The organism is Streptomyces sp. PA03-3a (assembly GCF_033792735.1).
Taxonomy (GTDB): domain Bacteria; phylum Actinomycetota; class Actinomycetes; order Streptomycetales; family Streptomycetaceae; genus Actinacidiphila.
This window is the reverse complement of the sequence record NZ_JARAVM010000006.1, coordinates 112,298-311,012: the sequence shown is the minus strand read 5'-3', so window position 1 is coordinate 311,012 and position 198,715 is coordinate 112,298. Positions and strand designations below refer to the sequence as shown.

The window sequence follows — 198,715 nt, the reverse complement described above, 5'->3', positions numbered from 1 at the left end:
GTCCCCCGCGGCCCCGGGCGGCGCCGTCCTCGCCTCGGCGCGCGGGCCGTCACGCCGGCGACGACCGCCGGCGGCGGTGCCCTCGTCGTGCCGCTCGCCCGCGCCCTCGCCGGCCACGAGGTGCCCCGGCCCCGCAACCTCGTACGCGGCCTCGCCGGGGCGGCGGTGGACGGCGCCCGCCAACCGGGGTTTCCGGCTCATGGGTTGGTAAAGAAACGCTCATAAGATCTTCTCTCGGAGGCATGGAAGACGAAAGGATTCCCCTGCAGTTGTGATCGGGCCGCCACGAGCGGCACCACCAGCAGGGGGAGTTCATGGTGAGACGCACGGCCGTGCTCGGGCTGACCGCAGCCCTGATAGCCGGCACCGTCGCCACGGCGGCACCGCAGACCGCGGTCGCCCGCAGCGCGCCGACGACGCACGGACACAGCGGTACCGCCGAGGCCCAGGGCGTACGGATCGCCGCCGCGCAGGCGGCCAGGAAGGGCATCGACTGGGCCGCCTGCCCGGCGGACTGGGGCATCGCGAGCCCCGTCGAGTGCGGCTGGGTGACCGTCCCCGTCGACTACGCCAAGCCCTACGGCAAGACGATCAGGATCGCGGTGGACCGCGTCGGCAACACCGGCACCGCTGCCGAGCGCCAGGGCGCCCTGATCTACAACCCGGGCGGCCCCGGTGGCTCCGGCATGCGCTTCCCGCTCCGCGTGACGACCAAGAACCCGATCTGGGCGGCGACCGCCAAGGCCTACGACTTCGTCGGCTTCGACCCGCGCGGGGTCGGCCACTCGGCGCCCATCTCCTGCGCCGACCCGCAGGAGTTCGTCAAGGCGCCCAAGGCCGACCCGGTCCCGGACAGCGAGGCCGACAAGCGGGCACAGCGCAAGCTGGCCGCCGAGTATGCGGAAGGCTGCAAGGAGCGCACCGGCGCCGCGATGCTGTCGCAGATGACGACGGCCAACACCGCGCGCGACCTGGACGTCGTCCGTGCCGCCCTCGGCGAGCGGAAGCTCAACTACCTCGGTGTCTCCTACGGCACCTACCTCGGCGCCGTCTACGCCACGCTCTTCCCGTCGCACGTGCGCCGCATGGTCGTCGACAGCGTCGTGAACCCGTCCCGCGACCAGATCTGGTACCAGAACAACCTCGACCAGGACGTCGCGTTCGAGGGCCGCTGGAACGACTGGAAGGCCTGGGTCGCCACGTACGACTCGGTCTACCACATCGGCAACACCCCGGCGAAGGTCCAGGCGCAGTGGGAGAAGCTGCGGGCCACCGCCAAGGCGCGTCCCATCGGCGGCGTCGTGGGCCCGGCCGAACTGCTCGGCCTCTTCCAGAGCGCCCCGTACTACGACTCGTCGTGGGCGGCCGTGGCCGGGATCTGGAGTGCCTACCTCGGGGGCGACACCCAGGCACTGGTCGACGCCGCGGCCCCCGACCTGTCGGACACCGCGGGCAACATCTCCTCGGAGAACGGCAACGCGGTCTACACGGCGGTGGAGTGCACCGACGCCAAGTGGCCGCGCGACTGGCGCACCTGGGACCGCGACAACACCCGGCTGCACGCCAAGTACCCGTTCCTGACCTGGTCCAACGCGTGGATGAACCTGCCGTGCGCCACGTGGGGCGTCCCGCAGCGGACCCCGGTGGAGGTGCGCACCGGCCACGGCCTGCCGCGCGTCATGATCGTCCAGAGCACCCGTGACGCGGCGACCCCGTACACGGGTGCCGTGGAGCTGCACAAGCGGCTCAAGGGCTCGCTCATGATCACCGAGAAGGGCGCCGGCTCGCACGGTGTCACCGGCCTGGTCAACCCCTGTGTCAACGACCGCGTCACCGGCTACTTCGTGACGGGCAGGCTCGACCGGTCCGACGTGACGTGCGCCCCGCACGCCGCGCCGGTGCCGCCCACGAGCTGACGCACCGCGGTAGCAAGGCGGACGGCCCCGCCGCGCCCACTGGGCGCGGCGGGGCCGTCCGGCGTTCCGGGCCCGGGGGGCTAACCGAGCCGCACCCCGGTGGTACCCGCGCCCTCGTTGCCGTCGCCGGTGTTGACGGTGCCACGCGGCTCGAACATCAGGATGCGGGTGCCCTCCTCGGCGCGCGGCCGGTGCGGGACGCCGCGGGGGACGGTGAACACCTCGTGCGGGCCCAGGGTCACCGTGCGGTCCGGCAGTTCCAGGTGCAGCCGGCCGGCGAGGACGAGGAAGAACTCGTCGGTGTCCGCGTGCGCGTGCTCGGGGAAGTCGCCCTCCACGTTGGCGACCTTGACGTCGTAGTCGTTGACCTCGGCGAGGACGTGCGGCATCCACTTCTGGTCCACGGCGTCCATCACGGTGTCGATGTTGCGCTTGTCGCTCATGGGACTCCTCTACCCCGGGAAGGCGGCGGCGAAGGCGGCCCGGGTGGGCGAGTCCGCGCGCCGGTCGAGTACGGCGAAGACGACCCGTCCGAAGCGGTCCGCGAACCGCCCGCCCGGGCCGAGGTGCTCGCGGAAGGCGGCGGCGACGGCCGCCGGGTCGTTGCGGAACACCCCGCAGCCCCAGGCGCCCAGCACCAGGGAGGGGTACCCGTGCGCCGCGGCGACCTCCAGCACCCTGCCCGCCCGGGCCGACAGCGCGGCGGGCACGCGGTCCGCGGCGTCGGGCTCCTGACGGAGGATCACCCCCGCGTTCGGGGCGGCGGAGGTGAGGAAGCCGGCCTCGAAGGGCTCGTCCAGCAGGACGCCGCGCTCGTCGCGGAAGACCGGGACGCCGGGGGAGTGGATCACCCGGTCGCTGTAGAAGGGACTGCGGTCCGCCCGGTGCCAGTCGTAGAACTCCCGCACCGTGAGCAGCGTCGTGTAGAGCGCCGACGCACGGCACAGCGCCTCCTCCTGCGCCTGCGCCCCGTTGACGTAGCCGCCGCCGGGGTTGCGGGCCGACGCGAAGTTCAGCACGGCGACCGGCCCCCCCGGGGCCCGCTGCGCCAGGCGGCGTGCCGCCTGCAGGCTGTCCTCGCCCGTCACCTCGAAGGCGGTGGGCCCGATGCGCTTGGCGCCGGGACCGGGGTCGACGGGTCCCGGGCCGTACATCCGCGTCCCCCGGACGGCCCGCGCGACGGCCTCCCCGATGGCCACCTCCACCCCGCGTGCCGTCCGGTAGCGGCCGGTCGCGACGAGGTCTTCCGTCTCCTTGGCGAGTGCCCGCAGCCGCGCACTCATGTCCTGTCCCTGCTCACGGCTCCGAGGCTAGTTCGCCTGCCCGGGCCCGGCGAGCGGTTTTCCGGCGGCCAGCCAGCGGTCCTCGGCCTCGTAGTCGAACAGGTCGCCGAAGCGGTCGTACGTCGACGCCAGGACGGGGAAGGCCTCCCGCCAGTCCCGTCCGCCGAGCCGTTCCACCAGCCAGGCCACGTTCTCCGGCAGCGACTCCGCGTAGCCGGTCACGGCACGGTAGCCCAGCTCGCGCTCCGCGGCCGACATGTCCAGCACGAAGGGGTGCGCCGTGGTCCACGGGGTGTCGCCGACGTTCTTCGCCGGGGGAGGGCCGTCCACGGCGTACGTCCGCGCCTCGTGGCCCAGCAGCGCGGCGATCGCGTCCGCGATCTCCGCCACCGTCGGGGCGTACGGGTCGCCGGCGTTGAGCACCCGGGAGCCCGGGCGGCGGGCGGCCAGCCGCACCAGTTCGGCGAGGTTCGCGGCGTGCACCGGGTGGAAGCGACTCTCCCCGCCGTACGCGAGCACCCTGAACGGCCGCCGGTCCACGGCCCGCTTGACGAAGTACAGCTCCCTCGGGCGCAGGCTGTGCGGGCCGTGGACCGCCCCGGCGCGCAGCAGCGTGACGGGCAACCGCTCCTGCGCCGCCAGCAGGTCGCGCTCCAGCGCCGACTTGCGCGCCGAGTAGCCGCCCTCGCCGGGGGCCAGCACCGGCTGCGTCTCCGCGACGGGCACCGGGAAGACGGGCGCGCCGCCCGGCTCCCCGTCGGTGTCGAGGCTGCGGCCCCGGCCGTCCTCGTAGACGGAGCAGCTGGACACGACGACCGCGGAGCCGATCCGGTCCGCCAGCCCCGTCAACTGCCGTGCGTGCTCCGGCCCGTAGGCCACGCAGTCCAGCAGCACGTCGCAGCCCTCGCCGAGCGCCGCCGCCAGCGCCGCGGTGTCCTCGCGGTCCACGGCCACCGGCCGTACCCCTTCGGGCCACTCCACCTCACCGCCGCCGCCGCGGGAGGCGGCCCGCACCTCATAGCCGTCCTCGGCGAGGGCGCGCACCGCCGCCCGGCCGATCTGTCCCGTCGCCCCGATCACGAACGCAGTCTCCGTCATGACGGCGACGCTAGGCGGCCCGAGGGCGCCGGGACCAGGGTCGTTCGCCCTGCGCGGATCCGCGCAGGGCGCAACCGGTCAGGCGCCGCGGCGCAGCCGGGAGCCGATGCCGGACTGGCCCTGCTGCTCCGCCTTGACCTCGGCGGCGTAGCGGTCGACGTACTCCTGACCGGACAGGGCGAGGATCGCGTACATGATCTCGTCCGTGGCCGAGCGCACCACATAGCGCTCGTTGTCCATCCCCTCGAAGCGGGAGAACTCCATCGGCTCGCCGAAGCGGATCGTCACCGGCTTGATGCGCGGCAGCCGCCGGCCCGCGGGCTGGATCTCGTACGTGCCGATCATCGCGCACGGGACGACCGGGACCTTGGCGCGGATGGCCATGGTGGCCACGCCGACCTTGCCCTTGTAGAGGCGCCCGTCGTGGGAGCGGGTGCCCTCGGGGTAGATGCCGAGGAGCTCGCCCTTGCCGAGCACCTTCATTCCCTCGCGGATCGCCGACTCGCCCGCCTTGCCGCCGGAGCGGTCGACCGGGATCTGGCCGATGCTGTGGAAGAACGCCGCGGTCAGCCGCCCCTTGAGGCCGGTGCCGGTGAAGTACTCGGCCTTCGCCAGGAAGGTGATCCGGCGCGGCAGGATCGCGGGCATCAGGAAGTGGTCGGAGAACGACAGATGGTTGCCCGCGACGATCGCCGCGCCCTCCTCCGGGATGTTCTCCATGCCCTCGATCCTCGGGCGGAACAGCACCCGCAGCAACGGGCCGAGGACCACGTACTTGAGCACGTAGTAGAACACGGACTGACTCCCAACTGGCGCCGATCGGCTCCGGGCGGCGTTCTGCCAGGTCACAACGTGATTCGAGGATCGTCAGTCTAGGCGCGGCCGGTGCCGCGCGTCACCGGGGCCGCACGCGTCCGCCAGGAGAACGGCCCGGACCTGACCCGTCGTCGCCTCCGGGCCCGGGGCCGGGCCCGGAGGCGTCTCCACCGCGTCCGTCCCGGCCGCCGCGCCCGCGCGGCCGGCTCCCCGCACACCGCCCGGCGCCGTGGCCCCTCAGTGTCCCGCCGTGCCCTCGCGGGCGTGGCGGGGCAGCAGGAAGGCGGCCGCCAGTGCCGCGACGAACGCGGCCGCGGCCATGAGGGCCGTCCACTGGGTCGCGGGCACCGTGCCTCCGTCGGCGGCGCAGGAGAAGAACGCCGTGCCGAGGACGGCGACCCCGACCGAACCGCCGAGCTGCTGCACGGCGTTGAGGACACCGGAGGCCGAGCCGGTCTCGCGCTCCTCGACGTCGGCGAGGGCGATGTCGAAGAACGGCGCCATGACCAGGCCCATCGCGAAGCCGTTCAGCAGGAGGGCGGGCAGCAGCTGCCAGGTGGTGGCCCCGTGGCCCGCCAGGTGCACGGTGAGCGCCAGCGCGGCGACCGCGACCGCCGACAGCGCGAAGCCGGCCTGGATGGTGCGCCGGCCGTACCTGGGGCCGAGGACGGCACCGGACAGGACCGCGCCCACGACCGTGCCGGCGGACCAGGGGATCATCGACGCCCCGGCGTGCAGGGCGCTGTAGCCGAGCCCCACCTGCAGGTGCAGGGTGAGCACCAGCATCAGCCCGCTGACAGCGGCGAAGAAGGCGACGCCCACCACGAGCGCGGCGGAGAAGCCGCGGTGGCGGAAGAGCCCGGGTTCGACGAGCGGGGAGCCGCCGCGCGCCACGAGCCGTCGCTGGTACCAGGCGAAGAGACCGAGGACCGGGACCGCGCCCGCCATCGACAGGTACGTCCACAGCGGCCAGCCCAGGTCGCGGCCCTGGACCAGCGGGTAGACGAGCATGAGCACGCCGAGGCTGACCAGTGCCGACCCCGGCAGGTCCAGCCGCGGCGCGTGCGGCGAGCGGCCCTCGGGCAGGATGCGCAGCGCGACGGCGAAGGCGAGGACGCCGATCGGGACGTTGATCAGGAACACCGAGCGCCAGCCGGAGCCGAACAGGTCCGCGTCGGTGAGGAAACCGCCGAGCACCGGTCCGGCGACCGCGGCGAGACCCATGACGGGCCCGAACGCGCCGAAGGCCGCCCCCTGCTCCTTCGGCGGGAACATCTGGCGCAGGATGCCGAGGCCCTGCGGCACCATCATCGCGGCGAACAGCCCCTGCGCGGCCCGCCCCCCGATCAGCGTCCCGGCGGAGCCCGCGGCCGCGCACAGCGCGGAGCACACCGTGAAGCCGGCGAGCCCGGCGAGGAACATCCTGCGGCGGCCCACGATGTCGCCGAGCCGCGCCCCGGTGATCATCAGTACGGAGAAGGCCAGCGTGTAGGCGGCGGTGATCCACTGGATCTGGGTGGAGCTGCCGCCGAAGTCCGCGCGGATCGAGGGCGAGGCGACGCCGACGATCGTGGCGTCGAGCAGGTCCATGATCTCGACGGCGAGGATCACGGCCAGCCCGAGCTTGCGCAAGGGATGGCCGGTTGCCGGGGGAGCGGGCGGGGAGAGCGCCTGGGTGCTCATGGGTCCTCCATCGGGGCGGGTGGCGCGGTGGCGCACGGTCGGACGAACGTCGTTCGTTTTGAACGAACAGTGTTCTAGACAACGAACGACGTTCGTGTCAAGTACGCTGTCGGTGTTCCGCTCCCGGAGGTACGCAGCACGTGACATCGGTCCCCGTCCCGCCCTGGCGCGCCGAGCGCAAGAAGGCCCCCCGCCGCAGCCTCAGCCGCGAGGCGATCGTCACAGCGGCCCTCCACGTCGTCGACGCCGAGGGCCTGGACGCGCTGAGCATGCGCCGGGTCGCCCAGGAGCTGGACACCGGCGCCGCTTCGCTCTACGCGCACGTCGCCAACAAGGAGGAGCTGCTCGAGCTGCTCCTCGACCGCATCCAGGCCGGTGTGACCCGCCCCGAGCCCGACCCCGAGCGGTGGCAGGAGCAGGTCAAGGAGCTGGCACGGCAGGGCCGCAGGGTTCTCGTCGCGCACCGCGACCTGGCGCGCGCCGCCATCGGCCAGGGCATCCCCTTCGGCCCCAACGCCCTCCTCAACGCCGAGGCGATGCTGGCGATCCTCAAGGCCGGCGGCCTCTCCGACCAGGTCTGCGCCTACGGTGTGGACGCCCTCGCGCTCTTCGTCACGGCCACCGCGGTCGAGGAGAGCCTGCGCGGCCAGGGTTTCGGGGAGAGCGGCGTCACCCTCGACGAGCAGGTCGTGCGCATCCGCGAGTACTTCGGTTCCCTGCCCCCCGAGGGCTTCCCCCACATCACGGGCATGGTCGACGCCCTCATGCGCGACGAGGGCGACGAGCGCTTCGAGTTCGGCCTCGACCTCCTCGTCTCCGGCCTCGCCCGCCACGCCCCCGCCTGACACCCCCGCCCGACACCGGGGCTCCGTCCGCTCCGTCGAGTCCGGCGCCCCGGTCCGGCCGGTGACACGTACTCGGTGCGGACTGAGTACACGCACTCTGGCCGGCGAAGCGGCGGGAGGGGACGCTCGGGTCATGCCTCGAGAATCAGCGAATCCCCCGTCCCGGCTGCTGCCGGTCGTCCTGCAGGCCGTCGTCGCGTCGGCCGCCTGGGCCGCCTGGCTGGGCTGGGACCAGCGTCGTGACGTCCAGCCCGACGGCACGGAGACCGGTCCCTACGAAGCGTGGCAGGTCGTGGGGCTGGTGCTGACCCTGCTGCCGCTCGTGTGCTGGGCCGCGTCCCGGGGCCTCTTCCCGGCCGCCGTGCTCGGTACCACGGCCGGCCTGACCGCCGCCGCCTTCTACGACTGGTCGGACGACTCGAGCGGCCTGTTCCTGGTCGGCGTGGGGATGGTCGCGACCGGGAGCCTCGTGGTGACCGCCGCCGTGGCCGCGGTGACCGCCTCCGTTCTCCGGCGAGGGCGAGGGACCGGAGCCTGACGTCGGAGCCGGCGCCCGCGGTCGTGGACCAGAATTCACTGGAACGACCTTGTAGGGAAAACGGTCCCGTCCTACTGTCCTGCCAAGACAGCCACGGGGAGGGCGACATGGGGACAGGTTCCGCACCGGCGGACACACGGATGATGGGGATCGTGCACGGCGCGCTGCGCCGTGACCTGGAGCGCGCGCGGACGGTGCTGACCACCGAGCCGTATCCGCAGCCGCGACAGGGCGGCGCGGTCGGCCGCCACGTCGTGTGGCTGATGGAGTTCCTCCACACGCACCACACCGGTGAGGACGAGGGCCTGTGGCCGCTGGTGCGCGAGCGCGACCCGGCCACCGGGCCGCTGCTGGACTCCCTGGACGCCGACCACCGCAGGATCACCCCGGCCGCCGTGACCGTGACGGACGCCGCCAGGCGGTACGCCGAGACGGCCTCCGACCAGACGCGCATCCGGCTCCTCGCGGCGCTCGACTCGCTGACGGCCGTTCTCGTGCCGCACCTGGAGCGCGAGGTCGCGCAGGCCATGCCCGTGGTGTCGGCGACCCTCACCCAGGCCGAATGGCACGCCTGGGACCAGGAGTACAACGTCAGGTCCAAGCCGTTCACGCAGCTCGGCATGGAGGGACACTGGCTGCTCGACGGCATCGACCCGGAGGGGCACCGGATCGTCGTCCAACTGGTGCCCCCGGTCCCGCGCCTCGTCCTGCTGTACGGCTTCGCCCGCGCCTACCGACGCCGCCGCGCGCAGTGGTGGCCCGCGCGGGACCACGCGCGGAACGGAACGGCGCGCTGATGGCGACGGAGGAGGCACCCCGGGCACGGCGCCCGTACCGCTCACCGCGACGCGAGCAACAGGCCGGTCAGACACGGGCCGTGGTGCTGGCCGCGGCCGTCCGGCTGTTCGGCGAGGAGGGCTGGGCGGCGACGGGGATGCGGGACGTCGCCCGCGAGGCCGGGGTGTCGGTCGAGACGGTGTACGCGGGCTTCCGGTCCAAGGGCGAACTGCTGATGGCCGCGCTCGATGTCGCGGTGGTCGGCGACGCACGGCCCGAAACACTGGCCGAACGGCCGGAGTTCGCGGGGCTCGGGTCCGGCACCCGGCAGGAGCGGATCGCCGCCGCCGCACGCCTGGTCACCGTGATCCACCGGCGTACCGCCGGTGTGCACCTCGCGCTGCGCGAGGCGGCCGCCTCCAACGCGGACCTCGCGGAGAGGCTCCGGGACAACCAGCGGCGCCGCCGCGTCAGCGTCGGGCAGGGCATGGCCCGCGTCACGGGGCGTGCGGTGACCCAGGAGGAGCTGGACGGGGTGTGGGCCGTGCTCGGCGTCGAGGTCTACCACCTGCTGACCGGGCTCTCCGGCTGGACCCCGCAGCAGTACGAGCACTGGGCGGCCGGTGTCATCGACCGGCTGCTCGACGCGTGACACCGGAGCACACGGAAACCGAGGGGGAGCAAGCGATGAGGGACAACGGAGCCCGCGAGGGGAACGGCGAGGGGACGGAGCGGGGCGTCGCCCGGACGTGCCGTACCGAAGTCGTCGTCGACGCGCCGGCCGAGGCCGTGTGGCGCGTCGTCGCGGACGTGACCCGCACCAGCGAATGGAGCCACGAGTGCCACCGCGCCGCCTGGCTGCGGGGAGCGGCGTCGGCGGCGCCGGGCGCGCGCTTCCGCGGGTACAACCGGTCGGGGCGGCTGCGCTGGAGCCGGGTCTGCGAGATCGTGGAGTTCGAACCGCCGCACCGGATCACCTGGCGCACCGTCGCCACCCCGCTGTTCCCGGACAGCACCGACTGGACCATCGCACTGGAGCGGTCCGGCACGCGGACCCGGGTGGTGCAGACCTACCGGATGAGGAGCACGCCCGCCTGGTTCCGGTGGCTCGTGGGCAGGCTGGTCCCGGCCCACCTCGACCGCAGTGGTGACCTCACCGGCGACCTGCGCCGCCTCGGGGCGATCGCCGCCCGTGACGCGCACGCCGCCGCGCCGCGTCCCTGAGGCGCCCGGTGCGGCCCGGCGGCGAACCGGCGCCTGCGTCCGCCGCCGGGGTGCCGAGGCCTCCGCGAGGGCCCGCGGCGCGCCGACGGCGCCGGGCCGGACAGGCTCTCCGGCCGCCCGCCCGATACGGGGCAGTACCGGCCCTGCCGCTCTGTCGTCTCACCCGGCGGCCGGGTCGCCTCGGCGACGCACCCGCCGGCGCGCCGATCGGGACGTCGCTCCCACCTGCGCTTACCCGGCCCGGCGCCCGGAGGTTCCCAGGAGAGCGTGAGGGTGGCGCGGCCGCAGGCGCGGTCGCCGGCGGCTGTCCGTCCCCGGACACCGCCCCCGCCCGCGCCCCCGCCTCCCCCAGCGCCCCCGCGCCCCGCCCGCGGAACCCTCAGCGCGGGGTGCGGATCGCGAACACCCCGATCGTCGCCAGCATGAGGACGACCCAGGCGAACCACACCCAGCCGTTGGGGCCGAGCGCGACCGTGTACGCGGTCACGGCGACCAGACACGCCACCGTGCACGTGATCATCGCCTTCGCAGGTGTGTGCATCCCTGGCCTCCTCCCCGGGGGCCGCGGGGCGGCGGCCCGGACTCCATGGTCCCGCCGCCGCCCGCCGTGCGCTACCAGTCGCCGTCGGTGACCTGGTTCCCGTCCCCCAGCTGTGTCACCTGACCCGGGTGCGGTGCCACCCACGGCGACTCGTCCTCGCCGAGCCAGTCGCCGACGGGCTTGACCCGGCCGAGCGTGCCGGGGGCCGCCAGGTCCTCCGCGTCGGCGTCGTAGTAGTCGAACCAGGGCAGTCCGGCGGCGGTGTACGCCGCGCGGTTCACCGGGGAGGGAGGAGCCGGCTCACCGGTGATGCGGCGCCATTCCGGCACCGTCGTGAGGTGGACGAAGACCCGGCCGGAGGGCCGGTCGCGCCAGTCGGACGGTTTGCGGTCGTCGCGGTAGACCTCCTGCCGCATCCGGCCGCCCGCGCCCAGCCCCATGGAGACCGGGGACCGGGTCGCACCCCCCGCCGGGCGCGGTGCGCCCCCCGGGGCCGGCGGCGGCGCGGCCGCCGGGGCGGCCATCGGCATCGCCCCCGGAGCGCCGCCGTAGCCCCCGAAGGCCGCGCGACGGCTGCTCTCCCGGCGCCGCTGCTCGGCCCGCCACGCGGCCAGTTGCTCCTCGCCTAGCTCGGACACCTGCAACTGCACCCCGCCCCAGACCTCCTCGCCGGTGACCTGGCCCTCGACGGTCGCGCCGAGGCCCAGCGGCACCGCCACGAACTGCCGGATCGTCCCGGAGCCGGAGTTGATGCCGTCCAGCCACGGCTGGCGCGGCAGCACCACATAGTTCTGCGGGTCCTGCGACAGCCGGTCGCTCCACGGCCGTCCCGACACCGCGCAGACCTTGCCGACGCCCACCTGGAGCGCGGCCGGCGCGGAGGCCGAGAAGCTGAGCCACATGGCCTCGCGCTGGTAGACGGGCAGCATGACCCCGCCGCGCGCGAGCCACTCCGGGGGTGCGGTGTCGGGGTGGTCCGAGACCCGGCGCAGCGGGAAGGTGCCGATCCCGGGTGGAAGCGGATGCGTCCCCGTCTCCGGCAGCCGCAGCGTGCGCATGAAGCGCACCGTCACGCCGCCCGGCAACTGCAGCGCGTCGCCCGATATCCGTACCTGGTCGCCCATCGCGGGCCTCCCTTCGCGGCGGGCGGCCCCGTCAGCCGCGACCCCGTGCCTCCAAGGATGCCAAGTACGCGTTGTAGGCTGCCAGTTCCGCGTCGCCGTCACGGTCCGCGGCGCGGTCCTTGCGACGCGCCTGGCGCTGGTCGGAGGTGTACCACTGGATCAGCAGCGCGACGAGCACGATCACGGACGGGATCTCGCTGAACGCCCACGCGATGCCGCCTGCCGCGGTCTGGTCGTCCAGCGCGTCGATCCCCAGCGAGGCGGGCGGGTGCTGGAAGGCGCCGATCATCGGCTCGCTCGCCATCATCAGGGCGATGCCGAAGAAGGCGTGGAACGGCATCCCGGCGAACAGCTCCAGGATGCGCATCACATGGCTCGGCCGGTTCGGTCCCGGGTCCACGCCCATGATCGGCCAGAAGAACACCAGGCCCACGGCGAGGAAGTGGACCATCATCGCGATGTGCCCGGTGCGGCTGCCCATGAGGGTGTCGAACAGCGGGGTGAAGTAGAGCCCGTACAGGCTGGCGATGAACAGCGGGATGGTGAACGCCGGATGCGTGATCACCCGCATGTAGCGGCTGTGCAGCAGCGCGACCAGCAGCTCCCGCGGGCCCCTGCGGCCGCGTCCCGCCGCCGGCAGCGCCCGCAGCGTCAGGGTCACCGGGGCGCCCAGCAGCAGGAGGATGGGGGAGACCATGCTGACGACCATGTGCTGCACCATGTGGACGCTGAACATGACCATGCCGTAGTCGTTCAGCGCGGTGCACATCACCAGGGCGATGGAGAGCACTCCGGCGACGAAGGCGACGATCCGGCCGGCGGGCCAGCGGTCGCCGCGCTGCAGCAGTCGTACGACCCCCCAGCCGTAGAGCACGAGCGCGAGCACACAGCCGGCCAGGAAGACCGGATCCCCGCTGAACTCGAGCCCCCGGCCGAGGGTGAACGGCGGGAGCTCCGTCGTCATCCCGTGTCCGCCGTGGTCCATCCGTCACTCTCCTGTCGCGCCTGCGCACGCACCGAGCCGTCGGCATTGTGCCGGTTGGGGCGGGTGCGCCCGCACCAGACTAGAGCCGCCCCCGGCCGCGCTTGCGACCGGGGGCGGCGACAGGGCCTGGGAGCGCGATCAGCGCGTCACAGCACGCACTCGGCCTCGACGTACCGCTCGGCCGGGACGGTCTTGAGGTGCTCGACGGCCTCGGCCAGCGGCACCAGCGTGATGTCGGTGCCGCGCAGCGCCGTCATCATGCCGAAGTCGCCGTTGTGCGCGGCCTCGACCGCGTGCCAGCCGAAGCGGGTGGCCAGTACCCGGTCGTAGGCGGTGGGGGTGCCGCCGCGCTGCACGTGGCCGAGGATGACCGGGCGGGCCTCCTTGCCCAGCCGCTCCTCCAGCTCGATCGAGAGCCGGGTGGCGATGCCGGTGAAGCGCTCGTGGCCGTAGACGTCCTTGGCGCCCGCCTCGAAGTTCATCGTGCCCTCGCGGGGCTTCGCGCCCTCCGAGACCACGACGATCGCGAACTTCTTGCCCGCGGAGAAGCGCTCGCCGACCCGCTGGGTCAGCTCGTCGACGTCGAAGGGGCGCTCCGGCACGACGATCGCGTGCGCACCGGCGGCCATGCCGGAGTGCAGGGCGATCCAACCGGTGTGCCGGCCCATGACCTCGACGATCAGCACGCGCTGGTGCGACTCGGCGGTGGTCTTCAGACGGTCCAGCGCCTCGGTGGCCACCGTCACGGCGGTGTCGAAGCCGAAGGTGACGTCGGTGGAGGCGATGTCGTTGTCGATCGTCTTGGGCACGCCCACGATCGGCAGCCCGTTGTCGGACAGCAGCCGGGCGGCCTTGAGGGTGCCCTCGCCGCCGATCGGGATGATCGCGTCCAGGCCCAGGTCGGCGACATGGCCCTTGGCCCGCTCGACACCGTCCCGCAGGTGCTCGGGGCGGACCCGGGAGGAGCCGAGGATGGTGCCGCCACGGGCCAGGATGCCGCCCACCGCGTCGAGGTCGAGCTTGCGGTAGTCGCACTCGAGGAGGCCCTTCCACCCGTCGTGGAAGCCTATGACCTCGTCCCCGTGGTCGACGACCGCGCGGTGCACGACCGACCGGATGACGGCGTTGAGGCCGGGGCAGTCGCCGCCGCTCGTCAGCACACCAATACGCATTTGCTGGTTACTCCTGAAAGATCGATCCGGGCGCCGGACCTCGTCGTCCGGATGGACCCGCGGCGACGCGCACCGCTGCCGCTAGGTTATCGAGCCGGGTCCGGGCTGCGGAAACGCCGCCCGCAGTGCGGACACCACCCGGCCCCGGCCCCCGTTGTCCCCCGGTCCGGCCCGCGACGGTGCGGGCCTCAGGCGGGCTGGCTCGCCGCCGCGATGCGCTCGGCGCGCAGCGCCTCGTACCACTGGTCGTCGACCGGCGGCAGGGCCCTGACGTCCATCGCCAGCTTGATCAGCATGTCCGCGATCTGCGGGTTGCGGGCCATGACGGGGCCGTGCATGTAGGTGCCGAACACGGTCTCGTTGTACGCGCCCTCGGTGCCGTCCCCGGTGCCGTTGCCGTTGCCGAAGCGGGTCCGGGCCAGGGGGCGGGCGTTCTTGCCGACGTGGGTGACGCCCTGGTGGTTCTCGAAGCCGGTCAGCGGCGGCAGGCCGAGCGCGGGGTCGATGTCGGCCAGTACGTCGCCGACACAGCGCTCGCCCTCGCCGCGGACGCTCACCACGTCCAGCAGGCCGAGGCCCGGCTCGGGGCGGCCGAGGTCGTTGACGAACTCGTGGCCGATGATCTGGTAGCCGGCGCACACCGAGAAGACGATGGCGCCGTTGTCGACCGCGCGGTTCAGCCCGCCGTCGCGGCGCAGCCGCTCGGCGGCCAGCCGCTGCGGGCGGTCCTCGCCGCCGCCGATGAGGTAGATGTCACCGGAGGTCGGGATCGGCTGGTCGGACCGTACGTCGATCCGGGTGACCGGCACCCGCCGCTGGCGGGCCCGGCGCTCGGTGACCAGGACGTTGCCCTGGTCACCGTAGGTGCTCAGCAGGTCGGGGTAGACCCACACCAGACGCAGGCTGGAGTCGCTCACAGCGTGTTCTCCTGTCGAAACGGGTCTTCGGTCAGTTGCCGACGCGGCGGCGGAGGTCCTGGAAGGCGGTGTAGTTGGCGATGGCCTCGATCCGGCCGGCAGGCGAGGTGCGCACCGCCTCGTCGAAGTCCTGGCACACCTGGAAGTCCAGGCCCGCGACCTCAAGGCGGACCGCGAGGTCCAGCTTCCGGTCGCCGATGACCCGGATCGGGTGCCCGGCCAGACGGGTGTAGTCCACGTCCCACAGCCAGGAGGTGTCCGTGCCGTCGGCCCCGCGGGCGTTCACCGAGAGGATCACCGGGGTCGGCGGGCCGTCGATCAGCGAGAAGGTCTCCAGCCAGCCGGCCGGGTTCTTCGCCAGCAGCAGCCGGACGTCGCGGTCCTGGAACTGCACCACGTCGTAGCGGCCGGCGACGGCCTGCACCTTGTACATCCGCTCCAGGGCGACCTTGGGGTCCACCCCGAAGGCGGCCGCGGCGGCGGCGGACACGGCGGCGTTGGACTTGTTGGCGCGGCCGGGCAGCTGGAGCTGGATCGGCCAGGCGGACCCGTACGGGTCGATCACGTGGTCGCCGGAGAGCGCCCAGGTCGCCGTCGGGCGGCGGAAACCGCACTCGCCGCAGAACCAGTCCTCGGCCGGCCGCTGCAGGACACCGCCGCACGAGGGGCAGGACCAGGCGTCGTCCTTCCACTCCTGGCCGGCGGCGACCCAGACGACGGTCGGGCACGAGGAGGCGGCCCAGGTGATCAGCGGGTCGTCGGCGTTGGCGATGATGACGGCGTCCGAGCCCGCCAGGCCCTCGCGCCACTTCTCGGCGAGCATGCGGGTCTCGGCCGCGCGGTCCAGCTGGTCGCGGGAGAGGTTGAGCAGGGCGATGGCCTTGGGCTTGACGTCACGGGCCACGCCGGCCAGGTACTTCTCGTCGACCTCGATCACGCCGTAGCGCGCCTCGGAGCCGCCGGCGAGCGCCGAGGTGATGCCGGCCGGCATGTTGGCGCCCAGGGCGTTGGAGACGACCTCGCCGTTGGCGCGCAGCGCCTCGGCGAGCAGCCGCGTCGTGGTGGTCTTGCCGTTGGTGGCCGAAACGAGCACGACGTCGAGATGGGTCGCCAGCCGGGCCAGTAGATCCGGGTCGAGTTTCAGCGCCACCCGGCCGCCGATCACCGATCCGCTGCCGCGCCCCGCCGCCCGCGACACCGCCGCCGCGGCCTTGCCCGCCGTCACGGCCAGCTTCGCCCGCGGCGACAGTGGCTCCGCGTTGCCTGCCATCGTCTCCACATCCTCCTCGCGTCCGGCCCCGCACACCTTTCCGGCGGTCGGCCGCGGTGTGCGCACCGGGGCCGTTGCACCGGCCGGAAGGCATCGGTCGCCGATCAGCCTATCCACTTCCCCCACCGGCGCTGAAACGAGCCGCCCCCGTACGCTGGCCGGCATGCGACACGCCCCCATCCCCGGCAGCTCCGGGACCGTCCGCCCGATGCGGCTGCTCGGTGATCCCGGGCTCCGGGAACCCTGCCGCGAGGTGACCGTCTTCGATGCCGAACTCGCTTCCCTCGTCGAGGACTTGTTCGCCACGATGTACGCGCACGACGGGGTGGGGCTGGCCGCGAACCAGATCGGCGTGCCGCTGCGGGTGTTCGTCTTCGACTGCCCGGACGACGAGGACGTCCGGCATCTCGGACACGTGGTCAACCCCCGGCTCGTGCACAACGACGGGGTCGTGGTGACCGGCCACGAGGGCTGCCTGTCGCTGCCGGGCGTGCACGCGGGCACCGCCCGGCACGACGAGAGCGTGATCGAGGGCGTCGACAAGGACGGCGCACCGCTGCGCGTGGAGGGCACCGGCTTCTTCGCCCGCTGCCTCCAGCACGAGTGCGACCACCTCGGCGGCGGCCTGTTCACCGACCGGCTCACCGGCCTGCGCCGCCACCGCGCGCTGCGCGCGGTCCGCCGGGCCCCCTGGGCGCCCGGCGACGGCGTTCCGCTCTAGCCGGTCAGAGGCCCGCTGCGCCCGGGCGGTCGCCGACGGCGGCGAGGCGGCCCCACAGCAGGTCGGCGAGGTGGCGGACGAGGACGTCGCGGGCGACGGGGCGCTCGCCCAGCCACCAGTCCCCGGCCGCGTGCATCATGCCGACGATGCCGTGCCCCCACACCCGGGCAGCGAGCTGGCCCTCCGGGCCGAGGTCGAGCCGCTCGGCGATGAAGCCGGCCAGTTCCTCGCCCATGCGGCGCAGCACGGGGGCGGAGTGGCGGCCGATGTCGAACCCGCGGTCGGAGTCGGCGGCGTTCTCGGCGGGGTGCATCAGGAAGCGGTAGACCTGCGGTCGGGCCTCGATGGCCGACAGGTACGCGTCGAGGGTGGCCTCCACCCGGTCGCGGCGCTCGTTGGGCGCGTCGAGGGCGGCCCGCAGGTTGGCGAGCAGCGCGTCGGTGTGGCGCTTTGCCAGGGCTCGGTAAAGTCCGCTCTTGTCGCCGAAGTGGCGGTACAGAATGGGCTTGGTGATGCCCGCCTCGGCGGCGATGGCGTTCATGGACGCCTCGGGGCCGTCCCGCAGCACGACGCGGTCCGCGGCCTCGAGGAGTTCCCTGCGCCGCTCCTCCGCCGCGGATGCCGTTCGCTGCTCCCGCCGCTGGCTGGTGTCCACCCGAGCCTCCCCGCCCGTTCGAATTTCCTCGCGCCTGCGCAACGTAACACCCCAAGTCCGGTTGACATCCCTTACCAGCCGGTAACACACTGGGCGTTACCGCAAGTAACAAGCACGTGGAGGGGACGATGGGCGACTTCTCGCTCGAGCTCGACGACGACCAGAAATCGGTGCGCGACTGGATCCACGGCTTCGCGGCCGACGTCATGCGCCCGGCTGCGGCGGAGTGGGACGAGCGCGAGGAGACCCCCTGGCCGGTGATCCAGGAGGCCGCGAAGATCGGACTCTACTCGCTCGACTTCTACGCCCAGCAGTACTTCGACCCGACCGGCCTCGGCATCCCGATCGCCATGGAGGAGCTCTTCTGGGGCGACGCGGGCATCGGCCTGTCCATCGTCGGCACCGGCCTGGCCGCCGTCGGCGTGCTGGCGAACGGCACCGAGGAGCAGATCGGCACCTGGATCCCCCAGATGTACGGCGACGTCAACGACGTGAAGGTCGCCGCCTTCTGCTCCTCCGAGCCCGACGCGGGATCCGACGTCGGCTCGATGCGCACCACCGCCGTGTACGACGAGGCCAAGGACGAGTGGGTCCTGAACGGCACCAAGACCTGGGCGACCAACGGCGGCATAGCCAATGTCCACGTCGTCGTCGCCGTCGTCGACCCGGAGCTCGGATCCAAGGGCCACGCCTCCTTCATCGTGCCGCCGAACACCCCCGGGCTCTCCCAGGGTCAGAAGTTCAAGAAGCACGGCATCCGCGCCTCGCACACGGCCGAGGTGGTCCTCGACGGGGCCCGGGTCCCGGGAAGTTGCCTGCTCGGCGGCAAGGAGAAACTCGACGAGCGCCTCGCCCGGGCCCGCGAGCGGGCCCGGGGCGGCGAACGTGTGAAGAACGCCGCCATGGCCACCTTCGAGGCCTCCCGTCCGGCCGTCGGCGCGATGGCCGTGGGCACGGCCCGCGCCGCGTACGAGGTCGCCCTCGACTACGCCATGACCCGCACCCAGTTCGGCCGCCCCATCATCGACAACCAGGGCGTCGCCTTCCAGCTGGCCGACATGCGCACCCAGGTCGACGCGGCCCGCCTGCTGGTCTGGCGCGCCTCCTGGATGGCGGTCTCGGGCAAGCCCTTCACCTCGGCCGAGGGCTCGATGTCCAAGCTGTACGCGAGCGAGACGGCGAAGAAGGTCACCGCCCAGGCCATCCAGATCCTCGGCGGCAACGGCTTCACCCGTGAGTACCCCGTGGAACGCATGCACAGGGATGCCGCCATCTACACGATCTTCGAGGGCACGAGCGAGATCCAGCGCCTGGTGATCGCCCGCACCCTGTCGGGCATGCCCATCCGCTGACCCCGGCCGGCCTGTTCGCGGCCGTCCGGGCCCCCGGCCCCCGCCGGGAGGTGTCAGCGGCGGCGGGCGGGACGGGTGCGGGGCCGGGGGCGCAGGGCCGCTTCGAGGTCGTCGAGGGTCTCCATGAGGAGTTCGGCGCTGCGGCGGACGATGCGGTCGGCGTCCGAGCGGGGCCAGGCCTGAAGAGCGGCGCGCACGGGGGCGAAGTCCGGGGGGCGTCGTTCGCGGACCGCGGTGGCGGCGTCCGCCGTGGCCGTGCGCAGGTGCCGGGCGAAGGCCGCGGCGTCCGGGACCGGGTCGGCGTCGGGGGCCGGTAGGTGCGCCTCCATGAGCATGGGGACGCGGCCCATGGCCGACAGGGCCGCGTCGGCGCCGTCGGCGGCGCGGCGGGACAGGCCGCGGCCCCGCACGGGTTCGGCGTCGGCACGGGCGACGGCCTGGTCCCAGGCGAGCGCGGCCGCGCGGGCGTCCAGCAGAGCCGCCCGCACGGCCTCGCGCCGTCCCCGCGCGGGGGCGGCATGGGCCTCCATCGCGGCGGCGGCGTACCGCCCGGTGGCCTTGACGCGGTCGGCCAGGCGGTTCCGCAGCCGCGGGGTCTCCCACGCCGGGAAGAGCGCGTACGCGGCCATCGCCAGCACCCCGCCGAGCATCGTGAGCAGCACGCGGTCGGGCACCGTCTGCGTCCAGCTGGAACCGGCCATGCCGAGCAGGAAGACCACGTACGCCGACGCGGCCACCTGGGAGACCAGATAGCCGGTGCGCATCAGCCCGTACATCAGGGCGACGGACACCACCGCCAGTGCGGCGCAGGGGTACGGCCCCGGGGCGAAGGACTGCATCACCGCGGTCGCCACGGTGACGCCCGCGAGGGTCCCGACGAAGCGGGCCACGCTGCGGCCGTACGTCTGCGAGAAGTCGGGCCGCATCACCAGCACCGAGGTCAGCGGCGCCCAGTAGCCGTGGCCGAGCGGCAGGGCCGCGCCGAGGGCGTAGCCCGCGGGGGTGACGGCCGCCAGCCGGACGGCGTGCCGGAGGACGGGGGAGTCGAAACGGGCCTCGCGCCGCACGGTGCGCACGGCGAGCGGCAGGAGCTCGGGCACGCTGGGGCGGCGCAGGTGCGCGGTGTCGGTGCTCACCGAGCCGCCGCGGCCGGCGGCGGAGGAGACCGCCTCGCTGAGCAGCGCGACGAGCCGCAGCGCGGTGCGCCGGGCGGGCCCGGTCAACCGCTCCTCCGGGGCGGGTTCGACGAGCACCACGGACTCCGCCTCCGGCGGTACGCGCACCGGCTCGGCCTCGCGGACCGCGCGTGCCACCGCGTCCAGCACCGAGGCCGCCGCGGCCAGCAGTTCGCGGGCCCGGTCGCGCTCCGGCCCCTCGGCGGCCGCGCCGACCGTCGGATCGGCGAGCGAGGTCAGAACGGGGCGGATGCGCTCGGCCAGCACCCGCTTCCCGCGCAGCGCGGCCGGGCGCCGCCGCGCCTGCCGGTCGGTGATGACGGCCGCGCTGCGCGCGGTCATCAGCGGCTCGGGGTCGAACGGCGCGAACGGGTCGTGCCGCAGCCGCCGCGCGTAGTCGGCCTCCGCCGCGAAGGCGTCGGCCAGCGCGTCGCGCTGCAGGCCCCAGCGGCGCACCGGGAACAGCACGATCAGCGCCGCCTGCACGACCCCGCCCGCCGCGATGACCAGGGCGTGGCCGAAGGCGCTCAGCGCGGACGTCGGCAGGGTGATCACGACCAGCATGACGGCGACGGTCAGCGACGAGACGATGCCGGCGGTGGGCCCCAGCGCCCAGGCCATGCCCGCCAGGAAGGCCCAGACCGCCAGCAGCACCACGAACACCCACCAGTGCGCGCCCGCCAGGTAGCCCAGGAAGGTGCTGACGGCGAGGCCGCCGGCGGCGACCAGCGCCAGCACCGGCCGGGGCCGCCAACTGCGCTGGAAGGTGGCCATGCCGGAGGCGAAGGCGCCGAACGCGGAGGAGGCGGCGACCAGGGGGCCGGCCAGCCACAGCGACAGCCCGATGACGATGGCGACGCCCGCCGCGGCGCGCAGCGCGACGAGCGGTTCGAGCCCGGCGCGCTCGATCCGCAGCCCCTCGCGGGCGCTGCGGCGCAGGGCGCGCAACCAGGTCATGAGGCTGAGGATAGGACGGGTAGGACGGGGAGGGCCGGGTAAGCGCAGCGCAAGATCCGTTCCGGCGAGTCCGAGGAGGCAGAACGTCATGACCGCCCCAGCACGCCGCGCCACGGTGCCGCCCGTGCCGCCCGCCCCGAGCCCGGTGCCGCCCTTCCCGCCCGACCCCGTGCCGCCCGCCCCGCATCCCGTTCCCGGCCCGACGCCCGACCCGGTGCCCGCGCCGCCCCCGCAGCCGGAGCCCGACCCCGAGCCCCAGCCCGAGCCGCAACCGCTGTAACGCCTGGTCAGAGCCGCGTAGCGGGTTCTCCCTGTCCCGGTGGGCGCCACGTCTGGTTCAATGGGTGCCATGGCCAGCCTCATTGACACCGCGACAGGTCGCAGCGACCTCGAGCCGTTCTGGCCGTCCAGGCAGGAGTACCAGTTCGACCGGGAGTGTTGTCGCGCGGTCCCCGCGCGGACCCCGGTCCACAGCTGACGCCGTCCCTCCCGGTCGCCGCCCGCTGCCGGCCTCCCGGCGGTCCCGCGCAACACGTCGTCCGACGACCCTTCGCGCGAGAGCCGAGACCCGCATGTCCTCCAGCACCAGTACCAGCACCCAGTCACCGCCCCTGCCCGCCGCCAACCGCCAGCACCTGCGGGCCGTCCGTACGGGCGACGCCCGCGCCGGCGACGTCCCGCCCGTACCGGACTTCCTGCCGCCCGGCGCGACCTGGCTTCCCGCCCCCGGCCACCTGATGCCCGCGGGCGTGGGCGGGCCGCCGATGGTCGGCTACCTCGTCCTCGTCCCCGTCGAGGGCCAGGCGCCGCCCGAGCCCCCGGCACCCGCCGGCCTGCCGGTCACCGTCGACGCCGAGCGCCGTGTCGCGCGGGTACCGGGGCGCGCGCTCGACCTCACCTACCTGGAGTTCGAGCTGCTCGCCCACCTGGTGGCGCACCCGCACCGCGTGCACACCCGCGACCAGCTCGTCACCACGGTCTGGGGATACGGCCACGTGGGCGACGGGCGCACCGTCGACGTCCACATCGCCCGTCTGCGGCGCAAGCTCGGCCCCGAACACCGCGCCAGCATCGTCACCGTGCGCCGGGTCGGCTACAAGTACGCGCCGCCGGCGGCCCGCTGAGCCGTCCGGCGGACCGAAGGAGGGGGCCGGGCGGCCGCCGGGGGCGTGCCCGGAACCAGCGGAAACCCGGCTCTCTCACACGTCACGTCTGTAACATGGCGCCCTACCGGAGTATGGGTACGCTTTCCCCGTTCCGGTGCGGTTCGGCGCAGCGGGGAGCGGGTCCGGAGGGCGTGATGGCTGAGTCTCGGGAGTGGGCGCCCCCTGCGCCCGCGACGGTGGCCTGGCCGGCTCCCGCCGCCGCCCGCATGTCGCTCAACGACGTCGGCGGCTTCGACTGGGACCTCGAACGCGACCGCGTCCACCTCGACGAGCACGCCCTGCGGACGGTGGACCTGCGCCCGGAGGACTTCGACGGGGACCCGAAGGCGATGTTCGCCCGGCTGTCGCCCGACGAGGCCACCGACGTCACCGCGGCGATCACCCAGGCGCTCGCCGAGGGCCGCTCCTCCTTCCTCGCCTTCGGCCGGCTCACCCGCGGTGACGGCCGCCGCGGCTGGGTCCGCTTCCAGGGACGCATCGTCCGCGACGGGACCGGCCGCGCGAACCGGGTGATAGGCCTCGTCAGCGACGCCACCGACGAACTCGCCCAGGCCGCGGAGTGCCTGCGCGCGGACGAGGACCGCCCGGCCGAGAGCAACCTGGTCATGGAGGTCACCGCGTCGCTGGCCCAGGCCGTGACCGTGCGCGACGTGACCGCGGCCCTCACCGGGAACCCCAGGATGGACCGGCTCGGCATAGCCAGCCTCTTCCTCGGCCAGGTCGAGGCCGGCCGGGTCCACGTGGTGAGCGACGCCAAGGCCGACAGCTGGGTGCCCTCGCTGCAGTACACGCGGATCGAGGACGATTTCCCGATGAGCGAGGTCGTACGGACCCTCGTCCCGCGCTTCATCACCTCCGGCGAGGAGTTCGCCCGGCGCTACCCCAGGTTGTGGCCGCACATCGAGCCGCTCGGCGCCTCCGCCGCCGCCTACCTCCCGCTGATCGCCCAGGGCCGGCCCATCGGCGCCCTGGGCCTGCTGTACCGCCACAAGCAGGGTTTCTCGCCGCAGGAGCGCCATCTGCTGATCGCGCTCAGCGGCAGCATCGCGCAGAGCCTGCAGCGCGCCATCCTCTTCGACCAGGAGCACGACATCGCGCAGGGGCTGCAGACCGCGATGCTGCCCCGCACCATCCCGCGCATCCCCGGCACCGAGATCGCGGTGCGCTACCGCTCCGCCCGGCTGGCCAGGGACATCGGCGGCGACTGGTACGACGTCGTGGCCATGCCCGGCGGCCGGGTCGCCGTCATCATCGGCGACGTCCAGGGCCACGACACCCACGCGACGGCCGTCATGGGCCAGTTGCGGATCGCGTTGCGCGCCTACGCCGGCGAGGGCCACCCGCCCGCCAGCGTCATGGCGCGGGCCTCGGCCTTCCTGTACGAGCTGGACACCGACCGCTTCGCCACCTGCCTGTACGCCCAGGTCGACCCGGCCACCGGGTCCGCCCTGCTGGTGCGCGCGGGGCACATCGACCCGCTGGTGCGGCAGTCCGACGGCACCGTCCGCGTGCTGCCCACCGCGGGCGGGCTGCCGCTCGGCCTCTCCGCCCAGTTCGGCAGGCCCGACTACCCCGTCACCCCCGCCGAACTCGGCCCCGGCGAGACCCTCCTGATGTTCAGTGACGGACTCGTCGAGCGGCCGGGGGCCGACCTCGACGACGGTGTGCGACGGCTGTCCGCGGCGCTGTGCGAGGGCCCCGTCGAGGTACCGGCCCTCGCCGACCACCTCACCGCCGTCATGAGCGAACAGGCCACGGACGACGACATGGCCCTGCTGCTGCTCCGGCGCGACAGCGACGCCTCCCCGCACCCGCCGCACCGGCTGCACCGGCGCATCGCCCCCGGCGACCCCGAGGCACTCTCCGAGGCCCGGGCCCTGGTGCGCGGCGCCATGGCCGGCTGGGGCCTGCGCGACCGGGTCGACGAGGCCGAACTCGCCGCCGGGGAGCTGATCACCAACGCGCTGGTGCACACCGACGGCGGCGCCCTGCTCACCCTGCGCATGCTGCCCGACCCCTCCCTGGCCCACGCCACGCCCGACGTCACCCGGCGGCTGCGCATCGAGGTGCACGACCTGGCGGCGAACTGGCCGCGCCGCCGCCAGCCAGGCGAGCGCGAGGTGTCCGGACGCGGTCTGCTGCTGGTCGACCGCCTCGCGGACGCGTGGGGCGTGGAGCCGCACGGTTCGGGCAAGGCAGTGTGGTGCGAATTCCGCGACCGCAGGAGCGGTACGGAGCCCGTCCGGCACTGACCGCGAGGGTCCGGTCGCACACCGTTCGCGCCGGTCACGTACCCCGGATTCACCCGGACGGCTCACCCGCCACGACACACCGCCCGATTGGACGCAGGCTGTCGGTGAGGAGCCAAGAAGCCACTCTGCTCACATGCTGGCCGCGCCGGCACCGGGGAGGTCTGCGATGCCGACGGTGTCTACGAGCGTGATCGTCACCCGTACCGTGGAAGAGGTCTTCGACTACCTTGCCGACGCCCGCAACCTCGCGTCGTGGAACTCCGGTGTCGCCGCCGTGGCGGCGGACGCCGTCGCCCCCGGCGAGCGGGCCGTCTACCGCTACCACTATCCGGGCCGCCACCGGGAGCACCGGCTGGTCTGCTCGGTCTTCCAGCCCTGCCGGCGGATCACCTACCGCGGCCGGCGGATGTGGAGCCCGCTGGGCACCCAGACGCCCGAGTTCGCGTTCCGGATGCTGCCGCACTCGCGGGGCGCGTTCGTCCAGTTGCAGGTCACCTGCCAGCTCGGCGGCGGCATGCTGCTGCTGGGCCCCTTCCTCGGCTGGGCCTGGCGCCGCGACCTCCCGGAGGACGCGCGCCGGCTGCGCGAGGCCCTGGGCGACCACGGCATCATGCCGCCGCCCCCGATGCCGCCCCCGCCACCACCGTCGGCGACGACGGGAGCGCTCCTCGCGAGCCAGGCCCGGGCGGCACCGGCGGGGGCCGTCCCCGCGCCGCCGGCCAGGGGGCTGCGCCGTGCGATGGCCCGTGTAGCGGGTCAGGGGCGGATCGGCACGGGCAGCTGACGGATCCGCCGGAATCCCGGCCGCCCGGACGGTTGGCTGACAGGCTGGACGTCGTACGTGCCCCCCGCACCACAGCAAGAGAGAGGAACCGCAGATGGCGGAGCAGGCCCGCATCGGCGTCACCGGACTCGCGGTCATGGGCCGCAACCTGGCCCGGAACCTCGCGCGGCACGGCCACCCCGTGGCCTTGTACAACCGCACCCCGGCCAGGACGCGCTCCCTGGTGGAGGAGTTCGGCAGCGAGGGCGAGTTCCATCCGGCGGAGTCCCTCAAGGAGTTCGTCGACTCACTCGAACGGCCCCGGCGCATCATCATCATGGTCAAGGCCGGTGCCCCCACCGACGCCGTGATCGACGAGCTGGTGCCGCTGCTGGAGCCCGGCGACATGGTCGTCGACGGCGGCAACGCCGACTACCGCGACACCAGGCGCCGGGAGAAGGCGCTGCGTGAACAGGGTCTGCACTTCGTCGGCTCCGGGATCTCCGGCGGCGAGGAGGGCGCCCTCAACGGCCCCTCGATCATGCCGGGCGGCTCGGCGGAGTCGTACGAGTCCCTGGGCCCGATCCTTGAGGACATCGCCGCCAAGGTCGACGGGGTGCCCTGCTGCACCCACGTGGGCCCGGACGGTGCCGGACACTTCGTCAAGATGGTCCACAACGGCATCGAGTACTCCGACATGCAGCTCATCGCCGAGGCCTACGACCTGCTGCGCCACGCCGCGGGCAAGCGGCCGGGCGAGATCGCGGAGATCTTCCGCACCTGGAACTCCGGCCGCCTGGAGTCGTACCTCGTCGAGATCACCGCCGAGGTGCTGGCCCACACGGACGCCGACACCGGCAAGCCCTTCGTCGACGTGGTGCTGGACCAGGCCGGCCAGAAGGGCACCGGCAGCTGGACGGTGCAGAACGCCCTGGAGTTCGGCGTCCCCGTCTCCGGCATCGCCGAGGCGGTCTTCGCACGCTCGCTGTCCGGCAGCGCGGAGCTGCGCGCCGCCTCGCGCGGACTGCCCGGGCCGGCCGAGACCTGGCTGGACAGCGCGGCGAGCGACCGCTTCGCCGACGACGTCGAGCAGGCGCTGTACGCCTCGAAGATCGTCGCGTACGCCCAGGGCTTCAACCTGATCCAGGCGGGCAGCAAGGAGTTCGGCTGGGACATCGACGCGGGCGCGATGGCGACGATCTGGCGCGGCGGCTGCATCATCCGGGCGAGCTTCCTCAACCGCATCAAGGAGGCCTTCGACTCCGAGCCCGGCCGTCCCACGCTGCTGACGGACGCGCACTTCGCCGACGCGCTCGGCAGCGCGCAGGCCGCCTGGCGCCGGGTCGTCTCCACGGCGGCCCAGCTCGGCGTCCCCGCGCCGGGGTTCTCCGCGGCGCTCGCGTACTACGACGCCCTGCGCGCGGAGCGGCTGCCGGCCGCGCTCATCCAGGGGCAGCGCGACTTCTTCGGCGCGCACACCTACAAGCGGGTGGACAGGTCCGGCTCCTTCCACACGCTCTGGGGCGGCGACCGGTCGGAGATCCCCGCCGACTGACGCCCGCCGCCGCGTGGGCCCGGCGCGGCCGGGCCTACGCGGCGACCGGCGGGATGATGAGCTGCTCCGCCCACACCGTCTTGCCCGTCGCGGTGTAGCGGGTGCCCTGGGCGTCGGTGAGCTGCGCGACGATGGCCAGCCCGCGCCCGTCCTGGTCGCTGGGCGAGGCGTGACGTGGGTGCGGGGCGGCGCTGCAGGAGTCCGACACCTCGCAGACCAGGACCCGGTCGCGGATGAGGCGCAACCGGATCGGCCCCGTGGAGTACCGGATGGCGTTGGTGACGAGTTCGCTGACGACCAGGGTGGTGGTGAAGGCCAGCTCCGGCAGTTTCCACTCGGTCAGCAGCCGGTCCGCCCAGTCCCGTGCGTCCGCCACCGCCGCGGGGTCGTTGGCCACCTCGCGCGTGGCGACGTCGTCGGAGTCCAGGCAGCGGGTGCGGGCGGCCAGGAGCACCGGGTCCGTGCCGGGAGCGGCCGTGCGCAGGACGCCGTCGAGCACCGTCGCCGGGTCCGCGGCCGCCGCGTCGGCGGCGGGCAGCACACGCAGCCCGGTCACCTGGCCGGCCTCCTGCGCGCCGGCGTGGGTCCCGTCCGTTCCGCAGCTGAGCACCAGCACGCTGCCGGGCGGCACGTCGCACTCGGTGACCTCCGGCTCGCCGGGCGCGGGGCCGTCCCCGTCCGCCGCGCCCGGGGGTTGCGCCGGCGCGGCGGCCGTGCAGCCGCCGCACGCCACGGTGCAGCGGCAGGCCACGGGGTCGTAGACGACGATCAGGCACCGGTCGGCCTCGTTGCCCACGGGGGTCGCGGCGGGCCGGTGGAGCCGCGAGATGACCTCACCGGGGCTCATGTCCAGCAGCACCAGGGCCCGGACCGCGGCCTTGAGCTGGCTCATCGCGGTCGCCGCGGAGAGGCCCTGCCCGCGGACCGTACCCGTCACCAGGGCCACCCGGGCACTGGGTAGCGGGATGACGTCCACCCAGGCGCCGGGGGCCGCGGAGGACGGCAGGTGCCCGCGCGGATCCTCGATCGCGCTGACCCGCGGGCCCTGCGGTGCCAGCAGCGCCTCCTGCAGGATGCGCCCGGCGGCGTTCTGGACCAGGCGCCGGCGGGCGCCGTCCAGCAGCCGGGCCGCCTTGCGGGCCAGGGTGCCGGCCAGCACCAGGTCGGCGCGCGAGAAGGCGGGGGAGCCCGTCGTGCGGTAGAAGGCCGCGATGCCGAGGACGACACCCCCGACGTCCAGGGGCATCACGAGCAGGGAGTGCGTGCCGGAGATCCGCAGAAGGGGGGCGCGCACCGGGTCGCGGGTGAGCCATCCCGTCTGCGGGCGGAGGTTCATCACCAGATGCGGCCGCAGGTCGGTCAGCGGCGCGTGGTACGGCGTCCTGGCCGGCAGGCTGCTGACCTCGCCGACCTCGTAGGCGCGCGGGATCGCCGCGCCCCGGGCCGCCCGGAAGGCGCCCCGCCGGAAGGCGAGTCCGGTGGCGGGCAGGCCCGAGATGGCCGCCTGCTCGGAGACGGTGGCGTCCGACACCTCGACGGCGGCGAAGTCGGCCACGGTCGGCACGGCTGAATCCACGAGCTGCTGGGCTGCGTCGTAGGACCACGGCCGGTCCGCAGGGCCGGCCTGGGGCGGGAGGGTGGCACAGAGCATGACGTTCGCCTCGGGTGAGGTGTGGGGTCGGCGGTTGGTGGCCCTTTCAAGCACTGTCATCGAGCGTGCAGCGCGGTCCGCGCGAACGCATCCCTGTCCGTCCGCAGAGGTCATCGGGGATGTCCCGCAGATGTGAGTGCGGGTTTCCCGCAACACCGGCGGCGCGGGCTGCCCCCCGCGCGCGCGCGATCTACCGTATGTGCTATGGACGTCCTTAGCCGCTCCGACGGCAGGCAGCCGCACCCGGTCATCACGGTCGTACTCGCCGACGACCACCTGGTGGTCCGCGCGGGCATGCGGCTGCTCATGGCCGCCGACCCGGCCTTCGAGATCGTCGCCGAGACGTCCACCGTCCCCGAGACGCTGGAGGCCGTACGGCGCCACCATCCGCGGGTGCTCGTCCTGGACCTGACGATGTCCGGCAGATCCAGCCTCCCGACGATACCGGCACTCCTGGCCGAGTCACCCAGGACGCGCATCCTGGTGCTGACCATGCAGGAGGACCCGGCGTTCGCCCGCGAGGCGCTGCGCACGGGCGCCGCCGGCTACCTGCTCAAGGAGGCCGCCGCCGAGGAACTGATCGCCGCCGCCCACCAGGTGGCGTGTGGTGCCACCTACGTCCAGCCCTCGCTCGGTGCCCGGCTCGCCGTGGAGGACCTGGACCTGGCGGAGCGGCACCACGAGGAGCCGCTCACCGACCGCGAGGCGCAGGTCCTGACCCTGCTGGCGCTGGGGCACACCAACCAGGAGATCGCCCGGCGGCTGTTCGTCTCCGTACGGACGGTGGAGACCCACCGGTCGCGGCTGCGGGACAAGCTCGGCAAGGAGAGCCGGGCCGAGCTGATCGCGGCGGCCAGAGAGCGCGGGCTGGTGGCATGACGCCGTCCGGCCCAGGAAGGACCGGGACGCGCCTGGCCCTCGAGGGGCTGGGCACCTGCCTCCTGGCGGCGGCGACCGTCATGGAGGTCACCGACCGCTCGCAGGCCTGGGAGCTCGCCCTCGCCCTGGCCTCCGCGGTCTGCTATCTGCTCCTCACCCCCCTGGTGGCGCCGCGGCAGCGGATGTGGCTGATCGTGGCCATCGCCTTCGCGCTGATGCTGACCGTGGCCGGGACGGTCCGTGTCGCCCAGCAGCCCTCGCTGAACGTCCTGCACGTGCTGCCGCTGCTGCTGGTCGCCTACGCCCTGTTCGCCGTCCGTTCCTCGGCACGCCGGGAGACCAGGCTGCGCAGGGAGCGGGTCAGGGCCCGGCACGACGGCGAGGAGCGCGAGCGCCGCCGCTGGGCGCGCGAGCTGCACGACGACACCCTGCAGGAACTCGGCGCGGTGCAGGTGGTGTTGTCCACCGCCGCCGCGGACGGGCGGCCCGAGGCCATGCGGGAGGCCATCGACCAGGCGCGCGGCCTGGTCGGCAACCAGATCGTCTCGCTGCGGCATCTGATCGTCGACCTGCGCCCCGTCGTCCTGGACGAGCTGGGTCTGCAGCCGGCGCTGCAGGCGCTGTGCCGGCGCTCCTTCGAGACGTACCGCATCCGCACCGAGTTGCGGCTCGGCCCGCAGGCGGACACCGTCTGCGGGAGGCTCACGGCCGAGACGCAGGCGCAGATGTACCGGATCGTCCAGGAGGCGATCACCAACGCCGTGAAGCACGCCGAGCCGACCCGGGTGGTGGTCAACCTGGAGAGCGACCAGCGTTACGTGCACGTGGCGATCACCGACAACGGGCACGGGATGGCCGCGGCGACCGCCGCGGGCCGCGCCGCCCCCCGCGCCGCCGCGTCGCCTTCGCCGCAGACCCGCGGCATCGGCATGTCGGCGATGCGCGAGCGTGCGGAGCTCATCGACGCCCGGCTCACCGTCCGCAGCGCCCCGGGCGAGGGCACGACCGTCGACCTGCGGGTGCCGTGGGGGCCGGGCGAGCCCCCCTGCGAGCTCCGCGGCGAGGTCGCCGGCGGGGGGTGAACACGGGCCGCCTGCGCGGGCGCGGACCCCGACCGGCAGTATGGAGGGCGTGCGACTGACGCCTGTGACCTGGGAACGGCTGACCGATGCCGTCGCCGACCGCGTGCTGGAGCTGAAGCCGGACGACGGCGGCGAGCGCCCCCGGGTCGCCATCGACGGGGCACCCGCCACGCGCCCGCACGCGCTGGGGGAGGCGCTGACGGAGGCACTGCGGCTGCGGGGCCGGCCGGTCGTGCGGGTACGGGCGGACACCTACTGGCGGCCCGCCTCGCAGCGCTACGAACTCGGGCGCCATGATCCCGACGCCTTCTACGAGCGCTGGCTGGACACGGGCGCGCTGTGGCGGGAGGCCTTCGGCCCGCTCGCGCCGGGCGGCACCGGGCGGGTGCTGCCCTCGCTGCGGGATCCGGCGACCGACCGCGCGACGCGGGCCGCGTACGAGGAACTCCCGCCCGGGGGCGTGCTGTTGTTGGAGGGCGCGCTGCTGCAGGGCTACGGCTTCCCCTTCGACCTCTGCGTCCACCTCAGGATGTCGGGGGCGGCCCTGGCCAGGCGCACGCCGCAGGAGGAGCGCTGGACGCTCCCGGCGTACGCCCGTTACGAGCAGGAGGCCGCACCCGCCGCGACCGCGGACGTCGTGGTGCACACCGACGACCCGCGTCACCCGGCCTGGACCGGGTGACGCGACGGCCCTTGCCGCCGCCCCGCCGGGACCGTTAGCGTCCCGGTCCACCATGACTGTCGCCATCGCCCCGCTGACCACCGAGCACGTCCCCGAGGCAGCGGCCCTCCTCGACCGCTGGTACGCCAGGACCCGCAAGGCGCTGCCCCACCAGCCGGGCCGGACCGGCGCGCCGCCGGGGGAGGAACTGCTCGGCAAGGTCCTGGCCGGGCCGGGCGTGGAGGCCGTCCTCGCCCGGGGCGGCGACGGGACGGTCACCGGCTACCTCGCCGCGACCCCGCTGGACCTCGGGGACGACGACCGGGAGGTGCTGCGCGCCCATCCGCGTTCCGCGCTGGTCTCCTACGGCGGGCACGCGCTGCGCGGCGGCCGGGACGGGGTGGGGGAGGACGTGCTGCGCGGGCTGTACGCGGCGGTGGCGGCGCGCCTGGTCGCGGAGCGCCGGCACGTGCACTACGTGGACCTGCCGGCCGACGAGGCGGTGGCCTCCGCCTGGTTCCGGACCGGCTTCGGCCTGGAGCGGGTGCGGGGCCTGATGGCGGTGCGGCCGCGCGGGCGGCAGCCGCGCGGGGTGGACGCGCTGTCGGTGCGCCGTGCGGGGCCCGGAGACCTGGACCGCATCGGGCGGATGGCGGTGGAGGCGGCACGCGCCGACCGCGGCACGGCGGTGTTCCGGCCGCAACCCGATGGCGCGCTCGCGACGTTGCGGACGCACTACGCCGACACCCTGGCCGACGCGCGCTGCGGGGCGTGGGTCGCGGCCCGCAGGGGAGAGGAGGTCGGCATGGTGGTGCTGACGCCGGCGGCCCCTGGCCCGGTCGTGCCCGACGGGTGCGTGGAACTGGTCGAGGCGTACGTGACCCAGGCCGCGCGGGGCGAGGGCATCAGCCGGGTGCTGCTCGCGACGGCGCTGGCGTGGGCGTACGACAGCGGTTACCGGTACATCACGGCCAGTTGGCCGGCGGGTTCGCCGGTGTCGGCGGGGCACTGGCCGGCGGTGGGCTTCCGGCCGGTGGCGTACCGGCTGCAGCGGGTGCTGGACCCGCGCATGTGCGTCACACCACAACGTTGACAGGTTTGAGTGGTGCGAAGCACTCCTCCTTCACTGTTAAACTAATATCAGCTCGCCCGGCGGACCCAGGAGCGTCCGCGGCGAACTCCCCAGCTGCCCCGGCCAGATCCCCCCGTCCTGGCCGGGGCTTCCCCTTGTTCTTGGTCTGGACATGACCAATCCATGGGAGTACCTTCGCTGTTGGTCTAGACCTAGTGCCTGCAGGCTGCGCACTGCTCTCAGAACTCCCCCACGTTCTCCGAGGAGCGAAGCATGCACAGGAAATTCGGCCCCGCCGTCGTCGGTCTGGGCCTCGCGGTGCTGTCCGTGCTCGGCACCGGCAGCGCCTGGAGCCACGGCTACACCGACGCCCCCATCAGCCGTCAGAAGCTCTGCGCCAACGGCGCCGTGACCAACTGCGGCGACATCCAGTGGGAGCCGCAGAGCGTCGAGGGCCCCAAGGGGTTCCCGTCCCTCGGCCCCTCCGACGGCACCCTCTGCGCCGGTGGCAACAGCCGGTTCGCCCAGCTCGACAACCCGCGCGGCGGCACCGGCTGGCCCGCCACCAAGGTGACGGCCAACCAGAGTTACAGCTTCCGCTGGCAGTTCACCGCGTCACACGCGACGAGCGACTTCAGGTACTACATCACCAAGCAGGGCTTCGACCCCAGCCGGCCGCTCACCCGCTCCGCGCTGACCCTGACGCCGTTCCTGACCGTCGACTACAACGGCGCCAGGCCGCCCGCCACCGTCACCCACCAGGGCACCATGCCCAGCCGGACCGGGAAGCACATCATCCTGGCCGTCTGGTCCGTCGCGGACACCGGGAACGCCTTCTACGCCTGCTCCGACGTGCAGTTCTAGGCGTCCGGAGCGGGCCTAGGCGTCCGGAGCGGGCCGGCGGCCGAGCAGCCGCTCCCGTACGGCGCCGGCTCCGGCGGGGGTGCCTCCGCCGGAGCCGGTGCCCGATCCCTCCGCGCCGGCCGCGACGTTCGTGCCGGCCGCAACCGGTGCGGGCGGCGCGGACGCGTGTCCCGCCGCCGTCCACCACCAGCTCGGTGCCCGTGACCCAGGCCGCCTCGTCCGAGACCAGCCGGCGCACGGCCCGGGCCGCGTCGCCGGGTTCCCCGATGCGTCCCATCGGCAGCCCGGCGGCGATCGCGCCCTCCGCGCCCTGCCACCCGAGCGCGCCATCTCGGTGCGCACCAGGCCGGGGGAGACCGCGTTGACCCGTACGCCGGGCCGAGTTCGCCCGCGCGCTGCATCGTCAGGTGCAGCAGCGCCGCCTTGCTGGTGCCGTGGGCGCCGACGTTCGCGGTGCGCGGCACTGGCGGTGCGCGCGCTCGGCGGCCTGGACGTCCTGGTCGGCAACGCCGCCACCAACCTCCGTACGGGCCTCTCGCGGACGCCGACCCGGACCTGTGGCGCACCGCGTTCACGGTCAACGTCGAGGCACCCCTGCGGCTGACCCAGCCGGTGTGGCGGACCTGGATGCGCGAGCACGGCGGCACGGTGGTCAATGTCTGCACCGAGGGCGCCGGGCACGTCGGGCCGCGAGGTGGCCGGGGTCGGCAACCGTCCCGGCCGGGGTGGCCCCGGTGTGACCGGCGGCGCGCAGCCGCCCGGCCGCCGCCTCCAGCCGGGCCGGGTCGCGGGCCGTGAGCAGGGTGCGGGGGCCGGCGGCGGCGGCAGTTCCGCGGCGACGGCCTGACCGATCCCGCCGGACGCGCCGGTGACCAGCGCCGCGCGTCCGGCGAGGGGGAGGGGGTCCGTCATGGGGTGACGATGTCATGACGGGCCGTCAGTTTCCGGGTCCTCCGCCCCGGGATCAGGGTCGGGGGGCGGAGGACCTGGGGTCGGGGAGGTCAGGAGCTCAGGGGGGGGGTCAGGGGGTCAGTGTCCACTTCTGGTTGGCGCCGCCGGTGCAGGTCCACAGCTGGAGCCTGGTGCCGTTGGCCGAGTTGTTGCCGGTGACGTCCAGGCACTTGTTCGCCTGCGGATTGACGATGTCGCGCGCCCCGGACAGGACCCACTTCTGGTTGGTGCCGCCGGCGCAGTCCCACAGCTGCAGCTGGGATCCGTCGGCGGTGCCGAAGTCCTTGACGTCCAGGCACTTGCCGAGGGCGCGCAGGGTGCCGTCGGATGCCGTGGTCCACTGCTGGGCGGCGGTGCCGTTGCAGTCGTAGAGCTGGACGGGTGTGCCGTTGGCGGGGTTGGCCCCGGCGACGTCGACGCACTTGCCCGCCAGGCCCGTGATGCGGCCGGTGGTGCCGCCCCCGCCCCCGCCGTCGGAGGTGGTGACGCGGACGTAGTCGACGACCAGCTGCTGCGGGAAGGCGGTGCTGCCGTCGGGGTCGCCCGGCCAGTAGCCGCCCACGGCGAGGTTGAGGATGACGAAGAACGGCTTGTTGAACACCCACTGGCGGCCGCCGAGGTCGGCGGGGGTGCGCCGCTGGTAGACGGTGCCGTCGACGGACCAGCTGATGGAGTCCGGGTTCCAGTCGACGGCGAAGGTGTGGAACGCGTCGGCGAAGGCCTGTCCGCCCGGCAGGGTGTAGCCGGCGCCGATGCCGCCCGAGCCGAAGTAGTCGGGCCCGTGGATCGTGCCGTGCACGGTGCCGGGCTCGAAGCCGACGTTCTCCATGATGTCGATCTCGCCGCTGGCGGGCCAGCCGACGTCGCCGATGTCGTTGCCCAGCATCCAGAACGCGGGCCACATGCCCTGGCCGCGCGGGACCTTCATCCTGGTCTCGACGTGGCCGTAGGTGGTGGTGAAGCGGCCCGCGGTGTTGAGCCGGGCGGAGGTGTACTGGCAACTGCCGTACCAGCACTGGTAGCCGGCGGGGTTCTCCTTGCGGGCGGTGATGACGAGATGGCCCTGGCCGTCGAGGGCCGCGTTGCGGTTGCCGGCGGTGTAGAACTGCCGCTCGTGGTTGTTGACGTTGTCGCCGGTCTCGATCTGCCACTTGCCGCCGTCCACGGCGCTGCCGGCCGGCCCGTCGAACTCGTCGGCGAAGGTGGTGACGGCGGCGGTGGCGGCGGGGGCCGCGGGGATTGGGCGGTCGCCGGTGTCGGTGGTGGTGAGGGCGGCGAGGGCGAGGAGCCCGGCGAGGCCGGCGGCGAACAGGCCGCGGGTGCGCGGGAGTCGGCGCGGGCGGGGGCGTGGGGGGAGTGCCTTCACAGGGGCGCTGCCTTTCGGGGCGGTCGTGGGGGCGACGGACGGGGGTGGGTGCATGACAATCATGCACCTGACATTTCTTGGAACCTCGTGCGTGGGGGCACGGGATTCCCGTCCGTCTTTGTTCAAGGCTTAGTTCACGCCGTGATTGAACTGCCGCCCCCACACCCCGTCAAGAGGTCTGGACCAAGAAGGGGCGGGCGGTCCCGAACGGAGGCCCGCCCGGTCCCGCCCGCCCCACCGGCGTCGAGCCCCCTCACGTACCGGGCTTGCGCCCGTACACGTACACGTCGTCACCGTTCTTCAGCAGGCTCCAGTACTTCTTGGCGTCCGCCTTGCGCATGTTCACGCAGCCGTGCGACCCCGGCGGCGACCACACGCTCCCCGCGATCGAGTGGAACGCCTGCCCCCCGTCGAAGAACTGGCTGTACGGCATGGCGACGTTGTACAGCGTCGACCAGTGGTCGATGTTCCGCCAGTAGACCTTCTTGGCGCCGGTGCGGGTCTCGTAGCCGTTGCGGCCGGTGCGCACCGGGACCGGCCCGTACTTCAGCTTCTTGCCGTCCTGTATCCAGCTCAGCTGCCGCGTGAGGTCCACGCACGCGATCCGCCCCTTGTTCGTGGGGCACTTGCCGGCCTTGTTCGGATTGCTGCCCGCCGCCTTCTGGGCGTTCATGATCTTCATGACGCCCCAGGTCACCGGCCCCGCGTAGCCGATGTTCGGCGATATCCCGTACTTCGTCTGGAAGGCGCGTATCGCCTTGCAGTCGGCCGCCGACTGCTTCCCGTCCACCGGCCGTCCCAGGAACTTCTCCACCTGCTTCTGGTACGGCCCCTTGCTCGTCGTGCACGATGCGGCCTGCGCCGTGCCGCCCCCCGCCACGACCGGTGTCACGGCCATCACCGCCACCGCGAGGGCGGCCCCCGCCCGTCGTCCCGCTGACGCTCCCGCTCTCATCGCTTCCCCTTCCCCGGTGAGGCCGTCGCGCGACGGCCTCACCCCCTAGGACAACCGGGAGCCACCGGAGGTTGCGGAACGACCGGCGTGGGAAACGGAACCGGTGGGTCGTTAGCCGCGCGGGGCGCCGTCGAGGGTCTCGCGGACGATGCGCACGGCCTCCTCCGTGTCGGCGCGCGAGACGTCCAGGTGGAAGACGAAGCGCAGCCGCCCGGGGTAGCCGGCGCAGCGCAGCCCGCGCCGTGCGAGACGCTCCTGCACCTCCTCGGCGGACAGCCCCGGCGCCGGCTCGGCGAAGACCATGTTGGTCTGGGCGTCGCCCACCACCAGACCCGGCACGCCCTTGATCCCCTCCGCGAACAGCGCCGCGTTCGCGTGGTCCTCGGCGAGGCGCGCCACCTGGTGCTCCAGCGCGTACAGCGCACCCGCCGCAAGGATGCCCGCCTGCCGCATCCCGCCGCCGAGCGCCTTGCGCCAGCGCAGCGCCCGCGCCACGAACTCCCGGCTGCCCAGCAGCGCGGAACCGACCGGGGCGCCCAGGCCCTTGCTGAAGCAGACCGAGACGCTGTCGAAGTGGCCGGCGATCAGCCGCGCCTGTTCGTACGGGTCGCCGCCCGCGGCCACCGCGGCGTTGAACAGCCGCGCCCCGTCGAGGTGCGTGGCCAGCCCGTGCTCGCGCGCCAGCCCGGTCGCGGCCCGCAGGTAGTCCACCGGGACGGCCCGGCCGCCGATGGTGTCCTCCAGGCACAGCAGCCGGGTGCGCGGGAAGTGCGGATCGTCCGGCTTCACCGCGGCCGCGATGTCGGCCGGGTCCAGCGTCCCGTCCGCCCGGTGGGGCAGCGGCTGCGGTTGGATCCCGCCGAGCACCGCACCGCCGCCGCCCTCCCAGCGGTACACGTGCGCCGACTGCCCGGCGATGTACTCGTCACCGCGGCCGCAGTGCGTCAGCAGCGCGCACAGGTTGCTCTGCGTGCCGGACGAGACGAACAGCGCCGCCTCGAAGCCGAGCCGCTCCGCGATCCGCTCCTGGAGGGCGTTGACCGTCGGGTCGTCGGCGAAGACGTCGTCGCCCACCTCGGCCTCCGCCATGGCCCGGCGCATGTCCGCGCCGGGCCGCGTGACGGTGTCGCTGCGCAGGTCGACGACCCGTCCGGGCTGCTCATCGGTGACATCAGTGATCGGCATACGGTCACCCTGCCATGCCCGCCCATCGGTAGGATCGTCGGGTGAATTCCTACTGGCACGTCGTCCTTCCGCCGCTGTGCGCCTGACCGGGCGCGCTCACTGACGGTTCAGACCCCCGCCCCCGGCAGGCCATCCGGCCGACAGGCTCGCCACACCGCGCGGCGCCGCCGTGGTGCTGTACCTCGCCGTGCTGACGACGTTCCTGGCCTACCGGCTCTTCGGACTCGGGCTGCGGCACACACCGGCCTCGGTGGCCACCACGCTCACCCTGGCCGAGCCCGCCGTGGCCGCGCTGCTCGGCGTCGCCGTGCTCGCCGAGCGGCCGACTCCGCTGTCCTGGGCGGGACTGGCCGTACTCCTCCCGGCCCTGGCGGCGCTCTCCCGCAGGGACCGCTGACGGATCACCCGACGGACGGACTTTCGGCCTGCCGGCCCGTTCCCGCCCCGGGTCACTGGGGCGGGATGTCGTCCATGCGCTCGCCCTCCGCCTGGGAGGGGGTCGTCCGGGGCACGTCCGGGTGGATCTCCATCGTGCTGCGCTCGGCTTCGTCGTAGATCCGCTCCCCCTCCGCCTGGGACGGGGTCTCGGCGTAGAGGAACGGATCGGCGTCCGAGGACGTGGACTTCATGGCGGACCTCCTACGCTCGCTGCCTCCATCCTGCTCCCTCACGCCCTCCGCGGCGAAACCAGCAGGAACGCCCTCCGCCGGCGGTCGTGGTGCAGCGTGCACTGCCAGCCGTACGCCTCCAGTACGCCCTGGCACCGGGTCAGCTCGGCCTCGGCGGTGCCGGCGGCGTCTCCGGCGGGCGAGTGCCAGGACACCTCGGCGACCCCGCTCTGGGCGGAGGGCGCTACGGCGTATCCGGTGGCCGAGGGCCGCCCGGCGGCGTCGCGCCGGGACGGAGGCCGGCCGGCCGCCTCCAGCGCCAGGGCGACGGCGTGGACAAGGCGTTCGCGCTCCCAGGGCGCGGGGCGCGTGGTGTCGCCGTCCTGCAGGACACGGCGGATCTCCAGCAGCCCCGACCAGGCCGACGCGACCTCGGCGGCGCGGCGGGGGGCGGCGGTGCCCGTGCCGTGCCCGTCGTCGGCCGCGAAGCCGGGTTCCGGAACCGGCTCCGGTTCCGGGCCGGGAGCGACGGCGGGCGCCACCCCGGACTCCTGGGCGGGGGGCTCCACGCGGGCCAGTTCGGTGCGGACCCGGCGGCCCTCCTGGGTGAGGTAGTAGCCGCCGGTGCGCCCGTAGCGCACGGCGAGGCCCTGCCTGGCCAGCGCGGCGCAGGTCGGTTCGCGTGCGCCGAGCTGACCGGTGTTGGCGTCGGACTCCAGCAGGGCTCGGCGCTGGACGGCGGTCAGGGTCATGCGACGCACCCTATGAGGCGGACGCGGGGGGCCGGAATGCCCTACACTCGAAATCGAGCAGTTGTTCGAAAGAGGTGGAGGCGGACACACCATGGTCGAAGCCGAGCCGCACCAGGACCCCGGTCCCTGCGTGCTGTACATCCGCTGCGGCGGGACCGATCCGGCGACGCTCGCGGCGCTGGCCGGGCTCGTCGGCCGGTTCACCCCCGTCGTCCGCGCCGAACCGCCGGACGCGGTCGTGGCCGACGTACGCTCCGCGGTGAGCTTCTACGGGCTGCTGCCCGAGCAGCTCGCCCTCATGATCAGCACCCGGGCCTCGGCCCTGTACGACGTGAGCCTCACGATCGGCGTCGCCGGAAGCCGCACGGTCGCCGCCATGGCCGCCTGCGACGTGCTCGTCGGCCGGATCCGGGCCGTCGACTCCGATCCGCGGGCCGTCGCCGACTTCCTGCGGGCCAAACCGGTGGCGGCCCTTCCCGGGATCACCCCGGAGGCCGTCCGGACGCTGGCGGCGGCCGGGCTGTACACCGTCGGGGAGGTCGCCGCCGCGCCGCTGCCCGAGATCCAAGCGGTCCTCGGCGCCGACACCGGGCGCGGCGTGTGGGAACGCGCGCACGGCCTCGACCCCGCCCCGATCACGCCCGAGCACCCGCCCGGCTCGCTCGCCGCCGACCGTCTCTTCACCGCCGACGCCACCGACCCCACCGACCAGGGTGCGCTGAGCCGGGCCGTCCTCGAACTCGGGCTCGGCCTCGGGGACCGGCTGCGCAGCACGGGCCGCACCGCCACCGGGCTCACCCTGACCGTCCGGCTCGCCGGCGGCTCGTCCGTCAGCCGCAGCCGCAGCCTGCCGGAGCCCACCTCCGACCCCGGGGAACTCGCCGAGGCCGCCTACGCCATGCATGAGGCCCTCGGTCGGCACGGCGCCCCCGTGCGGGCGGTGGCGCTGCGCGCCGAGGGGCTGTCCGCGGCCGACCTTCGCCGAGCCCGTTCCGTGCCGGTCGGTGCGGGCCGCGGACGGGCCGTGCTGCCGTCGACCTTCGCGGATCCGCCCGCGCCCGGCCCCGCTCAGGAGGAGCGCCGGCTGTCCTCGTGAAGCGCCTCCAGCACGGCGGCCATCACCTCCGCCCCGTCAAGGGGGCGGGGCAGTGGTGCGCGCCGGGCCCGCGCCATGTCCGCGAAGCACCCGTCGCACACGGCGAGCGGGAGATGACGGATGCCGCAGTCGCGGACGGTGTCGTCCTCCCGCCCGCAGACGTCACATCCCGATGATGCCGCCATGTGTTCGATACTGCCTGGTTCCGGTGTTTCGCGACAGGGTGCGATCGGCGTTCGACGTTCCGTCAGAGTCCCTTCGGTCACGGGCACTTGACCTGGCCGTGGGCCTCGCGCCGGTCCCTGGCGCGGCGCCGGTTGCGAGGTCGCCGGAACGGGGCAAGGGTGGGAAGAGGGAACTTCCGATCGAGCATCGAACGGAGCTTCTCATGCACGGGATGAAGGCCGACCTCTACGCGCGCGACCTGACCGAAGCGCGCTGGGTGAAGAGCAGCAAGAGCCCCTACCGGGAAACCTGCGTCGAGGTCGCGGAACTCGCCGGCGGAGCCGTCGCGATCCGCGACTCGAACAACACGGACCTGCCGCCCCTGCGGTTCACCGCCGAGGAGTGGACGGCGTTCCGGGAGGGCGTGCGCGACGGCGAGTTCGGTTAAGGCCCACCGCGTATCGACCCCGCTCGGCGGGCCGGTCCGCCGAGGCCGATCGAGGGCCTCGGTGAACGGGTCCGCCGAGCCCCGTCGACCGCGGCGTCCCCCTCTTTGCGTCGAGCATATGGTTGCCTGGGGCGACCACCTGATGGCCTCGGTGGTTGCGTCGCGGAAGGGATCGGGTTCAGGGTGGTTGGGAAGGCAATACCGGACCTCGATCGGGGGTTCCCCATGCGAGCGAGAAAGGCCGACCTCTACGCGCGGGACCTGAGGGACGCGCGCTGGGTCAAGAGCAGTAAGAGCGGTTACCTGCCGGAGTGCGTCGAGGTGGCGGACCTCGGCGACGGAGCCGTCGCCATCCGGGATTCCGAGAACAAGGACCTGCCGCCCCTGCGGTTCACCGCGCAGGAGTGGAGGGCGTTCAGGGAAGGTGTGCGCGAGGGCGAGTTCGGTCAGCACCCGTGACGTCCCCCTCGCTCGGCGGGCCGGTGGGACCGGCCCGCCGAGCGCGTCACGCGTCGCCCAGCACCCGGAGCGTCTGTGCCCGCAGCGCGCACGCCACCACGCCCTCGCGGGTGTGCCGCACCTGCGGTTCCGTCGCCGGGTGCCGCCCGGAGATCAGGTCCACGATGCGGTACGCCGTCTCCTCGTCCTCCGCCGCGATGCACACCAGGACCGTGCCACGGTCCGCCTCCTGCTCCGCCATGGGCGCCTCCTCCGTCGTCCGGCCATCCCCGTCGACGCGTCGGAAGACCCCGCCGCCCCCGCCGCGGTTCTGCGCCCGGCGCCGGTTCACCCGCACGAAGCACCACGGGGTGCGCGGGGCTTACGATGAGGCGCCGCCGCCCGTACCCGGAGAGGAAGCCTTGGCCAAGCAACGGATTCCGGTCGTCGTCATCGCGGGATTCCTGGGCTCGGGAAAGACCACGCTCCTCAACCACCTCCTGCGCAACAGCGGCGGCACCCGCATCGGCGCCATCGTCAACGACTTCGGCAGCATCAACATCGACGCCCTCTCCGTCGCCGGCCAGGTGGACTCCATGGTCGCCCTCGACAACGGCTGCCTGTGCTGCGCCGTCGACGCCACCGAGATGGACGACATGCTCGCCCGGCTCTCCCGTCCGCAGGCCCGCATCGACGTCATCGTCATCGAAGCCAGCGGTCTGGCCGAGCCCCAGGGCATGATCCGGCTGCTGCTCGCGAGCACCGACACCGCCATCACCTACGGCGGGCTGGTCGAGGTCGTCGACGCCGCCGAGTTCGAGGCGGTGCGTGCGCGGCACCCCGAACTCGACCGCCATGTGCGGGCCGCCGACCTCGTCGTCCTCAACAAGACCGACCGCGTCGACGCCGCCGGCCGCGAACGCGTGCGTGACGCGCTGGCGGCCGTGGCCCCCGGAACGCCGCTCGTCGAGGCCGCCCACGGCCGAGTGGACCCCGCCCTGCTCTTCGAGCCGCGGGCCCGTACGGCGGTCGGCACGGCCGCCCGCCAGCTGTCGTTCGACGAGCTGTCCGCCGACGACGGCCACGGGCACCACGTGGACGGCGACCACACCGGCCATCTCCACGCGGCGTACGACAGCGTGGAGTTCACCTCCGAGGCGCCGCTGCACCCGCGCCGGCTGATGGAGTTCCTCGACGACAGGCCCGCTGGGCTCTACCGGATGAAGGGTTTCGTGCGCTTCGCCGCGCCCGCCCACCGCCGGAAGTACACCCTGCACGCCGTCGGCGGCTTCCTTCGCTTCGTGCCGTCGTCCTGGTCCCGGGGCGAAGCCCGCGCCACCCGGCTGGTGATGATCGGTTCGGGGTTCGACGCGCACGCCCTGCGCAAGGCTCTCGACGCCTGCGTGGCCGAGCCGGGCCGGGAACTCACCGAGGACGCCATGCTCGGCGTCCTGCGCTACGTCCGTCCCTGACGCGCCCGCGCGCCCCGGAGGCGGCCGGCGGCCGTCGCCGCCCGCGGGTCCCCACGGGTCCCCGTGGTGTCAGCGGCCGCGCAGGGCGCGGGCCGTCGCACCGGTGCGCTCGCGGAGGAGGACGCGCAGGGTGGCGGCGTGCTCGTAACCCACCCGGCGGGCCACGACCCCGACGGGCAGGTCGGTGGTGCGCAGCAGGTGCGTGGCCTGTTCGACGCGCAGGTCCTGGACGAAGCGGACCGGGGACACGCCCAGCACGCGTCGTACGGCCCGCTGCAGGGTCCGCTCGCCGACCCCCAGGGCGCGGGCCGCCTCCGCGATGCCGATCGGCTCGTGCAGGCGCAGCCGCACCCAGCGCTCGAACGCGGCACCGTCGGGTCGGCCTGGGCCAGGGCGCTGGGGATGGTGTACGCCGACTGCGACGGGCGCTCGTCGACGACCAGGTACCGCGCGATCAGATCGGCCAGTGCCGGGCTGGACATGCGCACGACCGCCAGCGCCAGGTCGACGTGGCCGAAGGCGGCGCCCGCCGTCGTGACACCGTCGCAGCTGGTCACCATCCGGGTCTCGTCGACCGTGACGGCCGGGTAGCGCCGCCGGAAGACCGGGGCCAGCCACCAACTCGTCGTCGCGCGCCGCCCGTCGAGCACGCCGGACTCGGCGAGCAGGAAGGTGCCCGTGCAGGCGGAGGCGACGGGCGTGCCGCGCTCGCGCGTGGCCGCCACCAGGCGGCGCACCGCGGCCGTGCCGGGGCCCGACACGCGCTCCACGAGGGCGTCCGGCCGCCGCTCCGCGAGCGCCGGGACGAGCAGCAGGCCGGCCCCCTCGGCCGCGCCGAGGGGCGCCGCCGACACCGTGTGCCCGCCGCCGGTGCGGACCCGGCGGCGCGGCCCGACCGTCGTCACGTTCCAGGCGGGCGGTGGCTGCGGAAGCTGCTCGCGCATCGCGTTGGCCGCATCGAGGACGTCGAGGACCGCGCAGAGCCCGGAGTCGAACACGCCGTCGTACGCCACCACTGCCACATCCATGACGGAAACGGTATCCAAGACGTCGTTTCCGACGCTGGGGGAGCCGTGCCGCACGGCATGGGTTTCCGGTGTCCGGACGAACGCACCCCCGATGAAGGGAAGGAACAGGTCATGAGCGAGGCCGAGCCCCCGACCACCGTCGTCAACCTCAAGGGCCACCGCGACGACCCCGCGTACGCGGACGTCGTCTACGTGGGCCGCCCGATGCACCGCGGCGGATGGCACCTGCCCGGATCCCCGCTGGCCGGCCCCTACCGTCCCGGGCCCGACGGCACCCGCCAGGAGGTCCTGGACAAGTACCGGGAACACCTGCTGGGCCGTCCCGACCTGCTCGCGCTGCTGCCCGCGCTGCGCGGCCGCAGGCTGGGCTGCTGGTGCGTGCCCGAGCCGTGCCACGCGCAGGTCGTCGCCGAGCTCGCCGACGCGTCCTGACCCCGTCCCTCCGTACGGGCGGCCGGACGCGTGTCCCGATCCGAGGGTCGCGCGTCCCACGGGCATCCGGCGGGACGGGCCGCCGCGGCCGACGATGGATCCACCGGCACCGGGCGCCCCGCCCGGCCGCCGGCGGAACCCGGAGACCTGTCAGGAGATTCGACGTGGCTGAAATCATCGCGGACATCGAGGTGCCCGCTACCCGGCTCGTGGCGGAGGCGACCGAACTGGTGCGTAAGGCCGCCGACCCGGTGGTGTACCACCACTCCCGCCGGGTGTACTTCTGGGCGTCGATGCGCGGCCGCAACCGCGGGTGGGACTTCGACCCCGAGCTGCTGTACGTCGGCGCCCTCTTCCACGACCTGGGGCTGACCGACACCTACGCCCGTACCGACCAGCGCTTCGAGATCGACGGCGCCGACGAGGCCCGCCGCTTCCTGCTGCAGCACGACGTCCCCGAGGAGCGTGCGCGGCTGGTGTGGGAGGCGATCGCCCTGCACACCACCCCGGAGATCCCGTGGCACATGGCGCCCGAGATCGCCCTGGTCACCTCGGGCGTCGAGGTCGACGTCCTCGGTTTTGGGTACGACGAGATCACGGCGGAGGAGCGCGAGGCGGTCGTCGCCGCCCACCCGCGGCCCGACTTCAAGAACAACATCCTCAAGGAGTTCACCCACGGCATCGCACCGCGCCCCGGCACGACGTTCGGCAACGTCAAGGCCGACGTCCTGGAGCGCTTCGTGCCCGGCTTCGTCCGCGGGAACTTCGTGGACACCATCCTCCAGTCCCCCTGGGCGGAGTGACCGCGGCGCCCGGTCCCGGCCGTCGCGGTCAGTCCTCCTCGGTGCCGTACGGCCGGGTGGTGCGGAAGCGGTCGCGGTAGGTCCCGGGGCTGACGCCGAGTCGGCGCCGGAAGGCGCGGCGCAGCGTCTCCTCGGACCCGAAGCCGCTGCGCCGGGCGACCGTGTCGAGGGCGTCGTCGCCGGCTTCGAGCAAGGCCTGGGCGGCCTCGACACGGATGCGTTCGACGTACTGCGCGGCGGTGCCGCCGGTCTCGGTGCGGAACAGCCGGGTCAGATGCCGTGAGCTGACCCCGGCCCGTGCCGCGAGCGCGGGCAGGCTGTGGTCGGCGGCAGGGTCGGCGGCCACCTGGTCGAGGACCTGGCGCAGCACCGAGTGCGCGGGGTGCCGGGGGCTCTGCCGGACGCTGAACTGCGACTGGCCGCCGGGCCGGGCCATGAAGACGACCAGGAACTTGGCCGCCTTGCGGGCGATGTCCGGGCCGAGGTCGGACTCGACCAGGGACAGGGTCAGGTCGATTCCCGCGCTGATGCCCGCGGAGGTGATGAAGCGGCCGTCCCGTACGAAGATCGCGTCGCTGTCGACCTCGACCTTGGGGTAGCGGGCGGCGAGGTCGTCGGCCAGCCGCCAGTGCGTGGCGGCCCGCCGTCCGTCCAACAGTCCGGTCGCGGCCAGCGGGAACGCGCCCGCGCAGACCGAGGCGACGGTACGGGAGCGGTCCGCGAGGCGGGTGATGCCGGCCACCAGCGCGGTGTCGGCCACCGCCGCCCACCAGTCGGGGCGCCCGGGGATGACCAGGGTGTCGACCGGGAAGTCGACCTCGTCCAGCGACAGGTCGGGCACCAGCCGCAGTCCCGCGGTGGTCGTCACCGGCGCGCCGTCCGGGGAGACGGTGCTCGTCACGTAGTGCGCGCCGTACTCGTTCGCCGCCGTGTACACATCGAGCGGACCCGTCACGTCCATCAACTGCAGTCCCTCGAACAACAGCACCAGCACCCGGTGCGGCGGCACGACCGTCGCGGTCCCGGACGGCTGGTGCGGGTTCACGCGGGACGTCACTGTCATTCCTCCGGGTGCGGGCCGGTCCGGGGGACCGCCGCGGAAGCCCATGTGGCCCGCGTCCCGCGGACGTTGGGTCCGCGGAACCCCGTCCGGCCCGCCATTGTCGCCCATGCCCGCGGGCGCCTACGACGCCGGGCTGGTGACCCCGGCGACGGACCGCTGGAGCGGGGCGAGGCGGCGCGTGGTGACCACGCGGCGGCCCCGCTCGTCGTCGTGGATGCAAGTGGACCCGGCCAGCCGGCGCACGATCTCCAGCCCGCGGCCGTGCTCGTCCGGCGGGGTGCTGTCGGGCGAGGCCCCGTCGTGGTGCCGGGCCTCGCCGCTGTCGGTGACGGTGATGACCAGGCCGTCGTCGTGCATGCACAGCCGGATCGACATCTGGGCCCGCCCGTGGCGCGCGGCGTTCGCGGCGAGCTCGTCGACGATCAGCTCGGCGGCGATGCGGTCCTCCGCGGCCAGTCCCCAGAGCCCCAGCAGCTCGGACGTGAAGTGCCGCGCGGCGCCCACGTAGGCGGCCTCCGCGGGCTGCACGAGTTCCGCCGAACGAGTGGGGGTGGTGTCACCGCACATGACGTGTGGGCCCTTCATCGATGAGGCCCGCGGTCCCGGCGACCGCGGGGTCGCCCCACCGGCCACGCCGCCGCGCGGCACGCCGTGACGCCGGCCTGACTTCCGGCCGCCGTGCCCGGCACCGCTTCCGTCCCCCCGCGCGGATAGCGTGGACGTGTGCGTCTTCTTGTGATGTCCGATACACACCTGCCCAAACGTGCCAAGGAGCTTCCGGCCGAACTACTGGACCGGATTCCCGAGGCCGACGCCGTCATCCACGCCGGCGACTGGGTCGACGACGCGACCCTCGACCTGCTGGAGGCGAGGTCACGTCGGGTGATCGGCGTGTACGGCAACAACGACGGCCCCGGGCTGCGCGCGCGCCTGCCCGAGGTCGCCCTCGCCGAGCTGGGAGGGCTGCGCTTCGGCGTGGTGCACGACAGCGGCCCGGCACAGGGACGCGAACGCCGCTGTGAGGAGCGCTTCCCGGATCTGGACGTCCTGGTCTTCGGGCACAGCCACATCCCCTGGGACAGCACCGCACCGGGCGGGCTGCGGCTGCTCAACCCCGGTTCCCCGACCGACCGCAGGCGTCAGCCGTACGGCACCTACCTCACCGCCGTGGCGGCCGCGGGCGTGCTGAGCGAGGTGCGGCTGCACGAACTGCCGCGCCGCTGACCCGCGCCGGCGAGCCGCTGCGCCGGGGAGTTCCGGCTCAGCGCTCGAGAGCCGGGTCTCCGGCCGGCCGGACCGCGCCCGAGGGCTCGGAGACCATGACCGCGCCGGGGGCACCGGCGGTCTCCGCCTCCCGCTCCCGGGGCTCCGTCCCGTGCGCGCCGTCCGCGGGCGGCAGCAGCGCCATGACGGCCTGGCGGTGCGCGTCGCCTGCGTCCTCGTCGAAGGGGTCCGGGGTCGCCGGCACCTGCACCCGGAGCACCGGCCCCGTGCCCAGACGCACATAGCCGCGGCCCGGCGGCACCTGCGCGGCGGACGTCGAGCACTGCGGCGCGCCGAGCACCGCCTGGGTCTGCTCCGCGGTGACCGCGCCCAGTAGCACCCGGGCCCTGGTCTGGGCGACGACCACCTGGGAGAGCGCCTCGGCGCCGTCGAGGTGGTCGGCGACGGCGACGGTCACCCCGGCCGCCCGGCCGTGCCGCAGCGGGATGTCCAGCAGTTCCTGCGGGTCGGGACGGCTCTCGGCGTGCGCGAGCTGGCTGAGCACCGTCGGCCGGTCGACGAGGATCCACAGCGGCCGCCGTACGTCGTCGGGCGCGGTGCGGCCCGCCTGCCGGGCGCGGTTGACGGCGATCAGACGGCGCTCGGTCTCGTGCGCCGCCCACTCCAGGGTGGCCAGCGTTCCCGCGAGGCCGCTCTCGACGGCCATGACACCGGGCCGGCCGGACAGGAACGCGTACTCGCCGGTCCCGCTGCCGTCGACCACCACGACGTCGCCCTCCGGCAGTGCCTGGAGCGCGATGGAACGCAGCAGCGTGGTGGTGCCCGTGCCGGGGTGGCCGAGGGCGAGCAGGTGCGGCTCCGTCGAGCGCGGGCCGGTGCGCCACACCACCGGGGGAGCGTCCCTGACCTCCTCGCCGTCCTGGACGGGGACGGTGCGCTGCACCGACCCGGGGTCGGTGAAGCCGAGCACCGTCTCTCCGGGGGAGGTGACGAAGCGCTGGGCGGCGATGTCCGTGGGCAGCGGGGGGAGCGCGGTGAGGGTGAGGTGGTTCTCCTCCTCGTTCCACTCGAAGCGGTACTCGCGGCCCCGGCCCACCTTGGCGTGCAGCACGTGCTCGACGCGGGCCCTGGCGGCGGCCTCGCCGTCGGTGAAGTAGGCGGGGTACTTCAGGTGCAGGCGCACCAGTCGCCCGTCCTCGAAGGCGTGGTCGCCGAAGACGTTCTCCCAGCTGCCGTCGTGGGCGTAGAGCGGGCTGGGGTCGTCGGCGACGGACAGATACGGCACCAGGGCCTCGTACAGCGCGGTCAGCCGGTCGTTCTCGCCGCCGCTCGGTCCGCTCGGGGCGGGGGTGCGGTCCCTTCCCATCCAGCCGGCGGAACCCATCCAGGCGGCGAACATCAGGTAGGCGCCGTAGGGCAGCAGGACCAGGACGAGGAACCCGGCCCCCACGGAGGCCAGCAGCGCCGGTCCGCGCCGGTCCTTGGGCGTGCTGCCCCACCAGTCGCGTGCCCAGCCGGCCTGGCGGCGCAGCCCGCGCGCGATGACGAAGAGCGGGTGGAGGACGTCCGTGGTGCTGTCGACGGCGGCCCGCGCGAGCTCACGGCCGCGAGTGAGCGAGGGGCGGCTGCTCAGGAGGGCGGAGAGGGGGCGCCGGACCACGGGGAGCTCCAGAGGGTCGTTGCGGGGGCGGTACGACGGGACGGCGGGAGGGGACGGGGGTGGGGACGACGGGACGGTGGGAGGGGACGGGACGGGAAGGGCCCGGTGCGGAGCGGCGCCGGGCCCGGTGGATCGGCCGTGCGGAACGGCCTAGAACTTGATCCCGCCCAGCAGGCTCGCCAGGCTCGCCCCGCCGGCCTTGATGCTCGGGGCGATGGCGGTGCCCGCGAGGTAGAAACCGAAGAGGGCGCAGACGAGCGCGTGGGACGCCTTGAGTCCGTCCTTACGGAAGAACAGGAAGACGATGATGCCGAGCAGGACGACGCCTGAGATGGACAGGATCATGGGGGCTACTCCTGTGTGATGGGGACTGTCACCATGAGTTGTTCCAGAATTACAGATAGTAATATGTTCTGAAAAGAGGCGAATGGGTGATTTATAGGGAGGTTCACCCTTTCGGCCCTGCTGAACTGTTTCTTCCGGCGTGATCCTCGCCGGTCATCCGGCGTGTCATGTGGCAGGCCCCGCCGACGGAGCAGCGAAGTCGCCCGTTCGAGTGATCAAAATCGTTAAGCTTCGGCCATGGCTTCTCGTTCGGTCCACACCCCGGCCGCTGCACGATCCGGGAGCCCGCCCGGCGAGGCCAGGGCGGTTGAGGCCGCTTAGGGTGGATCACGAGAGCGGTCCCCTCCGCGCACGGCGACCGGCCCCTTGCAGTGAGGAACGATGAGCGAGCCGACCCCGCAGAACGATCCGGCCCAGGACCCCGGCGTCCTGCGGCTCGCAGCCGAGATGTTCGACCTCGCCCGCCGCGGCGGCACGGAGAAGCTGGCGGCCTACGTGGACGCGGGCGTCCCGGCGAACCTCACCAACGACAAGGGCGACACCCTCGTCATGCTCGCCGCCTACCACGGCCACGCCGCCACCGTGGCCGCCCTCCTGCGGCACGGCGCCGACCCCGACCGTGCCAACGACCGCGGCCAGACGCCGCTGGCCGGTGCCGTCTTCAAGGGCGAGGACGAGGTGGTCCGCGTCCTGATCGACGGCGGCGCCGACCCCGCCGCGGGCACCCCGTCGGCCATCGACACCGCCCGCATGTTCGGCAAGGACGCACTCCTGGAACTCTTCGGCGCCGTATGACACCCGGACGCGCCACGACGCCGCACCCACCATGAAGAGAAGTGGACCCATGACGGAAACCGACAGCTGGAACAATCCGCTGCGCGATCCATCCGACCGGCGGCTGCCGCGCATCGCGGGCCCGTCCGGGCTGGTGATCTTCGGTGTGACGGGCGACCTGTCCCGCAAGAAGCTGATGCCCGCCGTGTACGACCTCGCCAACCGCGGGCTGCTGCCGCCGGGCTTCTCCCTCGTGGGCTTCGCCCGCCGCGACTGGGCGGACGAGGACTTCGCGCAGGTCGTCCACGACTCCGTCAAGGAGCACGCGCGCACCCCCTTCCGTGAGGAGGTCTGGCAGCAGCTCTCCGAGGGGATGCGGTTCGTGCCCGGCGACTTCGGGGACGACGACGCCTTCGAGAAGCTGCGCGCGACCGTGGAGGAGCTCGACAAGGCCCGGGGCACCAGCGGCAACTTCGCCTTCTACCTCTCCGTGCCGCCCAAGTTCTTCCCCCTGGTCGCACAGCAGTTGAAGAAGCACGGGCTGTCCGACCCGCCCGAGGGCTCCTGGCGGCGGGCCGTGATCGAGAAGCCCTTCGGGCACGACCTGGCCAGTGCCCAGGAGCTCAACCAGGTGGTCCACCAGGTCTTCCCGCCCGCCGAGGTCTTCCGGATCGACCACTACCTGGGCAAGGAGACGGTCCAGAACATCCTGGCGCTGCGTTTCGCCAACACGATGTTCGAGCCGCTGTGGAACCGCTCCTACGTGGACCACGTGCAGATCACGATGGCCGAGGACATCGGCATCGGCGGCCGCGCGGGCTACTACGACGGCATCGGCGCCGCACGCGACGTCATCCAGAACCACCTGCTGCAGCTCCTCGCCCTGACCGCGATGGAGGAACCGTCGGGCTTCGACGCGAAGTCCCTGGTGCAGGAGAAGCTGAAGGTCCTCCAGGCCGTCCGGCACCCCGACGACCTGGCCGCCCACACCGTGCGCGGCCAGTACGCGCACGGCTGGCAGGGCGGGGAGGAGGTGCCCGGCTACCTGGAGGAGGACGGCATCGACGCCGAGTCCAGGACCGACACCTACGCCGCGATCAAGCTGGGCATCGACAACCGCCGCTGGGCGGGCGTCCCGTTCTACCTGCGCACCGGCAAGCGCCTGGGCCGCCGCGTCACCGAGATCGCGGTCGTCTTCCAGCGCGCCCCGCACTCCCCGTTCGACAACACCGCGACCGAGGAGCTGGGGCAGAACGCCCTGGTCATCCGGGTCCAGCCGGACGAAGGTGTCACGGTGCGCTTCGGCTCGAAGGTGCCCGGTACGTCGATGGAGATACGCGACGTGACGATGGACTTCGCCTACGGCGAGTCCTTCACCGAGTCCAGCCCGGAGGCCTACGAGCGGCTGATCCTGGACGTCCTGCTCGGCGACGCCAACCTCTTCCCGCGACCGCAGGAAGTGGAGGAGTCCTGGCGGATCCTGGACCCGATCGAGGAGTACTGGGACCGGCACGGCACGCCCGAGCAGTACACCGCCGGTACCTGGGGTCCGAAGGCGGCGGACCAGATGCTCGCACGAGACGGCAGGAGCTGGCGCCGGCCATGAACATCGATCTGACCGAGACCACCTCAAGCAAGATCAACTCAGCGCTGATCAAGGCGCGGAGGTCGATCGGCAGCCCGGCGGTGGGCATGGTGCTCACCCTGGTCATCGTCACCGACGAGGGGAACCACTACGACGCCCTCAAGGCCGCCTCCGACGCCTCGCGCGAGCACCCCTCGCGCATCCTGGTCGTCATCAAGCGGCCCGGCCGCTCCCCCCGGGACCGGCGCAGCGCCCGCCTCGACGCCGAGGTGCGCGTCGGCGGCGAGTCCGGCACCGGCGAGATCGTCCTGCTCCGCCTGCACGGCGAACTCGCCGACCACGCCCACAGCGTGGTCCTGCCGCTGCTGCTGCCCGACGCCCCCGTGGTGGTCTGGTGGCCCGTCGACGCCCCCGCGAACCCCGCCGCCGACCCCCTCGGCGCGCTGGCGCAGCGCCGGATCACCGACGCGTACGCCGTCGAGCGGCCCATGGAGGAACTGGAGGCCCGCGCCGCCGGCTACACCCCCGGCGACACCGACCTCTCCTGGACCCGGCTCACACCCTGGCGCTCCATGCTCGCCGCCGCGCTCGACCAGGCCCGGGCCACGGTCACCTCGGCCGCCGTCGAGAGCGAGGCCGACAACCCCAGCGCCGAACTCCTCGCCCGCTGGCTCGGCAACCGCCTCCGCGTCCCCGTCGACCGCGTCGTCACCGACGGCCCGGTCGTCACCGCGGTACGGCTGCGCACCCCGGACGGCGACATCACCATCGACCGCCCCGAGGGCCCGCTGGCCACCCTCACCATTCCCGGACAGCCCAGCCGGCACCTCGCGCTGAAGGTCCGGCCCACCGCCGACCTCATCGCCGAGGAACTGCGCCGGCTCGACCCCGACGAGATGTACGCCGCGTCGCTGCGCCACACCGACGAGGCGCCGCCGCCGCGCCGGGCGAAGACGACCGCGCGGAGCACCAAGAAGCGGCCCAAGCCGGCCAGCGCGGAGGCCGCCAAGTAGACCGACTGCCGCAGCGGTACGCCGGGGGCGGCGCACACCGCCTGCAGGAGCAGCATCGCGGCCGTGGTGAACAGGTAGCAGACCACGACCGTCAGCGCCGACTCCAGGTGCGCCCGCCACCCGGCGCGGCCCCCGCCGAAGGTGAAACGCGCGTGCAGCTCGGTGGCCAGCACCGTCGAGGCCACCGTCACGCCGGCGTTCGCCAGGGCGAACGGCACCGGCCCCGAGAGCACCAGCAGCACCGCGGAGGACGCCAGTCCGACCCCGCCGCCGCACACGGCGAAGCGCACGAACGCGGCCGGCGCGGAACGCGCGGAGTCCGCGGTGCGGGGCCGGCGGGCGGGAGCGGGCGGGGCGGATATCTCCGCGGTGACGGGGTCCATGCCCGCACACTGCCCGCCCCCGCTGACAGGGCGCTGACCGCGCACTGACGCGCCGCCCGCACGCGCCCGACGCGTCGCCGACGGGTGACCGGCGCGCGGCCGGGGTCGGGTCAGGACAGGGCGAACGGGCCCTCCGTGGCCTTGCGGTGCTGCATGGCCGTCAGCTTGCGGACGAACACGATGGCGAGGACCGCGGCGAGGATGTCCACGGCGTCCACGGCGATGGCGAAGCCGGCGGCGTCGCGGAGGTCGTCGGCGTACACGGAGTTCTCGTTGGTGACGAATGCCGCCAGCAGGTCCAGCAGTTGGCCGCCCACCCACGCCGCCCACCAGTACGCGACGGGACCCGAGTCGGCGGGCCGCAGGCGGCCGTCCTGGGTGGTCTGGGAGCTGGCGACCCAGGTCTCCCTGGCGATCTTGGACGGGATCCAGAAGAAGGCGATCGGGATGAACCAGCCGCCGATCGCCCACCCGCGGCCCTTCTCGAATCCGTTGGGGGCGAACACCTCGCCGTTGGTGCGGACCCGGTGGAACCAGATGACGAAGAGGACGCCCGCCCCCGCCAACGTGAGCAACTGCAGTGCCGCCGCGACACCGATCCACACGTCGGAGCGGTTCAGGGCGGATTGGTCGACGGTGGCGAGTACGTCCCCGACCGCCGTGTCCATCAGGGCGTAGCGACCGGCCTCCGCGACGATGTCGACGACATCGGCGGCCATGACCAGCGACAGGAGCACCACCACCGCGGTCGCGAGGCCGAGCGGCGAACGGAGCACGGCGGTGGTCGCCGGGGGCCCGGCGGGCGCGGGGTACGGGGCGGGGTACGGGGCACCGGGTGGCGGCCCGACAGGGCTGAACGACATGGGATCCCCCCAGGGACACGGCATGGAGACGTGCGCGCCGAACGGCGGGCAGGAGGACATTACGGCAGGGGATCTTGGCGAGTCCACATCATTGAGCGGTGTTCGCCGCCTTCGGCCCGGGCACCGTGGCCCCACCGGGGAACGGGCGTCCCACCTGCCGGTATCGGCCAGGAGAACGGCGGGCGTTCCTGAGGCCGGCGGGCAGCGGGGCCCACGAGCAGGCCCCGTCGAGGCCCGGCCCTCTCGAGCCGGACCTGGCCTTCCCAGGCCGGGGCTGACCTCGATGGTCAAGTGCGTCGCGCATCACCGCCTGGAGTAATGCGAAGGTCGAGAACGCATAGCGCGGGGGCCCCGCCATATCCGGGCGGCCTCAGGGGTTCGCCCCACCGTCACCAACATCGACACTCCTGCCACTGTCCGGCCCATCCTCCGGGTGTGGTCCCCAACCGGTCCCCAAGCCTCCCGCAGTACCGATCTGAGCAGCGCGGATGCCACTGGCGGATGGAGGAGTTGAGCCGGAACGACGAGCACACTGTGATGACACATTGTGGGTAGACATCCAGTGTATAGACGGCATGTATATTCACCGTATGCTCTTCAACCCGCTCCCGCTGCCCCTTCCCCTCGCGCCACCCGAGGCCGCTTCCCGCTCCCGCCGATGCGTGACGCACGACGGCATACCCTGCGCGGGAGGTCGCGCATGAGCCGTCAACGTGCCGGCGGTGGGCCGGGGCGGCTCCGCTCGGCGCTCGGAGACCTGGGGCTCGGCGTGCGGCTGGCGGGCTCCGGAGGCCGTGAGGGGTGGATCCGCACGGCGCTGACCGCGGTGGGCGTCGGACTCGGTGTGGCCCTGCTGTTCCTCGCGGCAGCGGTGCCGAACATCCTCGACGCACGCGAAGCGCGCGGTCACGCACGCGAGACGCCGAACTTCGAGAGCGAGGTGTCGGTGCGGCGCGGGGACACGACGTTCCTCTGGCTCGACGCCGCCACCGAGTTCCGCGGTGACGCCGTGGGCGGGCAGTTGCTGCGCCCGGACGGTCCCGGGGCTCCGCCGCCGCCGGGTGTCGCGCGGATCCCGGGGCCGGGGGAGATGGTGGTCTCGCCCGCCCTGCGCGGGATTCTGGACTCGCCGTCCGGTGCCCTGCTCAAGGAGCGGCTCGATTACCGCATCATCGGGTCCATCGCGGACCGGGGTCTGCTGGAGCCCGGTGAGCTGCGCTTCTACGCCGGCAGCGACACGCTCTCCAGGAGCGGGGGTGCGATCAGGTCCGCCGGGTACGGCCATGATCCGGGCTCGGGTCGTTTCGACCCGAGGCTGGTGGTCCTGGTCGTCCTGATCTGTGTCGTCCTGCTGGTGCCGGTGGGTGTCTTCGTCGCCACGGCCGTCCGTTTCGGCGGGGACCGCAGGGACCGCAGGCTGGCCGCGCTGCGGTTGGTGGGTGCGGACGTCGCCATGACGCGCCGTATCGCGGCGGGTGAGGCGCTGTTCGGCGCCGTGCTGGGGTTGCTGGTCGGCACCGGGTTGTTCCTGGGAGCGCGCGGGCTGGCGGGATCGGTGCGCTTGTGGGGCGTGAGCGCCTTCCCGGCGGACGTCGCCCCCGACCCGTTGCCGGCGGGTCTGATCGTGGTGGCGATCCTGGTGGGGGCGGTGCTGGTCACGCAGTCGGCGCTGCGGTCGGTGGTGATCGAGCCGTTGGGGGTGGTGCGGCATGCCGCGTTGCGTCCGCGCCGGTTGTGGTGGCGGCTGGTGGCTCCTGTGGTCGGCGTCGCCGTGCTGACGTGGACGGGGTCGGCGGAGAAGGAGTTGGGGTCGGGCGGCGTGTATCCGATCGCGCTGGGTGCGGTGCTGCTCCTGGTCGGGCTGACCGGGCTGTTGCCGTGGCTGGTGGAGGCGGTCGTGCGGCGGTTGCGCGGGGGACCGGTCGCGTGGCAGCTGGCGGTGCGCCGCCTGCAGTTGAGCAGTGGGACGGCGTCGCGGGCGGTCAGCGGTATCACCGTGGCGGTGGCCGGGGCGATCGCGCTGCAGATGGTGTTCGGCGGTATGCAGGAGGACTTCGCGACGTCGTCCGCTCCGGCGGCGGCCGGTGCCTCGTCCGCTCGTGCCGATGTCGTGCGGCCGGACTTCAGTGTCGCGACGGCTTCGGGGAGTGCGGGTGCGCCGGCGCTGGCGGAGCGGATGGCCGGGGAGTTCGGGCGGGTCGAGGGTGTGCGGCGGGTGGTCGCCACGGTCGAGTCGTATGTGAGCCGTGTGGACGCCGGTGGTGGGCCGGGGTCGGTCACCGCGCTCACGGTGGCGAGTTGTGCGACGTTGCGGTCGCTGGCGGCGTTGCCCTCGTGCCGTGACGGTGACACGTTCGTGGCCCATCAGCGGGGGTCGTCAGGGCGTGCCCGGGAGGCGAATCTGCTGACGGACGAGGTCGCCCGGCCGGGTCGGGGGTTCGATCTCGGCGGCATGTACGGGGATGCCGCGAAGGGCGAGGTGTGGACGTTGCCGGAGTCGGCCCGTGCGGTGGTGGCGGTGCGGGACCCGGTGGGGGACGTCCATGACGGCATCCTGGCGACTCCGGGGGCGCTGGCCGGGTACCGGCTGCCGCAGGCGTCGACGTCCGCGTACGTGGCGATCGACCACGGTGTGACGGACGCGGCGGAGCATCTGCGCAATGCCGCGGCGCGGCTGGATCCGGCGTTGCGGGTGTCCGGGCTGGTGAACGTGGAGCGTGACCGGCAGTACTCGAGTGTGCAGACCGGTCTGCGGGTCGGCGGGACGCTGACGGTGGTGCTGATCGCGGCGGGGATGCTGGTGGCGCTGATCGAGCAGTTGAGGGAGCGCCGGCGGCTGCTGTCGGTGCTGGTGGCCTTCGGTACGCGGCGCAGGACGCTGGCGTGGTCGGTGCTGTGGCAGACGGCGGTGCCGGTGCTGGCGGGTACGGTCGTGGCGATCGCGGGCGGGCTGGTGCTGGGCAGGGTGATGCTGGGCATCGTGGTGAAGCCGGTGCGGGACTGGTGGGTGTTCCTGCCGTACGCGGGGATCGGTGCCGCGGCGGTGCTGGTGGTGACGTCGCTGAGTCTTCCGGCGTTGTGGCGGATGATGCGGGCGGACGGGCTGCGGACGGAGTGAGCGCCGGCCGCCGCCGGAACGCCGGGCGGGCCGGCGGCGGCCGACTCGTCGTGGGCAAAGGGCTGTTGACGTGCGGGAACGGTCGTGCGGGGCCGGCTCGGGGAGGAACCGCGTGAGGGCCCTTGACGTGTCGTGATGGCTGGTGTCACCATCGCGTCCTCAAATGTTTGCGTAAACGTGCGCCGACTCCGTTCGCTGATGTTTACGCAACCATCCCGATCCCACCCTCCGCGGCGGGATCCCGCACGACGACGTGAAGGATGGGAACATGGCTGCCATACCGCCGCCACCGGGTACCGGCCGGGCCGCTCCTCCCCGAGGACGCCGGGGCCGGCGCTGGCTGGGATGGGGCTTCGTGGCGCCGTTCATGGTCGTCTTCGCGCTGGTCTTCCTGGCGCCGATCGGCTACTCGGTCTACCTGAGCCTGTTCCGTGACCGCCTGATCGGCGGGACCTCCTTCGTCGGGCTGGACAACTACGTCCAGGCCTTCCAGGACGGCCAGTTCTGGTCCGGCCTGGGGCGCGTCGCGCTGTTCCTCGCCGTGCAGGTCCCGATCATGCTGTGCGTCGCGCTGCTGGTCGCGCTGGCGCTGGACAGTGGGCGGCTGCACGGCCGGAAGTTCTTCCGGATCACGATCTTCCTGCCGTACGCGGTCCCGGCCGTCGTGGCGACGCTGATGTGGGGCTTCATGTACGGGGACCGCTTCGGCCTGGTCGCCGACATCAACGACGCCTTCGGCGCCTCGCTGCCGAACCCCCTCTCGCCCGGCCTGGTGCTGGCGAGCATCGGCAACATCGTGACCTGGGAGTTCGTCGGCTACAACATGCTGATCTTCTACTCGGCGCTGCACGTCGTGCCGCGCTCCCTGTACGAGGCGGCGGAGATCGACGGCGCGAGCCGGCTGCGGATCGTGACCTCGATCAAGATCCCGGCGATCCGCGGGGCCCTGGTCATCGCGACGATCTTCTCGATCATCGGCAGCTTCCAGCTGTTCAACGAGCCCAGCATCCTCAAGCCGCTGGCGCCCAACGCCATCACGACGTACTTCACACCGAACCTCTACACCTACTCGCTGTCCTTCTCCGGGCAGCAGCACAACTACGCGGCGACCGTCGCGATCGTCATGGGGGTCGTCACGATGATCATCGCCTACGTCGTGCAGCTGCGCGGCATGCGCAAGGAGGCCTGACGATGGCCCAGGCGAGCACCCAGGCAGACACCGGGGCGGGCACCGGCGCGGACGGCCGGGCGGGCACCGCCGGCGCGTGGCGCGGGCGTCGCGGCGCCGCACCGTCCGAGCGCCCCGCGGGCCGGCGGCACTCCTCCGACCGGCCCCGGCGCAGTGTCCTGCTCACCGTCCTGACCGCCCTGGTCGCGGTCTACACCCTGGTCCCGCTGGCCTGGCTGCTGATCAGCGCGACCAAGACCCAGAAGAGCCTGCTGGACTCCTTCGGGCTGTGGTTCAGCGGTGACTTCGCGCTGTGGGACAACATCTCGCAGACCCTCACCTACAACGACCACATCTTCGTCCGCTGGCTGCTCAACACCCTGCTGTACGTGGCGCTGGGCGCGGGCGGCGCGACGTTCCTGGCCGTGCTGGGCGGCTATGGCCTGGCGAAGTTCGACTTCCCGGGCAGGCGGGGGGTCTTCGCGGTGGTGATCGGCGCGGTCGCCGTTCCGGGTGCCGCGCTGGCGGTGCCGACGTTCTTGATGTTCAGCAAGATGGGCCTGACGAACACCCCGTGGGCGGTGATCGTGCCTTCGCTGATCTCGCCGTTCGGTCTCTACCTGATGTGGGTCTTCGCTTCCGAGGCGATCCCCGACGAGCTGCTGGAGGCCGCCCGGGTCGACGGCTCGGGGGAGATCCGCACCTTCTTCAGGATCGGCCTGCCGCTGCTGGGGCCCGGCATCGTCACCGTGCTGCTCTTCACCGTGGTCGCGACGTGGAACAACTACTTCCTGCCGCTGATCATGATCAAGGACCCGGACTGGTACCCCCTCACCCTGGGCCTGAACGCCTGGAACGCCCAGGCCGCCACCGCGGGCGGGCAGCCGGTGTTCAACCTGGTGGTCACCGGCTCGCTGCTGACCATCGTGCCGCTGGTCGCGGCCTTCCTCCTCCTGCAGCGCTTCTGGCAGACCGGGCTCGCCGCGGGCGGCGTCAAGGAATGATCACCGGCGCCGCCGCGGCGCCGTACCCATCCCCCCTGCGGTCCGCCGCCCGGCACAGCTGTGCCGCGGCTACGGGCGGTGCCGCGGACCATCACCACAACGAAGTGAGATGCGATGACGAACAAGCCACTGCGCCGTTCGGCGCAGGCGATCGCCGTGCTCTGCGCGGCGGCGCTGTCCCTGACGGCCTGCGGTTCCTCCGACGACTCCGGCTCGGGCGCCAAGGCCGCGGACACGGGCAGCGTCGAGGCGGCGCTGAAGAAGGGCGGCACGGTGACGGTGTGGGCGTGGGAGCCGACGCTGAAGCAGGTGGTGACCGACTTCCAGGCGAAGTACCCCAAGGTCAAGGTGAAGCTGGTCAACGCGGGCACGGGCAACGACCAGTACACGGCGCTGCAGAACGCGGTGCAGGCCGGTTCCGGGGCGCCGGATGTGGCGCAGATCGAGTACTACGCGCTGAGCCAGTTCGCGCTCGGCAAGTCCGTCACGGACCTGAGCGCGTACGGCGCCAAGGACCTGTCCAAGGCGTACTCGCCGGGTCCGTGGAACTCCGTCGCCGTCAACGGCGGCGTGTACGCGCTGCCGATGGACTCGGGGCCGATGGCGATGTTCTTCAACAAGAAGGTCCTCGACAAGCACAAGATCGCGGTCCCCACGACCTGGGACGAGTACCTGACCGCGGCCCGCGCGCTGCACAAGGCCGACCCGAAGGCGTACATCACCAACGACACCGGTGACGCCGGGTTCGTCACCAGCCTGATCTGGCAGGCCGGCGGCCACCCGTACACGGTGGACGGCACCAAGGTGAACGTGGACTTCGGTGACGCGGGCACCAGGAAGTTCACCGAGGTCTGGCAGAAGCTGATCTCCGAGAAGCTCCTCGCGCCGATCGCGTCCTGGAGCGACCAGTGGTACAAGGGCCTGGCCGACGGGACCATCGCGACTTTGTCGACGGGTGCCTGGATGCCCGCCAACTTCGTCTCCGGCGTGCCCTCCGCGTCCGGTGACTGGCGCGCCGCGCCGCTGCCGCAGTGGCAGGCGGGGCAGACCGCCAGCGCGGAGAACGGCGGCAGCTCGCTGGCGGTGATGGAGGCGGCCAAGGACAAGCCGCTGGCCTACGCCTTCGTGAAGTACGCGAACAAGGACGCCGGTGTGCAGGCCCGCATCAAGGGCGGCGCCTTCCCGGCCACGACCGCGGACCTGAACTCGCAGGCGTTCCTGGACACCGAGTTCCCCTACTTCGGTGGCCAGAAGGCCAACGAGATCTTCGCGAAGTCGGCCGGGAACGTCGTCAAGGGCTGGTCGTACCTGCCGTACCAGGTGTACGCCAACTCGGTCTTCAACGACACCGTCGGCAAGGCCTACGTGTCCTCCACTCCGCTGTCCGACGCCCTTGGCACGTGGCAGGAGGCCTCGGTCAAGTACGGCAAGGACCAGGGCTTCAGCGTCGGCGGCTGACGTTCCGTCGCGTCCTTCGGCCGGCGTGTGCCGCTCCCCTCGGCGGGGGCGGCGGCGCCGGCCCGGGGGGCCCGCGGACCGCCGGTCCGCGGGGCTTGGTCCCCCTAGAATTCTGACCACCAACGGCTGTGAAACGTATGAGGTGTACGACGCACGTGGACGGGACCGGACAGAGCTCGGCGGCGGGCGCGCAGCGGCGGCGGCGCGGTGCGTCGATGGCCGACGTGGCCAAGCTGGCGGGCGTCTCGGCGCAGACCGTCTCCCGGGTCTCCAACGGCTTCCCCGGGGTGCTGGAGGAGACCCGGCAGCAGGTGCTGGTGGCGATGAAGGAGCTCGGCTACCGGCCCAACAGCGCGGCCCGCGCCCTCAAGCGGGGCGAGTTCCGCACGATCGGCGTCATCCTGTTCAACCTCTCCAGCACGGGCAACATGCGCACCTTGGAGGCCGTGGCCTCCTCCGCGGCCCGCGAAGGCTACGCCACGACGCTGCTGCCGGTGACCGCACCCACGCGGGACGGGGTCCAGGGGGCGTTCACCCGGCTCGGTGAGCTGGCCGTGGACGGCGTCGTCATGATCATGGAGGTCCATCTGCTGGACGCGATGACGGTGGCGCTGCCGCCGACCGCGCCCGTGGTCGTGGTGGACTCCGACGCCGGCGACCGCTACTGCGTGGTCGACACCGACCAGGCCAGTGGTGCCCGGGCCGCGGTGGAGCACCTGCTGGGCCTCGGCCACGGCACGGTGCGGCACATCGCGGGGCCGAAGGAGTCGTTCGCCGCCGAGCGCCGGGTGGGTGCCTGGCGGGCGGCGCTGGAGGCGGCCGGGCGCGAGGTGCCGCCGCTGCTGCGGGGCGACTGGTCCGCGGAGTCCGGCTACGCGGCGGGGCTGCGGATCGCCGCGGACCCCGGCTGCACGGCGGTGTTCGTCGCCAACGACCAGATGGCCCTCGGGCTGCTGCGCGCGCTGAGCGAGCACGGCCGGCGGGTGCCGGAGGACGTCAGCGTCGTGGGCTTCGACGACATCCCCGAGGCCGCCTCGTACATGCCGCCGCTGACGACGATCCACCAGGACTTCGCCGAGGTCGGCCGGCGCTGCGTCGACGGTGTGCTGCGGCAGATCCGCAACGACGAGGCGGAGCGGGGCACCACGCTGGTGCCCACCAGTCTGGTCGTGCGCGGCAGCACCGCGGCCCCTCCGCCGCGGAGCCGCTGACGGCACCCCCGCCCGAGGGCACCTCCCCCCACCCCGTACCCCGCCATGGCAACGCAAACATCCCGTCACGGGGATCCCCGCCTCGCATCGGCGCACACCCCGTGACCGCACCGCACGCACCAGAAACCCACTCCACTGGAGGAGCACGGCCCATGCCCGCACTGCGGATCGAAGGGAACGAATTCCGCCTCGGCGGCGTGCCGTTCCGCATCATCTCCGGTGGCCTGCACTACTTCCGCGTCCACCCCGGCCAGTGGCGCGACCGGCTGCGCAAGGCACGACTGCTCGGACTCAACACCGTCGACACCTACGTGCCGTGGAACCTCCACCAGCCGCGGCCGCGGACCTTCCGCGGCGACGACGGCCTGGACCTGCCCGCCTTCCTGGAACTCGCCCAGGAGGAGGGCCTGCACGTACTGCTGCGCCCCGGCCCCTACATCTGCGCCGAGTGGGAGGGCGGCGGACTGCCGTCCTGGCTGCTCGCGACCCCCGGCATCCGGCTGCGCACCACCGACCCCCGCTACCTGGAGGCGGTCGACGACTACCTGGAGCGGCTGCTGCCGCTGGTCGTCCCCTACCTGGCCACCAACGGAGGACCCGTCCTGGCGGTGCAGGTCGAGAACGAGTACGGCGCCTACGGGGAGGACCCCGCCTACCTGACGTACCTTCAGCAGCGGCTGCGGCAGGGCGGCGTGGACGTCCCCCTGTTCACCTGCGACCAGCCCGCCGACCTGGCGCGCGGCAGCATCCCCGGGGTGCTCGGCACCGTCAACTTCGGCAGCCGTCCCGCACAGGGCCTGGCCGCGCTGCGCGAGCACCAGGGCGACGGGCCGCTGATGTGCACCGAGTTCTGGAACGGCTGGTTCGACCGCTGGGGCGGCGTGCACGTCGTCCGCGACGCCGGGTCGGCCGCCGCCGACCTCGACGAACTGCTGTCGGCCGGTGCCAGCGTCAACCTGTACATGTTCCACGGCGGCACCAACTTCGGCTTCACCAACGGCGCCAACGACAAGCACACCTACCGCCCCACCATCACCTCCTACGACTACGACGCGCCCCTGGACGAGGCCGGCGACATCACCCCCAAGTACCTCGCCTTCCGCGACGTCCTCGCCCGGCACACCACCGTCCCCGACGAGCCCCTGCCGGAGCCGTCCAAGAAGCTCAACCTGCTCGGCGTCCGGCTCACCGGGAACACCCCGCTGCTCGGCTCCGCCGGCCGTCTCGGCGAGGCGGTCACCGGGCCGCGCCCGCTGACCATGGAGGAACTCGGCCAGGACTTCGGCTTTGTGCTGTACGAGACCGAGCTGCGCGAACCCGGCCCCATCCTGCTGCACTTCGCCGGGATCGCGGACCGGGCGCAGGTCTTCCTCGACGGCGCCGCCGCCGGAGTCCTCGAACGCGAACAGCACGAGGCCGCCCTCGCCGTCACCGTGCCCGACGGCGGGGCGAGCCTGACCGTCCTCGTCGAGAACCAGGGCCGCGTCAACTACGGGCAGGGCATCCACGACCGCAAGGGCCTCACCGGAGCCGTCACCGCGAACGGCACCGAACTGACCGGCTGGAGCAGCACACCCCTGCCCCTGGACGACCTGTCGGGCCTGACCTTCACCACCGGCGGCCCGCAGCCCGTGGGGCCCACGTTCCACCGCGGGGAGTTCGAGGCCGAGGGGCCCGCCGACACGTACCTGGACCTGACCGGCTGGACCAAGGGCAACGCCTGGGTCAACGGCTTCGCTCTCGGCCGCCACTGGTCGCGCGGCCCCCAGCGCCGCCTCTACGTCCCCGGCCCGGTCCTGCGGCCCGGCACGAACGAACTCGTCGTCCTCGAACTCCACGCGACCGCCCGCGCGACGGTCGACCTGCGCGACACCCCCGACCTGGGGCCCACCGAGGAATGACCAGGGCCTGAGCGCACCGCCCCGCCACCCGTTACCCCGGGTGGCGCGGCGGTGTTCACCGGCGGCGGTGCAGACGCAGCATCAGCCGGAGGTCGGCGACCTCGGCCCACGCCCTGACGCGGCCGGTCAAGCGGCCGACGGTTGAACGGCGCAGAGTGCAGAGCCAGACGTAGGCGCCCAGGGACACGCACAGACTCGCCCAGGTCTGCCACCACAGGAACGGCGGCGCGATCCCGGAGCCGAAGCCGGCGAGCAGACCGAGCACCCAGGTGAGCGCTCCCGCGGCGGCGACGGCGACGGTGCCCGCCCCGCGGGCACGGCCCCGGGCCGCCCAGCGCGAGGCCACGGCGCCGACCGGGATCTGCACGAGGACGTGGACGGTCACGAGCCACAGCAGCAGCACGAAGGCCTGACCGTAGGAGAGGTCCGAACCGCTCGCCGAGAGCAGCGCGGAGCAGCCCACCACGAGGAGCACGCCGCTCAGATGCATCGCCGCGATGTTGAGGGGCCCGTGCCACCCCCACGCCCAGCGGCGGTCGTCGTCACTCACCGGTCGTGCTTCCCCCGGGTCCTGCCGCGGTGGCCCTCAGCAGATCGCGCAGCAGGTCGAAGTCCATGCTCTCGGGCGTGCGGAACCGAAGACAGCTCCTGCCCATGTCCCGTCCGGCGAGGCGGTCCTCGAAGGCCGCGCGGACGTCGCCGCGCATGACGTAGAAGGAGATGTACCGCTTCTGGCTCGCGAAAGCGATCTCTGCCGCGCCCGCGCGCTCGTAGGCGGGCATGCCGTACGCCATCACCTCGTCGAACCCCCTCAGCTCCGCCCGGCACAGCTCGCGCAGCCTGGCCGGCGCCCGCCGGCGTTCCTCCGGGACCTCGGAGAGGTAGCCAAGGACGTCCGCGGCACTGCTCTGCACCATCTGGCAAGACTACGCGCCGCGCGATGGGGACCGCAGGCCGGTGACCGGGGTTCGCCGACACCCGGGGCGGCGTGGGCGGAACAATCGTCCCGCTCCGGGGAGGGGGCCGGGTGAAGGGCCGGTGTTCCGGGGGCAACCGAACGGCGCCCCACCTGGTTGGAACAGGGGTGAGGGATTCTCGCCGGCGCGCAACCGGCGGGGAGAATCCCCAGGTGCACGTACGCAGGGCGCCGGCCGACGCGCAGACGTCCCGGCGGGTGGAGGGAAGTGACGAACATGCGCGCCGCGCCTGACGAGCAGTGGCACGACACGGAACAGGTGCTGCGCCGCCTCCTGCGCGACGGGGTGCCGCGGCCCGCCACCCCCACCGACCGCATGACGCAGATCCGGCGGCGCGTGCGGCGCCGCAGGCGGCGCCGCGCCACAGCCGCCGGCGCGGTCACGGCGGTGGCCGCGGCCGTCGCCTGCGTGGCCCTCGTGCCGGGGCTGCGGCCGGCGGGCGACGCCCGGTCCCCGGCCGCCGCCCCGGAGCGGCGGCACGTCCTGCCCGCCGCGACGCCCTCGCCGCAATCCACTCAGGCCCTCGTCACGGTCCGCCTCCTGGACGAGACCGCACTGACCCTGCGCGTGCCGCGGGGCTGGCACAGCCTGTCCGTCGGCGAGGGCGCCAAGGCCACGGCTTTCGTCGCCTCGCAGCCCCTCAGCCGGCCGCAACGCGGCTCCTGCCCGGCCCTGGCCGACGAGGTGCTGCCCGACTGCGAACCGGTGAAGGAACTCGAACGGAACGGGGTGCTGATGGCGTTCCGGCCGGTCGTGACGGGGAAGGCGGGCCTCGCGGCGCCCCTCACCATGGGCGAGCCTGTGCCGGCCGGCAAGGGCTGCCGGACACTGCGGGGCGACACCGAGATCCTCGCCTGGGGCCAGGGCCGCTCGGCCGCGTACGGCAAGCCCTTCGAGGTGCGCGTCGACGTGTGCCTGCGCTCCCCGTCGGACGCCACCCTGACCGCGGTCACAGACGTCCTGGAGACGGGGTTCCCCCGTACCGGCGGCTGACGCGAGGCCGTCAGGGCGACGGCGGCGCGGCGGACACCGCGGTCTCGGACAACTGGGTCGCACGTCGAACTCGGTGTGGCCGCCGACGGATGCCGGCCCCCAGGGCGAGAGGGAGATCCTCACCGTGCCGGGGTGTCCTCGGCGTCGCCGTTCAGGGTGTCGCAAAGGATGCCCGCGTCGACCGGGTAGCGGGAGCCGGAGGACAGATGCGCTTCGGAGACGACGGCCGACCTCTCGACGAAGACCCGTTGCCGGTCGTGGGCGTCCGTGAAGCGGACCTCGACCAGACCGGGCCGGGGCTCGTCGTCGACCCACCGGACGATCCGGCAGCGCGGGGGGCATGGGATCACCCTGCCACCGCCACCGCCGTCGGCGGACGGCATCCGGATCTCCCGGCGGCCGGCGCGGCAAGTCCGGGCAGAAGAGCCCGTTCCGGGGCGCCCCGCACAACCAAATCCTTGACCGGCATGTCGTACATGGCAAGGAAACAGGAGCCGCGAAGCAAGGGGGAACGATGCGTGAGAAGCGATTCGGGCTGGTGCTGGCAGCCCTGGTGATGGCGGTGGCGGGGGTGGCCGTGGCGGCGCCCGCCGTGACCGCGGCGCCCACGGTGGCCACGGCGCCCGCAGCGGCGTGCCCGACGGGCTGGGGCAGCCTCCCGAAGTCCGGGACGGACGCCGACCTCGGGGCGCTGAGGGACATCAGGACCGGCAGGCACGACTGCTACGACCGCGTGGTGTTCGACGTGCCCACCGCCGGCACGGACGCCATCGGCTACACCGTGCAGTACGTCGACGCCGTCCACCAGGACGGCTCGGGCCGGGTCATACCCGTCTCCGGCGGGGCGATCATCGAGATCCGGGTGGCCGCCCCCTCGTACGACCCGGAGACCGGCGCCGCGACCTACCCGGGACGGGCGGGCCGGACGCTGCCGGGCGTCGACCTGACCGGCTACCGGACCTTCCGGGACGCCAAGTTCGCCTCGAGCTTCGAGGGCGACACGCAGGTGGGCCTGGGGGTCCGGGCCCGGCTGCCGTTCCGGGTGTTCCAGCTGCCGGACCGCGTGGTGGTCGACGTGGCCCACACCTGGTGAGGGGTTCGCGCCGGCCGGGCCCGGTGGCGTGCGGCCACCGGGCCCGGCCTGGGCGGCCGTGGTCCTGACCCGTAACTCCTGTGAATTTCCGGGGCGGTTGAACACTCCCGGGGTGGCGTCCGTATGTGTCGATGGCTTGTCGTGTTCAGGCCGCCAATCATCAGGCGCGCAGGAGGGTTTCCTTGGTACGCAATTCGCGCAGACGTGCTACCGGCACACGTAGCGGCACCTTTGTAGCCGTCGCCCTGATGCTGGGAGGTGGAGTCCTGGTCACGGCGAACGTGTTCGCCTCGGCGACCGAGGGGGAGACGGCCCCCGTGGGTCAGGCGTACACCGTCGACTGCCCCGACGTCGGCACGGCGCTGACCTCCGTGCCCGAGCAGGCGAAGGAGGACGTCGACAAGGAACTCGCGCTGCTGGACCAGCAGACAGCCGAGGCCTACCAGAGGCTCAAGGAGACGTCGGCAGCCCAGCAGCAGGACCCCGGCTTCGTGGACAACGCGATCCTGGGCCCGCTGAAGGACAAGCGCGCCGCGACCATCGCGCGCATCCTGCAGGCCATCGACCGCGTGGGGGGCCCCCCGCAGGGTGTCGAGGGCCTCGCGGGGTGCACGGCGGTCCGCTCCACCAGCGCCGACGAGGGTCAGCAGGGCCAGGAAGGCCAGCAGGGTCAGGAGGGAGGGGAGGGCCAGCAGGGCAGCCCGCAGCCGTCCACGGGTGACGGCGGCCAGAACGGCCAGAACGGCCAGGCCGGACAGGGCGACCAGGGCGGCGCACAGCCAGGCGGCGGGCAGGGCGGCAACGGCCCCGTCGTGGCGGACTTCGCCGACATCATGAGCGTCAACCCGAACGCGCCGCGCGGCCCGCAGCCGTCGGACGCCTCTTCCGGCACGTTCTCCTCCGAATGCGGTGTCAACGCGGGCGGCCTGTTCAACTCCGACAACATCATCGTCGCCCCCGGAGTGACCAACGGCGCCCACCACTTCCACGACTACGTCGGCAACCAGTCCAACAACGGACTCGCCACGATCGACGATCTCGCCAAGGCCGAGACGAGCTGCAAGGACCAGGGCGACAGGTCGTCGTACTACTGGCCCGTGCTGCGCGTGCAGGACGGCACCGTGGAGCGGGACGCCCAGGCGCCCGGCGGCGGCACCGAGGGCAACGCCGGCAGGATCGTGACCCCCAAGCAGGTCACGCTTACGTTCGTCGGCAACCCCGCCAGCAAGGTCACGCCCATGCCGCGGCTGCTGCGCATCATCACGGGCGACGCGAAGGCGTTCGTCAACGGGCCGGCCAACGCCAACGCCTCCTGGAGCTGCACAGGACTTGAGGACCGGCAGCTGAAGGACAGGTACCCGCTCTGCCCCGACGGCAGCGACGTGGTCCGCACTTTCCGCTTCCAGAGCTGCTGGGACGGCCAGAACGTCGACAGCGCCAACCACCGCACCCACGTCGCGTTCGCCGACGCGGGCGGCAACTGCCCGCAGGGCTTCAAGGCCATCCCGCAGCTGGTCCAGCGCATCGTGTACGACGTCAAGGCGCCGAGCGTCCAGGACGGCGGCAAGACGGTGCCGTTGTTCGCCGTGGACTCCTTCCCCGAGAACCTGCACAAGCCGGTCACCGACCACGGCGACTTCATCAACATCTTCGACGAGGGCCTGATGCAGAAGGTGGCCGACTGCATCAACCAGGGCCGCACCTGCGGCCCCGGTGACGACGGAGCGGAGGAGCCCGGCGACGGCGGGAACGACAACCCGGGTAACGGCGGGAATGACAACCCCGGCGGGGAGGAGCCCGGCGACGGCGGGAACGACAACCCGGGCAACGGCGGCAACGACAACCCCGGCGGGGAAGAGCCCGGCAACGGGGGCAACGACAACCCCGGTGACGAGCAGCCCCCCGCGGACACCCCGGACGACGGCCAGAACGGAGGCGGCGACACCCCCGACGCCCCCGTCACGGTGACGCCCAAGGCCGACTCCACGCCTCCGGCGGGCCAGGACGACACGGCCACCCCGCCCGCCGGCGGTCACGAGCACCACGGCGAGCAGGGCGGACAGCCGGAGCAGCAGTCGGCGGCACCGGTCCAGCAGACGCCCGCCCCCGGTGCGTTCGCCCCGAGCCCGGCGGGACAGGCCGGCCAGCAGGCGATCAACGGCGGGCTGGCCGACACCGGGACCAACCTGTGGCCGGCCGGCCTCGGAGCGGTCCTGGCGATCGCGGGATTCGTCCTGCTCCGCCAGGTGAAGCGCGGTTCGAACTAGCTCCGCCTTCCAGGCAGCCGCAGTGAAGTCCCCCTTGGCGACCGGGCGTACCGCCCGGTCGCCAAGGGCGTTGTGCGGCTAGGCGGGAACTCCCGCCCCGTCGAGGAGCCGGTGCATGTCCCGCGCCGGCAGACTCGGGTTGCCGGCGGCCGCACAGGCCGTCTCGGGGTCGTCGAGCAGTCCGCGGATCAGCGGTACGGGGAGCCGCGGATGACGGGCCGCCGCCCGTCGCCGTGCCGGGTTGCGGGCGAACTCCGCCAGGGTCTCCGCGGGCAGGTCCGGGTCGGTCAGCGCGAGACGGCGTTCCTCGGGGTCCGTGGAGTCCGCGAAGCGCGCCGCGAGGCCGGCGGCGGGGAACCGCGGGTGGGCGGCCGGCATCATCACCGCCCGGTGGCTGCCGTGGAGGTACAGGTTCAGCAGTAGTTCCGGCGGCGGCTCCGGGTGGAACTCGCACAGCAGGAGCCGCACGGCGAAGTCCTCGTCCCGGGAGAGCAGTTCGACGAGGTCGGGCTCCAGGCCGGGGCACACGGCGGCGCTGCGGCGCAGCCATGTGTGCGCGGAGGTCGCGCACCGCCGCAGGACCTTCGGGTCGTTCCGGGCGTCCCACACCCAGTCCAGCACGCCCAGGCGGTCCTCGGGGCCCACGGTGTAGTCGATGGCCGCGCGCTCCCGCTCCGTCAGTTCCGGCCTGGCGGAGACGGCCAGCCGCACGCGTGGATCCGGGTGGTCGGCCAGCCGCCGGACGAGGTCCGGCGGGAGGCAGGGGTTGGCGGCGACGGCCCCCGGGTCGTCCTCGGCGACGAGGCGTTCGGCGAGCTCGCGGCTCAGCATGCCGTGGCGCAGTACCGTTTCCCGGTGCCAGGAGTCCGCGAGGCTCTCCACGAGCCAGGCGGTGCGTTCGGCGTCCTGGCGGCAGACCTGCAGGGCCGCGGCGCGTCGCACGTCGAGGTCCTCGTCGTGGAGCAGTGCCTCCCTGGCGTCGTCGGTGAGTGTGTCCCACGCGCGGCAGGCCGCCTTGCGCAGCGGGCTGTCCGCATGGTCGGCCAGTCCCGCCAGCAGGTGGGCGGGCACGGCGTGCGAGGTGACGGTCTCGCAGCGGATCCGCCGGTCCGGGTGGGCGAGGAGACGTTCGTACGCCCGGGCGGGCAGGGGCTCCGCGGCTTTCCGGTACGCGATCGGGCCGATCGCCAGGGCCATGGCGACCCTTGGCGACGGATCGTCGAGGAGGCGGGCCCGCAGCGCCGGGTCCGCGTTCGCGCTCAAGGCGAATTCCGCCCGCAGCTCGGGATCGGGGTCCGCCAGGATCTCCTCGACCACGTCGAAGGGCAGATCGCCGCGCTGGACGACGTTCCGTCTGATCGCCCGGTCGTCGTGCTTGAGCAGCCGCAGCAGGACGTCCGCGGGTGCGGACGGGTTCCAGGACAGATAGGCCAGGGCGGCGAGGTGGTGGTCGGCCATGGTGTCAGGCACCTCCTGTCGTGCCGCGCCCGACCGCTCCCGCGATCAAGGCCGTCCCCACGGTCGCCACCAGCGGCTCGACGGACCCGGAAGATCCGTATACCGACAACAGCACAAGCACTTCGCGCCTCCCCATGCCCCGAATTCCGGTCACGGCGGGCGATTCTGCGGCACCCGCGGGGCCTTGCCGCAAGCCCCCCGGTGCACTATACGTTGGAAACGGATTGGGGTGGACGACCTCCTTTCCCTTTCTTTTGCGCGCCGGCGCCGGAGCCCGCCGCAGGAGCGTCCCGGCACCGTCAGAGCGCCGAGGCCCAGGCTCCGCCCCGAACGCACGAAATCCCCGTACCGCAATTGCGGTACGGGGATTTCCTCACGTATATTGAGTGTTTCTGTGCGCGCACAGAAACGGCCCCTCACCGGGGGCCACTGGAAACAGCATATCCGACAGGGAGCGAATGTGTCAACTCGCGAAAGAGTCGAATTGCAGAAGGAGCAGGAATTCATCGACCGGCTCTACGAGCGGGTCGACACGCTGCGCGGTGTCGCCGCCCGGCACGTCGACGACGCGCTGTCCCCGGTGGGCAGTGGGATGCAGGCCCGTCTCGAGCGCGACGTCCTCGTCGCCGAGCGGTCCGGGCTGCTGGCCGCCCTCAACGCGGTCGACGGCTCGCTGTGCTTCGGCCGTATCGACCTCACCGGCGGCGCCGCGCACCACATCGGCCGCATCGGGATCCGTGAGGACGACACCGACCACACCCCCCTCCTGATCGACTGGCGCGCACCGGTCGCCCGGCCGTTCTACCTCGCCACCGGGCACACCCCCATGGGTCTGCGCCGGCGCAGGCACATCAGCACCGAGGGCCGCCGGGTCACCGAACTGCACGACGAGATCCTCGACCTCGAGGACGACGACCGCAGCGGCTTCGAGGACCGCACCGGCGACGCCGTGCTGCTGGCCGCACTCAACTCGGCCCGCACCGGCCGCATGGCGGATATCGTGCGGACCATCCAGGCCGACCAGGACCGCATCATCCGCGCCCCGCACCGCGGCGTCCTCGTCGTCGAGGGCGGCCCCGGCACCGGCAAGACCGCCATCGCGCTGCACCGGGCGGCCTTCCTGCTGTACGAGCACCGTGAGCTGCTGGCCAAGCGGGCGGTCCTGATCGTGGGCCCCAACCCGGCCTTCCTGCGCTACATCGGCGAAGTGCTGCCCGCCCTCGGCGAGACCGGCGTCATGCTCGCCACGCAGGCCGAGCTCTTCCCCGGCGTCCACGCACGCGGCACCGACACCCCGCGCGCGGCGGCCGTCAAGGGCGCCGCGGGCATGGCCGAGGCGCTCGCCCTCGCCGTTCGCGACCGCCAGGCGCTGCCCGAGCCCGGCGCGCCGGTGGTCATCCGGCACGACGACGGCGAACTCGTCCTGGACTGGGAGATCGCCTACCAGGCCCGTGAGGCCGCCCGCGAGACGCGCCTGCCGCACAACCTGGCCCGGCCGTACTTCGCGTTCCACGTCATCGACGCCCTCACCGCGCAGCTCGCCGACCGCATCGGCGCGGACCCGTACGGCGGCCCCAACTTCCTCGGCCCGGACGACCTCGCGCAGCTCGGCAAGGGCGTCGCCGCCAGTCAGGAGGTGCGGGCGGCCGTCGCGGAGCTGTGGCCCATGCTCACCCCGCAGGAGTTCCTCGCCGGCTACCTGGCCGAGCCGGCGTACCTGCCGGACGGGGACGCCGAGGCGATCCGCCGCGCCCCCGGCGACGGCGAGTGGACCCCGGCCGACGTGCCGCTCCTGGATGAGGCGGCCGAACTGCTCGGCGTCGACGACAGCGCCGCACGGGCCGCCGCCGAGGCCGAGCGCCAGGAGCAGATCGCCTACGCACAGGGTGTCCTGGAGGTGTCGCGTGGTTCGGAGTCCTTCGAGTTCGAGGACGGGGAGTCCGAGGTCCTGGCGGCCCACGACATCATCGACGCCGAGCGGATGGCCGACCGGCAGGAGGAGGCCGACCACCGCAGCGCGGCCGAGCGGGCCGCCGCCGACCGGACCTGGGCGTTCGGTCACATCATCGTCGACGAGGCGCAGGAGCTGTCGCCGATGGCGTGGCGCCTGCTGATGCGCCGCTCGCCGACCCGCTCGCTGACCCTCGTCGGCGATCCGGCGCAGACCTCCGAGGAGGCGGGCGTCGGCTCCTGGGACAAGATCCTCGCTCCGTACGTCGGCGACCGCTTCGAGCACGTGCGGCTGGGCGTCAACTACCGCACGCCCGCGGAGGTCATGGACCTGGCCGCACAGGTCGTGCGTGCCGAGGACCCGGCCTTCGAGCCGCCCCGCTCGGTGCGTTCCACCGGCGAGAAGCCGTGGACGCGGCACGCCGGTACGGATCTGGCCGGCGCGGTGGCCCGGGCCGTCGCGGAACTGACCCCCGAGGAGGGGCGGCTGGCGGTGATCGCGCCGGGTGCGCTGCACGAGGAGATCGCCGCCCCGCTCGACGGGGTCACGCCCGGTGCCGAGCCCGATCTCACCCGGCCCGTGGTGCTGCTCGGCCCCCGCGAGGCCAAGGGGCTCGAGTTCGACCACGTCCTGGTCGTGGAACCCGCGGCGTTCGGGACCAGCGACCTGTACGTGGCCCTGACCCGGGCCACCCAGCGCCTGGGCATCGTCCACCGCGAGGACCTGCCGGAGTCCCTGCGCTGACCGCCGCCACCCCATCCCTTCACGGCCCCGGCCCGGCGCGCACGGGCCGGGGTCGTGAGGGGGCTGTCTCGCCTTCCCCGCGCGGCGAGGCGGCGCCACACTGGGCGCGTGAATCCCGACCTCCCGCCGGTCCCGGACCGGCCCTCGCCGCAAGTTCCGCGGACGATGACGGCCGACGAGAGCATTGCCGCGCCGCTTCGCCGGCTGGCCGCGCTCCGGCAGCGGTCGGGTGCGAGCGCCGTCGACCTGTGCGAACCACCCACCCCGTCCGCGCTGCGGCGGCTCGCGCCCGGGCTCGGGCTGCACACCCCGGACCTCTTCGTGATCGCCGGGGTCGACGTCCCCGGCGACCTCGCTCCCGTCGACCCGACGGCCGGACGCCACCTTCCGGATCTCGTCCGGCACGCGGTCGCCCTGCCGCCGCGACAGCGAACCGTTCTGCGCCGGTACGTCGCGTCGCTGCCGCAGCAGGAGCGCGTGGCGCCTCCCCCCGGACCGCCGCCGTACCAGGGGCACCCGGACGGCCCCGGCGCCCTGCTCATGCGCCTGGTACGGAACCGCAACCTCGGCTGGACGGCAACGGCCAAGACGTTCTTCCTGGTCACGGGCCGCTACTGGGCGGCGTCCACCTACGGACGCGTGGGCAGCGGCAACGTCCCGCTGACCGCCGAGCTCCTCGCCGACTTCTGCCAGGTCCTCGACGTGCCCTGCGACGACCTGGCAGCCATGACCGGCGTGGCGCTGCCCGGGCCCGACGCGTCACCGACCGCGAACGCCGCAACCGCCGGTGTCGCCGAACTCATCTGGGACGTGCGCCGTCTCACCGGGCGGCAGCTCGTGTCGGTCACGGACCTCGCGCAAGCCATGCGGCGATGACCGGTGTGCGCACGCCGGACGCCCTGACCGCGTTCCCGCCCCGCTGACCGGCCGCCCGAAGGGTCGGCGCTAGTACCAGTTGTTGGCCTGCCAGAACGACCAGGCACCGCAGGGGCTGCCGTAGCGGCTGTCCATGTACTTCAGGCCCCACTTGACCTGGGTTCCGGGGTTGGTGCGCCAGTCGGCTCCGGCGGAGGCCATCTTGGAGCCGGGCAGGGCCTGGACGAGGCCGTAGGCACCCGAGGAGGAGTTCGTCGCGGTGTAGTTCCAGCCGCTCTCGTGGGTGACGATGTTGGAGAAGCACTGGTACTGCGACGCGTCACCGATGATCGCCTGCGCCATGGCCTGGACCTCGGCGACGGTGTACGAGGCCTTCACGACCAGCGCGGCCTTGGCGGCCGCCTTGGCCTTGCGGTCGGCTTCGGCCTTCGCCTCCGCGGCCTTGCGGGCGGTGGCGTCCTTGGCGGCCTGCTTGCGGGCGGCCTGCTCGGCGGCCTTCCTGGTGCCGGTGTCGGCGGCGTCGGACTGCGCCTTCACCTGCTGGGTCAGGGACGCCTGCTGGACCTGCTGACCGGCGGGTATGTCCGCGAGGACGGTGGAGTCGGTGGCGGCGACGGGCTGCACGCTCGCCTGGCTGCTTGTGGCGACACCGACGACGGCGCCCACGGAGGTGACCGCCGTGGCCGAAGCCACCGCGATCCCCCGGACCGAGATCCGGCTCACACGGTTTCCTTCCAGCGTGGCCCGTTCGGTGACCTCCCGGACGCGATCGTGCCCCTGCCGCCAACTCCGGTGCCCCGTACGCGAGTACGTACGGAGGTGCCGAGGACAGGGCCTGACTGGAGCGACAGCCTGCCGTAGGGAACGGCCCCAAGGCAATTCCCCCGGCACATTTCCTTACACGCGCATCATCGGCCCCGGCGGTCTCTTCCCGTATCCACCGAAACAGCGGGCCGCCTTCAGTGGCCGGTGAGTTCGCCGGTGAGCCTGCCGTGGAGGGCGGCGCTGGGCTGGTCGAGGCCGACGCTCTCGACCGCCTCGCCGCGCTGGGCGTCCTTCGTCTCGACGGTGTCCGGAACGGCGACGGAGAAGGCGTCCCAGATGTGCGCGGCGGACAGGTCGATGACGACCCGGTCCGGGTGGCGTAGCGGAACCGGCCGACGAGGTCGTTGGAGGAGGTGAAGAAGAGCTCTCCGGTCACGGAGTAGACGACGGTCGTCCCGTCGGGGTCGACGACGGCCGTGACGTCCGCGAGGTGGGCGCAGAATCGAGGAGCTGCGCGTGCAGTTGTCCCGCGCCGAGGACTCCGCCGCCACGCTCCGCGCCCGTCTGACCGGCTCCGGCCGGCCCTGAGCGGGCCGGACGCACCTGCACCATCGGGCGTACGCCCCCTACGGCACACTCAAATCCGCCTCTGAACCCCGGCCGGGAAGGCTTCGACCACCCCCGGCGGTGGGCACGTACCCGGCAGGGCACGGGGGGAGAGGACATGGACGAGGCAACGGCGGTCCGGCTGGAACCGCACGAGATCGCGATGCTGCGCGGCGGCCCCAGGGCCGCCCTGACGGTGGCCGTGGTGGCGCTGCACCTGCGCGGCGCCGTGGAGTCCGGCCGGCCGGGCACCCTGCGCCGGGAGCCCTCCCCGCAACAGGCGGACCCGCCGCCGCACCGCCATCCGCTGGAGAAGGCGGTACGCGTCGGGCTGTACCGGCCGGCGGGGATCAGGGAACTGCTCGGCCGCGCGGTCGTCCGCAGGGCGCTGTCGCTGATGCGGGCGGAGCTGGCCGGGGCGGGGCTGCTGCGCCTGGTGCGCGTCAGCCCGACCCGGGCCGCCCGCCGGTACGTCGCCGACCTGCGGCGGAACACACCGATGCCCGAGCACCGCGCGGGACTCGCGGAGGAGGACATCCTGCTCGCGGTCGCCCTCCACGGCGACCCCGCCCTGACAGCGCTCGTCCCGGCGTTCACGGCCGAGGCCGGGCTGACCGGCCGGGGAGCGGCGGCGGACGAGGGCCTGTTCCCGTTCGGCCGGCACGAGTTCCTGCGCTGGCGTGCCGACTACCCCGAGGACGGCCCGGGTTACGGCTCCGACGGCGGCGCGGGCCACGGCGGCCACTGCGCCGACCACTCCGGCGGCGGCTTCGGCTGCGGCGGAGGGGGCGGCGGTTCGGACTGACGACGGCGCCGGAGCGGGCGCGCGGCGGCGGTCAGAAGCCGAGGGACCTCGTCGTGTAGGCGCACTCGGTGTAGAGGTAGCCGGACTGGAGCTTCGCCGTGTCCGACGCCGGGCTCGACCCGTCGGACGACGTCGACTTGTGCAGGAAGTACGTGGTGCCGACGGGCAGCCGGATGGTGCGCTGGGGGTAGTTCCTGCTGCTGTCCTGGCAGGGCTTGAAGCCCGCCAGCGAGGGAGTCAGGAGGGAGTAGGAGGTGCAGCCGCGGCAGGCCTTGAGGGTCAGGCTGCCGGTCACCGGCCCGGTGTAGAGCACCGTGATCGGGTTGGGGCTGTCGTTCTTGATCGTGACCGAGATGCTGCCGCCGGAGGCCAGTGTGGGCAGCCGCTTGCCCGCCGAGGGGATCTCGTCCGCGACCTCCGCCGCGATGGCGAACTTCTTGGCCAGTGCCCGGTTCGCGGCGTTCTTGTTGTCGGCGACGTACTTGTTCATCGTCTCCCGCGCCTCGCCGAAGTCGCCCTCCTTGTACTGGTCGACCCCGCAGGCGTACACCCCCGAGTCGGCGCTCCTGCCGGCCCGGGCGGCGGAGGCGGCGACGGCCTCGGCCGCCTCCCCGGTCCCGGCGTTCAGGCCCCCGGCCTGGGTGCCGAGGGTGCGCAGCCGGTCGACGGCGGTGCAGGGATCCGAGCCCCGTACGCCCTGAGCGGCCTTGTCCACGGCCGAGTCGACGGCGGGTGCCACCTTCGCGGCCTGCTCCGAGTCGGGGAAGGTGCCCAGGAGGTCTCCGAAGTTCCCCGTCCAGTCGGCGTCCCCGCCGCCGAGCCGCTGCGCACCGCACTCGTAGAGGGAGGTGGCCAGGCGGTCGTCGGGCCATGCGGCGAGCGTGCCGAGTGCCTGCCTGCCCATGGTGGCGGGCACCGTGCGCAGGTACGCCAGCGCCGGTATCGCCGTGCAGTAGTCCTGCTGCTCGTAGGCGGCGCCGACGGTCGTGTAGTAGGTCTTCAGCCGGTCGGGCACCCGGGCGGCGGCCCGGGAGTCCGGGTGGCCGGATCTGATGTCCCGGTACTCGCGCAGGGCCTTGCGGTAGTCGGATTCGGCCACGCCGAAGGGTCTGCTTCCGCCCGCCCGCACCAGTCGGTCGGCCTGGTCGAGCCGGTCGAGGAGTGCCTGCTCGTTGGCCTCGTCGCGGGCCATGTCGTACAGCACGACGCCGCCGGCGGGCACCGCCAGCAGCACCAGGCCGAGGGCGATGGCCAGGGGAGAGCCGGTGGGCCACACCAGCCGGGTGCGCAGGCCGACCACGGCGCCGTGGACGGCCGCGGCCAGGAGGAGGACCAGGTACGCGACGACCAGGCCCATGGGCACGCCGTCCGGGTCCGCGGGCAGCGCCACCAGCAGCAGGATGCCGGTCGCGAACCAGCACGCGGCCATGAGCGCCCAGCGCCGGGTCAGGGCGTAACCGAGGCCGAGGCCGCTGAGGTTGAGCAGCCCGACCGCCGCGGCCCGCAGCCCGTCCGGCGGCGCCGGCGGCGGGGTGGAGGGCATGGGCGGAACGGCGAATCCGTAGCCGTATCCGTACGTGGCCCCGTGCGGTTGCTCGGACATGGCGGCTCCCCCCGTCAGCACTGCCCGCATGCCTGCAACCCGTCAGTGTACGGACGGTAGCCGGATCTCGACAGTGAGTTCGAGGGGCGGATTCGGGCCACAGGGCCTCGCGGGGGCCATGCGTCCGGGGCCGGCGCGCGGGCGCCGGCCCCGGCGGGTCAGACGGCCTTGAAGGGCACCCGATAGGACTTGCGCAGGGACCCGGCGGCGACGGGCAGCAGCGTCGCGAGCACCTTGCCCTTGAGTGTGCCGGGCGTGCGGGTGAGTTCCACGTCGACCCGGGTGCCGTCCCCCTCGGCGGTCAGCTGGAAGACCCATCCGCCGCCGGGACCGAAGACCTTCGAGTCGTGCGTGGTGATGACGACCCGTCCCCTCTCGGCGTCCCAGTCGTAGCGTGCCCGCTCCCATGCGGACGCGGTGCCCTCCGTCACCTCGGCCCAGGTGTCGCCGATGGCGTGGACCGTGAGGTGCTCGGTGTCGATGGTGGGCCAGTTTTGGGCCCGTGCGGGACCGAAGTCGGTGAGCACCGCCAGCGCCTCGGCCGGGCTGAGCGAGGAGGTCAGGTGAAAACGTACGACAGCCATTGCGGCGTCCCCCACAATCAAAAGTAACCGTTCTGAACGGTGACGACCTTGGCACGGATGGAAATCACCTGTCAAGCCAGTGACGTATCGCAGGTCACCGGTTAGGATGGTGATGTGAACCATGCCTTTCCCTGCGGGACGCTCGCCCTCGACTTCCTGGGCACGCTGCGCGCGCGACGCAACGCGGTGCCCACGGAAAAGCTCGCCACGCCCGGGCTCCTCGATTCCTGGTTCGTCGAGTCCCGGATGCTCGACAGCGAGCCCGGTGCCGACGCGTCGGACCTCGCGGCGGCCCTGGAGCTGCGGGAGTCGATCTACGCCCTGGTCGAGGCGCGGCTCGACGGCGCGGCCCTGCCCGCCGGAGCGGTCGCGGCGGTCAACCGCCACGCGGCACAGACCCCCGTCGTGACCCAGCTCGCCCCCGACGGCACCAGCCGCTCCGGTTCCGCAGCACAGGGCCTGGCCGCCCTCGCCCGCGAGGCCGTCGAGATCATCGGCGGCGACGAGGGGACACTGCTGCGCGAGTGCGCCCGCCCCGAGTGCACCCAGGTGTACCTCGACCACTCCCGGGGCCGCCGCCGCGAGTGGTGCGCGATGCGGACCTGCGGCAACCGCGTCAAGGCCGCCGCCTTCCGCGCCCGCCACCGCACCGCGGCGGAGTGAGGCGACCGGGGAGCCGGAGTGCGGTGGTCCTCAGGTGGTCCGGCGGGGCGCCGGTGACCAGGCCGCCGGCAGCTCTACGTTCTCGTCGTGGTCGATCAGCAGGGGATAGCGGTCGCGCCACCACCGTTCCCGCTCCGGCCGCGGGCCGGACTGCGCGTCGAACGACTTCACCGGCCCCGTCGCGGCCCGGTACCGGGCGTCCAACGGCTCCAACCGCTCCAGGCAGAACATCCGCATCGCCGGGGTGAGGATCGGCAAGGCCTCGTGCAACCAGTCGCGGCAGGCGATGTCGTTGTGGTACTCGAAGACCCATGTGGTGTCGTAGCCCTCTTCGACACCGACCACGAAGTACTCCCAGGACCTCATCTGGACGTAGAGGCTGGGAGCGCTGTGGAACCGGTCGGCCAGAAGCTGTTGGGCTCGATCGGCGGACGCATGGTCCTCCGTGGTGAGTTGCGAGGCATCCACGCCCCACAGCGTTCCAGACGCGACCGGCGCGTCACCGGGCTTCCGGTGGAGCCGTCCTCCTCTTGCCGCTCGCCGGTTGAGGCCTCAGAACCCGACGAGGAGGTGGCGGGGCCCGCGCAGCATGGCGTTGCTCCGGTAGGGCGGCGGGTCCTGCAGCAGGGTCGCCGTGCCGAGGCCGGGGAGGAGCGCGCCGAGCGCCGCCTGCGCCTCGATGCGTGCCAGCGGCGCGCCGTAGCAGAGATGGATGCCGCTGCCGAAGCCGAAGTGCTCGTTGTCCCTGCGGGCGGGGTCGAACCGGTCGGGGTTCTGGAACCGCAGCGGGTCACGGCTGCCCGAGGCGAGTGCGAGGATCACGGACGTCCCCTTCGGGACGACGGTCCCCGCGATCTCCACGTCGGCGAGCGGGATGCGCTCGCGCAGGTGCACCGGCGGCTCGTACCGCAGCAGTTCCTCCACCGTCTCCGGCAGCAAGCCCGGTTCACGACGGAGCCGTTCCAGCGTGTCGGGGTGGCGCAGCAGTGTCAGCACGCCGTTGGTGATCAGGTTGACCGTGGTCTCGTGCCCCGCGATGAGGAGCAGGATGGCGGTCATCGCCAGTTCCTCCCCGGTGAGCCGCAGCTCCGGATCCGGTTCGTTGACGAAGTCCGAGAGCAGGTCGCCGGTGGGCCGGCCGCGGCGCTGCTCGGCCAGACCGAGCAGGTACGCCCCCATCTCCATCCGGGCCGTGCGGCCCGCCTCGGCCCGCGCGGCCGTGTCCTCGCCCGGGCTGATGTCGGCGGAGGCGACGAGCAGGTCCGTCCACTCCCGGAACCGGGGCTCGTCCTCGCGCGGGACCCCCAGCAGCCGGCAGATGACCGTGACCGGCAGGGGATAGGCGAGGTCGTCGACGATGTCGACGTGGTCGCGGCCCCGCAGCCCGTCGACCAGCTCCCCGGTGATCCGGGTGATCTCGCCCCGCATGGCGTCGACCCGCCCGGGGCTGTGCGGAGGGCCGAACGGGCGCATCGCCAGCGTGCGCAGGCGGTGGTGCTCGGGGTCGTCGAGCCGCAGGAACGGCAGGTGCTGGGTCTCCTCCGGCGCCGCGGGGGCCGGGGTGGTGCGGTTGCGGGGGTCGGCGCTGAGCCTCGGGTCGTGGAGCAGGCCCGCGATCTCGTGGAAGGTGCCGACCAGGTAGCTGCCGTCCGTCTGCCGCACCATGGGCCCGGCCTCGCGGAGCTCCGCGTAGAGGGGGTAGGGGTCGGGGCGGCTGGCGTAGTCGGTGATCCGTTCCAGCAGGGTCTCGGCGGTCATGCGTGGTGGCTCCTCGTGGATGGGCGGGGGCAGGTCACCCGGTGGGCTTCGCCAGGACCAGCCGCCGGTCCGGCAGGTACCCGGTGAGCGCGACGGTGGGACCGTGCGAGAGCCTGCTCGGGTCCGGCACGTCGGACGGGAGGGGGACCTCGGCCGCCGCACGCCGGTCCGCCGCCCCCGGCGGAGGCGGGAACGGGGCCGCGGACTCGATGAGGCGCTCGTAGTACTCCAGCGACTTGGCCATGTTGACCGTGACGGCCGCGGTCACCCGGCCGCGGTAGCCGTAGACCATCACCAGCCGGCGCGCCTCCAGCGAACCCTGGGCGATGACCACCTCGTCGGAGAAGGTGGGCACGCCCACCGACTTGATGTTGTGGCCGAACTGGCTCGACCAGAACGTCGGGACCGAGAGGTGCGGACGCCGCAGCGGCCCCGGGCTGATCATGTTGTGCGCGGCCACCTCGGCCTGGTCCACCGCGTTGCGCCAGTGTTCGAGGGAGAGCAACTGGTACTCGTACAGCGGGTGCGGGAAGCGCGAGACGTCACCGGCCACGAAGACGTCGTCCGTGACGATCCCGTACATGTCGAACGCCCGGCACCCGGCGTCGCAGGCGATCCCGCGCGGATCCGCGGCCAGCCCCGAATCCGCCAGCCACTCCACGTTGCGGACGGCGCCCATGGCGACGACGCACACGTCCGCGTCGACGCGGGTGCCGTCCGACAGGTCCGCGCCGGTGAACCTGCCGTTGCCGCGCAGCGAGGTGACGGTCACGCCGCAGCGCAGGTCCACACCGTGTGCCCGCTGCATGGCGGCCGCGAGCTTCGACAGCGTCCCGCCGAGCGCGCCCACCAGCGGGGCGGGGCCGCGTTCGGTGACCGTGACCTCCAGACCGCGCTCGCGGCAGACCGACGCGATCTCCGAACCGGTGAAGCCCGCGCCGATCACCAGCACGCGGCGCGGCCCGGCCGACAGCCGCTCGGCCAGGCGCGCCGCGTCGTCGCTGGTGCGCAGCGTGAACACTCCGTCGAGGGCCGCCTCCTCGGGAACGGGCCAGGGCCTCGCCCGTGTCCCGGTCGCGATCAGCAGGCGGTCGAACGGCAGCGACGAACCGTCGCCCAGCAGGACGCGCTTGCCGACCGGGTCCAGTCCGGTGGCGGGCACCCCCAGCCGCCACTCCGCCTCCGGATCACGGCGCATCGGCAGCCCGGTGGAGTACGCCGACGCGTTGCCGAGCAGGACGTGCTTGGACAGCGGCGGCCGGTCGTACGGCGGGTGGGGCTCGTCGCCCACGACGGTGAGCGAACCGGTGAAGCCCTTCTCGCGCAACGCCTCCGCGGCCCGCAGACCGGCCAGGGACGCACCGACGACGACGATCCGGCCATCCTTCAGTTCAGCGGACACCGGCGCTCACCTCCTCGCCGACCAGGATCGCCTGCACGGGGCACGCCGCGGCCGCCTGGCGCACGCGTTCGTACTGCGCTTCCGGAACCGCCGGGTCGTACAGCAGTGCCTCCTCGCCGTGCAGTTGGAACACGTCCGGCGCAAGGAACACGCACTGTGCATAGCCTTGGCAACGGGTGAGATCCACGACAACGCGCATGCCCAGCCACTCTCTCCGGCCCTCTGATGTCCCTTCATTGGTAAGCCCTGCGGGAGCGCGGCGCGCGTTCGGCTACTCCGCCAGGATGCGGCGCCGCCGTGGCGGGGCCAGGCTGGGCGGGTGTCATGCCGAGTGATCGTCTACCCGCCGTCGGGCAGTGGCGGCCGCCGCGTGCGGTGCGACGGCAGGATCCTCGGCCTCGCCTACAGCCCCCGCGACGTCCTCGCGCTCGTCCGCCGCGCCGGGCTCCGCATGCGCCTGGGCGACCTGTACGACAGCGACCTCGTCGAGTGGCGCGGAGCCGGCCCGACGACCTGGTGACGAGCGTGCGTGCCGGTGGCACCGGCGCGGTCACGCACGCGGCCAGAGCGGCTGCATCACGCCCAGGTCGATCACCGACACCCACTCGGCCGACGGGATCGCCCGCTCCAGTACGAACCACTCGTCCGGCCGCCCGTCGAAGCGGGTCGCCGCAAGCGTCTCCGCGGACCCGGCCGGCAGCCTCGTACCCGCCCAGGCGTGCCACCGCCGCGTCTCGGGCGCCGGAACCTCCACCGTGATCCGCACCGTGCGGTCGCGGAAGGGCCCGGGCAGCGACCCCGGGCTCGGGTCGGTGGTCAGGTGCACTGCCCTCGCCAGCTCCGGTACGTCGTCCAGCCCCTCCGGCCAGGTCGCCCTGATCTCCGCGTCTGCCGAAATCAGCGGCCACAGCCCCGGCCGCGTGAAGTGGAAAAGCAGCATGCGGGGACCTTACTGGCGGATCACCCCGCGCAAGTTTCCGGCATGTGACGACGAGCGCCGCGGTGGTTCGCCGTGCGTCCGTCCGCCTCAGCGCAGGCGGTACGGCGGTCCCGGGGCGCAGTCGCGTGGTGTGTTGTTGCCGCTGTCGCTCAAGTCCGCACAAATCAGGAACAGATGGTTGCACGTGTCCAGCAGGAACGCCGGAAGACCGATGGCGACGGTGATGCCGACGGCGCGGAATCGATGGGCCGCGAGGAGCCGGTGGTAGTCGGACAACAGGCTCTGCCGTCCAGCGATTCTCCGGCGGCGACGCCGACCGCACCGCAGCCGTAGAGGACGGCCTCCGGCCGCGGGGCCCGAGCTTTGGGCCGGAGCCCGGGGGCGAGCACGTCGTGGTGATCTTCGGACCGGCGGGGGCGGCCTGTTACAGCTTGGTCATGAGTTGAGCCAGGACCCATGACGTGCGGGAGCCAGGGTGATCGCCGACGCGTTGCGAACCGCGCGCCGTCGGCTGGTCTCCGCACGCTCGAAAGGCACGGCATTGATCGCTCTCGTCTTCGGAGGGCACGTGTTGTACCTCCTTCTCGTCGCCCTCGTCTCCGCCGCGGTGCTGGGGGTGGTCGCGTCCGCCCTGCGCGGCCGGTCCGACCGGCCGTGGACCTATGCGGCCTGGGCGGCCACGACGACGGCCACGCTGTTCCTGACCCTCTGGCTGAGACCCGTGGGCACAGGGGCGGTCAAGTGCACGGTGAGCAAAGACGTGTTGGAGTCGTTCGGGACGACCCAGGGATGGATGAACGTCGCGCTCTTCGTGCCGATCGGATTCTTCGGAGTGCGCGCCGCCCGGCGTCCGCTGCAGCCTGTGCTGCTGTCCGTCCTCCTGGCCGGCGGTATCGAGACCGTCCAGGCGTGCCTGCCGGTCATCGGCCGCTACTGCGACACCAGTGACTTCGTCACCAACGTCACGGGCGCCGTCGTGGGCGTGGGCGTCGGGTCCCTGTCCCTGCGCCTCGGTGCTTCGGGGCTGTCGCCCTGGCCGAGGCGGCACCGCGGGCTCCTGGCCGTGACCGGGGCGGGATTCTTCGCCGTCGCCTGCGTGCTGTCGACCGTCGTCGACGTGCGCGTGGTCGACCACGCCGAGCCGAGCAGGCAGGCCTCGGCGGAACAGCAGGCGGTGATCGGGCAGGCGATCCGCAAGGCGCTGGGCGACGACGTCAGGATCGGCCGCGTCTCGGACAACACGCCGTGCGGAGTCGACGGAGTGAACGAGGAGGTGTGGGCCGACCTGGAACCGAACGGCGTCGCCTCCATGCGCTGGCCTGATCCGGACAGGTTCGAGCTCGACGTGTCGATGGGACCCCGGACCGAGGCGGCGGCCGCCGGCCGGCCGATCCCGGGGTCCGCCGGGCCCGTCCGTGACGAGGCGGCCGCCGAACGGAGCGCCGGACGCTATGTGGCCGCGCACTATCCCACCGCCGACACGAAGCGGCCCGCTGTGGACCGCGCCGACGACGGCATGGGTGAGACCTGGACGGTCACCTACCCCTACCGCGACGACCGTATGGCGGCCGTGACGTCGCTGGAGGTGAAGGTGAACTCCGCGAGCCGCCTCCTCGCCGTCCGTCTCACCGCATCCACCGGCGACGGCCAGAAGGACAGATTCGTGCCCTGCGCCTGACGCGTCGTGGACGTGGCCGACGAGTTCCCAACGCTCCGGGACCGCCCGCCGATCACGGTGACCGTCCTCGAAGGCCGTCCCGGCCCCGCGCGGCAGCCTGCGGCGGGGCCGTCACTGCGGCGGCCGCGGGGCGTGGCGGTCCCAGCCGACCGCCACCGCCCAGGTGACGCCGGGGCTCGCGGTCACCTCGAGGCGGGTGGCGGCCTCGTGGGTCCGCGTCGCGGCGCCGTTGAGGCTGCCGTCCGGCCGGTCGGAGCAGTGTTCCGTGGTCGCGCCGTAGCGGCCCGCGTCCACCGTGAGCGTGCCCTCGCCCTGGCACTGCGTCGACACGTAGACCGTCCCGCCCGCGGGTTTCGCGGGCAGGGCCTGTGCCAGTGCGCCGCTGCGGCGTCCCGTCGACAGCCACACCACGGCGTCGTCCAGGTCCTCCGACGGGTCGTGCCACGACGCGGCGGAGGGGGCGGACGCCGTAGCCGCCGCTGTTGCCCGCCGTTCGAGAGCGGGGGAGTCCGGTGTGGAGTGCGGCGTGGAGCCTGCCGTGCAGCCGCTCAGCGCGAGGACGGACGCGGCGCAGGCCGCCAGGGCGTGCCGTCGTACGTGGTGGAACACATCAACCCCCGTGTGTGGTACCCGATCGACCGGATCATGCTGGCATCCCGGGCCCCCGCGGTACAGGACGTCCGTTCACGACGATCGGATATATTCGCGCAGCCGTTCGCCCGAAACCCTCTGAGGAGCACTTCTCCGTGGACTCGCCGTACCCCGCGCCGCCGCCCGCACCCCCGCGGCCGGCGCTGGACGGATTCGCCGTGGCGGCCCTGGTGGCCGGGCTGTTGTGCGGGCTGCCCGTGGTCGGCGTCGTACTGGGCGCCGTCGCGCTGTCCCGCATCAAGAGGACGGGCGACCGGGGCAAGGGCCTCGCCGTCACCGGTCTGGTGCTCTCCGCCCTGGGCACGCTGTACCTGGCCGTGATGGCGGCCGGCGGCGCGTTCCAGTCCGGCGAGGGCGCGGAGGACGGCTCCTCCGCGGGGTCGCGCGGCGGCGGCTCCTTCGCCCTCCACAAGGGCGACTGCGTCGACACACCTCATGACGATCTGGTGGACCGGATCGCGAGGACGGCCGTCGCGCCGTGCGCGCGGACGCACACCGCCGAGGTGTTCGGCGTCTTCGAGCTTCCCGGGGGCGGCTACCCCGGCGAGGACTCGATCTCGGAGGCGGCCGAGAGCCGCTGCTGGAGACTGACCAGTGCGTACGCCATGGACACCTGGGCGTTCCCGAAGGACGTCGAGGTGTACTACCTCGCGCCGAGCAGCGAGAGCTGGGTGTGGGGCGACCGCCAGGTGAGCTGCCTGTTCGGCAAGGACGAGGGCCCCCTCAAGGGCTCGCTGCGGCAGGACGAGACCACGCTCGACGAGCACCAGGTCGCCTACCTGAAGGCGGTCAACACCTTCGACGACGCCAAGGCGGAGGCCCCGGAGGCGGAGTACGTCGAGGACGATCTTGCCGCCTACAAGCAGTGGGCCGAGAACGTCACGGCCGCCCTCGACGAGGAGGCGCGCATCCTGCGTGCGCACGAGTGGCCCGCCGACGTGAGGCAGCACGTGGCCGCGATCGACGCGGAGATCGCCGCGGCCCGCCCGCTCTGGTCCAAGGCCGCGAAGGCCAAGGACGCGGACACGTACCACGACCACTACGAGGCCGCCGAGGACCTGTCGGGCGACGTCGACGCGGCGGTCAAGGCACGCGCGGCGCTGGGCCTCGCCACGTCGGCGCCGGCGGCGGACGCGGAGGTGTGATCGCCGGACGGGCGGCGGACCGCGACGGCTCCGCGCTCACGGAGTGATCCCGCGGCGGCAGGTGACTTCTGCCCGGGCTCCCACGCGGGCCCGCGTCCGTCCGCGTCAGTCCGCGCCGGGATCCGGATCCCAGTCGGCCACGGGATGGGCGCAGGTCACCCGGATCGTCGCTGCGGTGAAACGGGGCTCGTGTGCGCAGCCCGCCGGGTGCGGCAGGATCTCGTCCAGGCGGAGGCCGTTGACGCCGCCGAGGTCGAAGGGGCCGCCGTCGTCCGTGGTCACGTCGACCCCGGACACGCCCGTGCAGCGGAGCGTGAGGCCGTGCTCCTGCTCGCCCCGGCAGCACAGGAGGCGGAGTCCGAACCCGGCCGACGCCGCGGGCCGGGCCGGGGGAGTGCGGTGGGCTTCAGTTCCCTGACGCATCGCGGCGCCTGGACGTCGTAGTGGCCCGGGTCGCAGGCGAACGCCCGCGCGCCCGGGGGCAACGACTGCCAGAACGGCCAGGCAGGCCCTGGGGTCATGCCGGTGAACTCCCCTGTCGTGCCGTTCGGCGACGACGTCTCCATGGCCCCCTCGACTCCGCGCGCGCCAGAGGCAGCCATCTCAGGCGTCCGGAATCCTGTCGTCCTCGGATGTGTGCGTGACGGCGAGGAGCGCCGTGTCGTCGGTTCGCCGGCCGCCGCTGTGCCGGTGGTGGTCGGCGAGCACGGCGTCCACGAGGGCGTCCGGGCCGGGGTGGCGGCGGCCCGAGCATCCGGCGACGGGGTCGTAGAAGGCCCCCGACGCGTCGCGGGCCTCGGTGAGGCCGTCCGTGTAGAGCAGCAGATCGGCCCCTTCGGGGAACGGCACCGTGTCGACGCCCTGCGGTCCGTCGCCGAGGGCGCCGAGGCCCAGCGGCAGGCCCGGGCGCGAGGGCTCGACGTACCGCACGGTGTCGCCCACGAGGAGCAGCGGCGGCGGGTGGCCGCGGTTGAGGAGCCGGACCTCGTTTCCCCGCCGGGGGAACTCCGCGAGCACCCCCGTGACGAACCCCTCGAGTTCGGCCGGGCCCCCCGACTGCCGGGCCTCGAGGGTGAGGGCCCGCTCCAGTCGCCGCACGAGACCGGTCAGGCTGGGCTCCTGCAGTGCCGCCTCGCAGAAGGTGCCGACGGCCACGGAGACGGCCCTGACCGCCCCCATCCCCTTGCCGCGTACGTCGCCGACGATGCAACGGACGCCGAACGGGGTGTCGACCACGGCGTAGAGGTCCCCGCCGATCTGCGCGTCCGTCTGGGCGGCCTCGTAGCGTGCGGCGAAGCGCAGCGGGCCGATCCGTTCCGGCGGCGTCGGCAGGACGGCGCGCTGGACGGCGTAGGCGATGTCGCGAACCGACTCGAACCGCTTCTTGCGGTGGTACAGGAGCCGGTTGAGGAAGGCCGCGACCGCGGTCACCGTCGCGACCATGAACAGCTCACTGAAGACGACCGCGCTCTCCCGGTAGCCGAAGTACCGGAACATGGCCCAGTCGAGGAGGAACGCGCTCACCCCGGTGAGGATCGTGCCGCGCAGCGACAGCAGGGGAGCGGCCGCCAGGGTGGCGGCCGCGTAGAGGGCGGCGGCGCTGACGGTGCGTGGGGTGAGGAGGTCGACCAGTACGGCGGAGCACAGCAGGACGACCGGCAGCAGACGGCCGCGTCCTCCCGCCCACTTCCCCGTTCCCAGCCTCGCCACGTGCTGCTCCCGACGCCGACCGGGCTTCTGGCCGGCTCAGGCTAACCGCCTGCCCTACCGCCCCGGGCTCCATGCCGCCCGACTCGCCCACGCCGTACGCCGCCGCGGGGCGGCCGCCACCCGAACGGCGCAGGCCTCGCGTCTCCTCGGACGATCAGGCGGCGCTGTCGGCTTCGCCGGCGCGCAGGCCGCGGCGGAGGGCGTCGAGCTGCTCGGCGATCATGCGCCGGCTCACCTCGGCCCGCGGGGCCAGTTGCGCCGCGCCGTGGAAGGCGCCGGGGAAGTGGTGCATCTCGGTCGGCACACCGGCGGTGATCAGCCGCTGGGCGTAGGCGAGGTCCTCGTCGCGCAGCGGGTCGAGCCCGGCGGCCGCGAGGTAGGTGGGCGGCAGTCCGGCGAGGTCCTCCGCCCTGGCCGGGGCGGCGTACGGGCTGACGCCCTCGCCGCCGCGGAGTCCCGTGCCGCCGAGGTAGTGGTCCCAGCTGCGCTGCGCGTTGCGGCGGTTGAAACCGGGGGTGTCGGCGAAGGCCCGCATGGAAGGGGTGGCGAGACGGTCGTCCAGGATGGGCACGCCGAGGTACTGCATGCTCAGCGCGGGGCCGCCGTGGTCGCGTGCGTACAGGGCCACCGCCGCTGCCAGGTTCCCGCCGGCGCTCTCCCCGGCAACACCGATCCGGTCCGGGTCGACTCCGAGCTCGCCGGCGTGCTCCGCCAGCCAGCGCAGGGCGGCGTAGCAGTCCTCCAGGGCCGCCGGGTAGGGGTGTTCGGGTGCGAGGCGGTAGTCGACCGACACCACGACGGCGCCCACCTCGGCGGCGATGCGGGTCGTCTCGTTGCGGAAGAAGTCCACGAGGCCGATGACGAAGCCGCCGCCGTGCAGGTAGAGCAGGGCGGGCAGCTTCCCGTCGTGGTCCGCGGGGCGGTAGATGTGCACGCGGACGTCCGGAGCGTCCGGCGGGCCCGGGACGGTGACCTCGCGGAAGCCGACCGGGACCGGTGAGGTGTAGGGATCGGCCTCCATCCGCGCCGCTTCCGTCCGCATGCGCTCGACCTCCGCGTACGCGTCCGCCAGGGCGAGCCTGGTCATCCGCGGGGCCAGTTCCGGGTCGAACGGGAAAGCCAACGTCAACTCCTCCTGTGGGCAGGGCGTCTCGGCATGTGCCTGGCTAGCAATGTCGAAGTCAGGGATGGAGTGTACGCACTCGATACTTGCCGGGTCAAAGATCTCCCGCCGCGGCACGGGCATCTGTCACCTCAGTGACGGCCACCGGTCCTCGGCCCACTCCCGCCAGCCCGGCCACCCGCCGGGAGGGCCGCCCACGTCCCCTCCGGCGAGCTCGGCGGCGTCGGGCTCCTCGAACAGCGCCCGCCAGCGGAGCAGGTCCGCCTCGCTCATCGGGAACGTCCGCTCCGGCGTGGTGGCCTGGCGCCGGGCGACGCGGGCCGACTGGGTCTCGTGGTCCACCGGCACGTACACGAGCCGACAGGACCCGCCCGCGGACGCGGCCAGGTGGCGGACGGCCGACCTCTCGTCACGCGACCAGCACCCGAAGTCCAGGACCGCGTTCGTCCCGAGCGCCAGCGCCTCCAGCGCGAGCCGCAGCAGCAGCCCTTCCAGGACGTCGCGCCTGCCGTCCGCCTCCGGCGCGCCGAACAGCGGGATCATCCACTCGTCCGGCGTCAGTCGCAGCGCGGCGTGCTCGGCGGCGAGCCGCCGGGCCACAGTGGTCTTGCCGGCCCCGGGCAGGCCGACCATCAGGAACAGAGAGGTCACCCGGCGATCCTGCCAGAACCGGGACGGGGCCATCGGTGGCACGGCATCCGACCCCCATGGACCTAACGTCCGGCGTGCCGCGCGCCGGACGGCCCCGCGGCGCGTCACGCTGCTGGCGTGATCGGCCGTGCGGTGAGCCGCCCGTCGCGACGTCCGGCTCGCAGGCCGCACACGGCATTCCCACGAAGGGCCTCAGACATGTCCGCTTCCCCCCTCGGCACCCTGTCCCGCTCCAGCTCCCACGCCGTCGCCGAGCGCGGCGTTCCGCCCTACGTCCACGACGCCGCGCTGCTGCTCCTGCGGCTGGCGCTCGGGCTGACGATGGCGAGCCACGGAGCGCAGAAGCTGTTCGGCTGGTTCTCCGGGGTGGGCCTCGACGGCGCCGGACGCGTCTTCACCTCCGCGGGCTACCCGGCGGGCAAGGCGATGGCCGTGATGGCCGGGCTCAGCGAGGTGCTCGGGGGCGTGGGGCTGGCCCTCGGGCTGCTGACCTCGCTCGCCGGGGCGGCGGTGGTCGGCGTCATGGTCAACGCCGTCGCCCTGAAGTGGGGCGGCGGGTTCTTCGCCCCGTCAGGGGTGGAGTACGAACTCATCATCGCCGCGCTGGCGGTCGTGCTGGCCGTCGTCGGGCCCGGCCGGTACGCGCTGGACCGTCACCTTCCGGGCGTGCGGGCCCACCGGGCCGGCCACGGCGTCGCCGCGGTCTTCCTCGGCGTGGTCCTGGGCGTGATCGTGCTGATGTTCCGCGGCTGATCGCCGCGCGGAGGCCCGTGGGGTGGCAGGGCCCGTCCACCGGACGGGCCCTGCGCGCTCGCGGTCAGGCCGCCACGGCGGCGACGAGGCGCCGGGCGACCTCCGCGGCCGACGGCATCGCGGCGATCTCGTCCCGCAGGCGTTGTGCCGCCGCGGTGAACCCGGGCTCGGCGAGCAGCCGGACGACCGCGGCCGTGACCGACTCCGGAGCCTGGTCGCCGATCGGCAGCGCCAGACCCGCTCCCGCCGCCTGCAGCCGGAACGCCTGCCGCTGCTGCCCCGGTGCGCCGGGCACGACGACGGCCGGGATCCCGCGCGCCGCCGCCCCGAAGGTGGTCCCGGAACCGCCGTGGTGCACGATGACCGACACGCCGTCGAGCAGTTCCGCCGCGGGCACGAAGGTGACCATTTCCACCCGGCCCGGTTCCAGCCCGAGGTCGCCGACCGGGATGCCTCCGGAGGTGGCCACCAGATCGACGTCCAGGGCGCTCAGCGAACGCAGCAGCGGACCGAGCGTGGGCGCCGCGTCCCGGGTGGTGCTGAGGCTGACGAGCACGCGGGGCCGGCCGGTACCGGGGACCCTGGCCGCTCGGGAGGTGCCCTCCGGGCCTCGGTGGGGCTCGGGGCGCAGCGCGATGCGTTCCAGGGGCGGCAGCGCGCCGTCGCGCTGCAGGCCGGGCGGGCAGGCGTCCAGCAGCCAGCGGCCGGACGGCGCGTGGGCGGGGGCCTGCAGACCGCGGTCGAGGTAACGGGAGTGCGCCGTGGAGGCCAGGGCGTCCAGTACGTCGGGCTCCAGCGCCGGGTCGATGCCCATCACCGCGGACGGCACCTTGAGCACGGCGGCGACGAGCGGACCCACGAAGTCGCAGTGCTCGGACACGACCAGGTCCGGTTCCCCTGCGCGGGCCCCGGTGAGCGCCTCGTCCACGCCCAGGTCGACGCGCGCCCCGGCGAAGAACTCGGCGACCAGCGCCGGCGACGGATCGGTCATCAGGTTCGCGCCGGTTCGGCGGGTCACTTCGGCGATCGCCACGTCGACGCTGGGACCGGCGGGGATGAACTCAAAGCCCTCCGCGCCGACCGGGTCGGCCATGGCGGCGGCGGAGACGAAGGCGACGTCGTGCCCCTGCGTCCGCAGCGCGCGGGCGAGCGGCAGCAGGGGCAGGAAGTGCCCGGTCAGGGGGGTGTTGAACATGAGGATGCGCATGGGTATCGAGATCACCTGTGTGCTTGTGCCGCGAGCGCGACCGCTGAGGGGCGGACCGTCGTCGCGGCGCGGCTCCCCGGTCCCGTGCTGCCCTGGACCCGGAATTGATTGCGGGCACAAGTATATGGGGGCTATTTGCCGAAGCAAGGACACCCCCTGTGGGCGGCCCGACGGGCTGTCGGTGCCGTCTGGCACGATCGCCACATGACCCGAGCCGACGACCTGATCGCGCGGGTGGCGGCCAGGGCCTCGGCCGCCGCCGGAACCCTGCCCGCGCCTGCCCCGGCCGTGCAGGTGGAGGAGGCCGAAGCCCTTCTGGGCTTCGCGATACCGCCGCTGCTCGCGCGCCTGTACACGGAGGTGGCCGACGGCGGCTTCGGGCCCTTCGGAAACGGGCTCTTCCCGCTGGCCGGGCAGGGCCGCACGGCGGTGAGCGCGTATCTGGCCGAGCGGGGGGAGCCGCAGGCGCCGGACTCCCCGCACTGGCCCGAGGGCGTACTGCCGGTCATCGACTGGGGCTGCGGCATGTACGGCGCGGTGGACTGCCTCAGCGCATCCGGCACCGTCCTCGTCTTCGAGCCGAACGCGGACACCGGTGACCCGGCGGACAGCTGGTTCGTCGACGAGCCGGGCCTGGCCGATTGGCTGGAGACCTGGCTCGCCGGAGGCGGCTGGTACCGGCCCGACGGCCACGGTGACGCCGAACTCCCGGAACCTGCCGGCTGGGAGGAGGCCGCCTCACGACTCGCGGCCCATGGGGCCGCCTAGGGTGCGGGCATGCCTTCTTTTGGTGCCGGTCCGGCCCCGCGGTCGACCCGTGATGCGCTGGCCGGAGGGCGTCCTGGGCGGATCGGGCCGTCATGGCGCTGTCGTGCCGGTGGCTGACCACGCTTCCCGTCCTGCTCACTCCCGCGATCGCCCACACGTTGGGGTTTCCGTAACTGCGGGCTGATTTCGGCAGGTTCTTCGGGACGGCTGCCCTGGTCAGCGCCGTGCTCGCGCCCCTCCTGGGGTTCGTGGTGGCCCTCCGTCGCGCGCCGACGGAAGGCGCGCGGGCGGTTCGTCGTGATGGGAGCGGTCACCGGTGTGCCGGTGCTCTTCTCGTGGGTCTTCGGAGTGCTGCTCGCCGAGTGCCCTGACCGTTGTCACTGCTGACAGCCGGACGTCCCGGCAGCCGCGTTGTCTGCGAGGTACTTCGCGGTCCTGGTGCCGGGCATGGGGACGACGCGCGCCACCGGCCCTACGACGCCCTGCCGGCCCCGCGGCGCCGGCGGGACGCGCCGCGGTAGACCTGCCACAGGCTCGCCAGGACCACCAACGCCCCGGCGAGAGGCCAGCCGAAGGAGCCGCCGTGGCGGTAGTCCCGTATGAAGGCGAGGAGCAGGAGAGCTGACGGGACCAACCCCGCCCAGTCGAGGGCCCGGTCCCCCCTCCGGAACGTCGTCTGTCCGCTCATGCCCGGATCATAGGGCCGGTGCGTGCGCCCCCACGAGCCGCATCCGGGTTCGCCCGCTGTGCGACCTGGCCACGGACCGCCGGGTGCGGACGACCGCGTGGGGTGCGGGCGGTGGAACTACCCGGCGCGGCGGCGGTGCCGCCACCGGCGCGTCCTGTCCACCGCGGCCACGGCCAGCATGAGCAGGCCCACCTTCACGGCGGAGTCGACGAGGTCCTCCGTGCCGCCGAGGGCGTGGGCGAGGCCCCCGTCCGGCGAGTCACAGCGCCGGCCAGACGACCAGCACGGAGACGGCGAGTCGGCGCCGGGACGGAGTCGTGTCGGTCATGGGGTGAGGATATCGGCGGATCCGGCGGGCTCTGGCGACCGTTCGTGCAGTTCATGGGTGTGATTGCTCCGGTTGCATCGGTGGCGCGATGCCGACAGCATGTTGCGGGGGTGAAAAGTCCGGCTTGTCCCCCCTCCGGTATCGGCGGTGGCTGCTCCCCGTAACCCCCGGCGAGGGCCGGCACCGACTCCACCGGAGGCCGGCGCCCTGGGGCGGAGGTGCCGTCACCAGGAAAGGAACCTCCGCATGTCCACCACCGTCATCCAGCACGTCCTGAACCGGCTGCGCGACATCGGCGTGCGTCATGTCTTCGGCGTCCCGGGCGACTACGCCTTCCCCGTCAACGACGCCATCGCCGAGCACCCGGACATCCAGTGGATCGGCAGCTGCAACGAGCTCAACGCGGGCTACAGCGCCGACGGTTACGCCCGTGTCCACGGAGTGGGAGCGGTGAGCACCACCTACGGGGTCGGGGAACTCAGCGCGATCAACGCCGTCGCCGGCGCATACACCGACCACCTGCCGGTGTTCCACCTGGTCGGCATGCCCAAGATGCCCGTGCAGGCACACCACTCGATCGTCCACCACACCCTGGGCAACGGAGAGTTCGACCTCTTCCTCAAGATGTCCGAGGCCGTGGTGTGCGCGAGCGCCATCATGACGCCGCAGAACGTCGCGTCCGAGGTGGAGCGCCTCATCGCGGCGGCGTTCTACCACCGCCGCCCGGTCTACATGGCCTTCCCCGCAGACCTGGCGACGATGCCCATGGTCGGGTCGGCCCCGCCTATCCCCGCGCCCGCCAGCGACCCCGCGCAACTGGACGCCGCCGTGCAGGCCGTCGCCGACATGCTGGGCCGGGCGAAGAGCGCCTGCGCCCTGCCCGGCGTGCTCACCGCCCGCTCGGGTCTCGCGGACGAGGTCCAGCGGTTCCTGGACGCCACGGGGATGCCCTTCGCCACGATGATGGCCGACAAGGGCGTCCTGAACGAGGAACAGCCCGCGTACTCCGGCATGTACGACGGCAAGCTCATGAACGAGGGCGTCCGCCGCTTCGTCGAGGGCAGCGACGTCGTCGTGCTGATCGGTGCGCTGATGCACGACTTCAACAGCGGTGCGTTCACCGCACACCTCGACCCGGGTCGCACGATCGACATCCGCCACCACCACGTGAGCGTCGACGGCATGACCTACCAGAGCGTGGAGATGAAGGACCTCCTCGCCGCGCTGACCGGGACGCTGCCGCGCAGGCAGTGGCCGCACATCCCGGCCGAGGTGACCCGTATGGCCCCGGCGGGCGGGAGTGCCGGCGACTCGATCACCGCCGAGAACCTCTATCCCCGCTGGGAGGACTTCCTCAGGCCCGACGACATCCTGGTCGCCGAGACCGGCACGGTCTCGATGGGTCTGGCGTTCGCCAAGCTGCCCAGCGGCGCGACGTTCCACAACCAGACGCTGTGGGGCTCCATCGGCTGGGCCACCCCCGCCGCGGTCGGCGCGGCCGTCGCGGCGCAGGACGGCCGGCGCGTCGTCCTGATCACCGGGGAGGGTTCGCACCAGCTCACCGCGCAGGAGATCAGCCAGTTCGGGCGGTACGGGCTGCGGCCGGTGGTGTTCGTCCTGAACAACCACGGCTACCTGATCGAGCGCCTGCTCTGCAAGCACCCGGACATCGCCTACAACGACCTGGCCGACTGGCGGTACTCCGACCTGCCCAAGGCCCTGGGCTGCGAGGACTGGTTCACCGCGCGCGTCTCCACCCTCGCCGAGCTCGACCGGGCGATGGACGCCGCGGGGAAGGCCGGCACCGGCTGCTACATCGAGGTCATGACCGACACGTACACGGCGCCGCCGCTGGCCGGCCAGCTGCACGACAACATCGAGAGCCTGTACTCCACCTGACCGGCGGCCACACCGAAACGATCGGGGCGGGCGGGCCGTGAGGCCCGCCGTCAGCCCGCCCCAAGGGGGCCGCCACGGCGCGGGAGGCGGTGGCGGTCGCGGTTCGTCATCTGCCGAGCGGGCTCGGCCCCGTGAGGTCCGGCGCGTCCGGCCGGCCGCCGCACGGCCCACCGTCAGGCACGCAGTAGTTCGGCGGCCCTTTCGGCGATCGCGTAGACGGTCGCGTTGGTGTTCGCGGAGGGGATCGACGGGATGACCGAGGCGTCGGCGACGCGCAGGCCGTCGACGCCGTGCACGCGCAGGGCGGGGTCGACGACGGAGTCCGCGGCGTCCAGCCCCATACGGCAGGTGCCGACGGGGTGCATGTACGAGCACAGGGTCCTGAGCGCGTACGTCCGCAGCGCGGCGTCGTCCCGGGCCCGCGGACCCGGCTGGACCTCGTGCCCGTGCCATTCGCGGAGCGCGTTCGCCCGGCCGATCTCCCGTGCCAGGCGCAGCCCTTCGACCATGGCGGAGAGATCCCGGTCGTCGGAGTAGTAGTCCGGGTCGACGAGCGGCAGCACGTCCGGGTCCGCGCTCGCCAGGCGGACGCAGCCGCGGCTGTGGGGCAGTATCGCGGAGACGGCGATGGTGTAGCCCCGGCCCGGGCCGGGTGCGCCGGGGACGGGGATGTGGCCCGGGGCGTCGACGAAGAGCACCTGGAGGTCGGGGCCGTCGAGCCCGGAGCCGCTGCGCACCAGACCGAGGGCCTCACCGTGGTTGTTGACGCCGGCGGGCACCGGACGCGCCGACCGGTAGACGAGGTTGGCGATCGGGTGGTCCTGAAGGTTCGCCCCGACGCCCGGGTGGTCCGCCACGACGTCGATGCCCCTGCCGCGCAGGTGCTCCGCGGGCCCGACGCCCGAGAGCATCAGCAGTTGCGGTGACCCGATGGCCCCGGCCGTGAGGACGACCTCGCCCGAGCAGCCGACGACCGACACGGTGCCGCGCGTGGTGACGTACTCCACCGCGGTGCACCGACCGCCGCCGATGCGCAGCCGGTGCACCTGGGTCCCGGTCACCACGGTCAGGTTGGGCCGGTGCAGGGCGGGGGCCAGGTAGGCGTCGGCGGCGCTCTGCCGTCTGCCGTCGACGATGTTGAGGTCGGACCAGCCGAAGCCTTCCTCCGCGCCGCCGCTTACGTCGGCCGCGCGCGGGTGACCGGTCTCGGCCGCCGCCTCGAGCATGGCCGCCACCACCGGGTTCGCGGGTTCGGGCGGTCCCACGGTCAGGGGGCCGCCGACCCCGCGCAGGGCCGGGTCCCGTCCCGAGGTGTTCTCGCTGCGCTTGAAGTAGGGCAGCAGGCCGTCGAACCCCCAGCCCGTCAGGCCGGACCCGGCCCACACGTCGTAGCTGGAGCGGTGGCCGCGCACGAAGTTCATCACGTTGATGGCCGATCCGCCGCCGAGGGTGCGTCCGCGGGCGAGGAGCACGCCGGCGCCGCCGGCGCGCTGCGGGACGGTGGTGTCCCCCCAGTCCGCGGACGTCCGCAGCAGTGCCGGCCAGGCGGGCGGCGCGCTCATGTCGGTCGAGGTCTGCGCCGTGCCCGCTTCGAGGAGCAGGACGCGGGGGCCGCCGGACTCGGACAGCCGGGCGGCGATCACGCTGCCGGCCGTCCCGCCGCCGACCACGACGTAGTCGTAGGTGTCGGTCGTCGATTCCATGGTCGTCCCGGTCGGTCATTCGGAGAGGGGGTAACGCGGCGGCTGGGAGCCTTCGATGGTGATCCACTGGAGTTCGGTGAACTCCTCCAGGCCCGCGCGTCCACCGGACTTGCCGTAGCCGCTGTTCTTGACTCCGCCGAAGGGCGTCTGGGGTTCGTCGTCGAGGGTGGTGCCGTTGATGTGGCACATGCCGGCGTTGATGCGCTTGGCGAGGTCGAGGGCGAGAGGGATGTCCCGGGTGAACACGGCCGAGGTGAGGCCGTAGTCGTTGTCGTTGGCGACGCGAAGGGCCTCCTCGGGTCCGTCGACGGTGACGACGGTGACGATCGGGCCGAAGGACTCCTCGCGGTAGACCCGCATGGCGGGGGTGACGTCGGCGAGCACGGTCGGCGCGAAGCAAGGGCCGTCGGACGTACCGCCGGTCAGCAGCCGTGCCCCGGCCGCGACCGCGTCCTGGACCAGGCCGGACAGCCGCGCGATGCTGTCCGGTCCGACGACGGGGCCGAGCGCGGTACGGGGGTCGCGCGGGTCCCCGCAGACGACGGAGGCCGCGGCGGCGGCCAGGCGCCGGGTGAACTCGTCGGCGACGGTGGCGTCGACGACGATGCGTTCGGCGGACAGGCACGCCTGGCCGGAGTTGGCGAACGCGCCGAAGACGGTCGCGCTGACCGCCCGGTCGAGGTCGGCGTCGGCGAGGACCAGAACCGGCGCCTTGCCGCCGAGTTCGAGGATCGCCTGTTTCATGTGCGAGGCGGCCCGCTGCGCGATGAGGCGGCCCACGCGGCTCGACCCGGTGAAGTGCACCCGCCGTACGGCGGGATGCGCGACCAGCGCGTCCACCACTTCGGGGGCGTCCTCGGGCGCGTTGGTGACGAGGTTGTACACCCCGTGCGGCAGCCCCGCCCCGGTGAGGCATTCGGCGACCAGGCCGTGCGTGCGCGGGGTCTGCTCGGACGCCTTCATCACCACGGTGTTGCCCACGGCCAGCGCGTACGGGACGGAGTTGCCGACGAGCAGCGCCGGGGCGTTCCACGGGATGACGCAGGCGACCACGCCGACCGGTTTGCGGATCGCTATCGAGGTGCGTCCCGGTGCCTCGGAGGGGATGAGCTCGCCGGTGAGGCCGTCGTGGACGGCGCTCGCCGCGTAGCGGAAGTTCTCCGCGAGGACGCTGGTGTTGTAGTGGCCCCATGCGGCGGGGCCGCCCATCTCGGCGGTGATCGCCTCGGAGATCTCCGAAGCTCGGTCGTCCAGTGTGTCGGCGGCCGCCCACAGGATGCGGCGGCGCTCGTTGGGCGGCAGCGCCGCCCAGGCGGGGAAGGCCCGTTCGGCGGCGTCGGCCGCCCGCAGGACGTCCGCGGAGAGGGCCGCCGCGGCTTGTGAGGCGATGTCGCCGGTGAACGGGTCGCGGGCGGCGAAGGTGTGTGCGTCGGCCGCTTGTTGCCAGGTGCCGTCGATCAGCAGTTGCTGGACGGCGTTCTCGCCGGTGAGGGTCACGGGTGGTTCTCCTGCTGTGCGGTGGCGCCGTGCTTCGCGGGCAGCACGGCACCCTGACGTGGCGCTGGGGCCGCTGGTGCCAGAGCGAGGGTGAAGCCGATGCGACGCGGGTGCGCGCGAGGCGCCCTCGGGTCGGGCGCGCGCTGGGTGGCGTCGTGCACGTCGGCGGTGTCGCCGGGGCTCTGCTGGGCGGCGCGCGCTCCGTGTCGGGCTCCCGTTCGGAGAACCGGAGTCGGCGGCCGCTCGCCACTGGCCCCGGCGCGTGTGCGGAGGGCTTCGAGGACGCTTCCCGTGAGGGTGGGGGAGGGAGGGCGATGGTCTTCGCGGCGTCCGGAAGTCCCCGGCCAGTGCTATTGAGGGATGTCCAGGAAGCGTAGCGCTGATAAGCCGCGACATGCAACAAGCGCTAACATTTTTGTGTAAATCGGACGGATCGGGCGTGACGTGGGGCCGGCCGGGGCTCGGGTCCGGTCATGGCGCGGGTCAGGGCTCGGGGCAAGGCTCGGTGCAGGGCCCCGGCGTCAGTCGCTGGTCGACCCAGATGAGTTTGCCGTCCGGGACATGGCGGGCTGCCCGTGGACCAGGCCCGCCAGTACGCGCGCGAGCACTCCGCGGCCCTCGCGCTGCAGCGCCACCTGCTCCCCCGCCGTCCCACGGGCGGGGCCGCGGCCGACGTGGCCTGGCCTTATCTGCCCGCCGACAGCCACCACGGCGTCGGGTGCGACTGGTTCGACGTCATCCCGCTGTCCGGGGCCCGCGTGGCCCTGGTCGTCGGCGACGTCTCTTCCTCGTCTCCCGGCTGTCCCGCGCCTGGGGGACCCCGCCGTCGAGCAGCATCGCGCCCGCCGGCCGGCCCACCACTTCCGCGGCCGAGCAGCCGACGGGCCGCTCGGCGGCCTGCGACCAGCCGGCAACGGTGCCCTCCGCGTCGAGGAGGGCGGTCGCCGCGCCGCCCGGCGCGGGGGCCTCGTGGGCTTCCGACGTCGCCGTCTCGGTGGTGCTCATCGGTCTTCCTCCCATGTCCCCCCTGCGGTGAGGGCCTTCGCGGCGGTGGAGGCCGCGCGGCCGGTGCGTCAGGTGTCCGTCGGAGGTGCGTGGTTCGCGGGTGCTCCGTACACGTCCACGTTCGCAAGGCTACGCTGCCGAAAACTCGGGACACTGGTCCACTTCCATGGAGAATTCGCAGGACAATTCCACGGACGGGTTCGCCGCCGGACACGGCACCGGACACGGCACCAGCGTTTCTCCGGCCTGCGTCTGGCTTTCTCCGGCTGTGTCCCGGGTGGTCCCGCCGGACGCGCACTCGCCGGGCTGCCGAACCCCCGGCCGGGCCGGACCTCGGATCGAAGGCCCTGCGCCGTCATTCCCACGGGTCCTGAACCCCGGCAAGCCGCGCCGGTGGAACGAGGCGTGAGGAGCGGGTTCCGGCCGCCGCCTCACAACCCGGCGGGCTGTGCCGTCGTATCCCCGCGGGAGAAAAACGACCGCTTACGGAATACCGGGCACCCGTACGGGTGCCGCCACAGGACGTCCGGATTACGACCATAGGCTGCGTCTATCGACGCCTTCCACTATGCGTCTTGGACGGGGCGGCGCCTTCGTCCATAGCCTTTGGGCATGGCACTCGCGGGAATTCGTCCGGCGAGTGCCGGCGCCACCGGGAAACGGCTGTGACCACCTTGGAGGAGGCTTCCATGAATTGGCGCGACGCCGCCGCCTGCAGTGAGGAAGACCCGGAACTGTTCTTCCCCATCAGCGGCAGCGGGCTGGGAATGGTGCAGATCGGCGAGGCCAAGGCCGTGTGCGGGCGTTGCCCCGTCACATCCCGGTGCCTGGAATGGGCGCTGGGAGCCGGCCCGATGGAAGGCGTCTGGGGCGGCACCACGGAGAGCGAACGACGTGCGCTGCGGGGACGTACCACCCGCGAGCGGCTGGGAGAGGCGGGCCGGACCGCCGTCTGAGCCGTCCCGCAGCGACGGCTCGCCGGGTTCCGCCACTGCCTGCACGATGGAACCTCTTCGGCGAGCGGCGCGTGCTGCTGAATCTGGCCTTCCGCATGCTCGGTTCCTCGTACGACGCTGAGGACGTCGTCCAGGAGACCTACATGCGCTGGTACGCCCTCTCGGCGGACGACCAGCGCGAGATCAGGTCGCCCATGGCGTGGCTGGTGCGGGTGGCCGGCCGGATCTGCCTGGACCACCTGTCCTCGGCCCGGGTGCGCCGGGAGCGGTACGTGGGGGAGTGGCTGCCCGAACCGCTGCCCGGGTCGGCCGGGGCGGGCGTGGACCCGGCGGCGACCGGCCCCGATCCGGCGGACCAGATCAGCCTGGACGAATCCGTCACCCTGGGGGTCCTGGTCGTCCTGGACTCCGTCACCCCGGCCGAACGCGTCGCGTTCATCCTGCACGACATCTTCGGGGTCCCCTTCACGGAGATCGCGGAGACGGTGGGGCGTTCCCCCGCTGCCTGCCGCCAGCTCGCCACGTCCGCCCGTCGCCGTCTCAGGGCGGCCGAGCCCCCGGCGATCCGGAGTTCACGGCACCGGGACGTCGTGGCGGCGTTCAAGCACGCCTGCGAGACCGGCGATCTGGACAGGCTCGTGGGGCTCCTCGACGTGAACGCGACCGCGACCGCCGACGGCGGAGGAAAGGTGCGGACCGCCCTGCGGCCCGTCGTCGGAGCCGACAAGATCGCCCGCCTCATCCTCGGCGTCCTGCGCAAGGCGCCAGGGGTCTCGTTCCGGGTGGAGGACGTCAGCGGCCGCCCAGGCCTCGTCGGGTGCCTGGACGGCGTGACGGCGGCGGTCATCGGGATCGACCTCACCCAGGAGTGCCGCATCGGCCGGCTGTGGCTCATGATGCACCCGGACAAGCTGCACGCGTGGCGCACCAGGGACGGTCGTTAGTCCTCCGGCCGGGAAGGTGCGCCACGGGTAGGGGACGGGTGCGGGGGGCGGGCCGGCCGCCACCGGTGGTGCCCCCGGCCGCATCCGCGCGGCGAGGTCCGCGCGGCGGGAGGCTCACCGGGGCAGGCGGTCCCAGAAGGCGCAGTGGTGCGCGGCATACGCGTCAACGGGGCGGATTCCGCCCGGTCCGGGAGCCAGCGACTGCACCGACCACGCCGATCGCCCGAGAGCCGGCGAAGGGCGCAGGACGGGCCAGCGCGGAGCGTCGGCGGTGTTCGGGTCGCCGGTACGCGCGAAGGCCGTCCAGTAGCCGACCATCCGGTCCGACAGGGCGCGCTGGGCCTCGGTCAGCGGTTGTTCGGTGGGGAGGGAGGGGAACAGGAACGGCATCTCGAAGCCGTGCGCCGCGCCGTACGGGAAGCCCAGGTTCGCCGGCAGACCGGCGAGGACGGGAGCGTCCGCATCGCTGAACTCGTAGCCGTAGAGGGGGAGACCGGGGGCGCGGGCGGCGATGGCCCGGTCGGCCGCCAGCGTGGTGCAGGCGAGGGACCGGTCGGTCAGCACCGCGGCCCAGGCCAGTGCGGGCGTCGGGTGTCCCGCCGCCGGATAGCGCGCCTCGACGGCCGGGGCCGCGGGGCCGAAGGCTTCCACCAGACGGGCGCGGTAGTCGTCATCGGTGCGGATCGGGAACGCGGCGAGCGACAGGCCGACGAACATCCGCATCTCGTCGCGGTTGCTGCCCTGGACGACCGGAACGCGATGGAAGCGCCCCGAGGCCAACGCCTGGTCAGGCGCCGTCGGCAGCAACGCATTGCCGTAGGCGGGCCGGTTGAAGGACTGCATCAGTTGCGCGGTGGCGAGGCGATCCGTGCTCTGCCCGCGCAGGCACGCCAGCACCTCGTCGGGGCCGCCGGCTGTGCAGCCGAGTTGCCGGGCGGCCTCCGCACCGGCCGTCTGGACCTCGCGCTGTGAGGCGAACGGCTCGTACACCGGTGTTCCGGGTCCGAGAGCGCCGCGGGGGAAGGACATGAGGCAGGAACCGCTCTGGAGCACGGCCCGCTGGAAGAGTCCGGCGGCCGTCGGCGAGGTGAGGTGCGCACAGATGCCGAGCGCGCCCGCGGACTCACCGAACAACGTGACCCGGCCCGGATCGCCGCCGAAGCGCTCCGCGTTCGCCCGCACCCAGCGCAGCGCGGCCTGCTGGTCCGCCAGTCCGAACGGCGGGGCGGAGCCCAGCCCGGGGTGGCCGAAGTAACCGAGGACGCCCAAGCGGTAGTTGACCGTGACGACGACCGTGTCACCCCGCACCGCGAGTCGTTCGGCGCTGTAGTCGATGCCGGCACCGCCCAGGAACGCACCGCCGTGCAGCCACACCAGCACGGGCCGCTTCCGCCCGGCCGGCTCCGGCGTCGGCGTGGCTGTCGGCGTCGGCGTCGGCATCGTGACGTTGAGGTAGAGGCAGTCCTCCGACCCGAGGGCCGTGGCCGCGCCCGGTGCCGGCATCTGCACGCAGGGTCGCCCCGGCGCCGTCGCGTCCCGGACACCACGCCATGCCGCGGCCGGCACCGGGGCACGCCAGCGCAGCGCCCCGGTCGGCGGGGCGGCGTAGGGAACACCGTCGAAGGTGGTGTACGCGCCGTGTGACACGCCGCGTATCAGGCCGCGGTCGGTACGTACGACGGCGCCGCCCTCCCCCGAGGAGGACGGGGAACCGGGCTGCGCGCCGGTCGCCGGTACGGCGGTGGCGGCGAGCAGTGCCACCGCGCAGAGCAGGGTGAAGAACACCGCACGGAGCCGGTCTCTTCGGTTCGGACGCCGTGCTGTCATGGCCAGGGACATGCGTATCCACCGTTCTCGGTCGGACGGGATCGGACGGGATCGGACGGAGTCGGACGGGGCCGCACGAGACCGCACGAGGCCGGGCAGGCCCGAACGAGGCCTGAGCGGCGGGGATACGGTGCGACCGGCGCGGTCAGTGATCAGTACGCTAGGACCTCCCGTGCGCTGGAGGTTCAAGAGCCTGTGACGCAAGACACGTGGAGCATCGGCGAACTCGCGGCCGGGACGGGGGTCCCGGTGAAGACCCTCCGCTACTACTCCGACAGCGGCCTGCTGCCCGTGGCAGCCCGCAGCACCGGCGGTCATCGGCGCTTCGGTCCCGAGGCGTGGGAGCGGATCCGCCTCATCAGGCGCCTGAGGGCGCTGGACACCCCGATCGCGACCATCACACAGATGGTCACCGGTGAGCGCTCCTTCGGTGAACTGGTGACAACAGAGCTGGAGACGGTGCAGGAACGACTGACCGAGCTGCGGTGGCGCCAGGCCACACTCGAGTCCCTCGACGACTGCCCGAGCGACGAACGGCTCCGGCGTCTGGAGATCCTCTCCCGCGTGCAGCGTCTCCCGCAGGCGCATCGCACCCTCACCGACCACTGGCATCGCGAGCTGCCCGCGACGATGCCCAGGCGCCGGCTCGACATCATGATCGCCATGTTGTCCCCCGACCCGCCGCGGGACCCCGATCCCGCCACGGTCCTGGCCTACGCCGAGCTCCATCTGCTCATCTCCACGCCCAGCTTCACCCGCTGGACCCAGGACCACGACGAAGAGATGAGGGACGCCCCGGCCTTCTACGAGGAGATCGACGAAGCCGCCGCCCTGACGACCGCCGCTCTCGCCCGGGGCCTGCCGCCCGGCGCCGGGGACGCGGTGAACGCCTTCGTGTCCGCCCACGCACGGGCCCGGCGCGAGTCGGACACCCCCGCCTTCCGCGCGTTCCTGTACGGGCTGGTGTCCAGGTCGTCCGGCTTCGACCCCCGCCTGGAACGCTATTGGGCCCTGGTCGGCACCGTCACCGGTGGGCGCGTGCTGAACATGACGGTGGCTCACCGATGGCTGACGGACGGACTGTCGATCTCGATAGCCGGCAGCGCGCCTTCGGCATCGAGGAGCCGCCCGGCCTCCGTGAAAGCCCGGACCGGGCACGGGAGCTGGGGGAGCCGGTACTGAACGCCAGGGGCGGGCGGGGCCGGGGCGCCGCGGCGGTGGGCGTCGGCCCTCGCGCCCGTGCGGAGACGGCCTGGAACGGGACGACGCGCGTGCGCTCCCCGGCCGCCGACTCCCGTCACAGGTCAGGGAGGAGAAGCCAGACCTCGGAGAATGCGAGGCCGTGCCCGTCGGTCACCACCCCGCACGGGCAGCCCAGCGAGAGCCGGCGCCAGTCGCAGGTCACCGTCCAGGGGCCGGCCTGCCCTCCGCAGGCCGGGCAGCCGACGGTCTCGGCGGTCCACACCCCGGCGGCGGGTCTGCCGTGACGGCGGAAGCGGCCTTCGTACCGCAGCTGCCAGGGCTCGGCCGGGGGCGTGAGCGGGACCGTCCCGGGCGGGCTCGCCGCAGCCAGCGCGGTGAACAGCGCGATGAGGCCGGGAAGCAGGGCCTCGCCCGCCTCCGTGGGCGGCGCTGACGGGCCCCCGCCACAACCCGGAGCCGCGGCCGCGCCCGGGGGGTGGGCCGCAGCGCGGGGGAGACCCTCGTCAGGATCGCGCAGCGGGACGGCGACCTGCTGGTCGTCGGTGCGGGACGCAGGCGCGGGCGCGGCCCGTGGCGCTCCCCGGTCGTCCGCCACTGCCTCGCGCACGCGTCGTGCCCGGTCCTGACCGTGCCGCCGTCTCCGCTCCAGCTGGACCCGGAGGCGATGACGCGCACACGGGGGCTCCGGCGGGCGGGCCGCGACGACGTGCGGAGGGAGGCGTTCCGGGTTCTGACGGGTAATCAGTTCGCCGACGGCGACATCTGAGGCGCTGCGAGCGGCCGGGCGGCCGTTACCGCCGGACACGCGTCACCCGCGCCGGACGGGTAAGACGGCAGCCATGAGGATCGATGGCGCAGCAGTCCCCTCACGGCCGCGGTGGTTGCTGACGCTGCCCCTGCTGTGGGCGCTGCTGGTCGCGCTCGGCGCGCTGGTGACCGGCCCGTGGGCGGGCCGGTGGCCGGTGTCGGCGGAGGACGGCCTCGTCCGGTACCTGTCCGGGCACCGCACCGCCGCGGGTGACGCGGTCTCGCAGGGGCTGTCCCTGGTCGCGGGCACACAGGGTGTGATCGCCGTGACGCTTCTCTGCGTGGTGGCGCTGCTCGTGCCGCCGCGCGGTCCTCGGCGCGCCGCGGCGTACTTCCTGGCCGGTGCGGTGGCGGCGCAGTCGGCCGTCTTCGTCCTCGTCACCCTGTGCGTGGAACGGCTCCGCCCGGACGTGCCGCACCTGGAGCAGGCGCCGCCGACCTCGAGCTTCCCCTCCGGGCACTCGGGGGCCGCGCTCGCCCTGTACGGGGGCCTGGCCGTGCTCGCGGCCCGCGGCACGCGCCGCCCCTGGCGGCTGCCCGCGGTCGCGCTGCTGCTGTGCCTCCCGGCGGCGGTGGCCGTGTCGCGGCTGTACGCGGGGATGCACCACCCCAGTGACGTCGTCGGCGGTCTCCTCAACGGCGCCTTCACCCTGTTCGTGCTGGCCCGCGCCCTGCCGCCGCACCGCGCGCGCGAAGGGCCGCCCGGCCCCCGCCCCCGTGACGCCGCCGGGGGGCGCCGGGCCGTCGTCGTACGGCACCCGCACGCCTGCCCCGAAGAACTGGCCGAGGCCGTCCGCGCCGTCCTGGACCGCCACGGCTACACCGACCAGCGGTGGACCCTCACCACGGCGGAGCGGCCCAACGGCGAACTCGGGGCGCTGGCGGCGCGACACCGCGCGCCGCTCGTCGTGGCCTGCGGCGGCGACGGCACCGTCCGCGCCTGCGCCGAGCCCCTGCTGGGCACGGACACCGCCCTGGCCATCGTCCCGTGCGGCACCGGCAACCTGCTCGCCCGCAACCTCCGCCTGCCCCTGGACCCGGCGGCGGCCCTGGAGCGGGCACTCGCGGGGCGGACCACCCGCATCGACGCGGGGCGGGTGCACGGCGACGGGCTGCCCGCGACCTGCTTCACCGTCATGGCCGGCGCCGGCTTCGACGCCGCCATGGTCCGTGACGCCTCCGACCGCCTCAAGGCGCGCCTGGGCTGGAGCGCGTATGTCGTGTCCGGTGCCGGGCATCTCGCCGATCCCCGCATGCATCTGGCGATGCGTCTGGACGGCGGCCCGGAGCTGCACCGCCGGGCCCGGATGGTGCTCGTCGGCAACGTCGGCGTCCTCCAGGGCGGCCTGCCGCTGCTGCCCGCGGCGCGACCGGACAGCGGCCGGCTGGACCTCGTGCTGCTCAACCCCCGTGGCCTGACCGGGTGGGCGGCCGCCGCGGGGCACCTGGCGATACGCATGCTGCCGGGCCGCCGCGGGCGGCGTGGCGGCGTCACCGCCGCCGGATCGCCCGTGGCCCGCGGGGCGCTGGAGTACTTCCAGGCCCGGCGGATCGACATCGGTTTCGCCACGCCTCAGGCACGCGAACTCGACGGTGACGTCGTCGCGGACGGCACCCGGCTCACGATCGAGGTCCAGCCCGGGGCCCTGCGCGTCCACCTGCCCGCCCCGACCCCCGTACCCACCACGGCCGCTGTCCGTGCCCCGGAACACGTCGACCGCGCCGTCACCTCCGGCGGCTGAGCCGCCGCCGAACCAGTCAGGAGAGCGATGGGCACCGCCACCCGCGTCCCGCAGCGACGCGACGTACAGGGCGACGAACTGTCCGGCGACGAGGCCTGGGCCGCGCTGCGCCGGTACGGCGGCTGGAGTCTGCTGCGCGATTCCTTCGTGCGGTTCCGCTACGCCGACGGCTTCAGCCACTCCCGTGCGCTGGCCCTGCAGACGGTCCTCGCCATCGTCCCCCTCGCCATCGCCGTGATCGGCCTGTCGAGCGTCCTGCACACCGACGACGTCGGCCGCGTCGCCGAACTGACCGTGCGCCGGATCGCGAGCGGCCCCAGCCGGCAGGTGATCGACGACGCCCTGCGGCAGAGCCACCGGCAGGGCGACGGCGGCGGGCAGGCGGCCCTGTGGCTCGGGCTGCTGTTCTCGGTCGCCAACGTCACCACCGGCCTCTGCCAGGTCGAACGAGGCGCCAACCGCATCTACGGAGTGGAGCGCGACCGCCCGTTCCTCCGGAAGTACAGCCGCGGGCTGGTGATGGCCGTGCTGGCCGGCATGCCGCTCGGCCTCAGCTTCGTCCTCACCGTCATGGGCGCCCATCTGACCCGCTCCCTGGCGGAGGTCTACCACCTGGACACCGCGACCACGCACGCCTGGGACGCCCTGCGCCTGCCGCTCGGGGCACTTCTCGCGGTGCTCGCCACCAGCGCGATCTTCCGCCGCTCACCCCGCCGCGACCAACCCGGCTACACCTGGCTCGCCTTCGGCGCGACGGTGTACCTGGTGCTGTGGATCCTGTCGACCTGGGCGCTGAGCCTGTACGTCGGGGCGAGCGGCTCCTTCACCAGCATGTACGGGCCGCTCAGCGCATTCGTCGCGCTGCTCCTGTGGTCCTACCTCACCTCGGTCGCGCTCTTCCTCGGCCTCGCGTTCGCCGCCCAACTGGAGGCGGTACGCGCCGGTGTGCGGCAACCGGCCGCCGACGACCCGGGCGTGTGACCGACGGCGGCGCACCACCGCACCGCTGTTCGCGGCCCGCGCGCTCTGCCGGTCAGCCCGAGGACGCCATCCGTATGGCACATCGCCGGACACGAGCGGCCCTTCATCCGGGACTCCATCGCGTGGCACTTGACGGTCACGTCCGCCTTCAGCCCGGCCGACCACGACTTCTGCGCCCACTACTTGAAGGGCCCGGCCGTACGAAGGCCTGGATGGACATCCGGCGCGAAATGCGCGCGGACGTCGCGCGAACCGGGCGCGGACGTCGCGCGGAACGAGAAGTTCGCGGCGCGGGGCGAACTGAGGATGCCCATCCTGGCGATCGGCGGCCAGGAGTCGTTCGGCGGCAGCATCGCCGATCAGTGGCGCCAGTACGCAGTGACCGTGGACAGCCGGGTCATCGAGGGTGAGGGGCACTGGGTGACCGAGGAGAAGCCGCAGGAAGTGACCGCCCTGCTGCAGTCCTTCCTGCAGAGGTAGGTTCCCCCGCACCGGAACACATGCCGGCCGTCGTGCCGACGCTCGGAAAACGACCGAGATCGGCCCCGACCCCGTCCAGCATCTGGGCGAGCAGGTGGAAGGCCCGTGCCCGGATGGGTGCTCGGCGGGATGTCCCGGTCCAGTGGACGTCGGTGTATCCCTCGACGGCGGTCAGGGTCTCCACCTCGTTCCGGGCGGCCGGCACTTGCACGAACCGCACGTAGTCGCCGATGTCCGTGCCGGGCGGGTGCCCCGCCGTGAACACCCGTGGGCGCGGGGCCTGCGCCGGCAGTGTTCGCTCCGTAGGGAAGACGACGGCCAGGCCGGCGAGTGCGAGCCGCACCGCCGGGCATTCGGCCCGCCATCGGGCCAGGAGTTCCGGCGTGAGGGACTCGACGGTCGCCCGGGCCCGGGTCTCGCTGTCCGGGTCCGCGTGGGGTGGGGTGGCGGGCCCGCAGCCTGCCAGTCGGCGTTCCGAGACGGTGGCGGCCCTGAACAGTGTGCGTACCGCTCCGAACCGCTCCCGGGCGGGCACCCGGTCGTCGGGTGGCCGGCACCGCGAGCAACACCAGCCCCTCCGCCGTCCCGGCCTGGCATGTGTCCTGGTGGAGGATCTCGCTGTGGAAGTCGCCGAGGAACCGGAGGTCGTCCTCCCAGTACGGATCGGCCATGGGCGCGAACAGCATCTCGGCCTGCGGCAACCGGTGAGGGTCGGGCAGCCGGTCGGCGACGACGTCCCGGAAGATCCGCCGGATCGGGGGGCCGAAGACGCGGCCGGTCCGCCACGCCTCCCGGAGTTCCCCGGGTCGGTCCCTCGTCATCGGCGCAGCGTAGCGGGACAGGGCCGCGTCAGGCCGCCGCGGGCGGGGAACCGTCAGGCCGCGGAGCCGGTGGCGTCGTGGTCGGTGGACAGCGCGAGGTCCCGCCAGGCGTCGGTCTCCTTGCGGAGCTCGGCGATCTTGCCGTCCATCGCTGCGGCGCAGTCGCTGCCGAGCTGGGCGCGCATCGGCGGGTGGTCGGAGTCGGCGAGCTCGATCATGGCCCTCGCGCCCTTGACCGGGTCGCCGGGCTGCGTGTGGTTGAGGCCGGGGACGGCGTCGCGCACCGCGCCCGCTGTGGCGGCGTAGTCGTCGATCACCCGGCCCTCGGTGTGGAGGCTGGACGCGTCGAGGAAGTCGGTGCGGAAGTAGCCCGGTTCGACGATGACGACATGGATGCCCAGCGGGGCCAGTTCGCCGTGGAGGGCCTCGGACAGCCCCTCCACCGCGAACTTGGTCGAGCAGTACACACCGAAGCCCGGCGCGCCGCGGAAACCGCCGATGGAGCTGAGGTTGAGGATGCGGCCCGACCTCTGCCGGCGCATGACCGGCAGGACGGCGCGGGTGACGTTGGCCAGACCGAAGACGTTCGTCTCGTAGACCGCCCGGAACGCCGCGTCCGAGGTCTCCTCCACCGCGCCGAGCACTCCGCGTCCGGCGTTGTTGACCAGGACGTCGATCCTGCCGAAGGCGTACACGGCCGCGTCGACCGCCGCGCGGGCCTGCGCTTCGTCGGTCACGTCCAGGGCGACCGCGAGCACCCGTTCGCCGTACGCGGAGAGCGCATGTTCCACGTCCCGGGGGTTACGTGCCGTCGCCACGACGCGGTCGCCGCGTTCCAGCGCCTGACGTGCCACTTCCAGCCCGAATCCGCGGGCCGCGCCGGTGATGAACCAAGTGATCATGACAGACGGCCTCCCGGAGTCAGTGCGCGATGAGGTTCTGGCCGCCGTCGATGTCGTACGTCCCGCCGGTGAGCGCGTCGTTGCACATGATGTGGGTGGCGAGCGCGGCGACGTCGGCCGGGCCGACGACCCGCCGGATGGGCAGTTCGGCGCGCAGTGCCTCGCGCCGGGCCTCGAGCCGGTCGCCCAGGAGCGACGCCGACAGGGAGGTGTCGACGAATCCGGCGGCGATGAGGTTGACGCGGATCGGCGCCAGCTCGAGCGCCAGGTTCGCGGTGAGGGCGGGCAGGGCCGCGGTCAGGGTGGACGCGACGGCCAGGCCGACGCCCGGTCGCCGGCCGCCCGTGCCGCCGATGAACAGCAGTGTGCCGCCGGGGCGGACCTTGTCGGCGCTGTAGAGCGCCACCGCCAAGGTCATGGCGAGGCGTTCGCCGAAGTGGCGGCGGGCCTCCGCGAGGTCCATGTCGGCCAGCGGCATGTAGAAGGGGCTGCCGGCGGTGAGCAGCACGTGGTCGACCGTGCCCGGCAGGCCCTGGAAGAACTCCTTGAGACGGTCCGTGTCGGTGGCGTCGAAGGCCGCCGTGCTCAGCGGGCGGAGCTCGTCCGCGGCCTGCCGCAGCCGCTCGGGGTTGCGTCCGACCAGGACGACCTCGCCGCCGCCGGCCCGTACGCGGCGCGCGGTCTCCAGCCCGATGCCCGCACTGGCCCCGATCACCACGACCGTCTGGCCGTCCAGGTCAGAGGGGTCGTGGTGCGCCTCGCGGCCCGTCATGGGCACCTCCGGTTGCCGTCCCGTCGTGACAGGGTTCAGACCAGTGCCTCGCCGCCGTGCAGTTGCGGGAACAGCGCCTCGGTGCCGCCGGACAGTGCCGCCCGGACCCGCTTGGTGACGTCGTCGGCGAGCACCTCGTCCGCTCCGGCCTCCACCCCGTCGAGGGTGGCACGCGCCACCGTGGCGGGGTCCTCCTTCGGACCGGTCACGGCGGCGGCCATCTCCGTCGCGAGATAGCTGACGTGGAGCGCGGTGACCTGCGTGCCCTGCTCGGCGAGCGCCACCCGCAGGGCATTGGTGATCGACCACTCGGCGGACTTGGCGGCGGCGTATCCCGCGGTGCGCGGGACGGTCACCCAGGACATCACGGAGAGCACGTTGACGATCGCGCCGCCCCCGTTGCGCCCGAGGACGGGTGCGAACGCCCTGCTCATGGCGAGGGTGCCGAGGACGTGCGTCTCGAACTCCGAACGGAACGCATCCAGCTCGGCGGTGAGGACGTTCGCCCGGGTCGTGGAACCCGCGTTGTTGATCAGGAACGTCACGTCCCCGGCCTGCTCGGCCGCGGCACGGACCGACTCCTGGTCGGTGATGTCCACCGCGATCGGGACGGCATCGGGGACGGAGACCTTCGCGGGGTCGCGCGCTCCCGCGTAGACCTTGGCGGCCCCTGCCTCGAAGAGCGCGCGGACGAATTGCTCACCGAGTCCGCGGTTGGCTCCGGTGACGAGGGCGACGGACCCTTGGACCTTCATGGGGGCACCTTCCCGGAGCGCGGTCTCGGGGCTGCCCTCGCGGTCACGGTGTGCTATGGCAGCCCGTAGTCGTCCTCCCTCTTCGAACGTATATCGCCCATGTTGCCGCCACCACCCGAAGCGGCGACCGCCGCCAGTGGCCCCGTCCCCATGGCCCCGTCCCCGGCCCGGGGCGGGGGCGAGGCGAGGAGCCGTGCGGGTGGCGGAGGCACTCCTTCGGCCGCGCTCACGATGCCGTGGCCGCCACGGTCCGGAGACTGGTGCTCGGCAACTCAATGTCGTCGAGGAGGTCGGCGTGACGGGCGAGTCCCCCGGCAGGGCGGATCAGCAGGAGTCGTCCGGGGAGACGACCGAGCCGAACGAGACGAACGGCGCGGTGGAGGCCCCCGCGCCCACGGGCCGGCGCCGGACGCTGCTGGACGAGCTGACCAATCCTCCGCCGCCTCCACCGCCTCCGCCCCCGGAGGCGGCGGAGCGCACCCCCGTGAACCCGCTGAAGACCTGGGTGCCGGTCGTCCTGCTGCTGGCCCTGGTGTTCTGCGTGGTCCAGGCGCTGCGCCCGCTGCCGGCACCCACGCTGAAGCTGACCGCGGCGCCCTCGTACACCTTCGGCGGCGAGCGTCCGTCACTGCCGTGGCCCGCCGAGGGCCAGGCGGTGCTGGAGGCCGAGGGCCTGGGCCGGATCGGCGCCTTCGGCGAGCAGCGGCCGGTGCCGATCGCGAGCGTCGCGAAGGTGATGACGGCCTACGTCATCCTGCGCGACCACCCCATCGAGCCGGGCGACACGGGCAGGACCGTCGAGGTCGACCGCAAGGCCGAGGACCAGTTCGGCAGCGGGCAGACGGAGGGGGAGTCCGTCGTCAAGGTGACCGAGGGGCAGGAGCTGAGCGAGTACGAGGCGCTGGAGGCCGTCATGCTGCCCTCGGCCAACAACATCGCCCGCCTGCTGGCGCGCTGGGACGCGGGATCGGAGGCGGCGTTCGTGAGGAAGATGAACGCCACCGCCAGGGGACTCGGGATGGACGACACGACGTACACCGACCCGAGCGGCCTGGAGGCGACCACCGTCAGCACCGCGAGCGACCAGGTCAAGCTGGGGCACGCCGCGATGAAGGACCCGGTCTTCGCGGAACTCGCGGGCAAGACCCGCTACACGGACCTGAACGGCGACGTGCAGCACAACGTCAACCGGCTCCTCGGCAACGGTGACGTCGTCGGCATCAAGACCGGCAGCAGCACCAAGGCCGGCGGCAACCTCCTCTTCGCGGCCGTCCGTGACTTCGACGGAACGGAGCAACTCGTCGTCGGCGCGATGCTGGGGCAGCACAAGGCCGACATCCTCGACACGGTGCTGGGCCGCAGCGACACCCTGCTCCAGGCCACGCTGCGGGCGCTCGTCTCGGACACGGTCGTCAGGAAGGGGGAGACCGTCGGCTACGTGGACGACGGCCTCGGCGGCCGGACCGGGGTCATGGCGACGGAGGACGTCCGGGCGATCGGCTGGAGCGGCCTGAAGGTCCGTCTTTCCCTCGACGCACCCCGGAACGGGGTTCCGCACGCGGCGCCGGCGGGGGCCCCGGTCGGCACCCTCACCGTCGGGGACGCCGACAGCGCCGTCAAGGTCCCGGTCGCCGTCGGCGGCCACCTGTCCTCGCCGTCGTTCGGCTCGAAGCTCACCCGCCTCGGCTGACCGCTCCGACTGACCGCTCCGACTGACCGCCTCGGCTGACCGCCCCGCCCGCGGCCACGGGCGGCGGCGGCTCCCCGGGCCTTCAGACGAGGTGGTCGGCGACCAGGTCCGCGAACTCCTGCTCGGTGAGCACCCTTGTGCCCAGTTCCTGTGCCTTGGCGAGCTTGGACCCGGCTCCCGTCCCCGCGACGAGGATGGTGGTCTTCTTCGACACGCTGCCGGAGGAGGTGCCGCCGGCGTTGCTGACGAGTTCGTTCATCTCGTTGCGGTTCCGGCCGGCGAGGAGCCCGTTCATGCCGCCCGTGATGACGACGACCTCACCGTCCAGGGGCTTCGCCTCGCCGGACGTCCCGGCGGGGTTCGCCGAGGGCTCGGTCATGGTGAGGCCCGAGGCGACGAGCTTGTCGATGACGGGGCCCATGGCCGCGATGTGGGCCGCGATCCGGGGAGCGTTGGCCGCCGGAAGCTTGTGCACCGCGGCCAGGGCGTCGGCGTCGGCGGCGCGTATCGCGTCCATCGTGCCGAAGTGACGGGCGATCTCCCGGGACAGCGTGCGTCCGGTGCGGACGATGCCCAGCGCGCAGAAGACCCGGTTGAGGGGCTTGTTCTTGGCCGCCTCTATCTGCGCCACCACGGTGTCGGCCCGCTTCTCGCTGCGGGTCGCGTCGACCAGTTGCCCACGCGTGAGGCCGAACAGGTCGGCCACGTCGGAGACCGCGCCGCCCTCGACCAGGGCTTCGAGGTAGGTGACGCCGAGACCGTCGATGTCGAGCTGGTCGCGGCCCACGGCGTACCGCAGGGCCGCGAGCAGCCCGCATCCGCCGCCGGCGCCGCCCGCGCACTCCCAGCGTTCGCCGGAGGTGTCGATCTCGCCGCCGCACGTCGGGCACGACTCGGGGAAGACGACGGGCGTCTCCTCGCCCGTGCGCAGTTCCACGACGGGGGCCTCGATACGGGGGATGATGTCGCCGGCCTTCCACACCATGACGGTGTCGCCGATCATCATGCCGCTGTCGCGGATGAACTTCGGGTTGTGCAGGGTCGCGTACGGCACGACGCTGCCGTCGACCTCGACCGGCTCCAGCACGGCGCGCGGCGCGATGACGCCGGTGCGCCCGACGTTCCACTCCACCGCGAGAAGCTTCGACTGCCGCACGGCGGCCGCGAGTTTGTACGCCGTCGCCCAGTGCGGGTGGCGGCTGCCGAACCCGGCGCGCTCCTGCTCGGCGACCGCGTCGGCCTTGATGACGACACCGTCGATCCCGAACGGCAACTCCGCGCGCAGCGCGGCGATCTCGTCGACGCGGCGCTGGACCTCCTCCACCGTGGCGCAGACGCGCGGACCCACCGGTGTCGCGGCCGTGGTCTGCACCCCGGCGATTGCGACGGCGTCCATCATCTCGGTGTGCGTGGCACCGGGCAGGCCCACGACGCCGTACGCGTAGAAGGTCGTCTCGATCACGTAGGGGCGGTCCTTGGCGCGCAGCGTGCCGGCCGTGCCGTTACGCGGGTTGGAGAAGACCTTCGCCCCGTGGGCCGTGCGTATGGCGTTGGCCGCCTCGAACTGCTCCCGGGTGAGCAGGACTTCGCCGCGGACCTCGAAGGTGGCCGGCGAGTCGAGCCGCAGGGGCAGCCCCACGATCGACCCGATCGCGTGGGAGACGTCCTCGCCGAAGGTGCCGTCGCCCCGCGTGACGAGCTGCGTCAGGCGCCCGTCCACGTACCGGGCGGCGATGGCGGCGCCGTCCAGCTTGGGCTCGATGACGTAGCCGCCCTGCACCGGTGCCCCCAGGCGGCGGGCGACGGACGCGTCCCACTTGGCGAGTTCCTCCGGGCTGAACACGTTGTCGAGGGACAGCATGGGGATGATGTGGGCGACATCCCCCGTCGGCGCGGCACCGCCGCCGACCTTGCCCGTGGGGGAGTCCACCCGGACGTCCTCGGGGTGGCCCACTTCGTAGTCGCGGATGCGCGAGGCCAGCAGGTCGTAGGCGGCGTCGTCGATCGGGCTCGTCCCGTCGCCGTAGTAGGCGGCGCACGCCTGCAGGGCCGTGTCCACGGCGGAACGGTAGTCCTCACGGGACACCAGCGGGTCAGCGGTCACTGTCGTCATGTCCGGCATCCTGGTGCAGGGGTCTGACAGCGGGCCCGGAGCGGGGACCGCGCCTGTGGAGAACCTCGGCGTCCGCGGGCGGGTCCGGTACGGGCGCCCGGTCCGCCGGGAGCGCGGTCAGGCCGGCTCCTTCCCGATGCCGCCGGACGCCTTGCACAGCCGGCGGGCGGCTCCGTCGGCGAGTTCGCGGACGATGTCGAGGGCCGACTCGATCCGGGACACCGTGCCGACCGCCTCGCCCGCGTAGAGGGCCATCGCGTCCAGGTGCCCGGTCGTCGTCCGGATCGGGCAGACCGGGCTGGAGGCGGGGACGGGCACGGGCACGCCGCCCAGCACCGCCTCACCCGCGATGTCGGTGTCCAGGGAACGTGCGCGCTCGACGCAGTCGCTCAGGACGCGGTGCGGCGCGTCCGGCCATCCGGTCGAGAACTGCGTCGTCAGTGTGGTGTCGCCGCAACCCGCCCTGACCAGGGCGTCCTTGTAGTCCGGGTGGGCGTCGGACTCGTGCGTGGCGACGAACCTCGTCCCGATGCGGGCCGCCCCCGCCCCCGCGGCCAGGACCGCGGCGAGGGTGCGCGCGCTGCCGATGCCGCCGGCCGCGACGACGGGTACGTCGACCGCGTCGAGCACCTCGTCGAGGAGCGGCAGCAGCGGCCGTACCCCGCGGACGTGACCGCCGGCCTCCCGGCCCTGGACGACGACGAAGTCGCACCCCGCGTCCGCCGCGGCCCGCGCCTCCTCGACCGAACCGACCTGCCACGCGGCCAGCGCCCCGCCCCGCTTGGCCCGCGTGACGAGGCGGGGGACGGGATCCGCGTAGAAGAACTCGACGACCGGCATCCGCTCCGCGGCGACGTCGACGCACGCCTCGTCCTCGAGCAGCGGAAGGATGAAGTTGACCCCCACCGGGCGGGACGTACGCTGCCGCACCGCGTCGAGCAGCTCACCGAGCACCCGCGCGGGCACCATCGGGTAGCCGACCATGCCGAGGGCCCCCGCGGCGGACACCGCGTCGGCGAGGTCGAGCCCGCTCACCCAGCCCATGCCGGCCAGCTGGATCGGCACGTCGCAGCCGACGAGATCGGTGAACGGGGTGCGCAGGGGGATGGGTACGGTCGCCATGTGCTGATGCAAGCGCCCGCCCTCGCGCCGCCGCCACTGCGACGCGTCGCGCGGGGGGAGCGTCACCCTGACGGCCGACTCCGCCGTGAGGGCCGTCAGACCGCGTCGACCGGGTGGCGCCGTACGAAGTCGAAGACGGTCCACGCGACGAGGCCGGGGTCCTCCAGGGGCATCGCGTGGCTGACGCCCGGCAGCGTCACCTGCTCGGCGCGGGGGAGACGCGCGGGCGGTTCCGGGCCCGGTAGGGACTGCCCAGGCGTTCCGCATCACCGCCCGCCACCAGGAGCACCGGCCGGCGCAGCGCCTCGAGACCCGCGGCGTCGGCGTCCCACGCGGCGAACGCGGCTCGCTCGTGCTCGAAGAAGTACCTGCCGCTGAGGACCGACTTCCGGAAGCCCTCCGTGCCGAGCACGCGCGTCATGACGTCCAGGTAGCCGGGGGAGCACACGCTCCCCGGGAAGTGGCCGTAAGCCCGTGCCAGGTCCCCTTCCGCCGCGGCGGCGACGGCCCGGCGCATGGCGTCGCCCGGCGGTTCGTCGGCGGCTACGGGAGCGCCGGTTCCAGCAGGACCATCGACCTGACGATCCCCGGGTGCGCGGCGGCCAGTTGCAGGGCGAGGGTGCCCCCGGTCGAGTGGCCGACCACGTGGGCCTGCCCGATCCCCTGCGCGCCGAGCACTTCCGCGAGGTGCCGCGTGTGGTCGGTGACGCTCAGCCGGCCGCTCAGATCCCGGCTCCGGCCGTACCCGGCGCGGTGGGTGCGAACGACGCGGAGGCCGGGCAGCAGCCGGGCGAGCGGTGCGAACCAGTCCGCGCCGAAGGAGGCGTGGACGAGCAGCACCGCGTCGCCTTCCCCCTCGTCCCAGAAGGCGATGTCCGCGTCCGATGTGAGGAGGTGGTGTTCCGCCGGCATGAGCATCGCCTCGAATTGGACGGCGTTTTGTCGTTCTTGGCGTAACTCCGGGAGAGGTCGCGCTGTTCCCTGCATGGGCGATTCTCCGGGCGTCGGAGGGTCAAGAGTGTGTGTCCCCCCACATGGAGGCCCCGTGGTGTGCGGCCGGCGTCACGGCGAAGGCCGCGCTAAAGGGCATCTGAACTGGCGCTTCTCCCTCGGGAGGCTGGTCGGCGCCTGGCGATGACAGCGAAAGGTGAATGTTGTGAACAGTAGGATTTTCGGATGAACGTTGTGAAGCGGCGGGTGCGCCGCCTGTGGGTACTCATGGCTCTGATCCTCGCCGCGGCCGCGGGGTTGATCGCCGTGCGGTCGTACGGCGTGGACACGATCGCCCCGCGCGACGTGCGCGGCCGGGCCGCGGCCAAGGGGAACGCGGCACCTGCGGGAGTGGACTGCGAGAGGGCGAAGTGCATCGCGCTCACGTTCGACGGCAACCCCGGTGAGCCGACCGACAGGCTGCTGGATCTCCTGGACCGCTACGACGCGCCGTCGACGTTCTTCCTCGAGGGCAGGCGCATCCACAAACACCCTGATGTGGTGCGGAGGATCGCCGACGAGGGACACGAGATCGGCAACCACACGTGGACGCACCCGCGGCTGACCGACGTCTCCGACACGCAGATCCGCGACGAGCTGCGCCGCACCGCGAGGGCCATCGCTGACATCACCGGCAGGACACCCACGCTGATGCGCCCGCCCCAGGGACGCAGCGACGACCGGGTCTCCCGGATCTCGCGGGAGCTCGGGCTGGCACAGATCCTGTGGACGGTCACCGCCAAGGACTACCTGACGACCGACTCGGCGCTGATCACCAGGCGCGTCCTCGACGGCGCCGACCGCGACGGCATCATCCTGCTCCACCCGCTGCACAAGGGCACCGTGCCCGCCATGCCCGGCATCCTGAAGGAGCTCCGCGCCCAGGGCTACACGTTCGTCACCGTTTCCCAGCTCCTCTCCCCGGCCGCCGCCGAGCCCGGAAAGGCCTACCGGTGACGCCGCCGCCGACTCGCGCCCGTGGAGCGGGCGGATGCCGCGCCGAGCGCTGAGAGCCCGGATCCACGGGTCCGTGGCACGCGTCAGGACGCCGTCGCGGCCCGCTCGGACTCGCCGCGAAGGACGCAGAATTCGTTGCCTTCGGGGTCGGCGAGAACCGCCCAGCCGGTGCCGTCGGGATTCCGGTGGTCCCCGACGAAGGTGGCACCGAGGCCCAGCAGCCGTTCCACTTCCTCATCACGTGTGGTCTCGGGGCGCAGACACAGATGGAGCCGGTTCTTGACCGTCTTGGGCTCGGGCACCTGGTTGAAGTACAGCACCGGCCCCTCCGCCGACATCACCTGGGTCTCCCGGTCGCCCGGCCGGTCCTCGGGATGCAGAGGGCGGCCGGTCGCCGCGCTCCAGAAGCGGGCCAGCCCATAGGCATCCGCACAGTCGATCGCCACGTTCTGCACCACCGAAACCATGGGCGCGAGCATTCCTGACTTCGGCTCCGGACGCCACCGGGTTCAGGACCGGCGGCGTCACTCTCTAGGATCGGCCTGGCACGCGGAACGCGGACGGACGGGGTGGCAGATGGCAGGCCGGGTCACGGCGGTGAGCCGCAACGCGACGTACTCGTTCAGCAAGCCCCACCGCGAGTCCGTCACGCTGCTCGCGGGGCTCGGCGTCGAAGGGGACGTCCACGCCGGCGAGACCATCCGCCACCAGTTCCGGATGACCTACGAGCCCGACCTGCCGAACCTGCGCCAGGTCCATCTGATGCACGAGGAACTCTTCGACGAGCTGGCCCGCAAGGGCTTCGACGTCTCGGCCGGCCAGCTCGGGGAGAACATCACCACCCGCGGCGTGGACCTCCTGGGCCTGCCCACCGGCACCCTGCTGCACCTCGGCGAGGAGGCCGTGGTGGAGGTGACGGGGCTGCGCAACCCGTGCCAGAAGATCAACGACTTTCGCAAGGGTCTGCTCGGCGAGATGTTCACCATGGACCCGGAGTCGGGGGAGTTCACCTTCAAGTCCGGCGTGATGGGCGTGGTGCGGCAGGGCGGGGTCGTCCGCCCCCAGGACCCGGTCGAGGTCGAACTCCCGCCCGCCCCGCACCGACCCCTCGAACGCGTCTAGCGTCGCGGCAGGACGGCGCCGGGCGGCCCGTCCGGCGCCGCACAGCCGACGGCCAGGTCCAGCAGGCCCATGCGCAGCCGGTGCGCGCCGAGTTCGGGCAGCAGGGCGCCGACGTGTTCCGCGGACAGCGCGGCGAGAAGCGCGTGGGCGGTCGTGTGCGGGTCGGGGGCGGTGTCGAGCAGGGACGTCAGGTGGTCGTGCCAGAAGCGGTAGGCGGCGCTGCGGTAACGCGCCCCGGGCGGCGATGTCTCCGAGGTGCGGAGGAGGTCGAGGTGTCCGGCCACGTGGTCGAGATACGCGCCGACGAACGCGGCGAGGCGGGCTCCGGCGGGGGCTCCGGGGCCGAGCGGGGGCGGTCCGTCGACGACGGCCTCCCGCAGTTCGCGCTCGCGGGCGGCCAGGAGTGCGGCGGCCAGTCCCGAACGGTCGCCGAAGCGGCGGTAGACGGTGCCCTTGCCGACGCCCGCCGCGGCGGCGACCCGGTCCATGGAGACGGCGTCCGCACCGTGTTCGGCGAAGAGGAGTGCGGCGGCCTTGAGTATCGCGGCGCGGTTGCGCGCTGCGTCGACCCGCTCCCTGTGCGGCGGGTCGTGGTCGTGCCTCACGTACGGACTCCTGGCCGAAGCATGTCGTTCTGGTGACGTCGTGGGGGTGCCCCCGGAGCACGATGGTGGCAGGGAGCCATCGCCCCGGGCATCGGGAGGATTACCGAATTCCCGGATCCCAGAAGCGCCGTATCCCCGGATCCGTCAGGGGGAGGGCGGGAGCCCGTACCGGTGCGCCATCGCCGCGGCCTCGGTGCGGCTGGAGGCACCGAGCTTGGCGAGGATGTGGGAGACATGGGTGCTCGTCGTCTTCTGCGAGATGTAGAGCTCCTCGGAGATCCGGCGGTTGCTGTACCCCTTCGCGACCAGCCCCAGCACCTCCGATTCCCTCGGGGTGAGTCCGAACGGCGCCGGTTCGCCGACGTCGGCGCCAGCGTCGGCGGTGGCGGCCGAGGCGGCTGCCGCGGCGTTCGCGGGCGGCGGTTCCTGTTCCTGCGCCGGGTCCGTGCCGGCACGGCGCATCGCCGCTTCGACGTCGGCGAGGAGCAGTCCCGCCCCGAGGTCGATGGCGATCCGCCGCGCCCGGTCCAGCCGGTCGAGGGCCGCCGCGCGGCGCTGGTTCCCGGCGAGCAGGGCGCGTCCCTCGCCGTGCAGTGCCGCGGCCGACTCGTAGGGACGGTCGACGGTCGCGAAGGCGGCCACGGCCCGGGACCACGGGGCCGGGTCGTCGTCCCCTTCGGCGCGCCCCAACTCGGCCTGCAGCAGCCGCTCGTACCCCACCCACACGGGGAAGACGGCGTCGAGCCGCCCGGCGGCGCGGCGTATCGCGGCGAGGACCTCGGGCGAGGGCCCGTCGAGGGAGGCGGAACCGCGGGCCTCCGCCTCGACCGCCGCCGCGGTGCGCAGCAGCGGCAGCGACCAGCGGACGGGGCCGGTGGTCAGGCCCGCGGCGTCGGCCCGCAGAAACTCGGCCCGGGCGTCCGCGAGACGGCCCTGGCCTGCCGCGATCTCCATCGTGCAGTGGCTGAGGGCGACGAGCAGCTGGGTGCGGAGCCGCTCGGTGCCGCGCAGTTCGTCGGCGAGCGCCAACTGCCGGGCGGCGCCGTCCGCGTCTCCGCGGTGGAGCAGGTGGTAGGCGCGGCGGGCCGCGAACGTCCAGCGCGGCAGGTGCGACCGGGCCACCGTCTCGGCCTCGTCGAGCGAGGCCTCGGACTCCGCCCAGCGGCCCAGGGAGAAGAGGCTGATCGCCTTGTTGGAGTGCACCCAGGCCTCGTGGTCGCCCAGCCCGAGGGAGCGGCACAGCGCGATGCCGTGGTCGGCCGCCGCGACGGCCTCCTCGGAAAGGCCCATGCCCTCCAGGACCGACGGCAGGTTCTGGTTCGCCCGCCCGGCGATGCCGAGCTCTCCCAGTTCCTCGGCCCGGCGTCTGACCTCGTACAACTCGGAGACCCCGGTGCCGTCGGCGTCGGTCTCGGCGTCCAGCAGGCACCTGGTCATCCGGGCGTGCAGTTCCAGCGCCTCTGCGCCCACGGCGGCCGCGTACCGCACGGCCTGGTCGGCGGCGGCCCGGTTCGCCGGTCCCGGGCGGTGGACGGCGGTCCAGTTGGCGATGTGCACCAGGACGTCGGCGTGTACGGGCGTCGGGGCCAGGCCGGCGGTCAGCTTGCGGGCCGTCTCGAGCTCCTGCCATCCGTCGCCGCGGTTCAGTCCCTGGACCACCCGCGACCGCTGGGTCCAGAACCAGGCGGCGTGGAGCCGGAACGGCCAGTTCTCCGGGGGAAGGGCTTCGAGCGCGGCGTCGGTCAGGGCCAGGGCCCTGTCGAGGTTGCCGCCGTGCAGGGCGGCGACGGTGGCGGTCGCGAGCAGGTCGAGACGGCTCGGCCCGCCGCGGTCCGGCCCGTTCCCGTCCTGACGGGGCTCCGGCGCGGCAAGGTTCCCGCTCGGGTACGTCTGCGGGCAGCGCGGGGCGGGCAGCGCCGCCCGGGCCTCGTCCGGGACCCGGTCCCACAGCTGGAGCGCCCGCTCCAGGTGCCACAACTGCTCGGTGTAGGCGTAGCAGTGACGTGCCTCCTCGGCGGCCGTGACGCTCATGCGCAGGGCCTTCACGGAGTCCTGCGCGGCGTGCCAGTGCCGGGCCAGGCGGCAGGACAGCTCCACGGCGGGCACGAGTGCGGGGTCCGCCTCCAGCGCGTTCGCGTACCGGCGGTTGACCAGCGCGCGTTCGCCCGGCAGCAGGGTCTCGCTGACCGTCTCCCGTACCAGCGAGTGGCGGAACCGGTAGGCCGATCCGTCCGGTTCGGGGACGAGGACCTGGGCCAGCACGGCCTGGCGCAGTCCCTCGATGAGTTCGTCCTCGGGCAGCCCGGCCACCTCCCGCAGCAGCGCGTACCCGGTCGCCACTCCTCCTTCCGCGGCCGTGCGCAGGATGTGCTGGCTGGTCTCCGGCAGCGACTCCAGGCGGGGCAGGAGCACGTCGCGGAGGTCGCGCAGGTCCCGGCGTCCCGTGCCGAGGTGGTCCCGGCCGCCGGCCGCGAGTTCCTCGACGAAGAAGGCGTTGCCGTCGGAGCGGGCATAGACCTCGTCGAGGACGGCCGGGTCCGGCGGCGCGCCGAGGATGCCGGCGAGCTGTCCGCCGACCTCGCCCCGGGTGAACCGGGGGAGTGCGACACGGCGTACGGACCGGAGCCGGCCCAGCTCCGCGAGCAGCGGGCGCAGCGGGTGCCGGCGGTCGATGTCGTCGGACCGGTAGGTCCCCAGGAGCAGCAGCCTGCCGCGCCGCCTGGTGCGGAACAGGTAGCTCAGCAGGTTGCGGGTGGAGGCGTCGGCCCAGTGCAGGTCCTCGACGACGAGCACGACCAGCCGGTCCGCGGCCAGGTGCTCCAGGACGCGGGTGGTCAGCTCGAAGAGCCGCGTCACGTCGTCGTCGCGCTGGTCGGCGTACGCCGCGCCCTCCGGGCCGGGGAGGATCCGGGCCAGGAGGTCCTCGTGGCCCGCGCTCGCCGCCCGCACCTCGTCGGGCAGCCGCTGCCACAGGACGCGCAGGGCCTCCGAGAACGGCGCGAAGGGCAAGCCGTCGCCGCCGAGTTCGACGCAGCCGCCGACGGCCGCGACGGCCGCCCTCGTCTCCAGGGACCGCAGCAGCTCCCCGACCAGCCGCGTCTTGCCGACCCCGGCCTCGCCCCGGACGAGGACGGCCTGCGGGTCCCCGTCGTCCGCTGCCTCGGCTGCCCGCAGCAGCTCGGCGAGCTCGGCCTGCCGGCCCACGAAGACGGGGCTGACGCGTGGACCTGCCGGGGTGGGGGCGCTCATCTGAGGGGACCTGTGGGGACCTCTGGGGGGTGACCACCGGGTGCCGGGGGCTGCGCCCCCTTCGTCGTGGTCATGCGGACAATTCTCGCCGAAGGGTAACAACCTGTGGATCCTGTCCCACCCGCGGGGAGGGGGGCGACCCCCGTGGGGAGCCCCCCGACCGGCTCGGCCACGGGGCGCTGCGTTCGCGAGCGGGGGTTCCCGCGAAGCGGCGGCTCCGACGGACGGCCGGGGCGGAGCGCCTCCGATGCTGGCGGAAGGGGGCCGTCGCGGCCATCGGGAGAAGTCTTGATCGCCTTGTGCGCCGGCGGGGGCGGTGCGGTGCGGGTTCCGCGGCAAGATCGGTAATTCTCCCGATGCCCTCGTGCCGGTGCCGCCGGGAGCATGCGTAGCGCTCTTCCGCGATCTCCAGACACCAATCGAGGCTTCAGCAGTGGTACGGACAGTCAGCGAACCCATGGCCGACGTGCGCGACATGTTTATGGCGCACACGATGATGCGCCGGGAGTTCCGCCTTCTCCCGCAACTCGTCCGGGAGGTGGAGGCGGGCGACGTCGGGCGCGCCGGGGTCGTGGCGGACCACGCCGACAAGGTGTGCCTGCTGCTGCACCTCCACCACGAGGGCGAGGACGAGGTGCTGTGGCCGCGCCTGCTGGAGCGCGGCGGTGAGCGGACCGCGGCCATCGTCCCGACGATGGAGGAGCAGCACCACGGCATCGACGCCGCCCTCGACGAGGTGACCGGCCTCCTCGCGGGGTGGCGCACCACCGCCCGGGAGGGCGAGGCCCTCGCCGCGGCACTGGAGGTGCTGCTCGAGCGGGTCCTGGAGCACATGGCGCTCGAGGAGAAGGAGATCCTGCCCCTGGCCGAGGAGTTCGTCACCGCGGCCGAGTGGGCCGGAATGGGCGAGCACGGCATGGAGAAGACCCCGAAGAAGGACCTCCCGCTGGCCCTGGGCATGATGATGTACGAGGGCGACCCCGCGACGATCAAGGCCGTCCTGTCGCACGCCCCCCTGGTGCCCCGTCTGATCATGCCGCTGCTGGCTCCGCGTCTGTACGCCGCGCACGCCAGGCGGGTGTACGGGACGCCGACCCCGCCCCGCGTCGGCGCCTGAGCGACCCGCTCCCCGTCCGGTAACGCGTACGCGGTACGCCCCGCCGGGCCCGTTTTCGGCACGGGCCCGGAGGGGTTCCCGGCGGCACTCCCTTGTGGCGGCCGCGGTCCGCCTCAGGCCGACGCGGAGCGCGTGCTCGCTCCACACACGGCCGCGGCGGTCCACGTCGCGGCGCACCGCCGTCTGTCCGGCCCGCAGAATGCTCATCGCCCTCTCCTGTCGTGTGCGCGAGTGGCACGTATCCAGGCCACCGTTCGAGTGGCGGCTCCGCACCCGTCCGACGCGCCATGCGGCCCCGGGCCGGGATCTCGGCTTCACTCGGTGGTGCCCACGCACTTTCGTACCCGGACCGAACGGGGTGCCAGTGAGGACGACCGGTATCAGCCCACGCGGCGGCGCAGCCCCGGAGAACCCGCTGCAGGGACGCGTGGCCGTCGTGACCGGCGCCGCCAGGGGTGTGGGCGAGGCACTCGCCCGTCACCTGTCGGCCCTCGGCACGCGGGTGGCGCTCCTGGGCCGGGAGGAGGCGACCCTGCGTGAGGCGGCCGCCTCGTTGCCCAGCCCGAACATCTTCGTCGAGGCGGACGTCACCGACCGTGCCGCACTCGACGCCGCCGCCCGGCGGGTGGACGCCGAACTCGGGCCCGCGAGCGTGGTGGTGGCCAACGCGGGGATCGCCGCGGGCGGGCCCTTCGCCCGGACCGACGCCGCCCTCTGGCAACGGGTCATCGACGTCAACCTGGTGGGTGCGGCGAACACGGCCAGGGCCTTCCTCCCCCAGTTGAGCCGCACCCGCGGCTACTTCCTGCAGATTGCCTCGACCGCGGCCTTCTCCGCCGCCCCGCTGATGAGCGCCTACTGCGCCTCCAAGGCCGGCGCCGAGTCGTTCGCCCAGGCGCTGCGCGGCGAGGTCGAGGCCGACGGCGTGACCGTCGGCATCGCCTACCTCCACTGGACCGGCACGGACATGATCACGGACCTCGACGACCACCCCGTGCTGCGTGCCCTGCGGCGGAGCCAGCCGTCCTTCGCCCGCCGCGTCCACCCGCCGGCAGAGGTCGCCGACCTGCTCGCCACCGGCATCGCCCGGCGCGCCCACCATGTGTACGCCCCGCCCTGGCTGCGCTGGTGCCAGCCGCTGCGGCCGCTGTTCCCCCCGGTGGTCTCCTGGATGGCCCGACGTGAACTGCTCGCCTCGGCGGACTCGGAACTGGGCTCCGCCACCGGCGTCATGGGGGCCGGCGGCCGCGCCGACTGGGACGCCTTCACGTCGCCCGGCGGGTCGGAGCGGCCGAACCGGCCACCGAACGGCCACGCCGGCTGACCCGCTCGGCCGGCCCGCGCAACTGCGCCGGGTGGGCGCGGAGTTGCTCGTCCCGACGCGCGACGAGGAGGCCGTCACACCGGCAGGCGCCGAGGGCACGTTCTGTGTCGCCGTCCACACTCGATCTGGGCGGCGGACGCGCGCCGCTACGCCGGTGCTCCGGATGACGCGGAGCCTCACTACCGGCAGGCGCTCCGCCTTCCGAAGCCCGTGCTTCGGACCTGCTCTCCTTCTGCTTCCAGCACCTGGGCCAGCAACCGCGTGGACCATGGACGGACAGCCGAGGCCCGCACCCAGCCGGAGGAAGCACCGTGTCAGCGGCGCGCCGAAGGAGATCCCTCCCTCGCCGCCACCCGGAGCGCGCTGCGGCCGGTCGGCCAAGCCGACGCCACGCAGGCGGCGGGCCCGGCACCGCTCGCCCCGTCAGCGGGGAGGGCGCCGGCCGGTGAGCCGCTGCCACCGGTCGCGGGCGGCTTCGAGGCCCACGAGTGCCTCGGCGAGCGCGGGGTCGCGGCGGGCGGTCATCAGGCCCAGGTGCCTGCGGGCTTCCTGGGCGGGGCCGGTGTCCGCGCGGGCCGCCTTGAGGGCGTCCTCCGCCTTCTTGACCGACGTGGCGAGCCCGATGAGGTACGTGCTTTCCGTGGCGACCGCGTTCTCTATGCGCACGCCGAAGCCGCGAACGGTGTCCTCGCCGTGCTCGCCGGGCGGATAGGACTGCAAGTGGACCCCGTCCGGCCGCCTGAGGTAGATGTGGTTGCCGATCGTGCTGTGCTCGAACCGAACCTGCAGTCCGTCCAGGGGCAGGACCTTCTTCTTCGGCCCGGATATCACCATCACGTGTTCGTGCAGGGACACTTTGCCGAGCGCCGCGACGAAGGCACCCTTGCCCGGCCGGCGCAGCCGCGCGAGGTGCCGCTCGGCGTCGCCGACACGGCGCCGGTGCGCGCGGTCGGCCCGGGCGACCCGCGCCCGTGCCCCGGCCAGTTCGCGCCGCGCCCTGCGCCGCAGCTTCCGGACGGCCCGCCTGGCGCGGTCCAGGGCGTCCCTGTCGGTGTCATGACGGCCGGAGAGCGCGAATCTCCAGCCGCCGGGGTATCGGTGGAGCCGCCGCGCCACTCCAGCGAGCACGAGGATCACGACGGTCAGGGTCATCCCCGCTATGCCCACGTGCCCACCTCACCCAGTGACAGCCGCCGAGGTGCTCAGGCGCACGGGGCGGTGGAACGAGTCGAAGGTGCCGAATCTGGTGCATATCGGAAGATATGCCCAGTCAAGTCTCGGTGGATGCGCGCACACTACCGGCATTTCCGGACCTCCCCGACGTGCCCGGTCCGCGGGCTGACGTGGCGTCGGGCTGCACCAACGCCGCTCCGAGGGCGGCCCTGCCCGTCGATGCGCCGGAGGTGGGAGCGGTGGGCCGGGCCTCACGCCGCGTGGTGGGCCAGTCCGGCGTGCGGGTCGGCCATGCCCGGTGCGGGCGCGGGGTCGGCGTGGACCAGGGCGGCGGTCAGCCGGGGTACCGCGTGGAGGAGGGCGTGTTCGGCCGCGACGGCGACGTGGTGGGCCTGACGCACGGTGAGGTCGCCGTCGACGACCACGGCCACCTCGGCGCGCAGCCGGTGCCCGATCCAGCGCAGGCGCAGCTCCGCCACCTCGCGCACCCCTGGCACGTCGAGCAGGGCGCGCTCGGCACCGTCGACCAGCGCCGGGTCGACCGCGTCCATGACGCGCCGGAAGACCTCGCGCGCGGCGTCGCGGAGGACCAGCAGGATGGCCGCCGTGATGGCGAGACCGACGACCGGGTCCGCCAGGCGCCAGCCCATCGCCGCGCCCGCGGCGCCGAGCAGCACGGCCAGCGAGGTGAAGCCGTCGGTGCGGGCGTGGAGGCCGTCCGCGACCAGCGCGGCCGAGCCGATCTTCCGTCCGACGCGCATGCGGTAGCGGGCCACCCACTCGTTGCCGACGCAGCCGATCACCGCCGCGGCGGCCACCGCGGGCAGGTAGGCGACGTCCCGTGGGTGCAGGAGCCGGTCCACGGCGGTCCAGGCGGCGAAGCCGGCCGACGCGGTGATGGTGAGGACGATGACGATCCCGGCGAGGTCCTCGGCCCGGCCGTAGCCGTAGGTGAAGCGCCGCGTGGCGGCCCGCCGCCCGAGGGCGAAGGCGACGCCGAGCGGCAGCGCGGTCAGGGCGTCGGCCGCGTTGTGCACGGTGTCGCCGAGGAGGGCGACCGAGCCGGACAGGACGACGACCACGGCCTGGGCGATCGCGGTGACGCCGAGGACGGCGAGCGAGATCCACAGGGCCCGCATGCCCTCGGCGGAGGACTCCAGGGCCCGGTCCACCTTGTCGGCGGACTCGTGCGAGTGCGGGCGCAGAAGGTGTCCCAGCCGGTGGCGCAGACCTGCCGTGCCCCGACGGCCCTCGTGGCCGTGCGCATGCCCGTGCTCCGGTCCGCGGCCGTGGTCGCGGCCGTGGTCGTGCTGCGGGTGGGGGTGCGGATGTGGATGCGTGTGCCGGCCGCCGTTCATGGGTCCGCCTTCCGGGGGTCTCGGGTGGACACGGGCTGAGTCCTCCCCTCATTATGTGCATATGAACGCACGCATGCACCTGTCAGCTGCGCATCGTGCGCATCCGCGAGAACCGGGCACCGAGCACTACGTCCGCGGGGCGGAGATCCTGAGCCTGCTCGCGGACCGCACGCGCCTCGCCGTCCTGCACACGCTGACCGAGGGGGAGGCGGACGTCTCCACGCTGACCGCGCGGGTCGGCGCCGCGCGTCCCGCCGTCAGCCAGCACCTGGCGAAACTGCGGATCGCGGGTCTGGTCTCGTCCCGCAAGGAGGGCCGACGGGTCGTCTACGAACTCTCCGACGGCCATCTGCGCAGGCTGGTCGACGAGGTGCTCAACCTCGCCGATCACCACCTGGGCGGCAAACCACCGCACGCCTGAGACCGTTCGGGGATGCTTCATGGCGTAATGTGCGCCCTGTGCGAGGCCGCCACCGCGGAACGTGCCCGACGTTCCTCGTCGCGCTGCTGGCCGCATTCTGCTTCACCGTGGCCGGCTCGCCCGCGCACGCCCACGACGGGCTCCACGCGCACGTCCATCCGGCGAACGCGGAGGAGCGGCCCCACCCCGTCGCTCCGCACCACCCCGGCGAGGACTGCTCCCCGGACACCTCCGAACTGCCGGGGTCGCGCACCGGACCGCGTGAGCACGGACCCGGCCCCACACAGACCGGAGCCGCCGAAACGGCGCCCGGACAGGTGCCCGCCTCGCACAACACACCCGGGAGCGCCCCGGCCCCCGACGCGCGCATAGCGACCGCGGATCCCTCCGTCCTCTGCCTCTGGCGCATCTAGAAGACGCCCCCAGGACCGGCTGACGGTCCCTCGCCCCCGCCCGTGAGCGCACGGGAGGCGGGTGAGCCGTGCACGGCACTCTTCCCGATACCAGAAGGCGGACACCATGAACGAGCCCACCACCGGCCGCGACCTCGCCGCCGCGGTCGGCAACACGCCCCTGCTGTGGATCTCCCACCCCCTCACCACGCCCGGACGCGGCTTCTGGGCGAAACTCGAAGGCGCCAACCCCGGCGGCATCGAGGACCGCTCCGCCGTCCACATGGTCGGCCGGGCCCGCGAGCGCGGCGACCTCCTCCCCGGCGGGACCGTCATCGCGTCCACCAGCGGCGCCTTCGGGCTCGGACTGGTGCTCGCCGGACGGGTCTTCGGCCACCCCGTCACGCTGGTGACCGACCCGGACCTGGAGCCGGACATGAAGCGCCTGCTGCGCTCACGCGGTGCCCGCCTCGACATCGTCCGCGACGCCCACCCCTTCCGGGGATGGCAGGAGGCCTGCCGCAGGCGCGTCGGCGAACTGCTCGCTGCAGAGCCGGGGTCGTGGTGCGCCGACCCCTACGACAACCCCGACAACGCCGACGCCTACGCACCCCTGGCCAGGGAGCTGACCGAGCAACTGGGCCGGGTCGACGTCCTGGTCACCAGCGTCGGCACCGGGGGCCACTCGGCGGGCGTCAGCCGCACCCTGCGCGCCCTCAACCCCGACCTGCACGTCATCGGGGTGGACACCGTCGGCTCCCTCACCTTCGGCCAGCCCGTCAGGCCCCGCCTCGTACGGGGCATCGGCAGCAGCATCCACTCCCGCAACGTGGCGTACGAGCAGTTCACGGAGGTGCACTGGGTCACGCCGGCTGAAGCGGTCCACACGTGCCGTGCCCTGGCGCGCTCCCACTACGCGTCCGGGGGCTGGAGCGTCGGTGCCGTCGCCCTCGTAGCGGGTTGGGCCGCCCGCACCTACCCCTCCGGGGCACGCGTCGTGGCGGTCTTCCCCGACGGCCCGCACCGCTACCTGTCCACGGTCTACGACGACGAGTACTGCCGGGACCGCGGGCTGCTCGGCGCCGCCCCGGCCGCGGAGCCCGCGGAGATCGCCTCGCCCCACGACGGCGAGGCCACCCGCTGGACCCGCTGCCGCACGGTGACGAACCCGGTGGCGTCCCTCATCGCCCCGCCGGCGCACCCCGCGGAGGCGCCCGAGGCCGTGTGAGGCGGCACGGGCGGTCGTGTCCGCCGGGCGTCCGGCCCGGCGGACACGACCGCCCCGCTCCACGCGACCCGCCGCGCTTCGCCGGAGTACCGCTCCGCCCTTCGCACACGGCGAGAAGACCGACGCCCGCACCCTGCCCAAGCCCGAGGAGATCACGCCGAGCACCGGTGAGAACGACGGCGGGCACCCTGACGCGGGCGTGGGGGAGCGCGCCGGCAGTCGGGAGGACCGGAGCACCTACCACTCCGTCACACTGAGCATCGGCTCCCTCCTTCGGATGCGGCGTGGCCGCCATGGCGGTCGCGGCGCTGCCGGGATCGGGCCGCACCTCGGGTGTCACCACGAGCTTCGTCGGCGCCGGCGACTGGGTCATGCCCGTGCTCGGCTGGGCGCTGGCGGTGACCTTCGGGATCTACGTGGCCGGCGGCGTCAGCGGCGCGCACCTCAACCGGCGGTCACGCTCGCCTTCGCGGTGCGCCGCCGGTTCCCGTGGGTCAAGGTCGTCCCGTACGTGTTCGCGCAGCTGGTGGGCGCGTTCGCCGGGGCCGTGCTGGTGTACGCGGTGTACCACGACGCGATCAGCGCCCTGGACCAGGCGATGAAGGGGCCGAAGACGGACGGGCACACGCTCGCCACCTTCTCGATCTTGGGCACCGTCCCGGCCTCGTACTTCCACGGGAGCCTGTGGGGCCCGCTGGTGGACCAGATCGTCGGCGCGGCGTTCATGCTGATCTTCATCATGGCCGTCATCGACCTGCGCAACCCCGCCGTGCGGGTCTACCTGGGCCCGGTGGTGATCGGACTGGCGGTCGCCGCGATCGGACTGTCCTACGGCGCGAACGCCGGGTACGCCATCAACCCCGCCCGCGACTTCGGTCCGCGGCTGTTCGCCTGGGCCATGGGCTGGGGCGAACTCGCCCTGCCGGGCTCCCAACCGGGCGCCTTCGGCGACTACTTCTGGGTCCCCATCGTGGGCCCGCTCATCGGCGGCGTGATCGGGGTCCTGGTCTACGACCTCTTCATCGGCGACGTCCTGCACATCCGTACGCGCATGGCCAAGGTCCCGGAGGTCGGCTGCACGCGGCCGGTGACGACCACACCGGATGCGAGCGCCCTCGCGCGGCGCGGATGACGCCGGCGTCCCGCCCCGGGAGGCGGGGGCCGGCGGCGGCGTGCGCGGGGCTACGGAAGCATGATCGTTCTGGACTTCCGGATGACCTGCTCGGCTCGGGCGCCCATGTCCTCGTCGAGGGGAGGCGGTGCCTCGCCGGGGCGGGCGGGTGTGCTGTGGTCGAGCATCAGCTGCTCGAGGCCGGGCGGTGTGTAGATGAAGAGCAGACGTGCGGCGTGGATGCGCTTGTTCTTGAAGCCGTGCCGGATTCCCTTGGGCACGTGGATGAAGTCGCCGGCCACGGCGGTGAACTCGTGGTCGCCGTCCACGAACTCCAGCTCGCCGTCGAGGACGTAGAACGTCTCGTCCTCCTGCGTGTGCGCATGGGGGACCGGGCCGCCGCCGGCCGGAACGGTGGCCTCGACGAAGCCGATGTTCCCGTTGGTCTGCGCGCCCGTCGCCTTGATCGTGTAGACGTCGTCCGCGGCCCATACGGTGGGCCCCTGGCCGGAGGGCACATAAAGCGCGCCGCGCCGGTTCCGGATCGGGTCGTCGGGATCGGTCCCGGTCAGCAGAAAACTCATCGTGTCTCCGTGGCGGTAGCTGGACGGCCGGCCTTGTCGCCCGAGCCTAGCAAAGTACTTGACGAGTCAAAAAAAAGTCGCGGCGGCGGGGTTGGTGACGCCGCTCGCCCTGCCCCGGTATCCGGAGGTATGCGCAGGTATACGTGGTGCTGCCGGCTCCCGACCGAACGCACCGACCCTGCTCCTCGTGCACGGGGCGTGGCACGGCTCCTGGTGCGGGGACCGGGTGCGGTCCCTGCTCGCCGCCGACGGCCGGGCGACGCGCGTGGCCGACCTCCCCAGCGCCGCGCGGGAGACCGCCGGAGTCCGGGAGGACGCGTGCGAGGTGCTGCGGGGCCTGGAGGGGGTCGAGGGTCCGGTGGTCGTGGTCGCGCACTCCTACGCCAGGTCCTCGCGGAGGCGGCCGGGATCGCGCACGTCGTCTGTCCGGCCGCCTACCGGCTGGAGGCCGGGCCGGTGAGACCGTTCTGGGCTGTCACCCGGCCGCCGTCGTCCCGGAGCCGCGGGGGTTCCGGCCGGTCACGGACGACCCGGTCGCCACGTTCTGCGGTGACGTACCGCGGGGGGCGGCCGAGGCGGCGGTCGCGCGGCTGGGCCGCAGAGCACGAAGTCGTTCGTCCAGCCCCTGGCCGGTGCGGGCCGGCGCGCGGTCCCGTCCACGTATGTCGTGTGCGAGCGGGACCGCGCCCTGCGGCCTGCCCTCCAGGAGGACATGGCCGTTCGCACCGCCGGGCCGGTCCGGCTACCCAGTCACCACTCGCCGTTCCCGTCCATGCCCGGGGTCTGCGCCTCGCTCTTCGCGCGGATCGCCAGCGAGGCGAGCGCCTGAGCGGGGTATCGCGGCACCACCTCCAGGTGAAGGCTTCCACCGAGGCACCCTCAGCGGCCGCCCGGGCGATGGGCCCAGGCGCCCGCGGGGGGTGGATGGCCGGGGTCGGAAGGCGTGATTCCGTGGTATCCAGGCCTGGGTCGGGGCGATCGACTGGCGGAGGAGAGAGCCGTGAGGGTACGGGGCGGGGCATTGCTGGCCGTGGTGGTTCTCGCCACCGCGACACTCGGCTCGACGGGCTGCACCCTCACCATCGGCAAGACCTCGGGTGCGCCGGCGGACGGCGGAGTGGTCACCGCGACCGCTTCCGCCGCGTCACCGTCGCCCACGCCACCCTCCGCGTCCGCGTCGGGGTCCGCCGCGCCCTCCCCGTCGCTCGCCCCGACGTCCTCGCCGAGCCGTGGCGCGACACCGGTCCCCGTTCGCGGACCGGGTCAGAAGCTGGTGGTCATGACCATCAGCGGCGGCTTCGCGGGCGTCCACCAGGAAGTGACGCTACGCGGTGACGCCACCGTCCTCACCAGGGGCAGGGGCGGACCCGTGGTGCACCGCGCCGGCGCCGCCCGGTTCAGGGAACTGCGCATCCTGCTGGGCGACCCGGCGCTGGAGGACGTACCGGACTTCACGATGAACATGTCGGCGCACGACATGTTCCAGTACACCCTGCAATTCAACGGCCGCACGATCATGACGGACCGCTCCAGCGAACTGCCCGCACTCGAACGGCTCATCAACGCGCTGAGCCGCTGGCTGCCGAAGAGCTGACCCGGACCGCACCGCCGCGAACGGCGGAGACCCGGAACGCGTACGCCAGGAATACGGAAGGTGAATTCCGCCCCTGTCCTGAGGCACAACTCACCACTTCCCGCCCGGGCGGGCCGTCGGTGCCATGTGAGAATGCTTGGGTCCAGGCCCAGAAACAGAGAGCCATGAAGATCCGATGCAATCCTCGGTGTACACGGCCGACGTCGGCGCCGGCATGCCCCAGGGGCTGGTTGGTCGCGCGGGCGACGTGGAGCGCATCGAGGGGCTGCTCGGCTCGGTCGATTCCGGCGGCGCGGTGCTGCTCACCGGCGAGCCCGGGGTGGGCAGGACGGCGCTGCTCGGCCACCTCGCCCTGAGGGCGACGGCAGCCGGGGCCAGGGTGCTGCGGGCCGCGGGCACGGAGTCCGAGAGCGGCGTGGAGTACGCGGCGCTCAACCAGCTTCTCTTCCCGCTGTGGGAGGAGGATCCGCAGGCGGTGGACGGGGCCCACAGCGCGGCCCTGCGGGTGGCCCTGGGCTTCGGCGAGGGAGCGCCGCCCGAGCGGTTCCTCGTCTCGAACGCGGCTCTGGTGCTGCTCCGCCAGGCGGCCGCCGCCACGCCGATCCTGCTGGTCGTCGACGACCTCCAGGCCGTGGACCCGGCCAGCGCGGCCGTGCTGGGCTTCGTGGCCCGCCGGCTCGCGGGCAGCCGTGTCCGGTTCCTCGCCGCCCGCCGGGGACGCCGAGGCCGCGCCGAGACCGCGGTACGCGCCGAGTACGAGGTCCTGCCGCTGGACGAGGGCGCGTCGCGGCTGCTGGCGAGCGCGTCCCATCCGGACCTCGCGGCTCCCGTCGTGGAGTGCGTCGTCGCCGCCGCGCGGGGCAATCCGCTGGCCCTGGTCGAACTGCCGGCAGCCCTGACCGGGCCTCAGCGCGCCGGGCTGGAGCGCCGGCCGGCCGCGCTGCCGCTCACCCGGCGGCTGCGCGAGGTCTTCGGCTCGTGCGTGGCGGGACTGCCCGAGGCGACACGCCGTCTGCTGCTGGTGCCCGCGCTGGAGGGGACGGGGGACCTGGCCGTCCTGCAGTGCGCCGCCCAACGGCTCGGCGCCGGGGCCGATCTGACGGAGCTGGAGGCCGCCGAGCGCGACGGCCTCGTACGGATCGAGGAGTTCGACCACCGTCTGAGCTTCCGGCACCCGCTGTACCGTGCCGCGGTCGTCGAGGCGTCCACCTCCGCGGAGCGCCGCCGCGTGCACCGCGAACTCGCCGAGGTGCTGCACGACCGTCCCGACCAGCGTGCGTGGCACCTGGGGGAGGCGTGCGTCGAACAGGACGAGGACGTCGCGGCGTTGCTGGAGGGCACCGCCCACCGGGTCCTGCGGCGCGGCGACGCCACGGCCGCGATCCGGGCGCTGACCAAGGCCGCGCACCTGAGCCCCGGCGCGGCCGACCGGGGCCGCCGGCTGGCCGCGGCCGCCTACATACGTGCGGACGCCTCCGGTGAACTGACCATGGCCTCCCGCCTCCTGGACGACGCCCGGCGCTTTGGCTCCGACGACCGCGCGTCCCTCTACTCGGCCGCGGTCGCCGTCCACCGGCTGCTCGACGGCGAGGGCGACATCGACACCGCCCATCAGGTACTCCTCGGCGCGATCGAGAACGGCGACCATCCCTACGGGGCCTGCGACCCGGCGCTCGAGGAGGCTCTGTACCTGCTGTTGCTGCTGTGCTGCCTCGGCGGCCGGGCGGAGTTGTGGGAACCCCTCCACAAGATCCTGGAGCGGCTCGGGCCCGACGCTCCGCGCCTGCTGGCGGTGAACGTCGCCACCCAGGGCGACCCCGCGCGCACCGCCCTGCCGGCGATGGGCGACCTGGAGGAGCTCATCGCGGGCCTGCCGCAGGAGACCGCCCCGTCGAGGATCACGCGGATCGGTACCGCCGGCATCGCCGCCGACCGGCTCACCGGAGTGCGCGACGCCGTCTCGCGCGTCCCGTCCCAGGGGCGCAGGCAGATCGTCACCCTCCCGCTGCTGTGCACGGACGCGTTCCTCTCGGGCCGGTGGGACGACACGACCGAACTGGCCGACGAAGGGCTGCGCCTGTGCAAGGAGCACGCCTTCGAGGCCGTCTCCTGGTACTTCCTGTACTACAAGGCCGTTGTCGCGGCGGCGCGCGGCGAGGCCGGCGTCGCCGAGGAGACGGCCGACGCGATGGGCGTGTGGGGGACCTCCCGCGGCGCGCACCATCTGGTGACCCTGGCGGAGCACATCCGGGTGCTCGTCGCGCAGGCGGAGGGCGACTTCGAACGCGCCTACCGGCACGCGGCCGCCATCAGCCCGCCCGGCGAGCTGGCCCCCTACACCCCCGTGGCTCTGCTGGTGGTCGGGGACGTGGTGGAGGCGGCCGTGCGCACCCAGCGGCCGGCGGAGGCCGCGGCGCACGTGGCCGCCGCCCGGCACGCCGGGATCGCCGCGCTCTCCCCCCGCCGGGCCATGCTCGTCGACGCGTCCCGCGCGATGGCCGCCGAAGCGGACGAGGAGGCGATCGGGCTGTTCGAGCGGGCCCTGGCGCACCCCGGCGTCCAGCAGTGGCCCTTCGACCTGGCCCGCGTGACCCTCGCCTACGGCGAACGGCTGCGCAAGGCGCGATCGACCACCGACGCCAGGGCGTCGCTGAGCGCGGCACTGGCGACCTTCGAGCAACTCGGCGCGCGCCCATGGGCGGACCGGGCGAGGCGGACCCTGCAGGCGACCGGCTGGATGGTCAAGCGCGCCGACGGACCCGAGTCGGTCAGCCTCACCCCGCAGGAACTCGAGATCGCCCATCTCGCCGCCTCCGGCCTGACCAACAAGCAGATCGCCGAGCGGCTCTACCTCTCCCCCCGCACCGTGGGCGGGCATCTGGGCCGGGTCTTCCCCAAGCTCCGCATCACCTCCAGGGCGGCGCTCCGCGACGCCCTGACGGGCCTTGCCAGGCGTTGACCGCGGTGGGTGCGGTCCGCCCCGACTCCGGTACGCGGCCACTGCACGGGCGGGCAAGACGCCGTGCACAACGGGGCAAGGTGCCCGGTGCGAAGGCATTCTACGGTCGAGGTGTCCCACCACGAATGGGGCGCCATTGCGCGGGTCCGGGACCGCTCGAGGATCCGTCGGATCCCGGCCCCGCGCACAGACCTTGAGGAAGTGACGCCGATGCCGGACATCGGACAGTTCGAGGAGGAACCGGACGACGGACAGCCGTTGCGGCACCTGGCGGTCGCGGGTGGTGCGCTGTGGGTCCTCGCCGTGTGTGCGGTCTGCGTGATCCTGCCGCTGTACATTCATCCGAGCCTCGCGTGCGGGATCGCGTCGCTGGTCACCGCGGGGGTGGTGGCGGTGGTGATGGGCCGTGTCCAAGACCGGTACCGCCACGGCGCGGCGCGCGCGCTCGTCGTGGCGGACACCGTACGGCGGACCCTGCTGCGGCCGCTCCCCGAGCGCGTCGGCGCGCTGGGGCTCGCCTCCGTCTACCGGGCCTGCGGAGGACGGGGACAGGTCGGCGGGGACCTCTACGCCGTCGCGCGGAAGGGCCGGACGACCCGCCTCATCATCGGTGACGTGTGCGGCAAGGGGCTGCCCACCTTCGAGGACGTGGCAGCCGTGCTCGGAGCGTTCCGCGAATGGGCGCCGCGCGCCGCGACCCTGGCGGAGTTGTCGGCGCGCCTGGAGGAGAGCTTCCTGCGCCACCTGGGCGAGAGCGACGACCCGGCCCGCGACACCGACGAACGCTTCGTGACCGCGCTGCTGTTGGAGGTGCGGGACGGCGAACGGCTCGCCCGCATGGTCAACCACGGCCATCCGCCGCCGGTACAGGCCCGGCGGGGGAGCGTCGCCCTGGTGGCGGGCTGCCCGTCGCCCCCGCTGGGACTGCACGCACTGCGGGAGTGCGGCGCCGTCGAGCAACGCTTCGATCTGGACCCGGGTGACACGCTGCTGCTCTACACCGACGGGCTCGTCGAGGCCCGTGACGCCGCCGGGCACTGCTACCCGCTGCTGGACCGCGCGACGGCGTGGCGGTGGGTGCGGCAGGGTGGCCCGGCCGACTGCGAACGCCTGCCGGACGCGCTCGGGGAGATCCTCCGGGACCTCGTCGACCACGCCGGCGCGCTGCCGAAGGACGATCTCGCGATGGTCGCGCTGACCCGGATGGAGGAGCCGGCCGCCGCGCTGCCCCGGCCCGCCGGTGAGGCCCGTTGCGAGGACACGGGGCAACTGCGACAGGACTGATCAGCTGTCAGGTTGCCCGGGGAGGGGGCCGGTGGCCTGCAGGGGTGCAGCCTGCAGGACGCCGGCCTGCCGCCACTGCGCGGGGGAGAGGCCGTAGACCGCGCGGAAGGTGCGGCTGAAGTGGGCGTGGCTGGCGAAGCCCCACCGGTGCGCGATCGCCGCCACCGTCTGCCCGACGAGCTCCGGCCGGACGAGGTCCCTGCGGCAGGCCTCCAGCCTGAGGCGCTGGATCCAGCGGCCGACGGTCATCGGCTCGTTTTGGAAGAGCTGGTACAGGTAGCGGAGGGAGATGTGGTGCACGGCCGCGACCGACGCCGGGGAGAGCGCGGGATCGTCCAGGTGGGCGCGGATGTATCCGCGGACGCGCTGCAGCAGGGCCCGCTCCACCGCGGCCTGCTCCCCGTCGGCCCCCTCCAGGGCGACCAGCGCGGTCAGCACGTCGACGATGCCCTGGCGCAGGAACCTCCGCGAGTCCTGTGCGCAGACGCAGTGCTCCGTCGTCGCCACGAGCCCGTCGACGTATGAGGCGAGGATGCCGCCGATCCCGTGACCGGGTGAGTAGGTCCGCCCGGTGGCCAGGCTCAGGAGCGAGTCCGGCAGGTCGAGCATCTGGCGGGGGACCGTGGCCACGTGCTGCCGCACCGGGTCGGTGAAGTCCAGGACGTAGGGCCTTCGGCTGTCGAGGATCACGAGTTCACCGGCGGTCACCAGCGTCTCCCGGCCGTCCTGGACCGTGACACTGTCACCCGTGCGCTGCAGGCTCACGATGAGCGAGCCGTCGCGGTCGGCGGCGATGAGCGGCGCGGTACGCGCCATCCGCTGCGGGCTCGCCTCCAGGTATCCGGCCTGGACGCCGGCCATGTACGTCCGGCGTATCTCCCCGTGGAGCTCCGCCGTCCCCTGCGCGTGGATCTCCAGCCGGGTGAACGCCCTGCGGACGGCGTCCCTCCAGTACTCGGCCCGCTCGGCAGGCGGTTGCATGTCGGTGCAGAATGCTTCGATCACGATGTCCTCGCGAACTGTGCGGAGTTGCCCGGTTCCCCGGGGTCCGGCGGAGCTTCCGTCTCGGGCGCGGTCCGCGCGGGGAACCCCATCGCGGCCACCGTAGGTTCCGGCCGCGGTCGTCGTGGCCTGCCCGGCCGGGAATGCGGGAAACCCGCAGACATTGCGGGGAACACCCGCAAACAGGGATTCCTGGGAATGGGATATAACTCACATCCCGGAAAACGCACAGAAAGCGGGCGGCCGGGCGTCGGGCCGCCCGGCGGCCGGCGTGGGCGAGCACATCCGGCCGTCCGGATCGTCGAAGGGCGTCGACCGCGACGTCCGGGACCGATCCCGGCAACGGCCCGGCGCCTCAGGCGCGTTGCCCGGCCGGATGTGATGGGCGAAGGAGAGCGCCGGTCCCGGTCCCGCGGGCGTTCGGCGCCTGCGTCCGGTTCGGCGCCCGCGGCGCCCGATGCCGGCCGTCGGGGCCGCCCGGCTGGGCCGGCGGTTCGACCGGTCCGGCGCGCAACTCGTCGTCGGTGGCCCGGCCGCCTCCGCGGCGCGGCGCGCGGATGGACGTCCAGGGCGTCCGTGCCCGGACCGCGGTCAGGGTGGAGCGCCGGGAGCGGGGTGAACTGCTCGGCCGCGGCGTGCGGGGCGTGCCGGCAGGACGGGAGGGGCGACGCCGCCGACGGAACGGTGTCGGTGGGTGCCCAACCACCCACACCCGGCGGAAGCCGCGATCGGCGGCCCGCCGGGCGGTCGCGACCGTTGCGGCCGGGGCGTCGCAGCGCCCGCGCCCTCTTCGGCGGGCGCCGGGTCGAGGACGGACAGCGGCGGCGGCGGTACTGCCGCCGACGGTGCTTGCCGCCTGCCTGCCACGCAAGCCCGGCCCTCGGGCGAGGACCGGATGGTGCCCCGGCCTGACCCGGTCGCCGGATGTCTCAGGAGCCGATGCGCGGCGGCCTGACCGTTCCGTGGACCTGCCGGGCGTGCGCGGCGTACCGGCGGCGTCCCAGGGCGGGGACGATCAGCCGGACCGGCAGCGGGGCGTTCGCGAGGACCGCCTTGACGACCTCCGGGTCACCCTCGTACATCGCCATGCCGAAGACGAGCGGCAGGTCCTTCTTCGGCGTGTTCTCCATGCCGTGCTCGCCCATCTGGTGCCACTCCGCCGCGGTCACGTGCTTCGCGGCCAGCGGCAGGATCTCCTTCTCCTCCAGCGACATGTGCTGGATGAGCACGGTCAGCAGCCGCTCGAACGCCTCGGCGAGCGCCTCGCCGTCCTCTCCGGTCGAGCGCCAGGCCGCGAGCCGTCCGGTCACCTCGTCGTGCAGTGCTTCGATGGCGTGGTGCTGCTGCTCCATCGTCGGCACGATGGCCTCGGCGTCCACGCCGGCCCGCTCGACCAGCTTCGGCCAGAGCAGCTTGTCCTCGCCCTCGTGGTGCGTGTGCAGAACCCGGCACACCAGCGCCGCGTGGGAACCGACGACGTCCACGCGCCGGGTGTCGCCGGGCGCGACGGACCGGACGAGGTCGGGAAGCAGTCTGAACTCCCGGCGCAGCGCGCTGTGGGCCATGTACATGTCGCGCGTATCGGCCATGGGTTCATCGACGAGTGGAGCCATTGTCTCTTCCTTGTACGGCCGCCCGGCATCCCGTGGGATGCCGGGCGGCCCGTGTCGGGCATGGCCCTGCGCGCTCCCCCCCGACGTCACGGCGTTCGCGGAAGCGTCGTCGTGGCACCGGCGGCCGCCGGTGCCCCCGAGCGCGCAGGGTGATCAAGGCAGGGGAAAAGTGCGGATCAGAGGCCTTTCCCGCTGTCCTGGTCACTGTGCCAGCAGCTTCCCGGCCGCCGCATGCGTCAAATGCCCCTGGGTCGCGGCCCCCGTATGGGTCGTCTGACGCTGCCGCCCGGTCCGCCGCTTCCCGTCCACCGTTTCCGGTCCGCCGGTTTCCGTCCCCGCCCCGGACGCGGTGTGAGGACGGGGGAAGGAAACTCCGGGCGGGGGCCGTGCGCCGTGGGGGAGGGTGTGCCCATGGAGTTCCTCTGCTACCACCGCGATCGTGCCGATTCGCTGACGCTTCGTCAGGAACTGCTCGAAGACCACTGGTCCTACATGGACCGGTACGAGAAGGAGATGATCGCCCGCGGCCCGACCCTCACCGCCGTGGACGGTGAGCCCACCGGCAGCGTGCACATCCTCGACCTTCCGGGCCCCGCGGCGGCCCGCGCGTTCGCCTTCGACGAGCCGGGCCACCAGGCCGGCGTGTACCGGGACGTGCTGCTGCGCCGGTGGCGCAACCTGCTGGGGCGCACCATGTGGGACTTCCCCGGCGGCCGTACCGGCGGCAACCGGTACCTGGTGCTCGGCCTCGGCGCGGGCCGGGGCGCCGACCTCGTCCTGCCGCCCGGGCGGGACGACCTGATCGCGTACGGGCCCCTGCTGTCCGACGACGGCGCCACGTGGCTGGGCACGGCCGCGCTCCTCCGGGCAGCGGATCCGGACACCGCACGTGCCGTTCTGACGGCCGGTGCGTACGCCGCGATCGAGGTCCACGACTGGCAGTTCGGTGGCCGGACCTGAGGCGAGCGCCAGATGGCGCGGGCGGCTGCGGCTCAGGATTCGTCCTCGAGCCCTCGGGTCAACTGCTCCGCGTGCGCGGCGGCTCGGCCTGCCCGACGGCGGGCGTCGCGGGCGGCCCTGTCGGCGTCGCGGTGCCGGCGCCGTGCCTGCGCCTGGTCGTCCCGGGCCGTGCGCAGGGCCTCTTCGGCTTCGGTGACCTGTTCGAGGAGTGCGGCGAGGCGGCGCTGGGCCTCCTCGCGGCGGCGGTCCGCGGCGTCGAGGTCCTCCTGGGCGGCCTCGGCGTCGCCTTCGCGGGCCCGGGCTTCCTGTTCGGCTTGACGTGCCTGGAGTCCTGCCCGCCCGGCCTCCTCGCGCCGGCGCTGCCGCTCCGCATCACGGCGGTCCCGCTCCACGTCCTCGGCGGCCTCCGCCGGCTTCTTCTTCGGCGGGCGGCGAGGCAGGTCGCTCACCTGGCCGGTGGCGGCCTGCCCGGTGAGGTCGACGGTCGCCGAAAGCGGCTTGGTGAGGCGGCCCTCCGCGAAGGCCGCCCCTGCGTCGGGGTCGGCGAGCGCGGCGTGCAGGGTCTGCTCCACCTCCTGCACGGCCGGGTCGGAGAGCGGGTGGCCGGCGTCGGCGGCGAGTCGTCCCGCCTGCCGGGACAGGGCCCGCACGAGTTCCCGCTGCCGGTGGCCGAGCCGGCGCAGCTGCTCGCCGTCGAGTGCCTGGTGGGCTTGGCGCAGTGCTTCGCCGAGCCGGAGGAACGGGCCGATGTCGTCGGGTTGTTCGCGGGCGAGCAGGTTGGCGGCCCAGGCCGACGCGGTGGGTCTGCGCAGGGCCGTGATGCGGTCGGCGAGGGTCCGGTCGCCGGACTTCCTGGCGGCCTGGGCGCGCGTGTTGCGGACGGCGGTGAACCGTGTGGGCGGCAGCCCGTACAGCTCGTCGGCGACCGCGTCGAGTTCGGTGGGAGCGTCCTCGCCTGCCACGTGTACCACCTGCCCGGCTGTCGACCCCGTACGAACCGCCCGGCCGGCGCCCCATGCCGGGGACTGCTGCCGCCCATCCGACAACCGCCCCCGCCGCCCCGCAGCCCCACCGCAGCCGATCGGGTCGGGAGGTGTGGGCCTACCGGGTGCCGAGGGCGTCGCGGAGGTGCTCGGCGAATGCGGCGGGATGGGTGGTCAGGCCGATGTGGCCGCCGGGGAAGTGGTGTAGTCCGGTGCCGAGCCGCTCGGCCAGGGCGGCGACGGCGCGGTGGGGGAGTTCCCCGCGGGAGTCCCGGCCGGCGGCGAGCACGAGCCGGTCCGACAGCGCCTTGAGGCGGTCGGTGCCGGGGACGTACGCCATGAAGGCGGGGACGACGCGTCCGACGAACAGGGGCAGGTTGGCCCTGGTCCGCTCGACCCGCGCGACCGCGTGCGGGGGGAGCTTGATCTCCGGGTTCGGGCCGCTGCCGTCGTCGTCCTTCTTCATGCCTTCGGCGAACGCGGCCATCGCGGGCATGAGGCCCTGGTCGCGGTAGGTGTCCCGCACGCGGGCGACCAGCGCGCGGTGTTCGCGGGCGTCGGGGAGGAGCTCCACGACCGGCGGTTCGTGCGCCACGAGACGTGCGACGCGTCCGGGATGGGTGGTGAGCAGGTGGAGGGCAGGACCACTAGGAATTGGGGACGAATTCGGGCCCGGGAATTGGGGGTGGTGCTGTACGCGCCGCTGCTGACGCCGTGTCGGCGGCCGGTCCGTCACCCGCTTTGGCTACACAATGTGCACACCTCATTACGCAGGGCGATTCTTGCTGTTGGGTTCGCTGCTGTCCCCGACGGCTCCCTCTCCTGGTGGCGGTGTCTGCCGCGCCCGCGAGCCCCTTCCTGGAGGTGACGTGTTGTCCCGAATAGCCGTGCCTGAGGCGCCCGTTCAGCGGCGCCGAGTTGGTCTGCGGATGTGGACGATGGCCGCGAGCGTGGCCCTGGCGTCCAGTGCTGTGACAGGTGCCGCCCACGCCGAAAGTGCCGACGGCGGCCAGGTCGACGCCGTGAAACCCGGCGCCCGGGCAAGCCTCGCCGACCCGTGCTTCCTCTTCCCCTACTTCCCCGGGTACTGCCCGAGCCGGCCCGGCTACCACGGCTATCCCGGCCACCACGGCTATCCCGGTCGCCCCGGCATTCCGGGTCCGCCCGGTCCTCCCGGCCCGCAGGGTCCGGCCGGTCCTCCCGGAACCACCGGGCCGCAGGGGCCCGCCGGTCCCGGAGGCCCGGCGGGTCCGGCCGGGCCGCAGGGCGACACCGGCGAGACCGGGCCCGCGGGTCCGGCGGGTCCCTCTGGTCCGGCTGGTCCGGCTGGTCCCTCTGGTCCGGCTGGTCCTGCAGGGCCGGGGGCCGCGCCGCACGACTTGGAGGACTTCACGGACAGCGGGACCTTCACTCCGCCCGCCGATGTCACCCGGGTCTTCGTCCAGGTGTGGGGCGGCGGCGGTGGCGGTGGCGGGATCAGCGTCCTTCCTCCCGGCCTCCTCGGCGCAGGCGGCGGCGCCGGCGGCTTCGCCTGGTGCGCAGTGCCGGTGACGCCCGGGACGGCGTACACCGTGACCGTCGGCCAAGGTGGGCCCGGTTCCGCGGATGCGAACGGCGCCGACGGGACCGCCACTACCCTGTCCGGCCCCGGCGGCCCCCTCGCGGAGGCCACCGGCGGCGCCGGCGGACAGGTCGGCTCACTCGCTCCGAGTCCCAGTGCCGGCGGAACGGGCAACTGTTTCGGGAACAGTGGTACGACCCGTACGGGTGCCGCGGGTCAGCCTCCCCTGAGCCTCGGCGTGGCGGGCCTGGGAGGCCGGCCTCCGGTGAACGGCATCGTCGAGCCCGAGCCGCAGGGGGCGGGCACGGGTGGCAACGGCGCCTTGGCCGTGCTGCCGGCGCAGGACGGTGTCAAGGGATACGCCGTCATCTGGTGGTAGCGACGTGAGGAACGGGCACACGGCAGGCCTGGCGCGCCCTGTGGCGCGCCAGGCCTGTTCCCACGGGCGCTCGCCCTCCGGGGCGAAGAGCGGCTCTTGATCGCCTGCGCGTAGGTTCGGGCCATGACAGGCGACTGGCGAACGGACCGGATCGGGGCGGCTCTGCGGGGCGCGAACCCGACCGTGCTGCGGCGGCTCGAGTCGGGATTCGCGGTGATCGGCGATGTGCAGTTCCTGCCGGGCTACTCGGTTCTCCTCGTGGATGACGTGAGCGTTCAGCGGCTGTCCGACCTGCCAAGGGCCAAGCGGTTGTCGTTCCTGTCCGACATGGACCGGCTCGGGGAGGCGGTCGAGCGGGCCTGCCGGCAGATGGACCCCGACTTCCGCCGGGTCAACCTGGAGATCCTGGGGAACACTGATCCGTTCTTGCATGCCCATGTCTGGCCGCGCTTCGAGTGGGAGCCGGGCGAGTTGGTGGGCAAACCTGTGTGGCTGTATCCGCGTGAGCGGTGGAGTGACGAGCGGTTCAGACTCGGTCCCAGCATGATGTGCTGCGGGACGCGATCGGCACCGAACTGGACCGATTGCCCTTGATGGACTGACGTTGCGGGCCCGCCTGAAGAAGGGATGGCCACCCCCGGGCTACGGACAACGCCCGCTCCGCCCAGGCCGAGAGACCACTCCCGTTCGGGCATGCAGGTGGCACGGTTATCCTTTCGCCGGAACGGCGGGCCATGGAGCGGGCCTGGAAACGGCTTCGAAGGGGCGGGCGTTCGGTGGGCGGCGCAGGTGAGACCAGGAGCTCGCGCTCCGTTGCCCTGCCGATGGGTATCGTCATGTCCCTCGGCACATGCTGGCTGATCGCGAACATCTGGTCTTCGTGCGATGTCGGGGTGAACGGCTCCGCCGATTCGGGTTTTCTGGTGATCGTCTACCTTCCGCTCGCCTTTGTCCACTTCTCGGTCGCGGCCGGCGTCACCCATTCGGTCATGGCGAAGTGGACCAACGCGACGTTGGCCCTTGGAAGCGCCGTCGCCGTGGAGACCGCCATCGGCTGGACAGCGATCGCTTGGATCGGAGTCGTGGACGACTACCCGGCGCCGTTCTGTCCCGGCAACATCCCGTCGTGGTGGCCGGACTTCATCCCCGTCTGACGCGCACGTGGACGACGAGGCGGCGTTCACTCAGCCCGCGGAGCCGGAGGGCTCCGCGCCGTTGCGCGTGCGCACCCGACGTCGCCTTTCCTGCCGGAGCTCCACCGCGGCGAAGGTCATCAGGCCCAGGCCCACGGCGGCCACCCCGGACGAGACGAACAGCCCCTTCCCGCCGATGTCACGCTCCGCGGTGACCGTGTCGGGACGATCGGGCCGGTGGACGACGGCCAGGCGATCCCCGTCGTCCAGCGACCTGCGGTCGGTGGTCGACGGCAGCCGGTAGGTGACCTCGTCGTTCGCCACCGTGAAGGTCACCCAGAACCGATCGTCGTCGGCCCCCTGGGGGTGCGTCCGGATGATCCCCGTCGTGTGCACGCCGTCGCGCAGTTCCACGGCGCTCTTCACCGTTGGGGTCAGCAGACCCACGCCGACGATGAGGAACAGCGCGCCGAACACGAGGTTGACCCGGGGGTCCTGGATCTCTTCGCGGACGCTCTTCCCGGCGTTCGGAAAGGCCCGGGGGTCCCATCCCGGCACTCCATGACTTCGCCGCACCGCGTCGCCGCCCCCTGTGAATCACGGTCCACGGGGCACATCATGGCGCTTCCGGTGCGGCCTGTCACGGTTCCATCGTGCTGTCGGTCATCCCTTGAGAGACGAGGAACGAGCGGACCGAGGGGTCATCCACCATGGCAAACGAGAGTGTTCTGCACCCGAGCCTGATCGCCCCGGTCGGGCATGTCGAGCCGGTGCCGCGCAGGATCAGGGGGCTGATCGGCGGGCGCGTCGTCTTCGACACCCGCCGTGCGCTGTACGTGTGGGAGTGGCAGGCCTACCCGCAGTTCAGCATTCCGGTCGAGGACCTGGTCGACGGTGAGCTCATTGACGAGCACCACACCGAGCACCACGGTGCCGGCTCCGCGCGCCGGCACTCACTGCGGATCGGCTCGGAGGTCCGCGAGGGTGCGGCGTGGGTGTGGGACGAGGACAGCCCGAAGCCCCTGCACGGGACCGTGCGCTTCGAGTGGGAGGCGGTGGACTTCTGGTTCGAGGAGGACGAGCCGGTCTTCGTACACCCCAGGAGCCCCTACTCGCGGGTGGACGCCCTGCGTTCGTCGAGCGGCGTCCGGGTGGAAGTGGAGGGGGTCGTGCTCGCGGAGGCGCCCAACTGCGTGAAGCTGTTCGAGACCGGCCTTCCCACCCGCTACTACATCGAGCGGATGTACGTCGACTGGGCGCGACTGCGGCACTCGGACACGGTGACGCGTTGCCCGTACAAGGGGACGACGAGCGGCTACTGGTCGTTCGACGGCGACACCGCGTCCCACGAGGACATCGCCTGGGGGTACGACTTCCCGACCATCCACGCCAACCGCATCGCGGGCCTGGTCGCCTTCTACAACGAGCACGTCGACCTGTACGTCGACGGCCATCTGCTCCCGAAGCCCACCGACTCCGTCCTCGCGGTGCCCAAGCCCAAGTAGCCTCCGGAGCCGTCCCGCTTCCGCAGGGCCGCCCGGTGTGTCCGGGTGCCCTGCGGAAGCGGGAGAGGAACTCGCGGCGGTGGTCGAAAAGCCCCCGATGACCGGCCGGGGATCAGGACGGGCGGGTGGTGGAGATCCCGCCGTCCACGGAGAGCGTGATGCCGTGGACCATGGACGCGTCGTCGCTGACGAGGTAGAGGACGCCCTTGGCGATGTCCTCGGGACGGACGACCACGCCTGCCGGGGTGGCGGCGGTCATCGCGTCGAGCGCCGCCCGGGCCGCCTCGTTGCCCGGGGTGAGGGTCGCCCCGGGGGCGACGGCGTTCACGCGCACGCCGCGCGGCCCGTACTCCGCCGCCCAGCTGCGGGTGAGCTGTTCGTCCGCCGCCTTGGTCGCGGTGTACATCGCCGCGTAGGGGCTGCCGACGCGGGCCATCCAGGAGCCGATGGTGACGATGGCGCCGCTGCCGCGCTCGGCCATGGCCGGCGCCATCGCGGCGACCAGGACGTGGGGGGCGCGGACGTTGACCGCGAGCATGGCGTCCAGTTCCGCGTCCGGCAGGTCCTCGGTGCGCGTCGCGGGGTAGATGCCCGCGTTGTTGACCAGGATGTCGACGCGCCCACCGAGCGCGTCGGTGGCCTGTGCGGCGAAGGCCCGCAGTTGCTCGTAGCCGCTGGCCAGGTCCGCCGCGACGAAGTCGGCCCGGCCGCCGGCCTGCCGGATGTCGTCGACGAGTTGCCGCCCGCGGGGCCCCTGGCGGCCGCTGACGACGACGTGTGCGCCCTCGCCGGCCAATGTGCGGGCTATCGCCGCGCCGATCCCGCTGGTCGAGCCGGTGATCGCGGCCGTGCGGCCGGCCAGCCGGGAGCCGGGGGTGGAGGGTGGGCCGTCCATGGTGTGATGCGAAGTAGTCATGGGTCCCTGTCTAAGCCGGACCGTCGACGTCGGGCCAGGTCAGGACGTACCTGGGCATGGCAGGACCACCCGGCTCGCCGGCGTCCCGCCTACCCTGGAGCCATGCCACGCGACCGCGCCGCGCTCGGGGCGTTCCTCCGCTCCCGCCGGGACCGCCTCACCCCCTCCCAGGCGGGCATCGAAGCCTTCCCCGGGGCCCGGCGGGTGCCGGGGCTGCGGCGCGAGGAGCTGGCCGTGCTCGCCGGCCTGAGCCCGGACTACTACAGCCGGCTCGAACAGGGACGCCAGGCCAACATCTCCGACGAGGTCCTCGACGCGCTGGCCCGGGCGTTGCGGCTGGACGAGGTCGAACACGCCCACCTCCGCGACCTCGCCGCACCCACCGCTCGGCGCCGCGCCGCGACCCCGCACGCGGCCGCCGTCCAGCGTCCGGATCCCGGGCTGCTGCGGGTGATGCGCACGCTGGACCACGTCCCGGTGCTGCTGCTCGGTCATCGCGGCGAGGTGCTGGCCCGCAACGGGATGCTGATGGAGGTGCTGGGCCGTCCGCTGGAGCCGGGGACGTCGTTCGTCCGCTTCATGTTCCAGGACCCGGTCGCGCGCGAGCGGGTCGTGAACTGGCAGGACTTCGCGTCGGCCACGGTCGCCACCATGCGCCGGGAGACCGCCCGCCGCCCGCACGACACCCGCCTCACGGTGCTCGTGGACGAGCTTCGCACCACCGACGCCGATGTCGCCCGCTGGTGGGACGACCACGCCGTCCGCGACTACGCCTCGGTCGCCAAGCGCATCCAGCACCCCACCGCGGGCCCGCTGACCTTCGACATCGAGATCGTCTGCGCGCCCAATGAGCCTGACCAGCGCCTTGTCGTCTACACCTGCGACCCCGACTCCACGACCGCCCGCGTCCTGCCGATCCTGGCCGGCTGGACCACCGCGCCCCATCTCTGACCGGGTTCTCTTCCCCGGCAGGCGGCGGTTCCGCTTTGCCCTGTTACGATCATGAATGATCCTGTTCGGGTGAGTGGAAACCCCGGTTGCCGGTGGGCAGCCCCTCCTGCGCGTCGCACCCCGTGATCCACGGGGAACGCGGGCGCGGCATGCCGCCGTCGACGGGCCGGGAGGCCAGGTGAATCTCCGGCATCCGCCGTCCGCGGTGCTCGACGGCGCATTGGTCCTCGTCGCGCTGTTCGACGTCTGGGTCCATGTCCACGCCGACGAACCCCTGCAACTGGCGTGCGCGCTGGGCGGGGCCTTCGCGCTCCTGCTGCGGCACGGCAGGCCGCTGCTGACGTTTCTGGTGACCCTGCCCGCCGTCTTCTTCTCCGACGCGATCTTCGCCTCGCTGGCGGCGCTCTACACCCTCGCGTCGGTGTCCCGCAGGCGCGTCATCCTGGCCGTCGGCGTGGTGGCCTTCACGCTCTGCGATCTCGCGCCCGACATCAACGTCTCCGCGGAGGACCTGGTCACGTTGAGCTACACGGCGGCGACCGCGGCTGCCGCGGTCTTCCTGGGGCAACTGGTGCAGGCCCGCCGGGACCTCTCGCAGCGCATCGTGGAGATCTCCGAGGCCCGCGAGCACGAACGGCTGCTGATCGCGCAGACGATCCTGGCCGCCGAGCGGTCGCAGCTCGCACGAGAGATGCACGACGTGGTCTCCCACCAGGTCAGTCTGATCGCGGTGCGGGCCGGCGCCCTGCAGGTCGGTACGCGTGACACGCACGCCAAGGAAGCCGCCAGTACGATCCGCAGGCTGAGCGTGCAGACCCTGGACGAGCTGAGGTACATGGTCAGCGTGCTGCGTGCCGCCGGTGACCGCCCCACCGATCTGACCCCGCAGCCCTCCCTGGCGGATCTGGAGCGCCTCGTCGACGGCAGTGGCATCGAGGCCCGGCTGACCGCCGACCTTCCCGGTGATCTGGCCCCTTCGGTGCAGCGCGCCCTGTACCGCACGGTCCAGGAAGGGCTGACCAACGTACGCAAGCACGCCCCGGGGGCCGCCACGACGATCCGGCTCTGGCAGAGCGACGAGACCGTCCACGTCACGGTCACCAACGGTCCTCCGACCCGGTCGACCATCCCTTTGCCGAGCGCCCATTACGGCCTGACGGGCCTGCGCCAGCGTGCGGCACTGCTCGGCGGGACGCTGACCTGCGGTCCGATCTCCGACGGCGGGTACCAACTCCGGCTCGATCTTCCGGTCAAGACGACCACGCCCGCGCCGGGCGGCGCCGGCCCGTGACGAGTGGGGGAGCCTGTTCGGCGTGCCGACCGCCGCTGGTGGGTGTATTGACTCCACGGCATCGCGGACAGAGCATGGATTCGACGGGAATGTGGCGATAAGAGCCGATTCGGGCATCGCCACTTCACCTGCGGGGTCCGATCACCCGCAGCGAGGCCTGGGGCCGCTCGGGCGCACACTCGCACGCAGCCTCTCGCCTCGACCAGGCCCAGGAACCAACCTGGCAAGGGAGAGTTGTCATGCGTATTCCCAGGTGGCCCCTCGCCGCGATGGCAGGCCTCGCGCTCGCCCTGGGGGGTGCGGGTGCGGCCACTTCGGCCGTCGCCGCACCGACGAGCGCGCCCGTGTCCTCCGTGAGTCACGGTGGCTGGGGCGACGGAAATTGGGGTTACGGCTACGGCTACGGTCACGGCGGCCATGGTCACGGCCACGGCGGCCACGGCGGTTACGGTTACGGCGGTTACGGCGGTTACGGCGGTTACGGAGATCACGGCGGCCATGGCGGCCATGGTGACGGCGGCTACGGCGGTCACGGTGGTGGCGGCTATGGCGGTGGTGGTCACGGTGGTGGCGGCTACGGCGGTGGGGGCGGCGGTCACGGTGGCGGCGGTGGAGGTGGCGGCCACGGCGGTGGAGGCGGTGGCGGCGGAAGGTGACAGACCGGATGGGGCCGACGAATCGGCCCCATCCCGCATGTCCGCGGCGGGTCGAGGGAGGTGCGGCACTGGGTCGGACAGGGGGTCAGGAGGCCAGGTCGAATCGGCGCACCCCGGCGGCACCCCTCGCGCAGGGAACTTCAATAGTACGCATATCTCCATGAATGGTTAAAAGGCTGGCAAAGGCGGGAAGGCGGGCGGTGTGGACATACCGATCGCCGCCTGGATCGTCCTCATCGCCTTCCTGGCGGTGGTGCTCGTCCTGGACCTGTTCGTCATCCACCGCCGGGCGAGCGTGATCTCCATCCGGGAAGCCGCCGGGTGGAGCGTCGTCTGGCTGTTGCTGGGACTCGGCTTCTGCGGTCTGCTGTTGCTCTGGAAGGGCCCGGTCTTGGCCGAGGAGTACCTGGCCGGCTATCTCATCGAGAAGAGCCTGTCGGTCGACAACATCTTCGTCTTCGCCCTGATCTTCGGGTACTTCGGCATTCCCGACCGGTACCAGCACCGGGTCCTGATGTGGGGCATCATCGGCGCGCTTGCCATGCGCGCGGTGTTCATCCTGGTCGGCGCGGCGCTTCTGGACGCCTTCCACGCGACCATCTACGTCTTCGGCGCGCTCTTGCTGCTGACCGCGTTCAAGGTGCTGCGCCACGGAGCGGCCCAGGTCCACCCCGACCGGAACGTCGTCCTGCGCGCGCTGCGCCGCGTGGCCCCCGTGACGGAGCGACTGCACGGCCAGCGCCTGCTGGTCAGGGTGAACGGGGCCTGGGCGGTCACCCCTCTGCTTGCCGCGCTGATCGTCATCGAGACCACCGACGTCGTCTTCGCCGTCGACAGCATTCCGGCGATCTTCGCGGTCACCCAGAACACCTTCATCGTCTTCGCCGCCAACGCCTTCTCCCTGCTGGGCATGCGAGCGGCCTACTTCCTCATCAGCGGCGCCGCCCGCCGGTTCCGCCACCTCCAGACCGGCCTGGGCGTCATCCTCGCGGGAGTCGGGGTGAAGCTCCTGCTCACCGACCTCTGCAAGGTGCCCGTCTGGGCGTCGCTCAGCTTCATCATCGCCGTACTCGCCGTCACCTTCGCCGTCTCCTGGTACGACACCCGCTCCAGCTCGGGCACCCCTCGTCAGGGCGCCGGCCCTCCGACCGCCGGGGAGGACGACACGCGCGGCGACACCAGGCGGCCCTCGTACGACGGTTCGGAGGTGTGAACCACCAGGACGCTCACGTCCGCGCGGTGGGGTGCCTCGCGGGCCCGCGTTCCCCGGCGCTCACCCATCCCGTCTCGTAGCCGACGACGGGGCGAGGATGCGGGTCGTAGGTCTTGACGGTCGCCTCGGCAGGCCGGCGGTAGGCAAGTCCGGCACGTCCCTCCGTACCGACGCCCGGCCGGGCCGGGTCCCGAAGCGGACGAAGGGTGACCGGATTCGGGCCGGGGCGAACTCCCGTCCCCGATTCCCAAGGGGGTTCTGACGTGGACATCGCCTGGATCCTCGAGGACGACCGAGGTCGTCCTGATCGAGACGTCGGACGAACTCGCCGCATCGTCCGCCCGGATCACGAGGTGCTTCCCGTCGACGGCCGACGACGTGGAGGCATGGGTCGAAAGGGCGCGGTCCTCCTTCAAGGGCGTGGCCGGTCCTTGCCCGGGGGAGAAGGACAGGGCTTGAGCACGGGAGACGCGCACGGCGCCTGGTGACGGAAGGAACCCCGGTCGGACATCCGACGGGGTTCCTACCGAGGTCAGCTCCTCCCCGTCAGGCGCAGATCCCCGGCCCGGCTCTCGCAACGGACCCGCCCGGAGGGGAACGAGAGCTCGAGGGCTACGCGCCCTGTCTGTGGTTCGAGGTCCTCCCGTGCCGCCAGAACACTCCCCGATGTGCCTCTCGAACGGTGTCGTTCCATTGAGCGCTCCTACGGTGATGTGCCCCGAGTCGCCCATGTCGTACCCGGCGTACGGTTCCGAGGTCTCGACGACCAGACACCAATCCGACCCGGTCGTGATGTGGATGGCGCGATCACCTTCATCGATCAGCCACACATCGAGCGGGCCGACGGGGTCGTCGGTGCCGTACACGTGCCACGACGCGACGACGTTCACGAGCCGACTCCCCACCAGGCCGCGCGTGCTCGCTCCCGCGCCATGAAGTGAGCAATGGCTCGGTCTTTCGGACTCCACCGGGCGACGGTACCGCCCTGCCGGCACGGAGCGAGTGCACCGCCCCCTCGTCCGGCCGTCCGTGGGGCGGCGAACCGGCCGGTGAGAGCGGTGTGTTGGGGAAAACGCCGACGCCGTGCCATCACTCCCGGAGCGGTCGCGGCGGCACCGCGGCCGCCGGAGGTCCGGGAGTGATGGAACTCAGCCGCGTACCGCCTCGCCCCCGACGCCCGCCGCGACGCGGGCCGTTCGGCGGTGCCGGGCACGCCGTGCTCCGATCGCCCGGCACACGGCGTAGACGAGGAAGGAGATCGTCGTCACGTAAGGGCTGATCGGAATGCTGCTGCCGAGGGCGAGGAGGATGCCGCCCTCCGTGGCGAGCACGGCGAAGAGCACGCTCAACAGGGGCAGGAGCACCGGAGAACCCGTCACCCGGGAGGCCGCCGCGGCGGGGGTGACGACCAGACTGAGCACCAGGAGTGCCCCGACGACCTGTACCGACAGGGCGATCGCGAGTCCGAGGACGAGCATGAAGGCCACGGACAGGCCCCGGACGGGCAGACCGCGTGCCTCCGCGACCTGCGGGTCGGCGCTGGCGAAGGTCAGCGGACGCCAGATGGCGGCGAGGACGACCAGCACCAGCGCGGACACCGCGAGCATCCATCCGGTCCGCGGGTCGTCGATGGCCACGATCTGACCCGTCAGCAGGCCGAACTTGTTGGCCGAACGTCCCTTGTGGAGGGCGAGGAACAGGACGCCGAGCCCGAGCCCGAACGGCATCAGGACGCCGATGGCCGAGTTGCGGTCCCGGGCCCGGGCGCCCAGCGCGCCGATCGCCAGGGCGGCGACGAGCGAGCCGGCGATCGAGCCCGCCACCACGTTCACCCCGAGCAGCAGGGCCGCCGAGGCGCCCGCGAAGGACAGCTCGCTGATCCCGTGGACGGCGAAGGGCAGGTCCCGGAGCACCACGAAGACTCCGGTCAGTCCGCCGACCAGCCCCAGGACACCGCCCACGATGAGGGAGTTGCGCACCAGACCCAGCAGAGCGCCGTAGTCCTGGAAGTCGAAGATCTGCTGCCATGTCCCGGCCGCCGTCATGAATACGCTCCGTCGGTGTTGTGCGTGTGCTCGGTGTCCAGTTCCGGGTGGTGCACCGGCTGCCGGTCGTGCGCTCCGACGACGACGAACCTGCCCCGCACGCGCAGCACGTCGACCTGCGACCCGTACAGGGCCGACAGGGACGCCGATGTGAGCACCTCCTCCGGCCGACCGATGCGGTGTCCCTGCGGGGCGAGGTAGAGCACCCGGTCCACGAGGTCGAGGACGGGGTGTCCGGTGGTCCCGGCGTCTGCGGTCGATGAGTTCCGTCACCGCCCGCTGGTGGTGGAGGTCCAGGGAGAGCGTGGGCTCGTCGCACAGCAGCACGCGGGGATCGGTGGCCAGGGCCTGGCCGATACGCACGCGCTGCCGCTCGCCGCCCGAGAGGGTGCCGAGCGGCGCGTTCGCGTACGCCGACGCGCCGACGGCCTCCAGGACGGCGTCGACGCGGTGCCGGGTGGCGGCACCGCGTCCGCGAAGTCCGAACCGAAGTCCGAACCGGTGCCCGTCCAGACCGTAGCCCACCAACTCGCGCGCCCGTACGACGTCGTGCGCCGGAGCGGTTCCCTGCTGCGGTACGTAGCCGATGTGGCGGGCGGCCCGCCGGGGATCGGCGCCGAGCACGCGCAGGGTGCCGAAGGAGAGCGGCCGGCGCCCCAGAAGGGCCTGGACCAGACTGGACTTGCCGGAGCCGTTCGGCCCGAGGACCGCCCAGAACTCCCCGGGGCGCACATCCAGGTCGAGTTCCTTCCAGAGGGTGCGGTCCCCGTACCGGAGGCCGCCGTTCCTCATCCGGATCAGCGGTTCCGGCCTGCCCTGGAGATCGGCGTCGCCCGCGCGGGGCCCGGGTACGGACGGCGGGGTCTCGCCGGTCACTTGTTCAGGGCGTCGGCGAGTGCGTCGACGTTGTCGTTCATCCACGTCAGGTAGTCCTTGCCGTCGGGCAGGGTCTCGGTGACGGGCACCACGGGCACGCCGGCCGCCTCGGCCGCCGACTTGACCTTCTCCGTCTGGGCGCCGGAGGTCTGCTGGTTGTAGACGAGGGCCTTGACCTTCTTGTCGGAGAAGAGGTCCAGGGTGGCCTGGAGGACCTTGGCGGACACGTCGTCGCCCTCCTCGACCGCCTCGCTGAACTCCTCGGGTGTGCGGTTGGCCAGACCGGACGCTTCGAGCAGGTAGAGCGGCACCGGCTCGGTGATCGCCACGCCGTCGCCGGCGTGCGCGGACTTGAGGGAGGCATCCTTGTCCTCCAGCGCGGTGAGGCTCTTCTTGAAGGCCGCCGCGTTCTTGGTGAAGGTGCCGGCGTTGTCCGGGTCCGCCTTGCCCAGAGCGTCGGCGATACGGTCGGCGACCTTGCTCACCGACGGGAAGTCGTACCAGACGTGCTCGTTGAGTTCCCCGCCTGCCGGAGCGGTCCGGCCCGAGACCTCGACGGCGCTGATCACCTCCGCGGAGGCGTTGCCGCTCCCCAGCATCCGGTCGACGAAGTCGTCGTACCCGCCGCCGTTCTCCACCACGACCTTCGCCTTGGAGAGGGCGAGCCGGTTGCGGGTGCCGGCCTCGTAGGAGTGCGGGTCCTGGGCGGGGTCGCTGATGATCGAGGTGACGTCGACCCGGTCGCCGCCTATGCGTTCGACGATGTCGCCGTAGACGTTGGTCGAGGCGACGACGGTGACCTTGGACGCGGAAGCGGCGCTCCCGGTGCTCGCGGCGTCGTCGGAGGAACCGCCGCAGCCGGCCAGCAGGCCGAGCGACGCGGCGCCGGCGAGCAGCCCGGCGAGACGGGAAGGGGTGCGGGACATGGGGAAGCCTCCAAGGCCGGAAGGGGGGTGCACGGACGATGCGTGCGGCCGGGGGCCGTACGCACTCGGGCAGCTTAGATGAAAATGAATACCAGTTTCGACGCGGGGTGGGCAAGGGAGCCCTCGGGGGACCGGTCGCCGCATGCGACCGGGCCCGGATACTGCTGTGGTGCTCTTGACGTGGACCGACGAGGTGGCGCACGAGCCCCTGGTGCTGGAACCGGCCAGGTGGTGGCGGCCTTCGAGCGGACTGCCGCTGCCATCCGTGAACGCCTTCGCGAACGAGCCTTCACGGGGGTCGCGACGTTCGATGTGTGGCACGACGAACAAGCCGGGCAGCTTCGGTGTTCGACCGGTTCCGTTTCCCCCGATGCGTTGCCGTTCGGTGGTGCCTATGTGGCTTCCGGCCACCTCGCCCCGATCGTCGGGAGATTTCTGGCCGACAGCGAGCGGAGCCGCCTCGCCTGGTCGGACCCGGACGACGTGCCGGGCCTTTCCGGGCGGGCCGAGCCGGAGGTCGCGCCCCCGGCTGTCCGGGTCAGCGGTGTCGGGGCCTCGGAATGACCCGCCCCGTCCCGTCCGCCCGCACGCGTCGGCGGTGGGGTCGACGGTGGTCGGCGAGACCGTTACTCAGGGTGACTGGCCCCGATGGCGAAAACGGGTATATGTCGGTAAGTGTGATGCTCACCGGGTGGTGACCGCTTCGCCGGCACCCGGCACCCGGCACTCGGCACCCGGCGGCTCGTGCACCTGCGAGGCGCCATGGAAGGAGCCCAGATGACGAGCGCAAGCCCGCACAGCCCGCACGACCGGCACACGCACATCCACGGCGAAGGCTGCGGCCACGTCTCCGTGCCGCACGGGGACCACACCGACTACGCCCACGACGGGCACATCCACCGCACCCACGACGGGCACGTCGACGAGTGCGTCGCCCCGGCCCACGCGGTTCACGAGGACCACGTGCACCGGCACGCGGAGGGCTGCGGCCACGTCTCCGTGCCGCACGGCGACCACAACGACTACATCCACGACGGGCACCGTCACGCGGCCCACCAAGGGCACTGGGACGACCATTGACGGCCGTGAAGCCGCGGGCGGATCCGGGCCGACGTCAGGCAGGGCGCCGGCCCGGGCCCCGCAGCGCCTCGTCGATGTTGGCCCGGTAGGTGCGCAGTGCGCGCAGGGCGGCGGCGTAGCGGTCGCGGTGGCGTGAGATGTCCGCGGCCTGCTTCTCCGCCCGTACGGCGTGCCAGAGTTCGGGCGTGCGATGGCGGTGCTTGCAGGCGACGTCAGCGACGGCCGTGGCCCGTTCCCGCTCCGTGTGGCGGGTGTTGCCGTCGCTGCCGCGGTGCCACGCGCGGTCCCCGTACGCCGCGGCGGGGTCCGGATAGCGGGTGAATCCCTCCGCCGCCATGCAGCGGGACCACGTGTCCCAGGCGGCCCGCAGGCGCGGGTCGCGCTTGACCGCCTTGTTCACCTCGACCATTCGTCCGGCCGCGTAGAGCCAGTCGCCGGTGAGGTCGATGCCGCGCACCAGCCGCCGGCTCGCTTCGGCGCTGCAGTCGGGCCAGTCCGCGTATTCGGCGTCGGTCATGCGGCGGCCCTTCGGCCGGGAGGCCTCCGCCGTCGCCGGGTCCCAGCCGTAGCCCCAGCGGCGGGCGTCGTCCGGATCGAGGACGCCGTAGTCGGTGATGACGACCGTGCCGACGGCCATGGTGACGCCGGGGGTGTCGGGGTAGCGGGGGTCGAGCGGGAATTCCGGATGCCCGCGGTCCGCCATGCACTGACGGACGAGCAGTGCCGATGCCCGCTGGGATCGCTGGTAGTCACGTGGGGTCAACCCGTAGCGGTCGGCCGGAAGGGGACCGAGATCCGACGCCGTGCGGACGACCTCCCAAGGTTCCGGGCCGGAGGCGCAGATCGCCGCCAGCACCGCCACGCCTGCCGCGACACCGAGTCGCCACCCCCGCCTCACCATGGCCAGGGATGCTAGCGGGCCGTGTGCAGACGCTCGGCCGCGGGCTGCCTCTGTGGCCGGAGTACCGCTGACCGCGACCGGTACCCGACCAGGAGGCAGCCCGCCCCCGCGGACGCCACATATCAACTCCGCGACAGCAACGTCGGCCAGAGCACCATCCCGCTCCTGGTCTTCGACGCCTGGGAGCACGCCTACTACCTGCAGTACAAGAACGTCCGCCCCGACTACGTCACCAAGCTCTGGGACCTCGTCAACTGGAACGACGTCATCGCCCGGTTCGAGGCGGCGAAGGCCGCCTCCGGCGCCTGACGGCTCCGCGTGCCTGACGGCCCCGCCCATGGTGGGCGGGGCCGTCCGGCGGTTCATGCTCGACTGGTTCCGTGCGCGCGACGTGTGCGCCTCCGCCGAAGGTGAACCGCTCCACCGGGCGCTGGGCTTCACCGATCACCCCGACCCGTCGCCTGCGGACCGGCTCAGTGAGCGCGTCGGACCGCAGGCGAACGGCGTACCGCTTCCCCTTCGGCGCTAGGCGGCCCGGCGGCCCCGCCGGACGAGACCGATCAGTACGTCCACGACCAGGAAGGCGAGCAGGGTGACGCCCAGGAGAGGCAGCGCCCAGCCGAGCGCGGCGGCCAGCGGGACGCCGACGATCAGGACCGGCAGGGGCACCTGCCGCCACGTCCCCCGTGCCGGGGCCCTGCCGAGTGCCGCCGTGCGGTCGTCACGGGTGGGCCTGCGCTGCCACCACATGCGGTAGCCCCACACGATGACGCAGATCAGCCCGAGCGCGATCAGTGCCAGCAGGATCTGGTTGACGACGCCGAAGAGCAGCCCCATGTGGGCCTGGACGCCGAGCTTGCTGAGCTTGGCCAGGACCGGGTAGTCCGCCCACCGGCTCTCCGAGGTGACCTCGCCCTTGGCGGCGTCGACGGCGACCTGGTCGTAGTGGACCGGCCAGAGGGCGTCGTCCTGGGCCACCGTCCACGCGCTCCCCGCGTCCGCCGGCGGCGTCAGCTCCACCCGGCCGCCCAGCCCGGCGTCGCGGGCCACCGCGAGGACCGCGTCGAAGTCGGCGGGGTCCGCCGATGCGGCGCCCTGACCCGCGCCGTGGCCGGCGTGCCCCGCGTGCTCGCCGTCCGCCGTGGCGGCTCCGCCGGGAAGTGCCGTCTCCAGTTCGGGCGCGTGCCCCTTGGCCGCGTCCAGCAGCTGACCGAACCGGTCCCCGGCGTAGTGGGACCACGTCAGGCCGGTGGCGCTGAGGGCCAGGAGGCCGACGGCGATCCAGACGCCGCTGGCCGCGTGCCGGCCGCGGGTGCGCCGTACGCCGCGGGCGGAGCGGTCCGGCAGGAGGACGCCGCGGGCCGACCCGGCGCGCTGTCCGCGGGCGCGTCCGAGCCACAGGACGAGACCGCCCGCCACGATCACCCACAGCCAGCTGGCGGCGAGTTCCGAGTACATGCGGCCGGTCTCACCGAGGTGAAGATTGCGGTGCAGGTCGTCCAGCCACGTGGTCAGCGGCGTCGAGCCGAACCACGTCGTGAGGTCTCCCTTGACCTCGGCGGTGTAGGGGTCGACGAACACCGTGCGCTGCTTCTCGCCCAACTCCGGCAGGGACAGCACCACTCGCGTGGTGTCCTCCGGGCCGGGAGGGGTGATCACCGAGGCGAGCGTGCCCTCCGGATGTGCCTGCCGGGCCGCCGCGATCTGCTCCGCCAGTGGGCGCTGTTCGCCACCGGCCTTCGCCACGGTGAGCTGGTCGCCGTAGACGAGCCGGTCGAGCTGGGGCGTCAGGGTGTAGGCCAGCCCGGTGAGCGCGGCCACGAGGAGGAAGGGGGCCACGAACACCCCGGCGTAGAAGTGCAGGCGCACGAGCAGCGCTCGTATGCCGCTCCATGAACGGCCCGGCTGGGAGGGGCCGGTCCCTTGAGGGTCCGGGGCCACGGCGGGGCGGACGGCCTCCGCCACGGCGTCCGCCACGGCCTCCTCGCGGTCGTCTCTGGGCGCGTGTTCCTGTGTCGAAGACATGTGTGCATCCCCATTCGGCACCCGGCGCGCAGGGCGCGGGCGCTCGCGAAGTCGACGACTCGGTCCGCCTCGACGGCGGTACGGCGTGCCGGGCCTGCCGCACCCGGAGCGCGTGGAGGCGCCGGGCGGGCAGTGCCTCAGGGCACGCCGGACTGCGTCCGTCATCGCGCCGGCGCGAGACGGACGGTCAGAAGGAGATCGCCGGCTTCGGTGGGCCGCGGCGGGTGACGCCGTGCCACAGGGCCACCTGCCGGGGCAGGCGGGGAGGGGCGAGGAAGGACGCCGGCCTCGCGGGGTCCGGCGGGCTGAAGGCGGCCGGGACGTGTAGGACCGGGCGCAAGGGGGCGAAGAGGGAGACGGCCAGAGAGCGGCCGAGCTGGAAAGCGGCGGCCTCGCCCCGCCACAGCCACAGACCGCACAGCACCGCGGCCAGGGCGTGGGCGGAGACCATGCCGATGGGCCCGTCGTCCATGGCGGCGGTGGCCATGGGCATGGCGTCCGTGGCCGGGACCGGATGGCCCGCGGTCATCCCGCCGACGCCCGCCGGGGCGGTGGCGAAGGCCTGGGCGAGATCGAACCAGCCGTGCAGGGCGAACTGGGTCGCCACGGTCGCCACGGTGATCGCCGGAGCACCGCGTTCACGGCGACCGGCCAGCCACCACGCCCCGGCGGTCGCGGCGGCGAACGCGTACCCCACCGCCCAGACCGGAACGGCGCGCGACATCAGGGCGTGACCGAGACCCGTCACCGCCACGCACACGGCCGCGAACACGGCGGCGCGCGCGAGACGGAAGGCAGGCCCGGACGTCATGACGAGCAATGATGCCAGTCACCACCCGAATGAGGGATGGGGCGCGCGGAAGCACGTGTGGCGCACGCACAGTTGTGCTAAATGCCCCCCGGGACTCCGGACGCGACGGCGGGCGGCAAGCGGACACGGCGTCCCGACCGGCGCCCCGTCGTCGGGTCACGCGTTCCCGGGAGCCTCCAGCACCATGCGGATCTCCGTCACCTTGTAGCCGGCGCGGTCGAAGGCGGCGGCCATCGGGGCGTTCGTGGTGTCCGTCGTCGCCGTGATGCGCTCGGCGCCTTCGGAGGCGTGGAAGCGGGTGATCTCGGCGAGGATCTCGTCGATCAGGCCCCGGCCGCGCAGTTCGGGTACGACGCCGAGGTAGCCGACGTTGCGGTTGTACGGTGTCGCGGAGGGGACTGCCAGACCGGCGAGGGCGCCGCCGGGGAGTTCCGCGAGCCGCCACCAGGAGCGCTCACCGGGGCAGTCCAGGTAGAACCGCAGGTCCTCCTCGGCCAGTTGCCCCGCGTCCTTCGTGCGCAGTTCGTCGAGGGTCGCTTGGTCGAGGCTCCCGGCCGACACCCGGACGAAGGCCTCCAGGAACTCCTCGTCGCCGCCCGCGCGGAACGTCAGCCGGCCGCCCGCCGCGGGCAGTCCGGCCGCCGGTGTCCACTCGTAGCGCAGTCGCTGGATCTCCCGGCCCAGCCCCGTGCGCAGGGCTGCTTCACGCCGCCAGGCGACCGCCTCGGTCAGTGCCGGGTGGCTCTGCCAGTCCGCGGGGAGGGACAGGTTGTACAGGGGGCGCGTGCCGAAGGCGGCGTGCCCGGCGTCGAGGAGCGCGGTGGCGACGGCGACCGGATCGGCGACCGTGGAACGTACCTGGAGGCAGTCGAGGGCGATCGGCCGCTCACTGTCGGCGCGCCCCCACCAGAGGGCGCGGGCGAGGACCTGTCCGTCCTCGTCCTCGGCGAGCCAGGTCCACTCCGGGCGGAACCGGTCGGCGGCCAGTTCCTCGTGCACGCGTTCGGCGGTCAGGGCGGCGACCGGACCGTCGGCGGGGTACGCGGCGGCGCGGTCGAGGGCGGTGGGGTCCGCGGTGGCGGGAAGGCATCGCATCCGGCCCATGATCAGGAATGGGCGGTACCGGAGCAAAGCATTAACCGCTGTCTGCGCCGCGGTGACCGGGGATAGGGTGCACGCTCGTGGAGCGGATCTTGGTGGTGGGCGTCACGGGTGCGGGCAAGTCCACGCTCGCGCGTGCGTTGGGTGGTCGACTGGGCGTGCCCTACCACGAGATGGACGGGCTGTACTTCAACGGCCCCGGCTGGGCGGTGAACGGCGCGTTCTCCGAGGACGTGGCGAGGATCGCCGCCGGTCGCCGCTGGGTCGTGGACTCCCTCGGCTACCCCGAGGTCCGCGATCTGCTGTGGGGGCGTGCCGACACCGTGGTGTGGCTGGACTACCCCCGGCGCGTCGTCATGCCCCGCGTCCTACGCCGGTCCGTACGGCGCACCGTCACCCGCGAGGCGCTCTTCGGGGGCAACCGGGAATCCTGGACCGGCTGGCTCAGCCGGGAGCATCCGGCCTGGTGGGCATGGTCCCAGCACGCGGGCCGTCGTCGCGAGATCGAACGCCGCATCGGCGATCCCCGCTTCGCGCCCCTGGACACCCACCGCTTCGGCCGCCCCGAGGAGACCGCGGCCTGGCTGGCCTCCCTCTGACCCCGGTCACCGCGTGCGCGTAGCGCTGCGGTAGGCGCGGTACGCGTGATACGCGTGATACGCGTGATACGCGTGATACGCGCCGGCGGGTTCGCGGCGGCGGATTCGGGGCGCGCGTCGATGCCCGGCCGCACAGGGCTCGCGCCCCGCGCCCCTCTCTACGGGGAAGCTCGATCGCCGCAGGTCAGAGCCGGTCCTTCGGTCGCACTCCCGCATACTTTATTGGGCAATCCACAATCGTGTTAGGCTTCCGACATGGGACGGAACGGGGATTTCGACGTCGACCGGTCGGTCGACAGGGCGATGGACCTGTTCTGGCGGCGCGGCTACACCGGCACCTCCCTGCAGGACCTCCTCGGCGTGCTGTCGATCGGAAGCCTCGGCTTCTACGCGGCCTTCGGTTCGAAGGAGCAGTTCTCTCTCTGCGCCCTCGAACGTTGCTCCGCCCTCCAGGTGGAGGACCCGGTGAAGATCCTCGAGCACGCGGCCGAGATCCGGCCCGCCGTGCGTGAGGTTCTCGTCGCCATGATCGAGGCCGATCGGGCGGACCCGTCGCGGGGCTCCGGCGCGGCGGGCGAGGCCGGCGAGGCCGGCGGCGACGGTGCCGGGCCCTCGGTGGCCGAGCGGGCCGTCGCGGCCCTGTGCCGGGTCGAGTCGGCGCTCGCGGGCGCCCTGGACCGGGCGAAGTCGCGGGGCGATCTGCCGCCGGGCAAGGACCCGGTCGAGCTCGCCCGCTTTCTGACCACATTCGTCCGGGGGCTCCGGGTCGTGGGCAGAGCCCGGCTCGGGCGCTCCTTCGTCGAGGACGCCCTCGCCGTGGCGATGCGCGCCCTGGACTGACCGCGGGCGGGCCGATCCCGGGCGCGACGACCGGGCCGGGCCTTCGCACGTCGTGATTCTGTATCGATTACTCCAAAAAGGATTGTCATGGAACTCCATCTCAAGGACAAGGTCGCCGTCGTCACCGGCGCGAGCAAGGGCATCGGTCTGGCCGTCGTCGAGGCGATGGCCCGCGAAGGCGTCCGCGTCGTCGCCGGCAGCCGCGCCTCAACGCCCGAACTCGACGCGCTGGCGGCCGAGTACGACGTCACGGTCGTGCCCGTCGACCTTGCGACCCCCGACGGGGCCGAGACGCTGGTCCGCCATGCCGCGGAGCGTCACCACCGGATCGACATCCTCGTCAACAACGTCGGGGCCGCCGAACCGCGCGGCGGGTTCCTGGAGATCGGCGACGCCGACTGGCAGCGGATCTTCGACCTGACCTTCTTCAGCGCCGTCCGCGCCAGCCGCGCCGCACTGCCCCATCTGGTCGGCGCCGAGGGCGCGGCGATCGTCAACATCGGCTCCATCAACGCCCGGTTGCCCTTCCCGATGGTCGTGGACTACTCGGCGGCCAAGGCCGCGCTGCACAACTTCGGCAAGTCGCTGTCCGAGGAGTTCGGGCCGAAGGGCGTCCGGGTCAACACGATCTCTCCCGGCCCGGTCCGCACCCCGTTCTGGACGGCCCCGGGCGCCTTCGCGGACGCCACCGCCGCGGCCGCCGGAACCACGGCCCAGGAGGCCCTGGACGTCGTCGTGCCCCAGAGCATGGGCATCACCTCGGGCCGGATCACCGAGCCGCAGGAGGTCGCCGACCTCGTCCTGTTCCTGGCCTCGCCGGCGGCGGGGAACATCACCGGCGCCGAGGTGGTCATCGACGGCGGCCAGGTCAAGACCCTCTGAGCACCCCGTCTGCGAGGCGACCCTCGCGGCTGCCGCACCTGACCGACCCGAGAATCCGTTGCCGAACGAATGGAGACACCTATGACCGTCGGCGAACCGATCACACCTGAGCCGATCCTTCAGCTGGGCCTGGGGTTCATGGCTTCGAAGACCCTGCTGAGCGCGGTGGAGTTGCAGATCTTCACCGTCCTGGCGGCCGGCGGCCGGGACGGCGCGTCCCTCGCCGGCGAGGTGGGCCTCCACCCGAGGTCCTCCGCGGACTTCCTCGACGCCCTGGTGTCGCTGGGACTGCTGAACCGCGACGACGACGGCGTCTACCGCAACAGCCCCGCGGCGGACCTCTTCCTGGACCGGGCCAAGCCCTCCTATGTCGGCGGAATCCTGGAGATGGCCGACGCCCGCCTCTTCGGCTTCTGGGACAACCTCACCGACGCCCTGCGCACGGGCATCCAGCAGAACGAAGTCACCCACACCGGGGCTCCGTTCTTCGCGACGCTCAGCCAGGACCCCACCGCCTGGCGCAACTTCCTCAACGGCATGAACGGCGTCAGCACCCCCCTCGCCGCAGCGCTCGCCGCCGACTTCGACTGGACCGGCCGCCGGCACGTGGCCGACCTCGGCGGCGCACTGGGGGCCGTGCCCGCGGCGGTGCTGCGATCCCACCCCGAGATGACCGGAACCGTCTTCGAACTTCCCCCGGTGCGCCCGGCGTTCGACGAGTTCGTCGCCGCGCACGGCCTCTCCGGCCGGCTCTCCTTCCAGGGGGGCGACTTCTTCTCCGACCCGCTCCCTCCGGCGGACGTCTACGTCATGGGCCAGATCCTCCACGACTGGAACGTCGAGCAGCGGCAGTTCCTCCTTCGCAAGGCCTACGACGCCCTGCCCGAGGGCGGCACCCTGATCGTCTACGACGCCATGATCGACGACGACCGGCGCCACAACACCTACGGCTTCATGCTCTCGCTGAACATGCTCATCGACACGGAGGGAGGCTCGGAGTACACCGTCGCGGACGCGACGCGGTGGCTGACGGAGGCCGGGTTCGCCCAGACCAGCGCCCGCCCCCTCATCGGTGGTTACACGGCGGTCTACGCCACGAAGTGACCGGCGCCACCGCCGTCAGTCCAGCGGCGGGCTCCAGCCGTCGCCGGCGACGACGTGCAGGGCCCCCTCGTGCAGGTCGAGGCCGCCGGCCCCGGCCGGCTGACCTGACCGTACGAGGGGGCCCGGGCCCCGGAAGGCGGCGGTGCGCAGCCGGAAGACCTCGGGGCCGGCGCAGTCGACGGTACGCAGCCGCCACGCCGCTGCCGGGGCCTCCTCCGTGCCCGGCGGCAGGGCGAGTTGGAGCCGGGCGCGTGCCGGGTGCTCCACGTCGTACGTGGTGTGGGCCGCCGTCCAGGAAGCCATGACGAGCACCGCCTGCGAAGGCGTCCCCGTGGGGGGCCGGGGCACGTCGATGCGGGCCGGACCGGCCCCGTCGGTCCAGGTCCGGATCAGGCCGCGGAAGGCCGCCTCGCGGCGGCGGCCGCCTCGCCGGGACCCCGCGGCCAGGACCGCCCGGCCCGCACCGGAGAAGGCCCGGCACAGGCCGAGCACGGGGACGTGGTCCGTGCGGTCGGCGTAGCGCACCGAACGCAGTTCCAGCATGGCGCGGTGCGGCAGGGCGGCGGCAGCTCTGGCATCGGTGCCCAGGCCCTCGACCGGCGGCCGAGGCAGGTCGGCGACCTGCACGCCACGTACGAGGGCACGCTCAACCCCGCCGGCAGCGGCAGCGCCTGCGCGTCACCTGTACCGTCGCGAACACTTGCAACAGTCACCTGAAAGTCCGTCAACTCCGCTGCAGGAAAGGCCTCTTCGGTCAGGGGGTCGGCCTCCCCGAAATCCTGCTCGGCAACTCCCTCACGCGCACCGTCACGGTCAACGGCATCCGGCCCGGCGGACGACCGGGCATGGGCGTCGTCCTGCGGCCGCTCGCCTCCGACGACCAGAGCCCGCCCTCCGCGCCGGCCAGGTCACCGCCTCGCGCTCCCGGTGGGCCTGGCCCCGGGGGCCGGCTCATCGTGCTCACCGCTCTCGCCGCGGCGTGCGTCGTCCACGCCCTGCCGCGCGGGCGCAGGGCCGAGCAGGGGGAAGCCGCCCGGCCTGCGCGGCGGCGTTCGTCGATCGGCCGCACGGCAAACAACAAAGGCAAGGAGAGTCCTCTCCTTGCCACTCTCAACTTATAGCGCACTGGGGGGCTTGCCGCAAGGCCCCGGTCACGGCGCACAATCGTCAGCCGACGCCGGGACCAGCGGGGTGCCGGCGTACGGAGCACCGGGGACGTGCTCGGCAAGAGGTTCGACGAAGCTGGAGGTGGCGGGCACGGCCGCCTCGGAGGGATCGCAGTGACTGAGCAGTACGTGGTGGATCTCCAAGAGGTCGACGAACGGCACGTCGCGTTCGTCGGCGGCAAGGGCGCGCACTTGGGCGGGCTGTCGCGGATCGAGGGGGTCCGCGTCCCGGACGGCTTCTGTGTGACGACGGACGCCTTCCGGCGGATCATCGCGGAGGCGCCGTCGGTCGACGACCGGCTCGATCAGCTGTCGCGCCTGGACCCGGACGACCGGGAGGCGGTCCGCACACTCAGCGCGCAGATCCGCCGGACCATCGAGGCGGTCGCCATCCCGGACGATCTCGCGTTGGCGATCACCCGGGCCCTGGCCCGTGTCGGCGAGGAGGCCGCCTACGCCGTCCGATCGAGCGCGACGGCGGAGGACCTGCCGACGGCCTCCTTCGCCGGACAACAGGACACGTATCTCAACGTGGTGGGGTCCGCGGCGATCCTGCGGCACGTCAGCCGCTGCTGGGCCTCGCTGTTCACGGAGCGGGCCGTGACCTACCGCCGGCGGAACGGCATCGACCACCGCACCGTCCACATGGCCGTGGTCGTGCAGCAGATGGTCGTTCCGGACGCTTCCGGCGTCCTGTTCACGGCCGACCCCGTCACGGGCAACCGGAAGGCCGCCACCGTCGACGCCGCTTTCGGCCTCGGCGAGGCCTTGGTCTCCGGGCTGGTCAACCCGGACGTCTTCACGGTGCGGGACGGCGAAGTCGTCGCCAAGGCGATCGCCGCCAAACAACGGGCCGTTCACGCCCTGCCGGAGGGCGGCACCCGGGAAGTGGCCGTCGAAGAGCGGCGCCAGGAGGAGCCGGCGCTGACGGATCCGCAGGTCGTGCGGCTCGTGGAGCTCGGGCGGCGCATCGAGGCGCACTTCGGCCGCCCCCAGGACATCGAATGGTGCCTGGTCGACGACGCGTTCCAGGTCGTGCAGAGCCGGCCGATCACCACGTTGTTCCCCATCCCCGAGGCCGGTGACCAGGAGAACCACGTCTACGTCTCCGTCGGCCATCAGCAGATGATGACGGACGCCATGAAGCCCCTGGGGCTGTCCATGTGGCAGTTGACGGCCATGGCACCGATGCACGCGGCCGGCGGGAGGCTGTTCGTCGACGCCACCCGGCGGCTGGCCTCGCCCGCGAGCCGCGCCGCCCTCCTGGAGGTCATGGGGAGGGGCGATCCGCTGGTCAGGGACGCCCTGGAGACCGTCCTCGACCGCGACGACTTCATCCCGCCACTCCCGGACGCGGGCCCCGTCGGGCCGCAGGCCGGGGGCGTACCGGCCGGAGGCGCGCCCGCTCCGATCGAGACGGATCCGGCCGTCGTCCGCGAGCTGATCGAGCGCAGCCGGGTGTCGATCGCCGCCCTGGAGCGCGACATCCGGTCGAAGACCGGACCGGCGCTGTTCGACTTCCTGCTGGAGGCCTTCGAGGAGCACAAGCGGGTCCTCGGCGACCCGCTGAACATGCAGGCGATCATGGCGGGGATGGAGGCCACGTGGTGGCTCAACGACAAGCTGCTGGAGTGGCTGGGGGAGAAGAACGCGGCTGACACGCTGACGCTGTCCGCCCCCGACAACATCACGTCGGAGATGGGGCTGGCGCTGCTCGACGTCGCGGACGCGATCCGCCCGCACGCGGAGGTGGTGGCGTTCCTGGAGGGCGTGGAGGACGAGGGTTTCCTGGACGGGCTGGCGAAGCTCGCGGGCGGGCCCGAGGCGCGCGAGGCCATCGACGCGTACCTCGACCGCTACGGCATGCGCTGCGTCGCCGAGATCGACATCACGAGGCCGCGTTGGCGCGAGCGTCCCAGCGCGCTCGTGCCCGCGATCCTCGACAACGTCAGGAACTTCGAGCCTGGCGCCGCCGGGCGGCGCTTCGAGCAAGGGCGGCGGAAGGCGCGGGAGAAGGAACAGGAGGTGCTGTCACGCCTGCGGGACCTGCCGGACGGGGATCGCAAGGCCGACGAGACCAAGCGGATGATCGACCGGGTCCGCACCTTCATCGGGTACCGGGAGTATCCGAAGTACGGCATCGTCAGCCGCTACTTCGTCTACAAGCAGGCCCTGATGGCGGAAGCCGAACGCCTCGTGCGGACCGGCGTGCTCCCCGAGAAGGAGGACGTCTTCCACCTCACCTTCCAGGAGTTCCACGACGTCGTGCGCTCGAACCGGGTGGACGCAGAGCTCGTCCGGCAGCGCAAGGACGCCTTCCGGTCGTACGAGGCGCTCACGACGCCCCGGGTGCTCACCTCGGACGGCGAGGCCCTCATGGGGGCGTACCGGCGCGACGACGTGCCGGACGGCGCCCTGGTCGGCCTGCCCGTCTCCGCGGGGGCCGTCGAGGGCAGGGCCCGCGTCATCCTCGACATGGCCGAGGCCGACCTGGAGGCGGGCGACATCCTGGTCACGACCTTCACGGACCCGAGTTGGTCGCCGCTGTTCGTCGGAATCGCGGGTCTGGTGACGGAGGTGGGCGGCCTGATGACCCATGGCGCCGTGATCGCCCGGGAGTACGGTCTGCCTGCCGTCGTGGGAGTGGAGCGGGCCACGCGGCTGATCCTGGACGGGCAGCGGATCCGCGTGCACGGAACGGACGGGTACGTCGAGTTCCTGACGTGACCGACCGCACCGGGACGTCCCTCGCCCCGTCTCGGTGCCGGCCCGGGGCCGTTCAGGTCCGCGAGCGGGTCCCCGCCGCCGTGGAGCGGCGGTGGGGACCCGCGGTCGGCGGTGGGACCTCGAAGGTCAGCGGGTGGGTCCGTCGGCCGGGAGAGGGCCTGTTGAGCGTGCGGTGGGGCCCGAGCCGTCGGCTGCGGGAGACACCGACACCATCGTCTCTCAGTAGCCGCCGCCTCCGTCGTCTCCGTCGTCGTCTCCGTCGTCGTCTCCGTCGTCGTCTCCGCCGTCATCGCCGTCGTCGGCGACCACGGAGACCGTGCTCTGCGGGTGGTCGGCGGCGACGGCGCTCGTCGCCGTGCCCGCCGTTCCGGCCAGAGCGGCGGCAGCGGCCACGGCCGCGATCAGTGTCCTGCGACTCATGATGCGTGTCCTTCCGTGCGTGATCGGTACCTGTCACGGGGCCCGGTGCCGGTCCGGCGCCTGGGTACTGGAGAGACCTTCGACGGCGTCCGGAACGAGGCGGCACAACGGCCCTCGGCCTACCGGGGCCTGCGAACTCCCGCGGGCGGCCCCGGCCGAGACCCGATTGCGTGGCGGCGGCCGGCGACCACATTCCCGTCCCCGGGGCCGTTCGGCACCTGCGGAACGAGGCCTCTCTCCAGAGTGCGCCCATGTCGGCCGAGATTCATCCCGACTCCGGGCTCGGGGCCCGGTCCGTGCGCGCACGGCCGGCAGCCGCCGGTGTCAGGCGCCCCAGGCCTCGTCGAACGTCCGGGAGTCGAAGAAGCACTCCCTGGACCACACGATCTTTCCGTCCACGACACGGAGCATCGACATCACGTCGAGCGTGTGCAGCAGGTCGCCCTCGGCGTCCAGGACGGTGTCGGTCCGCCGCATGAGGACGAGGTCGCCGTCGGCCCGGATGCGGTGGACGTCGATGCCGAAGCCCTCGGCCCCCATGATCTCCCGGGCCCGGCGCAGGTCGTCCAGCACCGCGGCGAGGCTCTCCACGGGGCGGTCGTCGGAGGTGACCGACCGCCAGCTGACGTCGGTGTGGAGGAGCTTCCTGCAGGTGGCGACGGCATCCTCGTAGGTGGGGCCGAAGCCGGCGCAGAAGTCACGTGCCACGTCCAGCGGCGATGCAGAGCTCACGTTCTCACGTTCCTCGTGGGTGACCGTTCGGCACCCAGCATTCTGCCCGTGGCGGACGCCCGGTGGGAGGCCGTGCCGTGCCCGGGACCGGCGCTCCTGGGAGGGGCAGGGCCCCCCACCGCCGGTCGCGTCGGCGGCGGGCGTTCGGCGCCCCGACCATCCTCAGGGGTGCCGGCGGGAGTTGAGGCGGGCGGCCTGGCGGGTCAGGTGGTCGCGCTCCGCCAGGTTGGGCGCCTTCCGGGCCGCCTCGGCGTACAGCCGTGCCGCCGCGGCCAGGTCACCGTCGCGCTCGTGCAGGTGGGCCGCGACCGCGGCGTACCGGGGCAGAGAGCCGTCAAGTGCCGCGAGCGCCGCCAGACCGGCGCGCGGCCCGTCGGCCTCGCCGACGGCCACCGCGCGGTTGAGCCGGACGACGGGGCTGTCGGTCAGGCGCGCCAACTCGTCGTACCACTCGACGATCTGCGCCCAGTCGGTCTCCTCGGCGGTGGGCGCGTCGGCGTGCAGCGCCGCGACGGCGGCCTGTGCCTGGAACTCGCCCAGCCGGTCGCGAGCGAGTGCCGCCTGCAGGATGCCGATCCCCTCGGCGATCGCCGAGGTATCCCACCGGCCGCGGTCCTGCTGCGCGAGCGGCACCAGGCTGCCGTCTGGCGCGGTGCGGGCGGCGCGCCTCGCGTGGTGGAGCAGCATGAGGGCGAGCAGCCCCGCCACTTCGGGATGGTCGATCGCGGCCGCGAGGCGCCGGGTGAGGCGGATGGCCTCGGCGACGAGGTCGACGTCACCGGAGTAGCCCTCGTTGAAGACCAGGTAGAGGACGCGCAGCACGGTCGCGACGTCACCGGGCTGGTCGAACCGCACGCCGGAGACGGTGCGCTTGGCGCGGCTGATGCGCTGCGCCATGGTCGCCTCGGGCACCAGGTACGCCTGGGCGATCTGGCGGGTGGTCAGCCCGCCCACGGCGCGCAGCGTGAGCGCGACCGCGGACGACGGCGTCAGCGACGGGTGGGCGCACAGGAAGTACAGCTGGAGCGTGTCGTCCGTCGAGGGCGTCGGCCCGGGCGCCGGTTCCTGGTCGAAGAGGTCCTCACGCCTGCGGCGGGCGGTGTCCGAGCGCGTCGCGTCCAGGAACCTGCGCCACGCCACGGTGACCAGCCAGCCTTTCGGGTCCCTCGGCGGGTCGGCCGGCCAGACCCGGACGGCCTCGACCAGCGCGTCCTGGACGGCGTCCTCGGCCGCCGCGAAGTCGGCTCCGCGGCGGACGAGGACGGTGAGGACGCCGGGCGTGAGGCCGCGGATCCGGGCCTCGTCGATGGGAGTGGTCATTCGGTGGTGGTGGGTGGGGTGGTGAGGAGGGGGCGGAGTTCGAGCCATTCGTGGATGGGCTTGCCGCCGGCGCCGGGGGCTGCGGAGAGTTCTGCGGCGAGTTCGAGGGCGCGTGGGTGGGTGTCGACGTCGATGATCATCCAGCCGGCGATGAGGTCCTTGGTCTCGGCGAAGGGGCCGTCGGTGACGGGTGGGCGGCCTTCGCCGTCGTAGCGGACCCAGGTGCCTTCGGGGGCGAGGGCCTGGGCGTCGACGAACTCTCCGGTCTTCTCCAGTCGGGCGGCGAAGTCGTGCATGTACTGGATGTGGTCGGTGATCTCCTGGGGGGTCCACTGGTCCATGGGTGCGTCGTTCACCGCCGCCGGTGCGCCGCGGTAGTGCTTGAGCAGCAGGTACTTGGCCATCGTGGCTCTCCTTGGTGCCGGTGCGACCCCATTGTGGCCGCCTTCACCACGGGGACGGAGCCGGCCGCGGGTTCTCGACACCACCGCCCGAGTCTTTTCCGCGGATGCTCCGCCGACGAGCCCCGGGCTGCGCCCGGAACACCACCAGAGCCGCGACGGTGCAGGCGTCAGATGAGTTCGAGGCCGCCGTCGACGGTGATGACCTGGCCGGTGGCCTGGCGTCCGGCGGGCTCGGCCATGCGCAGGATCCAGTGGGCGATGTCGTCGACGTCCGCGATGCGGTGGGTGGGGATGCGGGCCTGCTCGTAGGCGTACATGTCGTTGACCGCCTCGGGCGTGAGTCCGGCGGCGAGCATGACGTCGGTCCTGGTGGGCCCGGGGGCGACGCAGTTGACGCGGATGCCGTCGGCGGCGAGTTCGAGGGCCCAGCTGCGGGTCATCTGCTCGATCGCGGCCTTGGTGGCCGAGTAGTGCGAACCGCCGGCCATGGGGCGGTGCCCGTAGGTGCTGGACACGTTGACGATGCTGCCGGACGACGTGCGCAGGTGCGGCAGGGCTTCGTGGGCGAGCATGCTCGGGACCACGACGTTGAGGTGGAAGAGGTCCGCGATCACCTGCTTGTCCGCCTCGGCCAGCGGCATGACGGCCGTGCCGCCGGCGTTGTTCACCAGCAGGTCCAGTCGTCCCCAGCGCTCGACGGCGGTGCCGACGACCTGGGCGGGGGCGCCGTCCTCGACGAGGTTGACGGAGAGGACTTCGATGTTCGCGTGCGCCCGGGCGGTCTCGTCGAGGGCGTCCCTCCGGCGGCCGACGCCGAGCACGTTCGCCCCCGCCTGCGCCAGGGCGATCGCCGTCGCGCGGCCGATACCGGAACCGGCTCCCGTGACGATCGCGACGTGGCCGGAGAAGGGCGGGTTCGAGGGGCTGGACATGGTGGTTCTCCAATGTTTGATGTTCTACGAACTTCGAACATAACATGAGGGGGACGTTGTGACTCGAATGGTGAGACATGGCACAAGCTTCCGCACAGGCGCACCCTGATGCGCGGCTCCAGGCGTGGCGCTCGGCCCGTCGACCGCCCGGGCGGCCCATCGTCTTCCGTAGCGGGCCGCCCCGGCGGTGCCGCGCGTCGTCAGCGGAACAGCCTGCCGAACCTGCGTACTTCCTCCGCGAAGATCTTCGGCTGCTCGAAAGCCGCGAAGTGGCCGCCCCTGCCGGCCTTGTTCCAGTAGACGAGGTTGGAGAATGCCTTCTCGGCCCAGGCGCGCGGCGGCGTGTAGAACTCCTTGGGAAACAGTGTGACGCCCATGGGCACGTCGATCCTGACGGCGTTCATGGTGACGTCCGAGTTCTCCCAGTAGAAGCGTGCGGCGGATTCCGCTGTATTCGTCAGCCAATACAGGGTGATGTCGTCCAGCATTTCGTCCATGGTGAGAACCGACTCCGGATTCCGGTCGCTGTCGGTCCAGATCCCGAATTTCTCGTAGATCCAGGCAGCCTGGCCGACGGGAGAGTCCGCCAGAGAATAGGAAACCGTCTGGGGCCGGGTCATCATCTCGAGCTGGTACCCGATCTCGTTCTTCTGCTGGGTGTTCAGCTGGCTCATCGCGACCTGCTCCTCGGGGGTCAGGTGGTTCACGTCGAGATCGGGAGGGACGATCTGCGGGAAATTCAGATGGATCCCCAGCAGCCCCTTGGGGCGCAGCACTCCCAGTTGGACATTGACCGCCGCACCCCAGTCCCCTCCCTGGGAGAGGTAGTGGTCGTATCCGAGGCGGGGCATGATCTCGGCCCAGGCCTTGGCCGTCCGCACACGGCCCCAGCCCAGTTCGTCCGGCTGATCGGAGAAACCGAACCCCGGCAGGGACGGGGTGACCACGTGGAACGCGTCCCGCGGGGATCCGCCGAATTCGGTGGGATGCGTCAGGCGCCGGATCACCTTCCGGAACTCCAGGACCGAGCCGGGCCAGCCATGGGTGAGCATGATCGGCATCGCGTCGCGATGGGGTGACCGGGCGTGCAGGAGATGGATGGAGACGCCGTCGATCACGGTGCGGTACTGGCCGAATCCGTTGAGCAGCGCCTCCACCCTGCGCCAGTCGTAGTGCCGCTGCCAGTGGTCCACGAGTCGCTTGACCCGCCACAGCGGTGCTCCCTGCGACCAGTCGTCCACCAGCTCCTGGGCCGGCCATCGGGTCGTCTCCAGCCGGCGCCGGAGGTCCCGGAGCATGCGTTCCGGCACGTGGAGCCTCATGGGCACGACCGCATCGCGGCCCGCCGACGGCATGGACGGGGCCGCGGCCGCGGCGCCCGTTCCCGTGGCGGCCTCGGCGACGCCGGAGGTCATCGCCGCCGCGGCCGTTCCCGCGCCCAGGGCGCCCATGGCGTACAGCAGTCGTCGACGGCTGAGATTGTTCGCTTGACTCGTCATGCGTCATTCACTCCGATCGTCGTCTTTCGGTGCCGCAAGGAATCTCCGGCGTGTACGGCCGCGACCCGACCCGTGGCCCTGGTGATGCGAACCCGGGATATGCGCGGTACGCGCGCCTGATCGAGCCACTCCATGCGCCGCGAGACATGGCGGCTTCACCCGGTGGCCGCCGCGGATCCGCAGTATTCGGCCGCCAGTCGGCGTGGGCGCAGGATTTCACCGCACGGAGGAAGCCGCGGGGGTAAGCATGTTCGGCAGTTGTCGAACTTCTTTTGCGACGATACATCTCACACGCGTCGGCCGAGACCTCCGTGTGGGTGGCATGAGTCACGCACCACTGTCCCGGCTTCACGTGACACCGTGTGTGCACGGTGATGAGAGGACCGTCACGCTCGCATCGCCCGCCGGCGTCAAAGTCGGTCGTGTTAGGTTGTTCGGTATGCGTCGAACATTGATTTCTCGACGTACGCGGAGCCCAACAGTGTGAACACGGGCCGGATTCGGGTCCGCACCTCGCCCCGCACCCCATGTCGGCGACGACGCCCGTCGCGGCACCACCGCCCGCCGGCCGCCTTGTCCCGAGCAAGCGCCGGCAACCCGAGAAGAAGGAGAACAATCATGAGCGCAATCACCACGGAAATGCAGGAGTTCATCTCCCGGGTCGTGCACGACGGGAGCAACTACCGCATGGACGCCATGGAGAAGCTCTACACGGACGACATGGCGATCCTCTTCCCGACCGCCGAGGGTGCCATCGCGGCAGCTCCCCGCAAGGAGGTCTTCGCGGAGTTCGCCGCCCGGGGCAGGGCGGGCGAGGCACCCCTGTCCACCGAGTACAGGATCCTGCACGCCGAGGACCAGGGCGAGCACGCGACCGCGCTCCTCTACCGCCGCATGAGCGACACCGCTGCCCCGTTCCTCTACGAGCTGCGTCTGAAGCGAGGCGGTGCCTACGGCTGGCTCGTCGCCGGCGAGACCGTCACGCCGTGGCCCGACCCGGAGACCGCCGGCGCCTTCCTCCCGCCGCGGCAGGCCGCCTGAGGACCGCGGAGGCGGCGGTCTCGTGCGGCGGCTGCGGCGTGAGGGGCGTGGTGGCGCGGGCCGGGGCAGACCCGCGGCCACGATGGCCACCGCAACCAGCCGCGCACCGGAAGGCCGGGCGCACTTCCTGGCGTGATCCACCCCACGGCGATCCCGGACAGGAGCCGGGCACTTCGGGACGTGGGGCTCCGAAGGGCCTGAGCGCGCGGATCGGTGACGTAGCTTCGATGTCAGCAGTCCTGCTCCCCCGGGCCCACGGCCCGGGGCCGCCGAGCATCGGGCTGCGGTCGGGGCCCGTGAGGTGCACGACACGACCCTCACGGCCCGCCGCCGTCATCCCTGGAGGAGTACCGCCGATGAAGACCGTCACCCACTGGATCGCGGGCAAGCCCTTCGGGGGCGCCGCCGGCGCCTCGGGTACCTGGGGCCCCGTGACCGACCCTGCGACCGGAGAGGTCACCACGCGGGTCGCGATGGGCGGCGCCGATGAGGTCGCCGCCGCGGTCGCGGCGGCGAAGGACGCCTACGCGGGCTGGCGCACGTCCTCGCTCGCGCAGCGGACGGCGATCCTCTTCCGCTACCGCGAGTTGCTGGACGCGCGCCGCGAGGACCTCGCCGCGCTGATCACCGCCGAACAGGGCAAGGTCCACGCGGACGCGCTGGGCGAGGTGGCCCGCGGCCTGGAGATCGTGGAGCTGGCCTGCGGGCTGGGCGCCGCCCTCAAGGGGGAGACGTCCACGGAGGTGTCGAGCCTGGTCGACGTGGTCTCGGTACGTCAGCCGCTCGGCGTGATCGTCGGCATCTCGCCGTTCAACTTCCCCGCGATGATCGGCATGTGGATGTTCCCGATGGCGATCGCCTGCGGGAACACCTTCGTCCACAAGCCGAGCAGCAAGGCCCCGTCCGCGTCGATGCTCCTCGCGGAGCTGGCGGCGGAGGCCGGCGTTCCGGACGGCGTCCTCAACATCGTGCACGGCGACGAGGTCGCGGTGAACGCGCTGCTCGACCATCCGGACGTGGCGGCGGTCTCGTTCGTCGGCTCCACGCCGGTCGCCCGGCACGTGTACCGCAGGGCGGCCGCGACGGGCAAGCGTGTGCAGGCTCTCGGCGGCGCGAAGAACCACATGGTGGTCCTCCCCGACGCCGACCTCGACGCGGCCGCCGAGGCCGCCGTGACCGCCGCCTACGGCTCGGCGGGCCAGCGCTGCATGGCGGTCTCCGTGGTGGTCGCGGTCGGGGCGGCCGGCGACGCGCTGGTGCCCCGGATCGTCGAGCGGGCCGGGAGGGTCAGGATCGGCCCGGGCGACGACCCGGCGTCCCAGATGGGCCCGCTCGTCACGAAGGCACACCGCGACGATGTCGCGGACTACGTCGCGGGCGCGGCCGCCCAGGGAGCCGATGTGGTGCTCGACGGGAGGGACTTCACCGTCGAGGGCCTCGGGAACGGGCACTGGATGGGCATCTCGCTCCTCGACAGGGTCCGCACCGACTCCGACGCCTACCGGAACGAGATCTTCGGCCCCGTGCTGTGCGTGGTCCGCGCGGAGAGCTACGCGGAGGCCGTACGCATCGTCAACGATTCCCCGTTCGGCAACGCGAGCTCGATCTTCACCCGCGACGGCGGCGCGGCCCGCCGGTTCCAACTCGAGGTCGAGACCGGCATGGTCGGTGTGAACGTGCCGATGCCGGTGCCGGTGGGCTACCACTCGTTCGGGGGCTGGAAGGACTCGGCCTTCGGCGACCACCGGATGTACGGCGGCGAAGCGGTGCACTTCTACACGCGCGGCAAGGTCATCACGAGCAGCTGGCCGGATCAGGCCGAGGTGGCGGCCGGTTGAGGCACCGGGCCTCCGGCGTCGCGTCGACGGCCGCGGCCCGGTGCGCGCGGCCGGACCCGCACCTCTCGGCGCGGGCCCGGCCGTCCGGCCGCCGGGCGTGCGGCGGTCACCGGGCGAGATGCGCGCGCAACAGCTCCCGCGCGGTCCGTTCCGCGTCGGCGAACGCGGCACGTCCCGCGTCGGTCAGGGTCACCTCGACCCTCCTGTGATCCCTGTCCCGGCGGTGGCGTTCGATCAGTCCTGCCGCCTCCAGGCCCCTCAGCTGGGAGGACATCCGGGTCGCCGGTTCCCGGAGGAACGCGGTCAGCCGTACGACGGGCACGGCCCGGCCCTCGGCTCCCGCGAGGGCACCGAGGATCAGGCAGTCGTACAGCGACAGACGGTGCCGTGCCGGCAACTCGCCCTGCAGGAGCGCCAGGTCGTACAGGACGGGTGGCGGCTGCCGCGTGGCGTCCACCGGATCTCGGTCGGTCATGTCTTCTCCCCGGGACGGATCCACGGCCGCGGATGCGCGGCCTCAAGAGCTGGAGCGGGTTTTCCCGCGGGGCCGATGGCGGGCCGGCGGGCCATGAACCCCTCGGATCGGGACACCGCGTCGCCTGCGCGCGCCCCGGTACGTCCGCGGCACGCGGGCGTCCGCCCGCCGATGTCCTGATGTGAGGCCGATGCGGCACGGGGGACCGTCCGTCCCCGTCCGCTCCCGGATCTACCGTCGTCAGCGCGGCGACACGGGGCCGGAGCGGTGGGGCTCGCACAGCGTGAGCGGTGACTCGTGCGGCGCGGCGCTCGGCCGCGTACGGCGCGTCAGCCGACGGCACGGCGGTATCGAGGAGGAGCGGTGACATGAGCCTGCTGGCACGGATCGACCAGCCCGCGGACCTGCGGGGTCTGAGCCACCCGGAGCTGGTCCGGCTCGCCGGGGAGATCCGCGATTTCCTGATCCGGCACGTCGCGGCGACGGGCGGGCATCTGGGGCCGAACCTCGGCGTCGTGGAACTGACGCTGGCACTGCACCGCGTCTTCGACTCCCCGCGTGACCGGCTGCTCTGGGACGTCGGCCACCAGGCGTACGTCCACAAGATCGTGACGGGGCGGGCCGGCGAGTTCACCGGCCTGCGGCAGCGCGGCGGCCTGTCCGGATACCCCAGCCGTGAGGAGTCCGCGCACGACCACATCGAGCACTCCCACGCCTCCGCGGCCCTGTCGTACGCCGACGGCATGGCCAAGGCCGCGCAGTTCACCGGAGAGGCGGACCGGCACATCGTCGCCGTCGTCGGCGACGGAGCGCTCACCGGCGGCCTGGCCTGGGAGGCCCTCAACAACATCGCGGAGGCACCCGGCCGGCCCGTGGTGATCGTCGTCAACGACAACGGCCGCTCGTACGCGCCGACCGTGGGCGGACTCGCGCGGCACCTGGCGGCCCTGCGCACCCACGCCGGCTACGAGCGTCTGGCCGGCTGGGGCAAGCAGGCCCTCGGCGGCGCCGGGACGCCCGGACGCGCGTTGCACCGCACCCTGCACGCGGCCAAGGAGGGCATCAAGGAGGGGCTGAGGGCGGGCCTGGTCGAGGACCACGCCGAGGCCGTGACGCCGCACTCGCTCTTCGGCGCGCTGGGACTGCGGTACATCGGGCCCGTCGACGGGCACGACGTCGCCGCCCTGGAAGCGGCCCTGGAGCGTGCCAAGGCCCAGGGCGAGCCCGTCGTCGTGCACTGCATCACGCGCAAGGGGCTCGGGTACGCGCCCGCCGAGCAGGACGAGGAGGACCATCTGCACGGCATCGGCGCCATCGACCCGCGGACGGGGCGACCGCTGCGCCCCGCCCTGCCGACCTGGTCGGCGGCGTTCGGCCGGGAGCTGCTGGAACTGGCGGACACCCACCCCGAAGTCGTCGCGATCACCGCGGCCATGCCCGGCTCGGTCGGCCTGAACGACTTCGCCGCACGGTACCCGGCACGCTTCTTCGACGTGGGGATCGCCGAGCAGCACGCGGTCGCCTCGGCCGCCGGGATGGCCATGGCGGGGCTGCACCCGGTGATCGCCCTGTACGGCACCTTCCTGAACCGCGCGCTCGACCAGGTGCTGATGGACCTCGCGCTGCACCGTCTCGGCGCGACCCTCGTGCTCGACCGGTCCGGAGTCACCGGCGACGACGGACCCAGCCACAACGGGCTCTGGGACCTGGCGATGCTCCAGGCGGTCCCCGGCCTGCGCATCGCGGCGCCGCGCGACGCGCGCACGCTGCGGGAGCGGTTGCGGCAGGCCGTCTCGATCACCGACGCGCCGACGGTCCTGCGCTACCCGCGAGGGGCGGTCGGCCCGGAGATCCCGGCGGCCGCTCGCGCCGGCGCGGTCGACGTCCTGCGTGAGGCGGCGCCCGGCGCCGGAACCGTCCTGCTGATCGCCGTCGGAACGACGGCCACCGTCGCCCTCGAAGCGGCGGCGCTCTGCGCCGAGCGCGGCGTGGAGGTCACCGTGGTGGACCCGCTGTGGGTCAAGCCGCTTCCCGGTGAACTGCCCGCCCTCGCCGCCGGCCACGCCCTGGTCGTCACGGTCGAGGACGGCCTGCGGACCGGGGGAGTGGGCACGGCGGTGGTCCACGCTCTGCAGGAGGCCGGTGTCCGCACCCCGGTGCGGGTCCTGGGCGTGGAGGACGGGTTTCCCCGGCAGGCGACCCGTGCCGAGATCCTCACGGAGGCGGGACTGACCGCTCGGGCCGTCGCGGACACCGTCGTCCAGGGCGCGGCGCAGGCTGCCGCCACGGCGTTGCCCGGCGGTTCCCGGATCGCCTCCGCGCCCGAAAGGTGATGAAGTGCGCACATCGGTGAATGCGGCTACCGCGAGAGCGGCCGGAGGCCACGTCATGTCGAAGATCATCCGACGCGGAACCGGTGAGCGGACGCCCGGCCCCGGTCCCCGGACGCCCGGACGCCGCGCGGCCGTCTCCGCCGCGGTGGCGGACCTCAACCCCGGCGCGCTGGCGTTCGTCATGGGCACCGGCATCGTCTCCACGGCCCTGTACGCCAACGGCGCCCGCACGGCCTCCGCGGCACTGCTGTGGGTGGCCCTGGCCGGTTTCGCGGTACTGGTGCCCGCCTACGCCTGGCGGCTGCTGCGAAACCGTGAACGGTTCGTCGCGGACTTCCTCGGGCCGCGCGCCTTCGCCTTCCTCACCCTCGCCGTCTCCTCCAACGTGCTGGCCTCGCGCCTCGCGCCGGACGGCCACACGGCGGCTTCCGGGTCGTTCCTGGCGTTCGGGGCGCTGGGGTGGCTGGTACTGGGCTACGGCATTCCGCTCGCGCTCATCACCACCCTGAAGCGTGGCCCCTCGTTCGACCAGGTGAACGGCACATGGTTCCTGTGGGCGGTGAGCTCGGAGTCGGTGGCACTCGCTGCGGCCTCGCTGGCCCGGGTGACCTCAGGACACGTGCTGCCCGTGCTGGCGGTGGTGTGCTGGGCCGTCGGCCTGATGCAGTACCTGCTGACCTCCGCGATCGTCCTGGCCAGACTGCTCGCCCGGCCCGTCCGGCCGGAAGGCCTCATGACGTCGGTCTGGATCTTCATGGGGGCGGCGGCGATCGCCGTGCTCGTCCCGGTGCGGCTGATCGCCCTCCCACCGGGCAGCACCATTCTGTCGAGGGAGATCCTCGTGGGGACGTCCTTCGTCCTGTGGTCGTTCTCCAGCTGGCTCATCCCGCTCCTGCTCGCCCTGGGCGTGTGGCGGCACGCGCTGCGCCGCATTCCGCTGCGCTACGACCTCGGCTGGTGGAACCTCGTCTTCCCGATCGGGATGTACGCCGTCACCACGCACGAGCTCGGACGTGCGACCGGGACCTCGTGGATGACGAGCATGGGCCGCTGGGAGGTCTGGGTCGCCGCGGCATTCTGGGCCGTCGTGTTCGCCGCCATGGTGGGCTCCGGATTCCGGCGGCGTCGACCGGCCGCGGCGTGATCCGCTCCCGTACGGGGCGGGCGGGCACGCCCGTGGAGCACGCCGTCGTCCCGGAGGTCGCCCGCCGTCCGCGGCTGCGTCGCCCTCACCGCGCGAGGAGGCCGATGAGCAGGAGCGGGCCGTAGACGGCCACGAGGGCGCAGAGGAGCCGTCTCCATTCGAAGTGGTCGTCAGCCGGATCGGGCCGGCCGGGCCCCTGCCCTTGCCGCTGCCTCTGTCCGTCTCCGTCCCTGTTCCCGTGCCACCGTGTGTCCGCAGTGCCGCACGGTGGGCCTGCCGGAGTCTCCGGAGTGCCTTCTGATGGGTCGGATACCCGGTGAACGTGCCCAGCACTGAACTGCCGAAGGCGATCGACTCGATGGTGCGCCCGTCTCGCATGACGACGGTCAGGCCGTCGTGGACCGCCACTTCGCCGACGTCGGTCCAGGCGACGCTCGAGGTCACCAGGAAGTTCGTGACAGACAAGCGGTCGGGTCCGCTGCGGATCGCCGAGTCCCACCCGAGGGCCCAGAAGAACAGGGTCACGCCCCCGAGTAGCACCGCCCCTCCCGGGGCCTCGTGCAGGGGGCCGATGAACAGGGCGGCCAAGGCGTAGGTGCCCACCCCGCCGGCCACGGGCGGCCATACGTACACGGGCCGTCTGATCGCCCTCGTCCGCACCGGTACCACCTCCACGAACGGATCCTCCGTCTCATCCCGTACCTGCGGGCGCGCCTCTCCGGTCAGACGTGCAGCCAGGGCAGGTACCCCACCGGCAGTGCGAAGCTCATGACCACTGCTGCCGTCGCGGCCACGACGGAGCCCGCGTGGACCAGCCGGTGTCCGTGGTCCCCGACGAGGAGGCACCGGGCAAGGCCCGCGAGGCCGCCCACGGCGGCGATGACGCCGAGCTCGACGGCGAGCCCGATGTTGAGGATCTGCACCCCGCCCAGGACGAGGAGACCGACGGTCAGGGCGGTCCCTCCGGCCGGGTCGCGCACGGCTCCTCCCCTCGTCCCGGGCGGGTACGGGCCCGTGCGTGACACCGCCGGCCCCTCGCCCCGCGTCAGTCGGCGATCTCGATCCTGCCGTTGGACGTGTCGGCGCGGGCCGGCGCCGCGGTTCCGCGCCGGGTGAAGCCCTTGAGCAGGTCGGCGAGGTCGACTCCCGTGGTGGAGCTGAGCAGTTCCATGCCCTGGGCCACGTTGTCCGCGACCGTACGGGACAGTTGACCGGCTCCGTCCGTCGAGATCACGGTCATCTTGTCCACGGCGGCGAGCGGCTCGGAGGCCTTCGCGACGACCTGGGGCAGCACCTCGACCAGCATCTGCAGTACCGCAGCGTCGCCGTACTGCGCGAAGGCGTCCGCCTTCTTCTGCATGGCCTCGGCCTCGGCCGACCCCTTCGCCGCGATGGCAGCGGCCTGCGCCTCACCCTCGATGCGCACGGCATCGGCGAGCGCGGCGCGGTGCGCCTTCTCGCCCTCGCCGGTCAGCCGGGAGCGCTGGGCGTCCGCCTCGGCCTCCTTGACCAGCGCGATACGGCGGGCCTCGGCCTCCTGCTCGGCCTGGTAGCGCGCGGCGTCGGCCGGCTTGCGGACCCTGGTGTCGAGTTCGCGGTCGGTCAGCGCGGCCTGTCGTGCGGCGACCTTCTCCTGCTCGGTGAGGACCTCCTGGCTGCGGGCGGCTTCCGCGAGCGGGCCGGCGGCCGCGGCACGGGCGGCGGCCTCGTCCGTCTCGGCCTTGATCTCGGCCTGCTTGAGCGCGAACGTCCGCTGGGCTATCGCGATCTCCTCCTCGGCCTTGAGCCGCGCCTGCTCCGACGCCTGCCGCGCCAGGGCTTCGGCGATGTCGGCCTCCTGCCTGGCCCGTGCGGCCTCGGGCCGTCCCAGGTCCTCCAGGTAGGAGCCCTCCGTGGTGATGTCCTGGATCTGGAAGGCGTCCAGGACCAGGCCCTGCCCGGACAGACTCGCCTCGGCCTCCTCGGCGACCTGGCCGGCGAACGCCGCGCGGTCCCGGATGACGTCCTCCACGGACATCCGCCCGACGATGGAGCGCAGGGCGCCCGACAGGACTTCCTGGGTGAAGCCGACGATGCCGTCCTGCTGCATCAGGAACCGCTGGGCCGCCGCGCGGATGGAGTCCTCGGTGCCGCCGACCTTGACGATCGCCACGCCCTCCAGGTGGGCCTTCACCCCTCGCAGCGTGACCGCGCCCCGTACGGCGACCGGGATGTGCCGGCTGGACAGGTCCAGGGTGAACTTCTGCTGGACGAACGGCACGACGAACACGCCCCCGCCGACCACGACCTTCTGGCCGCTGTTGTCGGTGAAGATCCGTCCGGTCTCCGGGTCCGTGGACTTCTTGCCGCGCCGGCCGGTGACGATGAACGCCTCACTGGGGCCGGCGACCTTGTAGCGGGTGACGACGACGAGGGCGAGCAGAACGACGAGTACGACGATTCCCACCGCAGCGGTGAGGACAGGGCTCATGCCGGATTCCCTTGCTCGGAACAGAAAGTGACGAACAATCAGTGGTCGACGGGGCGCACGGCCACCGACGTGGCCGACAGCGCGGCCTCCACCCACACCCTCGAGCCCCGCGCCAGCGGGACGGTGCTCCTGGCCGCGAGCTTCACGGGCTGACCGGCCAGGTACGCGAGCACCTCGCCGTAGCCGTCCGCCGGAATCGCGGTGACCACCGTGCCCGTGCCGCCGATGAGGTCGTCGCCACGTGGCGCGGCCGAAGCGCCCCCGCGCATCAGGGACCGGCTGAACCTCCACGTGAGCCAGCCCGCGAAGCCCCCGGCGGCCACTCCCGCCGCGGCCGCGAACGCCGTCCCGAGACCCGTGGTGCCCAGGACGATCGCGCCGGTGAAGCCCAGCATCGACACGAATCCGGCGATCACCGGAAGGGACAGCAGTCCGTCCAGGCCGCCGAGCCCCTCAAAGAGTCCGTCCAGGACGCCGTCGAAGACCAGGGCCAGCGCCAGCACCACCAGACCGGCGATGCCGAGACCGAGAAACCATTGCATCCCGCCCCCGCCCGCTCGCCGATCCGGTCTTTCGAAGACACCGCGATCCTGTCACGGAGCGCGGCACTCGGTCATTGCCGGATCCCGGCAATCTTTACGCGTTCTTTACGTCCTGCCCGGCGGCCCGGAAGCCGGCGCAGCCGCGGGGCGCGCCGAGCCGCCGGGATCATCGCGACGGGGCGGACCGCCGGTCGGGGAGGTTTTCGAAGTGCACGTCGTAGCGATGCTGTTCGGGGAGAAGCGACGCGAATTCGGCTTCGCCGCGACTGACGGCGACCAGTTGCTCGAGCCGCAGCGGTTTCACCGCCGCCGGTGCTTTGAAAACGCCGTGAAACGGCGGTGAACGCTGGGTCGGCCACGCTCTCCGGGATGACGAGGCCCCGAGAGGGGCGGCGATCCGGGAGGGGACCACCATGAACAGGCTGCGACTGACGCTCCGGCACGCCGCGGCCTTCGCGCGCTTCGCCGGACTGGGCTGCGCGGTCACCCTGGCGGCCTCGGCGGCCCTGGTCGTGCTCTCGCAGTGGATCCCGTGGATGGCGGCGAACGTGCTGACCACCGTCGCCTCCTCGGTGGCCGCCACCGAACTGCACGCCCGTGTCTCGTTCGGCCACGGCCGTCCCGGTCTGGCCGGTCATCTGAAGAGCGCCGCCACCGTCGCCGCCGGCTGGCTGGTCACGTCGGCCGCCGTCGGCGCACTGGCGCTGCTCCGCCCCGGCGCCGGAGTCGTCCTGCAGCAGTCGGTGTACCTGTCGGCCACCGCGCTCGTCGGGATCGGCCGCTATCTCGTGCTGCGTCTGACCGTGTTCGCGGAGCGCGGCCCGCGGCCGCGCACTCGCGGCGGTGTCCGGTCACGGGTCTCGTACGACGCGGTGGCGTGAGGTCCGCATCCTCGTAGGAGGCCGACCGTTACGGCAGGGCGCCGTGCGGTGCTCGGGTCGCCGACGGGGGCCAAGTCGAGGACGGCGCAGGCCTGCTGGAGAGCGCGCCGGCGGCACGCCGGTGCGATGCAGGGCGAAACGAAAACAATATGCATAATACAGTAAAATCTGCCGAATGGGCCCACTGGCGGCAGTAGTGTGGAAATCCGCCCAGCTACGCAGGCTCCGCGACCTGTTCAGGAGGAAGCGCGCATGGCAGACCGACTCGACGCCGCGACGCTCGCTCCTGGTGATCGTGCGGACGCGATCCGTGAATTCTCGTGGTCCATCAACGGCCGCGTGGAGGTGGACCTTCCGTCGAATCCGCATCGTCAGCGAGCCTGTGCGACCACCAACGCACTGGGATCGGTGAAGGTCTCGGAGATCGGCTGGAACGTCGCCCGCCTCCTGTGTGACTCCACCCCGGTGGACGGGGACATGGTGCCGCACGTTCTCGTCCATCTCCAGGAGGCGGGGGTCTCCCAGGTCCGCCAGGGCGGTAGGCAGGCGTGGAGAAGGGCCGGGGATCTCACGGTGCTCGACAATGCGAAGCCCTACGAGGTCACCTTCCACGGCCCAACGCGTTCGGTTCTCGTGCGCGTTCCCACCCATGTCCTGGGGCTGCGGCCGTCCTTGCTCGACCGGATCACGGCCGTGCCACTCAGTTCGGAGCGCCCGGTCGTGGGTGCCACAGCGGCATTCTTCACCCGACTGGCCCGCCATCAGACCGCTGCCGGCGACGCTGAGGCCGCCCTGTTCCTGAAGCCCAGTCTCGACCTGATCAGGGCTGTGGTCACCGTGGTCCTGGACCGGGGCGACCTGGCCAGGGCGCCCCTGAACAGCACCCTTCTCGAGCGCGTTCAGGAATACGTCCGCCTCCATCTGGCGGACCCCGACCTGACCGCCGAGCGCCTCGCTGCCGAGCATGACGTTTCCGTACGCTGGCTCTACCTGACCCTGTCCCGAGCGGGAATCACCCTCGGTGAATGGATAAGGACGCAGCGCCTCGAGGAGTGCAGGAAACAACTGGCCTCGCCTGCACATGAGTTCATGACGATCGAGGCCATCGCCCACCAGTGGGGGTTCGCCGGCGCCGCCCACTTCAGCCGCGTTTTCAAGACCGCGTACGGCGTGAGCCCCCGCGAGTTGCGGTCGCGACACGCGGCGGGGAGAGCCGACTCTCACCGGCCCGACTGACGCCGGGCCTCGTGCCGGCCTTCGGCGACGCGCGGGGTTCCCACGCTCCCTACCGGTGGACGACAACACCCGCCACCCGGGCGCGATGGCGGCGACCAGGCCATTTCACCGTGTCACCCGCCATCGCCGGTGAATGAAACCGTGCTGAAAGGCCGTTGAACGCGGTGCCCCGCAGACTCCGGGGCATGATGACAACGACCCACGGATCAGCGATCGCAGCCACGGGGCTGCGGAAGTCCTTCGGGGACAAGACGGTCCTCCAGGGCATCGACCTGCACGTGCCCACGGGCACCGTCTTCTCCCTCCTGGGCCCCAACGGCGCCGGCAAGACCACCGTCGTCAACATCCTCTCCACCCTCGTCACCGCCGACGCGGGCGACATCCGTGTCGGCGGCCACGACATCGCCGTCGAGCCGCAGGCGGTACGCGCGGAGATAGGCGTCACGGGGCAGTTCTCCGCCGTCGACGGACTGATAACCGGCGAGGAGAACATGCTCCTCATGGCGGACCTGCACCACCTGTCCAGGAGCGAGGGGCGCCGGGTCACCGCCGAGCTGCTGGAGCGGTTCGACCTGGTCGAGGCCGCGAAGAAGCCGGCGTCCACCTACTCCGGCGGCATGAAGCGCCGCCTCGACATCGCCATGACCCTGGTCGGCAGCCCGCGGACCATCTTCCTCGACGAGCCGACCACCGGCCTGGACCCGCGCAGCCGCCACACCATGTGGCAGATCATCCGCGAACTGGTCTCCGGTGGCGTCACCGTTTTCCTCACCACCCAGTACCTGGAGGAGGCCGACCAGCTCGCCGACCGTATCGCGGTGCTCGACGACGGCAGGATCGCCGCCGAGGGCACCGCTGACGAGCTGAAGCGGCTCATCCCGGGCGGCCACGTGCGGCTCCGCTTCACCGACCCGGCCGCGTACCGGTCCGCCGCCGCCGAACTGCGCGAGGTGACCCGGGACGACGAGGCACTGACCCTGCAGATCCCCAGCGGCGGCAGCCAGCGCGAGCTGCGCTCCATCCTCGACTGGCTGGACACGGCCGGCATCGAGGCGGACGAGCTGACCGTGCACACCCCCGACCTCGACGACGTGTTCTTCGCCCTCACCGGCCCGGCGGGCGTCCCCGACCAGCCCAAGGAGAACGTCCGATGAGCACCCTTTCCCTCGCGGTCCGCGACTCCGGCACGATGCTGCGCCGCAATCTGCTGCACGCGCGGCGCTACCCGTCCACGACCCTGAACCTGCTGCTCGCGCCGATCATGCTGCTGCTGCTGTTCGTCTACATCTTCGGCGACGTGATGAGCGCGGGCATCGGCGGCGGTGGGGCCGACCGCTCCGAGTACATCGCCTACATCGTCCCGGGCATCCTGATGATGACCATCGGCAGCACCGTGATCGGGGCCGCGGTGTACATCTCCATGGACATGAGCGAGGGCCTCATCGCCCGCTTCCGCACGATGGCGATCCACCGCGGCTCCGTGATCATCGGGCACGTGGTCGGCAGCGTGCTGCAGTGCGTGGCCAGCGTGGTCCTCGTCGGTGCCGTCGCCGTGGCCATCGGCTTCCGGTCCACGGACGCCACGGCGCTGGAGTGGCTGGCGGCGTTCGGACTGCTCGTGCTGTTCTCCCTGGCGTTCACCTGGATCGCGGTCGGCATCGGCATGGCCAGTCCGAACGCCGAGGCGGCCGCCAACAGCGCACAGCCGCTGATCCTCCTCCCGCTCATCTCGAGCGCCTTCATCCCGGCCGACACGATGCCGGGCTGGTTCCAGCCGATCGCCGAGTACCAGCCGTTCACACCGGCCATCGAGACCCTGCGCGGCCTGCTGCTCGGCACCGGGATCGGCAACTACGGGTGGATCACGATCGCCTGGTGCGCCGGACTGACCGTGCTCGGCTACCTGTGGTCGACGGCGCAGTTCAACCGCGACCCGAAATGAGCGCGCGGGCCGCCTCGCGCAGCCCGTCCCGCCCCAGGGCGGCGTACTCCGACACCGCGTCGGCGTACGCCGCCCCGTCCGTCTCCCCGGCGGTCCGCCGGGCCCGGTCGAGGGACATGGTGGGATGGAACACCTGTGACACGTGCAGCCGTTCCGCGAGCGCCATCAGCCGCACCGCCGACGCGTCGCCCGCCGCGAGCCGGGCCAGTCCGAGGGCCAGCACCCCGGTGCCGTACCCCAGGATCTCCCCGGCCGGCAGGGAGCCGTCGGCGAGCAGCGCACGCAGCCGGCCCTCCAGCTCGGCCACCAGTCCGGCGACCGGCTCCAGCCGCCCGGCGTACGCGTGCGCCGCAACCACGTGGGCGTCGATCACCCGCGCCCACGCGTCCATGGACGGGTCGGCGGGCGGGGCGTCGCTCGCGCGCATCCGCTCGGCGGCCGTCCGCCACCGCTTGAGACCCAGCTCGGTCAGCCCGCGGGCCAGGGCGATCTCGGCCGAGGCCGCCAGATCGGGCGTGAAGACGGAGCTCTGCTCCCCGGACAGGCTCCGCTCCACCCGCCGCAGCCACTCCTCGGCCTCGTCCGGCTCGCCGCGCTGCAGGCAGGCCAGCACGAGGCCCCGGCGCAGTCCCGTCGTCGGCGACTGGTCGCTCAGGTGGGTCAGGGCGTCCAGCGCCGCCAGCAGGTGCCGGTAGGCGTCCTCGCCGAGACCGGCGTCCGCGCACAGCTCGCTGCAGCGGGAGTGGCCCAGGAGGGTGAGCGCCGGGTTGGGCGCGACGCCGACCAGGGCGAGCATCCGGCGCGCGGAGGAGAGCGCACGCTCCGGTTCGTGCTCGTACTCCCAGATGTAGCTGGCCACGCACTCGGCGATGCCCGCGAGCAAGGGCGCCTCGTCGGCGCACAGTTCCCGCAGCGACTCGTAGCCGGGCGGGCGCATGTCCGGCATGGTGCACAGCACGACGGAGAGCGCCCGCAGCAGCGTGTCCGGCTCCGCGGGCGGCAGACGGCGCAAGGTGACGAGGTGGCGCGGCCGGAGGGGCCCGTGCCCGATGAACGGGGCGGCGGTGCAGACGGCGCTGAGGGTGCGGGTGACCTCGGTGTGCCGTGCGTCGGGGCGGTAGTGCGACAGTGGTGCCGCGGTCTCGGCGGCCAGGGTCAGAAGCCGGTGGAAGCCCGCCGAGTCGGTGAGCCAGACGCACGCCAGCACCGCGCCGGCCGCGGCGGTGGTGGCCAGGTCCTCGCGGGCGAGGGCGAGCCGCAGGGCGAGCACGAGGTTGTCCTGCTCAGCGCGCAGCCGCGCCCAGTGCCGCAACGGCTCGGCGCTGAACAGCACGTCGTGGTTGGCGAGTCCGAAGTCCCGTGCCCAGCCCAGGAACCGCTCGGTGACCGCCTCCTCCTCCCCGGCGGCCGCCCGCCGGGCGGCGCTGAACTCCCGCACCGTCTCCAGCATGTGGAAGCGGATCCCGGCCGCGGTGTCGGCGGCCTTCAGCAGCGACTGGTCCACCAACTGCTCCAGCAGGTACGGCGCGTCGCCGTCGTCCAGCAGCCGCTCCGCCGCCCCTTCGGTGAAGCCGCCGGGGAGGACGGACAGCGCCCGCAGCGCCGCCCGGGCGTCCTCCTCCAGCAGATTCCAGCTCCACTCCACGACCGCGAGCAGGGTGCGGTGCCGCTCGGGCGCGTCCCGGCTCCCGCCGCGCAGCAGCGCGAAGCGGTCGCCGAGGCGGCGGGCGATCTCGGGAACGGACAGCACCCTGACCCGTGCCGCCGCCAGCTCCACGGCGAGCGGCAGCCCGTCCAGATGGCGGCACAGCTCCGCCACCGCCTCGGGCGGCAGCTCGACATGGTGGCGCGCGGCCCGGGCCCGCTGCTCGAAGAGCTCGATCGAGGTCGCGAGGCTCAACTGCGGCAGCTGGTACACCGCTTCGGAGCTGAGTCCCAGCGGCGCCCTGCTGGTGACCAGCACCCGCAGGTCCCTGGACAGCGCCACCAGCTCCCGCACCAGGGCGGCGGCGCCACCGACGACCTGCTCGCAGTTGTCGAGCACCAGCAGCGCCGGACCGGCGCCGAGGGCGGCGACGATCCCGGCGGCCGTGTCCGTACGGCCGCCGTACCCCCCGCCGCCACGTGACGCCTCCGCGCCGCCGAGTGCCGACGCCACCTCGCCGGCCACGTCCTCGTCCGTGCCGACTCCGGCCAGCGAGACGAAGTGCACCACCCGCTGCTCCGCCTGGCGGCTCACGGCGTGCGCGAGCCGGGTCTTGCCCAGTCCGCCGGGGCCGACGATGGAGGCCAGCCGCGAGGAGTGCAGCAGCGCGGCCACCGCCGCGAGATCCTCGTCCCGCCCCAGCAGCGGATTCGGGTCGTGCGGCACCCCGTACCGGACCACGGGGGCCTCGGCCCGCAGCAGCTCCTGATGCACGGCCTTGAGACCGGGGCCCGGGTCGCTGCCGAGGTCGTCCCGGAGCTCGCGCCGGTATCCGTCGTAGCGGGCGAGCGCCGCCGAAGGCCCGGCCGTGGCCGCCTCGGCGCGCAGCAGTTCGGCCAGTACCTCTTCGTCGCGCGGGGTACGGGCGAAGACCTCGGCGAGGGGCGCCACCGCCTCGGCACTTCGTCCCAGCCGGGCGAGCGCGAGGGCGCGGGAGCGTACGAGGGAGTGGTGCAGCGGCGCCCGCTCGGCGCGCAGTTCCGCCACCGGGTCGCCCGGCGCGGCGTCGGCGTCCGGAGTGGTGTCCCAGAAGGCGAGGCCTTCCTGCGCACTGGCCAGGGCGGCGGCATGGTCCCCGGCCCGGGTGTTCCGGGCGCTCGCCTCGGCACACCGCACCACCGCCGCACTGTCGACCTGCTCCTCGCCCAGCGCCAGCCGGTAGCCGGTCGGGGTGCTGACGACGACGTCGGGGCCGAGCTGGGAGCGGGCCCGGGAGACCAGGATCCGCAGCGCGTTGGCCGGATTGGCCGGCGGCTCGTCCTGCCACAGCCCTTCCACCAGCCGCGCGGTGCTGCGGCCGGCGCGCAGTTCGCCCGCGAGCAGCGCGAGCAGACCGCGCAGCCGGGGCGCGGTGATCTCACGGCCGCGGTAGGCCACGCGCGACAGGAGGATCAGGTCGGTCGTCACCCGGTCAGGCTATCGACAGCGGGCGCCGGGGCGGCTGTTGAGGGCGGCGTAGGCGGCCGGCCCGGCCGGCCCGGGCCGTTGGCCGTACGCCGCACGTCACGAGGGGACCGGACCGTCGCTCGGCGTCATCGGCCCGCCTGTCGGCGTCAACGGCCCGCCTGTCGGGGTCCCGCCTGCGCCGTCTCCCGGGTCTGTGGCGGGCCGCGTCACCCGAATGCGCCTTCCAGCTTGCGGATCACGCGAGAGCACGCGATCGTGCCGCCAATCCGAGGGTTTCGACCTGCTCCGCAAGCGCTCGGTCCTGAGGAGCCCCGCCGGAACCACCGGCGAGGGCTCTTCGGCGTGAGGTCGGCGCGTGCACGGAGACCACGGACGCCCAGGTGCCGCGTCCGAACGCAGGCGCCGACCGGCACCGGCGTCCGAGGCCCCAATGCCGGGGGGCGCCGTGGGGACGGCGCATGTGCGCAGCCTCCCCCGGGTCGCAGAGCTGCCCGTTCCCGAGTGCCGTACGCGCATCCGCAGTCACAGGAGCGATGCGCGTTCTCAGGGCACCCTTCTCGCAGCCAGGCCGCCTCACCGGCATGCGGGCCGGGCCTTCGCCCCGCATCCTGGCGCTGTAGCCGCTTCCTTCCGGAGGAGCGATGCCATGCGGATGTGCTGGGAGATCAAGCCCGTCGCCTACGCGGGCCAGCAGGTGCACGACGTCGACGCGGCGCTGCAGACCCTCTACATGTTCGCCGACCGCGCTCGGGAGTGGGCGCCGGACAACACCCCGGGCCTTGCCGAGTCGGTCACCGCCATGGCCGCCCGGATGCTGACCGACGGCGCTCGCACGGTCCACCAGGGCTTCTCGTGGTCCGCCACCGAGGGATCCGTCTACGTAGCGCTCACCCCGTAAGGCGACGTAGAGGGACCTTGCGAGGGGCTCTCTCCGGAGATCCACCCGGCCTGTCCGCGCGCCGGCGCGCATCCGTCGGCATCGGCGGGGATCCCGGCCCCGGGACGCCCGACGGCCGCGCTGCTCGCGGGCGGCCCGTCGGGCGTCAGCTGAAGCGGATGTCGCTGAGGTCGATCGAGACCATGACGTCGTCCGGGACGGGGTGACCGGTGGCGTCGAGGCTGTACGCGCGGCGCTTGGTGGGAAGGGTGATGCCGTCCGCCTCCACGTAGTCGTACACGTACTGCGCGGCGGCGAGTCCGCCCGCGACGTCGACGCGGTAGTCGTGTCGGCGGAGCAGATGATCGGGGCCGAAGTAGAAGTCCTGGTGCGTGCTGTGGCTGGCGATCCCGGGCGGGAAGGTGGCGCGCAGCCCCTGCCACGGTTCGTTCCCCTCCTGCCACGGGTCGATACCGGTGACGGTGAAGCCGGGCATGGCCAGCAGGAACGGCGTGGTGAGGTAGGTCCACAGTGCGTAGCCGTTGAAGTAGGCCCGGTCCAGCGGGTCCCAGGGGGTCTCCAGGGTGTGGCCGGCGAAGGAGGACCGGGGGTTCTCGCGAGCGGCGACCACGCGTCCGTCGGCCTTGTCGATGCTCACCCGCCCGGGGCTGAAGTCGGTCCTCTGGTCGGGGGCGCCGAAGGGCCGGACTGACGCACGCTCCTCGTGCAGCAGGACGGTCATCTCGCGCGGCTCGGGATCCTGCGGCAGGCCCTTGACGGCGAACAGGCGCCCTCCGCTGACAAGGGTGGCTCGCGCCCGGGTCAGATCACGCCAGCGTGCGCTTCCGCCGTGGGCTTCGATCGCCGCGGTGAGCAGTTCGTTCATGTGTCCTCGGGCTGTCGGTCGGGGGTGCCGGGCGGTGAGACCGGCTGCGGAGCCCGCGCCCTGACCTGGCGGGAGCGCCCGCCGGCCGGGGCTCCCGGCGGTGCGACCGCGGCGGCTGCACCGCCGTCCGCGGACCACCTCCCGCCCGCACCGGACGTCACCGGATCGCCTGCGGGTGCGCGTCCGGGAGGGCGAGCTCGGCCCAGATCGTCTTGCCGTCGGGCCGTTGCCTGGTGCCCCAGCGCTCGGCGAGCTGCGCCACGATGAACAGCCCGCGGCCGCCCTCGTCGAACACCCGGGCTCGCCGCAGGTGGGGAGCGGTGTTACTGGCGTCGGACACCTCGCAGATCAAGGTGTCCTCACGGATGAGCCGCAGTTGTACCGGACCCGAGCCGTAGCGGATGGCGTTGGTGACCAGCTCGCTGATGACCAGCTCCGTGGTGAACGCCAGCTCCCCGAGTTCCCAGCCTTCCAGCCGGGAGGCGGCGAGGTCACGGGCCCGGCCGACCTCCGCGAGGTCCTCCGTGAGGTCCCACGCGACGGCATGGGTGCCGTCGAGTTCCTGCGTGCGGGCGATGACGAGGGCCACGTCGTCCCGGGCCCCCTGGCCGACCACCGTGTGCAGGACGTGGTCGCACATGTCCTCCAGCGCGGGAATGGGATCGGACAGCGCCGTCCGCAGGTGCTTGAGTCCCTCGTCGAGGCTGCGTCCCGGGGATTCGATGAGGCCGTCGGTGTACAGGGCGAGCCGTGTGCCCTTGGGCAGTTCCAGCTCCGCCGCCTCGAAGGGGAGTCCTCCCACGCCCAGGGGAGGGCCGGCGGGGATGTCGAGGTACTCGACGTCCGATCCGGGTCGCATGACGGCGGGCGGCGGGTGGCCGGCCCGGGCGGCCGTGCAGAGGCGTGTGACCGGGTCGTAGATCATGTACAGGCAGGTCGCGACGATCTCGCCGACCGCCGGCCCGACGTCACGGCACACGTCCTGGGGGTCACCGAAGTCCCGGTGCCGGGTGACGACGTCGTCGAGGTGGGTGAGCAGTTCGTCCGGCGGCAGGTCGATGTCGGCGAGCGTACGTACGGCGGCGCGCAGCCGGCCCATGGTGGCCGAGGCGCGAACGCCGTGGCCGACCACGTCGCCCACGACCAGGGCGACCCGGGCCCCCGACAGGGGGATGACGTCGTACCAGTCGCCTCCCACCCCCGCGTACGGGCCCGCGGGGAGGTAGCGCGTGGCCGCGGCCACCGCCGGCTGCCGCGGTGCGCTCGGCGGCAGGAGGCTGCGCTGCAGCGTCAGGGAGGTGTTGTGCTCACGGGTGTAGTGGCGGGCGTTGTCCACGCACACCGCGGCCCGGTCGCCGATCTCCTGTGCCAGGAGCAGGTCGTCGGCGTCGAAGGGATCCCTGCCCGGGAAGCGTGTGAAGAGTGCCGCGCCCAGGGTCACTCCCCGGGCGCGAAGGGGGATCGCCAGCGCGGAGCGTACCCCGCTCGTGCCGGCGTCGCCTTCATCGGCGGGCGGGGAGGCGCCGGGGTCGGTGATCTCCAGCATTCCGGGTTCGCCCGTGAACAGCCCGGCGGTCGGTTCCGCGCCCGGCCGGTAGACGACGGGATCGCCGGGCTGCACCGCCTCCGAAGCCGCGGACGGTCCCGCCACCGCGGTACGGCGCAGGGTGAGGTCACCCGTGCCGGGCCGCAGGACGGGTTCGTCGCCTTGGAGGACGCTGTCGAAGAGGTCCACGTAGGCGTGGTCGGCGAAGCGGTGCACGGCGACCTCGGCCAGTTCCTCGGTGGTTCGGGTCGCGTCGAGAGTGCTTCCGACACGGCTGCTGGCCTCACTGAGCAGCGCGAGCCGCTCGCGAGCGATCACGAGCCGCCGGAAGCGCGTCTCGCCGGCGACACGGATCCTGCAGACGGCCGCGCTGATGCCCAGGGCCACCGCCAGTGCCGTGATGATAGTGATCTGGTTGGCGCGCCCCATGTCCTGAAGGAGGACTCCGTAGAGCGCGATGGCGGCGGCCAGGTTGAACAGGCCGACGATCACGGTCTGCCGCACCGGCAGCAGCGCACTGGCCACGACCGGAATCAGGACGGCGTACTCGGCTAGGCCCATGATGTGCACGTCGGCGGCCGCAAGTGCCAGTCTCAGGACCGAGATCAGCACCACGCTGAGAAGCAGGAGGACAAAGCTCCTGCTCGGTCGGACCGGATGCACGCAGTACACCTCCCCACCGGGAGCGGGACGTGGCGACAACCTCCGTCTGCGGTTCCCCGGGCGGCAGGCGACAACATCCCTTCGAGAGAAATTGTTGCATTGAGTAATGCTTTGTGCCAGGACGCTCCCTCATGGTGATCCGCCACGCGCACGACAGAAGCCGGGGCCCAGGCCGCGCTCGGACTCCCTCGCCTCGACGGTCGGGGGATCGTGACACTCCCGGAGTGACCACCTTCGGCTACGGCGTGAGCACGATCCTGCCGAAGACCTCACCCGCGGCCATCTTCCGGTGCGCCAGCACGGCTGCGTCCAGCGGCAGGACCTCATGCACCACCGTCTCGATCTCGCCGCGACCGGCCGCGGCGAACTGCTCGCCGCGCACGGCACGCAGGTCGGCCGGGGGGACGGTGGCGGTGCTGAAAGTGGCGAAGGACACCGACTTCCGGAACGACGCCATGATCTTCGTGCCGAAGTCCGCGGGCGGTTGGCCCCCGACGGCGCCCACGGCCACCATGCGGCCGTTCGGGCCGAGCCTGTCGAAGAACGACGGCATGTCCTTTCCGGCGACGACGTCGATGACGACGTCGTAGCCGGCCGGAGCGTCTTCCCCTCCGGCGCCGGAGCGGTCCAGCACGTGGGTCGCGCCGAGGCGGCGCAGCCGCTCGCCGCGCCGGGCCGACGATGTCGTGACCGCCACCGCGGCGGCGCCGCGCCGCGCCGCGAGCTGCACCGCCATGATCCCGATGCTGCCGCTCGCGCCGCGCACCAGGACCGTCTCCCCGGCAGTGAACCGGGCGTGACGAAGCCCGAAGTGCGCGACCGCCCCGGCACTGCCCAGCGTCACCGCGTCGACGGGGGACAGGCTGCCGGGCAGGGGAAGGATCTGCCCGAGCGGTACGAGGGCCTGCTCGACGTAGCCGCCTCCGGTGCCGGTGAAGGCCCACACCCGGCGGCCGATCCACGACGTGTCTACGCCGTCGCCCACCGCCGTCACGGTGCCGGCCACCTCGCTGCCCGGGACGAAGCCCTCCTTGAAGCCGTAGGCGGACAGGGCCCCGCTCCGGATCAGCGTGTCGACGCCACCGACGCCCACCGCCTCGGTGGCGACCAGCACCTGCCCGGCGGCAGGCGCGGGCACCGGCAGGTCGACAACAGCCAGGCCTTCAGGACCGCCGAACGTCTTGATCGCGATTGCCTTCAATGTCGTCTCCACATTCCCGGACCGCTCAGCACGATCCCTGCCGCGTGCTCGCCACCGACCGCCTGATGATCCCGGCGAGTTCCTAGGCTGTGGACGGTAACCGGACACCCCCGTCCACTTGGGTAAAGTGAGAGCATGGTCGATCGTCTGCCTCAGAAGCTGCGTTCCGACGCGAAGGACAACCGCGACCGCATCCTCGACACGGCCCGAGCGCTGTTCTCGGCCGACGGCCTGGAGGTGCCGATGCGGGAGATCGCGCGCCGAGCCGGGGTGGGACCGGCCACCTTGTACCGTCGCTTCCCCACCAAGCAGACGCTGGTCGCCGAGGCCTTCGCCGACCAGCTGCACGCATGCCGCGCCATCGTCGACGAGGGGTGCGCTGACCCCGATCCGTGGCGCGGCCTGTGCCTGGTGGTCGAGAAGATCTGTGAGCTGCACGCACGCGATCGGGGCTTCACCGAGGCCTTCCTGTCGGCCTTCCCGGGAGCGCCCGACGTCGCGGGACGTGAGTACACGCTGAAGGCGGTCGCCGGACTGGCCCGGAGAGCCAAGGACGCGGGGCGCCTGCGCTCCGACTTCGTCCTGGACGACCTCATCCTCGTTCTCATGGCCAACAAGGGCATCCACACTCGATCGACCGACACGCAGGTCATGGCCTCGCGACGATTCGCGGGACTGGCGATCCAGGCGCTCGAAGCCCGCCCGCACCAGGCACCGCTCCCGCCGGCGGCACGACTGGCGACCGGAGCACCGGCCGGCGCCCGACCGTGGTCGGGCGAATCCGTGCGCGACGGGCAGACCCTGGACGCCCCGGGAAAGGCATAGATCGTTCGGGCGAGCGACACGGCCCTGGCCGGCTCGGGGACAGGCTGCGGGCTTCTCACAGAGCGCTGTGGTGCTGGCGGGCGGCCCAGAGGCCGTTTCGTTATCCGGGGGACCTGCGACGGCCAGGTCGGCAGGGAAGCCCTCTCCACGCCGCCGACGCGACCGCCAAGAGCACCGCCCGGTTCCACCGGATCGAGATACACGGCGCGAACCACAACTACTGCACCACGCAATGGTCACCGGGCAGTCGACAGGTCGCCGCATGGGACGACGCCGGCCACGACGACGATCGCCCGGGCCAGTGCACCGAGCCAGGTGGGTCCGCCCACGAGGCCCAACTCACCGAGGCCCAACTCACCGAGGCCGGCCAACGCCAGGTCGGGGCCGCCTACATCGACGCCTTCTTCCGGCGGTGTCCCACCGGCGACAAGCGGTTCGACGCGATGCTGACCGGCAGGCGCCACCCGATGGCATACATCGCTCCTGTCGACGTGACGGCCGGACGGCCCTGACCCCGCGGGTGCGGTTGCTCCTCCCGGCAGGCCGGGGAGGAGCAACCGCACCCGCTCCAGCGCCGGGTCGCGCCACGGAGCCCGCAGAAACCCGTTGGCGGACGACGGCGACCGTTGCTAGCCTCCCCGAGGCCGTGCGAGTGAACGAGGAGGTGGTACCCGTGAACGCAGTTTCGACATGGGTGCTCCTCTCCGGGGTCACGGTCGGGCGGTAGGTCGTCCGGGAGCGCCGTTCAAGAGCACTCCCGAAAGGCTCGACCATGCACTTCACTTCCGCACAGCGTCTCGACGACGGTGTCCT

General features: G+C 73.0%; 187 protein-coding genes and 9 pseudogenes (1 of these 196 only partly in view). 99 read left to right on the top strand and 97 right to left on the bottom strand.

What is annotated here, in order from left to right; translation table 11 throughout:
• The coding region (locus PV342_RS10310; RefSeq protein ID WP_500316705.1) for a hypothetical protein at positions 1-201 on the bottom strand (201 nt) is incomplete at its 3' end.
• A gap of 113 nt (positions 202-314) precedes the next feature.
• Here PV342_RS10310 and PV342_RS10305 point away from each other — a divergent pair.
• A complete protein-coding gene (locus PV342_RS10305; protein WP_400806482.1) occupies positions 315-1,916 on the top strand; it encodes an alpha/beta hydrolase in 1,602 nt (533 codons plus the stop codon).
• 80 nt (positions 1,917-1,996) lie between these two features.
• On the opposite strand, the gene PV342_RS10300 is transcribed toward PV342_RS10305, so the two are convergent.
• From PV342_RS10300 to PV342_RS10280, 5 genes are all read right to left on the bottom strand, one after another.
• Positions 1,997-2,359: a cupin domain-containing protein gene (locus tag PV342_RS10300; RefSeq protein ID WP_018561618.1), complete on the bottom strand. Its 363-nt coding sequence runs from the start codon at positions 2,357-2,359 to the stop codon at positions 1,997-1,999.
• Positions 2,360-2,368: 9 nt separating this feature from the next.
• A complete protein-coding gene (locus PV342_RS10295; protein WP_386991973.1) occupies positions 2,369-3,199 on the bottom strand; it encodes a TIGR02452 family protein in 831 nt (276 codons plus the stop codon).
• 27 nt (positions 3,200-3,226) lie between these two features.
• Positions 3,227-4,297 (bottom strand): NAD-dependent epimerase/dehydratase family protein, encoded by a 1,071-nt coding sequence (locus PV342_RS10290; protein ID WP_392608207.1) that lies wholly within the window; start codon positions 4,295-4,297, stop codon positions 3,227-3,229.
• 78 nt (positions 4,298-4,375) lie between these two features.
• Entirely contained in the window at positions 4,376-5,092 is a 717-nt protein-coding gene (locus tag PV342_RS10285; RefSeq protein ID WP_018561615.1) for a lysophospholipid acyltransferase family protein, read from the bottom strand.
• A 258-nt stretch (positions 5,093-5,350) separates the two neighbouring features.
• Positions 5,351-6,796 carry an MFS transporter gene (locus tag PV342_RS10280; RefSeq protein WP_500316703.1) on the bottom strand — a complete coding sequence of 482 codons (1,446 nt, stop codon included), beginning with the start codon at positions 6,794-6,796 and terminating at the stop codon, positions 5,351-5,353.
• Positions 6,797-6,936: 140 nt separating this feature from the next.
• On the opposite strand from PV342_RS10280, the gene PV342_RS10275 reads away from it, so the two are divergent.
• The 5 genes from PV342_RS10275 to PV342_RS10255 all read left to right on the top strand — a co-directional run bounded on the left by PV342_RS10275 (position 6,937) and on the right by PV342_RS10255 (position 10,180).
• Positions 6,937-7,641, top strand: coding sequence for a TetR/AcrR family transcriptional regulator (locus tag PV342_RS10275; RefSeq protein WP_386991979.1), 705 nt, complete (start codon positions 6,937-6,939; stop codon positions 7,639-7,641).
• Between the two features lie 133 nt (positions 7,642-7,774).
• Complete coding sequence (locus PV342_RS10270; RefSeq protein ID WP_500316702.1) at positions 7,775-8,179, top strand: hypothetical protein; 405 nt, start codon at positions 7,775-7,777, stop codon at positions 8,177-8,179.
• A gap of 107 nt (positions 8,180-8,286) precedes the next feature.
• Positions 8,287-8,976, top strand: a complete 690-nt coding sequence (locus PV342_RS10265) for a hemerythrin domain-containing protein (protein WP_400806498.1) — start codon at positions 8,287-8,289, stop codon at positions 8,974-8,976.
• Positions 8,976-9,608 (top strand): TetR/AcrR family transcriptional regulator, encoded by a 633-nt coding sequence (locus PV342_RS10260; protein ID WP_400806500.1) that lies wholly within the window; start codon positions 8,976-8,978, stop codon positions 9,606-9,608. Before PV342_RS10265 ends, PV342_RS10260 begins: the two co-directional genes overlap by 1 nt.
• A gap of 35 nt (positions 9,609-9,643) precedes the next feature.
• Positions 9,644-10,180, top strand: coding sequence for an SRPBCC family protein (locus PV342_RS10255; protein WP_400806502.1), 537 nt, complete (start codon positions 9,644-9,646; stop codon positions 10,178-10,180).
• Positions 10,181-10,559: 379 nt separating this feature from the next.
• Here PV342_RS10255 and PV342_RS10250 read toward each other — a convergent pair whose 3' ends face one another.
• The 6 genes from PV342_RS10250 to PV342_RS10225 all read right to left on the bottom strand — a co-directional run bounded on the left by PV342_RS10250 (position 10,560) and on the right by PV342_RS10225 (position 16,189).
• A complete protein-coding gene (locus PV342_RS10250; protein ID WP_018561609.1) occupies positions 10,560-10,721 on the bottom strand; it encodes a hypothetical protein in 162 nt (53 codons plus the stop codon).
• Positions 10,722-10,792: 71 nt separating this feature from the next.
• Positions 10,793-11,845 carry a hypothetical protein gene (locus tag PV342_RS10245; RefSeq protein ID WP_386991987.1) on the bottom strand — a complete coding sequence of 351 codons (1,053 nt, stop codon included), beginning with the start codon at positions 11,843-11,845 and terminating at the stop codon, positions 10,793-10,795.
• Positions 11,846-11,876: 31 nt separating this feature from the next.
• The gene (locus PV342_RS10240) at positions 11,877-12,830 is read right to left on the bottom strand and encodes a cytochrome c oxidase assembly protein (protein ID WP_500316699.1); all 954 of its coding nucleotides are present in this window, start codon (positions 12,828-12,830) and stop codon (positions 11,877-11,879) included.
• Between the two features lie 146 nt (positions 12,831-12,976).
• The gene (locus PV342_RS10235; protein ID WP_386991989.1) at positions 12,977-14,002 is read right to left on the bottom strand and encodes a 6-phosphofructokinase; all 1,026 of its coding nucleotides are present in this window, start codon (positions 14,000-14,002) and stop codon (positions 12,977-12,979) included.
• Positions 14,003-14,190: 188 nt separating this feature from the next.
• Entirely contained in the window at positions 14,191-14,919 is a 729-nt protein-coding gene (locus PV342_RS10230) for a type 1 glutamine amidotransferase (protein WP_018561605.1), read from the bottom strand.
• 31 nt (positions 14,920-14,950) lie between these two features.
• Positions 14,951-16,189: a MurT ligase domain-containing protein gene (locus PV342_RS10225; RefSeq protein WP_026251467.1), complete on the bottom strand. Its 1,239-nt coding sequence runs from the start codon at positions 16,187-16,189 to the stop codon at positions 14,951-14,953.
• A gap of 163 nt (positions 16,190-16,352) precedes the next feature.
• Here PV342_RS10225 and def point away from each other — a divergent pair, with 163 nt between their 5' ends.
• Complete coding sequence (gene def / locus PV342_RS10220) at positions 16,353-16,910, top strand: peptide deformylase (RefSeq protein WP_392608190.1); 558 nt, start codon at positions 16,353-16,355, stop codon at positions 16,908-16,910.
• A 4-nt stretch (positions 16,911-16,914) separates the two neighbouring features.
• Here the strand turns inward: def and PV342_RS10215 are convergent, their stop codons facing one another.
• Positions 16,915-17,565: a TetR/AcrR family transcriptional regulator gene (locus PV342_RS10215; protein ID WP_400806507.1), complete on the bottom strand. Its 651-nt coding sequence runs from the start codon at positions 17,563-17,565 to the stop codon at positions 16,915-16,917.
• A 128-nt stretch (positions 17,566-17,693) separates the two neighbouring features.
• Here PV342_RS10215 and PV342_RS10210 point away from each other — a divergent pair, with 128 nt between their 5' ends.
• Positions 17,694-18,917, top strand: coding sequence for an acyl-CoA dehydrogenase family protein (locus PV342_RS10210; protein WP_018561601.1), 1,224 nt, complete (start codon positions 17,694-17,696; stop codon positions 18,915-18,917).
• Positions 18,918-18,970: 53 nt separating this feature from the next.
• On the opposite strand, the gene PV342_RS10205 is transcribed toward PV342_RS10210, so the two are convergent.
• Positions 18,971-21,049, bottom strand: a complete 2,079-nt coding sequence (locus tag PV342_RS10205) for an FUSC family protein (RefSeq protein WP_500316698.1) — start codon at positions 21,047-21,049, stop codon at positions 18,971-18,973.
• A gap of 88 nt (positions 21,050-21,137) precedes the next feature.
• Here PV342_RS10205 and PV342_RS10200 point away from each other — a divergent pair, with 88 nt between their 5' ends.
• From PV342_RS10200 to gnd, 5 genes are all read left to right on the top strand, one after another.
• Entirely contained in the window at positions 21,138-21,329 is a 192-nt protein-coding gene (locus PV342_RS10200) for a hypothetical protein (RefSeq protein WP_086020737.1), read from the top strand.
• Between the two features lie 292 nt (positions 21,330-21,621).
• The gene (locus tag PV342_RS10195) at positions 21,622-22,173 is read left to right on the top strand and encodes a winged helix-turn-helix domain-containing protein (RefSeq protein ID WP_386991998.1); all 552 of its coding nucleotides are present in this window, start codon (positions 21,622-21,624) and stop codon (positions 22,171-22,173) included.
• A 176-nt stretch (positions 22,174-22,349) separates the two neighbouring features.
• On the top strand, positions 22,350-24,467 hold the full coding sequence (locus PV342_RS10190; RefSeq protein ID WP_500316697.1) for an ATP-binding SpoIIE family protein phosphatase: 2,118 nt from the start codon (positions 22,350-22,352) through the stop codon (positions 24,465-24,467).
• Positions 24,468-24,633: 166 nt separating this feature from the next.
• Positions 24,634-25,251 (top strand): SRPBCC family protein, encoded by a 618-nt coding sequence (locus PV342_RS10185; RefSeq protein ID WP_500316696.1) that lies wholly within the window; start codon positions 24,634-24,636, stop codon positions 25,249-25,251.
• 94 nt (positions 25,252-25,345) lie between these two features.
• Entirely contained in the window at positions 25,346-26,785 is a 1,440-nt protein-coding gene (gnd, locus tag PV342_RS10180) for an NADP-dependent phosphogluconate dehydrogenase (protein WP_018561595.1), read from the top strand.
• A 34-nt stretch (positions 26,786-26,819) separates the two neighbouring features.
• Here gnd and PV342_RS10175 read toward each other — a convergent pair whose 3' ends face one another.
• The gene (locus tag PV342_RS10175; protein ID WP_400806517.1) at positions 26,820-28,436 is read right to left on the bottom strand and encodes an ATP-binding SpoIIE family protein phosphatase; all 1,617 of its coding nucleotides are present in this window, start codon (positions 28,434-28,436) and stop codon (positions 26,820-26,822) included.
• 204 nt (positions 28,437-28,640) lie between these two features.
• On the opposite strand from PV342_RS10175, the gene PV342_RS10170 reads away from it, so the two are divergent.
• The 5 genes from PV342_RS10170 to PV342_RS10150 all read left to right on the top strand — a co-directional run bounded on the left by PV342_RS10170 (position 28,641) and on the right by PV342_RS10150 (position 32,994).
• Positions 28,641-29,315: a response regulator gene (locus tag PV342_RS10170; protein WP_400806520.1), complete on the top strand. Its 675-nt coding sequence runs from the start codon at positions 28,641-28,643 to the stop codon at positions 29,313-29,315.
• Positions 29,312-30,397 carry a sensor histidine kinase gene (locus tag PV342_RS10165; protein WP_018561592.1) on the top strand — a complete coding sequence of 362 codons (1,086 nt, stop codon included), beginning with the start codon at positions 29,312-29,314 and terminating at the stop codon, positions 30,395-30,397. Before PV342_RS10170 ends, PV342_RS10165 begins: the two co-directional genes overlap by 4 nt.
• Before the next feature lie 49 nt (positions 30,398-30,446).
• Positions 30,447-31,079, top strand: coding sequence for a nucleoside/nucleotide kinase family protein (locus PV342_RS10160; RefSeq protein ID WP_329189399.1), 633 nt, complete (start codon positions 30,447-30,449; stop codon positions 31,077-31,079).
• A 52-nt stretch (positions 31,080-31,131) separates the two neighbouring features.
• Complete coding sequence (locus PV342_RS10155; protein ID WP_500316694.1) at positions 31,132-32,151, top strand: GNAT family N-acetyltransferase; 1,020 nt, start codon at positions 31,132-31,134, stop codon at positions 32,149-32,151.
• Positions 32,152-32,403: 252 nt separating this feature from the next.
• The gene (locus tag PV342_RS10150; protein WP_018561589.1) at positions 32,404-32,994 is read left to right on the top strand and encodes a lytic polysaccharide monooxygenase auxiliary activity family 9 protein; all 591 of its coding nucleotides are present in this window, start codon (positions 32,404-32,406) and stop codon (positions 32,992-32,994) included.
• On the opposite strand, the gene PV342_RS10145 is transcribed toward PV342_RS10150, so the two are convergent.
• Entirely contained in the window at positions 32,924-33,271 is a 348-nt protein-coding gene (locus tag PV342_RS10145) for an SDR family oxidoreductase (protein ID WP_500316692.1), read from the bottom strand. The two genes, PV342_RS10150 and PV342_RS10145, sit on opposite strands and share 71 nt — an antisense overlap.
• Positions 33,272-33,649: 378 nt before the next feature.
• On the opposite strand from PV342_RS10145, the gene PV342_RS10140 reads away from it, so the two are divergent.
• Positions 33,650-33,841, top strand: a complete 192-nt coding sequence (locus PV342_RS10140) for a hypothetical protein (RefSeq protein WP_500316690.1) — start codon at positions 33,650-33,652, stop codon at positions 33,839-33,841.
• Positions 33,842-34,015: 174 nt separating this feature from the next.
• Here PV342_RS10140 and PV342_RS10135 read toward each other — a convergent pair whose 3' ends face one another.
• The 3 genes from PV342_RS10135 to ltaE form a co-directional block, all read right to left on the bottom strand.
• Positions 34,016-35,374 (bottom strand): RICIN domain-containing protein, encoded by a 1,359-nt coding sequence (locus PV342_RS10135; protein ID WP_400806534.1) that lies wholly within the window; start codon positions 35,372-35,374, stop codon positions 34,016-34,018.
• 190 nt (positions 35,375-35,564) lie between these two features.
• A complete protein-coding gene (locus PV342_RS10130) occupies positions 35,565-36,209 on the bottom strand; it encodes a L,D-transpeptidase family protein (protein ID WP_400806536.1) in 645 nt (214 codons plus the stop codon).
• A gap of 168 nt (positions 36,210-36,377) precedes the next feature.
• Positions 36,378-37,451 carry a low-specificity L-threonine aldolase gene (gene ltaE / locus PV342_RS10125; protein ID WP_396346957.1) on the bottom strand — a complete coding sequence of 358 codons (1,074 nt, stop codon included), beginning with the start codon at positions 37,449-37,451 and terminating at the stop codon, positions 36,378-36,380.
• A gap of 163 nt (positions 37,452-37,614) precedes the next feature.
• Here ltaE and PV342_RS10120 point away from each other — a divergent pair.
• Positions 37,615-37,848: pseudogene (locus PV342_RS10120) on the top strand (EamA family transporter); the annotation flags it as partial.
• A gap of 52 nt (positions 37,849-37,900) precedes the next feature.
• Here the strand turns inward: PV342_RS10120 and PV342_RS10115 are convergent.
• Positions 37,901-38,080, bottom strand: a complete 180-nt coding sequence (locus tag PV342_RS10115; RefSeq protein WP_026251461.1) for a hypothetical protein — start codon at positions 38,078-38,080, stop codon at positions 37,901-37,903.
• Positions 38,081-38,118: 38 nt separating this feature from the next.
• Positions 38,119-38,811, bottom strand: coding sequence for a hypothetical protein (locus PV342_RS10110; RefSeq protein WP_400806542.1), 693 nt, complete (start codon positions 38,809-38,811; stop codon positions 38,119-38,121).
• 91 nt (positions 38,812-38,902) lie between these two features.
• Here PV342_RS10110 and PV342_RS10105 point away from each other — a divergent pair, with 91 nt between their 5' ends.
• Entirely contained in the window at positions 38,903-39,907 is a 1,005-nt protein-coding gene (locus PV342_RS10105; RefSeq protein ID WP_400806544.1) for a DNA polymerase Y family protein, read from the top strand.
• On the opposite strand, the gene PV342_RS10100 is transcribed toward PV342_RS10105, so the two are convergent.
• Complete coding sequence (locus PV342_RS10100; protein ID WP_018561581.1) at positions 39,880-40,092, bottom strand: hypothetical protein; 213 nt, start codon at positions 40,090-40,092, stop codon at positions 39,880-39,882. The two genes, PV342_RS10105 and PV342_RS10100, sit on opposite strands and share 28 nt — an antisense overlap.
• 203 nt (positions 40,093-40,295) lie before the next feature.
• Between PV342_RS10100 and PV342_RS10095 the strand changes: the two genes are divergently transcribed.
• The gene (locus PV342_RS10095; RefSeq protein WP_018561580.1) at positions 40,296-40,520 is read left to right on the top strand and encodes a DUF397 domain-containing protein; all 225 of its coding nucleotides are present in this window, start codon (positions 40,296-40,298) and stop codon (positions 40,518-40,520) included.
• A 225-nt stretch (positions 40,521-40,745) separates the two neighbouring features.
• The gene (locus tag PV342_RS10090; RefSeq protein WP_386992022.1) at positions 40,746-40,979 is read left to right on the top strand and encodes a DUF397 domain-containing protein; all 234 of its coding nucleotides are present in this window, start codon (positions 40,746-40,748) and stop codon (positions 40,977-40,979) included.
• A 46-nt stretch (positions 40,980-41,025) separates the two neighbouring features.
• Here the strand turns inward: PV342_RS10090 and PV342_RS10085 are convergent, their stop codons facing one another.
• Positions 41,026-41,220, bottom strand: coding sequence for a hypothetical protein (locus tag PV342_RS10085; protein ID WP_400806552.1), 195 nt, complete (start codon positions 41,218-41,220; stop codon positions 41,026-41,028).
• A 160-nt stretch (positions 41,221-41,380) separates the two neighbouring features.
• On the opposite strand from PV342_RS10085, the gene PV342_RS10080 reads away from it, so the two are divergent.
• On the top strand, positions 41,381-42,430 hold the full coding sequence (locus tag PV342_RS10080; protein ID WP_386992025.1) for a CobW family GTP-binding protein: 1,050 nt from the start codon (positions 41,381-41,383) through the stop codon (positions 42,428-42,430).
• 69 nt (positions 42,431-42,499) lie between these two features.
• On the opposite strand, the gene PV342_RS10075 is transcribed toward PV342_RS10080, so the two are convergent.
• Together PV342_RS10075 and PV342_RS10070 are read right to left on the bottom strand one after the other, a co-directional pair.
• Positions 42,500-42,679 carry a helix-turn-helix domain-containing protein gene (locus tag PV342_RS10075; protein WP_500316715.1) on the bottom strand — a complete coding sequence of 60 codons (180 nt, stop codon included), beginning with the start codon at positions 42,677-42,679 and terminating at the stop codon, positions 42,500-42,502.
• 293 nt (positions 42,680-42,972) lie between these two features.
• Positions 42,973-43,374 (bottom strand): annotated as a pseudogene (locus PV342_RS10070) (DJ-1/PfpI family protein); the annotation flags it as partial.
• Between the two features lie 195 nt (positions 43,375-43,569).
• Here PV342_RS10070 and PV342_RS10065 point away from each other — a divergent pair.
• A complete protein-coding gene (locus tag PV342_RS10065) occupies positions 43,570-43,890 on the top strand; it encodes a DUF4326 domain-containing protein (RefSeq protein ID WP_500316687.1) in 321 nt (106 codons plus the stop codon).
• Positions 43,891-44,054: 164 nt separating this feature from the next.
• Complete coding sequence (locus PV342_RS10060) at positions 44,055-44,693, top strand: HD domain-containing protein (protein ID WP_386992031.1); 639 nt, start codon at positions 44,055-44,057, stop codon at positions 44,691-44,693.
• Positions 44,694-44,721: 28 nt separating this feature from the next.
• Here the strand turns inward: PV342_RS10060 and PV342_RS10055 are convergent, their stop codons facing one another.
• Positions 44,722-45,750: a GlxA family transcriptional regulator gene (locus PV342_RS10055; protein WP_500316685.1), complete on the bottom strand. Its 1,029-nt coding sequence runs from the start codon at positions 45,748-45,750 to the stop codon at positions 44,722-44,724.
• Positions 45,751-45,876: 126 nt separating this feature from the next.
• The gene (locus tag PV342_RS10050; protein ID WP_018561573.1) at positions 45,877-46,323 is read right to left on the bottom strand and encodes an ATP-binding protein; all 447 of its coding nucleotides are present in this window, start codon (positions 46,321-46,323) and stop codon (positions 45,877-45,879) included.
• A gap of 156 nt (positions 46,324-46,479) precedes the next feature.
• Here PV342_RS10050 and PV342_RS10045 point away from each other — a divergent pair, with 156 nt between their 5' ends.
• Positions 46,480-46,980, top strand: a complete 501-nt coding sequence (locus PV342_RS10045) for a metallophosphoesterase family protein (protein WP_026251457.1) — start codon at positions 46,480-46,482, stop codon at positions 46,978-46,980.
• Between the two features lie 37 nt (positions 46,981-47,017).
• On the opposite strand, the gene PV342_RS10040 is transcribed toward PV342_RS10045, so the two are convergent.
• The gene (locus PV342_RS10040; protein WP_500316683.1) at positions 47,018-48,640 is read right to left on the bottom strand and encodes an ATP-binding protein; all 1,623 of its coding nucleotides are present in this window, start codon (positions 48,638-48,640) and stop codon (positions 47,018-47,020) included.
• Positions 48,641-48,790: 150 nt separating this feature from the next.
• Positions 48,791-48,985, bottom strand: coding sequence for a hypothetical protein (locus PV342_RS10035; RefSeq protein WP_018534760.1), 195 nt, complete (start codon positions 48,983-48,985; stop codon positions 48,791-48,793).
• 381 nt (positions 48,986-49,366) lie between these two features.
• Between PV342_RS10035 and PV342_RS10030 the strand changes: the two genes are divergently transcribed.
• The 4 genes from PV342_RS10030 (at position 49,367) to PV342_RS10015 (ending at position 52,777) form a co-directional block, all read left to right on the top strand.
• A complete protein-coding gene (locus PV342_RS10030; RefSeq protein ID WP_329189415.1) occupies positions 49,367-49,780 on the top strand; it encodes an ankyrin repeat domain-containing protein in 414 nt (137 codons plus the stop codon).
• 49 nt (positions 49,781-49,829) lie between these two features.
• On the top strand, positions 49,830-51,365 hold the full coding sequence (zwf, locus tag PV342_RS10025; RefSeq protein WP_400806571.1) for a glucose-6-phosphate dehydrogenase: 1,536 nt from the start codon (positions 49,830-49,832) through the stop codon (positions 51,363-51,365).
• Positions 51,362-52,357 (top strand): glucose-6-phosphate dehydrogenase assembly protein OpcA, encoded by a 996-nt coding sequence (gene opcA, locus PV342_RS10020; protein WP_400806573.1) that lies wholly within the window; start codon positions 51,362-51,364, stop codon positions 52,355-52,357. Before zwf ends, opcA begins: the two co-directional genes overlap by 4 nt.
• Positions 52,358-52,519: 162 nt before the next feature.
• Complete coding sequence (locus PV342_RS10015; protein ID WP_500316680.1) at positions 52,520-52,777, top strand: hypothetical protein; 258 nt, start codon at positions 52,520-52,522, stop codon at positions 52,775-52,777.
• Positions 52,778-52,850: 73 nt separating this feature from the next.
• Here the strand turns inward: PV342_RS10015 and PV342_RS10010 are convergent, their stop codons facing one another.
• Entirely contained in the window at positions 52,851-53,603 is a 753-nt protein-coding gene (locus tag PV342_RS10010) for a DUF4328 domain-containing protein (protein WP_500316678.1), read from the bottom strand.
• Between the two features lie 700 nt (positions 53,604-54,303).
• On the opposite strand from PV342_RS10010, the gene PV342_RS10005 reads away from it, so the two are divergent.
• The 6 genes from PV342_RS10005 (at position 54,304) to PV342_RS09980 (ending at position 63,463) form a co-directional block, all read left to right on the top strand.
• Positions 54,304-56,721 carry an FtsX-like permease family protein gene (locus PV342_RS10005; protein ID WP_500316676.1) on the top strand — a complete coding sequence of 806 codons (2,418 nt, stop codon included), beginning with the start codon at positions 54,304-54,306 and terminating at the stop codon, positions 56,719-56,721.
• A gap of 268 nt (positions 56,722-56,989) precedes the next feature.
• Positions 56,990-57,910, top strand: coding sequence for a carbohydrate ABC transporter permease (locus tag PV342_RS10000; RefSeq protein WP_361003090.1), 921 nt, complete (start codon positions 56,990-56,992; stop codon positions 57,908-57,910).
• Positions 57,911-57,912: 2 nt separating this feature from the next.
• The gene (locus tag PV342_RS09995; RefSeq protein WP_400806581.1) at positions 57,913-58,893 is read left to right on the top strand and encodes a carbohydrate ABC transporter permease; all 981 of its coding nucleotides are present in this window, start codon (positions 57,913-57,915) and stop codon (positions 58,891-58,893) included.
• 114 nt (positions 58,894-59,007) lie between these two features.
• Positions 59,008-60,351 (top strand): ABC transporter substrate-binding protein, encoded by a 1,344-nt coding sequence (locus PV342_RS09990; RefSeq protein WP_400806584.1) that lies wholly within the window; start codon positions 59,008-59,010, stop codon positions 60,349-60,351.
• Positions 60,352-60,506: 155 nt separating this feature from the next.
• Positions 60,507-61,562, top strand: a complete 1,056-nt coding sequence (locus tag PV342_RS09985; protein ID WP_018560920.1) for a LacI family DNA-binding transcriptional regulator — start codon at positions 60,507-60,509, stop codon at positions 61,560-61,562.
• A 152-nt stretch (positions 61,563-61,714) separates the two neighbouring features.
• The gene (locus PV342_RS09980; RefSeq protein ID WP_500316672.1) at positions 61,715-63,463 is read left to right on the top strand and encodes a glycoside hydrolase family 35 protein; all 1,749 of its coding nucleotides are present in this window, start codon (positions 61,715-61,717) and stop codon (positions 63,461-63,463) included.
• A gap of 55 nt (positions 63,464-63,518) precedes the next feature.
• Here the strand turns inward: PV342_RS09980 and PV342_RS09975 are convergent, their stop codons facing one another.
• Entirely contained in the window at positions 63,519-64,013 is a 495-nt protein-coding gene (locus PV342_RS09975) for a hypothetical protein (RefSeq protein WP_400806590.1), read from the bottom strand.
• Positions 64,006-64,380 carry an iron chaperone gene (locus tag PV342_RS09970; protein WP_400806592.1) on the bottom strand — a complete coding sequence of 125 codons (375 nt, stop codon included), beginning with the start codon at positions 64,378-64,380 and terminating at the stop codon, positions 64,006-64,008. The genes PV342_RS09975 and PV342_RS09970 overlap by 8 nt, the downstream gene beginning before the upstream one ends.
• Before the next feature lie 276 nt (positions 64,381-64,656).
• On the opposite strand from PV342_RS09970, the gene PV342_RS09965 reads away from it, so the two are divergent.
• Complete coding sequence (locus PV342_RS09965; RefSeq protein WP_500316669.1) at positions 64,657-65,433, top strand: hypothetical protein; 777 nt, start codon at positions 64,657-64,659, stop codon at positions 65,431-65,433.
• A 119-nt stretch (positions 65,434-65,552) separates the two neighbouring features.
• On the opposite strand, the gene PV342_RS09960 is transcribed toward PV342_RS09965, so the two are convergent.
• A complete protein-coding gene (locus PV342_RS09960) occupies positions 65,553-65,783 on the bottom strand; it encodes a hypothetical protein (RefSeq protein WP_500316667.1) in 231 nt (76 codons plus the stop codon).
• A 164-nt stretch (positions 65,784-65,947) separates the two neighbouring features.
• On the opposite strand from PV342_RS09960, the gene PV342_RS09955 reads away from it, so the two are divergent.
• Together PV342_RS09955 and PV342_RS09950 are read left to right on the top strand one after the other, a co-directional pair.
• Complete coding sequence (locus PV342_RS09955) at positions 65,948-66,526, top strand: AMIN-like domain-containing (lipo)protein (RefSeq protein WP_386992061.1); 579 nt, start codon at positions 65,948-65,950, stop codon at positions 66,524-66,526.
• A gap of 248 nt (positions 66,527-66,774) precedes the next feature.
• On the top strand, positions 66,775-68,793 hold the full coding sequence (locus PV342_RS09950) for a DUF1996 domain-containing protein (protein ID WP_500316665.1): 2,019 nt from the start codon (positions 66,775-66,777) through the stop codon (positions 68,791-68,793).
• Positions 68,794-68,871: 78 nt separating this feature from the next.
• Here PV342_RS09950 and PV342_RS09945 read toward each other — a convergent pair whose 3' ends face one another.
• Positions 68,872-70,251: a HEAT repeat domain-containing protein gene (locus PV342_RS09945; protein ID WP_500316663.1), complete on the bottom strand. Its 1,380-nt coding sequence runs from the start codon at positions 70,249-70,251 to the stop codon at positions 68,872-68,874.
• Between the two features lie 484 nt (positions 70,252-70,735).
• On the opposite strand from PV342_RS09945, the gene PV342_RS09940 reads away from it, so the two are divergent.
• Positions 70,736-72,946, top strand: a complete 2,211-nt coding sequence (locus PV342_RS09940) for a HelD family protein (RefSeq protein ID WP_500316661.1) — start codon at positions 70,736-70,738, stop codon at positions 72,944-72,946.
• Between the two features lie 108 nt (positions 72,947-73,054).
• Positions 73,055-73,822 (top strand): hypothetical protein, encoded by a 768-nt coding sequence (locus tag PV342_RS09935; RefSeq protein ID WP_400808370.1) that lies wholly within the window; start codon positions 73,055-73,057, stop codon positions 73,820-73,822.
• Between the two features lie 69 nt (positions 73,823-73,891).
• Here the strand turns inward: PV342_RS09935 and PV342_RS09930 are convergent, their stop codons facing one another.
• Positions 73,892-74,545 carry an aggregation-promoting factor C-terminal-like domain-containing protein gene (locus PV342_RS09930; protein WP_361003129.1) on the bottom strand — a complete coding sequence of 218 codons (654 nt, stop codon included), beginning with the start codon at positions 74,543-74,545 and terminating at the stop codon, positions 73,892-73,894.
• Positions 74,546-74,781: 236 nt separating this feature from the next.
• Positions 74,782-75,092, bottom strand: a pseudogene (locus PV342_RS09925) (SulP family inorganic anion transporter); the annotation flags it as partial.
• Between the two features lie 105 nt (positions 75,093-75,197).
• On the opposite strand from PV342_RS09925, the gene PV342_RS09920 reads away from it, so the two are divergent.
• Positions 75,198-75,998, top strand: coding sequence for a TIGR04222 domain-containing membrane protein (locus tag PV342_RS09920; protein WP_400808382.1), 801 nt, complete (start codon positions 75,198-75,200; stop codon positions 75,996-75,998).
• A gap of 31 nt (positions 75,999-76,029) precedes the next feature.
• Here PV342_RS09920 and PV342_RS09915 read toward each other — a convergent pair whose 3' ends face one another.
• Complete coding sequence (locus PV342_RS09915; protein WP_500316659.1) at positions 76,030-77,601, bottom strand: hypothetical protein; 1,572 nt, start codon at positions 77,599-77,601, stop codon at positions 76,030-76,032.
• A 158-nt stretch (positions 77,602-77,759) separates the two neighbouring features.
• Positions 77,760-78,185, bottom strand: coding sequence for an SRPBCC family protein (locus PV342_RS09910; RefSeq protein ID WP_500316657.1), 426 nt, complete (start codon positions 78,183-78,185; stop codon positions 77,760-77,762).
• Between the two features lie 114 nt (positions 78,186-78,299).
• On the opposite strand from PV342_RS09910, the gene PV342_RS09905 reads away from it, so the two are divergent.
• The gene (locus PV342_RS09905) at positions 78,300-78,848 is read left to right on the top strand and encodes a CGNR zinc finger domain-containing protein (RefSeq protein ID WP_400808363.1); all 549 of its coding nucleotides are present in this window, start codon (positions 78,300-78,302) and stop codon (positions 78,846-78,848) included.
• A 30-nt stretch (positions 78,849-78,878) separates the two neighbouring features.
• Here PV342_RS09905 and PV342_RS09900 read toward each other — a convergent pair whose 3' ends face one another.
• The 4 genes from PV342_RS09900 to PV342_RS09885 all read right to left on the bottom strand — a co-directional run bounded on the left by PV342_RS09900 (position 78,879) and on the right by PV342_RS09885 (position 82,207).
• Positions 78,879-79,316, bottom strand: coding sequence for a hypothetical protein (locus tag PV342_RS09900; RefSeq protein ID WP_400808360.1), 438 nt, complete (start codon positions 79,314-79,316; stop codon positions 78,879-78,881).
• An 84-nt stretch (positions 79,317-79,400) separates the two neighbouring features.
• Entirely contained in the window at positions 79,401-80,606 is a 1,206-nt protein-coding gene (locus tag PV342_RS09895; RefSeq protein ID WP_500316655.1) for a cytochrome P450, read from the bottom strand.
• A 34-nt stretch (positions 80,607-80,640) separates the two neighbouring features.
• Positions 80,641-82,008, bottom strand: a complete 1,368-nt coding sequence (locus PV342_RS09890) for an NAD(P)/FAD-dependent oxidoreductase (RefSeq protein ID WP_018560901.1) — start codon at positions 82,006-82,008, stop codon at positions 80,641-80,643.
• Entirely contained in the window at positions 81,998-82,207 is a 210-nt protein-coding gene (locus PV342_RS09885) for a ferredoxin (protein WP_386992078.1), read from the bottom strand. Before PV342_RS09885 ends, PV342_RS09890 begins: the two co-directional genes overlap by 11 nt.
• A gap of 120 nt (positions 82,208-82,327) precedes the next feature.
• On the opposite strand from PV342_RS09885, the gene PV342_RS09880 reads away from it, so the two are divergent.
• Positions 82,328-82,528 carry a hypothetical protein gene (locus tag PV342_RS09880; RefSeq protein WP_386992080.1) on the top strand — a complete coding sequence of 67 codons (201 nt, stop codon included), beginning with the start codon at positions 82,328-82,330 and terminating at the stop codon, positions 82,526-82,528.
• A gap of 30 nt (positions 82,529-82,558) precedes the next feature.
• On the opposite strand, the gene PV342_RS09875 is transcribed toward PV342_RS09880, so the two are convergent.
• Complete coding sequence (locus tag PV342_RS09875; RefSeq protein ID WP_400808352.1) at positions 82,559-82,948, bottom strand: hypothetical protein; 390 nt, start codon at positions 82,946-82,948, stop codon at positions 82,559-82,561.
• 87 nt (positions 82,949-83,035) lie between these two features.
• Positions 83,036-83,224, bottom strand: coding sequence for a hypothetical protein (locus PV342_RS09870; RefSeq protein WP_500316653.1), 189 nt, complete (start codon positions 83,222-83,224; stop codon positions 83,036-83,038).
• A gap of 292 nt (positions 83,225-83,516) precedes the next feature.
• On the opposite strand from PV342_RS09870, the gene PV342_RS09865 reads away from it, so the two are divergent.
• Positions 83,517-84,626, top strand: coding sequence for a VanZ family protein (locus PV342_RS09865; RefSeq protein WP_400808343.1), 1,110 nt, complete (start codon positions 83,517-83,519; stop codon positions 84,624-84,626).
• A gap of 111 nt (positions 84,627-84,737) precedes the next feature.
• Here PV342_RS09865 and PV342_RS09860 read toward each other — a convergent pair whose 3' ends face one another.
• Positions 84,738-85,235: a hypothetical protein gene (locus PV342_RS09860; protein ID WP_400808339.1), complete on the bottom strand. Its 498-nt coding sequence runs from the start codon at positions 85,233-85,235 to the stop codon at positions 84,738-84,740.
• Positions 85,236-85,372: 137 nt separating this feature from the next.
• Between PV342_RS09860 and PV342_RS09855 the strand changes: the two genes are divergently transcribed.
• Positions 85,373-86,422, top strand: coding sequence for a DUF4190 domain-containing protein (locus PV342_RS09855; protein WP_500316651.1), 1,050 nt, complete (start codon positions 85,373-85,375; stop codon positions 86,420-86,422).
• Positions 86,423-86,527: 105 nt separating this feature from the next.
• Here the strand turns inward: PV342_RS09855 and PV342_RS09850 are convergent, their stop codons facing one another.
• From PV342_RS09850 to PV342_RS09835, 4 genes are all read right to left on the bottom strand, one after another.
• Positions 86,528-86,845, bottom strand: coding sequence for a hypothetical protein (locus PV342_RS09850; protein ID WP_500316649.1), 318 nt, complete (start codon positions 86,843-86,845; stop codon positions 86,528-86,530).
• Between the two features lie 180 nt (positions 86,846-87,025).
• Positions 87,026-88,132, bottom strand: a complete 1,107-nt coding sequence (locus PV342_RS09845; protein ID WP_500316647.1) for a PP2C family protein-serine/threonine phosphatase — start codon at positions 88,130-88,132, stop codon at positions 87,026-87,028.
• Positions 88,133-88,286: 154 nt separating this feature from the next.
• Positions 88,287-89,255 carry an alpha/beta hydrolase gene (locus tag PV342_RS09840; RefSeq protein WP_400808328.1) on the bottom strand — a complete coding sequence of 323 codons (969 nt, stop codon included), beginning with the start codon at positions 89,253-89,255 and terminating at the stop codon, positions 88,287-88,289.
• A 126-nt stretch (positions 89,256-89,381) separates the two neighbouring features.
• Entirely contained in the window at positions 89,382-89,906 is a 525-nt protein-coding gene (locus PV342_RS09835; RefSeq protein WP_400808326.1) for a P-loop nucleotide/nucleoside kinase family protein, read from the bottom strand.
• 198 nt (positions 89,907-90,104) lie between these two features.
• On the opposite strand from PV342_RS09835, the gene PV342_RS09830 reads away from it, so the two are divergent.
• Entirely contained in the window at positions 90,105-90,659 is a 555-nt protein-coding gene (locus tag PV342_RS09830) for a DoxX family protein (protein WP_018560889.1), read from the top strand.
• 64 nt (positions 90,660-90,723) lie between these two features.
• Here PV342_RS09830 and PV342_RS09825 read toward each other — a convergent pair whose 3' ends face one another.
• The gene (locus PV342_RS09825; protein WP_500316643.1) at positions 90,724-91,881 is read right to left on the bottom strand and encodes a glycosyltransferase; all 1,158 of its coding nucleotides are present in this window, start codon (positions 91,879-91,881) and stop codon (positions 90,724-90,726) included.
• A gap of 189 nt (positions 91,882-92,070) precedes the next feature.
• Between PV342_RS09825 and PV342_RS09820 the strand changes: the two genes are divergently transcribed.
• On the top strand, positions 92,071-92,634 hold the full coding sequence (locus PV342_RS09820) for an SMI1/KNR4 family protein (protein WP_500316641.1): 564 nt from the start codon (positions 92,071-92,073) through the stop codon (positions 92,632-92,634).
• A 472-nt stretch (positions 92,635-93,106) separates the two neighbouring features.
• On the opposite strand, the gene PV342_RS09815 is transcribed toward PV342_RS09820, so the two are convergent.
• The gene (locus tag PV342_RS09815; protein ID WP_386992105.1) at positions 93,107-93,322 is read right to left on the bottom strand and encodes a hypothetical protein; all 216 of its coding nucleotides are present in this window, start codon (positions 93,320-93,322) and stop codon (positions 93,107-93,109) included.
• A gap of 574 nt (positions 93,323-93,896) precedes the next feature.
• Between PV342_RS09815 and PV342_RS09810 the strand changes: the two genes are divergently transcribed.
• Positions 93,897-95,549 carry an alpha-keto acid decarboxylase family protein gene (locus PV342_RS09810; protein ID WP_400808312.1) on the top strand — a complete coding sequence of 551 codons (1,653 nt, stop codon included), beginning with the start codon at positions 93,897-93,899 and terminating at the stop codon, positions 95,547-95,549.
• 77 nt (positions 95,550-95,626) lie between these two features.
• Positions 95,627-95,737: pseudogene (locus PV342_RS09805) on the top strand (hypothetical protein); the annotation flags it as partial.
• Here PV342_RS09805 and PV342_RS09800 read toward each other — a convergent pair.
• From PV342_RS09800 to PV342_RS09790, 3 genes are all read right to left on the bottom strand, one after another.
• Positions 95,723-97,252 carry a GMC family oxidoreductase gene (locus tag PV342_RS09800; RefSeq protein WP_500316638.1) on the bottom strand — a complete coding sequence of 510 codons (1,530 nt, stop codon included), beginning with the start codon at positions 97,250-97,252 and terminating at the stop codon, positions 95,723-95,725. The pseudogene PV342_RS09805 and the gene PV342_RS09800 sit on opposite strands and share 15 nt — an antisense overlap.
• 15 nt (positions 97,253-97,267) lie before the next feature.
• On the bottom strand, positions 97,268-98,749 hold the full coding sequence (locus tag PV342_RS09795; protein WP_500316637.1) for an aldehyde dehydrogenase: 1,482 nt from the start codon (positions 98,747-98,749) through the stop codon (positions 97,268-97,270).
• A 735-nt stretch (positions 98,750-99,484) separates the two neighbouring features.
• Entirely contained in the window at positions 99,485-99,754 is a 270-nt protein-coding gene (locus tag PV342_RS09790; RefSeq protein ID WP_500316636.1) for a hypothetical protein, read from the bottom strand.
• A 689-nt stretch (positions 99,755-100,443) separates the two neighbouring features.
• On the opposite strand from PV342_RS09790, the gene PV342_RS09785 reads away from it, so the two are divergent.
• Positions 100,444-100,710: a WhiB family transcriptional regulator gene (locus PV342_RS09785; RefSeq protein WP_386992117.1), complete on the top strand. Its 267-nt coding sequence runs from the start codon at positions 100,444-100,446 to the stop codon at positions 100,708-100,710.
• Positions 100,711-100,781: 71 nt separating this feature from the next.
• A complete protein-coding gene (sigJ, locus tag PV342_RS09780) occupies positions 100,782-101,654 on the top strand; it encodes an RNA polymerase sigma factor SigJ (protein ID WP_400808303.1) in 873 nt (290 codons plus the stop codon).
• Positions 101,655-101,768: 114 nt separating this feature from the next.
• On the opposite strand, the gene PV342_RS09775 is transcribed toward sigJ, so the two are convergent.
• On the bottom strand, positions 101,769-103,439 hold the full coding sequence (locus PV342_RS09775) for a carboxylesterase/lipase family protein (protein WP_400808300.1): 1,671 nt from the start codon (positions 103,437-103,439) through the stop codon (positions 101,769-101,771).
• A gap of 237 nt (positions 103,440-103,676) precedes the next feature.
• Between PV342_RS09775 and PV342_RS09770 the strand changes: the two genes are divergently transcribed.
• Positions 103,677-104,663: a MerR family transcriptional regulator gene (locus tag PV342_RS09770; RefSeq protein WP_500316633.1), complete on the top strand. Its 987-nt coding sequence runs from the start codon at positions 103,677-103,679 to the stop codon at positions 104,661-104,663.
• A gap of 115 nt (positions 104,664-104,778) precedes the next feature.
• On the opposite strand, the gene PV342_RS09765 is transcribed toward PV342_RS09770, so the two are convergent.
• Positions 104,779-105,291, bottom strand: coding sequence for a hypothetical protein (locus PV342_RS09765; RefSeq protein WP_400808384.1), 513 nt, complete (start codon positions 105,289-105,291; stop codon positions 104,779-104,781).
• Between PV342_RS09765 and PV342_RS09760 the strand changes: the two genes are divergently transcribed.
• From PV342_RS09760 to PV342_RS09745, 4 genes are all read left to right on the top strand, one after another.
• The gene (locus tag PV342_RS09760; RefSeq protein ID WP_400808379.1) at positions 105,193-105,450 is read left to right on the top strand and encodes a hypothetical protein; all 258 of its coding nucleotides are present in this window, start codon (positions 105,193-105,195) and stop codon (positions 105,448-105,450) included. The genes PV342_RS09765 and PV342_RS09760 overlap by 99 nt on opposite strands.
• Before the next feature lie 73 nt (positions 105,451-105,523).
• Complete coding sequence (locus PV342_RS09755) at positions 105,524-107,233, top strand: bifunctional phosphatase PAP2/diacylglycerol kinase family protein (RefSeq protein ID WP_500316631.1); 1,710 nt, start codon at positions 105,524-105,526, stop codon at positions 107,231-107,233.
• A gap of 27 nt (positions 107,234-107,260) precedes the next feature.
• Positions 107,261-108,214: a YihY/virulence factor BrkB family protein gene (locus PV342_RS09750; protein WP_500316629.1), complete on the top strand. Its 954-nt coding sequence runs from the start codon at positions 107,261-107,263 to the stop codon at positions 108,212-108,214.
• Positions 108,215-108,343: 129 nt separating this feature from the next.
• Positions 108,344-108,694, top strand: a complete 351-nt coding sequence (locus PV342_RS09745) for an alpha/beta fold hydrolase (RefSeq protein WP_400808290.1) — start codon at positions 108,344-108,346, stop codon at positions 108,692-108,694.
• Between the two features lie 874 nt (positions 108,695-109,568).
• Here PV342_RS09745 and PV342_RS09740 read toward each other — a convergent pair.
• The 3 genes from PV342_RS09740 to PV342_RS09730 are packed head-to-tail and all read right to left on the bottom strand — an operon-like array spanning position 109,569 to position 111,944.
• Positions 109,569-110,417 carry an oxidoreductase gene (locus tag PV342_RS09740; RefSeq protein ID WP_433416845.1) on the bottom strand — a complete coding sequence of 283 codons (849 nt, stop codon included), beginning with the start codon at positions 110,415-110,417 and terminating at the stop codon, positions 109,569-109,571.
• Positions 110,418-110,436: 19 nt separating this feature from the next.
• Entirely contained in the window at positions 110,437-111,189 is a 753-nt protein-coding gene (locus PV342_RS09735) for an SDR family oxidoreductase (protein WP_361008157.1), read from the bottom strand.
• Between the two features lie 35 nt (positions 111,190-111,224).
• Complete coding sequence (locus PV342_RS09730) at positions 111,225-111,944, bottom strand: SDR family oxidoreductase (RefSeq protein ID WP_361008159.1); 720 nt, start codon at positions 111,942-111,944, stop codon at positions 111,225-111,227.
• A gap of 295 nt (positions 111,945-112,239) precedes the next feature.
• Between PV342_RS09730 and PV342_RS09725 the strand changes: the two genes are divergently transcribed.
• Entirely contained in the window at positions 112,240-113,634 is a 1,395-nt protein-coding gene (locus PV342_RS09725; protein WP_500316626.1) for a D-alanyl-D-alanine carboxypeptidase family protein, read from the top strand.
• Between the two features lie 82 nt (positions 113,635-113,716).
• Here PV342_RS09725 and ligA read toward each other — a convergent pair whose 3' ends face one another.
• From ligA to PV342_RS09705, 4 genes are all read right to left on the bottom strand, one after another.
• A complete protein-coding gene (ligA, locus tag PV342_RS09720; RefSeq protein ID WP_500316625.1) occupies positions 113,717-115,747 on the bottom strand; it encodes an NAD-dependent DNA ligase LigA in 2,031 nt (676 codons plus the stop codon).
• Positions 115,748-115,864: 117 nt separating this feature from the next.
• The gene (locus tag PV342_RS09715; protein WP_500316623.1) at positions 115,865-116,869 is read right to left on the bottom strand and encodes an NAD(P)H-dependent flavin oxidoreductase; all 1,005 of its coding nucleotides are present in this window, start codon (positions 116,867-116,869) and stop codon (positions 115,865-115,867) included.
• Between the two features lie 196 nt (positions 116,870-117,065).
• On the bottom strand, positions 117,066-117,386 hold the full coding sequence (locus tag PV342_RS09710) for a hypothetical protein (protein ID WP_500316621.1): 321 nt from the start codon (positions 117,384-117,386) through the stop codon (positions 117,066-117,068).
• Positions 117,387-117,412: 26 nt separating this feature from the next.
• On the bottom strand, positions 117,413-117,781 hold the full coding sequence (locus PV342_RS09705) for an alpha/beta fold hydrolase (RefSeq protein ID WP_500316619.1): 369 nt from the start codon (positions 117,779-117,781) through the stop codon (positions 117,413-117,415).
• A 306-nt stretch (positions 117,782-118,087) separates the two neighbouring features.
• Between PV342_RS09705 and PV342_RS09700 the strand changes: the two genes are divergently transcribed.
• Entirely contained in the window at positions 118,088-118,816 is a 729-nt protein-coding gene (locus PV342_RS09700) for a polysaccharide deacetylase family protein (protein WP_500316712.1), read from the top strand.
• Positions 118,817-118,899: 83 nt separating this feature from the next.
• On the opposite strand, the gene PV342_RS09695 is transcribed toward PV342_RS09700, so the two are convergent.
• Positions 118,900-119,283, bottom strand: coding sequence for a VOC family protein (locus PV342_RS09695; protein WP_392608357.1), 384 nt, complete (start codon positions 119,281-119,283; stop codon positions 118,900-118,902).
• A gap of 109 nt (positions 119,284-119,392) precedes the next feature.
• Between PV342_RS09695 and PV342_RS09690 the strand changes: the two genes are divergently transcribed.
• On the top strand, positions 119,393-119,938 hold the full coding sequence (locus PV342_RS09690) for an MOSC domain-containing protein (protein ID WP_500316617.1): 546 nt from the start codon (positions 119,393-119,395) through the stop codon (positions 119,936-119,938).
• Here PV342_RS09690 and PV342_RS09685 read toward each other — a convergent pair.
• Together PV342_RS09685 and PV342_RS09680 are read right to left on the bottom strand one after the other, a co-directional pair.
• Positions 119,935-120,543 carry a TetR/AcrR family transcriptional regulator gene (locus PV342_RS09685; protein ID WP_500316615.1) on the bottom strand — a complete coding sequence of 203 codons (609 nt, stop codon included), beginning with the start codon at positions 120,541-120,543 and terminating at the stop codon, positions 119,935-119,937. The genes PV342_RS09690 and PV342_RS09685 overlap by 4 nt on opposite strands.
• Before the next feature lie 144 nt (positions 120,544-120,687).
• Positions 120,688-123,792: a helix-turn-helix transcriptional regulator gene (locus PV342_RS09680; RefSeq protein WP_500316613.1), complete on the bottom strand. Its 3,105-nt coding sequence runs from the start codon at positions 123,790-123,792 to the stop codon at positions 120,688-120,690.
• A gap of 457 nt (positions 123,793-124,249) precedes the next feature.
• Between PV342_RS09680 and PV342_RS09675 the strand changes: the two genes are divergently transcribed.
• A complete protein-coding gene (locus PV342_RS09675; protein WP_400808265.1) occupies positions 124,250-124,909 on the top strand; it encodes a hemerythrin domain-containing protein in 660 nt (219 codons plus the stop codon).
• 364 nt (positions 124,910-125,273) lie between these two features.
• Positions 125,274-126,233 (top strand): SDR family oxidoreductase, encoded by a 960-nt coding sequence (locus PV342_RS09670; protein ID WP_500316611.1) that lies wholly within the window; start codon positions 125,274-125,276, stop codon positions 126,231-126,233.
• Positions 126,234-126,656: 423 nt separating this feature from the next.
• Here the strand turns inward: PV342_RS09670 and PV342_RS09665 are convergent, their stop codons facing one another.
• Both PV342_RS09665 and PV342_RS09660 read right to left on the bottom strand, forming a co-directional pair.
• A complete protein-coding gene (locus tag PV342_RS09665) occupies positions 126,657-127,400 on the bottom strand; it encodes a hypothetical protein (protein WP_500316609.1) in 744 nt (247 codons plus the stop codon).
• Between the two features lie 257 nt (positions 127,401-127,657).
• Positions 127,658-128,764, bottom strand: a complete 1,107-nt coding sequence (locus tag PV342_RS09660; RefSeq protein ID WP_500316607.1) for a cation diffusion facilitator family transporter — start codon at positions 128,762-128,764, stop codon at positions 127,658-127,660.
• A gap of 73 nt (positions 128,765-128,837) precedes the next feature.
• Between PV342_RS09660 and PV342_RS09655 the strand changes: the two genes are divergently transcribed.
• From PV342_RS09655 to PV342_RS09640, 4 genes and pseudogenes are all read left to right on the top strand, one after another.
• Positions 128,838-129,185 carry an ArsR/SmtB family transcription factor gene (locus PV342_RS09655; RefSeq protein WP_500316605.1) on the top strand — a complete coding sequence of 116 codons (348 nt, stop codon included), beginning with the start codon at positions 128,838-128,840 and terminating at the stop codon, positions 129,183-129,185.
• 38 nt (positions 129,186-129,223) lie between these two features.
• Positions 129,224-129,598 carry a hypothetical protein gene (locus PV342_RS09650; RefSeq protein WP_500316603.1) on the top strand — a complete coding sequence of 125 codons (375 nt, stop codon included), beginning with the start codon at positions 129,224-129,226 and terminating at the stop codon, positions 129,596-129,598.
• A gap of 106 nt (positions 129,599-129,704) precedes the next feature.
• Positions 129,705-130,805 (top strand): PLP-dependent cysteine synthase family protein, encoded by a 1,101-nt coding sequence (locus tag PV342_RS09645; protein ID WP_500316601.1) that lies wholly within the window; start codon positions 129,705-129,707, stop codon positions 130,803-130,805.
• A gap of 293 nt (positions 130,806-131,098) precedes the next feature.
• Positions 131,099-131,937 (top strand): annotated as a pseudogene (locus tag PV342_RS09640) (MIP/aquaporin family protein).
• Positions 131,938-131,987: 50 nt separating this feature from the next.
• On the opposite strand, the gene PV342_RS09635 reads toward PV342_RS09640, so the two are convergent.
• Positions 131,988-132,500 carry a cupin domain-containing protein gene (locus PV342_RS09635; protein WP_386992172.1) on the bottom strand — a complete coding sequence of 171 codons (513 nt, stop codon included), beginning with the start codon at positions 132,498-132,500 and terminating at the stop codon, positions 131,988-131,990.
• Between the two features lie 94 nt (positions 132,501-132,594).
• On the opposite strand from PV342_RS09635, the gene PV342_RS09630 reads away from it, so the two are divergent.
• From PV342_RS09630 to PV342_RS09615, 4 genes are all read left to right on the top strand, one after another.
• Entirely contained in the window at positions 132,595-132,960 is a 366-nt protein-coding gene (locus PV342_RS09630; protein WP_500316599.1) for an alpha/beta fold hydrolase, read from the top strand.
• A 540-nt stretch (positions 132,961-133,500) separates the two neighbouring features.
• On the top strand, positions 133,501-134,094 hold the full coding sequence (locus tag PV342_RS09625) for a hypothetical protein (protein WP_500316597.1): 594 nt from the start codon (positions 133,501-133,503) through the stop codon (positions 134,092-134,094).
• Between the two features lie 175 nt (positions 134,095-134,269).
• Positions 134,270-137,053, top strand: coding sequence for an AAA family ATPase (locus PV342_RS09620; protein WP_500316596.1), 2,784 nt, complete (start codon positions 134,270-134,272; stop codon positions 137,051-137,053).
• A 210-nt stretch (positions 137,054-137,263) separates the two neighbouring features.
• A complete protein-coding gene (locus tag PV342_RS09615) occupies positions 137,264-138,337 on the top strand; it encodes a PP2C family protein-serine/threonine phosphatase (protein ID WP_386992182.1) in 1,074 nt (357 codons plus the stop codon).
• Here the strand turns inward: PV342_RS09615 and PV342_RS09610 are convergent, their stop codons facing one another.
• Both PV342_RS09610 and PV342_RS09605 read right to left on the bottom strand, forming a co-directional pair.
• Positions 138,338-139,342, bottom strand: coding sequence for a helix-turn-helix domain-containing protein (locus PV342_RS09610; RefSeq protein ID WP_500316595.1), 1,005 nt, complete (start codon positions 139,340-139,342; stop codon positions 138,338-138,340). It abuts the gene before it with no gap.
• A gap of 926 nt (positions 139,343-140,268) precedes the next feature.
• Positions 140,269-140,952, bottom strand: coding sequence for a hemerythrin domain-containing protein (locus PV342_RS09605; protein ID WP_433416781.1), 684 nt, complete (start codon positions 140,950-140,952; stop codon positions 140,269-140,271).
• A 411-nt stretch (positions 140,953-141,363) separates the two neighbouring features.
• On the opposite strand from PV342_RS09605, the gene PV342_RS09600 reads away from it, so the two are divergent.
• Positions 141,364-141,912 (top strand): YciI family protein, encoded by a 549-nt coding sequence (locus PV342_RS09600; RefSeq protein ID WP_500316594.1) that lies wholly within the window; start codon positions 141,364-141,366, stop codon positions 141,910-141,912.
• A gap of 32 nt (positions 141,913-141,944) precedes the next feature.
• Here PV342_RS09600 and PV342_RS09595 read toward each other — a convergent pair whose 3' ends face one another.
• The gene (locus PV342_RS09595) at positions 141,945-142,874 is read right to left on the bottom strand and encodes a hypothetical protein (protein WP_500316592.1); all 930 of its coding nucleotides are present in this window, start codon (positions 142,872-142,874) and stop codon (positions 141,945-141,947) included.
• Positions 142,875-143,013: 139 nt separating this feature from the next.
• Positions 143,014-143,535: pseudogene (locus PV342_RS09590) on the bottom strand (alpha/beta hydrolase); the annotation flags it as partial.
• 739 nt (positions 143,536-144,274) lie between these two features.
• On the opposite strand from PV342_RS09590, the gene PV342_RS09585 reads away from it, so the two are divergent.
• The 3 genes and pseudogenes from PV342_RS09585 to PV342_RS09575 all read left to right on the top strand — a co-directional run bounded on the left by PV342_RS09585 (position 144,275) and on the right by PV342_RS09575 (position 145,989).
• Entirely contained in the window at positions 144,275-144,835 is a 561-nt protein-coding gene (locus tag PV342_RS09585) for a glycine-rich domain-containing protein (protein WP_386992194.1), read from the top strand.
• Positions 144,836-144,958: 123 nt separating this feature from the next.
• Positions 144,959-145,437 (top strand): annotated as a pseudogene (locus PV342_RS09580) (HIT family protein).
• 234 nt (positions 145,438-145,671) lie between these two features.
• Positions 145,672-145,989, top strand: a complete 318-nt coding sequence (locus PV342_RS09575) for a hypothetical protein (RefSeq protein ID WP_500316590.1) — start codon at positions 145,672-145,674, stop codon at positions 145,987-145,989.
• A gap of 30 nt (positions 145,990-146,019) precedes the next feature.
• On the opposite strand, the gene PV342_RS09570 is transcribed toward PV342_RS09575, so the two are convergent.
• Complete coding sequence (locus PV342_RS09570) at positions 146,020-146,526, bottom strand: hypothetical protein (RefSeq protein ID WP_500316589.1); 507 nt, start codon at positions 146,524-146,526, stop codon at positions 146,020-146,022.
• 152 nt (positions 146,527-146,678) lie between these two features.
• Here PV342_RS09570 and PV342_RS09565 point away from each other — a divergent pair, with 152 nt between their 5' ends.
• Positions 146,679-147,473, top strand: coding sequence for a DUF427 domain-containing protein (locus tag PV342_RS09565; RefSeq protein ID WP_500316587.1), 795 nt, complete (start codon positions 146,679-146,681; stop codon positions 147,471-147,473).
• Between the two features lie 112 nt (positions 147,474-147,585).
• Here PV342_RS09565 and PV342_RS09560 read toward each other — a convergent pair whose 3' ends face one another.
• On the bottom strand, positions 147,586-148,389 hold the full coding sequence (locus PV342_RS09560; protein ID WP_500316585.1) for an SDR family NAD(P)-dependent oxidoreductase: 804 nt from the start codon (positions 148,387-148,389) through the stop codon (positions 147,586-147,588).
• A gap of 102 nt (positions 148,390-148,491) precedes the next feature.
• Between PV342_RS09560 and PV342_RS09555 the strand changes: the two genes are divergently transcribed.
• The 3 genes from PV342_RS09555 to PV342_RS09545 all read left to right on the top strand — a co-directional run bounded on the left by PV342_RS09555 (position 148,492) and on the right by PV342_RS09545 (position 152,500).
• Entirely contained in the window at positions 148,492-149,340 is an 849-nt protein-coding gene (locus PV342_RS09555; protein ID WP_500316583.1) for a helix-turn-helix transcriptional regulator, read from the top strand.
• Positions 149,341-149,518: 178 nt separating this feature from the next.
• Positions 149,519-150,631: a sensor histidine kinase gene (locus tag PV342_RS09550; RefSeq protein ID WP_400803861.1), complete on the top strand. Its 1,113-nt coding sequence runs from the start codon at positions 149,519-149,521 to the stop codon at positions 150,629-150,631.
• 858 nt (positions 150,632-151,489) lie between these two features.
• Positions 151,490-152,500 carry a TerC family protein gene (locus tag PV342_RS09545; RefSeq protein ID WP_500316581.1) on the top strand — a complete coding sequence of 337 codons (1,011 nt, stop codon included), beginning with the start codon at positions 151,490-151,492 and terminating at the stop codon, positions 152,498-152,500.
• Positions 152,501-153,648: 1,148 nt separating this feature from the next.
• Here the strand turns inward: PV342_RS09545 and PV342_RS09540 are convergent.
• The 3 genes and pseudogenes from PV342_RS09540 to PV342_RS09530 form a co-directional block, all read right to left on the bottom strand.
• Positions 153,649-154,545, bottom strand: a complete 897-nt coding sequence (locus PV342_RS09540) for a metal ABC transporter permease (protein ID WP_500316580.1) — start codon at positions 154,543-154,545, stop codon at positions 153,649-153,651.
• A pseudogene (locus PV342_RS09535) lies at positions 154,542-155,421 on the bottom strand (metal ABC transporter ATP-binding protein). The gene PV342_RS09540 and the pseudogene PV342_RS09535 overlap by 4 nt, the downstream one beginning before the upstream one ends.
• Complete coding sequence (locus tag PV342_RS09530) at positions 155,418-156,347, bottom strand: metal ABC transporter solute-binding protein, Zn/Mn family (protein ID WP_500316578.1); 930 nt, start codon at positions 156,345-156,347, stop codon at positions 155,418-155,420. The pseudogene PV342_RS09535 and the gene PV342_RS09530 overlap by 4 nt, the downstream one beginning before the upstream one ends.
• Positions 156,348-156,578: 231 nt before the next feature.
• Here PV342_RS09530 and PV342_RS09525 point away from each other — a divergent pair, with 231 nt between their 5' ends.
• Positions 156,579-156,911: a hypothetical protein gene (locus tag PV342_RS09525; protein WP_500316576.1), complete on the top strand. Its 333-nt coding sequence runs from the start codon at positions 156,579-156,581 to the stop codon at positions 156,909-156,911.
• A gap of 213 nt (positions 156,912-157,124) precedes the next feature.
• Entirely contained in the window at positions 157,125-157,427 is a 303-nt protein-coding gene (locus PV342_RS09520) for a hypothetical protein (protein ID WP_400803847.1), read from the top strand.
• Between the two features lie 34 nt (positions 157,428-157,461).
• On the opposite strand, the gene PV342_RS09515 is transcribed toward PV342_RS09520, so the two are convergent.
• The gene (locus PV342_RS09515) at positions 157,462-158,328 is read right to left on the bottom strand and encodes a hypothetical protein (RefSeq protein ID WP_500316573.1); all 867 of its coding nucleotides are present in this window, start codon (positions 158,326-158,328) and stop codon (positions 157,462-157,464) included.
• Positions 158,329-158,466: 138 nt separating this feature from the next.
• On the opposite strand from PV342_RS09515, the pseudogene PV342_RS09510 reads away from it, so the two are divergent.
• Positions 158,467-158,637 (top strand): annotated as a pseudogene (locus tag PV342_RS09510) (Fe-Mn family superoxide dismutase); the annotation flags it as partial.
• Between the two features lie 216 nt (positions 158,638-158,853).
• On the opposite strand, the gene PV342_RS09505 reads toward PV342_RS09510, so the two are convergent.
• The 3 genes from PV342_RS09505 to PV342_RS09495 form a co-directional block, all read right to left on the bottom strand.
• Positions 158,854-160,353: a PepSY-associated TM helix domain-containing protein gene (locus tag PV342_RS09505; protein ID WP_500316571.1), complete on the bottom strand. Its 1,500-nt coding sequence runs from the start codon at positions 160,351-160,353 to the stop codon at positions 158,854-158,856.
• A 187-nt stretch (positions 160,354-160,540) separates the two neighbouring features.
• Complete coding sequence (locus tag PV342_RS09500; RefSeq protein WP_386992226.1) at positions 160,541-161,164, bottom strand: hypothetical protein; 624 nt, start codon at positions 161,162-161,164, stop codon at positions 160,541-160,543.
• A gap of 156 nt (positions 161,165-161,320) precedes the next feature.
• A complete protein-coding gene (locus PV342_RS09495) occupies positions 161,321-162,259 on the bottom strand; it encodes a GNAT family N-acetyltransferase (protein WP_400803841.1) in 939 nt (312 codons plus the stop codon).
• 86 nt (positions 162,260-162,345) lie between these two features.
• Between PV342_RS09495 and PV342_RS09490 the strand changes: the two genes are divergently transcribed.
• The 4 genes from PV342_RS09490 to PV342_RS09475 all read left to right on the top strand — a co-directional run bounded on the left by PV342_RS09490 (position 162,346) and on the right by PV342_RS09475 (position 165,690).
• Positions 162,346-162,864, top strand: a complete 519-nt coding sequence (locus PV342_RS09490; RefSeq protein ID WP_500316568.1) for a P-loop NTPase family protein — start codon at positions 162,346-162,348, stop codon at positions 162,862-162,864.
• Positions 162,865-163,119: 255 nt separating this feature from the next.
• The gene (locus tag PV342_RS09485; RefSeq protein ID WP_500316566.1) at positions 163,120-163,704 is read left to right on the top strand and encodes a TetR/AcrR family transcriptional regulator; all 585 of its coding nucleotides are present in this window, start codon (positions 163,120-163,122) and stop codon (positions 163,702-163,704) included.
• An 87-nt stretch (positions 163,705-163,791) separates the two neighbouring features.
• Positions 163,792-164,586, top strand: coding sequence for an SDR family NAD(P)-dependent oxidoreductase (locus tag PV342_RS09480; RefSeq protein ID WP_018560826.1), 795 nt, complete (start codon positions 163,792-163,794; stop codon positions 164,584-164,586).
• A gap of 81 nt (positions 164,587-164,667) precedes the next feature.
• Positions 164,668-165,690, top strand: a complete 1,023-nt coding sequence (locus PV342_RS09475; protein ID WP_500316564.1) for a methyltransferase — start codon at positions 164,668-164,670, stop codon at positions 165,688-165,690.
• Between the two features lie 15 nt (positions 165,691-165,705).
• Here the strand turns inward: PV342_RS09475 and PV342_RS09470 are convergent, their stop codons facing one another.
• Positions 165,706-166,317 (bottom strand): hypothetical protein, encoded by a 612-nt coding sequence (locus PV342_RS09470; protein ID WP_500316563.1) that lies wholly within the window; start codon positions 166,315-166,317, stop codon positions 165,706-165,708.
• 653 nt (positions 166,318-166,970) lie between these two features.
• Between PV342_RS09470 and rph the strand changes: the two genes are divergently transcribed.
• Positions 166,971-169,583 carry a rifamycin-inactivating phosphotransferase gene (gene rph, locus PV342_RS09465; RefSeq protein ID WP_500316561.1) on the top strand — a complete coding sequence of 871 codons (2,613 nt, stop codon included), beginning with the start codon at positions 166,971-166,973 and terminating at the stop codon, positions 169,581-169,583.
• A 219-nt stretch (positions 169,584-169,802) separates the two neighbouring features.
• On the opposite strand, the gene PV342_RS09460 is transcribed toward rph, so the two are convergent.
• From PV342_RS09460 to PV342_RS09435, 6 genes are all read right to left on the bottom strand, one after another.
• Positions 169,803-170,003, bottom strand: a complete 201-nt coding sequence (locus PV342_RS09460) for a hypothetical protein (RefSeq protein ID WP_500316559.1) — start codon at positions 170,001-170,003, stop codon at positions 169,803-169,805.
• Between the two features lie 324 nt (positions 170,004-170,327).
• Positions 170,328-170,735 (bottom strand): nuclear transport factor 2 family protein, encoded by a 408-nt coding sequence (locus PV342_RS09455; RefSeq protein ID WP_400803820.1) that lies wholly within the window; start codon positions 170,733-170,735, stop codon positions 170,328-170,330.
• Between the two features lie 162 nt (positions 170,736-170,897).
• Complete coding sequence (locus tag PV342_RS09450; RefSeq protein ID WP_400804167.1) at positions 170,898-172,043, bottom strand: RNA polymerase sigma factor; 1,146 nt, start codon at positions 172,041-172,043, stop codon at positions 170,898-170,900.
• Between the two features lie 8 nt (positions 172,044-172,051).
• A complete protein-coding gene (locus PV342_RS09445) occupies positions 172,052-172,459 on the bottom strand; it encodes a YciI family protein (protein ID WP_018560820.1) in 408 nt (135 codons plus the stop codon).
• A gap of 167 nt (positions 172,460-172,626) precedes the next feature.
• Positions 172,627-173,391, bottom strand: coding sequence for an SDR family NAD(P)-dependent oxidoreductase (locus PV342_RS09440; RefSeq protein ID WP_386997883.1), 765 nt, complete (start codon positions 173,389-173,391; stop codon positions 172,627-172,629).
• Positions 173,392-173,591: 200 nt separating this feature from the next.
• A complete protein-coding gene (locus PV342_RS09435) occupies positions 173,592-174,890 on the bottom strand; it encodes an epoxide hydrolase family protein (protein WP_500316556.1) in 1,299 nt (432 codons plus the stop codon).
• Positions 174,891-175,508: 618 nt separating this feature from the next.
• Between PV342_RS09435 and PV342_RS09430 the strand changes: the two genes are divergently transcribed.
• Positions 175,509-175,931 (top strand): hypothetical protein, encoded by a 423-nt coding sequence (locus PV342_RS09430; protein ID WP_361009812.1) that lies wholly within the window; start codon positions 175,509-175,511, stop codon positions 175,929-175,931.
• A gap of 356 nt (positions 175,932-176,287) precedes the next feature.
• Positions 176,288-177,769 carry a CoA-acylating methylmalonate-semialdehyde dehydrogenase gene (gene mmsA / locus PV342_RS09425; RefSeq protein WP_400808748.1) on the top strand — a complete coding sequence of 494 codons (1,482 nt, stop codon included), beginning with the start codon at positions 176,288-176,290 and terminating at the stop codon, positions 177,767-177,769.
• 106 nt (positions 177,770-177,875) lie between these two features.
• On the opposite strand, the gene PV342_RS09420 is transcribed toward mmsA, so the two are convergent.
• Positions 177,876-178,244, bottom strand: a complete 369-nt coding sequence (locus PV342_RS09420) for a MarR family transcriptional regulator (RefSeq protein WP_400808751.1) — start codon at positions 178,242-178,244, stop codon at positions 177,876-177,878.
• A gap of 368 nt (positions 178,245-178,612) precedes the next feature.
• On the opposite strand from PV342_RS09420, the gene dxs reads away from it, so the two are divergent.
• Together dxs and PV342_RS09410 are read left to right on the top strand one after the other, a co-directional pair.
• Positions 178,613-180,577 (top strand): 1-deoxy-D-xylulose-5-phosphate synthase, encoded by a 1,965-nt coding sequence (gene dxs / locus PV342_RS09415; protein ID WP_500316553.1) that lies wholly within the window; start codon positions 178,613-178,615, stop codon positions 180,575-180,577.
• Positions 180,578-180,632: 55 nt separating this feature from the next.
• Complete coding sequence (locus PV342_RS09410; protein ID WP_500316552.1) at positions 180,633-181,721, top strand: tellurite resistance/C4-dicarboxylate transporter family protein; 1,089 nt, start codon at positions 180,633-180,635, stop codon at positions 181,719-181,721.
• A gap of 722 nt (positions 181,722-182,443) precedes the next feature.
• Here the strand turns inward: PV342_RS09410 and PV342_RS09405 are convergent.
• The 3 genes from PV342_RS09405 to PV342_RS09395 all read right to left on the bottom strand — a co-directional run bounded on the left by PV342_RS09405 (position 182,444) and on the right by PV342_RS09395 (position 184,733).
• Positions 182,444-182,701 (bottom strand): hypothetical protein, encoded by a 258-nt coding sequence (locus tag PV342_RS09405; protein WP_500316550.1) that lies wholly within the window; start codon positions 182,699-182,701, stop codon positions 182,444-182,446.
• Between the two features lie 65 nt (positions 182,702-182,766).
• Positions 182,767-184,191: a flotillin family protein gene (locus PV342_RS09400; protein WP_386997871.1), complete on the bottom strand. Its 1,425-nt coding sequence runs from the start codon at positions 184,189-184,191 to the stop codon at positions 182,767-182,769.
• A gap of 38 nt (positions 184,192-184,229) precedes the next feature.
• Complete coding sequence (locus tag PV342_RS09395) at positions 184,230-184,733, bottom strand: NfeD C-terminal domain-containing protein (RefSeq protein WP_500316548.1); 504 nt, start codon at positions 184,731-184,733, stop codon at positions 184,230-184,232.
• 208 nt (positions 184,734-184,941) lie between these two features.
• On the opposite strand from PV342_RS09395, the gene PV342_RS09390 reads away from it, so the two are divergent.
• From PV342_RS09390 to PV342_RS09370, 5 genes are all read left to right on the top strand, one after another.
• Positions 184,942-185,076: a hypothetical protein gene (locus PV342_RS09390; protein ID WP_500316546.1), complete on the top strand. Its 135-nt coding sequence runs from the start codon at positions 184,942-184,944 to the stop codon at positions 185,074-185,076.
• A 70-nt stretch (positions 185,077-185,146) separates the two neighbouring features.
• Positions 185,147-185,614: a hypothetical protein gene (locus PV342_RS09385; RefSeq protein ID WP_500316544.1), complete on the top strand. Its 468-nt coding sequence runs from the start codon at positions 185,147-185,149 to the stop codon at positions 185,612-185,614.
• A 252-nt stretch (positions 185,615-185,866) separates the two neighbouring features.
• Entirely contained in the window at positions 185,867-186,850 is a 984-nt protein-coding gene (locus PV342_RS09380) for an AraC-like ligand-binding domain-containing protein (protein WP_500316542.1), read from the top strand.
• Between the two features lie 185 nt (positions 186,851-187,035).
• Positions 187,036-188,004, top strand: coding sequence for an ATP-binding cassette domain-containing protein (locus tag PV342_RS09375; RefSeq protein ID WP_500316540.1), 969 nt, complete (start codon positions 187,036-187,038; stop codon positions 188,002-188,004).
• Positions 188,001-188,792: an ABC transporter permease gene (locus tag PV342_RS09370; RefSeq protein ID WP_018562880.1), complete on the top strand. Its 792-nt coding sequence runs from the start codon at positions 188,001-188,003 to the stop codon at positions 188,790-188,792. The genes PV342_RS09375 and PV342_RS09370 overlap by 4 nt, the downstream gene beginning before the upstream one ends.
• On the opposite strand, the gene PV342_RS09365 is transcribed toward PV342_RS09370, so the two are convergent.
• Positions 188,773-191,904, bottom strand: coding sequence for an ATP-binding protein (locus tag PV342_RS09365; RefSeq protein ID WP_500316538.1), 3,132 nt, complete (start codon positions 191,902-191,904; stop codon positions 188,773-188,775). The genes PV342_RS09370 and PV342_RS09365 overlap by 20 nt on opposite strands.
• Before the next feature lie 646 nt (positions 191,905-192,550).
• Between PV342_RS09365 and PV342_RS09360 the strand changes: the two genes are divergently transcribed.
• Entirely contained in the window at positions 192,551-192,802 is a 252-nt protein-coding gene (locus PV342_RS09360) for a hypothetical protein (protein WP_400808779.1), read from the top strand.
• Between the two features lie 145 nt (positions 192,803-192,947).
• Here PV342_RS09360 and PV342_RS09355 read toward each other — a convergent pair whose 3' ends face one another.
• The 3 genes from PV342_RS09355 to PV342_RS09345 form a co-directional block, all read right to left on the bottom strand.
• Complete coding sequence (locus PV342_RS09355) at positions 192,948-193,667, bottom strand: hypothetical protein (protein WP_400808781.1); 720 nt, start codon at positions 193,665-193,667, stop codon at positions 192,948-192,950.
• Positions 193,668-193,824: 157 nt separating this feature from the next.
• Positions 193,825-195,828, bottom strand: coding sequence for an ATP-binding SpoIIE family protein phosphatase (locus tag PV342_RS09350; protein ID WP_500316536.1), 2,004 nt, complete (start codon positions 195,826-195,828; stop codon positions 193,825-193,827).
• Between the two features lie 286 nt (positions 195,829-196,114).
• Positions 196,115-197,077, bottom strand: a complete 963-nt coding sequence (locus PV342_RS09345) for a zinc-binding dehydrogenase (RefSeq protein ID WP_500316535.1) — start codon at positions 197,075-197,077, stop codon at positions 196,115-196,117.
• A gap of 135 nt (positions 197,078-197,212) precedes the next feature.
• Here PV342_RS09345 and PV342_RS09340 point away from each other — a divergent pair, with 135 nt between their 5' ends.
• Both PV342_RS09340 and PV342_RS09335 read left to right on the top strand, forming a co-directional pair.
• Complete coding sequence (locus PV342_RS09340) at positions 197,213-197,902, top strand: TetR/AcrR family transcriptional regulator (RefSeq protein WP_500316534.1); 690 nt, start codon at positions 197,213-197,215, stop codon at positions 197,900-197,902.
• Between the two features lie 772 nt (positions 197,903-198,674).
• Positions 198,675-198,715: the start of a dienelactone hydrolase family protein gene (locus PV342_RS09335; protein ID WP_500316532.1), read on the top strand. The gene runs 685 nt beyond the window's last position; 41 of the gene's 726 nt are visible here — the first part of the coding sequence; it begins with the start codon at positions 198,675-198,677; its stop codon lies off the right edge, out of view.

Bases quoted from the DNA above. Each gene is read 5' to 3' on its own strand.
- PV342_RS09435 (WP_500316556.1), bottom strand. From the start codon at position 174,890: ATGACGAGTCAAGCGAACAATCTCAGCCGTCGACGACTGCTGTACGCC.
- PV342_RS09575 (WP_500316590.1), top strand. From the start codon at position 145,672: ATGTCCCTCGGCACATGCTGGCTGATCGCGAACATCTGGTCTTCGTGC.
- PV342_RS09520 (WP_400803847.1), top strand. From the start codon at position 157,125: ATGACGAGCGCAAGCCCGCACAGCCCGCACGACCGGCACACGCACATC.
- PV342_RS09680 (WP_500316613.1), bottom strand. From the start codon at position 123,792: ATGAGCGCCCCCACCCCGGCAGGTCCACGCGTCAGCCCCGTCTTCGTG.
- PV342_RS10115 (WP_026251461.1), bottom strand. From the start codon at position 38,080: ATGAAGTCCACGTCCTCGGACGCCGATCCGTTCCTCTACGCCGAGACC.
- PV342_RS09375 (WP_500316540.1), top strand. From the start codon at position 187,036: ATGATGACAACGACCCACGGATCAGCGATCGCAGCCACGGGGCTGCGG.
- PV342_RS10240 (WP_500316699.1), bottom strand. From the start codon at position 12,830: ATGGACCACGGCGGACACGGGATGACGACGGAGCTCCCGCCGTTCACC.
- PV342_RS09875 (WP_400808352.1), bottom strand. From the start codon at position 82,948: ATGCTGCTTTTCCACTTCACGCGGCCGGGGCTGTGGCCGCTGATTTCG.
- PV342_RS09440 (WP_386997883.1), bottom strand. From the start codon at position 173,391: ATGTCCAGCCCCTCGAACCCGCCCTTCTCCGGCCACGTCGCGATCGTC.
- PV342_RS10155 (WP_500316694.1), top strand. From the start codon at position 31,132: ATGACTGTCGCCATCGCCCCGCTGACCACCGAGCACGTCCCCGAGGCA.
- PV342_RS10290 (WP_392608207.1), bottom strand. From the start codon at position 4,297: ATGACGGAGACTGCGTTCGTGATCGGGGCGACGGGACAGATCGGCCGG.
- PV342_RS10185 (WP_500316696.1), top strand. From the start codon at position 24,634: ATGCCGACGGTGTCTACGAGCGTGATCGTCACCCGTACCGTGGAAGAG.
- PV342_RS09915 (WP_500316659.1), bottom strand. From the start codon at position 77,601: ATGTCCGAGCAACCGCACGGGGCCACGTACGGATACGGCTACGGATTC.
- PV342_RS09370 (WP_018562880.1), top strand. From the start codon at position 188,001: ATGAGCACCCTTTCCCTCGCGGTCCGCGACTCCGGCACGATGCTGCGC.
- PV342_RS09700 (WP_500316712.1), top strand. From the start codon at position 118,088: ATGGCTCTGATCCTCGCCGCGGCCGCGGGGTTGATCGCCGTGCGGTCG.
- PV342_RS10305 (WP_400806482.1), top strand. From the start codon at position 315: ATGGTGAGACGCACGGCCGTGCTCGGGCTGACCGCAGCCCTGATAGCC.
- PV342_RS10105 (WP_400806544.1), top strand. From the start codon at position 38,903: ATGGTCGAAGCCGAGCCGCACCAGGACCCCGGTCCCTGCGTGCTGTAC.
- PV342_RS10065 (WP_500316687.1), top strand. From the start codon at position 43,570: ATGAGCGAGGCCGAGCCCCCGACCACCGTCGTCAACCTCAAGGGCCAC.
- PV342_RS10265 (WP_400806498.1), top strand. From the start codon at position 8,287: ATGGGGACAGGTTCCGCACCGGCGGACACACGGATGATGGGGATCGTG.
- PV342_RS09410 (WP_500316552.1), top strand. From the start codon at position 180,633: ATGTCGAAGATCATCCGACGCGGAACCGGTGAGCGGACGCCCGGCCCC.
- PV342_RS09480 (WP_018560826.1), top strand. From the start codon at position 163,792: ATGGAACTCCATCTCAAGGACAAGGTCGCCGTCGTCACCGGCGCGAGC.
- PV342_RS09530 (WP_500316578.1), bottom strand. From the start codon at position 156,347: ATGTCCCGCACCCCTTCCCGTCTCGCCGGGCTGCTCGCCGGCGCCGCG.
- PV342_RS10245 (WP_386991987.1), bottom strand. From the start codon at position 11,845: ATGGGCGACCAGGTACGGATATCGGGCGACGCGCTGCAGTTGCCGGGC.
- PV342_RS09385 (WP_500316544.1), top strand. From the start codon at position 185,147: ATGAACAGGCTGCGACTGACGCTCCGGCACGCCGCGGCCTTCGCGCGC.
- PV342_RS09810 (WP_400808312.1), top strand. From the start codon at position 93,897: ATGTCCACCACCGTCATCCAGCACGTCCTGAACCGGCTGCGCGACATC.
- PV342_RS10090 (WP_386992022.1), top strand. From the start codon at position 40,746: ATGCGAGCGAGAAAGGCCGACCTCTACGCGCGGGACCTGAGGGACGCG.
- PV342_RS09830 (WP_018560889.1), top strand. From the start codon at position 90,105: ATGTCCGCTTCCCCCCTCGGCACCCTGTCCCGCTCCAGCTCCCACGCC.
- PV342_RS10165 (WP_018561592.1), top strand. From the start codon at position 29,312: ATGACGCCGTCCGGCCCAGGAAGGACCGGGACGCGCCTGGCCCTCGAG.
- PV342_RS09445 (WP_018560820.1), bottom strand. From the start codon at position 172,459: ATGGCCAAGTACCTGCTGCTCAAGCACTACCGCGGCGCACCGGCGGCG.
- PV342_RS09970 (WP_400806592.1), bottom strand. From the start codon at position 64,380: ATGGTGCAGAGCAGTGCCGCGGACGTCCTTGGCTACCTCTCCGAGGTC.
- PV342_RS09695 (WP_392608357.1), bottom strand. From the start codon at position 119,283: ATGGTTTCGGTGGTGCAGAACGTGGCGATCGACTGTGCGGATGCCTAT.
- PV342_RS10170 (WP_400806520.1), top strand. From the start codon at position 28,641: ATGGACGTCCTTAGCCGCTCCGACGGCAGGCAGCCGCACCCGGTCATC.
- opcA (WP_400806573.1), top strand. From the start codon at position 51,362: ATGAACATCGATCTGACCGAGACCACCTCAAGCAAGATCAACTCAGCG.
- PV342_RS09815 (WP_386992105.1), bottom strand. From the start codon at position 93,322: ATGAGCGGACAGACGACGTTCCGGAGGGGGGACCGGGCCCTCGACTGG.
- PV342_RS10280 (WP_500316703.1), bottom strand. From the start codon at position 6,796: ATGAGCACCCAGGCGCTCTCCCCGCCCGCTCCCCCGGCAACCGGCCAT.
- PV342_RS09800 (WP_500316638.1), bottom strand. From the start codon at position 97,252: ATGGAATCGACGACCGACACCTACGACTACGTCGTGGTCGGCGGCGGG.
- PV342_RS10030 (WP_329189415.1), top strand. From the start codon at position 49,367: ATGAGCGAGCCGACCCCGCAGAACGATCCGGCCCAGGACCCCGGCGTC.
- PV342_RS10005 (WP_500316676.1), top strand. From the start codon at position 54,304: ATGAGCCGTCAACGTGCCGGCGGTGGGCCGGGGCGGCTCCGCTCGGCG.
- PV342_RS09620 (WP_500316596.1), top strand. From the start codon at position 134,270: ATGCAATCCTCGGTGTACACGGCCGACGTCGGCGCCGGCATGCCCCAG.
- PV342_RS10200 (WP_086020737.1), top strand. From the start codon at position 21,138: ATGACCGCCCCAGCACGCCGCGCCACGGTGCCGCCCGTGCCGCCCGCC.
- PV342_RS09850 (WP_500316649.1), bottom strand. From the start codon at position 86,845: ATGCGTCAGGGAACTGAAGCCCACCGCACTCCCCCGGCCCGGCCCGCG.
- zwf (WP_400806571.1), top strand. From the start codon at position 49,830: ATGACGGAAACCGACAGCTGGAACAATCCGCTGCGCGATCCATCCGAC.
- PV342_RS09560 (WP_500316585.1), bottom strand. From the start codon at position 148,389: ATGACTACTTCGCATCACACCATGGACGGCCCACCCTCCACCCCCGGC.
- PV342_RS09505 (WP_500316571.1), bottom strand. From the start codon at position 160,353: ATGTCTTCGACACAGGAACACGCGCCCAGAGACGACCGCGAGGAGGCC.
- PV342_RS09475 (WP_500316564.1), top strand. From the start codon at position 164,668: ATGACCGTCGGCGAACCGATCACACCTGAGCCGATCCTTCAGCTGGGC.
- PV342_RS09965 (WP_500316669.1), top strand. From the start codon at position 64,657: ATGCGCGCCGCGCCTGACGAGCAGTGGCACGACACGGAACAGGTGCTG.
- PV342_RS09495 (WP_400803841.1), bottom strand. From the start codon at position 162,259: ATGCGATGCCTTCCCGCCACCGCGGACCCCACCGCCCTCGACCGCGCC.
- PV342_RS09635 (WP_386992172.1), bottom strand. From the start codon at position 132,500: ATGAGTTTTCTGCTGACCGGGACCGATCCCGACGACCCGATCCGGAAC.
- PV342_RS09910 (WP_500316657.1), bottom strand. From the start codon at position 78,185: ATGGCTGTCGTACGTTTTCACCTGACCTCCTCGCTCAGCCCGGCCGAG.
- PV342_RS09430 (WP_361009812.1), top strand. From the start codon at position 175,509: ATGAGCGCAATCACCACGGAAATGCAGGAGTTCATCTCCCGGGTCGTG.
- PV342_RS09660 (WP_500316607.1), bottom strand. From the start codon at position 128,764: ATGAACGGCGGCCGGCACACGCATCCACATCCGCACCCCCACCCGCAG.
- PV342_RS09600 (WP_500316594.1), top strand. From the start codon at position 141,364: ATGGAGTTCCTCTGCTACCACCGCGATCGTGCCGATTCGCTGACGCTT.
- PV342_RS09885 (WP_386992078.1), bottom strand. From the start codon at position 82,207: ATGCGCGTTGTCGTGGATCTCACCCGTTGCCAAGGCTATGCACAGTGC.
- PV342_RS10175 (WP_400806517.1), bottom strand. From the start codon at position 28,436: ATGCTCTGTGCCACCCTCCCGCCCCAGGCCGGCCCTGCGGACCGGCCG.
- PV342_RS10000 (WP_361003090.1), top strand. From the start codon at position 56,990: ATGGCTGCCATACCGCCGCCACCGGGTACCGGCCGGGCCGCTCCTCCC.
- PV342_RS09420 (WP_400808751.1), bottom strand. From the start codon at position 178,244: ATGACCGACCGAGATCCGGTGGACGCCACGCGGCAGCCGCCACCCGTC.
- PV342_RS10130 (WP_400806536.1), bottom strand. From the start codon at position 36,209: ATGGCCGTGACACCGGTCGTGGCGGGGGGCGGCACGGCGCAGGCCGCA.
- PV342_RS09565 (WP_500316587.1), top strand. From the start codon at position 146,679: ATGGCAAACGAGAGTGTTCTGCACCCGAGCCTGATCGCCCCGGTCGGG.
- PV342_RS09690 (WP_500316617.1), top strand. From the start codon at position 119,393: ATGGCAGGCCGGGTCACGGCGGTGAGCCGCAACGCGACGTACTCGTTC.
- PV342_RS09400 (WP_386997871.1), bottom strand. From the start codon at position 184,191: ATGAGCCCTGTCCTCACCGCTGCGGTGGGAATCGTCGTACTCGTCGTT.
- PV342_RS09990 (WP_400806584.1), top strand. From the start codon at position 59,008: ATGACGAACAAGCCACTGCGCCGTTCGGCGCAGGCGATCGCCGTGCTC.
- PV342_RS09730 (WP_361008159.1), bottom strand. From the start codon at position 111,944: ATGAAGGTCCAAGGGTCCGTCGCCCTCGTCACCGGAGCCAACCGCGGA.
- PV342_RS09355 (WP_400808781.1), bottom strand. From the start codon at position 193,667: ATGAACGAACTGCTCACCGCGGCGATCGAAGCCCACGGCGGAAGCGCA.
- PV342_RS09785 (WP_386992117.1), top strand. From the start codon at position 100,444: ATGAATTGGCGCGACGCCGCCGCCTGCAGTGAGGAAGACCCGGAACTG.
- PV342_RS10255 (WP_400806502.1), top strand. From the start codon at position 9,644: ATGAGGGACAACGGAGCCCGCGAGGGGAACGGCGAGGGGACGGAGCGG.
- PV342_RS09895 (WP_500316655.1), bottom strand. From the start codon at position 80,606: ATGACCGCCGAGACCCTGCTGGAACGGATCACCGACTACGCCAGCCGC.
- PV342_RS10095 (WP_018561580.1), top strand. From the start codon at position 40,296: ATGCACGGGATGAAGGCCGACCTCTACGCGCGCGACCTGACCGAAGCG.
- mmsA (WP_400808748.1), top strand. From the start codon at position 176,288: ATGAAGACCGTCACCCACTGGATCGCGGGCAAGCCCTTCGGGGGCGCC.
- ligA (WP_500316625.1), bottom strand. From the start codon at position 115,747: ATGACGACAGTGACCGCTGACCCGCTGGTGTCCCGTGAGGACTACCGT.
- PV342_RS09460 (WP_500316559.1), bottom strand. From the start codon at position 170,003: ATGAGTCGCAGGACACTGATCGCGGCCGTGGCCGCTGCCGCCGCTCTG.
- PV342_RS10010 (WP_500316678.1), bottom strand. From the start codon at position 53,603: ATGTCGTTCAGCCCTGTCGGGCCGCCACCCGGTGCCCCGTACCCCGCC.
- PV342_RS10260 (WP_400806500.1), top strand. From the start codon at position 8,976: ATGGCGACGGAGGAGGCACCCCGGGCACGGCGCCCGTACCGCTCACCG.
- PV342_RS10190 (WP_500316697.1), top strand. From the start codon at position 22,350: ATGGCTGAGTCTCGGGAGTGGGCGCCCCCTGCGCCCGCGACGGTGGCC.
- PV342_RS09790 (WP_500316636.1), bottom strand. From the start codon at position 99,754: ATGAGCACCACCGAGACGGCGACGTCGGAAGCCCACGAGGCCCCCGCG.
- PV342_RS09715 (WP_500316623.1), bottom strand. From the start codon at position 116,869: ATGGCGACCGTACCCATCCCCCTGCGCACCCCGTTCACCGATCTCGTC.
- PV342_RS10250 (WP_018561609.1), bottom strand. From the start codon at position 10,721: ATGCACACACCTGCGAAGGCGATGATCACGTGCACGGTGGCGTGTCTG.
- PV342_RS09980 (WP_500316672.1), top strand. From the start codon at position 61,715: ATGCCCGCACTGCGGATCGAAGGGAACGAATTCCGCCTCGGCGGCGTG.
- PV342_RS09655 (WP_500316605.1), top strand. From the start codon at position 128,838: ATGCACCTGTCAGCTGCGCATCGTGCGCATCCGCGAGAACCGGGCACC.
- PV342_RS09360 (WP_400808779.1), top strand. From the start codon at position 192,551: ATGCGGATGTGCTGGGAGATCAAGCCCGTCGCCTACGCGGGCCAGCAG.
- PV342_RS10270 (WP_500316702.1), top strand. From the start codon at position 7,775: ATGCCTCGAGAATCAGCGAATCCCCCGTCCCGGCTGCTGCCGGTCGTC.
- PV342_RS09710 (WP_500316621.1), bottom strand. From the start codon at position 117,386: ATGCGCCGGGCCGTCGCCGCCGCGGCGGAAGGGGACCTGGCACGGGCT.
- ltaE (WP_396346957.1), bottom strand. From the start codon at position 37,451: ATGCCGATCACTGATGTCACCGATGAGCAGCCCGGACGGGTCGTCGAC.
- PV342_RS09995 (WP_400806581.1), top strand. From the start codon at position 57,913: ATGGCCCAGGCGAGCACCCAGGCAGACACCGGGGCGGGCACCGGCGCG.
- dxs (WP_500316553.1), top strand. From the start codon at position 178,613: ATGAGCCTGCTGGCACGGATCGACCAGCCCGCGGACCTGCGGGGTCTG.
- PV342_RS09705 (WP_500316619.1), bottom strand. From the start codon at position 117,781: ATGCCGGCGGAACACCACCTCCTCACATCGGACGCGGACATCGCCTTC.
- PV342_RS10035 (WP_018534760.1), bottom strand. From the start codon at position 48,985: ATGATCCTGTCCATCTCAGGCGTCGTCCTGCTCGGCATCATCGTCTTC.
- PV342_RS09820 (WP_500316641.1), top strand. From the start codon at position 92,071: ATGACCCGAGCCGACGACCTGATCGCGCGGGTGGCGGCCAGGGCCTCG.
- PV342_RS09605 (WP_433416781.1), bottom strand. From the start codon at position 140,952: ATGGCTCCACTCGTCGATGAACCCATGGCCGATACGCGCGACATGTAC.
- PV342_RS09735 (WP_361008157.1), bottom strand. From the start codon at position 111,189: ATGACGGGCCGCGAGGCGCACCACGACCCCTCTGACCTGGACGGCCAG.
- def (WP_392608190.1), top strand. From the start codon at position 16,353: ATGCGACACGCCCCCATCCCCGGCAGCTCCGGGACCGTCCGCCCGATG.
- PV342_RS09380 (WP_500316542.1), top strand. From the start codon at position 185,867: ATGGCAGACCGACTCGACGCCGCGACGCTCGCTCCTGGTGATCGTGCG.
- PV342_RS10150 (WP_018561589.1), top strand. From the start codon at position 32,404: ATGCACAGGAAATTCGGCCCCGCCGTCGTCGGTCTGGGCCTCGCGGTG.
- PV342_RS10205 (WP_500316698.1), bottom strand. From the start codon at position 21,049: ATGACCTGGTTGCGCGCCCTGCGCCGCAGCGCCCGCGAGGGGCTGCGG.
- PV342_RS10295 (WP_386991973.1), bottom strand. From the start codon at position 3,199: ATGAGTGCGCGGCTGCGGGCACTCGCCAAGGAGACGGAAGACCTCGTC.
- PV342_RS09955 (WP_386992061.1), top strand. From the start codon at position 65,948: ATGCGTGAGAAGCGATTCGGGCTGGTGCTGGCAGCCCTGGTGATGGCG.
- PV342_RS09675 (WP_400808265.1), top strand. From the start codon at position 124,250: ATGGCCGACGTGCGCGACATGTTTATGGCGCACACGATGATGCGCCGG.
- PV342_RS09395 (WP_500316548.1), bottom strand. From the start codon at position 184,733: ATGCAATGGTTTCTCGGTCTCGGCATCGCCGGTCTGGTGGTGCTGGCG.
- PV342_RS10300 (WP_018561618.1), bottom strand. From the start codon at position 2,359: ATGAGCGACAAGCGCAACATCGACACCGTGATGGACGCCGTGGACCAG.
- PV342_RS09515 (WP_500316573.1), bottom strand. From the start codon at position 158,328: ATGGTGAGGCGGGGGTGGCGACTCGGTGTCGCGGCAGGCGTGGCGGTG.
- PV342_RS09645 (WP_500316601.1), top strand. From the start codon at position 129,705: ATGAACGAGCCCACCACCGGCCGCGACCTCGCCGCCGCGGTCGGCAAC.
- PV342_RS09500 (WP_386992226.1), bottom strand. From the start codon at position 161,164: ATGACGTCCGGGCCTGCCTTCCGTCTCGCGCGCGCCGCCGTGTTCGCG.
- PV342_RS10135 (WP_400806534.1), bottom strand. From the start codon at position 35,374: ATGATTGTCATGCACCCACCCCCGTCCGTCGCCCCCACGACCGCCCCG.
- PV342_RS09485 (WP_500316566.1), top strand. From the start codon at position 163,120: ATGGGACGGAACGGGGATTTCGACGTCGACCGGTCGGTCGACAGGGCG.
- PV342_RS09740 (WP_433416845.1), bottom strand. From the start codon at position 110,417: ATGATCACTTGGTTCATCACCGGCGCGGCCCGCGGATTCGGGCTGGAA.
- PV342_RS10110 (WP_400806542.1), bottom strand. From the start codon at position 38,811: ATGACCCTGACCGCCGTCCAGCGCCGAGCCCTGCTGGAGTCCGACGCC.
- PV342_RS10195 (WP_386991998.1), top strand. From the start codon at position 21,622: ATGTCCTCCAGCACCAGTACCAGCACCCAGTCACCGCCCCTGCCCGCC.
- PV342_RS09555 (WP_500316583.1), top strand. From the start codon at position 148,492: ATGCCACGCGACCGCGCCGCGCTCGGGGCGTTCCTCCGCTCCCGCCGG.
- PV342_RS09755 (WP_500316631.1), top strand. From the start codon at position 105,524: ATGAGGATCGATGGCGCAGCAGTCCCCTCACGGCCGCGGTGGTTGCTG.
- PV342_RS10085 (WP_400806552.1), bottom strand. From the start codon at position 41,220: ATGGCGGAGCAGGAGGCGGACCGTGGCACGGTCCTGGTGTGCATCGCG.
- PV342_RS09540 (WP_500316580.1), bottom strand. From the start codon at position 154,545: ATGACGGCGGCCGGGACATGGCAGCAGATCTTCGACTTCCAGGACTAC.
- PV342_RS10140 (WP_500316690.1), top strand. From the start codon at position 33,650: ATGTCTGCACCGAGGGCGCCGGGCACGTCGGGCCGCGAGGTGGCCGGG.
- PV342_RS10225 (WP_026251467.1), bottom strand. From the start codon at position 16,189: ATGGCAGGCAACGCGGAGCCACTGTCGCCGCGGGCGAAGCTGGCCGTG.
- PV342_RS09950 (WP_500316665.1), top strand. From the start codon at position 66,775: ATGCTGGGAGGTGGAGTCCTGGTCACGGCGAACGTGTTCGCCTCGGCG.
- PV342_RS09750 (WP_500316629.1), top strand. From the start codon at position 107,261: ATGGGCACCGCCACCCGCGTCCCGCAGCGACGCGACGTACAGGGCGAC.
- gnd (WP_018561595.1), top strand. From the start codon at position 25,346: ATGGCGGAGCAGGCCCGCATCGGCGTCACCGGACTCGCGGTCATGGGC.
- PV342_RS09340 (WP_500316534.1), top strand. From the start codon at position 197,213: ATGGTCGATCGTCTGCCTCAGAAGCTGCGTTCCGACGCGAAGGACAAC.
- PV342_RS10235 (WP_386991989.1), bottom strand. From the start codon at position 14,002: ATGCGTATTGGTGTGCTGACGAGCGGCGGCGACTGCCCCGGCCTCAAC.
- PV342_RS10100 (WP_018561581.1), bottom strand. From the start codon at position 40,092: ATGGCGGCATCATCGGGATGTGACGTCTGCGGGCGGGAGGACGACACC.
- PV342_RS09945 (WP_500316663.1), bottom strand. From the start codon at position 70,251: ATGGCCGACCACCACCTCGCCGCCCTGGCCTATCTGTCCTGGAACCCG.
- PV342_RS10145 (WP_500316692.1), bottom strand. From the start codon at position 33,271: ATGGGACGCATCGGGGAACCCGGCGACGCGGCCCGGGCCGTGCGCCGG.
- PV342_RS10050 (WP_018561573.1), bottom strand. From the start codon at position 46,323: ATGTGCGGTGACACCACCCCCACTCGTTCGGCGGAACTCGTGCAGCCC.
- PV342_RS09615 (WP_386992182.1), top strand. From the start codon at position 137,264: ATGCCGGACATCGGACAGTTCGAGGAGGAACCGGACGACGGACAGCCG.
- PV342_RS10210 (WP_018561601.1), top strand. From the start codon at position 17,694: ATGGGCGACTTCTCGCTCGAGCTCGACGACGACCAGAAATCGGTGCGC.